Raw genomic sequence first — 230,686 nt, forward strand, 5'->3', positions numbered from 1 at the left:
AAAGCAGGTAGAACAAGATGGTTAGGAAGAAGACCAAGAACAAGACCTGTTGCAATGAACCCTGTCGATCACCCAATGGGTGGTGGTGAAGGACGTTCTTCTGGAGGTCACCCACGTTCTAGAAAAGGACTACCAGCTAAAGGTTACAGAACTCGTTCTAAAGTTAACCCTAGTAATAAGTATATTGTAGAACGTAGAAAGAAATAATAAGATATGGCACGTTCATTAAAAAAAGGACCTTTTGTTCATTACAAATTAGATAAAAAAGTTCAGGAAAACATCGCAGGTGGAAACAAAGGAGTAGTAAAGACTTGGTCTAGAGCTTCTATGATTACTCCGGATTTTGTTGGACAAACAATCGCAGTACACAATGGTCGTCAGTTTGTACCAGTTTACGTAACAGAAAACATGGTAGGTCACAAATTAGGAGAGTTTTCACCAACTAGATCTTTTAGAGGTCACGCTGGAGCAAAAAATAAAGGTAAAAAATAAGAAGCAATGGGAGTTCGTAAAAGAGAAACAGCAGATGCGAGAAAAGAGGCTAATAAGTCTATAGCTTTCGCGAAATTGAATAACTGCCCTACTTCACCTAGAAAAATGCGCTTAGTTGCGGACTTGGTAAGAGGTCAGAAAGTGGAAAGAGCTTTAAATATTTTAAGATTTAGCTCAAAAGAAGCTTCAAGAAAATTAGAGAAATTAGTATTATCTGCCATCAACAATTGGGAGCAGAAAAATGCTGAAGGAAACGTTTCAGAAGCAGGCTTATTTATAAAAACTATCACTGTAGATGGTGGAATGATGTTGAAAAGACTTCGTCCAGCTCCACAGGGAAGAGCACACAGAATTAGAAAACGTTCTAATCACGTTACAATCGTATTAGGACAATTAGATAACACACAAGCAAATTAAGTAAGATGGGACAAAAGACAAATCCAATAGGAAACAGACTTGGGATCATCAGAGGATGGGATTCAAACTGGTATGGTGGAAATGATTACGGTGATAAAATCGCTGAAGATTATAAAATCAGAAAGTATATCCACGCTCGTTTATCAAAAGCTAGTGTATCAAAAGTAATCATCGAGAGAACTTTGAAACTTGTAACCGTTACTATCACAACTGCAAGACCTGGTATCATTATCGGGAAAGGTGGTCAAGAGGTAGACAAGTTGAAAGAAGAACTTAAGAAAGTTACTGACAAAGAGGTTCAAATCAACATCTTTGAAATTAAAAGACCTGAGTTAGATGCATATTTAGTTGGAACTAGTATTGCACGTCAAATTGAAAGCCGTATTTCATACAGAAGAGCTATTAAAATGGCTATCGCAGCAGCAATGCGTATGAATGCAGAAGGTATTAAAGTTTTGATTTCTGGTCGTTTGAACGGAGCTGAAATGGCACGTTCTGAACAATTCAAAGAAGGTAGAATTCCTCTATCAACTTTCAGAGCCGATATTGATTATGCTTTGGCTGAAGCACATACTACTTATGGTAGAATGGGTATCAAAGTATGGATCATGAAAGGTGAGGTTTATGGAAAAAGAGATCTTTCTCCACTTGTAGGCATGGACAAAAAACAAGCTGGTCAAGGTGGTGGTAAAGGTGGCGATTCTCCAAGAGGTGACAGAAAACCTTTTAACAAGGACAGAAAACCTGCGGGAGACCGTAAAAGAAAGTAATTTTTTAAATACAAAGAAAAATGTTACAGCCTAAAAGAACAAAATACCGTAAGGTACAAAAAGGTAAAATGAAAGGAAATGCTCAAAGAGGGCACGAACTTTCTAGTGGGATGTTTGGAATCAAATCTGTACATGAAGATGGTATGTTTTTGACTTCACGTCAAATCGAAGCTGCGCGTATTGCTGCAACTAGATATATGAAAAGAGAAGGTCAATTATGGATTAATATTTTCCCAGACAAACCAATCACCAAAAAACCTCTTGAGGTACGTATGGGTAAAGGTAAAGGTGCGGTCGAATATTGGGCTGCAGTTGTAAAACCGGGAAGAATAATGTTTGAAGTTGGTGGAGTTCCACTTTCTGTTGCAAAAGAGGCTTTACGTCTTGCTGCTCAAAAACTTCCTGTAAAAACTAAGTTTGTCGTTGCTAGAGATTTCGAAGCATAATCTAAAATTAATTATGAAACAATCAGAAATTATAAATCTATCCGCAGCTGAGTTACAAGAAAAACTTAGTCAATTGAAAAAAGCGTATGCTGACCTAAAGAATGCTCACGCTATTTCACCAATTGCCAATCCACTTCAAATTAGAAGTGCTAGAAGAGCGGTTGCCAGAGTGGCAACAGAGCTAACTAAAAGAGAGTTACAATAATTGTATTCTGCAAAATGGAAGATAAAAGAAATTTAAGAAAAGAAAGAATTGGTGTGGTTACATCAAACAAAATGGACAAGTCTATTGTTGTTGCTCAAGTAACTAAAGTAAAACACCCATTATACGGTAAGTTCGTGTTAAAAACTAAAAAGTTTCATGCACACGACGAAACAAATGATTGTAACATTGGTGATACAGTAAAGATCATGGAAACAAGACCTTTATCAAAAACCAAATGTTGGAGATTAGTTGAAATCATTGAAAGAGCTAAATAATTATGGTACAACAAGAATCAAGACTAAAAGTCGCAGATAACACAGGAGCAAAAGAAGTTTTGACTATCCGTGTATTAGGAGGAACGAAACGTCGTTATGCCTCTGTTGGAGATAAAATTGTAGTTTCAATCAAAGATGCAACACCTAACGGTAACGTTAAAAAAGGTGCTGTTTCAACTGCAGTTGTTGTACGTACCAAAAAAGAAGTGAGAAGAGCTGATGGTTCTTATATCCGTTTCGATGACAATGCATGTGTTCTTTTGAATGCTGCAGGAGAAATGAGAGGAACTCGTGTTTTTGGTCCAGTTGCAAGAGAACTTCGTGAAAAACAATTCATGAAAATTGTATCATTAGCGCCTGAGGTGCTTTAATTCACAGTAAGATGATAAAGCTAAAAATAAAATCAGGTGACGTAGTAAAAGTTATCGCCGGAGACCATAAAGGTTCAGAAGGTAAAGTTTTACGCGTTGACCGTGAAAAGAACAAAGCGATTGTTGAAGGTGTAAACATGGTTTCGAAACATACAAAACCAAGTGCAAAAAACCCTCAAGGAGGAATCGTTAAGAAAGAAGCTCCTCTTCACATTTCAAACCTTGCATTAATTGATCCAAAATCAAAAACTGCAACTAAAGTTGGAATCAAAGTAGAAGGAGATAAGAAAGTAAGATTTTCAAAAAAATCTAATCAAGTATTATAGTTATGGCATATACACCTAGACTTAAGCAAGAGTATAAGGACAGAGTAATTGCTGCCCTTAAAGAAGAATTCGGTTATAAAAACGTGATGCAAGTTCCTAAGTTGGAAAAAATCGTTTTAAGCCGTGGCGTTGGAGCAGCAGTATCTGACAAAAAACTTGTTGACTATGCAGTTGATGAGTTGACAAAAGTTACTGGACAAAAAGCAGTATCTACAATCTCTAAAAAAGACGTTGCGTCTTTTAAATTGAGAAAAGGGATGCCAATTGGGGCAAAAGTAACTCTTAGAGGAGAAAGAATGTATGAGTTTTTAGATAGACTTATCACATCATCTTTACCACGTGTTAGAGATTTTAGCGGAATCAAAGCTACTGGTTTTGACGGAAGAGGTAATTACAACCTTGGTGTTACTGAGCAAATCATTTTCCCTGAAATTGATATTGATAAAGTAAACAAAATATCAGGTTTGGATATTACATTCGTAACGTCAGCAAACACAGATAAAGAAGCAAAATCATTATTAGCAGAATTAGGTTTACCTTTTAAAAAGAATTAAGACATGGCTAAAGAATCAATGAAAGCCCGTGAGGTTAAGAGAGAAAAAACGGTAGCAAAGTATGCTGAGAAAAGAAAAGCTTTATTAGAAGCCGGAGATTACGAAGGTTTACAAAAATTACCAAAAAATGCTTCACCAGTTCGTTTACACAATCGTTGTAAATTAACAGGTAGACCAAGAGGTTATATGCGTCAATTTGGTCTTTCACGTGTAACATTCCGTGAAATGGCTAATCAAGGATTAATTCCAGGAGTTAGAAAAGCTAGCTGGTAATTAGTTTATTTCAGTAGATAATTGTACATTTGCCAGCTTTTTGCGGGTAACGTACAATTATCTGTTGTTAAAAAAGAGTTTAATGGCTTCAGGTTCAATAGAATAGTTTTATTGAAAACCGTTGCCGCAATTTAATAAATATGTATACAGATCCTATTGCAGATTATCTTACGAGAGTTAGAAATGCAGTGATGGCAAACCACAAAGTGGTTGAGATTCCAGCATCTAACCTTAAAAAAGAAATCACAAAAATTTTATTCGATCAAGGGTATATTTTAAGTTACAAATTTGATGACAGTTCTGTTCAAGGAACCATCAAAATCGCTCTTAAGTATGATAAAGATACTAAAGACTCTGTAATTAAAGATATCCAAAGAATTAGTAAACCAGGTTTACGTAAGTACGCAGGTGCTTCAAAATTACCTAGAATCCTTAACGGTTTAGGAATTGCTATTGTTTCAACTTCAAAAGGTTTAATGACTGGGAAACAAGCTAAGCAATTAAATGTTGGTGGAGAAGTAATTTGTTACGTATACTAATTAAAAACAGAAAACATGTCAAGAATAGGTAAAAATCCAATTTCGATTCCTGCTGGTGTTACTGTTGAAGTTAGTGAAACAGTAATTACAGTTAAAGGAAAATTAGGTCAACTTACACAGGATTACGCAGACGTAACTGTTAATGTTGAAGAAGGTCAACTAGTAGTAGAGAGACCATCTGATAGTAAAGATCACAGAGCAAAACACGGATTATACAGATCATTAATCAATAATATGGTTATTGGTGTATCTGAAGGGTTTACTAAAGAATTAGAATTGGTTGGAGTTGGTTACAGAGCTTCGAATCAAGGTCAAAAATTAGATTTAGCTTTAGGTTATTCTCACAATATTGTTTTAGAAGTTGCTCCAGAAGTAAAACTAGAAACAATATCTGAGAAAGGTAAAAACCCAATCGTGAAGTTAACATCTTTCGACAAACAATTAGTTGGTCAAGTCGCTGCGAAAATCAGAGGTTTCCGTAAACCAGAGCCTTACAAAGGTAAAGGTGTTAAGTTTGTTGGTGAAGTATTAAGAAGAAAAGCAGGTAAATCAGCTTAAAAATTAGCATTATGTCATTAACAAAATCTGAAAGAAGACAAAGGATACAATACAGAATCAGAAAGATTGTAAGCGGAACTGCTGCAAGACCAAGATTATCTGTATTCAGAAGTAATAAAGAAATCTACACACAACTAATTGATGATGTGAATGGAGTTACTTTATTGGCTGCTTCATCAAAAGATAAAGGAGTAGATACTAAAGGTACTAGCATGGAAGTAGCAACAACAGTTGGAAAACTAGTTGCTGAAAAAGCGTTAAAAGCCGGGATTACAGAAGTAACTTTCGATAGAGGAGGTTATTTATACCACGGTCGTATTAAATCATTAGCAGAAGGCGCAAGAGCGGCTGGGCTTAAATTCTAATATATTATGTCTAAATACAAAAATGTAGAATTAGTAAAACCTAGTGGTCTTGAATTAAAAGATCGTCTGGTAAGTGTAAATCGTGTTACCAAAGTAACAAAAGGAGGAAGAGCGTTTGGTTTTTCTGCGATTGTTGTTGTAGGTGATGAAAATGGAGTTGTTGGTCACGGATTAGGAAAATCTAAAGATGTTTCTGAAGCTATTGCAAAAGCAGTAGAAGATGCAAAGAAAAACTTAGTTAGAATTCCTTTGAGCGGACAATCAGTTCCTCACGAACAAAAAGGAAAATTTGGTGGAGCTGCAGTATTTTTGATGCCAGCATCTCATGGTACCGGAGTAATTGCAGGTGGAGCTGTTCGTTCAGTTCTTGAGTCAGTTGGTATTCATGATGTATTATCAAAATCACAAGGTTCATCAAACCCTCACAACGTGGTAAAAGCAACTTTTGATGCTTTACTACAAATGAGAAGTGCTGTTACTGTTGCAAAACAAAGAGGTATTTCTTTAGAAAAAGTTTTTAAAGGTTAATTCAAGGAAATTATGGCTAAATTAGTAGTAAAACAAGTTAGAAGCAAAATCAATTGTCCGCTTACACAAAAAAGAGGATTAGAGGCTTTGGGTCTTCGTAAAATGGGACAAACTGTGGAGCATGATTCAAATCCTGCAATCCTTGGAATGATAAATAAAGTTAAACACTTAGTTTCCGTAGAGGAAGTTAAATAACAAATACAGTTATGAATTTAAGTAACTTACAACCTGCTGAAGGTTCTACACACAATCAAAATAAAAGATTAGGTAGAGGAGAAGGTTCTGGAAAAGGTGGTACTTCTGCAAGAGGTCACAAAGGAGCTAAGTCTCGTTCTGGTTATTCTAAAAAGATTGGTTTTGAAGGTGGTCAAATGCCACTTCAAAGACGTGTGCCTAAGTTTGGTTTCACAAACATCAATCGTAAAGAATACCAAGGAGTAAATCTTGACAATCTTCAATTATTAGTTGATAACGGAATTGTTACCGATACTGTAGATTTTACAGTATTTGTTGAAAACCGTTTGGCTACTAAAACTGAAATGGTTAAAATTCTTGGTAGAGGAGAATTAAAAGCAAAATTAAAAGTAACCGCACATAAATTTACTGCTACTGCAAAAGCTGCTATCGAAGCTGCTGGTGGAGAAGCTGTAACCTTATAATTATAGAACAATGAAGAAATTTTTTGAATCATTTATAAATGTTTGGAAAATAGAAGAACTAAAAAACAGAATTGTTTTAACTCTTTTGTTGCTTTTAGTTTACAGATTTGGTGCGCATGTTACGCTTCCGGGTATTGATGCTACACAATTGCATAGTTTGGCTGGGCAAACAGATAAAGGTATTGGATCAATACTTGATATGTTTACCGGTGGAGCTTTTTCAAAAGCATCAGTATTTGCGTTAGGTATTATGCCATACATTTCTGCTTCAATTGTTGTTCAGTTAATGGGTATTGCCATTCCATATTTGCAAAAACTGCAAAAAGATGGTGAAAGTGGTAGAAAGAAATTAAATCAAATTACAAGATGGTTAACCATCGCGATTACTCTAGTTCAAGGTCCTGGTTATATCTATAACTTATACAGAACTTTACCTAGTAGCGCATTCCTTTTAGGATTTGATTCGTTCTCTTTCTTATTTTCATCGGTTTTAATTTTAACTACAGGTACTATTTTCGCTATGTGGTTAGGAGAAAAAATTACAGATAAAGGAATTGGAAATGGTATTTCATTATTAATTATGGTAGGTATTCTTGCTAGATTACCACAAGCATTATTTCAAGAATTTACTTCAAAAGTTACCAATAATAATGGTGGACCAATGTTGTTAGTAATTGAAGTTATCGTGTGGCTATTAGTAATTATTGCTTGCGTACTATTAGTTATGGCAGTTAGAAAAATCCCGGTACAATACGCTCGTCGTACAACAACAGGAGATTTCGAACAAGACATGATGGGTGGAAACAGACAATGGATTCCGTTAAAACTGAATTCTGCTGGAGTAATGCCAATAATTTTCGCACAGGCAATTATGTTTATCCCGGCTGCAGTTGCAGGTCTTTCAAAATCGGAGACATCGCAATCAATAGCTGGAACATTCAGTAATATGTTTGGTTTTTGGTATTGTTTAGTATTTGGTTCGTTGATTGTAATTTTTACATTCTTTTATACGGCAATTACTGTCCCAACAAATAAAATGGCTGATGATTTAAAAAGAAGCGGCGGATTTATTCCTGGTGTTAAGCCCGGAATTGAAACAGCAGATTTCTTAGACAGAATCATGTCTCTAATAACATTCCCTGGCTCATTATTTCTTGCTTTGATAGCTGTGTTCCCAGCAATTATAGTAGGTCTTGGTGTGCAACAATCTTGGGCAATGTTCTATGGTGGAACTTCACTTATCATTATGGTTGGAGTTGCAATTGACACTATCCAACAAGTAAATTCTTATTTGTTGAATAAACACTATGACGGATTGATGAAAAGTGGTAAAAATAGAAAAGCAGTAGCTTAATTTTTATGGCAAAACAATCAGCAATAGAACAAGACGGATCAATAATTGAAGCATTGTCAAATGCAATGTTCCGTGTGGAGTTAGAAAACGGACATGTTGTAATTGCTCATATTTCTGGAAAAATGCGTATGCATTACATTAAATTGTTACCTGGTGACAAAGTAAAACTAGAAATGAGTCCTTACGATTTGTCAAAAGCAAGAATTACTTATAGATACTAAAGATATTCAAAATGAAAGTAAGAACATCAGTTAAAAAAAGAAGTGCCGAGTGCAAGATTGTACGAAGAAAAGGCAGATTATACGTAATCAACAAAAAGAATCCTAGATTTAAACAAAGACAAGGATAGTTATGGCAAGAATAGCAGGGGTAGATATACCTAAAAACAAAAGAGGAGTTATCGCTTTAACCTACATCTTCGGAGTTGGTAAAAGTAGAGCAATTGAGATTTTAGAAAAAGCTCAAGTAAGCCAAGATACAAAAGTTCAAGATTGGAATGATGACGAAATCGGAGCAATCCGTGACGCGGTATCATATTACAAAATTGAAGGGGAACTTCGTTCAGAAGTTTCACTACACATCAAACGTCTAATGGATATTGGATGCTACAGAGGAATCCGTCACAGATCTGGTCTTCCATTAAGAGGGCAAAGAACTAAGAACAACTCTAGAACAAGAAAAGGGAAAAGAAAAACTGTTGCGAACAAGAAAAAAGCAACTAAATAATAAATAATATGGCTAAAGCAACAACAAAAAAACGTAAAGTTATCGTTGAATCAACAGGTGAAGCTCATATTAGTGCAACCTTTAACAACATCATCATTTCGTTAACAAACAAAAAAGGTGAAGTTATTTCTTGGTCTTCAGCTGGTAAAATGGGTTTCAGAGGTTCTAAAAAGAATACTCCGTATGCAGCTCAAATGGCAGCAGAAGATTGCGGTAAAGTAGCATTGGAAGCTGGACTTAAAAAAGTAAAAGTATATGTAAAAGGACCAGGTAACGGACGTGAGTCTGCTATCAGATCTATACACAATTCAGGAATTGAAGTAACAGAAATCATTGACGTTACTCCAATGCCACACAACGGATGTCGTCCTCCTAAAAGACGTAGAGTATAATTATAGTATAATCAAGATAGAATAAAGATTATCGGAGGATTCGACCTGAATTCATAATCTCTATCTTAAAACAATTTAAAATGGCAAGATATACTGGTCCAAGTACAAGAATCGCCCGTAAATTCGGAGAAGCGATATTCGGAGAAGACAAAGCCTTCGAAAAAAGAAATTATCCTCCTGGACAACACGGGATGGCTAAAAAAAGAGGAAAAAAATCTGAGTACGCTGTCCAATTGATGGAAAAGCAAAAAGCTAAATATTCTTATGGAATTTTAGAAAAACAGTTCAGAAATTTATTCGAAAAAGCAGCAGCTTCTAAAGGTGTAACTGGTGAAATCCTTTTACAATTATGCGAAGCTAGATTAGATAACGTAGTTTTCAGAATGGGAATTGCTCCATCAAGAAGAGCAGCTCGTCAAATCGTTTCTCACCGTCACATTACTGTGAATGGAGAATTGGTTAACATCCCTTCTTACCACCTAAAAGCAGGTGATAAAGTAGCTGTTCGTGAAAAATCTAAATCTGTTGAAGCAATTGGTGCTTCATTAGCCAATTCATCTCATGTATATGAGTGGATTACATGGAATAATGACACTATGGAAGGAACTTTCGTTTCTGTTCCAGCTAGATTGCAAATTCCAGAAAATATTAAAGAGCAGTTAATCGTCGAATTGTACAACAAATAATAATTGACTTAGTCGAAATTTATGGCAATATTTAATTTTCAGAAGCCCGATAAAGTTATCATGATCGATTCAACCGATTTTGAAGGTAAGTTTGAATTCAGACCTTTAGAACCAGGATACGGATTGACTGTTGGTAATGCACTTAGAAGAGTTTTACTTTCTGCGTTAGAAGGTTATGCAATTACATCTATCAGAATTGATGGTGTTGAGCATGAATTTTCAACTATTTCAGGAGTTGTAGAAGATGTAACTGAAATTATCCTAAATCTAAAACAAGTACGTTTCAAACGTCAGATTGAAGATGTAGATAATGAAACAGTTTCAATTTCTATCTCAGGAAAAGATCAAATTACAGCTGGCGATTTCCAAAAATTCATCTCTGGTTTCCAGGTGTTGAATCCGGAATTGGTTATCTGTAACTTAGATAGCAAAGTAAATCTTAATATGGAATTAACTATCGAGAAAGGTCGTGGTTATGTTCCTGCAGAAGAGAACAAAAAACAAAACGCAGCAATCGGAACAATATTTACTGACTCCATTTTTACTCCGGTAAAAAATGTGAAGTATGCTATTGAAAACTTCCGTGTGGAGCAAAAAACAGATTATGAAAAATTAGTTTTCGAAATCAAAACTGATGGATCAATTAATCCTAAAGATGCCCTAACTGAAGCTGCCAAAGTTTTAATTCACCACTTTATGTTATTCTCTGATGAGAGAATTACGCTTGAAGCTGATGAAATTGCTCAAACTGAGTCTTATGATGAGGAATCATTACACATGAGACAATTGCTTAAAACAAAATTGGTTGATATGGATTTATCCGTAAGAGCATTGAATTGTTTGAAAGCTGCAGAAGTTGATACACTTGGAGATCTTGTATCTTTCAACAAAAATGACCTTATGAAGTTCCGTAACTTCGGTAAAAAATCACTAACGGAGTTAGATGAATTAGTAGCCAACAAGAATTTAACATTCGGAATGGACTTAGGTAAATACAAATTAGATAAAGAATAAATTACTTCATATTTTGCTCTCCAAGGTGGATTGATGCAAGATGAAGGTTAAAAAAACAAGTCATGAGACACGGAAAAAAAGTAAATCACTTAAGCAGACAGACAGGACATAGAAAAGCTATGTTGGCTAATATGGCTTGTTCTCTTATAGAGCACAAACGTATTAACACTACTGTTGCTAAAGCAAAAGCGTTAAAACAATTCGTTGAGCCGCTTATAACAAAATCAAAAGAAGATACTACACACAATCGTCGTATTTGTTTCGCTTACTTACGTAGCAAATATGCAGTAACTGACTTGTTCAGAGATGTAGCTGCTAAAGTTGGTGATCGTCCGGGTGGATACACTCGTATCATCAAAATGGGTAACCGTCTTGGAGATAACGCTGATATGGCCATGATTGAATTAGTTGATTTTAATGAACTATACAACGGTGGTAAAAAAGAAGAGAAAAAAGGTAGAACGCGTCGTCCTAAGAAAACGGCTGCACCAGTTGCAACTCCTGCCGCTCCTGCTCCAGTTGTAGAAGAAGTAGCTCCAATCGTTGAAGAAGCTGCACCAATCGTAGAAGAAGTTGTAGAAACTCCAGCTGCTGAAGTGGAAACTCCAGAAGTAGTTGAAGAAGCTCCTGCAGTAGCAGAAGTGGAAGAGACTCCAGCTGACGAAACTCCAGAAGCACCAGCTGCTGATGAAGAATCAAAAGAAGAAGAGGCATAATGATTGCCAACTCATAAATATAAAAAAGGATAAGCATTTTGTTTATCCTTTTTTTTTTGTTTAAAATTCCCCTCTTGAGGGGTGCCCGAAGGGCGGGGTGGTAATTATGAGCGAATCGCTTGGGTTTTATCAGTAATCCATATTCCTGCTTTCCGTTCTATCTTTTAGACCTGACAGGTTTTTAAAACCTGTCAGGTCTAAAAGGATGCCACTCCAATCAGGGCTAGACAGGAAACTATAGGAATGTTTATAAACTTTAATAAGTCAATTAGAAATTTTAGAACTAAATAAATAAATTTGCCAAACACAACTACACTATGCAACACACTACAAAAACACCCGCAATTTTATTACTAGCCGACGGAACCATCTTTCATGGGAAATCAATCGGAATTTCAGGAAAAACTTTTGGAGAAGTTTGCTTCAACACCGGAATGACCGGTTACCAGGAAATCTTCACCGATCCTTCTTACTTCGGGCAAATCATGGTAGCCACCAATCCACACATCGGAAACTACGGCGTAAATGCCAACGAAGTGGAATCTGATAAAATCATGATCTCAGGTTTGGTTTGTAAAAATTTCAGCTTCAATCATTCGCGCCCCGATTCTGAAAGCAACTTGTATGACTATTTTGAAAAACAAAACCTAATCTGCATTTCTGATGTCGATACAAGAGCTTTGGTAAGTTACATCCGTGACAACGGTGCACAAAACGCCGTAATTTGTACCGATGGAACTTCTGTAACAGAATTGAAGAAATTACTCACCAACGTTCCTGATATGAAAGGTCTTGAACTCGCTTCTAAAGTTTCCACAACAGAACCTTACTTTTTCGGAGATGAAAACGCGACCTATAAAATAGCCGCACTAGATTTAGGTATCAAAACAAACATCTTGAGAAACCTTGCCAAAAGAGATTGCTATATCAAAGTGTTTCCATACAACACCTCTTTCGAGGAATTAAAATCGTTTAATGCTAACGGTTACTTTTTATCAAATGGCCCGGGCGATCCGGAACCTTTAGAACAAGTAATCAAAACAGCTCAAAAAATGATTGCTTCTGACAAACCAGTATTCGGAATTTGTTTAGGACATCAAATCATCGGTTTGGCAAACGGAGTTTCTACCTATAAAATGTTTAACGGTCACAGAGGGATCAATCATCCGGTAATGAATGCACTTACAGGAAAAGGAGAAATCACCTCTCAAAACCACGGATTTGCTGTCAACAGAGAAGAACTAGAGAAACATCCCGACTTAGAAATCACTCATTATCATATCAATGATAGTACAGTAGCCGGAATGCGAATGAAATCAAAAAGCTGTTTCTCGGTGCAATACCATCCCGAAGCAAGTCCGGGACCACACGATTCGGAGTATCTTTTTGATGATTTTATCACAAACATAAAAAAGGCGAATAGTTTACTTGAAGTATAACTTTCCACCTTTTAGTGTTAATGCTATTTACAGGTATTAGTCGTTAAAAGCATATCTTTCATAGATGCTATTAAATTTACCATTGTTTTTCAAGAAAGTACCATTGGTCGTCAACCAGCTGTCATACATTTTGTCTTTAGTAGTTTGAAGATTATTAAAAACAGCGTAAAATAAATTCTTTTTGGTATTGTAGCTTCTAACAGTATTGTTGTATGCAGCAATAGTTTCGCTTGTTTCAGCTTTTGTTGTGTTTTTTAATGCTTGCATTGCATTGAACTTATTCACATAAGCGTTAAATAAATCGCTCAATTTTTCTCTTTGTCCCGCTATATAATTAGCATATTCAATATTGGCATCATTGAGGGAAGTGTCTTTATATTCACTTCTATACACGCTTGTTTTTGCCTTAACTTCCTCATTTAAAAAGGCAATTGTGTTCAAGCAATCCGAAAACCCTTTTTTATCTTTTGCATTTATTACATAAGTAAGTTTTTCATCCATAACATTCATTTTATAAAACAATATGTTTTGATACGCATTGTATTCTAAAATGTTTTTGGCTTTGTTATTTTTGAAATGCATTTTATAGCAGAAAGCAAAATTCTTTTTCTCCTGCTCGTATTTTTTAAGTTCCTGATAATAAGCAATAAGGTTGCTCTCTTTAATATTGAGGTTTTCTCCTATTTCTGGTAATGATAAAGTACTTTGATACGTATAATCATTTAAAATCAGACTACCGTTTTTTAGACAGTCAATTGTTTTTTGATTCAATTTTATAAAACTGTCTCTTAATAAAGTATTGCCTTCAAATCCTTTATTGTTCGTTTTTAGTATACTATTGATATTTTCTAATTTATCGATAATCCGGATAGCCGTAACTTTAGTTCTTGAATACAATTGTGATTCAACTATAGAAACAGAATAATCCATAAGAGATTTTTTAACGAATAGTTCGTTTTTAGCAAAATCATCCATATAAGCATCTATGGTTCTGTAATTTTGAGATTGCAAAAAGGTAGGAAGAAGTGAAACAAAAAGTACCAAAAAAATCATTGACAATTGTTTGTTTGTGGTGCTGTTTTTAGTAGTAGAAGTTTTCATGATGGCAATAGTTTAATTATTGATACAAATCTACAGCAACATCAAGGGGGCATGTTGTCATATATTGTTTTAATCTTACATAATTAAACGGAAGCGCTATTTTTATACTTATACTGTTTACTAAAAGAATTGCGTTTATAAGTTGTCTAAAGTTGCGAATGAAATCAAAAACTGTTTCGTGGCGCAATACCATCCGGAAGCAAGCCCAGGTCTTTATGATTCAGCATATTTAATTGATGACTTTGTTTCAATGATAGAGAAAATGAAAACAAAGCAAATAGTTAAAAAGGTTACTTTTTAAATTAATCTATAGCAGTGTATTGTTCCTGATCATCTTTATATTCGATATTGTTCTTTAGAAATTTGCTGTTAGTTAAATACCAAGAGTCTAGTATTTGTTTTTTGCTTATTTGAATATTGGTCAACATATCAAAAAAGATGTTTTTTAGTTTGTTGTAATTTCTAACTTCAGCATTGTATGTTTCTAATGGAATACTTTTGCTGTCTTTTTCAAATTTAGTTTTCATCAATTGCATAGCTGCTGCTTCTTTTACATAATTAACATACGGAGTATATAGCAACTCTTTTTGTTTTAGCATAAAAGCAATGAAGTCTCTATTGGCAGTATTTAAAGAAGTATCTTTATAATCATCTGCATAGCTATCTAATTTTTTATTACTTTCTTCTCCAATACTTGTCATGTATTTAAAACACTCGCCTACTTTGTCAATGTTTTTATCTTTTAATAATGCCATTAGTTTTTCATCTAAAACATTGATTTTGTAGAATATCAAATTCTGATAGGAATTGTATTCAAAAACATTTTTAGTATTTGAAGTATTTTTGAGATTGACACTATATTTTATAGCAAATTCTTTTTTAATGTTTTTGTAAGTAATTAGACTTTTGTAATATTTAGACAATTCAATTTCTTTTTGAGAAAAATTGTTAAGTATTGTAGGATAATCTAAAGCACTTTGAATGGTGTAATCATTTAAGATTAGGTATTTGTTTTTTAGTAAATTTATAGTTTTGAAGTTAAACAACACAAAATTATCTCTTAGTTTGGTGTCACCCATAATACCAACGTCATTTTTTATCAAAATAGCATTTACATCTTCTAATTTTGAATAAATACGCTCCAAAGTAGCTCCCAGTCGATTATTGGATTGATTATTTATAATTGCTGCTGAATATTCGGCCAAAGCCTCGTTAACAAAATATTCATTTTTACCAAAGTCATTAATATACGCTTTAGCATTCCTGTAATTTTGACTATTCCCATCTGTTACACATAGCAGTAGGCATTGTAACAGTAGAAAAAGAATAGATTTTGAAGTTGCTGTTTTCAAAATAGTAAGTTTAGTAAGTTTATTAATTTGGGATTAACGGTCTAAATTTAATAATTTTATTAATTATACGGTTAACATAAAGTCTATAAAATGCATAAAAAACCGATGAAATGCATAAAAATACTATAATTGTAGTCTTTAAACTACAGTTATGTTTATTTAAAATTCAGTAGTAAATGTTTCATGACTTTAAATAATAAAATGCTGAAAAAATTAAATTCGCATTACAACGTTTGAGTTCATAAGTTTTTATCGATTTGGGTGTTTAATTTTAATGATTCTGTAAATTTGTAATTAGAATTTTAAACCATTAAAAAACCATAAACACTAACTAAATGAGTATTATTATTAAAGTACACGCAAGACAAATTCTTGATTCAAGAGGAAATCCAACAATAGAAGTAGATGTAGTTACTGAAAATGGTGTCTTAGGACGCGCTGCTGTTCCTTCTGGAGCTTCAACCGGAGAACATGAAGCCGTTGAGTTACGCGATGGCGGAAAAGCATACATGGGAAAAGGCGTTTTAAAAGCGGTTTCTAATGTAAATACTATAATTGCTCCCGAATTAATGGGCGTTTCTGTATTTGAACAAAATCATATCGATCAATTAATGATTGAACTGGATGCAACTCCAAATAAATCTAACCTTGGTGCTAATGCTATTTTAGGCGTTTCTCTGGCAGTAGCCAAAGCTGCTGCAAATGAATTAGGGTTGCCTTTATACAGATATGTTGGTGGCGTTTCTGCCAATACATTACCAGTGCCAATGATGAACATCATCAACGGTGGTTCGCACTCTGATGCCCCTATAGCTTTTCAGGAGTTCATGATTATGCCTGTAAAAGCAACATCATTCACCCATGCCATGCAAATGGGAACTGAGATATTCCACAACCTTAAAAAGGTATTACACGATAGAGATCTTTCTACAGCAGTAGGTGATGAAGGTGGATTTGCACCAAACTTAGCGGGCGGAACAGAAGATGCTCTAGATACCATCAAAAAAGCGGTAGAGAATGCAGGGTACAAATTTGGCGATGAAGTTATGATTGCCTTAGATTGTGCTGCTTCAGAATTTTATGTAAACGGAAAATACGACTATACCAAATTTGAAGGTGCCACAGGAAAAATCAGAAGTTCTAAAGAACAAGCGGAATATTTAGCATCGTTAGCGGCTAATTATCCAATTATTTCTATTGAAGATGGTATGTATGAAAACGACTGGGAAGGATGGAAATACTTAACCGAATTAATTGGTGATAAAACACAATTAGTAGGGGATGATTTATTCGTAACCAATGTAGAGCGTTTAGCAACCGGAATTGAAAAAGGAATTGCCAATTCAATCTTGGTAAAAGTTAACCAAATTGGTACTTTAACCGAAACCATTGCAGCAGTAAACATGGCAAAAAATGCCGGATATACTTCAGTAATGTCACACCGTTCAGGAGAAACAGAAGACAATACGATTGCTGACTTAGCCGTAGCCTTAAACTGTGGACAAATCAAAACCGGTTCAGCATCACGTTCTGACCGTATGGCAAAATATAATCAATTATTAAGAATAGAAGAGGAGCTAGGCGATACTGCTTACTTCCCAGGATTAAATGCTTTCAAACAGAAGTAATTCTTTATAAGGATAGGTTTACTACACCTGACAGGTTTTTAAAACCTGTCAGGTGTTTTGTTTTAATTAATACCCGGCCACCTTGTTTATCCTTACGTCACTTCGAGTGATTCCATCACGTTATTTTCAACGAAACGGAATCGTATCGAGAAGCCTAAATCAGCTACCTGCAAGCCTTTAGGTTGGCTGCGATAAACCACTGTTGGCGATAATTGACTAATCCGAACCTAAACAAGTCTCGTAACCACTTATAATATTAATTTTCGCAAAAAAGTGTTTGCCATATACTAGAACTACAGAATTATCTTTGATCCAAATTTTGCGTACTTTTGATTTACCAACTAAAGGTTTTCCGCACATTCTAATAATATTCTTAACCCATAAAATTTTACCTTTTTGTTCCGCAGCAATTGTCTGTTTATCTTTTCCTAAATAGAATTTAATCTCGTGTGCATATTTTAATTTGCGCAATTCCGTCATTTGTTTGATATCGATTCCAAAACGCTCGTTTTTTTCGACAATTTTTTGAGCAAAACCGAATTGCGTAAAAAGTAATTTGAGGACTAAAATTGTAAATAAGTTTTTCATAGTCAATTGTTAATTCAATTACAGCTAACAGCCTACAATTCTTTGTTTATCCGACCGTCACTTCGAGTGATTCCAATGGAATCGGAATCGTATCGAGAAGCCTAAACCACCTACATGCCATCCGGTTGTGCAAAACCGAAGTTAACAGCAAACATTTTTTAATCTGCTATATTTTCATTAATCTTCTCTTGCCCAATTCTAATAAACATCCAAATGGGTAGGACTACCATAGGTAAACTCGGCAATCCTCTTAATAGCCCATCATATTTTAATAAATCTTGAAATACTTGTGGCGAATACTGTTTATTTAAAACCAATTGAATGTCTGGTATAAAGTAATAAGCAGTAATGAAAACAATCCAAACATAAGCAACAGCATAAAGGGTAATAAATGTTAGAGGAATAGCTTTTGGTCGCTTCCAAAACATAGCAATCAATGCAAATAGTGGTAAATAGGCCGGAATTAAAAATGTCACCCAAAATGAAAGAGCGCTGCCTGTATTTCTAAAAGGTAACCAATCAGTTTCTCCAACACTAAACCATAAATTATAATTAACTAACCCTTCAATTGCTCCTGTTCCTGCTGTAAAAAAAGCGAATGAAAATAAAATGATGAAAGTCCATCTCGAAAATAATTTGGTATCCTTTAAATAGTTGTTCAATAACCAAAAAGCGAATACTACTTGTATACATGCGGGTATAATTTGGACATACAGATTTAAGTTCATTAAATTTTGAAAAGCACTTTCATTGTAATTTTTATTTAAATAATCGGTGAAAATTGGACTAACCAAATTTGGGTAAACAAGCACCAAAACAAAATTAATAACAACAGAAAGTAACACAACCCAACGAGGAACTATTTTAGGTCTAAACCACAGCAAAGCAACAGTAGATAAAAGTAAAAGAATAGGAGAATAGGCCTGAAGCGTTCGGGTTAAACCACTATAAATTTGAATATAATTTTGATAATTTTCATGTACTTTTTCAAAGCTTGGATAGATAACCATTCGGGTCATAATAGCAATTCCAAAATAATAAAAAGTAAGCAGTAAATAAAGCTCCGTTACATAAAGAGACTTTTGTTCATAAAGAGCTTGCTTTGTGCTTAATTTCTCCATAATTAATTTTAGTTTGATTATTAAATTTGCCGGTATAGCAGTCTACTTGCTGGTAACTTTCCTCACATTCACTCATTAACAACAACTTACCCCTAATCGTAAAGATATATAATTTTCCTTTTGAGTAATTACTTGCTTAGAAAACAACCCACTATTTCCTTATCCTACTCAAAAATTGTTTTCGTAAATAAAACGGAATGTACAATAGCATCACATGAAATAAAACAATAACTGGAGATAGCCAAGTAAAACTAAGTATAAAAGGGAGGACTAATAAAACGCCCAATAAAATAAATACACCACCTGCATCATCATTCTTTGCCGACAATAAGATTAGATTTTGAACCAAAACTATAACGAAAAACAGCACTACTAAAATAGGGGCTATCGTGCCAATAATCAAACCTGCGTTGGGAACAGTATAATAGGTATAAGCAAACCATAAAACTAGCGCATACAAAACGGTTTGTATACTACTACTTAACAAAGAAAGTGGAATTAAATAGTTGTATTTAATCATGTTGATTTTGGGTAATATCATTGTTGCACAAAGTGTTCTCTTTTAGCACTAAGCTGCGCAAATGTCTCCTGACTTTGCGCTTTGTTATTCATCATAACTCGTTTCGCTCTAGTTGAACTATAGCGCCGATTATACCTTATCAAATTTATAAAAAAAGGTGCGCAAAGTCAGGAGACATTTACGCAGCTTTTCTTAGGAACACTTTGCTGAGCTGGATAAGCAAACCATAAAACTAGCGCATACAAAACGGTTTGTATACTACTACTTAACAAAGAAAGTGGAATTAAATAGTTGTATTTAATCATGTTGATTTTGGGTAATATCATCGTTGCGCAAAGTGTTCTCCTTTAGCACTATGCTGCGCAAATGTCTCCTGACTTTGCGCCTTGTTATTCATCATAACTAATATATTTTGAAATTGAATTAGGGTTCATAACATTGACGACCGGAATTTGAACCATTTCAACTTCAAGAATTCCTTTGCCATCAATATAGTTTGAAGCACTCGAATAAACATAATCTTGTGGCTTTAAAACAATACCTGCACGAACAGGATTAAAATGAATATAATCGATTTTTGACCACATAAATTTTTCAGAATAAATTTCTTCTGCATGATTACCCAATTGCCAAAACTGATAATTTTTATTTCTTGAATGTGTTTCTGTAGCCAATTTGAATCGTTCCAACATCCATTCTCGTCTGCTTTCAGGTTCTGATTGAATTTTATCTAAAATAGTTTTAGAAGTAAATTTTTTAAAATCACGAATTAAATCCGACAGTTTTCCATCATTTGATTGAACTATCATGTGAATATGATTGCTCATTATTACATAACTGTACAAAATCATTCCTTTGTTTTTAATGCAAAAATCAAAGCACTCAATTATAGTATCTCTATAACTTTTTCTTGAAAAAACGTCAACCCAATCGACAATTGTTGCCGTTAAAAAATGTGGCAATGATTGATCTCTTATAACATAGCCTTCTTTCATAAGATTTTACTTTATCAAATATAAAAAAAGTTGCGCAAAGTCATGAGACATTTGCGCAGCTTTTCATAGGAACACTTTGCTGAGCTGGTTTAGTTACCACGCGAAAGGATTCGCGCGGGAGCGGGAAAAAAAAAGAGTTAGTTTTTTTAAACTAACTCTTTACATAAACAAAACTATTACCAATTAATTATTCACACCACAATACTAGAGTTACTTCTATTATTCCATTTTGGTTCAATAACGAATCTGAAAGAACTATTGGACCAATTGAGGTAACTCCACAAAAGTAATCTTGAAAACCACCAAAATTATAGGTGCCTTTTGGTAAATTTAAAAAACAATCTCCTCCGTTTTGATTTCCTTGATCGTTATTAGGATATAAGTATTCACCAGTTAATGTATTTACAGCATAAAATCCGGGTTGATAACTAGTTGTGTTTCCTTGGCTATCAACAACTTTAATGCAAACATTGTAAGTTTTATTTAATACTTGCAATTCTTGTACATTTGTAATTATGTTTCTCGCGAAATTAAATTGTTTAGTAAGAGCCGATCTTAAGGGAGTAACTAAATTTAAAGCCAATGAATTATTACCAGAATTAACAGCAGTTACAATTTGATTAGTTAATAAATAAACAACATCATTTTGTTGTAAAATTTTTGCAGTCAAATCGTTAATTAGTGCGGTAGAAAAAGCAATAGAAGAACTAGATTGAGCTGTAGCAACATAATAATCAACATTGTTAGCATTAGTTTCTTTCTCATCATTACTGTTTGTCATGATAGTAGCAAACAAAACTATATTTGGATTTCGAATAATAGTTAATTGTTTTACCAATTGATTTACTGCTTTTCTAGATACAGTAACTTCTTGTTTAATATTTTCAGCTGATTGAATTGCTGAACTTAAATTTTGCTCTGCTACAGTTTGAGCAAATGCACTTCCGAAAACAAATACGCTTAGTGTTAAAGCATAAAAAATAATTTTTTTCACAATAAAAAAATGTTTAGATTAGTAATGAAACAAAGTTATTTTAAATAGCTTTAATAGATTTATTTTGTTAATTATCAAATCTTTACAAATATGTAATGTTAAAGTAAATTTAGTATAATTATGGTTAGTTACCACGCGAAAGGATTCGCGCGGGAGCGAGCTTTTAGCACTAAGCTGCGCAAATGTCTCCTGACTTTGCGCTTTGTTATTCATCATAACTCGTTTCGCTCTAGTTGAACTATAGCGCCTATTATACCTTATCAAATTTATAAAAAAAGTTGCGCAAAGTCAGGAGACATTTGCGCAGCTTTTCGTAGGAACACTTTGTCGAGCGGGGTCTATTCAAGACTTGTTGTAACCGATTTAGAACAACCACTACCTTTTCTACAAGCATCGCAATACCAATCAATTACATTGCCAGGACCTACTTCATGTCTAGGATTACAACCTCTAGTACATCCACCACTACAGGTACAAGTGCCACTTAATAAAACATTATCTTTAAAAGAGGCTACAAACACATTATCATTCAATGCTAAATCAAAAGCAATTTTGGTGCTCCCCATATTGTCTTGAGCGACCAAAATATAATAGACTCTGGATGGGTCATTCACAAAAGAATCTTTTACTATTTCAAATTCTGTTAAAACGGCATTGTTTTTTATTGCCCTCAGTTTTTCCTCTAAAACTTTTTTCAAAAAAGACTTATCAATTGTTATTTTGTAAATATCTTTTTCTACTACACCAATTTCTTTCTTGGTTATTTGTGCATGGCCGACACAACTTGTTAAAAATAAAGCAAGTAAGCAAACTAATAATTTTTTCATACTTTTATAAATTAAAATTATTTTGCAGTCCTACTTTTGTCTTCTAAAACAATTAATAAGGTAGGGCTGCTTTTTTTGGTTGGTTTGGTCGTAATTTCATTTAATAACAAACCTCTAAAATAAATGAAATTTTAATTTGATGTAATTGTGAGAGGGTAAGTCTCTTAGTTTTCCATTTATAGATTTAAATGTCTTGTAAATCTATATTTTAATTAGGGTAAACAAGTACACTAAAAGTGTACATTTTCATCAAACGTATTATTAATTTTAGAAAGTTCCTCGTTTTGCAAAGTGTTCTCTTTTAGCACTAAACTGCGCAAATGTCTCCTGACTTTGCGCTTTGTTATTCATCATAACTCGTTTCGCTCTAGTTGAACTATAGCGCCGATTATACCTTATCAAATTTATAAAAAAAGTTGCGCAAAGTCAGGAGACATTTGCGCAGCTTTTCGTAGGAACACTTTGCTGAGCTTGTGGTTGAGTTCTTGTCTACACCTGACAGGTTTTTAAAACCTGACAGGTGTTCTTTTTAGTACACCACAGGCTTTAAATTATTACTCCACCGCCTTCACATTATCATCCGGAACACGGTCAATCAAATAATTATAAGGGTCAATACCAGCTTTATAAGGTTCGGTCTTCGTTTTAAACACAAAGGTGTTGTCCTTTTTAGTAATCTTCAAACGTTTATACACCAAAGGCTTCCCTAAAACATCCGCTTTGTCCGATGCGCCAAATACCCCAATGTCAATATAATCGGCAAGAGGAGTAGGGGTTTCTTTCCCCAAAGCATTAGAACGCGACTTCTCAGAAGTAGTATTTATAGTAACTTCATACTCATTCCCAACCTTTTTAGACGTTACTTTCAAAGCCCGGTTAGAAAACAACGTAATGTTCTCAAACAAATCGGGTATCAAATAATTAAGACTATCCGGAGTCACTTTTCGAAACTCATTCACAGCATCAAGTGAAGTAGCATAAGGAGGGTCTTTGTAACCAAATTGGGTAATCAGGTTCTTCATCGCTTTATTCACGTTTTGCTCGCCCACCATTTCTTTGAAGTAATACAGCACCACGCTCGCTTTATTATAATGAATGTACTGCTGGTTCTCAGTTTTCATAATCGGATTCTCTCCCTCAAACTCGGTACTTCTGCCTCGCAGGTATTCATTCATTTCATACTCTAAGAACTTCTTCATCTTGTCCTTGCCATATTCTTTTTCCATCACCATTAAGGAGGAATATTGCGCAAAGCCTTCACTCATCATTTCACTACCTTGCATATTCGCCCCACACAATTGATGCGCCCAATATTGATGTCCCATTTCATGCGCTACCACATAAAATACCATATCAATATCATCTTTAGATACATCCCGCAAATCGGTTATAAAACCAATTCCTTCACTGTAAGGCATCGTCCCCGGAAACGCTTGTGCAAAACTGGCATACCTTGGGAACTCCAATATTCTACACTGCTTGTGATAGTAAGGACCAAAGTTAGTAGTGTAATACTCCAACGCTTTTTGCATGCTCTTCATCATATTAGGTACGTTAGTCGCATGTTGTTTGTCGTAGTATACTTCTAAGTCAATGCCCTTCCATTTTTTTCTTGCCACTTGATAGTTAGCAGAAATAAACGAATAGAAGTTAAGCGACTTTTGGTCTAAATGGTATTTGAAATACTTCTTGCCATTAGCATCCCAACTTTTCAATAAGGAACCCGGAGCCACCGCAATTTGATCTTTAGCCGTACTAATAGTAGTCGTCACTTCCACCCAATCTGAATCACTGCTGATATACGTATTACCACGAGCGACTAAATTGCTTTCATCTAGTTTAGGCATTCTGTCGCGTTTAGGCAATTTGCGTTTGATACGCAGGTTTTTATCCATGATCTCAAAATTCTTATTGTATCCAAAATTCGGCATGATGTCTTCGTTGTTAAAGAAGCTGCCGTTTTGGGTCAATTGCGTAAAGCTGACCTCATTCTCAAACCCTTTGGTAATACTGGCTACATTAATCGTGATTTTAATAGAATCATTCGGTGCCAAAGGCTTGTTTAAAGTATAAATGCTGTAAAACAAATCCTTGTCATTTACTTTCAATTTTGAGTTCGGGATGGTCAGTTTGATACTATCGGATAACAAAGGCAAAGTAAAATGCAATTCGTTAATAGTAGTATTCGTTTTGTTTTTAGCCCAAGCTTCAATAGTAGCAGTCATGTTGCGCTGCTCAGGCTGGATGTCAATAGTATAATCAAACTTATAAAAGCGAGGCTGTGCCAAATGCTCATATTTTTTATACTTAGTCTCATAGCTCACTTGCATGTTTTCTTCCTGTTTAGGCGAATCATAGCGGTTGACAATTTTAGTATTATAAAACACCCAACCACCACAAAGGATAAAAGCCAACAGTGCCACAGCAAGTCCCATCTTACTTTGACGGAATTGTACTCGAGCCTGTTGCCAACGGTGTTTGAAATCGGTTTCTTTGCCACGAACGTAAAACGCAAGAATAGCAAAGCAAAGTACAATACAAAACAAACCCCAATACACGTTAAACCAAAACAAACCAGGCACAAACGGACCAAAACCATTCATATCCGAATAAGTTACATCTGGTTTCGAATTAAAAGCAACCATATTGGTACTAATTTCCAATAATCCCCACACAAAACCGTTGACTACTATAAACATCACAAAAGCAAAGTAAGCCACATAACGATTGTTAATCAAATAATGAAAGAGTAACGAAAGCACCACCAAATAAGTATAACTCAACAGCTTTAAAACCAGCAACGATTTGATATACACATCCAAATCATAACGGGTATACCCATGCAAGGTTTGAGCAATAATCCCAATAAGGATAGTGCCAACTAATACTATAGCAATAGCAAAAACAATCGCTACCACTTTAGACCCAAATAAACTAATAGTTTGAATCGGAGTAGCATCTTGTATTTCATTGATTTTGGCATCGCGTTCTTTCCAAACTAAAACACCCGTATAAAAGGCAATAAATCCCAGTATAAACAACATTAACGAACCATCAATGATGTCTATTATATCATACGTCACAGGATATTGCACCGCACCATAACGCCCCGAAAAACTGGTTAAGTTAGTAATCAATAAAATCATCCCAATAGAAACAATGATAATAAACGTTGGGTTTTTAATAACCGCTTTAATCTCAAATTTAATTAAACTAAAGAACGTCGACCAAGAGAAGACGCCCGCTTTCGTTGGTTGAAATGTGGTATTAGTAATAATAGCCGGTGCAGTGGCTGCAACTACTTTCTCTTTTTTAGCCTTTACATTTTTGGTGTTAAAAGAAAAGCGGTAGTACACCATAACTAGTATAGCAATCATAATCGTCAACCAAACGACACGGTTTATCAATAATTCCCCATGAAGCGAAACGGCGTGATTGTTCTTTTCATCTACCGTTAAATACTTGGTCATGATTTCGAAAGGTTTGGAGCCAAAAGGATCCAGCAAATTAGCCAACCATTCTTTTTGAATATCACTAGTAAAGATGTCCGATACAGCATAAAACACCAATATCAGCATAGAACCGATAAAGGAAATGATATTACTTCTGAAGATAATAGCCAACGAAAACAACATCACTCCCGAGATAATCACATTCGGAATCCCAAAGTTTAAAATCCCAAAGAAATGTCCGCTTAATTCCGTTGGACCAAATCGTTCCGCCGGACACATATCAAGCGGCGGAGCTAATAAAGTACCTAAAAGCGCACCAATAGAAATCCCCAACAAAGGAATAACCGATACTATCGCAGCACCTATAAATTTCCCAAAGAAATAATCTCTTTTCTTGATAGGAGACGTAAAGATAAATTGGTACATGCCATATTGAAAGTCCCTATTAGCCGTTGCATTCATAAAAGCAGTAGTCATCAACAGACAAATAGTCGAGAAGATGCCATAATATTGTTCGATAATAAAAGGGGCATTTTTATGCGTATTGCCGACACCGCCTCCAATAGTAACATGTTCAGAAGCTACAGCAAAAAAGACCAATAAGGCATTGATGAATAAAAAGATCCACACCATGGGAGTCTTTAACCAATATTTGAGTTCGAATTGTATAAATTTCCACATACGATTTTACGTTTTTATAAGTTATACTAATTCGTTTAATTTGGCAAAGAACACATCTTCCAGGTTTTCTTCCGCTTTGGTAAATCCGTCCAAACGCTCTTCCGAAAACACGTGAATTAAAGGTTGTCCACCAACCAATTTATTAGAGATTACTTTAAATTCGTCTTGGTATTTGGCTAGTTCTTGTTTAGTTACTTTCTTCTCCCACACTTTGCCTTTTACTTGCAGCAGAGCATCATCAGTATTTCCGGAAAAAAGTACACTTCCTTTATCAACAACCGCCATTTGAGTACACAATTCGCGAACGTCTTGCACAATATGAGTAGAAAGAATCACAATAGTATTCTCTCCAATCTCACTCAATATATTATAAAACCTGTTTCGTTCTCCCGGGTCTAATCCTGCAGTTGGTTCATCCACAATTACCAGTTGAGGTGTACCAATAAGACATTGCGCAATCCCAAATCGCTGACGCATTCCACCACTATAACTGCTTACTGCTTTGTTGCGTTGTTCCCATAAGTTTACTTTAACCAAAAGTTGTTCAATCATTTGCTTTCTTTCCGATTTGTTTTCAAAACCTTTCAGTAAAGCCAGGTTGTCTAACAAATCCACCGCAGAAGTTCTGGGATATACGCCAAATTCCTGAGGCAAATACCCCAATACTTTTCGAACCGCTTCTTTATCCTTTAGTACATCAATATCGCCAAGCGTAACCGAACCACTATCCGCATCTTGAAGCGTAGCCAAAGTTCGCATTAAAGAAGATTTACCGGCACCGTTAGGCCCTAATAAACCAAACATTCCGGTGGGAATGGTTAAAGAAACATTGTTTAAGGCATGAACGCCATTGCTGTATCGTTTGTCTAAATTTTTAATTTGTAATTCCATAATGATGGTTGGTTAGGAGTTAATGTAAAGTCGGTTTGACGTTCAATGGTTTTGTTTTGTTACAGTTACCTTTTAACAATACTACAAAAAAACTTTTTAACTAAATTATTTAGCGTATCGACAGCAAGCTTTTATTTTGTTTGGAATAGGGTAATGGTATAATCCAATAATTTTTGGTTGCCATAGGCTCCATGTCCCGGAACAACAAGGGCCACATCAGCATATTCCTTTTTGACTTTTGCCACCGTGTTAGACCATTCGTCAAGATTAGCATCCCCCAGATACCCTTTATTTGCGTTTACTTCTTTGACTAAACAACCGCCAAACAATATCTTTTCGCTCGGAAAATAACCCACCACATTATCTTTAGTATGTCCTTCTCCAAAAAATTTCACCATAACTTTTTCATGGCCCACTTTCAAAGTAAGCGAATCCTTAAAGCTGTTTTTAGGAAATGCAAAATGGTTTTCTTTGGCCAAGAGAATGGTTTTGTAATAGCCATAAGAAGGAATAGCATTATCATCAAAGGCTTTTAGTCCACCCAAACAATCGTCATGAAAATGAGTGGGGATAATAGCGTTTATTTTGCAATGCAGTGTTTCTTTTATCCAATGGATTAATTCATAGGAAGGTTTGTCGGTGGTAGGGGTATCAAAAATAATAGCTTCATTACTATTGCTTACTATAAGTCCGTTACAAGTGACATTCCCAAAATCATGAGTTTGTTTATAAGAAGTGTGTACAAATGAATTTTCGGCAATTTGGGTGATGATTAAATCTTTAGTTTGGTAGACTTTTTTTGCTTTAAAGGCGTCATGTTTTTTAGAATTACAATGCACCAATAGGAGAGCTGTTGAAATGATTATTACTATTTTTATACTGACTTTCATTCCGTTTATTTTTTGTTACAATTACCTTTTAACAATACTACGAAAAAACTTTTTAACTTGATTATTTAATCGGGTAGGCGTACTTCTATTATTTAAAAACTACTTAAATAACTTCTGATGCTTTTTGTTTGATTTTATTCCAAATTTGAGTTTTTATTTTCAATCCAGAATGCTACTTTTGCACATGCAACACAACGTACTAATTTTAGATTTCGGTTCGCAATACACACAACTTATTGCGAGAAGGGCCCGCGAATTAAATATATTCTGCGAAATCTTCCCTTACAACCATTTTCCAACTGATTTATCTCCTTACAAAGCAGTCATCCTTGGCGGAAGCCCTTATTCCGATGGCGCGGATTTATAATCCGTGCCCATAAGTAACACTTATTCAAATCTACTAAAAAAAGGAATATCGTTTAAATGTGATTTATGGTTTAGCCACTATGTATGCACTGATTATAAATCCGCGCCATCGGGATACATTTCTAGGCTTTATTTCTTATCCTTTTCTATATCGGTTCGATACTGGTTCGATAAAGGGTCCATTTTGCCAAAGCGCTACCGAACGAATATCGAACATGTATAGAACAAACTACGAATAATTATCGAACAAAGGGACAGTAAAGGACAAAACCGGACATTATCGGACATGCCAATGTTACAAAGAGGAACTTGTATTTCCTTTACAAGCATGTTGAAATTAAAATAGCATATAATATAGAACATAGAACTGACAACCGATAACAGACAACTTTTTTCGTTAGCAATTCAATTTTCTTGTTTTTTACTTAATGGCAAGTAGAAATAAAATACATTTCTACAATTTGTAATTTCAATTTTTATTTTCAATCCAGAATGCTACTTTTGCACATGCAACACAACGTACTAATTTTAGATTTCGGTTCGCAATACACACAACTTATTGCGAGAAGGGTCCGCGAATTAAATATATTCTGCGAAATCTTTCCTTACAACCATTTTCCAACTGATTTATCTCCTTACAAAGCAGTCATCCTTGGCGGAAGCCCTTATTCTGTTCGCTCAGATGATGCTTTGCAAATCGATTTATCCAATATTCGAGGCAAACTGCCAATACTGGCCGTATGTTATGGTGCTCAGTATTTAGCGCACTTTTCAGGCGGAGAAGTAGCAGCTTCTAATATCAGAGAATACGGAAGAGCCAATTTGTCCTATATCAATGAGGGCGAGCCTTTTTTCGATAATGTAAATGTCAATTCACAAGTTTGGATGAGCCACAGCGATACCATCAAACATTTACCAACCAATGGTGTCAAACTAGCCAGTACCAAAGATGTAGAAAACGCTGCTTACAAAATAGAAGGCGAACAAACGTATGCCATTCAGTTTCATCCTGAGGTTTATCATTCAACAGACGGAAAACAAATCCTTGAGAACTTTTTGGTAAAGATTGCGCATGTTCCCCAAAACTTTACACCCAACGCTTTCGTAGAAGACTGCATCAAGGAATTGCAGGAAAAAGTAAAAGACGATAAAGTCGTTCTCGGACTATCAGGTGGAGTAGATTCAACGGTAGCTGCGGTTTTATTGCACAAAGCTATCGGCAAAAACCTCTATTGTATTTTCGTAAATAATGGTTTGCTTCGAAAAAATGAATTTGAAAATGTGCTGCACCAATACAAAGACATGGGTCTAAACGTAAAAGGTGTGGACGCTACAGCAAGATTCATGAATGCATTAGAAGGTGTCGAAGATCCTGAAACCAAGCGAAAAGCTATTGGTAATGCTTTTATCGAAGTCTTTGATGAAGAAGCACACCGCATAGAAGATGTAAAATGGTTGGCTCAAGGAACGATTTATCCGGATGTTATCGAATCAGTCTCTGTTAAAGGTCCATCAGCAACCATAAAATCACATCACAATGTGGGCGGTTTACCCGATTATATGAAGCTACAAATAGTGGAGCCTTTACGAATGTTATTCAAAGACGAAGTACGTAGAGTAGGCAGAACATTGGGCATCGACCCGGAGCTTTTAGGCAGACATCCATTCCCGGGACCAGGATTATCCATCCGAATTTTGGGAGCTATCACCCCCGAAAAAGTTAGAATCCTGCAAGATGTTGATGCCGTTTTCATAAACGGATTAAAAGAACACGGATTGTATGATAAAGTGTGGCAAGCCGGAGCCATCTTACTGCCTGTAAATAGTGTTGGTGTCATGGGTGACGAACGTACCTATGAAAAGGTAGTAGCTCTCCGTGCCGTAGAATCAACCGACGGAATGACAGCAGATTGGGTACATTTACCCTATGATTTTTTGATGAAAATTTCTAACGAAATTATCAATAAAGTTAAGGGTGTCAATAGAGTGGTATATGATATTAGCTCCAAACCACCAGCAACAATCGAATGGGAATAGTTTTTGTTAACACAAAAAAGTTAATGAAAAAAATAACAATTTATATTGAATTTAAAAAGTTTTGTTAACTTTAGACGTTAAATAAACAGTAAGTAAATGAAAAACCGTATTCTTTTTTCAATAGTTCTAACCGTATTTTCTTTTGTATTTACAGTTGCTGCAAAGCAAGAAAAATATACAAAACACACTGTTAGTAAAGGGGAAACTATCAATATAATAGCTCAAAAATATAAGGTTACTCCTTATGATATTTATAGTTTAAATCCGGATTCTCAAAACGGAATTCAATTGAATAGTGTCTTATTAATTCCGGCTACAAATTCGGTAGTGGTGTTGAATTCTTCTCAAAATGATTCACAAAGCAAAAATCCGAACACACATTTGGTACAGCCAAAAGAAACATTATACAGCATTTCAAAACAATATGGAGTTACTATTGATGCTATAAAAGCAGCCAATGGAGATTTACTTAATAACGGTTTGAAGATAGGGCAGAACATTAAAATCCCTTCTGGTAACGGACAAGCTGTTGCTGCTCCTAAACCGGCAGAACCTGCAAAAGTAGCTGCTCCTGTAGTTACAAAACCAGTTGTTAAACCAACTGCAAAGATTGAAACGCCAAAGGTTGAAACGCCTAAAGGGGAAACTACCTATCATATTATCGAACCAAAAGAAACGAAATACGGGATTTCTAAAAAATACGGAATGACCATTCCCGAATTAGAACGCTTAAATCCTCAAATTGTTTCTGAATTTCCAATTGGTTTTAAATTAGTTGTTTCCGGAAATGCGGTTAATCAAACGGCTGTTGAAACAACAAAGCCAGCAGCAGACGTTGTAAAACCTACTGTTGAAACAGCAGCACCAACAGCATCAAGTACCAAAAAATATTTAGAAGAATATGTGGTTAAACCAAAAGAAACCATCGCAAGCATTGCCAATGATTATGGAATGTCTGAACAAGAATTGATTTCTCTTAACCCTGAATTGAAAAGAGGAATTAAATTAGGAATGATACTCCGGGTGCCCAAAGGACAGCGCAAAGAACCCGTCAAAAAGGAACAGGGAAATTTACTTAAAACAATAAACACTAATGCGAGGAAACAACTCGCATTACTTTTGCCGTTTAATATCTCAAAAATAGAAAGTGATACGGTAAATTCTACGCAAGCCAGATTGAAAAAAGATAAATTTTTGAATCTGACTTTAGATTTTTATTCAGGTGCTTTAATGGCGATTGACTCGGCCAAAGTTTTAGGGATGAATGTCGATATTAAAATATTAGATTCTCAGGAAACTAAAAATTCTTCTAATGTAGCGGCTTTGGTACAACAAAATAACCTTCAGACTATGGATGCTATCGTTGGTCCATTTTACCAATCGAATGTCGAAAAATTGGCAGAACTGATTGAACCTACAAAGACTCCGGTTATTTCACCATTGTCGAAAGAAGTTGGGAAAAAATATGCTAATTTATACCAATCTATGCCTTCAGCAGAGTTTTTACGCAGCGCTATTTTTGATTTTATAAAAGCTAAAAACGGCAATATTATAGCTGTAGTTGATACTAAAAAAGGAAGTGTAAAGCAATACATTCAGGAAATGCAACCCAATGTTAGAATAGCCGGTTTGAGTGAAAAAGGAGCCTTCGTTGCCGATAGTTTAAAAGTCTTATTTCAAAAAGACAAACTCAATTATGTGGTTTTAGCTTCTGAAAGTACCGGAATGATTTTGGCCACTACGAATGCTATGTTAGCGGCACAAAAGGAGTATCAGGTGCAATTGGTTATATTAGAACAAAACGACACTTTTGATTTTGAGGAAATATCATTGACCAGATTAACCAAATTGAAGCTTTTATATCCATCGCTTTCAAGACCAAACGAAACCAATGAAGCGAACCAATTTGATGCTAAATACAAGAAACTAAATAAGATTTTACCCAATCAATATGCCATTCGTGGCTTTGATGTAACGTTTGATACTTTACTTCGCTTATCGCAGGACAAAACTTTTGAAGAAACAGTTCAATCATCGCCATCAGAACAAATTGAAAACAAATTTGATTATGCTCAAAATACAACTTATGGGTATTCCAATAATGGAATTTACATATTGTATTACGACACCGATTTAACCATAAAAGAAGCATTATAATGGCCACATCAATCATTAGATATTTAGGGGAATTAAGAACATCATGCATGCACATGCAATCCGGTACAGAAATTCTAACCGATGCACCAACAGATAATCACGGAAAAGGAGAAGCTTTTTCTCCAACAGATTTAGTGGCAACATCATTAGGAAGTTGCATGATATCAATCATGGCCATAAAATCAAAAGATTTGGACATAGAATTAAAAGGTTCTACAGCAGAAGTTATCAAAATTATGCAAGCCGAACCTCGTAAAATAGCCCGAATAGAAGTGATATTAAATATGGCAGTAGCCACTTCTGATAAAAACAAAATAATACTTGAAAGAAGCGCCATGACATGCCCTGTTTTTTTAAGTTTGCACCCGGATATCGAAAAGGTCATTACTTTTAATTGGAAGTAAACCTTAGCGTTCTTTGCGTTTAAATATAAATGAATCCACAACAGCAACTTCTCATCAAACTGGCTCATACCAAAATGCCTTTCGGTAAATATGAAGGGTATTATCTAATCGATTTGCCTGAGTATTATGTGGTTTGGTATAGTAATAAAGGTTTCCCAAAAGGACAACTCGGCGAGCAACTGCAACTCGTTTACGAACTTAAATTAAACGGTTTGGAAGAATTGGTTCGGAATATAAAAAAACAATATCCAAAAGGAGATTATTAGGTTGTTAGACTTTTAGATTGTTAGATTTAGATAAATTTTTTTCTAACAATCCAACAATCTAATCATCCAATAATCCATTTTAAATTATTACTTTTGCCACGTTTTTTTACAACAACTACAACACAACAACTACAAAAAAAAATGAATCAGACAAAATACATTTTTGTTACCGGTGGTGTGACTTCTTCTTTAGGAAAAGGCATTATAGCAGCTTCTCTGGCCAAGTTACTACAGGCAAGAGGTTATCGAACGACCATTCAAAAATTTGACCCTTACATCAATGTTGACCCCGGAACTTTAAATCCCTATGAACATGGTGAATGTTTTGTAACTGATGATGGAGCAGAAACCGATTTGGATTTAGGACATTACGAACGATTTTTAAATGTTCCTACTTCTCAGGCAAATAATGTTACCACCGGAAGAGTTTATTTATCTGTAATTGAAAAGGAACGAAGAGGCGAATTCTTAGGCAAAACGGTACAAGTAGTGCCTCATATTACAAACGAAATTAAAGAACGAATGCAATTGCTTGGGAAGTCAGGCGATTTTGATATTGTAATTACCGAAATTGGAGGAACTGTCGGAGATATAGAATCATTGCCTTATATCGAATCTGTACGTCAATTGGTTTGGGAATTAGGTGAGAGTAACGGAATTGTAATTCATCTAACATTAGTTCCCTATTTGGCTGCAGCCGGAGAATTAAAAACTAAACCAACACAACACTCTGTAAAAACTTTGATGGAAAGCGGAATCAAAGCAGACATTTTAGTTTGTAGAACCGAGCACGAAATATCGGATGAACTGCGTCAAAAATTAGCTTTGTTTTGCAATGTAAAAAGAGAAGCGGTTATTCAGTCTATTGATGCTTCAACTATTTATGAAGTGCCAAACTTGATGCTTGAAGAAGGTTTGGATATTGTTGCCTTAAAGAAATTAAACCTACCTAAAAAAGCAGCTCCGGATTTAAGAAACTGGAATACTTTTCTACACCGATTAAAACATCCGAAGCAAACGGTGAATGTTGGTTTGGTTGGAAAATATGTAGAATTACAAGACTCCTATAAATCAATTTTAGAGTCATTTATTCATGCTGGTGCAGCAAATCAAACCAAAGTGAATGTGATTTCTATTCATTCGGAATACTTAGACTCCAAAACAGCAGATGAACAATTAAAAGATTTGGACGGTATACTAGTGGCGCCGGGATTCGGTGGCCGTGGCATTGAAGGAAAAATTGACACCGTTCGTTATGCACGTGAAAATAATATTCCGTTTTTCGGAATTTGTCTCGGAATGCAAATGGCGGTTATCGAATATTCGAGAAACATTTTGGGTTTAAAGGATGCCAACTCAACCGAAATGAATGAGAAAACCAAAAATCCGGTAATTTCTTTAATGGAAGAACAAAAAACCATTACAGACAAAGGCGGAACAATGCGTTTAGGTGCCTGGAAATGTAATATTACAGAAGGAACTTTGGCATACAAAATATATGGAACAACTCAAATTATGGAGCGTCATCGCCACCGTTATGAGTTTAATAATGAATATAGAAAACAATTAGAAAAAGCAGGATTAATTTGTTCTGGTATAAATCCGGAAACTGGATTGGTTGAGATTATCGAATTAGATAACCACCCGTTTTTTATAGGCGTACAATACCATCCTGAATATAAAAGCACTGTTGCAAATCCACACCCAATTTTTGTTAGCTTTGTGGCCGCAATGGTAAAACATAAAAATAAATAAAGGAACTGAAAGAGGTTCATCAGTACTATGGAAGAAAAGAAATTTGATTTTAATACAATTATTGGTTTTGGATTGATATTCGTCATCATTATATGGATGATGTATAACGGACAAGATACGGCTAAAAAGGAACAACTTGAAAAGGCAAAAGCCACAAAAGACAGCATTCAAAAAGCAAAACAAGTAGCGCCAATTAAAGTGGCGCAAGCTGTTGCATTAGATTCAACGGTTACGGATTCAGCCAAAATTAAACAACTGCAAGGAACATTAGGAAGCTTTGCTTATTCTTCAACGTTGCCTTCTGCTAAAGAAAATTTCACTACTCTTGAAAATGAATTTGTAAGCCTAAAAATCGCTAACAAAGGGGGATATGTAGTAGAAGCTATTTTGAAAAAGTTTGAAAAATTCAAAAAGAATTCAGGACAACTTGTAGCGTTGATAAAAGAGAATAATGCGAGTTTCAATCTTCAACTGCAGACTAAAGACAACCGGGTTTTAAATACAAAAGAGTTGTTTTTTGAACCAACTCTAACGAAAGTAGGAGACAGCCAAATCCTTTCGATGAAGTTAAAAGCAGGAGCAAATGAGTATTTGGAATACAAATATGTTTTGGCTTCAAATAAGTATTTAGTTGATTTTGATATTCGTTCACAAGGATTAAGCACTGTGTTAAATACATCAAAACCAATTGATTTAGAATGGGATTTAAAAACTTTCCGCAACGAGAAAAGCATTGTCTATGAAAATCGTTTTGCCGATATTCGATATGAATATGAAGACGGAAAAAACAATAATGTTGGTCTGGGAAAAGATGCTGAAGAAACACCGGAAAAGGTTTCTTATATTGCTTATAAACAACACTTTTTCTCAACTATTCTTTTAACTAAAACACCATTTGCAACTTCTAAATTGCATTCGAATAATTTAGTTAAAGACGAAAAAGTCGATACCATTTTTACGAAACAATTCAAAACTAATGTTCCGTTAGCCTTCAATAATAATGAGCTTGATTATAAAATGAATTGGTATTTTGGACCAACAGATTATAATACATTAAAAAGTTACGACAAAAATCTTGAGAAAATTGTTCCATTAGGGTGGGGGATTTTTGGATGGATAAACAAATTTATTTTCATCCCATTATTTGGATTTTTAAGTTCATTTATGGGGTTAGGAATTGCGATTATTATCTTTACTGTTTTGATTAAAATTGCCATGTCGCCTATCACTTTTAAATCATTCTTATCTCAAGCCAAGATGAAAGTATTGCGCCCTGAGATTATGGAAATTGGAGAAAAATTTAAAAAGGATCCAATGAAAAAGCAACAGGAAACTATGAAACTTTACAACAAGGCTGGAGTAAATCCAATGGCGGGTTGTATTCCGGCGTTGATACAAATTCCGTTTATGTATGCCTCGTTTCAGTTTTTCCCATCAGCATTCGAATTGAGACAAAAAGGATTCCTGTGGGCGGACGATTTATCATCATTTGACCAAATATTTAAATTGCCATTTAATATTCCGTTGTACGGAGATCACGTGAGTTTGTTCCCGATTTTGGCTGCAATTGCGATTTTCTTTTACATGAAAATGACTTCAGGCGATCAGGCAATGGCACAACCACAACAAGATGGAATGCCCGATATGGCTAAAATTATGAAAATCATGATTTATGTATCTCCGGTAATGATGTTGATTTTCTTCAATAGTTATGGTTCCGGATTGAGTTTGTATAACTTTATTTCCAATTTAATTACTATCGGAATTATGTTGGTTATCAAAAGATACTTTATCAATAGCGAGAAGATTCACGCTCAAATTCAGGAGAATAAAACTAAGCCAAAAACGGAAAGTAAGTTCCAAAAGAAAATGAGAGAAATGATGGAACAAGCTGAAGCCCAAAAGCAATTGCAAAACAAAAAGAAATAATATTTCAGTAATACATTTTCAAAACTCTGTTTAAAAACATATCTTTAAACAGAGTTTTTAATTTTATACAACTATGAAAGTACTTATCATTGGTCACGGAAATATGGGTAAAACCTATGCCAATAGTTTTATCAGTTCCCGATTTATAAAACCGGAAGATATTTTTGTTTTGGTCAGAAATGCTGATTTTTCCAACATTGAAAGTGCCATTCCGAAAACTAATTTTTCAACAGTTGTTTCCGATAAAATTGGCGATTTTGACATTGTTATTTTAGCAGTAAAACCCCAAGATTTTGGAATTTTGGCACAATCCATAAAGCCTTATTTAAAAGATAGTCAGATTATATTTTCTGTTATGGCAGGAATAACTTTAGCCAAACTTTCTTCACAACTTTCATGCTCAAAAATTGTTCGATCAATGCCAAACATTCCAACACAAATCGGAATGGGAATGACGGTTTTTACTGCATCAGCAAGTGTTGATAGAAAAGAGCTGTTTATTATTCAAAACTTAATCAACACTACAGGGAAATCAGTTTATGTTGAAAATGAAAAACTGATTGATGCTGCAACTGCAATTTCAGGAAGCGGTCCTGCTTACGTTTTTTATTTTATGCAATCGATGATAAAAGCAGCAGTCGATTTAGGGTTTAATGAATCAGAAGCTGAGTTGTTAGTCAACCAAACCTTTATGGGTTCAGTTGCTATTCAAAACAGTTATTCGTTATCTAATGAAGAATGGATTGCCAAAGTTGCCTCCAAAGGAGGAACAACAGAAAGTGCCTTGAAAGTTTTTGAAAAGGGGAATTTAGAGCAAACTATTGTTGATGCAGTAAAAGCAGCCAATGATAGAGCTTTAGAATTAGGGTCATAAAAAAAGTGCAACTATTTCTAGTTGCACTTTCTCTTCTTCATAGCATTTTCGAATTAGTTTAGATTTGGCAATAAAACTTTATCAATTGCGTGTACAATTCCGTTAGAACATTGTACATCAGTAAGGATTATATTTTTATTCACAGTAGAGCCTGCATCATCAATGGAAGTACCAGTTATACTAAATGTTTGTCCTTGTAAAGTTGTTATATTTCCAGCAGGAATAGCATTGGAACGAACATTCACACCACCAACTACATGATACAATAAAACAGCGGTTTTGTTAGTAGAATCTAAACTACCATATAGAGCTAAAGTAGCAGTATCGAAAGCAGTATTAATAGGAGCAAATACCGTAAATGGCGAACCTTCTGTGCCATCAAGAGTTGGAACTAAACCTTGAGCAACTAATAAACTTGTTAATGTGCTAAAATTAGGATTCGCAATTGCGTGGTTTTTAATAGTTGGAATAGCTATAACATTACCTACAACATGAATTACACCATTACTAGCATCTAGATCTGCGGTTGTTACTGTTGTCCCGCCATTTGATGAACCTCCATTTATTGTAACTGTATTTCCAGATTTTTGTACAAACATACTTATTGTTGGGGCATTCGTAGCAGTACTAAAAGGAGATAAAGTTGAAACATAAGTTGATTCAGGTATAGCACTACTTTTAATTTCAGAGCCAATAACATGATTCAATAAAACTTTCTTCAGTACATCAACATCTACATTCTCAACTGTAACTGAAGGACCAAGAGTTGCGAAAAAATTTTGAAAAGCAGTATTGGTTGGTGCAAATACTGTAAATTGACCACTGCCGTCTAATGTAGCCGTTAGACCTGTTCTGTTTAAGGCAGTTACCAAAGTTGAAAAGTCTGAGTTTCCTGATGCAATGTCAACAATGGTTGGCTGACTGTCGCTATCGCTACTGCACGAGAATATTGTTAGCGATAAAAAAGCAATTCCGATAATTTTTGTTAATTTTTTCATAGTGTTTTTGTTTAATGTTTAATACAAAGCTATATTATAATTGTTTAACAAAAAACATTATTTATTAAACAAAATAAGATTTATGAAAAATTTAACGCTATTGTTTAAGTTATAAATCAGCTAATTATAATAAATTCATTGATTTATCTGTAGTTTTTTGTTTGGTAATATTTCGATGAGTTAAACAAAATATCTTAAACAAAATAAGAATAATGTAGGTGAAGATGAAGAGATATAGAGTTAGTTTACAGGAAATAATATCTAAGTATAATATTTAGCAAAGAGTATGTTTTTGAAATCAAGAAAAAAGTAGTGAAGATGTTAAAGCAACCAACGATAGAGCTTTAGAATTAGGGTCATAAAAAAAGCTTCTCAAATGAGAAGCCTTTTTTATATAAAAAATGTTTGACGATTAACCAGCAATTGCTGGAAGTAATACAGCATCAATTACATGAATAATACCATTTGAGCATTTCGCATCTCTAGCAAAAACTCTTGAACCATTAATAAAAATACTTTTTTCTTCATAAGTACCTAAATCAGGATCTAATTCAGGATAATAAATATTTGGAACAAGACTAATTGTAATATTCTGACCTTGTAATGTAGCCGCTTCTTGACCATTTGTTAAATCTGTAGATAATACTCTAGCACCTAAAACATGATATTTTAAAACAGCTTCTAAAACTCCGGGATTAGCAGTGTCGAATTCTTCTACTGTTAAACCTCCAAGTACTGCATCAAAAGCATCATTTGTTGGAACAAAAACAGTGTAATCACCAGCTTCTTCAAATGTAGAAGTCAATCCAGTTATATCTAATGCTTCTTTCAATGAGCTAAATTCAGGAGTTACTGCAATAATTTTTGCAATTGACGTAGATGGTAAATTTTTATTTTCCTCATCAGCACATGAAAACGCTAGAAAAGAGATTGCTACTAAAGTAAAATTTCTCAATAAATTCTTCATTTTAATTTTTTTAAAGTTTATCCAAAAATATAAAATTTATTTATTATTGCTAATAAAATCTTAAAATTTATTTTTCAAGAACTAATAATATATCATTTATACTAAAGATTAGATTTTTTCGTTTACTATATAAATTTAACTTTGTAATTAAGTTTTCATATTTTCACAAATAATTAAACATTCACATGAAACATATATTGATAATTTTGTTAATTTCATTTTCGGCTTTTGCCCAAGACATCAATAAATTTGATCAAAACGGCAAAAAAAATGGAGTTTGGAAAGGCATATATGAAGAGTCAAAACGGCCTCGTTATGAAGGTGTTTTTGAACATGGGATTGAAGTAGGAATGTTCAAATTTTTTGATGATACCAAAGCAGGAACAATAATCGCTACAAGAGAATTTGATCCTAAAGACAATTCGTGCTACACTATTTTTTATAATCAAAATAAGAATAAAGTAAGTGAAGGTAAAGTGGTCAACAAACAGTTTGAAGGTGACTGGAAATATTACCATGAAGATTTGCCAACTGTTATGACAAATGAGCATTATTTAAATGGTAAGCTTGAAGGAATTAGAAAAGTTTACTACAAAAGCTCTGAAATAGCTGAAGAAACTACTTATAAGGCCGGAATTAAAAACGGGACTTATAAAAGTTATGCCGAAAATGGAACAGTGCTCGAAGAATCAATTTATAAAAATGGAGAATACGATGGATTGGCTGTTTTTAGAAATGTTGATAATCAAATTTGTGCACAAGGACTTTTTAAAAATGGAAAGAAAGTTGGCATGTGGAAAATGCTTGTAAAAGGGAAATTAAAGGATGTTAATATGAATTTCCAAAACAAAAATTTTAAAAAACCAAAAATGCCAAATCAATCTGACGTTAAAATTGAGGTTAAGCCAGAAGATAAACCCGGAGATAAGTCAGATGATGATTTTAAAAATAAGCTTGGGAGGTAAATAAGTTTTGTTTAGGTTGGGATTGTTATAACTGATATAATACTATTTAATTTTACAGAATTTGCGGTAACTTTACCGCAAATTTTTTGTTATAATGAAACGAGTTGTTGTTGGACTTTCCGGTGGTGTTGATTCGAGTGTTGCTGCTTATCTTTTAAAAGAGCAAGGCTATGAAGTTATAGGTCTTTTTATGAAAAACTGGCATGATGACTCGGTTACTATTTCCAATGAATGTCCATGGCTAGAAGACAGCAACGACGCACTTTTGGTAGCTGAAAAATTAGGAATCCCTTTCCAAACCGTTGATTTGAGTGAACAATACAAAGAAAAAATCGTCGACTATATGTTCAACGAATATAAATTAGGACGCACTCCAAATCCAGATGTATTGTGCAATCGCGAAATTAAGTTTGATGTTTTTATGAAAATTGCCTTAAGTCTGGGTGCTGATTATGTTGCCACAGGACATTATTGCAGAAAAGGTGAAATTGAAGTAAATGGTAAACCAACATATCAATTACTCGCCGGAAATGACGGTAACAAAGATCAATCTTATTTCTTATGTCAATTATCGCAAGAACAGTTGGCTAAATCGTTGTTTCCAATTGGAGAATTGACCAAACCTGAAGTTCGTGAAATAGCTGCAAAATTACATTTGGTCACAGCCGAAAAGAAAGACTCACAAGGTTTGTGCTTTATTGGAAAAGTTCGTTTGCCTGAGTTTTTGCAACAACAATTGCAACCCAAAGAAGGATTGATTTACGAAATTGATGCTGATAATTCTATCTATAATCAAGAGCAACCAATTTTCAATTCGTTAGAAGAACAGTTGGCTTTTGAGTCAAAAGGAATTTCATATTCGCCAGAAAACGGAAAAGTAGTTGGTAAACATCAAGGCGCACACTATTTTACTATTGGGCAACGAAAAGGATTAAATGTAGGCGGAACAAAAGAAGCACTTTTTATAATTGCTACCGATGTTAAATCAAATGCAATTTATACGGGTCAGGGCCAAAATCATCCTGGCTTATTTAAAAAAACATTGAGAGTACAGCCTTCAGAAATTCATTGGATTCGAGAAGATTTAGCTTTAAAAGATGGAGATTCTTTAATGGTAATGGCACGTATTCGTTACCGTCAAGCATTACAAAAAGCTACTTTATATCAATTTGAAAGCGGTTTATATGTGTCTTTTGACGAACCACAATCGGCAATTACTGAAGGACAATTTGTAGCTTGGAATATTGATGATGAATTAGTTGGTTCAGGAGTAATTTCATAAATTAGCATTCTCAATGAGCAAATGCTATGAATAAACTTTTCTTTATTGCCTTTTTTCTTTTAAGTTTCTGTGGTTATTCTCAAGAAGATGCCTGGGTTTATTTTAAAGATAAACCAAATGCACAATTTTATTTTGATAATCCTTTACAAATGCTTTCTCAGCGTTCTTTAGACAGAAGAACCAATCAAAATATTGCACTTGATAGTAAGGATGTTCCAATTCATCAACCCTATGTTGACCAAATTATTGCAGCCTCTGGAATTGAAGTGAAAGCCAAATCGAAATGGTTTAATGCGGTTCATGTTCGAGGTGCTATTAATGATATTCAAAACTTAGCATCACTATCTTTTGTAGACCATATTTATTTTGCTGATAGAAGTTTAAATACTTCTGGTAAAATGAAAAAGAGCTCAAAAATAAGTGGTATAAATGCAGTGAATAAGGTTTTAGAAACCACTACCATCTTTGATTATGGGAATTCAACTAATCAAATACAGATGTTGAATGCCAACTTGTTGCATCAACAAAATTTTACTGGTTCCGGAAAAATAATAGCGGTTATGGATGCAGGTTTTCCAAGTGTTGATGTTGCACCACCATTTCAAAGATTAAGAGATAACAATCAAATTCTTGGAGGTTATAATTTTGTTGATAGAAATTCTGATTTTTACACACGAAACTCGCACGGAACTCTAGTTTTATCAACGATGGGCGGATTTCAAGCAAGTCAATTAGTAGGAACAGCTCCCGATGCAAACTATTATTTATTTATCACTGAAGATGCCGATACAGAAAATCCAATTGAAGAAAGTAATTGGGTAGAAGCAGCTGAAATGGCGGATAGTTTAGGAGTTGACATTATTACCACTTCTTTAGGTTATTTTGACTATGACAATCCTAATTATAGTTATACCTATAGCGACATGAATGGAACAACATCTTTTATTTCTAAAGGGGCAGATATTGCTTTCAGTCGTGGAATGATTTGTGTCGCAAGTGCTGGAAATTCAGGTAGTAGTCCGTTAAACCCACATATAGCAGTTCCTGCCGATGCTATTAATGTATTGGCAATTGGTGCTGTAAAGTCTGATGAAGTTTATGCTTCTTTTAGTTCTATAGGGCCGTCATTTGACGGAAGAATTAAACCTGATGTTATGGCTCAAGGCCAAAGTGCGGTCGTTGCTACGGTGGCTGGAACTGTTGGAACCGCAAGTGGCACATCATTTTCCGGACCAATAATGGCAGGTGCAATTGCTAGTTTTTGGCAAGCGGTTCCAAATTTAACCAACCAGCAAGTTGTAGATTTTGTAAAACAATCTGCGGATAGATATGCTAATCCAACAAATCAATACGGTTACGGGATTCCTGATTTTCAATCGGCTTTAAATTCGGTACAACTTTCAATCAATGATTCAACTAAAGGAAGGTTTTTAGTATATCCCAATCCAGTTTCTGATAAACTTTTTATTTCATTCCCAACCGCTTTTATTGAAGCAAACATTAGTTTTTACAATGTTATGGGTCAAATAGTCTTTCAAAAAACGATTCAAAATACTGATACAACACTTTCAATGACAAATTTGAATTCTGGGATTTACTTTTATAAAATTTATAGTAATTCATTTGTGCAAACGGGAAAAATTATTAGAAATTAAATTTGAAACATTCAGTTTAAATGAATAAAATCACAAAACTTTTCAATATTAAATACCCAATTATCCAAGGAGGAATGATTTGGAATAGCGGATACAAATTAGCGAGTGCCGTTAGTAATGCTGGTGGTTTAGGGTTGATAGGTGCCGGTTCTATGTATCCTGATGTTTTGCGTGAGCATATTCAAAAATGCAAAAAAGCTACCGATAAACCTTTTGGGGTTAATGTGCCAATGTTATATCCCAATATTGAAGAAATCATCCAAATTATTATTGAAGAAAAGGTGAAAATAGTTTTTACTTCAGCAGGAAATCCAAAAACTTGGACAAGTTATTTAAAAGAAAATGAAATAACCGTTGTTCATGTTGTGAGCAGTTCCAAATTTGCTTTAAAAGCCCAAGAAGCTGGAGTTAATGCAATTGTTGCTGAAGGATTTGAAGCTGGTGGACACAATGGGAGAGAAGAAACAACCACGTTAACTTTAATTCCGATGGTAAAAGAACAAATAAATATACCGCTAATTGCAGCAGGAGGAATTGCCACGGGAAGAGGAATGTTGGCGGCAATGGTATTGGGTGCAGATGGTGTTCAAATGGGTTCAAGATTTGCGGCATCTTACGAAAGTTCTTCTCATGAAAATTATAAGAAAACAATTCTTAATGTAAAAGAAGGAGACACCCAATTAACTTTGAAAGAATTAGCTCCGGTACGATTGATAAAAAATAAATTTTACAATGATATCCAAGAGTTATATGCCAAATGCCCAACGCCCGAAGAATTAAAAGCATTATTAGGAAGAGCAAGAGCAAAAAAAGGAATGTTCGAAGGAGATTTAGTTGAAGGGGAATTAGAAATAGGTCAGGTTGCTGGATTAATTCATGAAATTAAATCGGTAGATTCCATAATTAATGAGGTAATTCAAGAATTTGAAATGGTTTCAAAAGATATGCAGCTTAGACCATTTTAAATATATTTTAATTTTACAAATTGTTGTTAGTGGGTCTGCAATCATATGTAAACTTATTAACAATTTTTTATTTTAGAAATAGAAAATAATTTATTAATAACTTTAAAGTTGAGATTTAGTTATGTTTAATGTTATATATTTCAAAGAGTTAATCATATTTTAATATAATAAGTTATGAATGTTAATGTTGATTAATTTGTTTATAACATTTTAATAAGTCAATTATCGATACTGTTATTATGAGTAATATAGTGGAAGCATTTTTTGCTTTGGTGTATACTGTTAAAATCAATTTAAATCATTTTATTTTTAGTGAAATGTAGGTTTAATAATAAGTATACTTTCAATTAGTGAAGAATTGTTTAAAATTGAATTGCTTATGAGAATTACTACTCTTGTTAAAAATTATTTTGCTTACATTGTTTTATTAGTATCTCTTTTTGGGTATAATAATTCTTTATATTCTCAATGTCCCACTGTTACAAATGCAAACCAGTCATTTTGCGATAGTCAATCACCTACAATAGCTAGTCTTGTTGCTACTGATAATGGTGGTGGAATAAAATGGTATGCTACAGCAACTTCAACAACTGCTTTGACAAATGCAACAAGTTTAATAAGTGGTGAAGATTATTTTGCTGATGATAATACAGGAACTTGTGGAACGAGGCAAAGCGTTATAGTTACAGTTTATTCTGCGCCAACTGGAGCTAACTTTCAAGGAGTTTGTGTAACTAGTTTAAGTCAAGCAACTCCAACTAATCCTCAATTTGCAATTGTTGGAAATAACTTAAAATGGTATACTACCCCGTCTGGAGGAACAGCGCTTTCTAATACGGCTCAATTAACAGATAATACGATTTATTACATCAGTCAAACTAATCCTAATACGGGTTGTGAAACATCAAGGTTGCAATTGTTTGTAAATGTTGGATTAGTTCCGGTGCCAACTGGAAACTCAACACAAGAATTTTGTAATAATAGTCCACATACAGTTGCTGATTTAGTTGCATCAGGTAATAATAATTGGTATTTAACATCAGCATTTGGAATTCCATTAGATTTAACTACGCCATTAGTAAATGGACAACATTATTATGCTACTACAATTGATCCTCCATGTGAGAGCAGTACTAGGTTTGATGTTTTAGTAAATATTTATGAACCTAATGATGCGGGTAGTGATGGGAATAGAGGCATATGTATAGATCAAGTCTCATCAACAGCTCCTTTCGATTTGTTTAATCTGTTAGGCGGAACTCCAGATAATACTGGTGTTTGGACAGGGCCAATTACTACTACCAATGGTTCTCAAGGAACTGTTGATGTGTCTACTATGACTTTAATAGGAAGTCCTTATGTTTTTACTTATACAGTTTCTTCTGCTTTATGTGCAACAGATATTTCTACCGTTACTATTTCTATTAATCCAAAGCCAACGGTAACAGTAACAAGTCCACCAGTTTGTTCTGGCACACCAGCTACAGTAACGGCTACACCATCACCAGCAGGAACCTATAGTTATGTTTGGACTGTTCCATCAGGCGCAACCAATCCTGGTAATGTAGCTACGTTTACTACAAGTACAGCAGGCGTTTATAGTGTTATTATCACCAATACCACTACGACATGCCCAAGTTTACCAGCACAGACAACAGTAGTTATCAATCCAACGCCAACGGTAACAGTAACAAGTCCACCAGTTTGTTCTGGCACACCAGCTACAGTAACGGCTGCACCATCACCAGCAGGAACCTATAGTTATGTTTGGACTGTTCCATCTGGAGCAACCAATCCTGGTAATGTGGCTACGTTTACTACAAGTACAGCAGGCGTTTATAGTGTTATTATCACCAATACCACCACGACATGCCCAAGTTTACCAGCACAGACAACAGTAGTTATCAATCCAACGCCAACGGTAACAGTAACAAGTCCACCAGTTTGTGCGGGCACACCAGCTACAGTAACGGCTACACCATCACCAGCAGGAACCTATAGTTATGTTTGGACTGTTCCATCAGGCGCAACCAATCCTGGCAATGTGGCTACGTTTACTACAAGTACAGCAGGCGTTTATAGTGTTATTATCACCAATACCACCACGACCTGCCCAAGTTTACCAGCACAGACAACAGTAGTTATCAATCCAACGCCAACGGTAACAGTAACAAGTCCACCAGTTTGTTCTGGCACACCAGCTACAGTAACGGCTACACCATCACCAGCAGGAACGTATACTTATGTTTGGACTGTTCCATCAGGCGCAACGAATCCTGGTAATGTGGCTACGTTTACTACAAGTACAGCAGGCGTTTATAGTGTTGTTATCACCAATACCACCACGACATGCCCAAGTTTACCAGCACAGACAACAGTAGTTATCAATCCAACGCCAACGGTAACAGTAACAAGTCCACCAGTTTGTTCTGGCACACCAGCTACAGTAATCGCGACACCATCACCAGCAGGAACCTATAGTTATGTTTGGACTGTTCCATCTGGCGCAACCAATCCGGGTAATGTGGCTACGTTTACTACAAGTACAGCAGGCGTTTATAGTGTTGTTATCACCAATACCACCACGACATGCCCAAGTTTACCAGCACAGACAATAGTAGTTATCAATCCAAGGCCAACGGTAACAGTAACAAGTCCACCAGTTTGTTCTGGCACACCAGCTACAGTAACGGCTACACCATCACCAGCAGGAACGTATGCTTATGTTTGGACTGTTCCATCAGGCGCAACCAATCCTGGCAATGTGGCTACGTTTACTACAAGTACAGCAGGCGTTTATAGTGTTATTATCACCAATACCACCACGACATGCCCAAGTTTACCAGCACAGACAACAGTAGTTATCAATCCAACGCCAACGGTAACAGTAACAAGTCCACCAGTTTGTTCTGGCACACCAGCTACAGTAACGGCTGCACCATCACCAGCAGGAACGTATACTTATGTTTGGACTGTTCCATCTGGAGCAACCAATCCTGGTAATGTGGCTACGTTTACTACAAGTACAGCAGGCGTTTATAGTGTTATTATCACCAATACCACCACGACATGCCCAAGTTTACCAGCACAGACAACAGTAGTTATCAATCCAACGCCAACGGTAACAGTAACAAGTCCACCAGTTTGTGCGGGCACACCAGCTACAGTAACGGCTACACCAACACCAGCAGGAACCTATAGTTATGTTTGGACTGTTCCATCAGGCGCAACCAATCCTGGCAATGTGGCTACGTTTACTACAAGTACAGCAGGCGTTTATAGTGTTATTATCACCAATACCACCACGACCTGCCCAAGTTTACCAGCACAGACAACAGTAGTTATCAATCCAACGCCAGCGGTAACAGTAACAAGTCCACCAGTTTGTGTGGGCATACCAGCTACAGTAACGGCTACACCATCACCAGCAGGAACCTATAGTTATGTTTGGACTGTTCCATCAGGCGCAACCAATCCTGGCAATGTGGCTACGTTTACTACAAGTACAGCAGGCGTTTATAGTGTTATTATCACCAATACCACCACGACCTGCCCAAGTTTACCAGCACAGACAACAGTAGTTATCAATCCAACGCCAACGGTAACAGTAACAAGTCCACCAGTTTGTTCTGGCACACCAGCTACAGTAACGGCTACACCATCACCAGCAGGAACGTATACTTATGTTTGGACTGTTCCATCAGGCGCAACGAATCCTGGTAATGTGGCTACGTTTACTACAAGTACAGCAGGCGTTTATAGTGTTGTTATCACCAATACCACCACGACATGCCCAAGTTTACCAGCACAGACAACAGTAGTTATCAATCCAACGCCAACGGTAACAGTAACAAGTCCACCAGTTTGTTCTGGCACACCAGCTACAGTAATCGCGACACCATCACCAGCAGGAACCTATAGTTATGTTTGGACTGTTCCATCTGGCGCAACCAATCCGGGTAATGTGGCTACGTTTACTACAAGTACAGCAGGCGTTTATAGTGTTGTTATCACCAATACCACCACGACATGCCCAAGTTTACCAGCACAGACAATAGTAGTTATCAATCCAAGGCCAACGGTAACAGTAACAAGTCCACCAGTTTGTTCTGGCACACCAGCTACAGTAACGGCTACACCATCACCAGCAGGAACGTATGCTTATGTTTGGACTGTTCCATCAGGCGCAACCAATCCTGGCAATGTGGCTACGTTTACTACAAGTACAGCAGGCGTTTATAGTGTTATTATCACCAATACCACCACGACATGCCCAAGTTTACCAGCACAGACAACAGTAGTTATCAATCCAACGCCAACGGTAACAGTAACAAGTCCACCAGTTTGTTCTGGCACACCAGCTACAGTAATCGCGACACCATCACCAGCAGGAACCTATAGTTATGTTTGGACTGTTCCATCTGGCGCAACCAATCCGGGTAATGTGGCTACGTTTACTACAAGTACAGCAGGCGTTTATAGTGTTGTTATCACCAATACCACCACGACATGCCCAAGTTTACCAGCACAGACAATAGTAGTTATCAATCCAAGGCCAACGGTAACAGTAACAAGTCCACCAGTTTGTTCTGGCACACCAGCTACAGTAACGGCTACACCATCACCAGCAGGAACGTATGCTTATGTTTGGACTGTTCCATCAGGCGCAACCAATCCTGGCAATGTGGCTACGTTTACTACAAGTACAGCAGGCGTTTATAGTGTTATTATCACCAATACCACCACGACATGCCCAAGTTTACCAGCACAGACAACAGTAGTTATCAATCCAACGCCAACGGTAACAGTAACAAGTCCACCAGTTTGTTCTGGCACACCAGCTACAGTAACGGCTGCACCATCACCAGCAGGAACGTATACTTATGTTTGGACTGTTCCATCTGGAGCAACCAATCCTGGTAATGTGGCTACGTTTACTACAAGTACAGCAGGCGTTTATAGTGTTATTATCACCAATACCACCACGACATGCCCAAGTTTACCAGCACAGACAACAGTAGTTATCAATCCAACGCCAACGGTAACAGTAACAAGTCCACCAGTTTGTGCGGGCACACCAGCTACAGTAACGGCTACACCAACACCAGCAGGAACCTATAGTTATGTTTGGACTGTTCCATCAGGCGCAACCAATCCTGGCAATGTGGCTACGTTTACTACAAGTACAGCAGGCGTTTATAGTGTTATTATCACCAATACCACCACGACCTGCCCAAGTTTACCAGCACAGACAACAGTAGTTATCAATCCAACGCCAGCGGTAACAGTAACAAGTCCACCAGTTTGTGTGGGCATACCAGCTACAGTAACGGCTACACCATCACCAGCAGGAACGTATACTTATGTTTGGACTGTTCCATCAGGCGCAACGAATCCTGGTAATGTAGCTACGTTTACTACAAGTACAGCAGGCGTTTATAGTGTTATTATCACCAATACCACCACGACATGCCCAAGTTTACCTGGTCAAACTACAGTAGTTATCAATCCAACGCCAACGGTAACAGTAACAAGTCCACCAGTTTGTGCGGGCACACCAGCTACAGTAACGGCTACACCATCACCAGCAGGAACGTATACTTATGTTTGGACTGTTCCATCAGGCGCAACGAATCCTGGTAATGTGGCTACGTTTACCACAAGTACAGCAGGTGTTTATAGTGTAATCATTACTGATGCAACCTCAATTTGTCCAAGTTTACCAACACAGACAACAGTTGTTATTAATCCAGTTCCAGATGCTGGAAATGACGGAACATTGAATATTTGTTCTAATCAAAATCCAGTTGATTTATTTAATTCATTATTAGGGACACCACAAGTTGGAGGAACATGGTCACCAGCATTAAATAGCTTAACAGGAATATTTAATCCAGCAGTTGATGTTTCTGGAACTTATACTTATACGATTACAGGAATTTCACCTTGTATTGATGATACTGCGACTGTTACAGTTGTTGTTACAAATGGACCAGAAGCCGGGACTGATAATTCTCTTGTAGTTTGTGTTAATAATCCTTCTCAAGATTTATTTTTATTATTAGGACCAAATGCTCAGCCAGGAGGAACTTGGTCACCAGCAATGCAAAGCGGAACAGGAATTTTTAATCCGGCTATCGATCCTCAGGGAAATTATGTCTATACGCTATCGGGAACAGCACCTTGTTCTAATGATTTTGCCACAATTTCTGTTACGGTAAATCCAATTCCAGATGCTGGAACAAACGGAACTAAAACTTTTTGTTCAAACGGTTCTTCGGAAGATTTGTTTCTTTCTCTAGGAGGAACACCACAAGCAGGAGGAACATGGTCGCCAACTTTAACTAGCTTAACGGGTGTTTTTGACCCAGCTGTTGATATTGCAGGAACTTATACTTATACTGTTGGAAGTACTTGCATTACACCTTCAACTTCAACGGTAACTGTTTCTATAATTCAAGCACCAAATAGTGGTGGTATTGGGCAGACATTAAATTCATGCGCCGATATAACTTCTCTTGATTTATCTACAGGTTTAGATGGAACTCAAGATACTGGAACTTGGAATGATGATGATTCTACTGGGGCATTGTTGAATAATATTTTCAATCCATCTGCAGTCGGAGTTGGAAACTATCATTTTACTTATTCAGTATTAGGTAATTCTCCTTGTGCGAATGCTACTTCAACTGTAACTGTTATTGTAAATCCTATACCAAATGCAGGAACAGCAATTAGCATACCTCCTGTATGTACTTCTGTTGGAAGCATAGATTTAAATACCTTACTAACAGGTCAAGATGCTGGTGGTACATGGTCGGTTACTACACCTGTCGATATTAGCACCTTTTCAGAAGGAACATATACTTATACTTTTTCGGTAACAAATTCTTGTGGGACAGCTACTCAAGATGTACAATTTACAGTTTTACAAAATCCAATAGTAGCCTCTTCAAATATTGCCATTGATACATTCTGTGTGGGTTTAGATGTTGTTGTCAATTTATCTGGAATGGTAGATGGAGCATATATTTTGAACTATGATTTAAGCGGAAGTAATACACTCACAAATCAGAATGTGACAGTTTTAATTTCGGGCGGAAATGGAAGTTTCACTATTCCAACAGCAAATGTTCCGAATACTGGCACAACTACTATTACGTTCAACACTATCCAAAATTCAACAACAACTTGTCAAGTAGATTTAACAAATACTAATGGAACTATTATTATCAATCCATTAGTACAGGTTGATAACACTAATATTGCTGTTTCCAGTATTTGTATTGGAAGTGTTGCTACAGTTGATATTTCAAATGCAACTAATCTACCTGATGGAGTTTATCAATTTGATTATAGTATACCAACTGGAATACCATCAACTGGAAATTCTGGAGATGTTACAATAACAGGAGGCATTGGTCAGTTCACAATTCCAGCTTCAGTTTTTGCAACAACTGGTAATTATACTATTACAATTAGCAGTATTAGCACCACATCAGGTTGTTCAAATACTAGTCAAGATGCAAATATTACCTTTGCAGTTGTTTCCCCACTAACAGCAGGAACATTTTCAGGGATAACTTCTGTTTGCCCATCAGTAGGAATAATAGATTTAACGACACTTCTAACAGGTGAAGATGCTGGTGGAGTTTGGACAGATAGTACTTCACAAGTTGTAACATCTCCAATAAATATTATTAGCTTCACTGCAGGAACTTATAGTTATACTTATACGGTAACAAACACTTGTGGTTCTGATACAGAAGTGGTGCAGTTTACGGTTTTAGCTAATCCACAATTAACGACTTTAAATGTTGCTACATCTCCTTTATGTATTGGAACTAATGCTATTGTGAATCTGAATGGAATGGTTGATGGAACGTACACTATAAATTATGATTTAAACGGAAGTAATGTTTCAGCTAATCAATCAGTTATTGTTACTATTTCTGGTACAATAGGAAGTTTTACTATACCAACAGTATTAATACCAAACGTTGGAACGACAGTAATTACATTTACAAATATTGTTAATAATGCAACTACTTGTGCTAATACAATTGTAAATGTTGCAGCACAAATTGTAATCAGACCTTTAGCAGATATTGATAATTCAAATCTAAGTATTGCTAATGTTTGTTTTGGAAGCAATGTAGTAGTAAATATTGCAAGTGCCATAAATCTACCAGACGGAGTATATCAATTTAATTATTCTATTCCCGGAGCTACTCCAGTCACTGGAAATTCAGGAAATCTAACTATAACTTCTGGAGTTGGACAATTTACAATTCCGTCAACAGCGTTCACAACTGCTGGGAATTATACTTTAACAGTTATTGGAATAATAGCACCAACTGGATGTACTAATGCTAGTGAAAATGCGGCAGCTAACTTTACAATTAATCCAATTCCAAATGTTACTGGAGCTACAGTTTCTGCACAAGCTACGTGTACTAATTTTGGTAGTGTAGTTACAATTTCCGGAGCCAATAGTTTAGCCGATGGAACGTATTCAATAACGTATCAATTATCAGGAGCGAATAGTGGAACAGCTACAATATCGGTAACATTTAATGCTGGTGTGGCGACATTTTCAATTCCTTCTACTTATTTAAGCAACGCTGGAGATACTACAATTACAATAAATCAATTCATTTCAGCAACTACAACTTGTGGAATTTCAGGAACACTTTTTACTCCGGTTACGTTTACTGTAACAACTTTAGGAACACCAGTATTAATTACCGATGGAAATGTTTTCTGTGGAATTGCGATTCCAACGATAGCGGATTTATCTGCCAACATAGTCGGTACACCAACAGTAATTTGGTATAATGCTCCAACAGGAGGAACTCCTTATACAAGTACAGATGAATTAGTAGACGGTACAACTTATTATGCCACTTTAGTTGCCGAAAGTGGTTGCGAAAGTGCAGTCAGATTAGAAGTTACAATTACCATTTGTACTGATATTATAATTCCAGATGGATTCTCACCAAACAATGATGGAATCAACGATACATTTGAAATTCCGAACCTAGCTATTTTATTTCCGAATTTCAAATTAGAAATATACAATCGCTATGGAAGTTTGATATACACTGGAAATAGAAACAAATCAAATTGGGATGGAACTACAACAGAAAGTGGTTTGAACTTAGGTGATAAATTACTTCCAACAGGTGTTTATTTCTATATTCTTGATTTCAAAGACGGAATAAAAAAAGCTATTCAAGGTAGAGTATATCTAAACAGATAAAGGACAAATGAGTGCAAATATGAAACATAAAATTATTAAATACCTTCTTGTACTACTTGTTGTTTTTTTAACTTCAAAATTACGAGCACAACAAGATCCACAGTTTACTCACTATATGTATAATATGAGTGTCATGAATCCTGCCTATGCCACAGATAATGCCGATGTAATAAACTTAGGTGGATTGTATCGTACGCAATGGGTTGGAATAAAAGGTGCTCCAACAACTCAAACCTTTTTTGCTCACAAGCCACTTTCCAAAAGAGTAGAAATAGGCATTTCTGTCGTTCATGATGAAATAGGAGATGTGGTTAAAGAGAACAATATTTTTGCTGACTTTGCGTATGTTTTACCGTTAAACGAAAATACGAAACTATCATTTGGATTAAAAGCAGGAGTGACGTTATTTGATACTAATTTCAACGGATTTGTTTATACCGATCCATTGCCAGATCCTGCATTTCAAAATAACATAAGTCGAACGTTTCCTAATATTGGTGCCGGGACTTATTTGTTTGGTTCTAATTATTATGTTGGTTTTTCAACACCAAATTTAATGACTTCAAGACATATTGAAACCATAAACGGACATGCCGGAAGTGGTGTTGAATCAGTTCATTTTTTCTTGACTGGAGGCTATGTATTTACATTTAATGGTAATGACAATTTTAAACTGAAACCTGCTTTTATGGCAAAAGGAGTTGAAGGTGCACCAGTTTCATTAGATTTAACAACTAATGTATTAATTAACAATAAATTTGAAGCTGGAATTGGATACAGAATGGGTGATTCCGTTAGTGGATTGGCTAGTTTTTATGTAACACCTTCACTCAGAATAGGATATTCTTACGATTATACACTTTCCAATTTGGGTGCTTTTAATTCAGGTTCTCACGAAGTCTTTTTACTATTTGATATAGATTTAAATAAACTTTCTTCGGGTAAAGGATATGATAAATCACCACGATTCTTTTAAAATGAAAATGATGAAAAAATTCTACTACATACTTTTTGTTTTTTGCAGCATCACCACTCTTTTTGCCCAGAAAAAAGTTAGTGTTAAACAAGCTAATTCTTTGTTTGCAAGTAAGTCTTATGTCAAAGCGGCTGAAGCTTATGAGCAAATAATTCAAACAAAGCAAGCAAAACAAGTGTTGCAAAATTTGGGTGATTGTTATTATTACAATTTCCAAATGACAAATGCAGTTCGAGCCTACGGACAACTATTTTTTACCTTCAAAGACAGTGTAAAAAAAGAGGTGTTTTTTAGATATGCTAATGCTTTGAAAGGAACAAAAGACTTTGACAAAGGCGATGCTTTAATGTCGGAATATTTAGGTTTTGAACAAAACACACCAAAATTCATGAAGAACGTAACCCGAAACACACCAAATAGTTTCAAGTTGCAAATTATGACAAAAAACAAAACCAATGGTGATTTTGGAATTTCGTTTTATGGCGATAAAGTAGTGTTTGCTTCTGTTAGAAATGCAGCAGAAAAAGCATATGGCTGGAATGACAGACCTTATCTTGATTTGTTTTCGGCATCGGTTGATGATAAAGGTCAATTGGTTAAAGTGGAGCCTTTTTCAAATGTTATTAATACTAAAAAACACGAAAGTAACGCCACATTTAGTGCCGATGGGAAAACCATGTATTTCAATAGAAGTGGTGAAAAACAGGTAAAAGTTGGTGATGAAAAAGTGGCAATGATTAAAATCTATAAAGCCGAATTTGTTGATGGTAAATGGTCTAACGTTACCATGTTGCCTTTTTCAAGCGATACCTATTCAGTAGAACATCCTTTCTTAACAAAAGACGGAAAGAAACTTTACTTTGCTAGCGATATGCCAGGAACATTAGGTTCAATGGATATTTTTGTTGTTGATGTAAATGAAGACGGGGCCTACAGCCAACCAAGAAATTTAGGGGAAACTATTAATACAAATCAAAGAGAGCAGTTTCCTTTTCTAACAGAAGACGGAACACTTTATTTTGCTTCTGACGGACACCAAGGCAATGGAAATCTTGATGTTTTCATGAGTTTAAAACTTAGCGATTCAGAATTTGATAAACCTCTTAATTTGGGTTCGACTATCAATAGCGAAATGGATGATTTTAATTTCATTTTAGATGAAAAAAATGATAAAGGTTATTTTGCATCCAATAGAACAGGGGATGATAATTTGTACACCTTCATTCGTGAAGATAACAAACAGCAGTATCTTGTAGAGGGCGAAGTTCGAGACATGAAATCAGCCGAACTTTTGCCAGGTGCAACCGTAAAATTATATGATGAAAATGGTAATCTTCTGGAAGAAGTTTTGGTCGGAAAAGACGGTTCTTTCACTTTCAATACTGAACCTAACAAGAAATACAAAATCATGGCTTTTAAAGATTTTTATATTCCGGCCGAAGCTACATTTGATACAAGTCAAAAAGGAAAAGTCTACATCGATTTACAGATGAAAGTGGAGTCGTATTATGATGCCGAAGATATAATCAACAAAAAAGAAGACGGAACGGTGCTCATTGAATTAGAAAATATTTATTTCGATTTGGATAAATGGAATATCAAACCACAAGCAGCTCAAGTACTTGATGTCTTGGTTGGCTTATTGAAAAAATATCCATACATGGAAATTCAAGTTGGCTCACATACAGATTCACGTGCTTCGGCTGTTTATAACTTGAGGTTGTCAAACAAACGTGCCGCTTCTGCTTTAGAATATCTTGTGCAAAATGGAATCGATAGAAAAAGATTGCGTTCTATAGGTTATGGCGAAACAAAACCATTGATTATTTGCCCGAAAAACGATTGTACCGAAGCTGAGCATGCCACAAATCGTAGATGTACGTTTATGATTTTGAAATAGGAGTTAGTTGTTGTTATTAAATATTTGGAATTTTAGTAAAATGCACACTTTGTTCGGTGTGCTTTTTTTTTGTAACTATTCATTCTGAATCTGTATTTTTGTATCTCACATCAGCACTTATGAAAAAATATTTTCCTTTCGTATTCTTATTTGTTATTTCAAATCTATTAGCACAACAAAGACCAAAACTAGTAGTTGGTATTGTGGTCGACCAAATGAAAATGGAATATCTCTATCGTTTTCAAAGTGATTTTTCCGAAAATGGTTTTAAACGATTGATGAATGATGGTTATACATTTTACAACATGCATTATAATTACATGCCAACATATACTGCACCAGGTCACGCCTCAATTTATACAGGAACAACTCCAGCTATTCATGGAATAGTAAGTAATGAATGGTTCAGCAGAAGCGCAGGAAAGGAAGTGTATTGTACGGATGATGCTTCGGTAAAAACGCTTGGCGATGGCAGTAAAGAAGAAGGTGAAATGTCACCAAAAAATTTGCAAACAACTACTATAACAGACGAACTTCGCTTATCAACCAACTTTAAAGGAAAAGTAATTGGCATTAGTATGAAAGACAGAGGTGCCATTCTACCTGCAGGACATTTTGCCAATTGGGCTTTTTGGTATAGCAAAACTGGAAGCTTTATATCGAGTTCGTTTTATGGTTCAATATTGCCGGATTGGGTAACCGATTTCAATACGCAAAAGGGTTATATGAAATATATCAATCAAGGTTGGGATTTGTTAAAACCTGTCGCAACTTATGATGAAAGTTTGCCAGATGATAATCCATATGAAGGCAAATTATACAAAGTAGACAAGCCGGTTTTTCCATACGATTTAAAATCAATGCTCGAAAAAAATAACCCAAGTATTCTAAGAGCCACACCATTTGGAAATGATTATGTGGCTGATTTTGCCAAAGTAGCTATAGAAAAAGAAGCTTTAGGAAAAGACAATATTACCGATTTTTTAGCTGTGAGTTTTTCTTCTACTGATTATGTTGGGCACATTCTTGGACCACGTTCAATAGAATTACAAGACACGTATTTGCGTTTGGATTTGACCATTGCAGACTTTTTGAGTTATTTAGATAAAACAGTCGGAAAAGGAAATTACCTAGTTTTCCTGACTGCAGATCATGCCGGAGCAGAAAATGCCCGTTACTTAAATGATAATAAATACGATGTAACCAATATTGATAGTAAGGAAGCAACCAAAAATCTAAAGAAATTTTCGACCGATACTTTTGGAGAAGATTTAGTCTTGAAATATGATAGTTTCAATTTGTTTTTTGATAAAGAAAAAATAAAAACCAAAGGCTTGGATTTAATAAAGGTAAAACAAGCTTTTAAAGACTTTTTAATGACGCAAAACTACGTAAAGCGAGTTTATACCGAAGAAGAGATTTTAGCCAATTCAGGAGCTGATTATCATTTGGATTGTATTGCCAAAGGCTATGACATCACGCAAAACGGAGATATGATTGTTTTGGATAAACCAGGTTATATAGAATATGGACCAACCGGAACTTCGCACGGAACTACTTACAGCTATGATACTAATGTGCCACTATTGTTTTATGGCTGGAATATCAAAAAAGGAGAATGTCACGAGAAAAAAGTGATTACTCAAATTGCACCAACTTTGTCTCAAAAACTAAAAATTACTTTACCAAATGGCACAGAATCACAAGTCTTGACTGAAATTTTAGATAAATAAAGACTACAGCACTAGTGGTCTAAAATTTTAAAATTAACTATGGGTACATTTGTAATTAGTAAAAGATATAACGGTGATTATAAGTTTGTTTTTACCTCTAGAAAGGGAAAAATAATTTTTACCAGTATTGCTTGTAAGCATAAATCAGATTGTGAAAGTATGATTTCGGCAATTAAAAAAAATATGACTTTCTTTGCTTTTACCAAAGTCAGAAAGGCATCTAATAAACATTTTTTTAGGTTATCTAAAGACGGTTTGGTCTTGGCTAATAGCCGAAAGTATTCAACAGAACTTATGTTGCAAAAAGGAATTGATGAAATTATTAATTATGCACATAAGGCGGAAATTCTGGATTTTTCAGAAAATGATTTTGCGTTTACTGAAGATAGTGCCTTTTTTGAAGAAGGAATACAATAGAATATCTTTCATCATTACACTTGATAGTGCGGATTTATATCAGTGCTTACTACAAATCTTACTAATTGCACGTAATGAAATTCCGGACTATCGGATTATATACTTTCCCCAAACGTCAATAAATTATGGTCCGGGTCAAGTAAAGAGAATTCCTTTTGTCCCCATGGTTTTATTTCTAAATAACCGTTGGAATGAATCCTCACTTTTTTGTCTAGCAAGTTTTGATAAAAGCTATCAATACCATCAACCCGAATATAAACCTGCCCGTAATTTTCGTTTGGGTCAAGTGCTGCGAATTCAAAAAAGTGAATTTGAATGTTGTCTTTTTGTACCATTAGATAACCATCATAATCAGCGCTTCCAAAGATCTCGAAGCCTAATGTGTCTACATAATAATTCCGAGTAATAGCTTTATTACGCATTGGTAATTTTGGATTGATGTGTGTTAGCATGATTAATAAATTAAAAGTTTTTATTTTGGTTTATTATTCGGTTTCTTACTTTCATAAATGGTTTTTCTATCGACAAGTGTAACAAGTAGGCAAAACCTACGCACGTTACCATACATATAAAAAGCATCAAATTGGAATCAAGTTTAAAGTCATTTAATAGTTCATGTGTCATATGAATTACGCCTTTATGAGTCAAATAAATAGCATAGGAAAGTGTTGCAACAAATGTTGTTACTCTTGAATTCCATTTGAATAAAAAACTTGAAGGACATACCGCGCCAATAACCAGCAATCCATAACCAACAGCTATTAACGGGAATCCAAAAACAGAGGCGTTAAAAGTCATTTGGTCATAGCAAAGAAAATATGCACCAGTCAAAACTACCAAACTCAAAATAATAAATACATTTCCATAAATAGCTATTTTGTTCCAAAAGGTTGGAAAAAAAGTATAAACTCCCGCTATAGAAACGCCAACTAAAAGCCCATCCAAACGATTATAAGTGGGATAGTAAATGTATTGGTACCAATACAGCCAAGCATTCTCATCTGCAGCTTTTGGAAGATATAATTGGTTAAAACTGTAAATTCTAATGGCAAAACCAAATGCAAATAGGACGATTAGTATCCAATACGCTCTTTTGGTACGCTTTGTAAATTGTAATAAAAGTAAAATTAATGGAAGAAATAAATAAAAATGTTCTTCTACACAAAGTGACCAGGCATGAGAAAATGTTCCAAAATCTTTTATATTCAGTCCAAAATTTTGTGTGAAAGTCAAGAATTTCCAAAGTGGTGGCAAGCTTTCCTTTTCACGAAAGAATGGGAAATAAAAATAAAGACTAAGGGTTACCAAAAAAGCCGGAATAATTCTGAAAAATCGTTTCAAAAAAAATGGTTTAAGAGCAATAGTTTCTCCTTGCTTTAGTTGCTCAAAAAGTTGTGACGAAATTAAAAACCCACTCAACACAAAGAATAAATCTACTCCTGTCCAACCAAATTTCGCAACATCTGGTAACCATTCAGGTTGGCCACCAGTTAAGATGAAATAATGAAAAAGGAAAACAAGTACAATGGCTAATGCACGTAAATGGTCAAGACCGTATAGTTTTTGGGATATGTTTTTGTCCAATTTTACTAAAATATGTTGTTATTTATCTGCCAATAACTAATTGTACCGCATAAAGCACTCTAACAATTTGTTTGTTCTGTTTTCCAGGATTCCATTTGGGTAGACTTTTTAAAATTTGAATCAATACATTGGCTTTGGCGGTATCAACTCCACGTAGAATTTTAACATCACTAAGCGAACCATCTTTTTCTATGACAAACATAGCATATACTTTTCCTTTTCTTTCCGATGCAAATTCACTTTTTAGGTAGCTTTCATTTATAAGAGATTTTAATTTGTCTAATCCTCCCGGAAATTCAGGCTTTACATCAAGTCCGGCTGTGTTGTATATTGTATTATCCTCTTGCTTTTCTGCTATTTGTGAAAAGCTGTTAATGGAATAGAATAGAAGTAGTAAGGTAATTATTTTTTTCATGCTTTTATTCGTAATTATAGTAGTTTAAAATCTTACACTGCATATTTACACGCAAGTCAATTTTTTTCAAAATCTAATTTACTAAAAAAGCACCTTACATACAATGCTCAAAACAAAACTTACAAACAATAAAAAATCCCACCGAAGCGGGATACCATTTTATAAATCAATCATGATCTGATTCTGCAGTAAATCTTCAAAAGATTCTCTTTCTCTAATTAAATGCCCTTTGCCATTTTTCCATAATACTTCCGCGGGTTTAAATCGTGAGTTATAGTTGGATGCCATCGAGAAACAATAAGCACCAGCATTTCTAAAACACAATGTGTCGCCTTCATGAATTTCGGCAATCCTGCGGTTGTTGGCAAACGTATCCGTTTCGCAGATGTAACCTACAACAGTATAAAAACGTTCTTTCCCTTTTGGGTTAGATATGTTTTCAATGCTGTGTTGTGAACCATAAAACATCGGACGAATCAAATGATTAAAACCACTGTCAATTCCTGCAAAAACGGTCGATGTAGTTTGTTTTACCACATTCACTTTCGCCAAGAAATAACCCGCTTCACTTACTAAAAATTTACCTGGTTCAAAAGCCAAAGTTAATTCGCGACCATATTCTTTTTCAAAAGCTAAAAAACGTTTGGTTAGTTTTTTACCTAATTCTTCAATATTAGTTTCGATATCCCCTTTTTTATAAGGCACTTTAAATCCGGAGCCAAAGTCTAAAAATTCTAAGTCTAAAAATTGTTTTGCAACATCAAATAAAATTTCAGAAGCATACAAGAATACTTCAATATCTAAAATGTCAGAACCTGTGTGCATGTGAATACCGTTGATGTTCATCTTAGTGTTCTCAACAATTCTTAAAACATGCGGAATCTGATAAATAGAAATTCCAAATTTACTATCAATATGACCCACTGAAATATTCTCGTTTCCACCAGCCATTACGTGTGGATTGATACGAATGCAAACCGGAACTTTAGGATATTTGGTACCAAAATGCTCCAAAATAGAAAGGTTGTCAATATTAATTTGCACACCCATTTTGGCTACTTCTTCAATCTCTTCAAAGGAAACGCCGTTGGGTGTAAAAATGATTTTGTTCGGAGTAAAACCGGCATGCAAACCCAATTGCACTTCCTGAATAGAAACAGTATCTAGTCCGGAACCTAAATTCTTCAATAGCTTAAGTATTGAAATATTAGACAACGCTTTCATCGCATAATTAATGCGGAGTTTTTCAACCTTGGCGAAAGCATTAGTCAAACGATTGTATTGCAATTCAATTTTATCGGCATCATAAACATATAACGGATTTCCGAAAGTGGCTGCTAAGTCTAGTAATTCTTTGGGTTGCATGTTTTTTTGGCAAATATAGTTTAAGAGGTCATTTATGACAATATTTTTGTGATTTTATCTGGTTTTTACAAGATTACAAACCTGGTAAATCACCATTTCCTTTAGTTGGTAAATTGGTGTAACTCATCAAATAATTATCAACAACCCTAGCAGCTTCTCTTCCTTCAGATATGGCCCAAACAATTAAAGATTGTCCGCGACGCATATCACCAGCAGTAAAAATATTCGGAATATTGGTTTGATAGTTTTTGCTTTTGTAATTGTTTCTCACATCAATTTCAATTCCCAATTGATCGCTCAACGTTTTTTCCGGTCCAGTAAAACCAAGTGCTAGCAAGGCTAATTCGCAAGGCCATATTTTTTCGGAACCTTCTTTTTCAATTAATTCCGGACGTTGTCCTGGTGTCATTTTCCAGGCAACTTCAACTGTTTTTAAGCCGGTTAATTCACCCCTTTCGTTGGAAATAAATTCTTTAGTATTGATGAGCCAGTTTCTATTGCATCCTTCTTCGTGTGATGAAGATGTTTTTAATTGCAAAGGCCAAAACGGCCATGGTGTACTATCGCTTCTGGTTGCTGGTGGCTTTGGTAAGATTTCAAAATTGGTTACCGATTTTGCGCCTTGTCTGTTAGAAGTTCCAACGCAATCAGAACCGGTGTCGCCACCACCAATTACAATTACATTTTTGCCTTTGGCAGATATTTGATTTGGAATAGTTTCGCCATACAATACTTTAGTTTGTTGTGTCAAAAAAGTCATGGCTTGCACAACACCTTTGCTTTCAATACCTTTTGTGGGAATGCTTCTTCGTTCGGTTGCACCACCACATAAAACAACAGCATCAAAAGAATTGAGTTGTTTTATGCTATAGTTTACACCGACATTTACATTCGTTTTAAAAACAATTCCTTCCGCTTCTAGTATAGCAATGCGTCTGTCGATAATGGCTTTTTCTAATTTGAAATTAGGAATTCCATAACGAAGCAATCCACCAATGGCATTGTCTCTTTCAAATACGGTTACTGAGTGACCAGCGCGGTTTAATTGTTGCGCAGCTGCTAATCCGGCCGGACCGGAACCAATAACGGCAACGGTTTTTCCGGTTTTGATTTTTGGTGGTTGCGGTTTAATCCAACCTTCGGCAAAACCTCTTTCAACTATATTTTTTTCAATATTTTCGATAGCTACCGGTTCACTGATAATACCTAAGACACATGATTTCTCACAAGGCGCCGGACATAATCTACCGGTAAATTCAGGAAAATTATTTGTTGATTGTAAAATTTCCAGTGCACTTTGCCATTCTTCCTGGTGCACCATATCATTAAAATCCGGAATTAAATTCCCCAATGGACACGAGCTATGACAAAACGGAATCCCGCAATCCATGCATCTCGAACCTTGCTCTTTGATTTTTTCTTTCCCTAACGGAATTGTAAATTCATTATAATTTGTAACACGCTCTTGAACAGCTATATTGCTTTCGTCGGTTCTGTCGTATTCTTTAAATCCACCAATCTTTCCCATAATCACTTAAGCTATTAATGCTGCTATTTGTTTTTCTTCTGATAATCGTTGTAGTGCTTTTTTATAATCGGTTGGCATCACTTTTATGAAATGTTTCTTTTGATTTTCCCAATCATTTAACATCTGTATCGCCAATGGGCTATTGGTAAAAAGAGAATGTCTTTTTATCAATCGGCGAAGTTTAGTGAAATCTTCTTCCTCTAATTTTTCTAAGCCAACCATTTCCATATTGCACAATCCTTTTTCAAATTGTTTTTTGTCATCAAAAACATAGGCAACACCACCGCTCATTCCGGCAGCGAAATTCCTTCCTGTTTTTCCCAAAACTACTACAGTTCCACCAGTCATATATTCACAACCGTGATCTCCAACTCCTTCTACTACGGCTGTAGCTCCTGAATTTCGGACACAAAAACGTTCACCAGCCATTCCGTTAATATAAGCTTCACCAGTAATGGCTCCGTATAACGCAACGTTACCAATAATAATGTTTTCTTCAGGCTTGAAAGTTGCTGTTGGAGGAACTTTAATGATTAGTTTTCCGCCTGAAAGTCCTTTTCCTAAATAATCATTGCAGTTTCCGTGAATTTTAAATGACAATCCATTGGTTGCAAATGCACCAAAACTTTGACCAGCCGAACCTTCAAAATCTATTAGAATGGTATCTTCAGGTAAACCTTGTGCGCCATATATTTTTGAAATTTCATTGCTTAAAATAGCGCCAACAGAACGGTCCGTATTTTTAATTTGGAAATTAATTCTAGTTTTTTCTTTACGATATATCGAAGGAATGGCCGCTTTTATAATTTCAAAATCAAGTACATGTTCTAAATGATGGTCTTGTTTTGTAGTATTGTAATTCGGAACTTCTTTAGCTTTTTCTGGTTTGTAAAGTATAGTCGATAAATCTAATCCATTGGCTTTATAATGTTTGATGGCTTTATTTACATTCAATTTTTGAGATTGCCCTACCATTTCTTTTAATGTTCTAAAGCCAAGTTGCGCCATGATTTCGCGTAATTCTTCCGCAATGAAATACATAAAATTAATAATGTGTTCTGGTGTTCCTTTGAAGTTTTTTCGCAATTCAGGATCTTGTGTGGCGATACCAACGGGACAAGTATTTAAGTGACAAGCCCGCATCATAATACAGCCAGAAGCTACTAGTGGTGCTGTAGCAAAACCAAATTCTTCGGCACCAAGTAAAGCCGCAACGGCAACATCTCGTCCTGTTTTTAATTGTCCGTCACATTCAAGAACCACGCGACTTCTTAAATTATTTAGAATTAAAGTTTGTTGCGCTTCCGCTAATCCAAGTTCCCAAGGGATTCCTGTGTGTTGTAAAGATGTCAATGGTGCAGCTCCAGTTCCGCCATCATAACCTGAAATCAAAATTACATCGGCTTTGGCTTTAGCAACTCCGGCAGCAATGGTTCCAACCCCAACTTCCGAAACTAATTTTACATTTATTCGTGCTTCTCGATTGGCATTTTTTAAATCAAAAATCAATTGTGATAAATCTTCAATCGAATAAATATCATGATGTGGTGGCGGAGAAATTAGTCCAACATAAGGCGTTGAATTACGAGTTTCGGCAATCCAAGGCACTACTTTTTCGCCTGGTAATTGTCCACCTTCTCCGGGTTTAGCACCTTGTGCCATTTTGATTTGAATTTCTTTAGCGTTGGTCAAGTAATTAATAGATACACCAAATCTGCCTGATGCTACTTGTTTAATAGCACTATTTCGAGAATCACCGTTAAGGTCTTTTTGAAAACGTCTTGAATCTTCACCGCCTTCACCCGAATTGCTTTTTCCACCAATTCTATTCATCGCAATAGCTAAATTCTCATGGGCTTCCTGACTAATTGAACCATAAGACATGGCGCCGGTTTTGAATTTTTTTACAATTTCTGTCCAAGGTTCTACTTCATCAATTGGAATAGGATCGTAATTGTTGAACTCAAATAAACCTCTAATTGTCATTAGGTTTTCACTCTGTTCATTGACCATATTTGAATATTCCTTATAACTTGCAGGACTGTTTAGTCTCACAGCTTGTTGCAGTTTTGCGATTGTTGTTGGATTGAACATGTGCTTTTCACCTGTTCTTCTCCATCGGTAAATACCACCAATTTCTAGTGGTAATAAATTGGAAATCTCTGAATTTGGAAATGCTTTTTGGTATCTTTCTTTGACTTCTTTTTCCACTTCCATCAAACCTATTCCTTCAATTCTGGATGGTGTGAATGGGAAATATTTTGAAGTAAATTTTTTGTTTAAACCTAGTATTTCAAATATTTGAGCTGCTCTATAAGAATGCAGTGTAGAAATCCCAATTTTATTCATGATTTTAAGAATTCCTTTCGCGATGGCTTTGTTGTAATTTTTGATAGCATAATCTGCTTTTACATTGGTAATAAATCCTTGTTTTACTTGATCAAAAATTATTTCATTAACCATGTAAGGATTAATTGCACTAGCACCATAACCAAATAAAAGGGCAAAATGATGTGGCTCTCTTGGTTCAGCGGATTCAATTAAAATTCCAAATTTTGAGCGTACTTTCAAAATATTTAACGAATGATGAATATAGGAACACGCTAAAAGCATTGGTATCGGCGCCATTTTTTCGCTCACATTTCTATCGGAAAGAATGACAATATTGCAACCTTCTGAAACGGCTTTGAAAGTTGCTTGAACACATTTTTCTAAAGCACGTTCTAAACCATTAACTCCTTTTTCAATTTCGTACAAAGTGGAAATGGTTACGGATTTAAAATCTTTGTGATTGATGTTTCTGATTTTATCTAAATCTTCATTTGATATAACCGGATTTTGAATTTTTAACTTTTTGCAATGTTTAGGTTCAATATCAAAAATGTTGAAATCGCCTCCAATAGCTAAACTAATATCGGTTATAATTTCTTCCCGTATTCCGTCTAATGGTGGATTTGTAACTTGAGCAAAAAGTTGCTTAAAGTAGTTGTATAATAATTGCGGTTGGTCAGACAAAACGGCTAGTGGCGTATCATTTCCCATTGAACTGATAGCTTCTGCACCTTTTTCTCCCATTGGGTTTATGATTGTTTTTAAATCTTCGATGGTGTAGCCGAATAATCGCAGCCGTGTGTCAAAAGCAACCGTTTCAACCGGAATAGGATTATTGGTGTAAGGTATTTTTGCTAGTTGTAATAAATTATCATTTAACCATTTTTTATATGGACGTTTGGTCACTATGACTTTTTTTACTTCTTCATCTTCAATAATTCGTCCTTTATTCATGTCGACAAGGAACATTTTTCCAGGTTCTAATCTTCCATGTTGTACTACATCTTCGGGTTTAATATCGAGTACACCTATTTCTGATGACATGATGACAAAGCCACTTTTTGTTACTGTATATCGTGATGGGCGCAAACCGTTTCTGTCTAATAATGCACCAATAACATTTCCGTCTGTGAATGGAATTGAAGCTGGACCATCCCAAGGTTCCATGATACAGGAATTATATTCATAGAATGCTTTTTTGTCTTCGGACATGGTTTGGTGTTTCTCCCAAGCTTCAGGAACAACCATCATCATGGCTTCGGGTAAAGATCGACCGGTCATCAGCAATAATTCGATAACCATATCCATCGAAGCAGAATCTGATTTTCCTTCTAAAATAATTGGAAATAATTTCTTGATGTCTTCACCAAAAACATCGCTTTTCATTAATTCTTCGCGAGCACGCATTCGGCTAATGTTCCCACGAAGCGTATTGATTTCTCCGTTGTGACACATATAACGGAAAGGTTGCGCCAATTCCCATGAAGGGAACGTATTGGTTGAAAAGCGTTGATGTACCAATGCTAATCGTGTTACTAAATCATCATCAGTCAAATCAATATAATATCGACTAATATCTTCGGGCATTAAAAGCCCTTTGTATATTATGGTTGTAGTAGAGAAACTCGAAAAATAAAAACGATGGCTTTCTGAAATTTTGGAATTTATTACAGCATGTTCGGCAATTTTTCGGGCAGCAAATAGTTTGGCATTGAATTGCTGTTCGGTTAGTTCTAAACCATTTTTGCTTACAAATACTTGCATGATAGTTGGCTCTTTTTCGGCAGCAATTTGACCTAGATTGGAAACGTCGACAGGTACATCTCTCCAGCCAATAATTTTCAGGTTTTGTTCGTTAATAGCCGTTTCAAAAGTAGTCTTGCAGAATATAACTTGGTTAATACTTTTTGGCAAAAAAACCATTCCTACTGCATATTCTTTTGGCTCTGGAATTTCAAATTCGCAAACTTTTTTAAAGAAATCATGCGGAATATCAAACAAAATTCCTGCTCCATCACCCGTTCTTCCATCGGAACTTACAGCGCCACGATGTTCTAATTTTATTAAAATATCGAGTGCTTTGTGAATTATATCATTGGTTTTTATTCCGTTTAAATTGCAAATAAATCCGGCACCACAATTATCATGTTCAAACTCCGGTAAATAAAGTCCTTGTTCTTCAACTTTCATCATTCATAAATTTTTACTAATTTATTAAAATGATTAAGAATTAAATAGTAAAAATCAGTAAAGCGCTAATTTTTGTAGATATAATAATTAAATAGTTGTTAAATTATTAATTATCTAATTTTCGAATGCTTTTTTACCATTCACTCAAAAGAGTGTAAAAGAAATTACTTAATAAACTAAAGAAGTGTTGTTGGGTTTTTATCCCTGAAAGGTTTTAGAAATCTGTCAGGAATACTATTGCAAGTTCTAATACAAACTAGGGAATTTATCCGGTTTGGCCTCATGCATAATAGCGTATACTTTTTCGAATACATCTTCTGCTGACGGCTTCGAGAAATAATCACCATCTGTTCCGTAGGCTGGTCGATGTGCTTTTGAAGTTAAAGTTTGGGGTTGACTATCCAAGTATTGATAGCCGTTGTGTTCATCAATAATTTGTTGCAAAAGATAAGCAGAAGCCCCACCTGGAACGTCTTCATCAATTACTAATAAACGATTAGTTTTGATGATACTTTTTACGCAGTCGTGGTTAATATCGAAAGGCAATAAAGATTGTGCGTCAATAATTTCGACATCGATTCCAGCTTCAAGTAATTCTTTTGCCGCTTGTTCAATAATTCTGATAGTTGAACCATAGGAAACAATTGTGAGATCAGTTCCGATTTTGATAGTTTCAACAACACCAATTGGTGTTTTAAATTCGCCCAAGTTGGTTGGCATTTTTTCTTTTAAACGATATCCGTTAAGGCATTCAATTACCAAAGCTGGTTCGTCAGTTTCTAACAATGTGTTATAAAAACCTGCTGCTTTGGTCATATTTCTTGGAACCAAAACGTGAATACCACGGATTGCATTGATGATCATTCCCATAGGTGAACCCGAATGCCAAATTCCTTCCAAACGGTGACCTCGAGTTCTTATTATTAGAGGAGCTTTTTGAGTTCCGCGTGTTCTATATTGTAATGTAGCCAAATCATCGCTCATGATTTGAATGGCATATAAAAGATAATCCAGGTATTGAATTTCTGCAATTGGGCGCAAACCCCGCATTGCCATTCCTATGCCTTGTCCAAGAATTGTTGCTTCACGAATGCCTACATCGGACACACGAAGTTCTCCATATTTTTCTTGCATACCTTCAAGTCCTTGGTTGACATCTCCAATTGCACCTGCATCTTCACCAAAAATTAATACTTCAGGATATTTTGAAAATAATGCATCAAAGTTATCTCTGAGTAACATTCGGGCATCAACAACTTCATCATTGTCGGCATAAATTGGTGCTATTTCAGTAGTATGAATAACACTTTTTTCTGATTGTGAAAATAAGTGAGAACTAAATCTTGGTTGCGTTTTATTGGAATAATTAGTAATCCAAGTTGCTAATTGATGCTTGCCATTTTCATTTGATAACAATCGTAGTGCTTTGCGTGCCGTTATCATGATTTCTTTCCGTAGCGGTTCTTTTAAAGAAATTAAATCATTCGCTTGTTTTTCTAAAAACACTTTGTTAGCACTTGAAACAGCAATTACGTTTAGTAATGATGCCAATTCTTTTTGCTCTTCTTTCATGGGTAAAACAAATGCAGTCCAAGCTGCTTTTTTTCCTTCCATTACTTCTTTTTTAGAGCTGTTTTCTAGTGCTTCTAATTCTTCGGTCGTAGCCAAATCATTTTCAAGTAACCAAATTCGCATTTGTGCTATGCAATCAATTTTTGTTTCCCATGCTAAACGATCGCTATTTTTATAGCGTTCATGTGAACCCGAAGTAGAATGTCCCTGTGGTTGTGTTAATTCGGTTACGTGGATTAAGACGGGTACGTGTTCTTCCCGAGCAATTTCAGCAGCCTTTTCATAAGTAGCAACTAATGATGTGTAATCCCAACCCTTTACAGTTAGTATTTCGTAGCCTTTATTATCTTCATCACGTTGAAAACCTTTTAAGATTTCAGAGATATTTTCTTTAGTAGTTTGATATTTAGCATGTACAGAAATTCCATACGCGTCATCCCAAACACTTATTATCATAGGCACTTGTAAAACTCCAGCTGCATTTATGGTTTCGAAGAACAATCCTTCAGATGTAGAGGCATTTCCAATTGTTCCCCAAGCTACTTCGTTTCCTTGATTTGAAAAATTTGAAAAATCTTCCAAGCCACGTACATTTCTATAAATTTTTGATGCTAGTGCTAATCCCAATAATCTTGGCATTTGTCCTGCTGTTGGAGAAATATCGGCACTTGAATTTTTTTGTTGTGTTAAGTTTTTCCAGTTACCATTTTCATCAATAGAATGAGTAGTAAAATGTCCGCCCATTTGTCTTCCTGCGCTCATCGGGTCATGAGCTAAATCAGCGTGACCATACAAACCCGCAAAAAACTGTTGAATTGATAATTCGCCAATCGCCATCATAAACGTTTGATCACGATAATATCCAGAACGGAAATCACCATTTTGAAATGCTTTAGCCATAGCTAATTGTGGCACTTCTTTTCCGTCTCCAAAAATTCCGAATTTTGCTTTTCCTGTTAATACTTCCTTTCGCCCTAAAAGACTACATTCTCTACTTATTAATGCAATTTTATAATCATTTAAAACTTCTTGTTTGAAGTCTTCAAATGTAATTTCAGTTTTGGATGTAGTTTCAGACATAGAAGGAAATTATTTCTTGAAGTAACAAATTTAAATAAAAAGTAGTAACAAATTATATTCTGCACCGAAAAATATAATTTAATTATCTGTAATTTATTTGTTATAAAACGAAGTGGTGCTGAAAAATATTCAATGAAAATTAGAGTATTCAGGAAAATGTTTAAAAAAAAATGATTTTAACCTCGACTTAAAACCATTTTCTGGTAAAAAGATTGATTAAAGTTTCTGGTCGGAACGTGATAATAAATCGAATTTTTTCGCCATAATTTTTATCTCCAATTTCCCAGCCATTATTAGAATATACAGGAAAGAATAACTCGAAATAATCAGTAACCATATTCAATCGAATGCCGCTATCATAAACAAACTTTGGTGTAACATTTTTGTTTTTTATAAAGCCAATATCGCCATAACCTTCAATCCAACTCCATATTGTGTAATTGGCATTGACAGTTGTCATCCAACGATTAGCTGTTCGAGTTTCGAGTTTTGACTTAAAAAAACCATCGGCAATAATAGATTGTTGGCTAAACAAACCTGTAGTTTCGGAACGACCTAAATAGTCGCTTTCAAAAAGATAATCCGATGGTCTGTCAAGCCCAAAATCAAAATAGGTTGAGGTAGTTTTGTTGTGTAAAAAGGTTCCGGCAAACAAACGAAGGTTTAGTGAACGGTTGTTGTCAAAAAGCTTTCTGTATTGTATTTCAGTAGCTAGTTTTCCAAAATTATTTGAATATTGAAAATCGCCTAGAAATGAAAAATGATGAGTTACTTCGGTTTTGGTATCTATGTATTTAGCATTAAAAATCTGGTAGTTTTCACTGTTTTCGCTAACAGTAAATGCTGTTTTTTGTTTGTCAACTATGATTTCTTTTATAACAATTGTTTGTTTTCGATTGTTTCTAAAATCATCGGGTCTGAAAAATAGAAAGACAGTTGGTGCTAATTTGGTATAATAAGCATCTGGCGCATAATGCAAATAATGGCCACTCATCATATACCGAATACTATACAAATTACTATCTCTATTGTATTGGTTTAAATAGACAAATCCTTTTCCTGAAAAATTCTTTGTTTTGGTAGAAATTGTTGGATTTACATCAAAAATGAAAGGCTTGTCTAAAATGGTTTTGTTGTGAAAGCGAAAGCCAGGCAGTAAACCATCGTATAAATTATATTCCAAAGTAGGCACATATAGAATTTGGTTATAATAGGGATCTTCCAAGTCCTTCATAAAATTGAATTTTATCGGACGATTGTTAAGTCGAAAACCACGTAAGGAACGCCAATTATTTCTCAGATTAAATTCCGGAATTTCATTTTTGTAATTGATAACAATTTTGTCGGCATCGTTTCTTGGAATAGTATAAACACTATCAGAAGCAATAGTATCGAACCATTTCTTATAGACAATGTTTTTATCTTTTATACCATAAACCGAGATAGGAACGTTGGTTTCGGTTTTATTTTTTAACGAAAAACTAATGCTGTCTTTGGTTCGGGTAACTTTGTCAAATTTGAAATCGATGATGTCCCTGGATTCAATTAATTTATCAAAAAACCATTCAATTTTTTTAGGTGAATTGGTTATTAAAATGTTTTCAAAATCCTTACGGTCTGTTTGCTGCTTGGTGTTTAAAAAAAGAAACTCTTTGATACTTTTTGGAACAACATCCTTTTCCAGGTAACTGTCTAAATACCTAAAGCTTAGTCCGGCTCTGTATTTTGAGGCAATTTTTTCGTTGAATTTTATTAGTGTATTTTTTGGATTTCCCAAAGGTTGGTCTAAGTTTTTACGTGCCATCAGCATATACAAATAGCTGTATTGACCATTAAAATCTAATGAAACTAAGTTGTAGCCTTTTAGCAGTTTTAATTTAGCAACACTTCCCATCATCTTGCTGTCGGGATGATATTCGTCAATATATTTCATCATGACATAGACCTGAATTCCGTCATAAATCCAGTTGTCTTTTCTCGGATCTAATTGTAAAGTGTTGTGCAGGTAATTATTCAGATAGGTTTTTAAAAATTTAATTTCATATAAAAATTCATCCGGAAACGGACTTATAAAAAGGGGTAATTGGTTTAAACCATAAAATGGATTTTTGTCATAATCAGCCTGAGAAACAGTTATTTTTGACTGTGGATATTTGCCCAGATTTTCAGATACATAATTCACAATTCTGTCAATAACTATAGCTCTTTGAATATCATTTAACCGATTGTCTTTTAAATTAGAAACTACTTCGATATCACTGTTTTTATAAATTTCAAAATCCTTTTTTCCATCGACAAACAAATTGAAATCAAGACGATTTACACCTGTCAAATGGTAGTTATTTAAACCATTTGCAGTTTCCTTTTGTACTTCATTCAAATCAGAAAGTAATTCTAAATTTTGAGCAATTTTGATTTCAATATCATAGTCAGAAAGCGCGTTGGCACAATCGTCTAAATTTAAATTATCGTATTTAACAAAGGTTTTATTTTCGTAACGTGCAGGAATGAGAAAGCAGTTTTTGAGGTACATTTTTCCGTTTGGACCATAACCGTATTTTGTGAAGACATCACTCGGAATTTTCACAGTATAATTAAGTGTAAAAGAAGCTTTTTGATTGGGCAAGAGCCTTTCCTTGAGCCTTATTTGAATAACGTCTGGATAGTTTTTATCTCTTTCCCATGTTAGCAGTGTTTTAGTTTCATCAGTAACGTTGATATCACTTGTTCTGCCTCTTTCTTTTTCTTTTGCCAAATGAAAACCTCTTTCAAATTCATCGGAAAACCTTGCTGCCATTGGTGTATACTTTGAAGTGTATCCATTCATCCAATCGTTCAGAACGATATTGGTCAAAGTATCATTCGTTTGGTTAAAAAATGTCAATTCCTGAGTAACGGTCAATTCTTTTTTTTCATTGTCGACGCTCACAATCATTTTGGAATGATGCTGTGCCATTAATTTTATCGGATAGGATAAAAGTATAAAGAGAGAAAATATTTTAAAAATTGATTTCAAAAAAAAACGAATTACAAGACTTAAGAAAAAAATGTTAGAAGTTTGGACTCAGATTGTATTTTTTGTAGAAATTATCCAAGGCTTCAACCACTTCATCTTCAGTATCTACAATTTTAATCAAGCTCATGTCGTCAGGATTAGCATTGTTTTCTTTTTCAATCATCACCGTTTTTATCCACTCAAATAATCCTGCCCAATATTCTGATCCAACCAATATGATTGGGAATTTTCCAATTTTTTTAGTCTGAATAAGCGTTACGGCTTCAAACAATTCGTCCAAAGTTCCGAAACCGCCAGGCATAACAACAAAACCTTGCGAATATTTTACAAACATCACTTTACGAACAAAGAAATAGTCAAAATTTAGATTTTTATCTTTATCAATATACGGATTGTAATGTTGCTCAAAAGGCAGTTCAATATTAAGCCCAACTGATGTTCCTTCGCCATTATGAGCACCTTTATTTCCGGCTTCCATTATTCCGGGACCGCCACCAGTGATAACACCATAACCGGCTTTACTTATTTTATAAGCAATTTTTTCGGCTAACAAATAGTATTTGGTATCGGGTTTTGTTCGTGCTGAACCAAAAATAGAGACACAAGGTCCAATTCGCGCCATGCTTTCATAACCATTTACAAACTCGGACATGATTTTAAAAATCGCCCAGGAATCGTTGGTTCTTATTTCGTTCCAGGTTTTTTGTTTTAATTTTTCCTGAATTTTATCATCTTCATTTAGAAAATCTTGTTTCTTCATTTTATACTAATTTTTTATTAGGAGCTATTTCCGGCTTTCCATTACAATCTTTTTAAAATTGCAAGGGTCTAATCCTTGCAATTTAAAAAAGGATTTTCATTACAATCCGGGCTAAAAACAGCCTGCTAAAGTAATTCTTTTTTCAAAAACTCTGCAGTGAAGCTTTTCTTATTCTTTATAATTTCTTCTGGTGTTCCTTTGGCAACAATTTCGCCGCCGGCTTTTCCGCCTTCCGGACCAATATCAATAATATAATCTGCTAATTTAATTACATCCATATTGTGTTCGATAATCAAAACAGAATTGCCTTTCTCTACTAGTTTGTTAATCACATCCATCAGTACCCGAATGTCTTCAAAATGCAAACCAGTCGTAGGTTCATCCATAATGTAAAAGGTGTTTCCGGTATCTTTTTTAGATAATTCTGTTGCCAATTTGATACGTTGCGCTTCACCGCCCGAAAGTGTTGTGCTTTGTTGTCCCAAAGTTATATAACCCAAACCAACATCCTGAATCGTTTTTACTTTTCGATATATTTTCGGTATGTTTTCAAAAAATGGTACCGCTTCATCCACAGTCATATTCAACACATCCGAAATGGATTTTCCTTTGTATCGAATTTCCAAAGTTTCTCTGTTGAAACGCTTTCCCTGACAGGTTTCACATTCAACATAAACATCTGGCAAGAAACTCATTTCAATTGTTCGAACGCCCGAACCTTCGCAGGTTTCACATCTTCCGCCGGAAACGTTGAAACTAAATCTTCCGGCTTTATAACCACGAATCATGGCTTCAGGTGTCATCGTGTACAAACTTCTGATTTCCGAAAAAACATCGGTATATGTCGCCGGATTGGAACGTGGAGTTCTGCCAATCGGACTTTGGTCGATGTCAATTACTTTATCAATATGTTCTAAACCTTCAATTTTTTTATACGGTTGTGGTTTTTTGACGCCATTAAAATAATAAGCATTCAGAATAGGATATAGCGTTTCATTAATCAAAGTTGATTTTCCGCTTCCCGAAACTCCGGTCACGCAAATCAGTTTTCCCAAAGGCAATTCGATGGAAACATTTTTTAGATTATTTCCTGTTGCTCCGGTTAATTTTAGAAACTTTCCGTTTCCCTCACGACGCTTTTTCGGAACCTCAATTTTCATTTCACCGTTCAGATACATGGCCGTCATCGTGTGTTCTTTCAGCAATTCTTTTGGAGTTCCTTTGCTGATGATTTCGCCACCAAATTTTCCGGCTTTTGGTCCGATGTCAATCACATAATCAGCGCGTTCTATCATGTCTTTGTCGTGCTCAACAACCAGAACTGAATTGCCAATATCGCGTAATTGTTCTAACGAATGAATTAGTTTTTCATTGTCTCTTTGATGTAAACCAATACTTGGTTCGTCCAAAATATAAAGTACACCAACCAACTGTGAACCAATTTGTGTTGCCAAACGAATACGCTGTGCTTCACCGCCGGAAAGCGATTTTGAACTCCGATTTATCGATAAATAATTCAGACCAACATTCACTAAAAAGCGTAAACGATCTTTAATTTCTTTGACGATTTCGGTTGCGATGATTTTTTGCTTATCATTCAAATGATTGTCTAAATCCTCAAACCAAGCCGATAATTCTGAGATATCCATAGTCGATAAATCGAAAATGTTTTTCTTGTAAATTCGGAAATACATGGCTTCTTTTTTCAAACGCGAACCATGACATTCTGGACAACTTACTTCGTCCATGAATTCTTTTGCCCAACGTTTTATAGATGTTGACGGACTTTCGTCGTATTGATTTTTGATGAAATGCGAAATTCCTTCAAATTCAATTTTATATTCTTTAGTAATGCCTAATGTTTTCGATTCGACTGAGAATTTTTCCTTTCCACCGTGCAAAATAACTTCCATAGCTTCTTCCGAAATTTTCTCTATGGCGTCAGTTAAAGTGAATTCGAATTTTTCGCCAATGATTTCCATTTGCTTGAACATCCATGAGCTTTTATATTCGCCAAGCGGAGCAAAGCCGCCATTTTTGATAGACAATTTTGGATTTGGAATAATCTTTTTCAGATTGATTTCGTGCACAGTTCCTAATCCTTTACAGACTTCGCAGGCACCTTTCGGTGAATTGAAGGAAAACAAATTCGGTTCCGGATTTTGGTATGAAATTCCAGACGTCGGACACATTAAATTCCGACTGAAATAACGAACTTCATTCGTGTCCTGATCCAAAATCATCAATACATTTTCGCCATGGTACATCGCGGTTTTGATGCTTTCAGTTAAGCGCTTTTCATTATCTTCAGTATTCTCAATTACCATTCTGTCGATGACAATTTCGATATCATGTGTTTTGTAACGATCGAGTTTCATGCCAGGAAGCAAATCCTGAACTTCACCATTGACGCGAACTTTTACAAAACCTTGTTTGGTAATCTGCTGGAACAATTCGGCGTAATGACCTTTTCGGGCACGGATAATTGGAGCTAAAATGTTGATACGTTTCCCAGTGAAATTTTTGATTATCAATTCTTTGATTTGTTCATCCGAATAGGAAACCATTTTCTCGCCAGTTACATAACTGAAAGCTTCTCCAGCACGTGCATATAACAGTCGCAGGAAATCATAAATTTCAGTAATAGTTCCAACAGTAGAACGCGGACTTTTACTCGTAGTTTTTTGTTCGATGGCAATTACAGGAGAAAGTCCATCTATTTTATCAACATCAGGACGTTCTAATCCACCAAGAAATTGACGTGCATAAGCCGAAAACGTTTCGATGTAACGACGTTGCCCTTCGGCGTAAATGGTGTCAAATGCTAAAGACGATTTTCCCGAACCCGAAAGTCCGGTTATAACGACCAATTTTTCTCTGGGAATCGAGATGTCTATATTCTTCAGATTGTGCACTCGGGCACCAAGAACTTCAATCGTATTTTCAGTATCTAGCATAGCATTTTTTGCAAAGCGCAAAGATACTATTTTGGCTTGGAATTTATAGTAATGAGTTAAGAAGTTATTTTTAAAAAAGGTTAATCTATTATCATCTCTTTTAAACGCTGGCGGTAGTTTTCGAGTAGGTCAATTTTAGAAAGGAAACCAAAGTATTTTCCTTTTTGAATTACAGGTAAAATAATAGCATTAGATGCTTCAAATTGCCTCATCACTTTTTCAGGTTTGTCTTCCAGTAGAATAATAGTTTCCGGCTGACTTATAACTTCATTAATAGACATAAATTTCACAGTGTATGGATTGAAAATAACTGCTTTTACAGCTTCAAAATCTATTATACCAATCAGGTTTTTATCTTCATCAACTATGGGAATTATTTTTTGTTCGGTGGTGGAGAAAATCTTTATGGCACTTTCTACTGTGTTATCAAGCGTTAATGTTTTGTATTTTTTTTGAACAAGCTTATAAATATCAATACTTTGCAAAATGTTTTTGTCTTTATCACTTGTGAAAACATCGCCTTTATCGGCCAATGCTTTTACATCCATCGAATGTTTTTCGAATTGTTTGGAAACCGCATAACTCACAGAAGAAACTATCATCAGCGGCACCATCAAATCATAACCACCGGTAATTTCACCGATAAGGAAAATAGCAGTTAAAGGCGCATGAAACAAGCCACTCAGGATTCCGGCCATACCAACGATAGTAAAATTCGCAATTGGTAAATGATGTGTGAAGTTTAGAAGATTAACCGTTTTGGCAACAAAAAAACCAAGGTAGGAACCTACAAAAAGCGAAGGCGCAAAGTTTCCACCATTTCCACCGCTTCCCAATGTTAGTCCAGTAGCAAACGCTTTTAGCAACATCGTAACGCCAACAAACGCCAGTAAAACCCACTCGCTGCTTTTGAATGGTTCGAGCATCGTATTATCCAATAAAATGTTTGGGTTTTTGGACGCCAATGTTTTGATGCTTTCGTAACCTTCCCCAAACAAGGTTGGAAAAAAGAAAATTAAAATTGCCAAGATAGAAGCACCAAACAAGGCTCTTCTATAGCCTTTGTTTCTAAAGGTACCGAAGAATTTTTCAATACGTTGAAAGTTTCGGGCGTGATAAATAGAAGCAAATCCAGCTAAAACTCCGAGTAAAATATAAAAAGGTGTGTTGTGATAATCAAATTTCAAGCTTTGTTCAAAATTTAGTATTGTGTCTGAGCTCAAGGCTACTTTAGAAATCAGGGCACCTGTAGCCGCTGAAATAATAATTGGAATAAAAGCTGAAATCGAAACATCGGTCAAAACAACTTCAATAGCGAATAAAACACCAGCAATGGGCGCATTAAAAGCAGCTCCAATTCCGGCTGCGACACCACAAGCTAATAGTAAAATTCTATCTTTTTGCGATAAATGATATTTCTGTGCGAAGTTGGAACCAAAAGCGGCACCTGTAATTACAATTGGGCTTTCCAATCCGGCAGAACCACCGAGACCAACAGTTAGAGAGCTAGTTACGATTTGAGCGTACATTTGTTTTTTGGGAACGATACCTCCTTTTCGGGCGACAGCGTAAAGTATTTTGGAACTTCCTTTTTCTATGTGATTGTTTAAAAAATTCCGAACAACAAAAACGGTTAATAAAATACCGGCAATCGGCAGTAAACTGTTTATATACGGAAGTTTTAAATAACCATTTATGTCATTAGCCCAAAGGAAAATATTATGGGCAAAACTTTTTAGAATAATTACGGCAAAAGAACATGTGATTGCTACAAGAACACTTGCAAAGTAAATAAAATTACGTTCGCTTAGTTTATCTTTCAAAAGGAAAATTAGATTTTCTGCTCTTCTGAAAATACTTCTGAAAACAATCTTAAAATTGGAAGCTTTAGTCTTCGACATTTGTTCAAATCTTTGAATCTGCTAAAATACTATTTTAAATTATCAATTCTAAAATCAAAATTCAGCAATCTAAAATCCCGCCGCTTTATCATCGCCACGAAAATCAGCTCCGCCTTCAAGTTTTCCGTCAGGTTGTACTAAGATGGCATCTACTTTTCCTAAAACAGGAGCAAATTTTTCATTGATATTATATCCTTTGGATATCAAGTGTTGTAAAGTAGTTTTATCAAATTTATTGGGTTCTACCATGATATCATCCGGCAGCCATTGGTTGTGAAATCTGGGAGAGGCAACAGCTTCTTGCATGGTCATTTTAAATTCATATACATTCAAAATCGTTTGCAATACCGAAGTTATAATTGTGGAACCACCGGGCGAACCTAACAGCATTAATAGTTTTCCGTTTTTCTCAACAATGGTTGGTGTCATCGAACTCAGCATTCTCTTTCTTGGTGCTATGCTATTGGCTTCAGCTCCAACTAAACCGTAAAGATTTGGAACGCCTGGTTTTGCTGAAAAATCATCCATCTGGTCGTTTAAAAAGAAACCTAATTCGTCGCAATACAATTTGGAACCATAAGCATCGTTTAGAGTAGTTGTAACAGCAACGGCATTGCCTTCGGTATCAACAATAGAATAATGTGTGGTTTCCATACTTTCATAAACGGAAACATCTCCGTGGCTTACATCAGCAGAAGTAGTAGCTTTGTCAAAAGAAAAATTTTGCATTCGGTCTTTCAGATAGGTTTCATTCAGTAATTGTTTTTGCGGAATTTTCACGAAATCGGGATCACCGAGAAAATAGTTTCTGTCGGCATAAGCTCTTCGTTCAGCTTCTGCTAAAAGCTGGATGTATTGTGTTGAATTGTGTTTGAAGGTAGAAACATCATAAGGTTCAATCATCTTCATGATTTGCGCCAAAGTAATTCCACCACTTGATGGTGGCGCCATCGAAATAATATTCAATTGTTTGTATCTAAAAGTTATCGGTTTGCGCCAAACGACTTTGTAATCGGCTAAATCTTTCATGGAAATGATGCCTCCTTTTTGTTTCAAAAAAGCGACTAATTTTTTGGCTGTTTTTCCTTTGTAGAACTCGTCTTTTCCGTTTTTCAGAATTTGTTTCAGCGTATTGGCTAAAGCTTGATATTTGATAGTATCACCAACTTTAAATGTTTTATTGTATAAGGTTTTGTTGCCGCTGATTTTAACTATAATGTCACGATATTGATCTAGTTTGACTTTTTCTTTTTCGGTAACAATTATTCCTTTTAAGGCTAAATCAATTGCTGGTTGAAACAAAGTTGCTAAAGGAAGTTTACCAAATTTTTTATGCACTTCAAAAATAGCGGCAACACTTCCTGGAATTCCTACAGATAAAGCGCCATCGGTACTCAACTTTGGAATCAAATTTCCAGATTTATCGAGATACATATTTTCGGAAGCTTTCTGTGGAGCTTTTTCGCGAAAATCTAATGAACCAACATCGCCATTTGCTTTTCGATATACCATAAAACCGCCACCGGAAATGTTTCCGGCATAAGGATAAGCTACGGCTAAAGCCAATTGAGAAGCAATCATAGCATCGAATGCATTACCACCTTTTTTTATAATAGCAACGCCAATTTTGGAAGCTTCTTCTCGTGCCGAAACGACCATCGCTTTATCGGCAATCAATCCATTTTGTTGGGAGAAAATAGAGGAAGGAATAAATAGAAATAATAGGAAAATCTTTTTCATAAATTAACCATTCAATTCTTTTAATTTATCAGCACAATGCTGACGTAATTCTTCAAAAAACAAAGTAAACTCTTGTTCAAATTCGGAGTAAAATTGCTGAAGTTCCACCATGGATTCGTGCATGTCGACACGGTTTTTAGTGCGATGATCCATATGAAACATTATCATTTGCAGACCATCAATTGTGGCATAACTTACCAACCAATTTCTGGCAAACATATAAGGAATCATACTTTTGACTTTGTCTGTCAGGATTTCGTAATGTTCTTTGAGAAGATGGTAAAAGGTGTCTGCATAGACTTCCAGTTTTACATCGGAATAAGTGCTCCAGTTTTTAGCTAGAAAATGGTCATAAAAAATATCCATAATCACACCTGAATAATGGCCGTATTTTTTGTGTAAACGGTGTTTGCTTTGCCTATAAATGGGATGCATATCGGTAAAACTATCTATAGAACGGTGCAGTAGAATTCCTTTTTGAATTTCCATTGGATAAATATCATAGCTATGCCCACGAATGCTGTCCGCCATAAAGTTCCCGATTTTCACCAAATCGTTGTCACCAGAAAGATAAATGTGTGCTAGGAAGTTCATGTGCCTAATTTAGGAATTTTAAATTAGAAATTTTGAATTTTAAATTAGAATTGAAAATTACCATTCTTTATATTTGTAAATATTTAAAATTTCTAATTCAAAATTCATAATAATAAAAAATGACTTTAATAAAATCTATATCAGGAATTCGTGGAACTATTGGCGGAAAAGTTGGAGATAATTTAACGCCTGTTGATGCAGTGAAATTCGCTTCGGCCTATGGGACTTTTTTGAAAAATGGAAGTGGAAAGTTGGAAGATGGAAAAAAATTAAAAGTGGTTATTGGACGTGACGCCAGAATTTCTGGACCAATGATTCACAATTTGGTGATGAATACCTTACTTGGATTAGGCATTGATGTTATCGATTTGGGATTGTCAACAACACCAACCGTTGAAATTGCTGTGCCAATGGAAGCAGCTGATGGTGGAATTATTCTAACGGCATCACACAATCCAAAACAATGGAACGCTTTAAAATTGTTGAATGCCAAAGGTGAATTTTTAAGCGGAAAAGAAGGCGAATTGATATTAGAAATTGCCGAATCCGAAGCTTTTGATTTTTCGGATGTGGATTCTTTGGGAGAAATTACAGTGAATGACGCTTATATGGATATTCATATTGATGAGGTTTTAGATTTGCCTTTAGTGGATGCGGAAGCGGTTGCCAAAAGAAAATTCAAGGTGGTTGTTGATGGCGTAAATTCTTCGGGAGGTATTATTATCCCGAAATTATTGGAGCAAATGGGAGTAAAGTGCGTGAAATTATATTGTGAACCCAACGGACATTTTCCGCATAATCCGGAACCTTTGAAAGAGCATTTAGGCGATATCTGTAAATTGGTTATAGAAGAAAAAGCCGATTTTGGAATTGTAGTTGATCCGGATGTTGACCGTCTGGCTTTCATTTCTAACGATGGTGAAATGTTTGGTGAAGAATATACTTTGGTGACTTGTGCCGATTATGTATTGAGTAAAACTCCAGGAAATACGGTTTCTAACATGTCATCTTCTCGTGCTTTACGCGATATCACAGACAAACATAATGGAAGCTATCAGGCGAGTGCCGTTGGAGAAGTAAATGTTGTTGAGTTGATGAAGAAAACCAATGCAATTATTGGTGGCGAAGGCAACGGTGGAATCATTTATCCGGAATCACATTATGGAAGAGATAGTTTGGTTGGAGTAGCTTTGTTCTTAACGCATTTGGCAAATCTTGATATGACGGTTGCTGAATTGAGAGCATCGTACCCGCAATATTATATGAGCAAAAACAAAATTGAACTGACTCCACAAATTGATGTAGATGCCATTTTGGTTGCCATGACTGAGAAATACAAAAACGAAGACATCACTACTATTGATGGTGTGAAAATCGACTTTGCTGAAAACTGGGTTCATTTAAGAAAATCGAATACAGAGCCAATTATCAGGATTTATACTGAAGCGCAAACGCAACAATTAGCAGACGATTTGGCTATTAGGATTATTGACGAAATAAAAGCTGTCGCTGGATTATAAAAAGAAACCCTTTCTAATCGGAAAGGGTTTTTTATTTAAAGACTTTAAATTTGAGTAAAAATTTCTTTTTCTGAATTAACGTACGCCAATCAATAAATATAAGCGCAAATAGAAGCAATAAAGAAGCAAGAAACCCACTAATAGATTGCCATGAAATAATATGATTCTCTATGGTTTCGATATTTTCTGAGGCAAATTTCCCAAATGAAAGCGCTATTGTATCACTGATAAATTTACCCACAAAGAAAGCCGGAATAATATACAATGGACTAATTTTCGACATTCCGCCTGCCACAAAAAGAGGCGTTGTTGGAAGCGGTAAGAGTGAATAAGCAATAATTACTAACTGGCTTTTCCATCCTTTTTCTTTTAATTTTTTACCAAGGAACATAATATCCTCATTTTTTGCCGGTTTAAAATATTTGTCTGAAATGAATGGTATATATAAGGTGAGAATATAGCGCCCCAATATAGAACCAGCCACTCCAATACAAATAGATGCCCATAGATTTAAATGGAAAAAAATTTGCAAAAAAAGCATAATAGTAAATGCCGGAAGAAATGGGAACGGAACAATGTCAAACAACAAAGCACCCAAGAAAACTAAACAATATTGCCACCACATTATCTTTATGATTTGATATGGCTAATTTACGATATATAATTATGAGATTTGTTATAGCAATACTATTTCCGGTCGAAAAGATTTATTTATTTCTTATTCATTTCCATATAATCCAACACCAAATTGGATAATGCTTTTAGTCCGGTTTTGAATGCACTATCATCGATTATAAATGTTGGAGTGTGATGTGGTCCTGAGGTTTTAGCATCGGCGCCTTTTGGTAAACCACCAATAAAAAAGTAGATACCTGGCACTTTTTGTTGGAAGAAAGAGAAATCTTCAGCACCAGTAATTGCAGGTACTAATCGGACATTTTCTATACCAGCTGATTTTTGTAGTGTAGGCAACATTGCTGCTGTTAGTTTTTCGTTATTGAAAGTAACTGGATAATAGTGTTCATAAGGCAATATTACATCTGCAGTTGCTCCGGCAGCTTCAGCCGTTTTTTCGGCAATTTGTCTTATTCGACTGTAGATGAATTTTTCATCATCATCTGTAAACGTTCTTACCGTTCCTAGCATTTCTACATTTTCTGAAATAATATTGTCACGGTTGCCCCCATGAATAGAGGCGATTGTGACCACCGCAGGATTTTGTGTTATGTTAACATTACGGCTAACAATAGTTTGTAAGTTATTAATTATTTGAGCAGCGACTACAATAGGGTCAACCGCCAGCCAAGGTTGTGCCCCATGAGATGGTTTTCCGTTTACTGTTATTTTTACAGTTCCAACGGCTGCCATGAAACCACCAGGACGATAATTAATTTTACCTACTTCAGTCTGGGCGGCCATGTGCAGCCCAAAGATCACATCTACTTTTGGGTTTTCCATTACTCCTTCTTTTATCATTAATGCTGCTCCACCTTCTTCTCCGGCAGGAACACCTTCTTCGGCTGGCTGAAAGATAAATTTCACACTTCCTTTTAATTCTTTTTTCATACCGGAAAGTATTTCTGCAACTCCCATTAAAATAGCTACATGCGCGTCGTGACCGCAAGCGTGCATCACCGAAGTTTCTTTTCCGTTGTACATGGTTTTTACTTTGGAACAATAAGGCAAATTGTTTTTTTCTTCTACTGGTAATGCATCCATATCGGCGCGAAGTGCTACTACCGGTCCGGGTTTGTCTCCTTTTAAAATACCGACTACGCCTGTGATTCCGACTCCGGTTTTTACTTCAATACCTAACGATTGCAATTGTTTCGCAATTATAGCTCCAGTTCTGACTTCATGATTTCCAAGTTCCGGATGTTCGTGAAAATCGTGTCGCCAGGCGATTACTTTGGATTCTATTTTGTCGGCAGCAGCACTTACAGCGGTTTCGTGATTCGTTTTTTGAGCATTTCCATTAGAAACACACAAAAGGGTAATAATAAAAAACTGGATTGAAAATAGTTTGTTGGTTTTCATAATGTAATGTTTTGTAGGCTAATATAATAAAAAAAAAGCACTCCATTAGGAATGCCTTTAGTGTGATTTGCTAAAAATTAGTCTAACATTCGCTCTCGAATATATTTCACAGGCGAACTACCAAAGCTTAAGAATTTCTCGTGGAAATCTTTCAAACTATACTTGTTACCCATTTTCTTTTTATAGTCATCTCTCAATTGTTGGATGGCTGTTGAACCGCTGAAATAGGAACAAAGCTGTACTTGCGAAACAGTAGCTCTGTGGTATTTCTCTTCAACTTGTTGATCGGTTTGAAAACATTCTTTCGATAATAATTTTACAATGTCTTCTTTAGGTTTGTTTAAGCATTGAATATCGTAATCAATAATCACATTGGCTAACTCACGAAGTTTCCAAACGCCCAATGCCAACTCGATTTCAGGCTCGTGATTTCCCCAACCATTTTCTACCATCATACCTTCAGTATATACAGCCCAGCCTTCGATCATAGCGCCATTTTGGAATACAGAACGCAATACATCTGGTGATTTTTTGTTGTTGTAAATTCCTTGTAAGCAATGCCCGGGAACGGCTTCGTGGATGGATAATATCTGAGAAGAATAAGTATTGGTTTCGCGCAAAGCACTTTCCGCTTTAGCTGGCGAATATTGGGTTACGTCATCAATATTGTAATAGGTTGTTCCCTTTTTTTGATAGGGTGGAATAAATTCAGCGCTTGCCAATGCAAAACCTCGGGCGTATTCCGGCATGTAGCGAACTACAATTGGAGTAGAGGCAGTATCAAAATCGAATAGGTTTTTCTCGATAATGAATTTTTTCAAATCAGTTACTTGTTTTTTTAGCGTTGGATAAAAATTAGCCGGTGTAGCGTGATTGTCCTGCATTTTGCTTAATACCATTCGGATTACGTCTAAACTGTCTTTTGGTTTAACTTGTGTTGGATAGTATTTTGTCCACACTTTATCGGCTGTAACATACATTTTATTGTGCCACATTTTCTTATCGGCTACAGCCTTGTCATAAATCTGTTCCGGGGTAAAATCGGTGGCTAAGTCGTATTTGAATTTTTCGGCAAACAGTTTTTTACCAATTCTGTAATCTTTGAATTTGAAGTTTTTGTCTTCATCGATTTTTTGCAAACCTTTTACATAATCAACCATTGCAGTCAATGCTTTTGTGATATTTTTTTCCAGCACATCTTTTTCGGCCGAATTCAAATGAGAAGCCGCAATCGAATCGAAAAGTGATTTGCCAAACAACTGCATTCCACCTCTGTTTTGATTGATAGCCATTTCCAAATGCTCTTTGGTTGGTTGTTTCAAATTCTCCAGAGCCGCTTTGTAATACGCATCCGAATTCTCCAGATATTTAGTTAGGATTTTCAAGCGTTCATCCAAAGGCGCATACGGCTGATTGATTATATAATCGCAAGAACTGCTGATATTGTATACAGAAGCATCCCATTCTTGTTGTTTAAAAACGGTTATGTACCAAATATCGCTTTCCAACTGGTTTTTGATAATGTTACTACTGATTTTGTTGTTGTCGCTTAGTTTGTCATATTCCAAAGCGTCTAAATCGGCTAACCATTTTTTAGAAAAGGCAACATTGTTTTCAAAAGTAGCTGCGTTTGGCACAACTAATTTGTCATAATATTTGCCATAACCCTGAGCTATAGAACCCGAAGGATATTGTTTCCAATACGCATCTAGAAATTTGGTTTCAAATGACGCGAAGTCTGCATCTGTATTGCTGTTGTTTTCTTTTTTATCAGATTTACAACTAACGAGTGTAATGGTAAGAAAAACAAGAAGTCCTACAAGTGTTTTTTTCATGAGTTTGGTTGAATTAATTAATTTTGGATTACGAATTTACAAAAAAATCCGAAGTAATTATGTCAAAAAATTAAAACAACTTCACTTTTTCTATAACATTTTCAATGACATTATTTACCTCTTCGGAGATTTTCAGTTTGTAGTTCAGATATACGTATAAAGCTCCAACTAAAACCGATTTTAAACCGATATTAATGATAGCATGAAAAGAGAAATCCCAGAAGTAAAACAACAAGAAACAAACTGCTAAAATCCCAAGCGATTCGAGTGTTTTATTGCTAAACGGATATAAATCCATTTTCTTAACCACAAACAAAAGTTTGATTGTATTGTAAATCATCACCGTAATTAAAGTTGCAAAAGCGGAACCTTCAATGCCATAAAGTGGAATAAAAATCATGTTCAAAACAATCATCAATACGACGGTAAAAACTCCGAATAACAAAACCGTTCGATAGTGTTTCGTATTGACAATTATCGAATTGTTATTGCCTAATAAAACATCATAGAATTTAGATAATCCAATTAGGAAAACTACTAAAATCTCACCGCTGTAATCTTTTGGAATAAGATGATACATTTCTTTTATGTTTACAAAAATCAGTATCATAATAAACCCACCAATAACCTGCAGATTGATGGCACTTTTTTTATACAAATCGTTAAGCTCGTCGTGTTTGTTTTCGGTCATCAATTTAGCTGTTATTGGCGCAATTATTTGTGTCATGGCCCGACTTGGAACTGCAATAACGGTTGAGATAAAAATCGCTACAGCATATAAGGCATTTTGCCCAATGTCTTTGTATTGTGGAATCATCACTTTGTCGAAATCGACTAGCATCACAGCAACGCCACCGGAAACAATAATGAAAGAAGAATACTGAACGATTTCTTTAATGTTTTTTGGAATGACCAATCTGAATATCGGCATTTTTACCGAAATCGCATAAAGTTTCATACCAATTAATTGTGCAAAATAGGCGAGTGCGAGACAATAAACGAAAGTGTCTTTGTCCAACCAATTAAAATGCACACCAATGAGTAAAATCATCACGATTAAACGGACCAAGACTTCGCTGATGAAATTTCCAATTACGGATTGCATATGGACTTTTGCCCAAGCATAAAACACTTCGAAATACGCCATCAACAAACCTATAACCGGAATCAACCAAAAGAAAGGTTTTAGTGTTGGGTTTTCCTCAATCCAACTGTGTGAAATACCATCGTAAAAAAAACCAAACCCTAATCCGAGTGGAATAATTAAAGCCAATGGAAGAAACAACATGAAGGTTAAAAACTCATCTCGCTCTTTCTGATTTTTATACGAAGAAAAGAATCGGATTAACGTATTCTGTGCTCCAAAAGCCATCAAAGGCATCATGATATTAGCACCAGAAAGCACAGTGGCTACAATTCCGTAATGGAGTTTACCGAGAAAGTTAGTGTATAAAAACAACGCATTAACAGCACCAATTCCGAAGCCAAGGAACGTGATAATGGTGTTTTTAATAGATTGACTTTGAACGATTCCCATGTTGGAATTACGAATTAGAAATTACGAAGTTAGGAGTTTTGCAAGTTGTTCAGTTAATTTTTTTCTGGAATATTGCTGCAAACCAACAGTATTAACTTTCAGGTTTTGGTTTTGATATTCCAGATAGTATTTCAAAAGTAGTGCTTTTAACTTCTCTTTTTCGTCATAGGTAAAGAAAACCCCGGTATTGGTTGTGATGATGATTTCGGCAAAATCAGATCCTTCAGGACCAATGGCAATAATAGGTCTTTCAGAAACCATATATTCAAAAAGTTTTCCGGGAATGATGCTTTTGGTAGCTTTGGAATTGATTTCGATTAACAATAAAACTTGCGATTTACGTTGGTGTTCAACCGCTTCCTGATGTGAAACATAACCGAGATTCTGCACATAATCATTCAATTGAAATGAAGCAATCGTATCCAAAACTTCCTGACTTGTGGCTCCAATTAATTTCAAACGGAAATCATTTTTGAAGTCGGCACTTTCAGAAACTAATTCCTGTAATGCTTGCCAAAGGATTTTTGGATTTCTTTCCGATAGAAACGAACCAATATGTGCTAAAGTGAATTTTTCATCTAAAGTTTGTTTCTCGATTTTTTCTATATCATAACCGTTTGTAATCACTTCAATTGGTTTTGAAGTTATTGCTTCAAATTCGGTTTTGGTGGTTTTGCTCGTTACTATAATTGTATCGGCTGAGGTTAGTACTTCTTTCTCGAGAGCTTTATGTTTCTTTTCGGCATATGAAGATAATTTCAAAGCTTTATGATAACCAATTGTTGTCCATGGATCACGGAAATCAGCGAACCATTTTACGTTTAAATCTTTTTTTAATTGTAAACCGATTAAATGTAAACTATGCGGCGGACCAGAAGTTACTATCGTGTCAATATGATTTTCTTCGATATATTTTTTCAAATACTTTACGGAAGGTTTTACCCAAAGAAAACGCGCATCGGGAATAAAAAGATTACCACGAACCCAAAGCAGAGTTTTCTCTAAAAAAGATTGTTTCTTTTTATTTGGAATAATTCCGGAACTGATTTTCTTGGTTTTGTTTTTTCCAAAAAAGGAAGCTAGTCCATAAGGTTCAAAGATTTTGTTTTTTAAGATAATAGCCTTTTCCGAAACTTCACTTTCCAAACCTTTATCTATAATTGGATAGGTAGGATTTTCGGGAATGTAAACAATCGGCTGAATGTTGAAATCGGATAAATATTTGACAAATTTTAACCAACGTTGCACTCCGGGACCACCAGCTGGCGGCCAATAATAGGTGATGATTAAAAGTTTTTTAGGTGCTGACATTACGTCTTTTTTCTGTTGTCAAAATAGACTCCTGTAATAATAACCAATACCATCACAATGAAGCTAATCAACGCAATTGTACTTCCTGTTTTTACAACCTGAGGTTCAAACTTGAATTCGATAGTGTGTTTGCCTTTTGGAATTTCCATTCCACGTAAAGTGTAATCAACTTTATCAATTGTGCTTCCTTTTCCATCAATAGTCGCTTTCCATCCATCTTTATAATAAATTTCAGAAAAAACGGCATATCCATTACTTGAACTATTAGAAGTATAGATTAAATGATTTGGTTTGTATAAATCTAGCTTAATAGTTGACAAACTATCTTTAATATAAGGTAATGGGATATCAAGAAATTTTTGCGAAACATCTTTACGTCTTACTGCAACATCTTTGGTTTCGATTTTGCCTAAAGCGTTAATTTCGTCATTAGCCGTGTTAACAGATATTATTTTTGAAATAAACCAGGCATTACCATTATGAAACGGATTTACAATTGGAATATCGCCTTTTTCTGTACCAACGATTAAATATTTAATGTTAAACGCATTGAGAACCGGAAGGTTTTTGGTGATAGAAAGTGTTTTTGGATCGATGATGCTTCCCAAATCCCCAATGCTTGGTTCAATTAGGTATTCATAAACTTCTTTGAAACGTCTTGGCATAACCGCGCTATAACCACCAATAGATTTATGGAAATAAGAAGAACGTGGACTATAAATTCCACCGGCAACTTCATACACTCTAAAGTTGGTTGTGTCCTGAAGAATCAAAGAATCGGCTTGTGTTGGTTGGTATGGAATGTCAACTTCTTGAGCACTTCTGAATTGTTGTCCATCATTGCTCAAATAATTTTTATCTACAAAGAACAAATCGCCAACCATAAATACACCAACCAAAATCACAGCAGTGTTTGCTGCCAATTTGTTTTTGATATAGAGATAAAGTACACCAAATGAAATGGCAATCAAAAATCCCGAACGCAACAAATCGGCAGCATACAAATCTTTTCGGTCTTCTTTGAGTGCATCTATAAATTGTGGTCCGAATGTCTTATCTGGATGTTGCTTTAAAGCTTCAATTAACTGACTGTCAATTTCGCCTACAAAGTGGAACATGCTTTTACATATAAAAAGCAAGACAATAATTCCTAAAGTTGTTGCTCCAGTTTTCCATAAGCTTTTCCAGCGATTTTCTTCATCGGTAAAGAAAGACTGTAAGCCCATAATAGCTAAAACAGGAATACATAATTCCAATAAAACCTGAATAGAAGAAACCGCCCTAAATTTATCATACATCGGAACATAATCAATAAAGAAGTCTGTCAAGAATGATAAATTTTTTCCCCACGAAAGCAATAAGGAGAAAATCGCTCCGGCAACGAAAGCATATTTTATTTTGCGTTTGTCGTGGTATAATGCCAATACAAAAAGGAAGAATACCACAGCGCCAATATAGGCTGGTGCCGCTACTTGTGGTTGGTCACCCCAATAAGTTACGGCATAATTATCAGTAAGTTCTTTTGCTTCTTCCGGTGATGCTCCATAGTTGAGGATGAAATTATAAACATGTGAATCTTCGGTAAGTTTTTCATTGTTTCCACCACCAAATAATCTTGGAGAAAATAAGTTTAGACTTTCTATAATACCATAGCTGTATTCGGTTATATAGCTTCTATCCATGGATATGTTAGCTTCTTTTTTAGTACCATCGGTGTTGAATGTCAGTTCGCTTTTTCCGCGTGTACTAAAGTCGGTGTATTCTTTGGTTGCCATCAAACTTGTGGCATTTACACCAACGGCTAAAATGATAGCCAAGGCAAATGTTCCTATAATTTTTGGTAAAGATTTCAAATCTTTTTCCTGATATAATTGATACACAAAGAAGAATCCCATCACTATCAAAAGCAGTAGCAGGTAATAAGTCATCTGAAAGTGATTAGCAGTAATTTCTAAAGCAACAGCCAGCATCGTTAAAATTCCACCATGCAAATATCTCTTTCTGAAAACCAAAATAAAACCAGCAACTACAAATGGCATATAACCAATAGCATGAGCTTTGGCGTTATGTCCAACACCAAGAATGACAATCAGATAGGTGGATAATCCAAAAGCGAGTGCGCCAAAAAAGGCCTTTAACGGATCAACTTTAAAGACTAACATCAAAGCATAAAATCCTAAAAAGTAAAGGAATAAATAATCCGCCGGACGTGGAAGAAACCGAATAGCATTATCCAGCATTCCAATATAATCATTCGGATAGTTTGCTCCCGATTGATAGGTTGGCATCCCACCAAACGATGAATTTGTCCAATACGGTTCGGTATGATTTTCGGCTCTGAAATCAATTTGTTCTTTGGCCATTCCGGTATATTTTGCAATATCAGATTGGTAGATTTTTTTGCCTTGAATAATAGGATAGAAGTAAACTAATGAGATAACAATAAAACCAATGATGGCTAATAGATGCGGATATAACTTTTGAAGTTGCTTCATTTAAATTGGTTGATGGTTTATAGTTTATTGTTCATCGTTCAAATACTGAACACTAAAAATTAGTCTATTTCTTCAAAATCAACGTAGTCGCCAACGATTTTTTTCTCCTTTGGTTTTTCTGTGGTTTGATTTTGAGTGGTATTTTGGTTTTGATAATTTTGTTGCTGTTGTTGAAATTGTTGGGATGCTTTTTCAACTACTTTTTTAGCTAAAACAGGTAAAAACAAGCGTGCTAAAAACTTCACTACATAATAAAAAATGATAATGAATAAAATAGTGTCGATGAGTCCCTGAAAAGATGCGGTTTCCATTGAATAAATAATTTTGGTCAAAAATACTAAATTCCACAATTTAAAATTCGCTTTGACTTCTTAAATAAATAATAAATTATACTACTTTTGAAAGTCTAAGTTGTAATGCTTAAATTTCTTGATGTATGATGAATTTAAAAAGATTTCTTTCTGTTGTTTTTTTGTTGATTTCAGCTACTCAGTATGCTCAATATACCGACATTATTAATTCCAATCGACCAGGGAAATCGATGTCTGCATTTTCAGTAGGAAAAACAGTAATTCAAGCGGAAGTCGGATTGTATGGTATTAGAGAAAAACACGATTTATTGCGTTATGAAGCTAATGGTTTCGGAACAGAGTTAGATGTTCGATATGGTGCTTTTTTTGACCAATTTGAGTTTGATTTAAATACACAATATCAATATGATTGGTATCAGGCGCCATTAGTTAATGATACACGCGGTGGATTTAAGCAGATTACAATCGGTGCTAAATATTTAGTTTACGATCCTTTCATAAAACAGGACAAACCTAATGTTTATAGTTGGAAAGCCAATCATAGATTCAGTTGGAAACAATTTATTCCTGCTGTTGCAGTTTATGCCGGGGTTAATTTTAATATGGGAAATAACCCATATACGTTTTCAACTGATAGAACCGTGAGTCCTAAATTAATGGTCATAACCCAGCATCATTTTGGAAGTAAATGGGTTTGGGTTAACAATATTATAGCTGATAAGTATATGACTGATTATCCATCTTTGGGGATTATATCAACAATGACAAGAGGATTTAATATGCGTTGGTCAGGATTTTTGGAATTTCAAGGATATAAAAGTGATTTTTATGCCGATACTGTTTTTCGTCTTGGCGCTGCTTATTTAGTTCGAGAAAACATTCAATTGGATGCTTCTTTTAGTAAAAATGTGAAAGAGACACCATCATTACTTATAGCAAATGTTGGTATGGCATGGCGTTTTGATAGTAATTATGAAACCAATTACAAAAGAGTAAAAGGGGAAAAGAAATCGAAAAAAGATAAAAAATCGAAAGCTGAAAAAGGCAAAAAACGAAAAGATGAAGTAGAATTAGAAAAGACTAAATAATGATTACTATAGTTGAAGCTAATTCGGAAAAGCTACTCAAGGAGTTTGTAAATTTTCCATTTACCTTATATAAAAACCATCCTTATTGGGTTCCACCGTTAATTAATGACGAGTTGGAAACCTTTGATAAATCTAAAAACCCTGCATTTACTTCTGCGGAAGCGAATTTCTATTTGGCCTACCAAGACAATAAAGTCGTTGGTAGAATTGCAGCGATTATAAATTGGGATGAAGTTAACAATCAACAAAAAAAGAAAGTGCGTTTTGGTTGGTGGGATGTTATCGATGATGTTGAGGTTACCAAAGCTTTACTGGAAAAAGTCTATGAATTAGGAAAAAAAAACAATTTAGAATATGTTGAAGGGCCAATGGGTTTTTCCAATTTGGATAAAGTTGGAGTGCTTACAGAAGGTTTTGATGAAATTGGTTCTATGATTACTTGGTATAACTTTCCTTATTATTCGACACATTTAGAGCAATTGGGTTATGTGAAAGAGAAAGAATATCTTGAAAATAAATTTCCTTTTTCAAATGTTAAAACGGAGCTTTTTTTAAAGGCAAACGAATTAGTTAAAAAGCGTTACGAATTAAAACCATTGAATTTTACGAAAACTAAAGACATCATGCCTTATGTTGACCAGATGTTTGATTTGTTCAATGCTTCTTATGCGAGTTTGTCTTCTTTTGTAGCAATTACCGATGTTCAAAAAGAATACTTCAAGAAAAAATACATCAGTTTTATCAATCCGGAATATATTAAGTTCGTGATGGACAAGGATGATAATATGGTAGCCTTTAGTATTGTGATGCCAAGTTTTTCAGAGGCATTGCAAAAAGCAAAAGGGAAGTTGTTTCCGTTTGGATTTTATCATTTGCTTAAAGCCAAAAAAGAGAGCAAAGAGGTGCTTTTCTATTTAATAGGTATTGACCCGGAATACCAAAGCAAAGGAGTTACTGCTATTATCTTTAATGAATATTACACTACTTTTTCGGAGAAAGGAATTCAAAATTGTATTAGAACACCAGAGTTAGAAGATAATCATGCGATACATAATATGTGGAAACATTTTGATCCTGTTACATTTAGGAGAAGGAGAACTTACAAGCTATATTTATGATTATTTTTTGACTTAGTTTTCAAATTTTAAAACCTCTTTATTTGTGAAGAGGTTTTTTTATACCTAAAAGTCAAATATTGTGATTGTTAAAATAAAATATAAGAATATTTCTCTAAATATAAGTTAAATTATGTAATTCGTCGACTATATTTGTATTTTAATCGATTAAATGTATAATATTGTTTTCTACAAGCCGATAAAATTTGGTTTTGAAGTTTATCTTCAAAATATATACTAATAAATAAATATGCTGTGAATTTTTAAAACATAATATGTCGATATTTATATTTAACGATAAAATACTTACTAATTTTAAAAACATGTATTTCAACGGATATTTTTACACTTTGTAGATAAATAGCCTATTTAGACGAATTTTCTTTAGTATTATTATTTAAAATATTTATTAAAATTATAATATATATTAAACAATATTGTTAATTTATAATGTTAAATATTAATTAAATTGTTAAAATATACAGAATGTCATAAAAATATTAATTTGTTAATAACTATTGATAAGTAATTTTTAATAAAAAACTTACATTTTTTAAAATGTTAAAGTTTGTCAATCTTTTGATTTAAAAGGATTTAAAAGTATTAAAAAGTTAAAAATTATTATCATTGCAAATCCAAATGAGAATGAAAAAGAGTAATCAAACATATTTGTATTTAGTTGAAATGATTAATGTAACTACCAAAAATTACATTTTTTTAGAGGCAAACCCAATCAAAGAAGAAAAAATAAATTTAAAGAGATACTTATGTTTTCTTTTTGTATTATTGTCAAGTTCTTTTCTATTTGCCCAAACGCCAATTATATCTTACACAGGAGTTCAAAGCAGTTATAACATCAATAATGTAATAACTCCATTAACACCTAATAATACTGGTGGATTGCCGACAGTTAGAACCAATGTTTCATCGATTGCCGGTAATGGAGTTTCTGGCTATATGGACGGAACTACAGCTTCTCCAAAATATTATAGTCCTACTGGAGTAGCTATTGCGGTATCCGGTAACATTTATGTGGCTGATAGTCAAAATCATTGCATACGTAAAATAACGTCAACGGGATTAGTATCAACTTATGCAGGAACTGGTGTAGCTGGATTTGCTAATGGAGCTGCTAACGTTGCCCAATTTAATGTTCCGTATGGAATAGCAGTTGATATTTCTGAAAATGTTTATGTGACTGAGGCAAATTCGTATGCTGTTCGCAAAATTTCATCAACGGGAATAGTTTCAACACTTGCCGGAACTATTTCAACCTCAGGTTTTTTAGACGGACTTAATACAGTTGCTTTATTTTCAAGTCCTAAAAGTTTAGCAGTTGATACTTCTGGAAACGTATATGTGGCAGATGCAACTAATAATCGTATCAGAAAAATAACTAGCTCTGGAACAGTAATTACAATAGCAGGAGACGGAACTCCTGGTTATCTTGATGCTCAAGGGACTGCTGCAAAATTTAATAATCCGACAGGTCTAGTAGTTACTGCCTCTGGAATTATATATGTTGGTGATACTTCTAATAACCGCATCAGAGCTATATCAAACACTGGTTTAGTAACAACATTTGCTGGTAGTGGCAGTCCAGGGATAGTTAGTGGACAAGGAACAAATGCCCAATTTAATGCTCCTCGAGGATTAGCCACTGATACAACTGGGAATTTATATGTGATTGATTACAACAATAATTGCATTCGAAAAATAAGTAATTCTGGTTTAGTTTCTACTTTATCTGGTACTGGTACTTTTGGTTTTATAAATGGTATAGGAACTAGTGCATCATTTAAATATCCTGAAGGGATTGCAACAGATTCTTCAGGTAATATTTTAGTTGCGGATGTTGCTAATAATTGTATACGGAAATTAACAGCTACTGGAGACACTTCTACATTTTCTGGATCTGCTGTTCGTGGTCTTGAAAATGGTCAAGGCGGAACAATGGCAATGTTTAATAGTCCAGTTGCAGTAGCAGTTACGGCATCAGGTATAACTTATGTTATTGATGATTTTAATTCTTGTATACGAAAAGTTACTTCTGCAGGTATAGTTTCTACTTTTGCCGGTAATGCTGTTTTACCAGGATTTTTAGATGGACAAGGTACATCTGCTCAATTTAATAATCCAAAAGGAATAGCAGTTGATGCATCAGATAATATTTATATAGCTGATACTTATAATAATCGCATTCGTAAAATCACTAGTTCAGGTGTGGTAACAACAATTGCTGGAGATGGAACTGCAGGTTATCTTGATGGCCAAGGAACTGCTGCTAAATTTAATAACCCATACAGTTTAACCATTGATAATTTCGGAAATATTTATGTAGCCGATACTAAGAATAGTCGTATTCGTAAAATAAGTAGTACAGGTTTAGTAACTACAGTAGCTGGATATATTCTTTCGGGTTATGCTGACGGAGCATCAACAGTTGCTAGATTTAAAAATCCACAAGGAATTGCAATTGATAACACAACAGGAACTTTATATGTAGCGGATACTGGAAACCATAAAATAAGAAAAATAGCTACAGACGGAACAGTAAGTACATTTGCAGGTAGTTATGCCGGTTATACTGATGATCAGGGAACGTTAGCCAATTTTAATACTCCTATAGGAATTACTGTTGATGCATCGAGTAACATTTATATAGGAGACTATTATAACTCAGTTATTAGAAAAATTGACAGCACGGGTTTAGTTAGCACTTATGCTGGAAATGGATCAAGTCAATTTGTAGATGGGATAGGCAATGTTGCATCATTTTATTTTCCTGTTGGTGTAACTACAGATGCTTATGGTAATGTTTTTGTTGCAGATTCCTATACTCAGCGTATTCGTAAAATAATATCATTAGTGCCATACACAATTACACCAGCTTTGCCAATAGGTATTAATTTTAATGCAAATACCGGGGTTTTGTCAGGTACTCCAACTGAAATAAAAGCTACTACAACTTACACCATTGGTGCTTCAAATTACAGTGGAACTGCTACAACAACTATCAGTTTTGCTACAGGAAATTCGATAGCGCCAACAGCACCGACTGCATCATCTCAAACATTTTGTACCTCGGCTACAGTTGCTAATTTAGTAGCTACAGGAACATCATTACAATGGTATTCAGTAGCAACAGGAGGAACAGTTTTAGCATCTACTACGGCATTAGTTAGCGGAAACTATTATGTATCACAAACCGTTAATTTAATAGAAAGTCCTAGAACAGCAGTTGCAGTAACGATAAACACAACGGCAGCACCAACCGCATCATCTCAGGCATTTTGTACTTCAGCTACAGTTGCTAATTTAATAGCTACAGGAACATCATTACAATGGTATTCAGCAGCAACAGGCGGAACAGCATTAGCATCAACTACGGCATTAGTTACCGGAAACTATTATGTATCACAAACGGTAAATTCATGTCAGAGTTTACGAACTGCAGTTACAGTAACGATAAACACAACGGCAGCACCAACAGCATCGGCTCAGGCATTTTGTACTTCAGCTACAGTTGCTAATTTAATAGCTGCAGGAACATCATTACAATGGTATTCAGCAGCAACAGGCGGAACAGCATTAGCATCAACTACGGCATTAGTTACCGGAAACTATTATGTATCACAAACGGTAAATTCATGTCAGAGTATACGAACAGCAGTTGCAGTAACGATAAACACAACGGCATCACCAACCGCATCATCTCAGGCATTTTGTACTTCAGCTACAGTTGCTAATTTAATAGCTACAGGAACATCATTACAATGGTATTCAGCAGCAACAGGCGGAACAGCTTTAGCATCAACTACGGCATTAGTTACCGGAAACTATTATGTATCACAAACAGTAAATTCATGTCAGAGTTTACGAACAGCAGTTGCAGTAACGATAAACACAACGGCAGCACCAACAGCATCGGCTCAGGCATTTTGTACTTCAGCTACAGTTGCTAATTTAATAGCTGCAGGAACATCATTACAATGGTATTCAGCAGCAACAGGCGGAACAGCATTAGCATCAACTACGGCATTAGTTACCGGAAACTATTATGTATCACAAACGGTAAATTCATGTCAGAGTTTACGAACTGCAGTTGCAGTAACGATAAACACAACAGCTTCACCAACAGCATTGGCTCAAACTTTCAACAATTCAGCTACAGTTGCTAATTTAGTAGCTTCAGGAACATTATTACAATGGTATTCAGTAGCAACAGGCGGAACAGCATTATCATCAACTACAGCATTAGTTACCGGAAACTATTATGTATCACAGACAGTAAATTCATGTGAGAGTGGACGCACATCAGTTGCAGTTACTATAAATTTAGCGCCAACAGCACCGACTGCATCATCTCAAACATTTTGTACCTCGGCTACAGTTGCTAATTTAGTAGCTACAGGAACATCATTGCAGTGGTATTCAGTAGCAACAGGCGGAACAGCATTATCATCAACTACAGCATTAGTTAGCGGAAACTATTATGTATCACAAACCGTTAATTTAATAGAAAGTCCTAGAACAGCAGTTGCAGTAACGATAAACACAACGGCATCACCAACCGCATCATCTCAGGCATTTTGTACTTCAGCTACAGTTGCTAATTTAGTAGCTACAGGAACATCATTACAATGGTATTCAGCAGCAACAGGCGGAACAGCATTAGCGTCAACTACGGCATTAGTTACCGGAAACTATTATGTATCACAAACGGTAAATTCATGTCAGAGTTTACGAACAGTAGTTACAGTAACGATAAACACAACGGCAGCACCAATCGCATTATCTCAGGCATTTTGTACTTCAGCTACAGTTGCTAATTTAGTAGCTACAGGAACATCATTACAATGGTATTCAGCAGCAACAGGCGGAACAGCATTAGCATCAACTACGGCATTAGTTACAGGAAACTATTATGTATCACAAACAGTAAATTCATGTCAGAGTTTACGAACAGCAGTTGCAGTAACGATAAACACAACAGAAGCACCAACCGCATCATCTCAGGCATTTTGTACTTCAGCTACAGTTGCTAATTTAATAGCTGCAGGAACATCATTACAATGGTATTCAGCAGCAACAGGCGGAACAGCATTAGCATCAACTACGGCATTAGTTACCGGAAACTATTATGTATCACAAACGGTAAATTCATGTCAGAGTATACGAACTGCAGTTACAGTAACGATAAACACAACGGCAGCACCAACAGCATCGGCTCAAACTTTCAACAATTCAGCTACAGTTGCTAATTTAGTAGCTACAGGAACATTATTACAATGGTATTCAGTAGCAACAGGCGGAACAGCATTATCATCAACTACAGCATTAGTTACCGGAAACTATTATGTATCACAAACAGTAAATTCATGTGAGAGTGGACGCACATCAGTTGCAGTTACTATAAATTTAGCGCCAACAGCACCAACAGCATCCTCTCAAACCTTTTGTGCTTTAGCTACAGTTGCTAATTTAGTAGCTACAGGAACATCATTGCAGTGGTATTCAGTAGCAACAGGCGGAACAGTTTTAGCATCTAGTACGGCATTAGTTACTGGAAACTATTATGTATCACAAACCGTTAATTTAATAGAAAGTCCTAGAACAGCAGTTGCAGTATCGATAAACACAACGGCAGCACCAACCGCATCATCTCAGGCATTTTGTACTTCGGCTACAGTTGCTAATTTAGTAGCTGCAGGAACGTCATTACAATGGTATTTAGTAGCAACAGGCGGAACAGTTTTAGCATCTACTACGGCATTAGTTACCGGAAACTATTATGTATCACAAACAGTAAATTCATGTCAGAGTTTACGAACAGCAGTTGCAGTAACGATAAACACAACAACTTCACCAACAGCATCGGCTCAAACTTTCAACAATTCAGCTACAGTTGCTAATTTAGTAGCTACAGGAACATTATTACAATGGTATTCAGTAGCAACAGGCGGAACAGCATTATCATCAACTACGGCATTAGTTACCGGAAACTATTATGTATCACAAACAGTAAATTCATGTGAGAGTGGACGCACATCAGTTGCAGTTACTATAAATTTAGCGCCAACAGCACCGACTGCATCCTCTCAAACCTTTTGTGCTTTAGCTACAGTTGCTAATTTAGTAGCTACAGGAACATCATTGCAGTGGTATTCAGTAGCAACAGGAGGAACAGTTTTAGCATCAACTACGACATTAGTTAGCGGAAACTATTATGTATCACAAACCGTTAATTTAATAGAAAGTCCTAGAACAGCAGTTGCAGTAACGGTAAACACAACGGCAGCACCAACCGCATCATCTCAGGCATTTTGTACTTCAGCTACAGTTGCTAATTTAGTAGCTTCAGGAACATCATTACAATGGTATTCAGCAGGAACAGGCGGAACAGCATTATCATCAACTACGGCATTAGTTACAGGAAACTATTATGTATCACAAACGGTAAATTCATGTCAGAGTTTACGAACTGCAGTTACAGTAACGATAAACACAACGGCAGCACCAATCGCATCATCTCAGGCATTTTGTACTTCAGCTACAGTTGCTAATTTAGTAGCTACAGGAACATCATTACAATGGTATTCAGCAGCAACAGGCGGAACAGCATTAGCATCAACTACGGCATTAGTTACCGGAAACTATTATGTATCACAAACGGTAAATTCATGTCAGAGTTTACGAACAGTAGTTACAGTAACGATAAACACAACGGCAGCACCAATCGCATTATCTCAGGCATTTTGTACTTCAGCTACAGTTGCTAATTTAGTAGCTACAGGAACATCATTACAATGGTATTCAGCAGCAACAGGCGGAACAGCATTAGCATCAACTACGGCATTAGTTACCGGAAACTATTATGTATCACAAACAGTAAATTCATGTCAGAGTTTACGAACAGCAGTTGCAGTAACGATAAACACAACAGCTTCACCAACAGCATCGGCTCAAACTTTCAACAATTCAGCTACAGTTGCTAATTTAGTAGCTATAGGAACATCATTGCAGTGGTATTCAGCAGCAACAAGCGGAACAGCATTAGCATCAACTACGGCATTAGTTACCGGAAACTATTATGTATCACAGACAGTAAATTCATGTGAGAGTAGACGAATAGCAGTTGCGGTTACTATAAACCTTGCGCCAACAGCATCATCTCAAACCTTTTGTACTTCGGCTACAGTTGCTAATTTAGTAGCTACAGGAGCGTCATTACAATGGTATTCAGTAGCAACAGGAGGAGCCTCATTAGCATCTACTACAGCATTAGTTACCGGAAACTATTATGTATCACAAACCGTTAATTTAATAGAAAGTCCTAGAACAGCAGTTGTAGTAAAGGTGTTTGGAGCACCAATTGCTAAAGCAATTAGTTCAACTACTTCTTCAGGATCAGCAAGATCTCCAATTTGTATTCAAGATATTAAAGTCTTAAATGTTAAATCTGGTTATTCGGCCACTACTATTCAATGGGAAAGTGCTGTGGTAAATCTTACGTCAAATACTGCTCCAGCATCTTCAGCTTATACTACAATAGTTGGCGCAACTGGTCCAAGTTATACAGTTACAAATGCTGTTGCTGGGAAAAATTATTTTAGAGCAAAATTTATTAACGGTGATTGTGCTGATACCGCATTATATAGTACAGCTGTAGTATATTATAAAGACTGCGCAGTTGCAAAACTTTCTGTAAAAGGTTATCCAAATCCTTTCAATGAAAATTTCAATATAAGTTTAAGTACACCAAATGAAGAAAAAATAGGCTTATCAGTCTATGATATGACTGGAAAATTAATAGAGCAACAAGAAGTGAGTGTAAGTGATTTTTCTGAAATGAAATTTGGAGACCGTTACCCTTCTGGAATATACAACGTTGTTGTAAGTCAAGGAGATGAAATTAAAACCACACGAGTAATAAAAAAGTAGTAATTGCTTAAAAGCCTTTAAATAGTGAAGCCCTTCAATTTGTTTTGAAGGGCTTTACTATTTATAAAATTAAAAAATTTAATATTTATAAACTCAAATTAGGAACTATTTTAGTTTTAGGGATACTTATATTATATTTTTAGTAGTTTTTTTTTCTTTAAATTATATTTTAAACAAAATTGTGCACTTTATCGATTAAATAAACTCATTCGTAGAAAAGTTTGGTTTTTTTTAACATTCATTATTTTTTCTATATACTTTTATCATCCCAAGTAAAATCTATCATTTATTATTCTAGATAAAAATAAAAATAAATCTTGAATTCTAACTTAAATGCTTGCCCCAAAAATACGCAAACAGACCTATTCGTGAAGTGGTATTAATTTAATACCTATTCATTATGAAAAACAGTACTTTATTGAATTTTATTGAATGTGTTAACATTCAAGGTTACAAGTTACTCGCAGAAGAGAGTAGCTTTAGAAAGGATTTTACCCAAGTGGATTATTCACAAAATGTTAAAAATCCTATCGAAAGAATTTCAGAAAAGAAAAGTAGTATTCCAAGTTATCTTTTACTTGTTTTACTTTTTCTATTTACAAACTTTTTATTTGCTCAACAGCCAGCATGTAATTTAAATGGTGTTTTAGAAGCCAAAAGACTTAGAGACGGAGGTCAAAATTTCGTCATTAATTCGGAGGTTTATAAAGCCCTTCCCGGTACTGTTTACAGATGGGAATTTAAATCAAACAATTCAGCGGCGAGTTTTGTTACTCAAAATGGATTACCAACAATGACCATAAATCCAGGTAACAAAAACGGCGAATTCAACATCAAGTTAACTGTCATTAACCCACCTGAATCAAGAACTTCTTCCAGTAAGACATGTTCTTGTACAAAATCAGTTTCCATAGGTAAAATTTTATAAAAACAACACATGAAAAATTCAACTTTATCCAGTTTACAAACTAGACAGAACAATATTTTTTATTGTTGTTGCGAAAGTTTAAAAGGAAATACTAAATTATTTTTAGTATTCTTACTATTTATGGCATCCTTTTTACAAGGAGTTTCAGCACAAGGTACTTTAGTTCCTTCTTGTAATCTTATTGGGCCACTTGAAGGTTGTGCTGTCGCAAATCCTTTAGATACTTCAGGTGATATCATTATCAATATAGAAGTAGCAAGAAGTGGAGCGCCAAATCTTTCTGCACCAAACAATAACTTAAACTTTGTTTATTCATTTCCAACCAATACTTCAGGAGCTTCAATTAGATCTAAAGGAAATGTAATTTACAATCCAACAACAAATAGAACAACTCAAACTTTAGTAGTTTTTCCTGGTTCAGGAACTCCTGAGTTTAATTTACAATTGATTGTAACTAACAGTTCAAGTTCTCCAAACACATTTTGTGAGTGTAGTAAATCAGTATCTATTTCTAAAGTAGCTGCTACATCATCATACTCTCCTATTTTATGTTATGGTCAATTATCAACTCTTACTGCAGTAGGTTCATTTTCTGACATTGGGTTCTACACTTACACTCTTTTGCCTAATGCAGCTTTTCCAAGTGGTGTGTCAACAGGTTTAATTAATACACCAGCAACATTTCCAAATCTTCCAGGAAGCGAAGTTGGAATTACTTACATAGTTAATGTAGAATCTGCTGAAGGGTGTATTACAACAACCCAACAAACAATTACTCAACCAGCATTTAATCCAGTTGTATTAAGCTGTCCTATAGAAACGACAACAACAGCATGTTTAACACAGGATGCTGTTAATTCGGCCTTTAATGCATGGTTATTGACCTTTAGTGCTTCTGGAGGAACTAATAGAGTTGTAACTAGATCACCATTAAATCCAACAGCACCTTCTGCGTGCGGTGGATCTACTACTGTTACATGGACTGGCACAGAAAATTGTACACAAGAACCAGTAATTTGTTCAAGTACATTTACGGTTCCACCTTCACCAACAGTTGTGTTAACATGCCCAACAAATAAAAGAACTGAAGCATGTTTAACACAAGCAGCAATTAATAGTGATTTCGCTAGTTGGTTAGCAACAGCAACAGCAACAGGCGGATGTAATGGAGTTTTAAGAAATAACAATACAGGTGCTCCATCAGCTTGTGGTGGTTCAACAACTGTAACATTTACTTATACTAGTTCATGCGCTCCATTGACAACAACTTGTCAAGCTACATATACAGTTCCAGCTTCACCAACAGTTGTGTTAACATGTCCAACAAATAAAAGAACTGAAGCATGTTTAACCCAAGCAGCGATTAATAGTGATTACGCTAATTGGTTAGCAACAGCAACAGCAGTAGGCGGATGTAATGGTAATTTAACAAATAACAGTCAAGGCGCTCCATCTAATTGTGGAGGATCAAGTACAGTTACCTTTACTTATACAAGTACATGTGCTCCATTGACAACAACATGTCAGGCAACATATACAGTTCCAGCTTCACCAACAGTTGTGTTAACATGTCCAACAAATAAAAGAACTGAAGCATGTTTAACCCAAGCAGCGATTAATAGTGATTACGCTAATTGGTTAGCAACAGCAACAGCAGTAGGCGGATGTAATGGTAATTTAACAAATAACAGTCAAGGCGCTCCATCTAATTGTGGAGGATCAAGTACAGTTACCTTTACTTATACAAGTACATGTGCTCCATTGACAACAACATGTCAGGCAACATATACAGTTCCAGCTTCACCAACAGTTGTGTTAACATGTCCAACAAATAAAAGAACTGAAGCATGTTTAACCCAAGCAGCGATTAATAGTGATTACGCTAATTGGTTAGCAACAGCAACAGCAGTAGGCGGATGTAATGGTAATTTAACAAATAACAGTCAAGGCGCTCCATCTAATTGTGGAGGGTCAAGTACAGTTACCTTTACTTATACAAGTACATGTGCTCCATTGACAACAACATGTCAGGCAACATATACAGTTCCAGCTTCACCAGAAGTTGTGTTAACATGTCCAACAAATAAAAGAACTGAAGCATGTTTAACCCAAGCAGCGATTAATAGTGATTACGCTAATTGGTTAGCAACAGCAACAGCAGTAGGCGGATGTAATGGTAATTTAACAAATAACAGTCAAGGCGCTCCATCTAATTGTGGAGGGTCAAGTACAGTTACCTTTACTTATACAAGTACATGTGCTCCATTGACAACAACATGTCAGGCAACATATACAGTTCCAGCTTCACCAGAAGTTGTGTTAACATGTCCAACAAATAAAAGAACTGAAGCATGTTTAACACAAGCAGCAATTAATAGTGATTTCGCTAGTTGGTTAGCAACAGCAACAGCAACAGGCGGATGTAATGGAGTTTTAAGAAATAACAATACAGGTGCTCCATCAGCTTGTGGTGGTTCAACAACTGTAACATTTACTTATACTAGTTCATGCGCTCCATTGACAACAACTTGTCAAGCTACATATACAGTTCCAGCTTCACCAACAGTTGTGTTAACATGTCCAACAAATAAAAGAACTGAAGCATGTTTAACCCAAGCAGCGATTAATAGTGATTACGCTAATTGGTTAGCAACAGCAACAGCAGTAGGCGGATGTAATGGTAATTTAACAAATAACAGTCAAGGCGCTCCATCTAATTGTGGAGGATCAAGTACAGTTACCTTTACTTATACAAGTACATGTGCTCCATTGACAACAACATGTCAGGCAACATATACAGTTCCAGCTTCACCAACAGTTGTGTTAACATGTCCAACAAATAAAAGAACTGAAGCATGTTTAACCCAAGCAGCGATTAATAGTGATTTCGCTAGTTGGTTAGAAACAGCAACAGCAACAGGTGGATGTAATGGAGTTTTAACAAATAACAATACAGGTGCTCCATCAGCTTGTGGTGGCTCAACAACTGTAACATTTACTTATACTAGTTTATGCGCTCCATTGACAACAACATGTCAGGTTACATATACAGTTCCAGCGCCTGCAACATTAGTTGTAAACGCTCCTGTATATAGTTCTAATTCATATACAAATCAAGCTGATGCTGATGCAGCATTCTTGGCTTGGTTAGCAGGATTTAATTTCAATGGTGGATGTAATCCATCTGGAAGCTATGGAGAACCAACAGCACCGCCATATTGTGGAGGAACAAGAACAGTTACTTATACGGTAAATGATTATTGCCACGATGGACCAGTTATTGTATCTGCAACATTTGTTATAACAGGACCTCCTACTGTAGTTGTAGCAACACCAAATCCAATTAATAGTTCTACTAGTTCTTGTGCTTATCCAACGCAAGCTGAAGCTGATGCATCATTTACTGCATGGTTAAATCAGTTTGGTGTTAGCGGAGGACTTAATCCTAACGGAAGTTTTATTGGAACACCAGCAGCACCTTCTTATTGTGGTGGTACAACAACAGTTACTTACATAGTAACTGATAGATGTTACGAAACAACAACACACATAGGAACGTTCACAATTGTGCCTGGAGCACCAGTACATGTAACAGGACCAGCTATCAGCTCAACTAGTTCATGTGCTTATGCAAACCAAGATGCTGTAGATGCAGCTTTTGCAGCATGGTTAGCTCAATTTGCAGTGACTAATGTAGGTTGTAATTCTCCTACTGATAATCAAGGAAGTTTCAGTCTAACTGAATTTCAAGCACCAAGATTGTGCATAGGTGGAAGCATTGCTTTGACATATTCTTACTCTGATCATTGTACGCAAGATAGTGTAAGATCAACCTTTACAATTACACCATCAACACCAGTTGATGTAACAGGACCAACGACTAGTTCAACTAGTTCATGTGCTTATGCAGACCAAGCAGCTGTTGATACAGCGTTTGCAGAATGGTTGGCACAGTTCCAAACAGTTAATGCAGGATGTGATGCAACAGCACACTTCAATTTAACTGAATTCCAAGCACCAAGATTGTGTGTTGGAGGAAGTGTTTCATTAATCTATAGTATTTCAGATAATTGTAGTCAAGATAGCGCAAGTGCTACCTTTACAATTACACCATCAACACCAGTTGATGTAACAGGACCAACAACTAGTTCAACTAGTTCATGTGCTTATGCAGACCAAGCAGCTGTTGATACAGCGTTTGCAGAATGGTTGGCACAGTTCCAAACAGTTAATGCAGGATGTGATGCAACAGCACACTTCAATTTAACTGAATTCCAAGCACCAAGATTGTGTGTTGGAGGAAGTGTTTCATTAATCTATAGTATATCAGACAACTGTAGTCAAGATAGCGCAAGTGCTACCTTTACAATTACACCATCAACACCAGTTGATGTAACAGGACCAACGACTAGTTCAACTAGTTCATGTGCTTATGCAGACCAAGCAACTGTTGATACAGCGTTTGCAGAATGGTTGGCACAGTTCCAAACAGTTAATGCAGGATGTGATGCAACAGCACACTTCAATTTAACTGAATTCCAAGCACCAAGATTGTGTGTTGGAGGAAGTGTTTCATTAATCTATAGTATTTCAGATAATTGTAGTCAAGATAGCGCAAGTGCTACCTTTACAATTACACCATCAACACCAGTTGATGTAACAGGACCAACAACTAGTTCAACTAGTTCATGTGCTTATGCAGACCAAGCAGCTGTTGATACAGCGTTTGCAGAATGGTTGGCACAGTTCCAAACAGTTAATGCAGGATGTGATGCAACAGCACACTTCAATTTAACTGAATTCCAAGCACCAAGATTGTGTGTTGGAGGAAGCGTAGCATTAACATATAGTATTTCAGACAACTGTAGTCAAGATAGTGTAAGTTCAACCTTTACAATTACACCATCAACACCAGTTAAAGTAACAGGGCCAGCTATTAGTTCAACTAGTTCATGTTATTATGAAAACCAAGCAGCTGTAGATGCAGCGTTTGATGCATGGGTTGCTCAATTCGTAACTGTAAATGCAGGATGTGATGCAACAGCACACTTCAATTTAACTGAATTCCAAGCACCAAGATTGTGTGTTGGAGGAAGTGTAGCATTAACATATAGTATTTCAGACAACTGTAGTCAAGATAGTGTAAGTTCAACCTTTACAATTACACCATCAACACCAGTTAAAGTAACAGGGCCAGCTATTAGTTCAACTAGTTCATGTTCTTATGAAAACCAAGCAGCTGTAGATGCAGCGTTTGATGCATGGGTTGCTCAATTCGTAACTGTAAATGCAGGATGTGATGCAACAGCACACTTCAATTTAACTGAATTCCAAGCACCAAGATTGTGTGTTGGAGGAAGTGTTTCATTAATCTATAGTATTTCAGATAATTGTAGTCAAGATAGCGCAAGTGCTACCTTTACAATTACACCATCAACACCAGTTAAAGTAACAGGACCAACAACTAGTTCAACTAGTTCATGTGCTTATGCAGACCAAGCAGCTGTTGATACAGCGTTTGCAGAATGGTTGGCACAGTTCCAAACAGTTAATGCAGGATGTGATGCAACAGCACACTTCAACTTAACTGAATTCCAAGCACCAAGATTGTGTGTTGGAGGAAGTGTTTCATTAATCTATAGTATATCAGACAACTGTAGTCAAGATAGCGCAAGTGCTACCTTTACAATTACACCATCAACACCAGTTAAAGTAACAGGACCAACAACTAGTTCAACTAGTTCATGTGCTTATGCAGACCAAGCAGCTGTTGATACAGCGTTTGCAGAATGGTTGGCACAGTTCCAAACAGTTAATGCAGGATGTGATGCAACAGCACACTTCAACTTAACTGAATTCCAAGCACCAAGATTGTGTGTTGGAGGAAGTGTTTCATTAATCTATAGTATTTCAGATAATTGTAGTCAAGATAGTGTAAATTCAACTTTTACAATTACACCTACGCCAACAGTAACTTTTACTTGTGGATCTGATAAAACAGTACCAGCATGTAGTACACAAGCTCAAGTAAATGCAGCATGGACTTCATTCTTGAATTCAACTACAGCAAGTGGTGGATGCGGTAACGGAACATTGACAAACAATGCACCAGCTAATGCACCATCAGCTTGTGGAGGATATGTAGATGTTACTTGGACATACAATGTAACTGGTTGTGGACAATCACAAGCATGTACTAAACGATTTACAGTAACGGCTACACCTCAAGTTGTATTCGAATGTGGATCTGACAAAACAGTACCAGCATGTAGTACACAAGCTCAAGTAAATGCAGCATGGACTTCATTCTTGGCTTCAACTACAGCAAGTGGAGGATGTGGTATTGGAACATTAACAAACAATGCACCAGCTAATGCACCATCAGCATGTGGAGGATATGTAGATGTTACTTGGATATATAACGCAAGTAATCCATGTGGACAAACTGAAGGTTGTCAAGGACAATTTAAAACTTTCACTATTGGAGGTTGGGGAACAAGTTGTAATGGAGGTAATCCAGGATGTTATAGAGATAGTAATTTTACTGCAGCTTTTCCAAACGGCTTAGCTATCGGATGTGGAAACAATAAACTTAGTTTTACATCATCATCAGCAATTCAAAATTATTTACCTGCAGGTGGACCAGCAGCAGTTCTTACGACAGGGGCTGTGAATCCAACTACTTCTAAAGGTGTGTTATCATCTCAATTGATTGCACTTACATTATCTCTTGGTTTTGATGCTTATGATTCTAACTTCTCAACTAGTAGTTCAAGTTTAGGTTCATTAACTATCAAGTCTGGTACTTTTGCAGGTATGACAGTATCTAGCTTTTTACAATTAGCAAATAATATTATTGGAGGTTGTTCTTCACAATATTCAGTGTCAGATATTAATGCAGTTGCTACAGCTATCAATGAAAATTTTGATAATGGAAATACTGATTTACAATTTTTAAACTGTAGTGGTGGACAAACTCCACAAGGAAGTACTTATAGTTGTACTAAGCGATTTACAGTTACAGCACCTGCACCAGTAGTGATAACTTGTGGTCCTGATGTAATATTACCTGCATGTAGCACACAAGCTCAATTAACTGCAGCATGGAATTCTTTCTTATCTTCTACAACTGCTTCAGGTGGATGTAATGGTGTGTTAACAAGAACTTCTTGTACTGCACCATCATTGTGTGGAGGATATGTAGATGTTACATGGACTTATACAGTAAGTGGTTGTGGTCAACAATCAGGATGTGGAAGTACTAATTCAGTACATTGTACAAAACGATTTACAGTTGCGGCACCTGCGCCAGTAACTTTAACTTGTGGTTCTAATTTTGTATTGCCAGCATGTAGCACACAAGCTCAATTAACAGCAGCATGGAATTCATTCTTATCTTCAACAACTGCAACAGGTGGTTGTGGAGGTGTATTAACAAGAACTCAATGCAGCCCACCATCATTGTGTGGAGGTTATGTTGATGTAACTTGGACATACACTGTAGGTTCATGTGGTCAGCAATCAGGTTGTGGAAGTACAAATTCACAATCATGTACAAGACGATTCACAGTAGCAGCACCATCACCAGTTTCATTCAGATGTGGAACTGATATAACAGTGCCAGCTTGTAGTACACAAGCCCAAATAACTACAGCATGGAATTCATTCTTAGCATCAACTACTGCAAGTGGTGGATGTGGAGGTGTATTAACAAGAACTTCAGCTACTGTTCCACCATCATGTGGAGGATATGTAGATGTTACTTGGACTTATACAGTAGCTTCATGTGGACAACAATCAGGTTGTGGAACAGGTAATTCATTAACATGTACTAAGCGATTTACTGTAGCTGCAACAGCACCAGTTGTATTCAACTGTGGTACAGATAAGATTGTACCAGCATGTAGCACACAAGCTCAAGTAACTGCAGCATGGAATTCATTCTTAACATCAACTACAGCAAGTGGTGGATGTAATGGAGTATTGACAAGAAGTACTTGTACTGCACCATCAGCATGTGGAGGATATGTAGACGTTACTTGGACTTATACAACAACTGCATGTGGTGGACAAGCTTCAACACAATCATGTACCAAGCGATTTACAGTTGCTGCGCCATCTCAAGTGGCATTTAACTGCGGAACAGATATAAGAGTTCCGGCTTGTAGCACACAAGCGCAAGTAACAACAGCATGGAATTCATTCTTATCTTCAACAACTGCCTCAGGTGGATGTAATGGAGTATTAACTAGAACTTCAGCTACTGCTCCTTCAACATGTGGAGGATATGTAGATGTTACTTGGACTTATACGGTTAGTGTATGCGGACAACAATCAGGTTGTGGAAGCGGAGCTACTAACTCAGTGTCATGTACTAAACGATTTACAGTTGAGGCTGCACCAGCTGCAACACTTAATTGTGGAAATAATATGATAGTAGCATCTTGTAGTACTCAAGCGCAAGTAAATGCAGCATGGGCTTCATTCTTAGCTTCAACTACAGTAAGTGGAGGATGTAGTTCTGGAACATTGACAAATAATGCGCCAACTGCACCACCAGCAACATGTGGAGGATATGTAGATGTGACATGGACATATAGAACAAATAGTACTTGTGGTCAACCAGTAACTTGTGGAGGTCAAACTTCAACTACTGGAACACAAACTTGTACTAAACGTTTCACAGTAGAAGCTGCAACACCTGCAACATTAAGCTGTGCAACCGATGTTAGAGTACCATCTTGTAGTTCACAAACACAAATAAATGCGACATGGGCTTCATTCCTAGCTTCAACTACAGTAAGTGGAGGATGTAGTACTGGAACATTGACAAATAATGCACCAGCAAATCCACCAACAGCATGTGGAGGATATGTAGATGTAACATGGACATACAGAACCAACAGTACTTGTGGTCAACCAGTAACTTGTGGAGGTCAAACTTCAACTACTGGAACACAAACTTGTACTAAACGTTTCACAGTAGAAGCTCCAACACCTGCAACCTTAAATTGTGCAACCGATGTTAGAGTTCCATCTTGTAGTTCACAAGCACAAATAAATGCGACTTGGGCTTCATTCTTAGCTTCAACTACAGTAAGTGGCGGATGTACTACTGGAACATTGACAAACAATGCACCAGCTAATCCACCAGCAGCATGTGGAGGATATGTAGATGTGACATGGACATATAGAACAAATAGTACTTGTGGTCAACCAGTAACTTGTGGAGGTCAAACTTCAACTACTGGAACACAAACTTGTACTAAACGTTTCACAGTAGAAGCTGCACCAGCAGTAACATTTAGCTGTGGAACCGATAAAACAGTAGCTTCATGTAGTACTCAAGCTCAAGTTAATTGTGCATGGACAGCATTCTTAGCATCAACTACAGTAAGTGGTGGATGTAGCACAGGGACATTGACAAACAATGCACCATCAACTCCACCATCAACATGTGGTGGATATGTAGATGTAACATGGACATACAGAACAAACAGTACTTGTGGTCAACCAGTGACTTGTGGAGGTCAAACTTCAACTACTGGAACACAAACTTGTACTAAACGTTTCACAGTAGAAGCTGCACCAGCAGTAACGTTTAATTGTGGAAATAATGTATGTTTACCAGCATGTAGCTCTCAAGCTCAAGTTAATTGTGCATGGAATTCATTCTTAGCTTCAACAACTGTAAGCGGTGGATGTAGTTCAGGAACATTGACCAACAATGCGCCATCAGCTGCACCATCAGCATGTGGAGGATATGTAGATGTTACTTGGACATACAGATCAAACAATACTTGTGGTCAAACCATTACATGTGGTGGAACAACATCTCAAGCTAGTGTTTATACTTGTACTAAACGATTTACAGTAACCGCAGGTGGTGGTGTAGACGTTTCAGGACCAGGAAGTGTAAGTTATCCTGCTACTAACTACTGTAGTCAATATGCAGTTAATTGTGCATTTGCTAATTGGTTAGCACAATTCACAACAGTGAGTTCAGGATGTGGAGCAACTGCAGTATTTAGTGGGGATTGTAGAGTAGCACCAAGTTGGGCTAATGGAGGAACTGTAAGAGTAACTTATAGTATCACAGGAAACTGTAATTCTGATAGCGTTTGTGCATCATTCACAATAACTAGAAGCTCATCTTGTAGTAAAATAGCTGAAGGTGGAGTTAAAACAGCAATGTCTGTAAAAGCTTATCCAAATCCATTTAGTGAAAACTTCAACTTAGATTTAGTAACTTCTACTGAAGATAAAGTAGGTGTAGCTATTTATGATATGACTGGAAAATTAATCGAACAACGTGAGGTTAATGCAGAGGAAGTATCAGGATTACAAGTTGGGGATCGCTTTGCTTCTGGAGTTTACAATGTAATTGTTACTCAAGGAACTGAAGTGAAAACATTACGAGTAATTAAAAGATAATCTTTTAAAATAGTTTTATAATAAAAGCCCTTTCAGCAATGAAAGGGCTTTTGTGTTTTAAATAATTAGTGGTAAAAATAATTGTTTATTAAAAGCTAATAGTTAATAAATTTATATTGCTTAGTAAAATACAAAAGTCAGATTTTATTAATCGATTTGAAATAAAGTATATATGCCTTAATGAAATTTTAACCGAAATCAAGATTTATTTTATCAAATAATCACTCAATATATTTACTGATAAATAGATTAATCTGTAAATAGAAGAAATAATATCATTCGGTCTTATCTAATTTTAAAGAAACTATTATTCCAATTAAAAGCGACATAGCAATAAAACTCAACGAAATCCATTCTGGAAATTTATAAAAATGAACCACTAACATTTTAATACCAACAAAAGATAAAATGGCAATCAAGCTATATTCAAGATAACTAAATTTTTCGATCATATTAGCCAAAAAGAAATACATAGATCGCAATCCGAGAATAGCAAAAATATTCGAACTAAAAACCAAAAACGGATCAGAAGTTATAGCCAAAATAGCAGGTACACTATCTAAAGCAAAAAGCATGTCCATAACTTCAATTACCAACAATGCAACAAAAAGAGGTGTAGCATAATTGATGTTGTCGATTTTTGTAAAAAAATGTTCTTTATCAGTATGACTCGTGATAGGGATAACTTTACCTATTATTCTATAAACCAAAGATTTTTTAGGGTCAAATTCTTCTTCCTCTTTTTTGAATAACATCTTAAAAGCGGTAAAAAGTAAAAAGCCTCCAAACAAATAAGTCATCCAACTGAATTTGTTTATCAATATAACACCAAAGAAAATCATCAATCCTCTGAAAATGACAGCGCCTAATATTCCCCAAAATAAAACCCGATGCTGATACTTTTGAGGGATTTTAAATGAAGCAAAAATCACAGCTATGATAAAGATATTATCAATGCTTAATGATAGTTCTATAAGATAACCAGTTATGTACTTTATGGTTGCAACAGCAGGTTTAATGCCTGTTGGATTAGCAATATAGTTTGTGCTGTACAACCAGTTTACAACTCCTGAAAAAGCAAAAGAAAGTGTAACCCAAACACCTGTCCAGATTCCAGCTTCTCTTGAACTAATAATATGTGGAGTTTTATTAAAAACACCTAAATCTAATGCAAGAAATAATATAATAAGAGCTACAAAAGAAATCCAAACAATCATAGAACAAAAAATTTACAGATTACCAAAGATACTTTTTGATTTTTATAATTTGACTGAAATTTAAATAAAGATATTCTTTAGGTTTTAAGCAAAAAAAAAGTGCCATCATTTAAGACAACACTTTTTACTAAACAAACAAAAATTTTATAATGCAGATTTTACCGTTTTAATAATTCTTGAAGCAATTTTGTACGGATCTCCGTTAGACGCAGGTCTTCTGTCTTCAAGATAGCCTTTCCATCCTCTTTGTACTGTTGCTATAGGAATTCTGATTGAAGCTCCTCTGTCTGAAACACCATAAGAGAAATCATGAATTGAAGCTGTTTCGTGTTTACCTGTTAATCGTTGGTCATTATACGCTCCATAAACCGCAATATGCTCTTCAACTACTGGTCGGAAAGCTTCACATATTTTATCGTAAACAGCTTTATCACCACATGTTCTTAATACTTCATTTGAAAAATTAGCATGCATTCCTGATCCATTCCAATCGGTGTCTCCAAGAGGTTTTGGATGGTATTCAATATAATAACCATATTTTTCTGTTAAACGATCTAACATATATCGGGCAACCCAAATTTCATCTCCAGCTTTTTTAGCTCCTTTGGCAAATAATTGGAATTCCCATTGTCCACAAGCAACTTCCTGATTAATACCTTCAAAGTTTAGCCCAGCTGCAATACATAAATCAGCATGCTCTTCAACTAATTTTCTTCCGTGTGTATTTTTACCTCCTACTGAACAATAATACATTCCTTGTGGCGCAGGGTAACCGCCTATTGGGAATCCTAAAGGCAATAAAGTTTTGGTATCCATAATAAAATATTCTTGTTCAAATCCGAACCAGAAATCACCATCATCATCAATAGTAGCTCTTCCGTTTGATGGATGTGGAGTTCCGTCTGGACTCATTACTTCTGTCATAACCAACCATCCATTTAGTCGAGTTGGATCTGGATAAATAGCAACTGGTACTAAAACACAATCAGATGAACCTCCATCAGCTTGTTTGGTAGATGAGCCATCAAAAGACCAATTTCCAATTTCCGCTAAAGTTCCTTTGAAATTTTCATGTTCTTCAACTTTAGTTTTGCTTCTTAAATTTTGTGTTGGTTCGTAACCATCTAACCAAAGGTATTCTAATTTTATCTTAGCCATAATAATATAAATTAATTTGTAATTGTAACTTAAAGCAAAAATAGAATAATTTTTTATTCACCAAATATACTAGGGTATTTATTATCAAAATAGAAAATATTTTTGTCATAAGAGTATTTTTTATAGGGGTGAAATGCTAAAAATGCATTTATTTTTCAAAAAATATATAATTTAATAAAATCAAAGATTTAATTTCAACTGTAGTTTTACTACTTTTGTGTTTTAATTTTAAAATTATATTGAAACTATTTAAAATTTAAATTTATGGCAACATTACGTTTTCAAGCATTAAAAGAGTCATCAGGTAGAAAGCCTGTGAAATTTGAAGAAGCTGACAAAAAATCAGTGCTTTTTGGATCAAATGTGTTTAATGATAAAGCAATGAAACAGTTCTTAACTGCAGATGCTTATAAAGGGGTAAAGGATGCAGTTCAGTATGGAACTAAAATAGATAGAAAACTCGCTGATTACATTGCAATGGGAATGAAAGAATGGGCCGTTGCCAAAGGTGTGACTCATTACACTCATTGGTTTCAACCATTAACCGGAGCAACTGCAGAAAAGCATGATGCCTTTTTTGAAACTTCTTATGATGGTTCTGATCCAGTTGAAAAATTTGGTGGCGGACAATTAGTACAACAAGAACCAGATGCTTCTTCTTTCCCAAATGGCGGAATTAGAAATACTTTCGAAGCTCGTGGTTATACTGCTTGGGATCCAACTTCTCCTGCTTTTATTTTTGGAACAACTTTGTGTATTCCAACAGTTTTTATTTCTTATACAGGTGAAGCTTTAGATTATAAAACACCTCTTTTACGTGCACTAAATGCTGTCGATGAAGCAGCTACTGATGTTTGTAAATATTTCGATAAAAACGTTAAAAAAGTAACAGCCACTTTAGGTTGGGAACAGGAATATTTCTTAGTTGATGCTGCTTTGGCCAATTCTCGTCCAGATATTGTAATGACGGGTAGAACTTTACTAGGACATACTTCAGCAAAAGGGCAACAATTAGACGATCATTATTTTGGTTCAATTCCGTCACGTGCTTTGAATTATATGAGAGAGTTGGAAGAAGAATGTATGTTACTTGGAATTCCGGTGAAAACGCGTCATAATGAAGTAGCGCCAAACCAATTTGAGTTGGCGCCAATTTTTGAAGAAACCAATTTAGCCGTTGACCATAATTCATTGTTGATGGATGTAATGTCGAAAGTAGGCGAGCGTCACGATTTTAAAGTGCTTTTCCACGAAAAACCTTTTCAAGGCGTAAACGGTTCAGGAAAACACAACAACTGGTCAATGGCAACTGACACAGGTGTAAATCTATTGTCTCCGGGAAAAACGCCAATGAGTAATTTACAATTCTTATCATTTTTTATCAATACCATAAAAGCGGTTCAAGAATATGAAGAATTGCTTCGCGCAGCCATTGCAACAGCAAGTAATGATCATAGGTTAGGAGCAAATGAAGCACCACCAGCTATTATTTCAGTTTTCATCGGACAACAATTAACTAAAGTTTTAGCTGAATTAGAAGGCGTAACTAAAGGGAAATTATCTCCAGAAGAAAAAACAGATTTGAAACTAAATGTGGTTGGTAAAATTCCAGAAGTAATTTTAGATAATACCGATAGAAACAGAACTTCACCATTTGCTTTCACCGGAAATAAATTTGAATTCCGTGCTGTTGGTTCATCTGCTAACTGTGCTAATGCGATGACAACTTTGAATTCTATTGTAGCCAAACAATTAAAAGATTTCAAAAAAGCAGTGGATGCTTTAATTGATGGAAAAGGATTGAAGAAGGATGAAGCAATTTTTAATGTATTAAGAGAATATATTAAAGAAACAAAAAATATCCTTTTTGAAGGTGATGGCTATAGTGAAGCATGGGAAAAAGAAGCAAAAAAACGTGGATTGAGCAATCATAAAACAACTCCAACGGCTTTGAAAGCTAAAGTTTCTAAAAAAGCACTAGACTTATTCAAAGATTTGAATGTGATGAATCACGTTGAAGTTGAAGCGCGTTACGAAATCGAATTAGAGGAATACACAAAGAAAATCCAAATTGAAGGAAGAGTTCTTGGAGATATTGCTCGCAATCACGTAATTCCAACAGCAATACGTTACCAAAATACGTTGATTGAAAACGTTCGTGGATTGAAAGATATCTTCGGGGCATCTTTTGAAAAAATAGCTAAAGAACAAATTTCAATTATCAAAGAAATCTCAGCTCACATCGAAGGAATTAATTCTAATGTCGAAGCAATGACCGAAGCGCGCAAAAAAGCAAACGCTTTAACCGATGCTCAAAAAATGGCAGAATCCTATTGTGATAAAGTAAAACCATACTTTGATGTAATCAGAGCGCACTGCGACAAACTCGAACTTTTGGTTGATGACGAAGTTTGGACATTAACAAAATACAGAGAGTTACTGTTTACAAGATAACTTTAATATTTTGCCTCAAATATAAAATCTCGTCTAGTTCAAAAACAAGACGGGATTTTTTTATGACTGTGAAAAATGAGAAAAGCTATATTAGTATAAAATGTATTTTTTTTCTATATATTATTGGCTTTATATTTGATTACTCCAAACAATTTTGCGTAACTTTCGATTGTTTTTTTAACCTATGAAAACATATTTCAGTTTCTTTTTCTTTTTAGTTTCAATGCTCACTTGCCTGGCGCAAGAACAACTTACAGTCTATTTTGACAGTAATAAGTTTGTATTAGATACCAAAGAAAACACAAAACTAAACACTTGGATTTCAGAAAATAAAAGCAATAAAATTGTAGCCATTCATGGCTTTACTGATGAAGATGGAACCAATGGCTTCAACGATACTTTAGCTCAAAAACGAGTAAATTGTATTTTTAATGCTGTCAAAAATCAAATCAAAATCAGAGAAGATTTTAAGACTAGAAGCTTTGGGGAAAGCTTTAATCAATCCAAAAATAAGGCAGAAAATCGTCGGGTTATCATTTATTATATCTTAGAAAAAGACTTGCCGCGCGAAGATGAAATCCTTGGAATTAAAAAAGAAATCGTAAAAGAAGAACCCAAACCGGAAATAGTTTATCCCGAAAAATTAGTCTTCGAAAATCCAAACGGAACCAAATCGGAATTCAAACTCGACCGAACTTTTATGAAGAAAGTAGGTGATTCTAAAGCCGGAGAAAAACTCAAAATTGAAAACCTAAATTTTGTAATCAACACGTTTGCCGTTGTTAATGAATCTCGTGGAAAGTTATATGAGTTACTTTTAGTTTTGCAAAAAAAGCCAAGCCTAAAAATTGAAATTCAAGGCCATTTATGTTGTATGCCTATTGATAGAACCGATTTGTCAACACAACGCGCCAAAGCTATTTATAATTTTTTAGTGAATCATGATATTCAAAAAGATAGATTGTCTTATAAAGGTTTTGGAAGTTCAATGCCTATTTATGCGTTGCCCGAAAAAGACGAACAAGAACGTGCAGCTAATCGCAGAGTCGAAATTTTAATTGTAGAGAATTAGTATGCAAAAGATACATATACTTTGTGTTTTGCTGATCTCGTTACTAGGTTTTAGCCAAAATAAGCTTGATGTTTTTTTTGACTTCAATAAAGATATTCCAAATGAAGCATCACAAATTAAAATAGATAAATGGATTTCAGAAAATAAAACAGCCGAAATTAGTAAGGTTCTTGGATATTGTGATAGTGTAGATGACAGTAAATACAATAAAGATTTAGCTATGCGAAGAGTTAATTCTATGGTTGCAATTTTTACTAATAACAATATAAAAATTGTAGACAAAGTCGAGTTGAAATCATTTGGTAAAGACTTTAAATCTTCCAAAAATCAAAGCGAGAATAGGAAAGTAGAAGTTTTCTATAATCTGATTGCAGTTAAAAATGAGGATATAAGAAATGTTCAAACAATACCTAATGGTCCTTTCGGGAAAAGGCAAGTTAAAGAAGCAATAGCAGAAGATAAAGTAGAAAATGACCTGTTTGAGGTTGCCGATATGGACGCAATTGTAGAAGAAGAAAGGGGAACTTTAGAATCTAAATTTTATAAAGCAAAAAAAGGTGATTTAATCAGAATAAATAATATCAATTTTTATTTTAATTCAGAAAGGGTAATGGATCAATCGATGCCACTTTTAGATGAATTGCTTGATATTATGATGAATAATCCAAAACTTGTAATTGAAATACACGGACATATTTGCTGCAATCCGAATCCGAACGACACTAAATTATCCTATAGAAGAGCCTTGGTCATTCTTAAATATTTGACTAAAAACGGAGTTGACTTATATAGATTGGCTTTCAAAGGATACGGAAGTAATGATCCAATTTATAAAGTGCCTGAAAGAAATGAAAAGGAAAGAGCTGCCAATCGTAGAGTAGAAATCTTAATTGTAGATAAATAATGAAATTAAAAATTATCATATTGTTTTTTTTGGTTTGCTTTAAATCCTTAGGACAAAAACAAGTGGAAGTCTTTTTCGATTTCAATAAAGATTTTCCGAATCCAACTTCAATTTTAGAAATAAACGAATGGATTGCCAACAATAAAAATGTTGAAATCACTAAGTTATTAGGCTATTGCGATAGTATTGATACCAAAGATTACAATAAAAAACTTGCGATAAGACGTATTGATAATGTTCAGATTTTGTTAGATAAAAGTGGATTAAAGTTCGATAAAAATTTAGAAAAAACAGCATTTGGGAAGGATTTCAAACAATCAAAAGTTCAAGCAGAGAATAGAAAAGTAACGATTTTTTATAACGAACCTATAAGTTTACCCGTTGAAAGTGAACTGACAAAAAAAATAAAAAGCTCTAAAATAGGTGAACTCATCACATTGCCCAATATTTATTTCTTTAATAATTCGGCACGTATAGTCCCTAAATCCAATCCTACACTTATCGATCTGCGTTGTGCTATGGAAGAAAATCTAAAATTGAAAATTGAAATACAAGGGCATATTTGTTGTCAAACCATCGGTGACCTTGCCGATGTTTCGACATCGCGAGCACGGGCTATCTATAGTTATCTGTTGCGAAACAAAATAGATAGAAAGCGTATGACTTTCAAAGGATTCGGCAACACTAAACCTATTCATCCAATCCCAGAAAAAAATGCGCAGGAAGAAGACGAAAATCGCCGTGTAGAAATTCTGATTGTTGAGAAATAATTTCCCGAAATACGTAATTCGTAATTCCAAATTCATAATTCAAATTACTATCTTTGCGGCACACAACTAACTACAACACATGAGTTCCGATAACAGTCAACGTTATAATCTTCGTGGAGTTTCGGCTTCCAAGGAAGATGTTCACAACGCTATTAAAAACATCGACAAAGGATTATTTCCAAAAGCTTTCTGTAAAATTGTTCCCGATTATTTGACTAATGATGATAATTATTGTCTGATTATGCATGCTGATGGCGCCGGAACAAAATCGTCTTTAGCCTATTTATATTGGAAAGAAACTGGCGATATTTCTGTTTGGAAAGGCATTGCGCAAGACGCATTGATTATGAATATTGACGATTTACTTTGCGTTGGCGCGACAGATAATATAATGCTTTCATCAACTATCGGAAGAAACAAAAATCTAATTCCTGGTGAAGTTATTTCTGCCATTATCAACGGAACCGAAGAATTGATTGCCGAGCTAAAAACTTTTGGCGTAACGATTTATTCTACTGGTGGCGAAACTGCCGATGTTGGCGATTTAGTGCGAACAATAATCGTAGATTCAACCGTAACAGCCCGAATGAAACGCAGCGATGTTGTCGATAATGCCAATATCAAAGCTGGAGATGTGATTGTTGGTTTGGCTTCTTTCGGTCAGACCAAATATGAAAAAAGTTATAATGGTGGAATGGGAAGCAACGGATTGACATCAGCACGTCATGATGTTTTTGCCAAATATCTAGCAGATAAATATCCGGAAAGTTTTGACAGTTCAGTACCAACTGATTTGGTTTATTCAGGAAATACAAAACTGACAGACAAAGTAGAAAATTCTCCAATAGATGCCGGAAAGTTAGTGTTATCTCCAACAAGAACTTATGCACCAATCATCAAAACTATTTTAAATAAATACACTCCAAAAGACATTCACGGAATGGTACATTGTTCGGGTGGAGCACAAACTAAAGTTTTACACTTCGTAGATAATGTTCATGTAATAAAGGATAATCTATTTTCGGTTCCACCATTATTTAAATTGATCCAAGAACAATCTAAAACCGATTGGAAGGAAATGTATCAAGTATTCAATTGTGGTCACAGAATGGAATTATATGTTCCAAATGAAATTGCTCAAGACATCATCGAAATCTCAAAATCATTCGGTGTTGAGGCTCAAATTGTGGGTAGAGTAGAAGCTGCTGAAACTAAAAAACTTACAATTGAAAGTGAGTTTGGTAAGTTTGAGTATTAGTCATACTAACTTTTCGATTTTAAAGTATAGATTCCGCCCGCAAAAAGCAGAATCGCAGCACCAATATACATATAACCTTGTTGTTTACCGGATTCATTCGAGGCATCTATTTTCAGTCCAAGGAAATTAATCTGTTTAGTGTTGTCAGCAATTTTATTAAGCCCAATATAACCAATAGATATACTGACTATAATCAATAATGCTCCGATAAGTTTTGATGTGTTCATAATGTAGTTGTTTAGTTTCTCTAAATTTAAGGGATTAAATTTGTTTAAACGTTACAGAGTTTTGTTCAAACGTTATAGAATTTTGTTTACTCCTAATTTAGTTTTGCTTACTATTTATTTAGTTTAGAGAACTCTTAATTTAGTTTTGTTTACTACTTATTTAGTTTAGAGTTCTCCTCATTTAGTTTAGAGTACTATTTCTTAACCAATCTTTACTGAAGTCATACTCAAACTACCAGCCAATAGCTTATCATTAAACAATGATAGTTCTTCATTTTTTTGTTTTAAGCCCAAAGTATAAATTAGGGGCAAATAATGATCAGGAGTAGGAATGGCTAACTGTATTGCTTTAGATTGTTTTTCATAGTCAATCAACGATTGAAAATCACCATCCAAAAGGTGATGGTTGAATTTACTTCGGGCTTCAATTGCCCAATCAAAACCGTAATCGTCTTTGTGGAAATTATGAAAATCAACAAGGCCTAAATTGTGAACAATGTTTCCACTTCCAATAATCAAAATGCCTTTGTCACGTAACTTACTTAGTTTTTGTGCTAGTTCAAAATGATATTGTGCTGGTTTGGTATAGTCAATGCTCAACTGAATTACAGGAATGTCAGCTTTAGGATATAAATGCTTCAACACCGACCAAGCTCCATGATCTAAACCCCATTTTTCATCGAGTGCTACTAAAGTTGGTTCTAATAATAATTTGGTTGCTTCAGCCAATTCAGGATTTCCTTTTGCAGGATATTGAACTTCATAAAGTGCTTTTGGAAATCCACCAAAGTCGTGAATCGTTTGTGGCATTTCCATAGCCGTAACTTTGGTTCCATTAGTAAACCAATGCGCCGAAATACAGATAATAGCTGTTGGCTTTGGTAGTGTTTTGGCAACGTTTCTAAAACCAATTACAAATTCATTTTCTTCAATAGCGTTCATCGGACTTCCATGCCCAAGAAATAATATGGGCATGCGCTCCGTATTTGATAAACTTTCTGAAAACTGACTTAAAGTATTGAGGTTTTGCATAATGTAAAAATAAGGAATCTATATCCAACTTTGATTAAAACTTTGCGACCTTTGCGTCTAAATAAATGACTATGATTATCAATTTAAAAAATGGTGTTGACAAATTGCTTTTTGGTATGAAACAAAAAGATGTAGAATCATTCTATGGCAAAGCAGACAAACAATTTAATGACGAAGACGGAAATATTATTTGTCTTTATAACACTCAGAAATGTAGTTTAACTTTTTATGAGGATGAAGATTTTCGTTTGGGTTATATCATTTGTTCCCATCCCGAGGCAACGATTTTGGATAAAAAAGTTATTGGTAAAAATGTTGAAAATATTAAATCAGAGTTACCTTTTAAATCATGGACAAAAGAAGATTTTGACACCACCGAAAATCACTTCAACGAAAGCAATTGGCTAATTCTGCAATCAGAATACAACGATATTATCCGGGTTGAAATTGGCGCTATTATAAATGACAAAGATGAATTTGATTGGAAGTTTTAATATCACTTCAACAAACTATAAAATAACAACTATTAAATAATTTCCGCGCTTAAGCCAGCTTCTAAAAGTTGTGTACATTGTGGTTTCAATTCATCAAACGAGCCTGTTTTTACAGTGCATTTTCCTTTATAGTGTACTAAAATAGCACATTGTTCCGCTTGTTCAGAAGTGTGATTACAAACACGGATTAGTGTTTCAATGACATGGTCAAAAGTATTGACATCGTCATTATACAATACGATTTCATTATTGATTCCAACTTGTTCTTCAACTAAAACGTCTCCCTGAACTTTTTCAATAGTACTCATTTTCATTTGGTTTTACGAGGTGTAAAATTTCCAGCTGCTAATTTACATATTTAAGAGAAGTCCAATTATTTCTTTCGAATTTTTTAACATAAGTCAATCCTTTTTCAGTGCATGAAGCATCAATAAATGGAATGTCTTCTGTATAAAAACCGCTTAGTAATAGGATTCCGTTTTTGTTTAAGCAATCAACATATCGCTGCATATCGTTCAACAAAATGTTACGGTTAATATTAGCGATAATTAAGTCGTATTTTTTATCTTTTAGTAAAGAAGCATCGCCTTCAAAAACAGTAATTTCATGACAATTATTACGTTCTGCATTTTCAATTGAATTAAGATAACACCAATTGTCTATATCAATAGCGTCAATAGGTTTTGCGCCTTTCATTTCGGCAAGTATAGCCAAAATAGCTGTTCCGCATCCCATATCAAGTGTTTTCAAATTGGTAACATCCGTTTCTAAAAGATGTTGAATCATCATATGTGTAGTTTCATGATGACCAGTGCCAAAGCTCATTTTTGGCTCGATAATTATATCAAATTCAGCGTTGGTTTTTGGATGAAAAGGAGCACGGACGTGACATTTTCCGTCTACATCTATTGGCTCAAAGTTTTTCTCCCATTCCTCGTTCCAATTGACTTGCTCAATTTCTTCGATTGTGTGGGAAATAGTAAATTCAGGAGAATGTAACAAATAAATATCATCTAATACGTTTTTAGTCCAAAGGTCTTTTTGAATATAGGCACTAAATCCAGTTTCTGTTTCAATGAAACTTTCAAAGGGTTTTTCACCAAGTTCGGCTATTAAAATTTCGGAACCAAGTTCTTTAGGCTCGACCGAGAAATGGTATGCTAAATAGATATTTGACATTCTTTTTTTTGCAAAGATAACAATCGATATCCTTACTATGAAGCCATTTCAGCAAAAAATTAATCATCTGTTTTGGCAACAGTTTTTAAACTAGCACTTGGAATTTCATCAGGAGTAACACTGAAAACCATCAATTTACTGTAACGTTTTCCTTCAACGTCATATAGATAGGTTATAGTGTTTTCTTTTGGATTGTATGTTAATTTCGCTCTCATAAATTTGGAACGCAATAGCCATGTTCCTTCTGTTTCGCTGGTTTGTGTAAACTCAACAATAGAGCCATGATGCATTCGCACCTGACCATTATCAATCATACTGATTACTATATAACCATTGGTTTTTGAACCGATTTCACGAATGTCAATAACAGTGTTCTCATATTCTGTTTCTTTCAATTCGTATTTTTCAAACTCATTATTCCAAACATAATATTTCCTTGAATCGGATTGGAATCGTTTTTGACTATCAATTTGCGAGTAGCTGTGCAATGAAAATAGCATCACAAGAAGTAAGGTAAGTTTTGTTTTCATTTTATTTTTGACATTAATTATGGAGTAAACCTAAAATTATATTCGATTAAAATCAAAAATAATCGATGAAATACACTTTTTTATTTAAAATATAAAAAAAACCTTTCAATTTAATGAAAGGTTTATCATATAGATTAAGTGTTTTTATTATAGCGAACTTACAATTGCTGCAAAGTCGGATGCTTTTAGTGCAGCACCACCAATTAGTCCGCCATCAACATCGGGTTTAGTGAAAATTTCTTTAGCGTTTTCAGGTTTTACACTACCGCCATAAAGTATGGAAACGTCTTCAGCAATATTGCTCCCAAAACGTTGTCTAACAGTTTCTCTAATGAACTTATGCATTTCTTGAGCTTGTTCTGGCGAAGCTGTTTCTCCAGTTCCAATTGCCCAAACAGGTTCATAAGCTAAAACAATTTGTTCCCAATCTTTATCTTTAATATGAAACAAACCGTCACGGAGTTGGTTTTCGACTACATTAAAATGTTGGTTATTTTGTCTGTCTTTTAGTTCTTCTCCAAAGCAGAAAATGACCGTCATATTATGTGATAAAGCCGTAGTTACTTTGTCGGCCAGAATAAAATCGGTTTCATGAAAATAAGCACGGCGTTCAGAATGACCAAGGATAACAATATTTACCCCAACACTTTTAAGCATATCTGCCGAAATTTCTCCGGTATAAGCGCCACTTTCAAACTGACTCATATTTTGTGCGGCTACAGCAATATTGGTAAATTCTAAATGATCTACAGCTGAAGCAAGATTAATGAATGTTGGTGCAACAATAACTTGTGCTTCTACATCATTAGGTAATTTAGCTATTAATTCATTTAATAAATCTTCTGTTTCTTCAGCATTTTTGTGCATTTTCCAATTGCCTGCAACAATTTTTTGTCTCATTATTCTAGTTTTTTTAATTGCTCGTTAATTTTATCAAAATCGGTTTCAATAGCGCGATAAATTATAATTTTACCTTTTTTATCAATAACTATATATCTCGGAATCCAATCTAAATCTATTGATTTTCCATATTCACCTTTCATGCCATCAGTTACCCAATAGTGATCTCCTTTTAATTCGTGTTTTTCAATTCCAGCTTGCCATTTGTCAAATGCCTTGTCCATTGAAATAAATACATAATCAACATTTGGATTTTTTGATTGCATTTCTTTTACTTTTGGCATTGCTTTGACACAATCACCACACCAAGATGCCCAAACTTCAATCACAGTAACTTTACCCAAATGCTTTTTTAAAACATCACTAAAAGCAATTTCTTTATTTTCGGGTGATATTAATTTTTTTGATAAACTCTCTTTGGAAAACTCCTTGTTTTGAGCTTTGCTACAAGATAAAGCAGATATTGTTACCATTAGACATAGCACTATTTTTTTCATATTTTTTTGAATTTGGGACTTAAATGATTAATCAAGTTTTTTTTCTTTATCGATATCTTTTAAATAAAATATTTTATGTTTCTTTCTTCTACGTTCGCGTCTTTCTTTTTTCTTCTTGTAATCATAGAGATATTTTAAAATTAAAACAACTCCTAATCCAGAAGAAAAGACCAAAGCACTACCAATAAGAATATAAACAGTGTTTCCCAATGGTGGATCTTCCATTGTAGAGATATGATTTAAAACGAAATAGCCTAAAATAAATATTAAAAAACAAAAACCAATGCCTATTAATACACGAGTATATAATTTTTGGGACATTATATATTTAATCATAATCTAAAGTTTAATATCTAAATGTAGTGAAAAAGATAAATAAAATTAATTATTTTTCTAGTTCTGTGAATGGTTTATTAATCAATTTTCGATAATCTTCGGGGTCAAATTTATTATCAGTTATCCCCCAATAATATTTATATTCGTTTCCATTCCACAAATATTTCACGCCTGGTGTATCTTTTCCAGAACCTAAAACTTTCCAAAAAGGTATAACTTCAATAATCTTATATGGATATTCTGCTCCGGCTTCTTTAAAAAAATCTGGAATCAAATCGGCTTCTTCATTCATAAAGATAATCGAAATTTCCGGAAAATTTTTATCTTTTTGCTTCAACGCTGTCAATTCTTTTGCAGCTACACGACAATGATCACATCCAGGAACAAAGAAACAAAGTGTTTTTCTTCCTATATCAATTTTAGAAAAATAGGATGCATAGCCCGATTTGTGTTTTTCAGGTTCATTGATTTCTTTTTTTACATCCGTTTTTATGGTTTCAACTTTCTTTATAGTATCTTTTGAAAATATAGCTGCTATTGTATCAACAGATTTTTCTTGTAAAGAATCATTAGTTGTTTCTTGGGGCGTTGAAATCTGAAAATTACTTGCTGGTGGCTGTATAGGAGCTAGCATATATATAGCCAAAATAGTGGCAAAAAGGACTGTGGTCAAAATCCAAAAGTTTCCATCTTTAGCTTCTTTTGGTAACAAAACAAATAGATAAGCCAAGAGCCCAACAGCTACTATATTTTTGATGATAGCTTCAATTGGAGTCATAGGTAAAAGTTCTCCAAAACAGCCGCAGTTTCCAGTATTTCCACCACTTAAAAAAGTCACATAACTCAAATGTCCGATGAAAACTAGTAATAAAAGTGTAGTCACTGGCACGATAAATTTACGCAACCAATTGTTTTGTAAAAGCAATAATCCCAATGCCAACTCAATTCCGATAAGTGTTCTCGAAAAATAGGGAGCAAATCCTTCTGAAAATCCTAATGTATACAATTGCTTCACTTCAAAAGTTGAAATCGCAAAATAGGGTGAATCTAACAGATTCCCTTTAGATAGTTTTGCTAAAGCAGAAAGTATAAAAAGAACCGCTACAATAATTCTAAGTGTCCAAGCGATATATGATTTTTGAGTTTCTTTTGTCATATTGGGATCGGTTTGTTTATTGTCCAAATTTCATTAAAATCAAAGCAAAAACAGCGTAATTTATCATGTCCTGATAATTGGCATCGATACCTTCAGAAACCAAAGTTTTACCTTTATTGTCTTCGATTTGTTTTACGCGAAGTAATTTTTGCAGAATCAAATCCGTTAAGGAACTAACCCTCATTTCGCGCCATGCTTCACCATAATCGTGATTTTTGTCTTCCATTAGCGATTTTGTAGCTGCGATTTTTTCATCATAAAGTTGAATTGCTTTTGCTGCATCTAAATCGGGTTGTTCAACAACGCCCAAATCCAATTGGATTAATGCCATGATAGAATAATTGATAATGCCAATGAATTCACCAGTTTCATCTTCGTCAACTTTACGAATTTCATTTTGTTGCAAACTTCTTATACGTTGGGCTTTGATAAATATTTGGTCTGTTAATGATGGTAATCTCAAGATTCTCCAGGCACTTCCATAATCGGTCATTTTGTTAACGTAAAGTTGTCGGCAAATTGCGATAACCTTATCATATTCTTGAGAAGTTTTACTCATTTCAATGTATCTTTGTGTCAAATTTCACCAAAAGTAAAGAATAAAGATTGAAGTACAAAGTACTAAATCTTATAACTATCTTAAAAAGCCAATGACTATTAATTGCTTCGGAAAACTAATCGATTTAACAACTCCCAAAGTGATGGGAATATTGAATGTTACTCCAAATTCGTTTTACGATGGAGGGAAATATTCGGATGAAAAAAGTGTGCTTTCTCAAGTTGAAAAAATGCTTATAGAAGGTGCGACTTTTATCGATATTGGAGCCTATTCAAGCAAACCAAATGCAGCATTTGTCTCGGAAATAGAAGAAATAGAACGATTAAATCCAATTATACACTTAGTTTTAAATCACTTTCCGGAAACCCTAATTTCTGTTGATACTTTTCGATCCAAAGTAGCTAAAGTCGGAATTGAAAATGGCGCTTGTATCATTAATGATATATCGGCAGGAAGTCTGGATGCTGCAATGATGGAAACCATTGCCAAACTGCAAGTTCCTTATATAATGATGCACATGAAAGGTAATCCGCAAACAATGCAAAGTTTAGCAAATTATGAAAACATTACCAAAGAAATGCTTTTTTACTTTTCAGAAAAAGTTGCGTTGGCAAGAAGATTTGGAATCAGCGATTTGCTCATCGATCCAGGTTTTGGATTTGCGAAAACAAAAGAACAAAATTTTGAAGTTATGAATAATTTAGAGTTGTTTCAAATGCTCGAATTACCCATTTTAGTTGGTGTTTCACGAAAATCAATGATATACAAAACCATAGGAACTTCCGCCGAAGATGCGCTAAACGGAACAACGGTTATGAATACAATAGCGTTGCAAAAAGGAGCAAAAATACTCAGAGTGCATGATGTGAAAGAAGCTATGGAAACTATAAAATTAGTTAGTCAATTATGAAAAGAATAGTTATTGTAGGTTTTTTATTTTTATTGTCTTCGTGCCAAAACAAAGAAGTCGTTTTACCACAAGCGAATGAAACGGTTGTTGCTGATGTGAAAGATCATTCTCCGATTTATTTCTTTTTCAAAGCGGAAGAGAAAGACACTTTAATTGATGTAAATAGAAACAATTCAATTAGTTCAACCAATTGGCTTTTTAATATTGACAAGCGTTTGCCGTTGCGAAAGGTGATTTTAGAAATTAAAAAACTTCAAGCAAAAAAAGAGGGAAGTATGCATAAAAGTGAAACATCCGAGAATTATTTTACTTATACAGATACGGTAAAAAAAACGATGGCTTTTTTGCCTTTTACTAAAGTCAAATACAAGTTAGAAAAACCCGATTTTAATGTTGTTTTTTTCTATTTAGACCGAAATGATTTGGTTCATTTTAGGGATGAAGTTTTTTCAAAAAATGAGTTGCAGCCTTTTTTAGATAAACAATTAATTTCGGCTTCAAGCATTGTCTTTGCATATGATAAAGGAATGTCGTTTGGAAAGTATATTCAATATCAATTTTTTGTAAAGCATTTGATTGCTCCAAAAGGAATGGCTATCAATAGTAAAAAAGAATACATTTACTAAAGTTCGTAAATAGTAATCTACAAATCGTACTTTTTACTGATGGTGATAAGGTTCATTTCTAAGAATTGTAAATCCACGATATAGCTGTTCAATAAAGAATAAGCGCACCATTTGATGTGAAAATGTCATTAGCGAAAGTGAAATTTTGCCTTGAGCTTTTTGGTAGACTTCTTCGCTAAAACCATAAGGTCCGCCAATAACAAATACTAAAGTTTTTACACCAGAATTCATTTTCTTCTGCAAAAAATCTGAAAAATCAATACTGGAAAAAGCTGTTCCGTTTTCGTCTAATAGTATCAGTTGGTCAGTTGATGTAAGTTTGGACAAAATCAATTCACCTTCTTTTTCTTTTTGCTGATTTTCCGAAAGGTTTTTGACGTTTTTAATATCCTGAATAACTTCCAAATCAAACTTGATGTAAAAGGATAAGCGTTTTGTGTAATCATCAATTAATGATTGCAATGCTTTGTTATCGGTTTTGCCTATGGCTAAAAGTTTGATGTTCATAAAGTGTTATTGCGGCTTATTGCGAATTCTTTCAATAATTTCTTTAACCAACAATCCGAATAAAATTCCCATTGCAAAAATTGCTAAAAACTGTATAGTTCTAATATTTTCATTTCCCTGAATTCTGCTAAAATTTCCAACTGAAAGTATAAATAATACTGCTAAAATAATTCTTCTTCTGTTTTGTTTCATGGTTTTATAGTTTTGATTATTTATTCCAAATCTTCCAAGCTTTTTCTGCTTGAAGGACTAACATTTCATGACCATTTTTGGTAATTGCGCCTTTTTTTTTAGCTTTTTTCAGAAACTGTGTTTCTTCTGGATTGTATATCAAATCGAAAGCAATATGCTTTTCAGTAAAGAAATTATATGGAATTGGAGGGAATCCTTTGGTGTTTGGAGCAGTGCCAACAGGCGTGCAATTAATTACAATTTGATAATTATCAAAAGTCGTCGCATTGATTCGGTTATAATCAATCATGCCTTCTTTTTCTTCACGAGTAACAAAAGTGTAAAGAATTCCGAGTTTGTCCAGCGCAAAAGAAATTGCTTTCGCTGCGCCTCCTGTACCGAGAATTAATGCTTTTTTATGATGTGGTTTTAGTAATGGTTTTAGTGATTTCATAAAACCATAATAATCGGAATTGTACCCTTTTAAATTTCCTTTTTTGGTTACCCGAATAACATTTACAGCTCCAATTTGAGCTGCGTTTTTAGAAAGTTTATGTAGATATGGGATTACACTTTCTTTATATGGAATGGTAACATTTAATCCTTTTAAATCTGGATTATTGGCTATAATATCTGGGAATTCTTCAATGGTTTGAATATCGAAATTCTCATAAGAGCAATCTACTAAGTTTCCTAAAGCGAATTTATCGGTAAAGTATTTCTTTGAAAAAGAATAGCTTATGTTTTTGCCGAGTAAACCAAATTGTCTTCTCGACATTATTCTGGTTTTATATGTTTTGCAATATATTGTTGAACAGATTCTCTATCCCAAACTGTTGGAAACATTTCTTTCAAAATAGTTTGGTGTTTCGAATTGATTCGTAAACCGTTGCTCAAATGATAGTTTCCTTTTTCTTCTTCATTTAAAAGCATATGAAAACCTGCCATGCGATATTCTATCTCGTAATCATCCGGGAAGTATTCAGCCGCTTGAATTAAAGTTAAAATAGCATTATTGTATTCGCCCATTATTAACATGATGTCAACCCAAAATAACCAAGTATCTAACTGATAATCCCCAAATTCAATGGATTTTCGATAACCAAATTCAGCTTCTTCAAATTGATCCATTGCTTTGTTAATCGTAGCAAAACGTTTCCAGTATAAACGATTTTGGTCATCAATAGCCAATGCTTTATTGACAAAATACAATGCTTTTTGATAATTTTTTTGACGAACATAAAAATCAGTAATCGCAATCCAGCCTTTATCTAATAATGGATCTTCGTGTACAGTTTTGTTGAAATATTTTAATGCTTGTACTTTATTACCCAGTTTTTCATAGCATTTACCTATGCGTAGCAAAGCATAAGATGTTGGATCATCTAATTCAATAGTTTTGTTATAACTTTCGATAGCATCTTCATAGCGTTTCAATCGCTCTAAAGCTTTACCTTTTTCCATATAGGCGCCAACAAATTCTTCGTCTACATAAGTAGCAAATTCAAAAGAACGCACTGCATTTTCATAATCTTTTACTCCATAATATAATCGCCCTGATTGATGCCAGGCAATTTCGCTGTATGGATTTCTATCAATATACGTTTTAAGATATTCAATTGCTTCCAAGTTCTGATCTAAAAACTCGAAGCAATAAACTACGTTATAAAGAGCCGATTGATCTTCTAAATCTTCTTCTAAACATTTGATGAAATTTTCTTTTGCCAATTCAAGATTATCCATAAAAAGATATTCCATACCAATTAAGTTATAAACATCAGCAAAATCTTCGGTATATTTCAATGCAGTTTTTAGGAATTCAACTGCTTTTTCATGGTCATCTCGTTTGGAATAAATATTGGCTTTTTGGATAAAAATTTCTTCGTTAGTTGGTTCAATGGCGTACAGTTCGTTTAGTAACTTTTCTGCTTGATCAAGTTTATCGTCATACACCAGCATTTCTACTTGAACGAGCTTTAAACCTGTAGATTTTGGGTGTTGTTCCAGTCCTAATTTTAATGCTTTCTTCGCTAAAGTGGCTTTTCCCATATCGAGGTAATGTAGAATGATTTCCTCGAATTCCTCTGAGTCGAAAAATAGAACTTTGTTGGTTTTCAACATCGATTCAAATTTCGATAAGGATAAGTTGTAATCTTCTTCGTCGTGATCTAGGTGCATAACAGTAGGTGTTAAAATTATCCTTAATAAAATTAGGGAAACAGCTTGCTTTTTTGGTGAGTTGCGATTATTGTTGTAAACAATTTAATTAACAATTTGATAATGACAATATCAATTTCAAAATTCAATATCAATTTTCATTTTGAATCTCATTCATAGCTTCAATAATGATGGCGCAACCTTCTCTAATTTCATCTTCAGATATTGTTAATGGAGGCGTAATTCTGATGGCGCAACCTTCGAAAAGCAACCAAAATAATATTAATCCTTTTTCTTGACATTTGAAAATTATCTGGTTTGTTATCTCAGCCTCTTTTGTCATTGCTGCAAGCATCAATCCTTTTCCGCGTACCTCTTCTATCAAAGGATGTACCAAAAGTTCCCGAAACAACTTTTCTTTAGTTATTGATTGACTTGTGTAGTCTTTTTCGAGTATTTCTTCCAATGTTGCCAAACACGCTGCCGCTATGACAGGATGACCGCCAAATGTTGTAATGTGTCCTAACTTAGGATCATGACTTAATAGATCCATGTATTTTGAGTTAGCAACAAAACCACCAACAGGCATACCGCCAGCCATTCCTTTTCCTATTATAATTACGTCAGGAACTACATTGTAGTTTTCAAAACCGAACAATTTTCCGGTGCGACCAAATCCAGGTTGGATTTCGTCGAGAATTAATAAAGCACCGACTTCATCACAACGCTTTTTGATTTTGGCAAGAAAATCATTTTGTGGTTCAATAAAACCAGCACCGCCCTGAATGCTTTCGAGAATGATTCCGGCAGTTTTAGTTGTTATTTTTTGAATGTCATCTTCGTTATTGAAAGTGATGAAATCAACATCTGGAATTAATGGTCGAAAGATTTGTTTGCGTTCTTCAAAACCCATCACACTCATAGAACCCATTGTGTTACCATGATAGGCATTGTGGCAAGATATCAATTGGCTTCTTCCGGTAACTCTGCGAACTAATTTTAATGCGCCTTCACAAGCTTCAGTTCCAGAATTTACTAAATAGACTTTGTTTAAACTCGGAGGTAAATTTTTCACCAATAATTTGCAATAGGCAACCGCAGGATGTTGTGCATATTCTCCATAAACCATTACGTGTGAATATTTATCCAATTGGTCTTTGATGGCCTGATTAACTCTTGGATGCTGATGCCCCAAACTTGCAGCGGAAACTCCGGCCACAAAATCTAAATATTTTTTGTTATTTGTGTCGTAAATATAAGAGCCTATAGCATGTGAAACTTCCATGCCCAAAGCATAAGGTGAAGTTTGCGCCTGGTATTTAAGGAAATCCTCTTTCATGTCATTGCGAACTTGTAAAGCAATCTATTTGTTTTTTAATCTGAAAATTGCGACTGAATACTACTTTACCATTGGTTTATCAACACTCTGTGCAGCCTTAGGCTTTGGGTTGGGGTTATTTTTGTCGTAGTCTAATGTTTCTTTGCTTGGTTCTATTGGCACATTTTCTTTTGCCATTTCAACCTTTTTATCTGCTTGGATTTTGGCATCGAGTTCGTTTTCTTCGGGTGGAAAAATATCGTCTTTCGATTTTATTCGTTCATCGGCACGCCAAATGAAACCCCTTAATTTCCTCGCGTTTTCGGGCAAATCCTTTTCTGGATAAATATCACCATCCGGATTTTTATATACAGTTATAGTCTCAATAGTGTTTTTGTCTAAAATCAAATTGATTTTGCTTCCCAAACTTTTGTTGATGCCAATGAGTTCATGCTGGTCATTTCGAAGGTAATAAATGATTTCGGTATTTTTGATAATATCGACTTCGTTTAATTTATTGTCTTTGAATTTACCGTAAAGGTTTTGGCCTTTCACTTGATTATAACCAATCCCAAGTGAATCTTTAGAAATAATAAAAGCATTATTCAGTACTTTAAGCGAATCAAGTTTTTCAGTATTATTATTCCCAATTAGATGCATGATGTCACCAGTCATTTGGTTTTCGTAATTCCAAAGTATCGGTCTGCCAATGAGTTTTGTTAAAGCTTTTTTCTGATCAGAATGTATCGAATCACATTTACCGCTCATATCGGTTTTATAAAAACGAACATTATTGAAAGCACGAATGATGCGTTCACCCGTTTTTCCTGTAATCAACATTTTTTTGCCGTGGATGTACATCGAATCTTTTTCTACTAAAGATATGGCAACAGCTCTTTTGGTAATCATCATCGAATCTTTTTCTGTTTTAAGATTGCGATAAATTTCTGCATAATGCCCTTTTATAATTCCTTTGTTAATTGAATCGGTAATTTTAACATTATTAGTTGCCGAAGCATATTCTCGGTTTCGGTCATAATACAAACTGTCACCTTCAATTCTGCGGTCTTTGTATTTGATGTAGGATTTTCGAAGAAAATAGGCAAAGTTTTTTTTGGTATCGTAAAAACCTTTTTCAGTATAAATAAAATTCTCTTTACTTGTTATAGTTGACGGTCCAAATAAATAGGAGTGCCCCGAGTTGGTATAATAATCTAAATGATCAGACTTGATAACATACTTAGGATTGGTAATAGTTACCGTAGTCAAAAATCGAAATTTCTTTTCGTTAGCAAAATACCTTCCTGATTTACTTTTTAGAGTGTTTTCTTTGTTCTTAATTATGCCGTAAGAGTTGTAAAAAGCCTCCTGTGTGTTTCGATCAAAGTTGATAGTATCAGTTACCAAAGTCGATTCTGGTGAACGCATTATTACGCTTCCTGTGGCAAATGCTTTTTTAACTTCTCCGTTGTATTCGGCGTATTTACTGTTTAGAAAAAGCGTGTCACCTTGCACCATTTGGACTTCGCCAAACGCTTTGATATAATTTTCTTTTTGGAAAAAATAGGCTTTGTTGCAAGTGAAAATTACACCTTCGTGATTTACCCTAACATTTCCTGTAAGCAAAGCTGCATCTGGAAACAGCGCTTCATCTACATCAAAATGATCAGCATGTTCAACGACTATTTTGGATGATTTTTGCGCATTTATATTGGTCAATGTAAAAAGCAATAATCCAATGTAAAAAAGGAACTTTTTCAAGAGTTTGAATTTTTGCCAAATTTATGAAATTAGAAACAATGAAAACGGTTATTAAGAATTATTTATGTTACATATATTTCTATATTTGTAGCTATGACTTATTGAACCTATTTTAAGTCTGAAGTAAGTATGAAAACAAGTTTAACATTTGCCTTAATCCTTAGTTGTGTTATTGCTAATACAACTGTTGCCCAAAAGAAAAACACTATGAGTGCCAAACCCAAAGTAATAAATACGCCAAAGAAAGATGTAGTCTATCAAGTTTTTACCCGTTTGTTCGGAAATAAAAATACTACCAATAAGCCATGGGGAACCATTGAAGAAAACGGAGTAGGTAAGTTTAATGATTTTACAGATAAAGCACTACAGGAAATAAAAAAACTTGGTGTGACTTATATTTGGTATACCGGAGTTCCGCATCATGATGTGATTCGAGATTATACCAAATACGGAATTTCCAACGATGATCCCGATGTGGTGAAAGGTAGAGCAGGTTCACCTTATGCTGTCAAAGATTATTATAATGTCAATCCTGATTTAGCAGTTAATCCAGCCAAGAGATTAGAAGAATTTGAAGCCTTAATTGCCCGAACGCATAAGAATGGTTTGAAAGTGATTATTGATATAGTACCAAATCACATTGCCAGAAATTATCATAGTTTGAGTAATCCGAAAGGCGTTACCGATTTTGGTGCCGAAGACAATACTTCGGTTGAATATGACCGAAATAATAACTTCTATTACATACCAGGAAAAGCTTTTGAAGTGCCAACTTCCGATACATACAAACCTTTAAACGGAGAAAGCAATCCGCAGATTGATGGCAAGTTTACTGAATTCCCGGCAAAATGGACAGGCAACGGTTCTCGTCAGGCAAAACCAGATATCAATGATTGGTATGAAACCGTAAAAGTAAATTATGGTATCAAACCTGATGGTTCAAAAGATTTTCCAGAATTACCTGAAGGTTTTGATAAAAAAGACTGCAAAGCACATTATGTCTTTTGGAAAGATAAAGATGTACCAAGTTCCTGGAAAAAGTTCCGCGATATTGCATTGTACTGGACAGCAAAAGGTGTGGATGGTTTCCGTTATGATATGGCCGAAATGGTACCTTATGAGTTTTGGAGCTACATGAATTCTGCCATCAAGATGAAGAATCCAAAAGCATTTTTATTGGCCGAAGTATATAATCCGAAAGAATACAGAAACTATATTAATCTCGGAAAAATGGATTATCTGTATGACAAAGTAGAAACCTATGACCATTTAAAAGCTGTAATACAAGGCAAAACGATGCCTGATGGATTGTCAGATATTCAAAAAAATATGACGGACATAGAACATCATATGTTACACTTTTTAGATAACCACGACGAACAGCGTTTGGCAAGTCCAGAATTTGCTGGAACTCCCGAAAAAGGAAAACCAATGATGGTCGTATCAGCAACGATAAGTTCTTCGCCAACGATGATTTATTTCGGACAAGAAGTAGGCGAGGACGGAAAAGAAAACGGAGGTTTTGGAACCCATTCACGTACTTCCATTTTTGATTATGTTGGAGTACCACATCACCAGCGATGGATGAATGAAGGTAAGTTTGACGGCGGACAATTATCAAAAAGTGAAGCCGATTTACGCGATTTCTACAAACGCTTACTAAACTTCACTTTAAAAAGTGATGCTTTGATGGGGAAATTCAAAGAAATCCAAACTATTAATCGAAACGAAACCAAAATATATGGTCCAGGAATCTATTCCTATGTTCGTTGGACAGCCAAAGAAAAACTGATTGTAGTAGCAAATTTTTCGTGGGTAACTACCAGCGATTTTGAATTAAAAGTACCCGAAGATGTTATAAAAACTTGGGATCTTATTGACGGATTGTATACTGTCAAAGACCAACTTTACGGCAGTACCGCACAGTTAAAAGTAACCAATGGTAAAGGAACCATACAGTTGAGTGTAAAACCAAGTGAGAGTTTTATTTTTAGCTTGTAGCATCTGGCACCTGTCAGGTGTCGAAAAAAACCTTTTTCGCGAATTTTCGTAAGAAAGGTTTTTTTGTTTGAAAATATACCAAAGAAAATTTTGAAAAGCACAGATTAGAAATTTCACTATAGACAGTTATCAATAGTATTTTTTGCTCTTAATTTTTTCAACTTTATTCTTTTTGATTAAAATAAGCAACACCCATCCAGATTAAGCCCAGACCAATTCCTAAAGTAGCTGCAAGCTGAAGAGTGTCAAATATAAATCCTAAAACCAACGAGATAATTACACAGCAAAAAAATACACTAAGTGCCTTTAAAAAACCACTTTTCTTAATTTCCTTTAAAAACTTACTTTTTAATGTTTCCATATTTTCTATGATTATATATTTAAATTAGCCTTTAACTAGTCAATAAACATAACTTAAGTCATTCTTATTCAGACTTATTTCTGTAGCTAATATAGGAAAAAAACATTCTCAAAATAAAAAACCCTAACATTAACTGAAAGGGTTTTTTATTTGTGAACTCACAATTTAGTTTTGCTTACTAGTTTCTTTGTTTTGCTTGAACCCAATTAAGTTTGGTTTAAGTGTTATTTAGTTTTGCTTGAACCTAATTAAGTTTGGTTTAAACTGAATTTAGTTTAGTTCGAACCCAATAAAGTTTTGTTTGAACCCAATTAAGTTTGGTTTAAACTGAATTTAGTTTTGCTTAAGCCTAATTAAGTTTGGTTTAAACGTTTATGATTTATTAGTCTAGGGAAGTGATTATCTCGTTATTGTCTGCTTTCTATCCGGTCCAACAGAAACAATCTTAATCGGAACTTCAACTTCTTTTTCGATGAACTCGATATAGTCTTTTAGCTCCTTAGGCAAACTTTCAAAAGTGGTTAAACCGGTCAAATCCTGTTTCCAGCCTTTGAATTCGGTGTAAATAGGAGTAACGTTTTCTTCTTCTATATTATAAGGCAAATGCTGAATTACTGCACCTTTGTAGTTGTATGCTGTAGCTACTTTTAGCGTATCAAATCCAGAAAGTACGTCGCCTTTCATCATCATTAGTTGGGTCACGCCATTAATTTGGATAGCATATTTCAAAGCCACTAAATCAAGCCAGCCACAACGTCTTTTTCTTCCGGTAACCGAACCAAATTCGTTACCTACTCTTGCCATTACATCGCCAGCATCGCCAAAATCCTCAGTTGGAAATGGTCCGGAACCTACACGTGTAGTATACGCTTTGAAAATTCCATAAACTTCTTTGATTTTATTTGGAGCGATCCCTAAACCAGTGCAAGCGCCAGCAGCTGTGGTGTTTGATGAGGTTACAAACGGATAAGTTCCAAAGTCAACATCCAATAACGAACCTTGTGCGCCTTCACAAAGAATAGATTTTCCAGCTTTTTGAGCTTGTGTTAAATATTCTTCGCTGTCAATAAAATCTAATTTTTTTAAGTCTTCAATGGCATCAAAGAATTCTTTTTCCAATTCGGGTAAGTTGTATTGAATATCGACATTATAAAATGCAATCATTGCTTCATGCTTGTCTGCCAAAGCGCGATATCTTTCTTTGAAATCTTCTAATTCAATATCGCCTACGCGGATTCCGTTTCTTCCGGTCTTGTCCATATAAGTTGGTCCAATACCTTTTAGGGTTGAACCAATTTTAGCCTTGCCTTTGGCTGCTTCAGAAGCTGCATCTAATAATCTATGCGTTGGTAGAATCAAATGCGCTTTTCTTGAAATAAACAATTTCGATTTTAAATCGAGATTGAATTTTGCCAAACCATCAATTTCACTTTTGAAAACGACTGGGTCAATCACCACACCATTTCCAATGAGGTTGATATTGTTCCCATGAAAAATCCCCGAAGGAATGGTTCTTAAAACGTGTTTGATGCCATCAAATTCTAAAGTATGTCCGGCATTTGGTCCGCCTTGAAAGCGAGCGATGATGTCGTAATTTGATGTAAGAACGTCAACAATTTTTCCTTTGCCTTCGTCGCCCCATTGTAATCCGAGTAGTAAATCTACGGTCATTGTTTTGTGTTATGTAGTTAGTTGTCTTTTGGTTTTTGTTCACCTTTTTTTGTGAAAAAATCCACTTTTGCAAAATAATTAATTATGCCAAGAATTAATGCAGTTACCAATGCGGCTAATACTGTTTTTAAAACATACACTAAGTTAAATTCCTCAAACTTGTTCATTACAAGTCCGACAGCTTTAAAAACAATGTAAAAAGCAAAAACAAAAACAAAGGTTTTTTTAAAAAAGTCAATAGGCTCCATGTATTATTCTTTTTTATTGGCGTAAAAGTAAAGCGAATGGTTGTGTATTTCAATACCAAATATTTCTTCAATGGTTTGTTTTATGGTTTGAATTCGTGGGTCGCAAAACTCGATAACTTCTCCTGTATCTGTCATGATGATATGGTCGTGTTGTTTATCGAAATAAGACTTTTCATAATGTGCCTGATTTTGTCCAAACTGGTGTTTTCGAACCAAACCACAATCTAATAAAAGTTCGATAGTATTGTATAAGGTAGCACGTGATACTCGATAGTTTTTGTTTTTCATTTTGATATACAAATTCTCGATGTCAAAATGCTCTTCGCTTTCATAAATCTCCTGAAGGATAGCATAGCGTTCAGGTGTTTTTCGGTGTCCTTTGTTTTCAAGATAAAGCGTAAAAACATTTTTTACGGTCTCTTGATTTTTAGTATTATCGGATGCAATTAGTGTCATGGGTCAAAGATAGTTTTTAGTTTAAAAGTTTAAAAGTTTATGGGTTTAAAGTTTTAAACGAATTGTTGATAAGCACAAATTTTAATTAGTATAAACTCTCGTGACCTTATCTATTCCGTCAATTTTTTTAATGTTATCGATGAGTTTTTTCAAAATAGCATTATTCTGAACAATTACGGCCACTTGACCATAGAAAATTCCGGCTTCACCACTGAGGGAAATACTTTGAATATTTACATGCATATTATTGGATATTACTTTGGTCAATTCATTGGTCAATCCTAAACTATCCATACCCGTAATTTTAAGTATAGCTTTGAACTCTTGTTGTGAAGAGTCAATCCATTTGGCTTGCATAATTCGATAGGCATAATTGGACTGAAGCGCAATAGCATTTGGGCAATCTTTTTTGTGCACTTTTATTCCTTCGTTGATGGTTATAAAACCAAAAACATCATCGCCTGGAATTGGGTTGCAACAAGACGATAATTTATAATCTAGTTTGTCACTTTCTGCACCAAAAACAAGCATATCATAATTGTTACTCAATACAGGCTTATTAATTTCTTCCTGATTTGTACTGGGAGAACGCTTAATCTTGTTCTTGAAGAAATTCATCAACGTATTGCTTTTTTGAGCAGCAAAATCTTTTAGCTGTTGGTTTTCTATAGAGCCAATTCCGGCCCGATAAAATAAATCCAAACTTGTTTTTAACTTAAAGAAATTGACCAATTCATTGACCACATTCTCGTTGATAGTGATTTTTAAATGTTTTAATTTTCGGGTCAATAATTCTTTTCCGTCTTCAGCAATTTTCTTGGTGTTCTCGTTAAGTACGTTTCTGATTTTATTTTTGGCTCTCGAAGTTGTTACATAATCAAGCCAGTTTACAGTAGGTTTTTGATGAACAGAAGTGATGATTTCAATTTGATCACCGCTTTTTAATTCATGATTGAGCGGAACTAATTTTCCGTTAACACGAGTTCCACGGGTTTTGATTCCAATTTCAGAGTGAATACTAAAAGCAAAGTCGAGAGATGTTGCTCCTTTAGGCAAAGATTTTATTTCTCCCTTTGGAGTAAAAACAAAGATTTCTTTAGCATACAAATTCATTTTGAAATCTTCAACGAAATCAACTGCATTGGTTTCAGAACTTTCTAAGGCTTCTTTCAAAAGATTAAGCCAAGTGTCTAAACCACTTTCTTCGGTGGCGCCATTTTTATATTTGTAATGTGCAGCATATCCTTTTTCAGCAATTTCATCCATGCGTTCACTTCGCACCTGAATTTCTACCCAACGCCCTTTTGGTCCCATAACGGTAATATGCAAGGCTTCGTAGCCAGTTGATTTTGGCGAAGAAATCCAATCACGCAAACGACTCGGACTTGGACGATAATGGTCAGTAACAATCGAATATATTTTCCAAGCCAGGAATTTTTCATCGTGAAGATTTGATTTGTAGATAATTCGTAGCGCAAATTTGTCATAAACTTCATCAAAAGTTACGTTTTGCGCCGCCATTTTTCTTCGGATAGAATAAATAGATTTTGGCCTACCTTTTATGGTATATTCAACACCTTCACTGTCTAATGATTTTTTTAAAACTTCAGAAATGGTTTTGATATACTCGTCTTGCTCTTCTTTGGTTTCTTTTATTTTGCTGACAATATCCTTGAAAATTTCGGGCTCGGTATATTTTAATCCTAAATCTTCCAGTTTGGTTTTGATGTTGTAAAGTCCCAATCGATGGGCGAGTGGTGCATAAATATATAAAGTTTCGGAGGCAATCTTTATTTGTTTATCATTAGCCATAGAATCCATGGTTTGCATATTGTGCAACCGGTCGGCTATTTTGATTAAAATCACACGAACATCATCATTCAAAGTCAAGAGCATCTTACGAAAGTTCTCCGCTTGCATTGAAATATTCATATCTTTTTTGACCTGAGAAATTTTGGTCAAACCCTCAACTAATTGTGCAATTTTTGGATTGAATTTCTTTTCGATATCTTCAATGGTGACATCAGTATCTTCTACTACATCGTGCATTAAGGCGGCAGCAATACTTGTGGCGCCAAGTCCAATTTCGGATGCTACAATTTTGGCAACACCAATGGGATGAAAAATATAGGCTTCCCCTGATTTTCGACGCTGATTTTTATGTGCTTCAACAGCAACATCAAAGGCTTTTCGAATGAGTTTTTTATCAGAATCGGTAAGTGTTTGATAACTTATGCGAAGTAATTCTTTGTATTCTCGGGCAATGGCTTTTTTTTCTTCTTCTAAATCTATTTCAATCATAGCATGTTTCAATCAATTCCTAAAATTAGATATAACTAATTTAATAACCAAATCAAAATCCCCAAATTGTAGAACCATTGTGAACTTCGTGTTTAAGAATCAAAATCCACGTTGTCTTTTAGCCTCAAAAATTAATATCGCAGCTGCAACAGAAACGTTCATGCTGTCAATTTCGCCTTGCATCGGAATGATGATGTTATGCGTTGCTTTTTCACGCCAAAGTTCCGATAATCCAGTCGCTTCAGTACCAACAACTAAAGCGGTTGGAGTTTTGTAATCTTGAGTATAGTATGAAGTAGAATTTTGCAATGTAGCACTATAGAAATTGATATTGTTTTGGATTAAAAAATCAATCACTTCTTCTGTTGTACCTGTTGCGATTTGATTGGTAAACAAACAGCCTACACTGGAACGAACAATATTCGGATTGTATAAATCGGTTTTTGGATTAGCAATAATAACAGCGTCTACTTTTGCGGCATCACAAGTGCGAAGAACCGCTCCAATATTACCAGGTTTTTCAATGGCTTCCATTATTAAGAGTAATGGATTTTTAGGAAGTTTTAAATCAGACAATTGGAGTGATTTTGTTTTGGCTACAGCCAGAATTCCTTCGGTTGTGTCGCGATAAGCTAGCTTTTGGTAGATTTCTTTTGAGATTTCAATTATTTGACTATTAGATTTTTGGATTTTTGGATTATTAGAAAAATCGTTTACTTCGTTACAAATTAGGAAGGACTCAATTTCGTAATTTCCTTTTAATGCTAATTCTATTTCGCGCATGCCTTCAATCAAAAATGTACCAGACTGTTTTCGAGCTTTTGCTTTTTCCTGAAGTTGAAGCAATGACTTTATATACGGATTTTGAGCGGAGGTAATTTGTTTCATAGTGTTAATTGACAAGTCAAATATACAGCGTTTTTTTAATGATTTTAATACATTATTATCTAATAAAATTAATGCTATTTGAGTTTTTTTGCCACAGATTTTCACAGATTAAACGGATTTTATTCATTACTCCAAACAAAATCTGTGTAAATCCATCGCAATCTGTTTTATCCGTGTGCCATTTATAAACTTGGTGTTGAATGTTATTTTTCTACGAACATCAATAAAAATAACTGCTTAGAACTTCTGTCATAATTGTTTTATTGGACATCAATGATTTAAATATAAAAAACCTTGCAAAGGTTCAGGATAATCAATATCGTTTAAAAACAACAAATAAAAATAGGTACCATCGGGTGCGTTTTTACTGCCAACACCTTCTTTAACATTACCATCCCAATCTTCGGTGTTTTGATTTCCGGTCCAAAGTAATCTTCCCCAACGGCTGTAGATTTCAAGTTTAAAATTCAGAAAGATATCACGCAAACCACCAATAAAAAAAGTGTCATTATAGCTATCATTATTAGCCGAAACATAATTATATACTGTTGGAGGACAATTTCGTGTAGTCAGTAAAAACGAAGTAATGCTAAAACAATGTTGATTGGAAACACGAACAAAAATTTCTTTCGGAGTAGCTGTTGTAATATAACTTGATGTATTCAAAATTGTATTTACATCAGCGTCAGCATTGTCAAGTGTTTCATAAAAATGCACAGTGTCTTCTGGATTTGTTTTTACCAAATCTTTATAAGCAGAAAAATCAAAAGTCCCACGCGTAAAACCTTCATTGCAAACTAATAAATTTTCTAAAGAATTAAAAGTTGGAGTAAACCATAACGAATCATTTATAATAGAAGTATTGTTGTTTTCATTTAATTCGGCCACGATTCCTGTTCCGTTTCCGGTATCATCAACAACAAATTTTAGTTCGAAATTAGAGACAACATTGTCGGGCAAAACAATCGTAATTTGGCTTACAATTGAGCCACCAATTGGAATATCAGCTGGTGTTGTTATGGTCTGAAATAGTTGTCCATCGATGTAAATCGAAACTGAAGTTCCAGCTGGCAAAGGATTAGTGCAATTTAAATTGGAAACAGTATAATTTACCACGATAGTTTTCGAATCACATTGTTTTTCAACCGAATCTATCGAAATAGTTGCGTCGGGTAATTGACTGTTTAATTTGGTCACAACCGTATTTATCATCACAAAATCCTGGAAAGAAGTTAGTGAAATCTCTGCACTCGTATCGCCAATAGCTATATTGTTTTGAATATCATAAATATCCAAATCCATGTTGTACAAAGTTGAACTACCGGTTACCGAATTTGTACCATTGAAAACATTATTTGGAGGATTTAAAGTATTGCTTAACAAGGTTCCGTTCATTCTGAATTGTTCTGTTGCCAAGCCAGAATCGCCTTCCCAAGCAACAAAGCCTACTTTAGAATTATTGTCATCAATGACATTTAAACTATTTAAAGTAATCGATAATTCATCGGGAACACCTTGCAAACCATCATAAACGTTCACTTGATTTAATGGAAGCATGTCATTTTTATAAATAATTACAATGGCCCATCCGGCAAAATTGGTTCTTCGTTGAAAATGCAACTCTTCAAATGCCGAAATATCTAAATTGGAGAGTGTGTAATCGCCATTTCCGGCAGCTTGAATAAGAGAAGTAATATCTTTAAAAGCACTGAAATAGGTAAATGGAATATCATTAAATACTCTAACAAATGAAAAGGTTCTATCAGGAGTTATAGTATCTGAATTCAAATTTACTTCAAAATCACCATCGCCACTTCCGGCCCAATACAGATAGGCTTTTTCGATTACATCTGTTGAATTTAAAGAAAGTGTTGCTGTAGATGAAGTGGTTGTAACCAATTCAAAAGTCGTGTTGTTTTCTGCAGTATTCATGGTGTTGCCTATGAATGTAAAATCATAACGGCCATTGAATTGGTTGTACAACGATACATTTTGTCCATTAGTTTTAAAAATGAAACAAACAAGTACAATAAAAAAGAAAAAATGTCGTTTTAATTTCAAAGTAAAAACGTTAAGAAGATAAAATTAAACAATATTTTTGAAAATTGAATTTTTAATAGGAACGACTTTTTTAAAATAAATGTTTAATTTTCCGACGTTTAAAAGCTACTTGTGAAAAACTATTCTGTTCGACGATATACTTTAGATGATTATGCTATTTGGAACGACTTTGTGAGTAGTGCCAAAAATGCTACATTTCTTTTTCATCGCGATTTTATGGAATACCATTCCGATAGGTTTCAGGATTTTTCTTTGTTGGTTTTTGAAGGTGAAGAATTGGTTTCAGTTCTTCCAGCTAATAGAGTAGGAGATACTGTTTTTTCTCATCAAGGACTGACTTATGGTGGCGTTGTTTTACAGCCAAAATCTAAATTATACGATACTATTTTTGTGTTTAGAGCCATTTTAAAATTTCTATGCGACACTAAAATTTCTAAACTCTTTTTAAAACAAATTCCAACTATATATTGTGATTATTCTTCTGATGAAATCAACTATTTAGCACACATTTGTAAAGGGAATGTAGTAATGAAGCATAATGTCTCCGTTATAACTCTTAATCAAAAGAGGTTGATTTCAAAATCAAGAAGAGAATGTGTAAATAGAGGGAGAAAACTGGAATTAGATATAAGAGAAGATAATAAAATTGAGTTGTTCTGGAACGATTTATTAATTCCGAATTTAAGAGATAAATACCATTCAAAACCAGTTCATTCTGCAGAAGAAATTATAGCATTAAAAAATAAATTTCCAGATAACATAAGACATTTTAATGTTTATAAAGATGATAAATTAGTATGTGGCACTACGCTTTTCATCACAAAAAAAGTAGTTAAACCACAATACATTGCAGGAAGTGAAAGCAATAATGAATTAGGAAGTATTGATTTTTTGTATGATTTCTTAATCAATGAAATTGCAAATGGAAAAGATTATTTTGATTTTGGTCCATCTCATGAAAATAACGGCTTGCAGATAGTAAAGAGTATAAATTTTTGGAAGGAAAGTTTTGGGGCAAATTCATTAATTCAGGATTTTTACGAAATCGAAACTTCTAATTTTGGACTATTAGATACTATATTAATTTAAAAATCATATTGTGAATATTACTTACAGAATAAAATTTTTCCTCTTTGTTACGTTGCGAATTTGGAAATATAAATTCCTCTCTGATTGCAAACGCGTATCGGGAAAACCTAACTTATACTTGCCACTTTTATTAAATGGAAGAGGTAAAATTCAGTTTGGTAAAAATTTTCAAAACGGAGTTAGTGCTGCTCATTTTACTTATTCGACTTATAATTATATTCTCTCTCTAGAAGAAGATAGCGAAGTAGTTATTGGTGATAATGTAGTGATGGCAAATGGTGCATCCATTCAAGCGGTTTCTAAAATCATTTTAGAAGACAACGTTATGATTGGTATAAATTGTTTCCTGGTTGATACAGACGGACATGATTTAGATCCAGAAAAACGAATGACCGGAATTGCAAAATCTGCTCCGATTACCATTAAAAAAAATGTTGTTGTTTATTATAATTCCGTTGTTTTTAAAGGCGTAACCATTGGTGAAAATTCAGTAATTGGGGCTTGTTCTGTAGTTACTAAAGATATACCGCCTAATGTTTTTGCAGCAGGAAATCCGGCACGCGTAATCAGAAATCTTTAATTTGAAATTCCTTAAACAAAATACACTTTTAAAAGTTTTGTCGCTGAATTCTATTTCAGTAGCGGTGAGTTTTGTTTTGGGCATTTTTTCTTCTAAAATTATTTCCGTTTTTCTAGGAACATCTGGTATGGCTTTGATGGGAAGCTTTAGAAATTTTGCATTGATGATAAAATCGGTTGCAACGCTTGGCATCAGCAATTCTATTGTAAAATTGTTTGTAGAAAACAAAGAAGACAAACGCGAGCTTTCGGTTATTTATTCCACCTTTTTTTGGATATTTTTATTCATTTCTACCACATTAGCATTGCTTATTTTGATATTTGCTTCGCCAATTTCTAGCTTTTTATTTTACACAACTAATTATGCCATTTCAATTCGCTTTTTTGGATTATTGTTACCATTTATGGTTATCAATACGTTTTGGCTGGCCATTTATAATGGTTTAGAAAGGTATAAAAGCATTGTCATCATTCAAATAATCTCTAATGTTTTAGTTTTTGGATTAACTGCTCTTTTGATATGGAAGCACAATATTTCAGGCGGACTTTTTTCTATTGCCATTGGTGAGTTTTTAATGATTGTCGTTACCTTTTTCTTTGTTAGAAATGACAGCGATTATTTCAAATTTGATTTGCATAAAATCATGAGTAAAAAGTACATCAATGTCATCAAGAAATTTTCTGTTATGGCATTATTGAGCGCTGTAATTGTGCCTTTGACGTTGTTGTTTATCCGAAATCAAATCGTTCAAAATTATTCTATTCACGATGCCGGAATTTGGGATGCAGTCAATAGATTGTCTAGCTTTTACATGATGTTTTTCAGTTCAGGATTATCATTGTATTATATGCCAAAGCTGGCGTCAATTCATACGGAAAGTGAGTTCAAAACAGAATTGAAATCTTATTTTAAAATCTTTGTCCCTTTATTTTTATTGATGCTAATCGTAATTTATTTTGCAAAAAGTATAATCCTAAAAGTTGCTTTTACACAAGAATTTTCAAGTATAAATGAATTGTTGATTTGGCAATTGGCAGGCGATTTTATCAAGATAATTACGTTGGCTTTTGGTTTCCAAATTGTGGTAAAAACAATGATGAAGCGTTATTTTATTGGCGAAATAGCTTTTAATTTATCGTATTTTTTACTCTCTGTTTATTTGATGAAAAAGTTTTCGGTTGAAGGCGTTTTACAAGCTTATTTTTATGCCAATCTAGTTTGTTTGGTGTTGGTTTTATTCATGTTCAGAAAGCTTTTTTTTAAGCGTTAGTTTTCTGCCAAATAGCAACAAATTTTTCTGCAATTTTGATGTAATCGTGTTCTTTTTCTATGAAAGCTCGGGCACGTTTTCCAATCGCTATTATTTCAGCTGGATTATCAATTAAAAGAGATAATTCGTTTACCAGATAATCCACATCGGGCAATCCATTTATAGCTACTTTTTCAGACAGATTATAATGTTTTTCAAAAAGTTTGCTGGCATTGGTAAAAACTACTTTCCCTTTAGCCATACCTTCTAATCCATTGCTTCCTTGGTCATGACCATACAATTGATCGAGTAAAATATGCGCTCTGTCGTATAGATTTATGAATTTGTCATAAGGCAAATTTTCAGAAGTTAAAATCTCAACTTTTGCACCATACTTTTGTTTGATAATTTCTAATGCTTTTTTAAAATAGTCATTCCCTTTTTTGAAATAACTTTCCCGATTAATGCCGTGGAAAATCACAATTTTATCTATTATTTCTAATTCGCTTTTAGGAAATTTATCAAGGTTCATTGGACTTGGGATTAAACCCAAATACTTCAAATGATTTTGCATTGTTATGTGATAATCCAAATCGGTTGCAATCACGCCTTGGATATTTTCATAAATATAGTGATGCAGTTTTTCAAAAGGTTTGGTTCTGAATTTTAAAACATTGGAAAAGTCTTTATCAGCTATTTTTCCAGCTAAATAAGGTTGTATAATAGATGGGTTTTCCGGATGCTCAAAGTTGTATTTTACATAGGGATAATCATCGCCAGCCGATAGCAAAAACACTTTTTTGTTGTGTTTGAAAAGGAAATCCAAAATCTTTTTCTCATGGGTGTAATCACAAAAAAAGCTATTCTCATTGATCAATTGAACGATATCAAAATGGTTGAAATGGTTTTTGTTTTTCCAGAATTGACGGTACGTTAAATTGGAAGTAATATCGAAGCCAGTAAAGACTAGAAGTGCCAGTTTAATTTTTTTTAGAAAGCCAGAATCCCATTTTTTCTCCAAAGGAAAATCTACCGGATAATTTTTGAAACCATCTTTAAATCCCAAAATGGTAACATCATGTCCGAGCTTTTGCAAACCTTCTTTTAAGGAATTATGCAATCTGCTGTATTCTCCAATGAGTAAAATCTTCATTATCTTGTTATCTTTGGCAAATAGAACTGCAATATAAGTAAGAAATGAAAAACAACAACAAAATTGCTATAGTTTCCGCTTCACTTGGTGTTGGCGGTGCTGAGCGTTTTGCTGGATTGCTGAGTTTTATGTTGGACGACTTGGGTTACGAGGTGCATCATATCATTATTTTAGATCATGTTGCTTATGATTTCAAAGGAAAGTTGGTCAACTTAGGTAAATTATTTCCTGACGAGAAAGGTATTTTTAGAGCTGTAAAAAAAGGAAAATACATTGCCAAATATCTTGCTGAAAATGATATTCAATTGATCGTCGACAATCGTTCCAGACCAACAATCGCAAGAGAATTATTCACAAAATGGATTTATGGAAATCGAAAAATATATTATTTCTTTCACAGTTCTAATCTGGAAATGTATTTGACGAGTTCTGTTTTTTGGGCAAAATATATTTTTGGAAAAGCGACTAAATTAGTTTGTGTGTCTAATGAAATTGAAGAAAAACTTAAAAGTAAATATCAGTTCACCAATACAAAAACCATATACAATCCAATTGTTTTACCGGAAAAAATTGCAGAAAAACCGGCAGCCATTCCAGAAAAATATATCTTATTCTTTGGCAGATTGGAAGAAAAAATTAAAAATTTCAGTTTGCTTTTAAATGCATTTTCCAAATCAAAGGTTTATGAAAATGGAACTAAATTGCTCATTATAGGAGACGGTTCAAGTAAGAATTCAATTTTAGCTAAAATCGCAACATTGCAATTGGAAAATCAGGTTCAGATTTTAGCTTTTCAAAAAAATATTACGCCTTATATTCAGCATGCAAAATGTACCATTTTAACCAGTTATTTTGAAGGATTTCCGATGTCGATAATCGAATCATTAGCAGCCGGAACTCCAGTTATTTCTGTTGATTGTGAAACCGGTCCAAAAGAAATCATTCAAAATAATTTTAATGGATTATTAGTTGAAAATCATAACGATAATGCTTTGGCGCAAGCGATAAAAAGCATGATTGATGATGATAAATTATACCAAACTTGTAAAAATAATGCGCAAAAAAGCGTAGAACATTTGTCTTTGACAACCATTACACATCAGTGGAAACAATTATTAGATTTATAAAATCGTATTTCAAATTATCTAAAAACAGAATTTCCTATAAGCCGTTGCAAACTGATTAGCGGTTTTAACATAATCGATGGCAATTGAAGTAATAGTCTCTTTTTCCATCTTAAGTTTTTCAAATCTATTTCTGCATAAATTTCTTGTGAAGTTTTCCAATCGCCATTTAGATTGCATTTGATTACTGCCGAAAACCGATTTAAATCCATGTATTTTTTTAGTTTTAGATTCTGCTTTTCTTCCAAAGCATATTTTTCAAAAGTATACGATTCAAAAAAATAATTTGAATTTCGAGAAACACTTTTTTCATCATAAACATAGCAAGCCAATATTTTACGTATAAATACTATTGGGAATTGCAACCCGATTCTAATCCACAACTCAGTGTCTTCACCATGCTTTATTTTGGTGTCAAAGGCGCCAATATTTTCAAATACATTTCGGTGAATACAAGCACTAGATGTCCACAGTACACATTCTTTTTGGCTGGCATCAAAGAAATTCACAATTTCAAATTTAGATTTTGAAGAAATAGAATAAAGTGCCGGAATGCATTTGTTTTTGGTTTCAATTTCTATTGCAGCAGCAAAGACTTTTTGCTCCGGAAGCTCTGACGTAAAGCGATGCATCGTTTCTAAAAAATTAGGATGCCAAAAATCATCAGCATCAAGAAAGCAAATATAATCGGCAGTTGCTTTTTCAATTCCGAAGTTTCTGGTAATGGCAACACCTTCATTTTTTTTGGAATAATATTGAATTCGGTTGTCTTTAAATGTTGAAATTTTGGCTTCGCTTTGGTCAGTTGAGCCATCATTGACAATTATTATTTCATAGTCAGTAAATGTCTGGCTCAAAGCACTTTCTATTGTTTTGGCAACAAACTTTTCTTTGTTATAAACAGGTATGACTATGGAAAAATAGGGCATCAGCGTGAATTTATTTGACAAAAATAACCCAATCGATACACATCAAATATAAAAAGCGACGGATTTTTTGAGAGTAAATTTTTGGTATAACTATTTCTAAAAATTCTGAAGCCAAAAGCAGCAATTTTAACCAAATGCAGTTGTTTTAATTTGATGAATATTTTGGTCAAAGCAGTATCATTCGGATCAATAATTTTTCTATTAATGACCGTTTTTAAATTCTGCAACGAGCTGTGGAATTTCTCCAGGAAAATTGCTGATTTCTCCAAATTCAAATGATAAGCCGGATTGTCAATATGACCAATGGAAATTTGTTCTCTTTTTAAACCCAATATAAAAACAATGTCTTCATAGCCATAGTTAAAAATTTCGCTGTCAAAAGGATGTGAAAGCAAGACCTCTTTTTGAAGCAAAATATTTGAAATTAAAGCATAATGATAAGGATTGGAAAGTCTTTTAGTTAAAGGAATCTCTTCTCTGCTTTTGCCAAAAACCCATCGGAGCATTTCATCATCTTTTGGTCTTTCGTTATAATAAATAATGCCACCAAAAACGGCTTTTTCTTTTCCCTTTTTTAAGCTATCAATATAAGTTTTGATAAAGTTTTTTTCTTTTGGAAAAGTATCACAATCCATTAATAAAATCCAATCATATTTAGCTTTTTGAACTAAAGAATTTCTGTTTTGGCCACGACCGAGATTAACGGTATTACGCTCAAATAGGCAATTGGAAAGCTGATTTATTTTGGAATTGATTTCAGTAATTTCGTTAATGGGCGAAGCGTCATCTGCCACAATAATTTCAAATTCAATATTTTCCGAAACTGCCTGACGATGCAATTCTTCAACCAAAGGCAAAGTGTTGTAATTGTAGGTCGGAATTAGAATTGAAATCATTTAGAAAAACAGAATTAAATAATATATTTACAAAGAAAATGTTTTTTTCACAATTCTGACCTTATGAACCGAATAGAATTAGCAACGCTGATTTTTAACCGACTTGTTTCCGAAAAGGAAAAGCTAAAGAATGAATTCCAAAATTCAGATTCGAATATTGGTCATTTCTTTCTGGATGACTTGCTCCCAAATGATATTGCGTTACAAATACGGGCTGTTTTTCCAAAAGCCGAACAAATGGTTTTGAAAAAAAGTCTGCGGGAAGACAAGTATGTTGCAGCTCAAATGAATCTCTATCCTACCTTGTTAGAGGAAATTATTTATGCTTTTCAGGACGAAAGAGTAGTAAAGGTTATCAGTGAAATATGTGGTGTTAAAAATCCAATTCCGGATGAAAACCTTTATGCAGGCGGAATTTCAATGATGGGAAAAAATCAGTTTCTAAATCCGCATTTAGACAATTCGCATGACAAAGACCGCAACTTATGGCGTGTATTGAATTTGTTGTATTATGTCACTCCAGATTGGAAAGAAGAAAATGGCGGAAATCTAGAACTTTGGCCAGATGGTTTGAAGAATAAGCAAATTACCATTCATAGTAAATTTAACAGATTGGCTGTAATGGAAACACATAATGACTCCTTGCATTCAGTTTCACCCATTGTTTTTGATGGTTATCGTCGTTGTGTTTCAAATTATTATTTTGCCGATTCGCCTTTGAAGGAATCAGATAAATTTCACGTCACTTCTTTTCGTGGTCGGCCGGAAAATAAATTCGCAGATATGGTTTTGCAATTAGACACTTTTCTGCGGATGAGCTTGCAAAAAATCTTCAAAAAAGGCATCAAAGAAAATCCACATGTTTATAAAAAAGACAGCAAGTAATGAAATCTTTTTTTGGCAAATATAAATACCATATTCTTATATTAGTAATCGGAATAATTTGGATTTCAGTATTTGATTTCCTAACACAAATGAGTAGTCAAGGCGTCATGCATTCGGATTCTTATAACTACCAAGAATCGGCTAAAAATTTGTATGTTTTCTTTACAGGTCATATTTACCGACCCATTTTAATGGCAGCTATTACTGGAATTCCTTATCTTTTTGGAGGTTCTGATGAGAGTATTTTTGCGTTTAGTTTTTATGTTAATCTGAGCTGTTGGTTTGCTTCATTTTTACTTTTATTTGAAATTTTAAAAGAATTTAGTAAACCAAAAACAGCTTTTGTTTTCACTCTTTTTGCCATTTTTATTGTTGGAAATACGGTTCATGTTTTTCATTTGCTAACAGAGACTATATTTCAATTCTTTATCATATTAGCTTTTTATTTAATGCTGAAATACTATAAAACCAAAGAGTTTTGGTATTTGTCTTTATCGTTGTCTTTGCTTTTGTCAAGTATGTTGATAAAGCCTGGTTCAAAGTTTTTAGCGATTGTCGTAACACTTTATTTTATCAAAGAAATTTTAAGAAATTACAAATCAAAAAGTATTATCTTTTTGTACGGAAGTCTTTTGATGATTGGAATCCAGTGCGTGGGAATGAAATACCAGTTTGGAAATTTCACTATAACTTACATCGATTCGGTTACGTATTATGCCTATGTTGGAAGCAAAGCAATGTGTATAAAATACGGAAAAGAATACAGTCAAAAAGATAATCCACGAGCAGATTATTTATTCAGTTACGATGCCATTAATCAGAAAAAAATTGCCGGTGAAGATTTTAAAAATCAACTGCAGTTTAACACTTTAAATTTGACAAAAGCCTACTTTTTAGATATAATTGAAAATACAAAAAGCGGCAATAGTTGTATTGAAGAATGCAAAAACTGGAAGAAAAGAAGCCATTTTGAATTTTGGAGAAAGTTGCTTTTTGATGTCAGCAAATGGCAGAATCGTATTTTTACATTGCTAGCTTTTATTTTGGCTTTGTATTATTTTCTCAAAACATACAAGAAGCCAAGTGCATTAATATTTGCTAGTTTTTTTATCTTATATATTATTATTTTATCCGGAATTTCCTGTGGTCAAGGCGATAGATTTCACCTAGTGACTTTCTCTTTTATGTTAGTTCTTTTGGCAAAATACTTATCAGATACAAAATATTTTAAACCGTTTTTTGAACTACCTCAAAGATAGTGTTGTCTTCGCATTTCAACGTTTTGGATGGGAATTTCATCAGCAAAGCATAATCGTGTGTTGCCATAATAACGGTTTTCCCATTATCATTGATTTTTTTCAAAACACTCAATACTTCCACACTAGTTTGTGGGTCAAGATTTCCTGTTGGTTCGTCCGCTAAGATTAATTCGGGATCGTTTAATAAAGCTCTGGCAATAGCCACTCTTTGTTGTTCTCCTCCAGAAAGTTGATGCGGCATTTTGTTAGTCAAACCTTTCATGCCAACACTACTCAAAACGTCATCAATCTTAACTTGCATTTCTGTTTTATCTGTCCAGCCGGTAGCTTTTAAAACAAACAGCATGTTCTCATTAACGCTTCGGTCTGGTAATAGTTGAAAATCTTGAAAAACAATACCTAATTTTCTTCTCAAAAACGGAATATCATCTTCTTTTAAATTGACTAAATCATAGCCTACAATACTTCCGGTGCCAGTTGTTAACTGCAAATCGCCATAAAGTGTTTTCATAAAACTACTTTTTCCGGTTCCGGTTTTACCAATGATGTATAGGAATTCACCTTTTTTAACGTCAAGATTTATTTGTGATAAAATCACTTTATTTTCTTGATAAATAGTAACATTTTTTAAAGATAAAACAGTTTCTGACATGGGTAATTTGTTTATTGGGTAAATGTAATAAGATAAGGTTTGTATTCAAAATATATTTTTAAAATAACTTTTTGTCACCCTGAGCGCAGTCGAAGGGCCAAATCCTAAATCCTAAATCAAATTGTTTAAAAGAATGTTTATAATAAAAGGCATAGTTTCTACGTTATAGGATATAGGATACTATTTTTGGATAAATTAAAATAAAAACTATGCGCAAGATTTTAATGTTATTTTCTCTGTTTTTTCTAGTCGGAATTCCAATGATTTCGGCGCAACAATCAGCTATTTATACCAATAATTTATCGGAATTTGATAATGCGATTTTGTTGTTTAAAGACAAACAATACCAATCGGCTCAAATCTTATTCGAAAAAGTAAAACAAGATAACACAGCTCAAGATGTTCAGGCTGAATGTGCTTATTATATTGGTATTTGTGCAATTCATCTTAACCAAAATAATGCAGATGAATTGATGGAAAAATTTGTTGCCGATTACCCAACGAGTTCCAAACAAAACCAAGCCTATATTGAAGTAGCGCAATATTATTTTGAACAAGGAAAGTTTCCACAGGCATTGCAATATTTTGACAAAGTCGATGAAAATGCATTGACTTACGAACAAACAGAAAAATTTACTTTTCAAAAAGGCTATGCCTATTTCACTGCAGGCGATAAAAAAGCGGCAGCTGATTATTTTAATAAAGTTGTTAATTCTAAAGAATATGGTACACAAGCCAATTATTATTTAGGGTTCATGCAATATGAAGGGAACAATTATCAAGAAGCAAATAAGTATTTCCAAAAAGTAGAAGGCGAAGAAAAATATTCTGATAAATTGTCTTACTTCAAAGCGGATATGAATTTCAAATCGGGTGATTTTCAAAAAGCAATTGATGCCGGAATTGCTGCAATGCCCAAATCGAATGCTTCAGAAAAATCAGAATTGAATAAAATCATTGGTGAAAGCTACTTCAATCTACAACAATATGACAAAGCGTTGCCTTATCTAAAGGAATACAAAGGCAAAAAAGGCAAATGGAGTAACACCGATTTTTACCAGTTGGGTTATACGTATTACATGCAAAAAGATTATGAAAATGCGATTTCGCAATTCAATAAAATCATTGACGGAAATGATTCGGTAGCGCAAAATGCCTATTATCATTTAGGTGAATGCTATTTCAAAACCGATAAAAAGCAACAAGCTTTAAATGCTTTCAAGAGTGCATCGGAAATGGATTTTGATAAAAAAATTCAAGAAGATGCCAATTTGAATTATGCCAAATTAAGCTACGAAATTGGAAATTCCTATCAATCTGTGCCTGATGTTTTGTCTTCATTTTTGACTAAATATCCAAATTCGACAAGCAAAACAGAAATCGAAACCTTATTGATTAACTCTTATATTACGTCTAAGAATTACAAAGATGCCTTGACATTATTGGAAAAAAACAATTCTCAGGCAAATAAAGAGGCTTACCAAAAAGTATTGTTTTACAGAGGAATTGAATTATATACCGACGGAAGTTACCAAGAGGCTTTTAGTATGTTTAAAAAATCAATCGCCAATCAGAAAAATGAAAAAATAACCGCTCGTGCTACTTTTTGGAAAGGTGAAACAGAATATGTTTTGGATAATTTCAGCGATGCTTTGCAGAGTTTTAAACAGTTTGAAGGTTCTACCGAAGCCAAAGCAACACCGGAAAACAAGAACATTAATTATAACATTGCTTATGCCAATTTCAAACTAAAAGATTACGATCAAGCAGGGAATTATTTCCAAAAATTTGTTGATGGAAGCAAAGAGGACAAAGTGCGTTTGAATGATGCTTATTTAAGATTGGGCGATTCAAGATTCGTAACTTCTAAATATTGGCCAGCGATGGATGCCTATAACAAAGCCATCGATATGAAAGGTATTGATGCTGATTATGCGGCTTTCCAAAAAGCATTAAGCTACGGATTTGTGGGTAAAAACGATAAGAAAATAGAAGATTTCAATTCATTTCTGGCAAAATTCAAAACTTCACAATATCGCGATGACGCTTTGTTCGAATTAGGAAATACTTACGTTACAGAAAATAAAACTGATTTGGCAATTAAAACTTACGACCAATTGTTGAGTGAATTTAAAAATGGTTCGTTTGCTTCGAAAGCGATTTTGCGTCAGGGATTAATTTATTATAATGCTCAAAAAGACGATCAGGCAATAGCAAAATTCAAAGAAGTTGCGGCTAAATATCCAAGAACTCCGGAAGCTTTAGAAGCAGTTTCGACAGCGAGATTGGTTTATATGGATAACGGAAAAGTAAATGAATACGCGGCTTGGGTAAAAACACTAGACTTTGTTGAAGTTTCTGATGCCGATTTGGATAACGACACTTATGAATCAGCTGAAAAACAATTTTTACAAAACAATACGAAGCAGGCTATCACGAGTTTAAGTGGCTATGTTTCTCAATTTCCAAACGGAATTCACGCTTTGAAAGCCAATTTCTATTTAGCACAAGCACTTTACACCGACGGAAAAGAAGCCAATGCTGTCCCGAATTATGAGTTTGTAATCAGCAAACCTAGAAACGAATTTACCGAGCAATCGTTAGCACGTTTGGCTGAAATTCATTTGAAAAAAGACGATTATACTAAAGCGGTTCCAGTGTTGCAACGATTAGAAACTGAAGCTGATTTTCCGCAAAACGTAACTTTCGCACAAGCTAATTTGATGCGTGCGTATTACGACCAAAAAGATTATGCCAATGCAGTTGTTTATGCTGATAAAGTATTAGCAAACCCAAAAACAGACAATAAGATAAAAAGTGATGCGCAGATTATTGTTGCGCGTGCTGCGATAAAAGTAAATGATGAGCAAAAAGCGAGAGTGGCTTACGCGAAATTGCTAACCATCGCCAAAGGAGAATTAGCTGCCGAAGCCTTGTATTATGATGCGTATTTCAAAAATAAAGATGGCAAGTATGAAGATTCCAATAAAACCGTTCAAAAATTAGCCAGAGATTATTCGGGTTATAAATATTTTGGTGCCAAAGGGTTGATTGTTATGGCAAGAAACTATTACCAATTGAAAGATAATTTTAGCGCAACTTCTATTTTAGACAGCGTTATCAAAAATTTCAAAGAATTCGATGACGTTGTTGCCGAAGCACAAACCGAATTGAATATGATTAAAGGCGAAATTTCTAAAACGAATTCTTCTATCCAAAATTAAATCAAATGAAAAAGACATTTCAATATACTATAGCAGCCGTTTTATTTTTGGGAAGTTTCCAAAAGACAACCGCACAAAAGAAAGACGACAACATTGGAACCGAAGTAGTAAACGTGGTCAAACCATATACACCAACAATTTCCGATGCATTCAAAGTAAAAGAAACCCCAACTTTGGAAGACGATGATACTTCGAAAAAAGAGAACATTCAATACAATATTTTCTCGTTTCCGGTAGCCTCAACTTTTGCTCCAGCCAAAGGAAAAGCAGCTAATGTGGATAAAAGTCCGGATGAAAAAATATTCAGCAACTATATGACGCTCGCTGCAGGAAATTATGGTGCCATCAACGCCGAACTTTTTGTTACCGAAAACATCAGCAACACCGATTATTTTGGTGGAATGTTACGTCATAGTTCGTCTCAAGGCGGAATAAAAGATGTGGTTTTGGATGACAAATTCTTTAATACCGCTTTGGATTTAACCTATGGAAGTAGAACAAAAGCAATGTCATGGAATGCGGATTTGGGCTATAAAAATCAAGTGTATAATTGGTACGGAATTTATCCAGGATTTTTACCAGATGCAACGATTGCAACCATTGATGAACAGCAAACGTATCAAACTTTATATGTTGGCGGAAGATTAGGTTTGGACAATATTTTAAAAGAAAGCACATTAAAATTCAGTCGATTTTGGGATGCTTTTGGTTCGGCCGAAAATCGTTTTGTAGCCAAACCATCTTTGGAATTTGATATTGTTGAGCAAAAAATAAAAGCCGATTTTGTGGTAGATTATATCAGTGGTTCGTTTGATCAGAATTTTGATAAAACAGCATCGATAAAATATGGTTTTACTAATGTTGGATTCCAGCCAAGCATCAAAATTCATAAAGACGATTTGACCGTGAATGTTGGAGTTGGTTTCTTCTACAGTGCGGCTCAGGAAGCTGGCGAAAGTAAATTCTTTATTTATCCGCAAGTAACAGGTTCGTACAAAGTGGTTGGCGATCTGATGATTTTCTACGCTGGTTTGGAAGGAACCTTACAGCAGAATTCCTATCATGATTTTGTACAGGAAAATTTCTTTGTTTCGCCAACGCTTCTTGGGGTTGCACCAACTGACCAAAAGTTTGATATTTATGCTGGATTAAAAGGAAAATTGGCAAGTAGTGTTAGCTACAACATACGTGGTTCATATAAAAATGAAGAAGGCAAAGCATTATTTAAAAGCAATATCTATAACAACTTTAATGCTAATACTGATGGTTATACTTACGCCAATTCCTTTGACGTAGTTTATGATAAAGTAAAAACGCTTAGTTTCTTTGGTGAATTAAAAGCTGATTTTTCTAAAAACGTATCTTTTGGTATCAACGGAACATTTAGTAGTTATTCTGCCGATGCTGAAAAAGAAGCATGGAATTTACCGGCTATAAAACTGGCAACAACACTTGAGGTAAACATTACACCAAAATGGTATGCCGGAACAAGTTTGTTCTTTGTAGGGGAAAGAAAAGATGTTTTCAGACAGTCTACGGTAACGCTTCCTTTTCCAGAGGATCAAAACATTACGCTAAAAAGCTATTTTGATTTGAATGCGCATGTTGGATATAAATTTAGCGAGCGTATGACTTTCTTCTTAAAAGGAAATAATTTGGCTAATCAGAACTACGAAAGATGGTTTAATTATCCTGTTCAGGGTTTGCAGGTTTTGGGCGGCGCGAGTTATAAATTTGATTTCTAGTTCAGATTGTTAGAGCATTGGATTTTTAGATCGTTAGAAAAGGCCAATCTAAAAATCCAATAATCTAAAAATCCAACAATCCATTATGAAACAACAAATACTCCAACGCTACAAAGAAATGCTCCAAGACCGAATCGATGTTTTCCAAGACATGATTTCGGGTTTGACTGTTGATGCACAAAACGATGCGAAAGGCTCAGCAGGAGATAAACATGAAACGGCACTTTCGATGATGCATTTAGAGCAGGAAAAACTCAATCAAAAACTCAAAGAAATCCTCGAACAAAAAGCGATTCTCGACAAAATTGATGCTTCTCAAACACACATAAAAGTAGCTTTAGGAAGTTTGGTTATGGCAAACGGAATGCAACTTTTTATAAGCACGGCTTTACCGAAATTAATTCTTGAAGACAAAAGCATTTTTGCGCTATCTCCACAATCGCCTTTAGGAAGCAAATTGATGGGGAATGAAGTAGGTTTTGAATTTGATATGAATGGTAAGCCTTTTATCATTCAAAACGTTTCATAACACTTTCTAACTAAAAACTACCTTTTTTGATTTTTTAACTTTCATAAGTTAATAGTATTGTATTTTTTAGTTATAATTTATAATTAAATAGTTAATTATGTTTTTCATTTATAACTATTATTCCATCTTTGCCCCACAAAATTAAAATAAAAGAATATGTGTGGAATTGTATGTGCTTTTGATTTAAAACAAAAAGCAGAAGTCTTAAGACCAAAAGTGTTGGAAATGTCGAAAATAATTCGTCACCGTGGTCCGGATTGGAGTGGAATATACAGTGATGATAAAGCAATATTAGCTCACGAACGTTTGGCAATTGTTGATCCGGCTTCGGGGAAACAGCCTTTATTTAGCCAGGATAAAAAATTGGTTTTAGCAGCCAATGGCGAAATATACAACCATAGAGAATTACGCAAACAATTTGAAGGAAAATATACTTTTCAAACCGAAAGTGATTGTGAAGTTATCTTAGCCTTATACCAGGAAAAAGGGGTTCATTTTATTGATGAGATGAATGGTATTTTCGGATTTGCAATCTATGATGTTGAGAAAGACGAATATTTTATTGCCCGTGATCATATGGGAATCATTCCGTTGTATATTGGTTGGGACGAAAATGGAACCTTCTACGTAGCTTCAGAATTAAAAGCTTTAGAAGGCTATTGTACCAAAATTCAATTGTTTCCTCCAGGTCATTACATGTCAAGTAAAGACGGCGAATTTGTACAATGGTACAAAAGAGAATGGACAGAATTTGATGCTGTAAAAGATAATGCAACTAGTATAGAAGAAATAAAAACAGCGCTAGAAGCAGCCGTTCACCGTCAATTGATGAGCGATGTGCCTTATGGAGTATTACTTTCGGGTGGATTAGATTCTTCTATCACTTCGGCTGTAGCCAAAAAATACGCGCAGAAACGCATTGAATCCGGAGATACTGTAGATGCCTGGTATCCACAATTGCACTCGTTTGCTGTTGGTTTAGAAGGTTCTCCCGATTTGGCGGCAGCCCAAAAAGTAGCCGATCATTTGGGAACTATTCACCATGAAATAAAATTCACCATTCAAGAAGGATTAGATGCTGTTCGCGATGTAATCTATAACATAGAAACTTACGATGTTACAACAATTAGAGCATCGACTCCAATGTATTTGATGGCAAGAGTTATCAAATCAATGGGAATCAAAATGGTCTTGTCAGGTGAAGGTTCAGACGAATTGTTTGGGGGCTATTTATACTTTCATAAAGCTCCAAATGCTAGAGAGTTTCATGAAGAAACGGTTCGTAAATTAAGCAAATTACACATGTACGATTGTTTACGAGCGAACAAAAGTTTAGCTGCATGGGGAATAGAAGGTCGTGTGCCATTTTTAGATAAAGAATTTATGGATGTTGCGATGCGAATCAACCCGCAAGACAAAATGATTAATGGCGAACGAATGGAAAAATGGGTGCTTAGAAAAGCTTTTGAAGACATGTTGCCTGCAAGTGTAGCATGGAGACAAAAAGAACAATTTAGTGATGGCGTTGGGTATAGTTGGATTGACACTTTGAAAGAAGTGGTGGCAGAGGCAGTTTCTGACGAACAGTTAGCCAATGCTAAATTTAAGTTCCCAATACAAACGCCAACATCAAAAGAAGAATATTATTATCGTTCTATTTTTACCGAGCATTTTCCAAGCGATGCAGCCGCTTTAAGCGTTCCTCAGGAAGCAAGTGTTGCTTGTAGTACCAAAATTGCTTTAGAGTGGGATGAAGCGTTTAAAAACATGAATGATCCATCGGGAAGAGCGGTTGCCAGTGTTCATGATGACGCCTATGTGAAATCATAAAAAGTAAAAAATTTTTGCTTAAAAATTAAGCTCATGCTAAAGCCATGAGTTAAGATTGAAGTTTAGTTGTTTGTAAAAAACGCTCGTCATTTTTGATGAGCGTTTTTTTGTTGAAATCATGCCAAAAATGTTAATAACTTAAAGGTTTTAAACCCAATTTTCAATAGGAAATCCTATACGTTTTTATATATTTGCTCGTTAGACAAAAATAGAATTTTTACGATAAAATAATATGAGCGACGAGATTAAAAAGAACAGTTATTCGGCCGATAGTATTCAGGCATTAGAAGGAATGGAGCATGTAAGAATGCGTCCTTCCATGTACATTGGAGATACTGGAGTTAGAGGATTGCATCACTTGGTTTATGAAGTAGTGGATAACTCTATAGATGAGGCATTAGCTGGACATTGTGACACTATTGGTGTTATCATAAATGAAGATAATTCGGTTACCGTTGAAGATAACGGACGTGGTATTCCGGTTGACATGCACAAAAAAGAAGGCGTTTCTGCGCTTGAGGTTGTAATGACCAAAATTGGTGCGGGAGGAAAATTTGATAAAGATTCATATAAAGTATCTGGTGGACTTCACGGTGTTGGAGTTTCTTGTGTAAATGCCTTGTCAGATAATTTAAGAGCTACAGTTTACAGAGACGGGAAAGTTTACGAACAAGAATACGAAAGAGGAAAAGCAATGTATCCTGTGAAGCAGATTGGTGAAACTACCAAACGTGGAACTATGGTTACTTTTCATCCTGACAGAACCATATTTACTCAAACTATCGAGTATTCATATGATACTATTGCAGGTCGTATGCGTGAATTGTCTTTTTTGAATAAAGGAATTACCATTACACTTACCGATAGAAGAGATGTAGATGATAAAGGTGAATTTGCTTCAGAAGTTTTCCATTCAAAAGAAGGATTAAAAGAATTCGTTCGCTTTTTAGATAAAGGCCGTGAATCTATTATTTCGCATGTGATTAGCATGGAGCATGAAAAAGGAGAAGTTCCTGTTGAAGTGGCTTTGGTATATAATACCAGCTACTCTGAAAATATCTTTTCCTATGTAAACAATATCAACACGCACGAAGGTGGAACGCATTTGCAAGGTTTCCGTATGGGATTAACGCGTACACTGAAAAAATATGCTGACTCTTCGGGTTTATTGGATAAATTGAAATTCGAAATTACAGGTGATGATTTCCGTGAAGGATTGACCGCTATTATTTCAGTAAAAGTGCAGGAGCCACAGTTCGAAGGACAAACCAAAACCAAATTAGGAAACAGAGAAGTTGTTTCTCCGGTTTCTCAAGCGGTTGCCGAAATGTTAGAGAACTATTTGGAGGAAAACCCAAATGACGCCCGAATCATTGTACAAAAGGTAATTCTTGCTGCACAAGCTCGTCATGCTGCTAAAAAAGCACGTGAAATGGTACAACGTAAAACCGTTCTTGGCGGTGGTGGTTTACCTGGAAAACTGTCTGACTGTTCAGAACAAGATCCTGCAAAATGTGAAGTTTATCTTGTCGAGGGAGATTCGGCTGGTGGAACAGCAAAACAAGGTCGTGATAGAAACTTTCAAGCAATTTTGCCTCTAAGAGGTAAGATTTTGAACGTAGAAAAAGCGATGCATCACAAAGTTTTTGAAAATGAAGAGATTCGAAATATTTTTACTGCCTTAGGAATAACTATCGGAACTGAAGATGATAGCAAAGCATTAAACTTAGAAAAACTGCGTTACCACAAAGTAATTATTATGTGTGATGCCGATGTTGATGGTAGTCATATTTCTACCTTAATATTAACATTCTTCTTCCGTTTTATGAGAGAACTGATTGAAGGCGGACACGTTTATATTGCGGCTCCACCTTTGTATTTGGTGAAAAAAGGAAACAAAAAAGAATACGCATGGAATGATGACCAACGCGATTTGGCCAATGAAAAGATGGGTGGAAGTGCAGCAATTCAACGTTATAAAGGTCTTGGAGAGATGAATGCGGAACAATTATGGGAAACTACGATGGATCCAACGTATAGAACTTTACGTAGAGTTACGATTGATAGTTTGGCTGAAGCCGACAGAGTATTCTCAATGTTGATGGGTGATGAGGTTCCGCCAAGAAGAGAGTTTATAGAGAAAAATGCGGTGTATGCTAAAATAGATGCTTAACTAGCCCCGATTGCAACGGTATCCTTTTACACCTGACAGGTTTTTGAAACCTGTCAGGTGTAAAAAATAAAGTGAAAAGCGGGAAACAGCTTCAAAAAAATAAAACAAACAACAAAATAATAAAAGAATGAAAGTTACAATCGTAGGAGCAGGTAATGTTGGCGCAACATGCGCAGACGCTATTGCTTACAGAAGAATTGCCAGCGAAATTGTGTTGGTAGATATTAGAGAAGGATTTGCTGAAGGAAAAGCGTTAGACATTATGCAAACGCAAACTACTTTAGGTTTTAATACCAAAATGGTTGGAAGCACCAATGATTATGCTAAAACAGCCAATAGTGATGTAGTAGTTATTACGTCTGGAATTCCAAGAAAACCGGGAATGACACGTGAAGAATTGATTGGGATTAATGCCGGAATTGTAAAATCGGTTGCAGAAAGTTTATTGCAACATTCTCCTGAAGCGATTTTTGTAATTGTTTCAAATCCAATGGATACGATGACTTATTTAACTTTCAAGTCGTTAGGTTTGCCAAAAAACAGAATCATCGGAATGGGCGGAACGCTTGATAGTTCCCGTTTCAAAACCTATTTGTCATTGGCTTTAGATAAACCGGCAAATGATATTCAGGGTATGGTAATTGGTGGTCACGGAGATACAACTATGATTCCGTTGACAAGATTGGCTTCTTATAATGGTGTTCCGGTTTCTGAATTTTTATCGGCAGCTGAATTAGAAAAAGTTTCAGCCGATACTATGGTTGGTGGAGCTACTTTGACCGGATTATTAGGAACATCTGCTTGGTATGCGCCAGGTGCATCGGTTTCTTTTTTGGTAGATAGCATTTTGAATGATCAAAAGAAAATGATTCCATGTTCTGTTTACCTTGAAGGTGAATATGGACAAAGCGATATTTGTATCGGAGTGCCTTGTATCATTGGTAAAAACGGAGTAGAAAAAATAGTTGATATCACTTTAAATGCTGATGAAAAAGCAAAATTTGCTAAGAGTGCGGATGCCGTTAGAGCTATGAATGGTGACTTGAAATCGATATTAGGATAATAATTATATAGTTATTCATAAAAGACTGCTTATATGCAGTCTTTTTTTTGATATTAATCAGTAAAATATTGGTTAATCTTATCTATAATTATATATTTGCACGTTTCAAAAAAAATGAAAGTATTGTAAATTCGAACCTTTAGCTTCTAATGTTTTGAATTTCAGTATATTTTTATAAAAATAACAACAAAAAAATTAATTAATTTTAGTAATAATGCAGAATAAAGGACTAGTTAAATTTTTCGCAATACTATTTGCATTGGTAAGTATCTATTCGCTTTCGTTCACTTTTGTGGCCAATAAAGTAAAAGAGGATGCCAAAAACTTCGCAGGAGGAAATCCGGCAAAAGAAATTAAATATCTTGACTCTATTGGAAAAGAAAAAGTCTTCCTTGATTTTTTTACTTACAATGAAGTAAAGGACAAACAAATCAATAAAGGTCTTGACCTTGAAGGAGGAATTAACGTAATTCTTCAAATATCTGTAAAAGATGTTTTGAAACAATTATCTAATAATTCTAAAAACCCTGTTTTCAACAAAGCATTAGAAGATGCAAAATTGAATCAAAAAGGAAATCAGTCTTATCTTGATGCGTTTTTCGAAGCATTTGATGCGAATAAAGGAACTACAAAATTAGCTTCACCTGATATTTTTGCCAACAGAAATCTTCAAGGACAAATCGATTTTAATATGACGGATGACCAAGTGAAAAAAGTCTTGGTTAAAAAAATTGACGAATCAGTTGAATCGGCTTTTGGTGTATTAAGAAGTCGTATTGATAAATTTGGGGTAACCCAACCAAACATCGTTAAACTTGGACAAACAGGAAGAATCCTTATCGAATTACCAGGTGCAAAAGATGTTGACCGTATTAAGAAATTAGTTTCAAGCAAAGCTGAATTAGAGTTTTGGGAAACCTACAAAGCAGAAGAAATGATGGGCTTTTTGCAACAAGCAAACGAAGCTTTGAAAGCAACTGTTAAAAGTGATGAGAAAGTTGCCGCTGCTAAACCAACAGATACGTTGACTAAATTATTAACGGATAAGAAAACAGATTCGGCTTCGACTAAAAAAGGAAACAATCCATTATTTGATAAATTCATTTCTCAAGGTGGTGGACCGGTTTTAGTAATTGCTTCACCAAAAGATACAGCAACAATCAACTCGTACTTGAAAAGACCTGAAATTCTTAATTTATTACCGGCAGACAAACGTTATGCAAAATTTGCTTGGGGTAAACCAGATGTAAAAGTTGATGAGAAAACTAAAAAAGAAACTGAAACAGTTGAATTATATGCTTTAAAAGGTAACAGAGACAATACTGCTCCAATGAGTGGTGGTGTTATTGTTGACGCTAGAGATACGTTTGACCAAATGGGCAAACCAGCGGTTTCTATGAAAATGAATGGTGCCGGAGCAAAAATTTGGGAAGAATTAACAGGAAGAGCTTTTACTCAAAAAGGGTATATAGCCATTGCTTTAGATAACGTCGTTTATTCTGCACCTGGAGTTACTTCTGGACCTATTTCAGGAGGAAGCTCAGAAATAACAGGTAGCTTTGAAGTTGCTGAAACTAAAGATTTAGCCAACGTTTTAAGAGCTGGTAAATTGCCTGCTGCTGCCGAAATTATACAATCAGAAGTAGTTGGACCTTCTTTGGGAGACATCGCAATTCATGCGGGTTTAATTTCTTCTATCGTTGGATTCCTTATCGTATGTTTCTGGATGGTTTTCTATTACGGAAGAGCTGGTTGGTATGCTAATGCTGCTTTGATATTGAACTTACTTTTCTTGTTTGGTGTAATGGCAAGCTTTGGTTTTGTATTAACATTACCCGGAATTGCAGGTATCGTTCTTACATTAGGAACTGCAGTTGATGCAAACATCATTATATATGAAAGGGCAAAAGAAGAACTCCGTGACGGAAAAACATTAGGCGATGCTGTAGTTACTTCTTATGGTTGGAAAGGTGCTATGCGTTCCATCATTGACGCGAACGTAACACACGTTTTGACCGGAACAATCTTATATGTTTTCGGAACAGGATTAGTTCAAGGATTTGCTTTAACGCTTTTAATTGGTATCGTTACTTCATTGTTTACATCAATTTTTATTGCTAGAATATTTATTGATAGAGATATTGCTCACAACAGAAAATTAACATTCTCAACTAATATCACTAAAAATTGGTTTACAGGTTTCCACTTTGATTTCGTTGGAATTAAAAAATGGACTTACTTGTTCTCCTCTGCAGTAGTAGTTGCTAGTTTAATTTCTATTTTCTTTGTTAACGGATTGGATCAAGGTGTTGATTTTGTTGGTGGAAGAACTTTTCAAGTGAAATTCGAAAAACCAGTTGAACCAACTCAAGTTTCAGAAGAATTATCAAAAGCTTTTGGTACTACTGTTGAAGCCAAAGTATTTGGAACAGATGACCAATTGAAAATTACAACCAAATACAAAATCAAAGAAGAAGGTGTTGAGGTTGATAAAGAAGTAAATGAGAAATTATTCGCCAGTTTGAAAAAGTATTTTAATGCTAATCAGACGTATGAAAAATTCATCAACTCTTATGATGGAAAAACATTTGGAGTATTGCAATCTTCTAAAGTAGGAGCAGCGATTTCTGCGGATATTAAAACAAACTCATTCTGGGCCGTTATTGGTGCCATGTTAGTGGTTGGTTTATACCTTGTGATTTCATTCCGTAAATGGCAATATTCCCTTGGAGCATTAGCCGCTGTTTTCCATGACGTGATTTTTGTATTGGGTATTTACTCTTTATTATATAAATATATGCCTTTCCACATGGAAATGGATCAGCACTTTATTGCAGCTATTCTAACCGTTATTGGATACTCAATGAATGATACCGTAATTGTATTTGACAGAATTAGAGAGTTCTTAGCTGGTAACAGAAAAGGACACTTTAAAGATGTAGTAAACGCTTCTATTAATACTACACTTTCAAGAACATTAAATACCTCTTTAACGATGATCATGGTATTGTTAATCATGTTCATCTTTGGTGGCGATTCTATCCGAGGATTTATCTTCGCGATGTTAGTAGGTATTGTCGTTGGAACGTATTCTTCCTTATTTATTGCAACACCAGTATTGGTTGATACAATGAGTAAAGAAGCCATTGAAGATATTGAAAAAAGACACGGTAACTAAGTTACTTCGTCTATAAAATAAAAGGGTTGTCAGTTTGACAGCCCTTTTTTTGTTAGATTTGTTTTTGGATGATGCCGATATTGAGAACTAGACAACCACACATTAACAGATTAATAAAATCAAAATATGAATTTTAAAGCCATTAAAATATTAACGATCATTTTAAGTTTATTAATATTTTTTATCTCGTTGAATAAAAACGCTGTTACAATAGATTATCAAGGAATAAAAACAGTTCCATCGTTAGATTACTTTTTTATGGGAAGTATTGCCTTCTTGGGAGGTGGACTTTTAGAAGAAATTATATGGTTGGCAAATCCGTTATCTTTAATTTCAATATTTCTATTATTAATGAATAAAAGAAGTTCATATAAATTGAGTTTATCAGCTTTAATATTAGCTGTTTCATTTTCATCTTGGAATGAATTACTTGGCGCAGAAAGTGGTGCGTCGGCTAAAATAATATCTTTAGAGTTAGGTTATTATCTTTGGGTGTTGAGTATATTAATATTGACAATTGGAACTTATATATATTTTAAATTACAAAAAGACGAATAAACAAAAAAGCCAAACTTACTAGTTTGGCTTATCATTTTTAATAATATTTCTCAACACCGCTTTATCAGGATAATTAAGTACTTCTAAAGTGATAGCTGCATTCTTGCTGGTTTTTCCATAAATGATATATAGTTTTCCACCTTCTTCCTTGATATTGCTTTTGTCAAAATCAACATCGCCATGGGTTAAAACGCTTTTGATATCGGTTGTATCAACCCAATCTTCTGAAAGTCTTCGCGAAGCTTCGGTATCATAGATAAAAGGTTTGTTTCTAAGGTCATTTAAAACTCTGGCATTGGGGAAATAATTGCAACGCGTATCTTTTCCGCTAAGTACCATAGCTACAAAAAAACAGCCCATAACCAAACCCACTAAATAGTAGGCAAAACGTTGGTAAAACTTCATATTGATTAATTTTTGGGCAAAAGTAATCAATGTTAGTTTGTCAATAAATTTTAATGAAGATTTATTTTAGAAAACAATCAAATTAATATCATTATCCGGAAGATTAAACCAATCGCCAATGGCTTTGTTGGTCAAAATGCCATGGTATAAATAAACACCATTTTTCAAACCTTTGCTACACCGAATGGCGCTTTCTAAACCACCATCTTCTGCAATTTGCAATAAGTAAGGCGTAATTATATTACTAATAGAAAGTGAAGCCGTTTTAGAATAACGTGAAGGAATATTAGGCACGCAATAGTGAATGACATTGTTCTTAATAAATGTAGGGTTTTCATGTGTAGTTACTTCCGAAGTTTCAAAGCAACCGCCAGTATCAATACTAACATCAACTATCACTGCACCTTTTTTCATGTGTTCAACCATAGTTTCAGTAACCACAACCGGGCAACGTTCTTTACCACGTAAGGCTCCAATGGCAACATCACATCGGCGCAACGCTTTTAATAAGGATTTGGGTTGTATGGTTGATGTAAATATTCTTTGATTTAAATTATTTTGCAATCGGCGTAATTTTGTAATTGAATTATCAAAAACCTTCACATTGGCACCTAAACCTAACGCTGTTTTGGCTGCAAATTCTCCGGCTGTTCCCGCACCAAGAATCACAACATCGGTAGGAGGAACACCCGTAATGTTTCCGAATAATAACCCTTTACCAAATTCGTTGTTAATCATTAGTTCGGCCGCAATCAAAACGGATGCTATTCCCGCAATTTCACTTAAAGACTTTACTGCCGGATAAGAACCGTCTTCGTCTTTAATATATTCAAAAGCTAATGCTGTAATTTTTTTCTTTGATAGTGCTTCGAAGTATTCTTTTTTTCTGGTTTTTAATTGAATGGCTGAGATAACAATCGCGTTCATGTTTACTACCTCAATTTCAGCCATGGTTAAAGGTTCAACCTTCAAAATCATGGGACAACTCAATACTTTCTTAGTGTCATTTGTAATCGTTGCTCCGGCATCGCTAAATTCTTTATCGGTATAGCTTGAACTCAATCCGGCTCCCGACTCAATCATTACTTTGTGGCCATGTGAAGTAAGAGAATTGACAGCATCAGGCGTTAAACAAATACGTCTTTCCTGATATGAAGTTTCTTTTGGAATTCCGATAAAGAGTTCGCTTTTATGACGATATACTTCTAATTTTTCCTCTTGAGGTAAAAGTTGCTGCTTTGTGAAAGGTGTAATAGCCATAATGGACAATTAATTTTGCTCCAAATTACAAAAAAATATTCAATTATGTCAATCTGAGATTTCTTTTGCCATCAACAGATTGAGACAAAATAATGGTAGAGAAATCATCGGGAAGTAAATTTGGAATCTTTTCAGCCCATTCAATAAAGCACCAATTTCCGGAATATAAATAGTCTTCGATTCCGATATCCAAAGCTTCGATTTCTGATTTTAATCGGTACATATCAAAGTGATAAACCTTCACATTATCCTCGGCTTGATATTCATTTACTAAAGAAAATGTTGGGCTACTGGTCGCATCAGTCACACCCAATTCTTTTGCTAAAGCTTTAATCAAAGTTGTTTTTCCAACGCCCATATTGCCATGAAAAAGGATTACTTTATGCGGTTTTTCAAGTATGATTTTTTTGGCTACTTGTTTTAGTTCGTCAAGTGAAAAAATGATTTCCATAAATGAGTTATGAGTTATGAGTTATGAGTTATGAATTATAAGTTGGACTCATAACTTATAATTCATAACTAAAATTACTATTTTGGATTAAAAACTAAAAATGGCACTATCATTTCTTCTAACGAAATTCCACCGTGCTGATAGGTGTTTCTGTAATAACTCACATAATGATTGTAATTATTGACATACGCCAAGAAATAATCATTCTTTGCAAAAATATAGGAACTGCTCATATTAATTGTTGGCAAACCAATTTTCTTAGGATCTTTAACGGCATAAACTTCTTTGTCTTCATAAGTCAGACTTCTTCCGGTTTTATAACGCAAATTCAAACTGGTGTTTTTATCGCCAATTACTTTGGAAGGATTTTTTACGTTAATCGTTCCGTGATCAGTTGTGATTATCAATTTAAAACCTAACTTTTGTGCTTGTTGGATGATTTCCAGCAACGGTGAGTTTTTAAACCAGCTTAAGGTTAAAGAGCGATAGGCTTTATCGTCTGAAGCTAATTCTTTTACTACATCCATTTCGGTTTTGGCGTGAGATAGCATATCCACAAAGTTGTAAACTACTGTAACCAAATCATTATCTTTTAATCCTTTGAAGTTTTCTGCTAACTTTTTACCGCTTGTCAAATTGGTTATCTTGAAATAATCCTGTTTGATATTTAGTCCTAATCTTTTTAAATGTGCCTTTAAAAATTCGGCTTCATAGAGATTTTTTCCGCCATCTTCCACATCATTTTTCCAATATTGCGGAAACTGTTTTTCCATTTCTAAAGGTGTTAAACCCGAAAAAATGGAGTTTCTTGCATATTGTGTGGCTGTTGGTAAACTTGCAAAATAGGGAACTTCTTTTTCTAGTTTATAATGATTTGCAACAACGCTTTCCATTACTTTCCATTGATCATAGCGAAGGTTATCAATTACGACAAAAAGTACGGGTTTAGCTTTACTCAGTTCGGATCCGCCTCGGGTATCTTTTTTTACCAGTTCGGGAACAACTAATTCTCTGAATAGTGTATGCGATTGAATTGGCCTATCGGCTTTTGGTTCGAACCAGTCTTCATAATTACGCTCAATAAATTTACTGAACTGTGCATTGGCTTCCACTTTTTGGCTTTCGAGAATTTCGAACATACTTTGGTCGTTGATGTTTTCTAGTTCCAATTCCCAAAAAATAAGTTTTTTATAAAGTTCAACCCAATCTTCATAACTGTTTACCATTGCCATTTCCATTGCAATTTTTCTAAACTCTTTTTGGTAATCAAGTGTAGTTTTTTCAGAAATCAATCTGGAATGGTCTAAGTTTTTCTTCAAACTCAACAATATCTGATTTGGATTTACAGGTTTTATCAAATAGTCGGCAATCTTGGAACCAATAGCTTCCTCCATGATATATTCTTCCTCACTTTTGGTAATCATAATCATAGGTGTAGACGATTTTTTTTCTTTCATTTCCGAAAGCGTTTCCAAACCACTCATACCAGGCATATTTTCATCTAGAAATACAATGTCGAAGTTGCCATCTTCAAAAGCATCAACAGCATCCCGTCCATTGTTGAAAGTAGTTACTTTATAGTTTTTCTTTTCCAGAAATAGAATGTGTGGCTTTAATAAATCAATTTCATCGTCAACCCAAAGTATTTTGATAGGATCCATAGTTGTGTATTGTTTAATGCAAATTACTACAATTATAAAACGTAGTAATATTAAAATTATTATAAAAAAATAAAGTTTTTTAGATGTTATGGCTTCAAATGATAATTATCATTTTTATAAGACTTAGTGTTTAATAGCTTTGAGGTAATAGTAAATATGAAAATTGAACAAATTTACACAGGATGTCTGGCTCACGCTGCCTATTATTTAGAAAGTAATGGAGTAGCTGCTATTTTTGATCCATTGCGTGAAGTGCAGCCTTATATTGACAGAGCAAGAAGGGATAATGCTAAAATAAAGTATGTTTTTGAAACTCATTTTCATGCCGATTTTGTGTCGGGGCATTTAGATTTAGCCGCAAAAGAAAAGGCAACAATTGTATATGGTCCGACTGCAAAGCCTAATTTTGAAGCTCTGATAGCTTATGACAATCAAGTTTTTGAAATAGGGAAGTGCAAGGTTAAAGTAATTCATACTCCGGGGCATACTATGGAAAGTACCTGTTATTTGCTTATTGATGAAAATGGGAAAGAGCATGGAATCATTACGGGTGACACGCTTTTTATTGGTGATGTTGGAAGACCTGATTTAGCTCAACATGTTATAGCCGATTTAACTCAGGACAGATTAGCCCGTTTGCTTTTTCATTCTTTAAGAGAAAAAATCATGCCTTTGTCAGATGATCTAATAGTGTATCCAAATCACGGTGCCGGAAGTGCTTGCGGCAAAATGATGAGCAAAGAAACCACAGATACTTTGGGTAATCAAAAGAAAACGAATTACGCTTTGAATCCAAAATTTACGGAGGATGAGTTTGTTGTTGCCATTTTAACCGGATTGACAGCACCACCTGCTTATTTTCCTAAAAATGTGCTACTGAATATTCAGGGATATGAAAGTCTAGATACTGTCATTCATCGCGGTCAGAATCCGTTTGATGTTAAAACCTTTGAAATTGTTGCTAATGAAACAAAAGCATTGGTTTTGGATACCCGTAAAGCATCAGAATTTGCCAAAGGATTTATTCCGAATAGCATTAACATTGGTTTGGATAGTAATTTTGCTATGTGGGTAGGCGAATTGATACCCGATTTGAAACAACCAATACTACTTGTGGCTGAAGACTCCGAGAAAGTTCAGGAAGCTATTATCAGACTGTCAAGAGTAGGTTATGATTACTGCATAGGTTATTTGAAAGGTGGATTTGAGGCATGGAAAAATGCTAATAATGAAATCAATACGGTTGAAAGAGTTACGGCTGAGGATTTGGTTATTTTAGAAGAGATTCACGAAACACCCATTTTTGATGTCAGAAAGCAAAGTGAATTTCAATCGGAACATATTAAAGGAGCCAAAAATATTCCGTTAAATGAAATTAATAACTATTTAGATGTTTTTCCAAAAGACAAGTTTTTTGTCATTCATTGTTTAGGTGGTTACAGAAGCATGATAGCAGCTTCTATTTTAAAACAAAGAGGTTTTGAAAATTTTGCAGATGTTACCGGTGGATTTAACGAAATTAAAATGACAAACATTCCAATAACTGACTATGTATGTCCGACAACATTGTTATAAAAAAATCAAAGTATTGTTAAAGTATATTTGAACTCTAATTTATTATTTACATTTATACCGTTATTTATTAAACTATTAATTAAAAATTATACAAATGAAAAAAGTAATTTTATCAATGGCAGTAGTAGCGTTTTTGTTTTCAGCAAATGTAAATGCTCAAGAAAAGAAAGATCCTAAAGCTAAAACAGAAAAAGCATGCACAGCTTCTGAAAAAAAATCTTGTAATAAAGATAAAAAAGCATGTTGTGCTGCAAAAAAAGTTGAGGAGAAAAAATAATTTCCTCTAAATAATTAAAAAGGTGTCCTGATTTTTGGGACACTTTTTTTGTTTTATCACTTTTCAATTAGTCATAAAATTATATATTTGGTAACTTTTACATCTTTATAGTACCAATGATTATCAAAACAATAAATTTATGCAATTAAAAAACAAAATCACTATCAGTTTACTATCAGTTTTATTCGCAATAAGCTGCAGCAAAAAAGAAGTTCATTACGAAGATCCATTAGTTACCAATCGCGATACTACTGTAAATCCGGGGGATGATTTTTTTCATTATGCTAATGGCGTTTGGTTTAAAAAGAATCCTATTCCAAGTACAGAAAGTAGTAACGGTATTTTTAGAACGATAGCAGATACTATTAACGCACAAGTCAAAAATATTTGTGAAAAATCAGCCAAAAACAAAGACGCTGCAAAAGGAAGTAACGAGCAAAAAATAGGTGATTTTTATGCCTCAGGTATGGATACTTTGGCTATTGAAAAAGCGGGGTTGAAACCTTTGTCAGCAGCAATGTCAAAAATTGAAGCGATTACTGACGTACCAACTTTGATGAATACTATGGGTTATCTTCATACTATAGGTGCTGGCCCAGCCTTCTCTTTTTATGTTTCGCAAGATGATAAAATAAGTTCCAAAAATGCTTTATTTTTTGGTCAAGGTGGCTTGGGTTTAGGTCAAAGAGATTATTATTTTAACACTGACCCCGAAACTGTAAAAATTAGAACGGAATATGTTAAGCATTTGGAAGCAATGTTTAAATTAATCGGTAACGATGACACTTCAGCAAAAAAGGCTGCAACTACAATTATGAAATTGGAAACCGATTTGGCTAAAAACAGCCGGAAACTGGAAGCACTTCGTGATCCAATTAAAAATTATAACAAGATGACTTTGGCACAGTTCAAATCGTCAACGCCTTCAATTGCTTGGGAAAATGTTTTACCACAATTGGGAATTACTAAAGCGGATACAGTTATTGTTGGGCAACCAGAATTTTACAAAGGATTGGATAAAATTGTTGCAACCTATACTATTGCAGATTGGAAAACCTATTTGAAATGGAATGTTGTAAACTCTTATGCTTCCTATTTGAATAGTGCTATTGAAAATCAAAATTTTTATTTTTATTCAACGGTATTGAATGGTGTAAAAGAGCAAAAGCCAAGATGGAAAAGAATAGTAGAACAAACTGATGGCTCATTAGGTGAATTGATAGGACAAGTATATATTACTGATTATTTGCCAAAAGGTTCTAAAGAAAAATTGTTAGAAATAGGCAATAATATTCGGGATGTGTATGCAGATCACATCAAGAAATTGGATTGGATGAGTGAGGAAACCAAGAAAAAGGCACTCTTTAAATTGAGTAAAATAGTAATGAAAGTTGGTTATCCTGATAAATGGAAAGACATGAGCAGTGTTACTATCAACAGAAACACCTATTGTGCCAATGTGATGGCTGTTAACCAATGGTCATACAATTATATGATTAAAAAGTATGGCAATCCGGTTGACAGAACCGAATGGGGAATGTTCCCACAAACGTATAACGCGTATTACAATCCAAGTAATAATGAAATATGTGTTCCAGCCTGTAATATTTTAGTTCCTGGATTTGAAGGAAGAATGCCCGATGATGCTATTTTATATGGTATCATCGGTGGCTCTACCTTTGGTCATGAAATTACACATGGTTTTGATGATCAGGGAAGTCAGTACGATGATAAAGGAAACCTAAAAGACTGGTGGACAGCCGAAGACAAAGCGAAATTTACTCAAAAAACAAAAGCTATCGTTGCTCAGTTTAATAAATTTGAACCGCTGAAAGGTAAATTTGTAAATGGTGATGCAACACAAGGAGAAAACATAGCCGATTTAGGTGGAGTTGTAATGGGTTATGAGGCTTTCAAAAAAACGAATCAATTCAAGAGTAAAGAAAAAATAAGCAATTTTACACCAGACCAAAGATACTTTTTAGCCTATGGCTATGCTTGGATGGTGAATGCAAAAGACGAAGCATTAGCAAGACAAATTATGTCTGATGTACATTCTCCGGCACAATTCAGAATAAATGGGCCATTGATGAATATACCAGAATTTTATAAAGCATTTAATGTCAAACCGGGAAACAAAATGTATGTACCTGAAAAAGACAGAGTAGTCATTTGGTAATAACTGCCTAATCCAATAAAATCCCTATCAATTCGATAGGGATTTTTTTTTTGAATTTACTTTTTTATATCACACAAGAGTAGCCTAAGACATATCTTACGCTACAATAATATTATGTAAGATTAATTAATTATTAATTATAAAAAAGATGTATTTCATCGAATATATATGCTTTTAATAGATTTATTTAAATTAAACTAAATACTTTTGAATTATAAGATTTGCGATATATAATGCTAATTTACAGCTATAAAGTATCTAAAATTTTAACCCCTCCCTAAAAGATTAAAAATTGGTTTCGGCCGAAAAAATAGTAAAACATTAAAAATTAAAATCTGATTTTAATTCAATTATTAACGCATAACATCTTTTAGCTATGAAAATTAAAATTACTCTCCTTTTAACAGTTTTATTCTCCGTTGGAGCTGTTATTAATGTTAACGGACAAACAGGCAATACATTTACAGGTGAAAATTCAGGTGTCAATAATACAGGTAATTACAACACCGGTTATGGCGTAAACACACTGATGAACAATACCAGCCAAAGTAATAATGCTTTTGGAGTTGGTACATTAACTAATTCATCCGGAGGTTTTAACTGCGCCTTTGGTAATGAAGCATTGTCTTTGAATGGAATTGGAAGATTAAATTGTTCATTAGGAACCAGAACTTTATATTATAACGATTCGGGTTCTGCGAATATTGCAATTGGTCATAGAACGTTAGAATCTAATGTTGATGGGAATAACAATACTGCCGTCGGTTATGCATCATTATTAACCAATAAGGGTAGTTCTAACACGGTCATAGGAAGTTACAGCCCAAGGAGTTTACTGACGGGTGATTTTAATATCTTTGTTGGTGCCGAGACTGCTATCAATTTGTTAAATGGAAGTTATAATGTCTTTTTAGGGAATAGAATAACTTTTCCGAGATTTCCATCTACACCAATTTTAGCAGGAAACGACACTAGTAGATCAATAATTATTGCAGATGGTATAGGAAATCAAAGAATTTTTATCAATCGAAATGGAAATATGGGAATTGGTCTTGGCAACAATGTAATTCCAGTTAACAAACTAGATATAAAAGGTGGCGTTGCAATTGGTAGAAATTTCACTCCGAATGGAGTAACTCCCGGAATTGTAGCACCTGCCAATGGTTTGTTAGTCGAGGGTAATGTTGGAATAGGAACGGATTCACCAGGAAATAAAGTTGAAATAACTCATGGAGCAACAGGTAATTCAGGACTTCGTTTTACAAATTTAACCAGCAGTTTTAATCCAGCAGCCAATCAGACAGCTAATAAGTTTTTAAGTGTCGATCAAGAAGGAGATGTTGTTTTAAAAAATGTAGCCAATGCTGTTGAAACCAATGTACTTCAATCAAATGCAAATTTGATGACCAGTAATGTGAATAATATTACTGATTCAGCGACAATTATCAATTCAATTTCTAATGCTGTTAATAACAGTAATCAATTAATAACTACAGTAAACGGAGTTGCCAGTGTACCGGTAAATTTACCAACATTTACAGATACTGATGCACAATCTTTGTCATTATCGGGCAATACATTATCTATTTCAAACGGGAATAGCGTGACGCTACCAACTTATGTTGATGTTCCACAAACCATTTCTCAATCTGAAAATACCATCACACTTTCCAATGGCGGTGGTTCTTTTAATCTGCCAATATTTATAGATATGCCACAAACACTTTCACAATCCGGAAATACAGTAACACTTTCAAACGGTGGCGGTACATTTACCTTGCCAACATTCACTGATACAGATACAGACGCACAAGCATTATCATTAACAGGTAACACTTTGTCAATATCAAATGGAAATAGTGTGACACTTCCAACTTATGTAGATACGCCACAAACAATTTCACAATCTGGGAATACAGTGACACTATCTAACGGTGGAGGAACATTTACCTTACCAACATTCACGGATACAGATACAGACGCACAAGCATTATCATTAACAGGTAACACTTTGTCAATATCAAATGGAAATAGTGTGACACTTCCAACTTATGTAGATACGCCACAAACAATTTCACAATCTGGGAATACAGTGACACTATCTAACGGTGGAGGAACATTTACCATACCAACGTTTACAGATACAGATGCACAAGCACTATCATTAACAGGTAACACTTTATCAATATCAAATGGAAATAGTGTGACGCTTCCAACCTATGTAGATACACCACAAACGATTTCTCAATCAGGAAATACAGTTACACTTTCTAATGGCGGTGGTTCATTTTCATTGCCAACTACAACGGTTACAGCCGGAACTAATGTTACAGTAACAGGAACAGGTTCGGTTGCGACACCTTATGTTGTTTCCGCTGCAGACACTAGTCTTTATGCCAATAACGGAACTATAAATTCAGCTACAACAACCAGTGGGAACAGAATTGTTAGCATGAATGATAATAATATTTGGTTCAAATCGGAACCAACTGATACCAATGGCAAAATCTACATAGGGACAAATGCTGTGTATCCTACAACAACTGGGAAATATAAACTGTTCGTGGAAGGCGGAATTCTAACCGAAAAAGTAAAAGTAGCTTTAAGAAGCACCGCTAATTGGGCAGATTATGTTTTTGAAAAGAACTACAAATTAATGCCTTTGAAAAATGTGGAAGAATTTATTGCTACAAATAAACACTTGCCTGGAATTGATTCTGCAGCTGAATTATCAAAAAACGGACTTGACTTAGCCGAAATGCAAGCCAAACACATGGCCAAAATTGAGGAAATGATGCTTTATATCATTGAGCAAAATAAAACCATTGAAAAGAATATAAAAGACATAGAGGAATTAAAAAAGCAAGTAAAAGTACTAACAGCTAACGAAGATTGATATGTATAAGATACTAAAAACACTAATAGTTTGTGCTATTTGTTTTAATTCTTATGACATTTCAGCACAGCTCAATGAGTATTTGAATTCTGAAAACAATAGAATTTCAAGTGCTAAACAAATCGAAGTAGAGATTAAGAAATTTATCAATGATAATTTTGATAATTATATATTATCTCAAGAAATTAATGATGATATAATTGCACATCTCAGAGCAGAAGAGCAAGATGAGTTTACTCAGGAAGAATTAGATAAAGCAATAGTAAACACTAAAATTTATGAATTAAGAAAGTTGTTTTTTGTTCAAAATCCGGATAGAAAAGATAGCTATTTCGCTAAAGGGATTCCGATTTCAGTGCAGCAACAATGTGTGAATGGTGATTTTGAAAATGATACAGCAGGTTATTCTTTTTGGTCTGATGCACATCCACAACCAGCTACAGGAACAGCTTTTTTTCTTTCCTGCGCTACACCATCAGTAGCAACAGCGCTAAATGTTGTAACACCGGTAACCAACGATTTTAATGCAGCGGCAACATTAATTGATAATACTAGCCCTGGTTACCAGCAGTTTGATCCAACATTAGCGGGTTTAGGGGTAAACATTCCAACTTTGTATACAGCCGGTGGAAACAAATGTATCAAACTAAATAATGAACAAGGTTTTGGTTCTTCTGATATTACCACCGTTTCACGTTATTTTCCGAATATAAATCAAGCAACAATTGATTTTAATTTTTCGTTGATAATGGACAATAAACCGTCTCATGGTCAACCAATTCAACCCTTTTTTAGAGTTAGAGCTTTAGATCAATTTGGTAATGTTGTTGATGAAATTTGCATAGTTGCCAATCCCGATAACTGCTTGTTTAATGTAATTTATGTAAACAGTAAAAGAAGAGTGCTTTATACCGATTGGATTTGTGCCCGATTGAATGTTGGTGAAATTCTAAACCAACCGGGAACAATCGAATTTACTATAAGCGATTGCCAGCCATCGGCGCATTTTGGAACAGTTTATATTGATAATATCTGTGGTTCTGTATGTGCTTTCCCGCAGTTGGGAGCGCTAAATACAAACCCAACCAATATTAATTGTCCAGATACCATTGGTAATACACCTATTCAGGTTTGTGGAACTTATTCGCCACCTTACAATGCTACATTAAGTTCAATGATATTAAATATTACCCAAAACGGTACGGTCATCGGAACGATAAATGCTCCAACTCAACTTACAGCAAATACCTTTTGTTTTAACGTTTTACCGAGTATTTTTGGCGCAAATCCAACTGGTGATTTCGAATTCCAGATTGATGCCAACTTTACTATCAATTGTCCCGCGGGAACATTTTTATACACGATATCGGATAACTCAGCCAATATTGGTCCGGATGTCACTTTTATAGATTGTTGTCTGCCCACATTGACCTTAGCATCTCCGGCAGATGATGTCAATAATTTGGCTACGCTACCATTAAAAAACAAGGAAAGATCAAATTGGATTAAAGCGACAAATATTGTATCCGTTGGCGACAATGTTTTATCTAATGGAGTAGTATATCATGCAGCGAATTACGTCGAACTAAACCCAGGTTTTGAAGCCGTTTTAGGTGCGCAATTCTCGGCTTATCCCGAAGGCTGTACGGCAAACTATATTTATAAAACACAACTGCCAAATGCAAGTCCAAGAAACACCGAAGTAGCAACTGTAGAAGAAACAATCCACTTAATAAAAGTCTCCAGAGATTTTGCTATAGTGCCAAATCCGTCAAGCAGCACTATCGAAATTATAATGAAAGATGCCCAGTTCGATAAGATTAGCATCACAACCATAGATGGTAAAGTGGTTAATGAAAGAAATCTCGAAAAAACAGATAAAACCATGGTAGATGTTAGTCGCTATGCTAATGGAATTTATATAATTAACGTTACATCTGATGACGGAAAAGTATACACTAAAAAATTAATTAAAAATTAGAAAGTTAGGATTATTGTTTTAGTTTAGGAAAGCTTCTCATTTTTGAGGAGCTTTTTTTATGAAATCAGTAAAGTAAGAACTTAAAATTAAGAATAATTTATATTTCGAATTGCTTTCTTTATATTTGCTCAAACAAGCGTAAGCAGACTTACGATGTAATGCCAAAAGCAAATCTATGTTACAATTAAATGTAAATAACGAAACTTCACGACTACGAGCAGTTGTGTTAGGTTCAGCACTAAATAATGGTCCGACACCTACTGCTGAAGAAGCCTATGACCCAAAATCATTAGAACATATTTTAGCAGGAACCTATCCAGTAGAAGCCGATATGGTTAAAGAAATGGAAGCTTTCAATCAGGTTTTTAAAAAATATGATGTACAAGTTTTTCGACCTCAAATGATTGAAGGTTGTAATCAGATTTTTACTCGTGATATCGGTTTTGTTATTGGAGATGTGTTTATAAAAGCTAATATTCTGCCCAATAGAGAAGAAGAATATGATGCTATTCAATATGTTATTGATCAAATAAATCCCGCGAAAGTAATTACGTTGCCCGAAGAAGTGCATATTGAAGGTGGTGATGTCATGCTTTGGAACGATTATATTTTCATCGGAACCTATAAAGGCTCTGATTATAAAGATTACATTACGGCAAGAACCAATATTGAGGGAGTGAATTATATCAAAAACTTATTCCCCAACAAGAAAGTCAAAGAATTTGATTTAGTAAAATCAAAATTGGAAGCTCGTGACAATGCATTACATTTGGATTGTTGCTTTCAACCGGTCGGAAAAAATAAAGGTATCATTTATAAAAGTGGTTTCCGTGAAGAAGCAGATTATGTTTTTTTGCTTAACCTCTTTGGTAAAGAAAACCTATTCCACATAACCCGTGATGAAATGTACGACATGAATTCCAATGTGTTTTCTATTGCTGAAAATGTAGTGGTTTCTGAACAAAAATTTACCCGATTAAACAATTGGCTTCGGGCAAATGACTTTATTGTCGAAGAAATTCCATACGCAGAAATAGCCAAGCAGGAAGGACTTTTACGATGCTCAACTTTACCTTTAATAAGAGATTAGTTTTAAAGGTTTTCGGTTATTCGTTATCTTTTTCCTGATAAGTTAAAAATACAGAGTCGAGAACAGAAAACCAATAACAGAAAACCAATAACAGAAAACCAATAACCAATAACCGACAACTGATAACAGAAACAATGAAACAAACCACAAACTCCATATTAATGATTCGTCCGGTAGCTTTTCGTATGAATGAGCAAACTGCAATTAACAATTATTACCAAAAAGTACTTGACGGACTTTCACCTGAAACAGTAAACTCAAAAGCGCAAAAAGAGTTTGATACTTTTGTTACCAAATTGAGAAAAGTAGGCGTAAATGTCATCGTTGTAGAAGATACGATAGAGCCTAATACACCAGACAGTATTTTCCCAAACAACTGGATTTCCTTTCACGAAAGTGGCGATGTGGCATTATATCCTATGTTTGCCGAAAACCGCCGTGCCGAAAGAAGAGAAGACATACTCGATACTCTTGAAGACGAAGGTTTTAAAATTAACCAAATTGTAGATTACACTTCAGCAGAAGAAGATGGTGTTTTCCTGGAAGGAACCGGAAGTTTACTACTTGACAGAGAAAACGGAAAAGCCTATTGCGCACTTTCACCAAGAGCCGACGAAGAAGTAATGATTGAATTTTGTGAGGATTTCGAATTGACTCCGGTTATTTTTGAAGCCTTTCAAACCGTTAATGGGGAACGAAAATTGATTTATCACACCAACGTTATGATGTGTCTTGGAGATACGTTTGCCGTACTTTGTGCCGATTGTATCGATGATAAAAAAGAACGCAAAATGGTTCTTGACAGTCTTCGTGGCGACGATAAAGAAATTATTCTCATTACAGAAGAGCAAGTCAATAACTTTGCTGGAAATATGCTTGAAGTAAAAGGGAAAAACGACGAGAGATATTTAGTCATGAGTGAATCAGCCTATAAGAGTTTGACCAAAAAACAAATAGCCCAACTCGAAGCACACGTCGAAATTATCCATTCCAGTTTAGACACTATCGAAGCTTGCGGCGGCGGAAGTGCCAGATGTATGATGGCAGAAATATTTTTACCAAAAGAATAATTGGTATTGACAACACAAAAGAAAAAACCCAAATTCTGTCTTGAATTTGGGTTTTTTTAGTACTATCTCCTTGGGGTTTTGTTCGGGTTTTGTTCGGTATTGTACTACCCTAAACGCCTTTTTTGCGAACAAATACCGAACAAAGGTCGAATGAAGTAGGAAGAAGACCATTCCGTTACAAAAAAATCCCCATTCGTAATTTGTAATTTTCAATTCGTACTTAATTAAATTCCTCTGACAATACTCAAAACGGAACTGATAATGTATTGAATTCCAATAGCGATAGTCAGAAAACCTATGATTCTCGAAATAGCTACAATTCCGGATTGCCCTAGTATTTTTGCCAAATAATCAGCACTGCGTAAAATCAAAAAAATAACAATAGATACAACAAAAATAGCAGCCGAAGATATAATAATATCAGAGGTAGAGTTGTGTTCCTGGTAAAAAGCGATTAATAAGGATATAGAACCGGGTCCGGCAAGCATGGGCATTGCCAATGGTGTTAATGCGATTTCATTTCTGTTTTCAATATCCTGCTGTACTTTTTTATCAATACCGCGGTTCTTACTGAATTTACCGTTCAACAAAGAAAAACCCGAACTGGCAATGATGATGCCACCAGCAATTCGAAGTGCTGTAATTGTGATACCAAAAAAGGTTAAAACATATTGTCCGACAAAGAACGAAATGATTAGAATAATAAAGACGTTAATAGCGGTCCAAAGCGAAACACGAGAGCGCTCTTTTTTGGTATAATCATGCGTTAAACTAACAAATATGGGTACGGTTCCGATGGGATTCAGAACCGAAAAAAGGGCTGCTAATAGAAAAATAAATAGCTCCATTGTTTTTTTGGCAAAGGTAATTCGGGAGTCCTGCTTTAATTATTAAATAGAAGTTAAATAAATTCCCCTAAATATAAAGTTACCATTATCTTTGACACCAAGAAATTAAATCATGAAAAATAAAAAAACGGTAGTGCTTGGTGCTACAACAAAACCGGACAGGTATGCTTTCAAAGCGATTACAATGCTAGTCGAAAAAGGACATACTGTATTGGCAATTGGTCAAAATCAGGGCGAAGTGGCCGGAGTTAAAATTTATACCAAACAAATTCCGCTTACCAAAATTGACTCGGTGACGTTATATCTAAATCCGTTGCGTCAAAGAGACTATTATAACTACATTATAGAAACCAAACCAAAACGGGTTATCTTCAATCCGGGAACAGAGAATCCTGAATTTTATCAGTTGTTACAAAGCAACGGAATTAAAGTCGAAGTAGCGTGTACGTTGGTTTTATTGGCGACGAATCAGTATTAATAACGTGTATTTTCCGTTGCCGGTTTACTAATTAAAAGTAATCCAATAAATGTAATCAAACCATTGACAATAATCAGTTCGTTATCGATTACATAATTGCCAAAAAGCGTTGCTGAATTTTTACTAATTATAAAGCAAATTGCAGGAGAAAGCAAGCAAATAATAGGCACTAACTTATCGTGCACCGTTTTTGATTTCATAAACAACCCAAAAGCATACAATCCCAAAAGTGGTCCATAAGTATAACTTGCCACTTTAAAAATCATCGTGACAACCGACTTGTCATTCAGCGAATTGAAAATAATTATCACCAAAAACATCAGCATTGAAAAGCCAACATGCACTAAATGACGTGTTCTGATAATATTGGGTTTGTTTTGATTCTCAGTTTTATCCATACCCAAAAAATCGACGCAAAACGAAGTTGTCAAAGCCGTCAAAGCCGAATCGGTTGTGGCAAAAGTAGCAGCTGTTAGTCCCAATAAAAAGATGATAGCCGGCACAATACTCAAATGTTTAAAAGCAATTTCGGGGAACAAATAATCAGTTCTTGCCACGCCATCAACCATTGGAATTGCGATACCATTTTTGTCGGCATATAAATATAACAAAGCACCAACACTCAAAAAGAAAATATTGATAATCACAAAAACGGTAGTAAACGTAAACATGTTTTTTTGCGCTTCACCAATGTTCTTGCAGCTTAAATTCTTTTGCATCAAATCCTGGTCAAGTCCAACCATGGCAATGGTTACAAACATGCCGCCCAGAATTTGTTTGAGTACAAAGTTGCCTTTTAAATAATCTTCATAAAAAAAGACTTTAGAGTAATTGCTGTTTTTTACCGCTTCAAAGGCTTCTATAGCACTAAAATTCAGGCTGTGGCAAACAAAAATTATGGTTAAAAACACAGATGAAACCAGGAAGAATGTTTGTAAGGTGTCGGTAATAATTATGGTCTTTAATCCACCGCGATACGTGTAAGCAAAGATTAATCCGAGTGATATTAAAACTGTTACAGCAAACGGAACCTGAAAAGCATCAAACACATACCGTTGTAGAACAATCACAACTAAATACAATCGGAAAGAAGAACCAATTGTTCTGCTAATTAGGAAAATAGTAGCGGCAGTTTTATAACTTATACTGCCCAAACGCTGTTCAATATAACCATAAATCGACGTCAGATTCATGCGGTAATAAAGTGGAAGCAGGACTTTGGCAATGATTATAAAACCAAGCGCATTTCCCAAAACAAACTGAAAATATTTGAACTGTAAATCAGGATTTCCAACCTCGCCGGGAACCGAAATAAAAGTCACACCAGACAAGGCTGTTCCTATCATTCCAAAAGCAACCAAATACCATTTTGAGTTTTTATTAGCCTTGAAAAAAGTATCATTGTCGGAGCTTTTTTTGCTGACCAAATTGGAAATCAATATCAATAAGCCAAAATAAATAATGATGATGATCAGAATGGTTGTTGGTGACATAGGTTTGGTTTTTACTGTTGCCAAAATACAAAAATTAATGTCTCGATTTGAAGATTTGAAAATTTGAAAATGATAAGCGTTAATTTTCAAATTTTCAAATTGATTAATTTTCAAATTAGTTACTTTTGCCAAATGGAATTTTCTTCAAAATTGCTTGAAAAAGCGGTAAACGAAATGGCACAATTACCCGGAATTGGAAAGCGAACGGCTTTGCGATTGGTTTTGCATTTACTAAAACAGCCTACGGAGCAAACCCAATTTTTATCACATGCGTTAACAACTATGCGTGAAGAAATTAAGTTTTGCGCCAGTTGTCATAATATTTCTGATGTTGAAATCTGCGAAATCTGCAATAATCTAAACAGAAATCACAAAATTATTTGTGTAGTAGAAGATGTTCGCGATGTTATGGCTATTGAAAATACGAACCAATTTAAGGGAATTTATCATGTTTTAGGTGGTAAAATATCTCCAATAGATGGTGTTGGTCCTAGTCAATTAAATATTGATTCTTTGGTTGAAAAAGTAAAATCTGGAGAAATTGAAGAATTAATTTTTGCGCTAAGCTCAACCATGGAAGGTGATACAACGAATTTTTATATCTTCAAAAGAATCAAAGAGTATTCGATAAAAACATCCACAATTGCCAGAGGAATTGCCGTTGGTGATGAATTAGAATATGCTGATGAGGTTACTTTAGGAAGGAGTATTTTGAATCGGGTACCCTTTGAAAATACCCTAAAAAATATATAACAAAATAATAGCAAACTACATTTTTGTAATTAGAATTGAAAAACTATCTTTGTTTGCTAATTTTTTAATTAAAATAATGAATAAAACCAAAATATATTTACTACTACTGTTAAGCGTTATAGTTACTTCGTGCATACCCAAAAAAGATTTGATTTATTTACAAGATAAAAAAAGTGCTGTCAATGAAGTGGTAACTCCTTTAAATCAAAATCCATATCGACTTCAAACGAATGATATTTTAAATATCACTATCAAAGCTATTGATTCAAAATTAGTTTCAATATTTAATGGTTCTCAAGGAGCGGGTGTTGGATCATCTTCAGAACAAGGCAGTTATTTCAGCGGTTATTATGTTGATGATCATGGCAATATTAGATTGCCAATACTAGGTGAAATGAATGTTTTGGGTTTTACAACAGAAGAGGTCCGAGTTAAAATTGAAAAGATGCTTTTGGATAAATATTTTAAAGAGGAAGCTGGTATCTATGTTGTTGTCAAGTTATCTGGTTTTAAATATACCATAAATGGTGAAGTAGGTAACACAGGTACAAAAACACTGTATCAGGAAAAAGTAAACATAATGGAAGCCATTGCCAATTCTGGTGACATTAATATTACGGGTGATAGAAAAGATGTAAAAGTAATACGAAGATTTCCAAATGGGAATGAAACTTTTAGTATTGATTTAACAGACGCTAATGCAGTTAAATCGCCTGCTTTTAATCTCCAGCCCAATGATTATATATTAGTAAATCCTTTGAAACAAAAAACATGGGGTACAGGGAAAACGGGCATAGAGTCACTAACTACCATTATTACTTTATTATCATTAGCAACAACAACTTTTCTGTTACTTAGAAATTAATACTATTTTTCATGTTAGACGTTAAAGATTTTACTTTTTTTGATAATCAAAGCAGTTTCGATTTTAAAGGTTTTTTAATTAAAACTTTAAGTTATTGGAAGTGGTTTGTAGTGGGTTTAATTATAGCTTTTTCAATTGCCCATCAAGTTAACGTCAGAAAACAAAAGATATACGGAATTGAAACTACCATAGCGGTTCAGGAAGCAAACAATCCTCTTTTTACTTCAACTACAAGTTTGGTTTTTAATTGGGGCGGAACATCAGATAAAGTTCAGATGATTTCAACATCATTAAAATCAAGATCTCATAATGAATTAGTGGTTGACAAACTGCAATTTTATATTGACTATTTTAAACAAACAAAATATTTTTTGCAAGATGTTTATGGTCAGGTTCCCTTTAAAGTTATATTAGATAAAAACCAAAACCAATTATTTGGACAGTTTGTAAAGGTAAAAATGGTTTCGTCTAATTCGTATCAAATAACCATACCCTTTCAATCAAATAGCGCACCAGTTATAAGATATATTGATAATAAAGAAGATATAATTCCTATTGATAATAAAGAATTCAAAGCAATCTATAAATTTGGTGAAGATGTTAATCTGCCTTTTCTTCATTGGAAACTAGTGGCATCAAACTTTGATAATAATAATTTTAATGAAGAGATATTAGTTAGGTTTAACTCGTTTGATAACACAGTTTCAAGTTGCATGGGATTGACGGTTCTTTTTGATGACAAAGCCGGTTCAATTCTAAAAATTGGTTTTCAAGGCACTAATAAAGACAGAATGGTCGATTTTCTTAATACTACAGTTGAAGTATTAATTAAAAGACAATTAGATAATAAAAACAAATTTGCCGAAAACACTATTAATTTCATTGATGAAACTTTAGGTTCAATGGAAGAACAATTAAAAAATTCGGGTGATGAATTAAAGAATTTCGGTAAAAATAATAGTATAATTGACATTGAAGAAGGAGGTAAAAATTTTAATGGTCAATTAATACAATTTGATGCTCAAAAAGCAAGTGTAGATAGAAAAATAGCCTACCTGAATTCATTAAAAAGTTATTTAAAAGGAAGTGTTGATTTTTCAAAATTACCGGCCCCAACTGTTGCAGGAATTGATGAACCAAACATAAACACAAATGTTTCTAAATTAATAGCACTGTCTATTGAACGTTCAGAATTGGCTTATTCTGTAAAAGGCGCCTTTTCATACGAGAGAATAGACAATGAAATACAATCAGTTAAAAAAGTGCTGCTTGAAAACGAGTCTACTTATAGAAATACATTGTTGTATGACTTAAATGTGGCCAATCAAAAAATAGCTGAAATAGAAAGCGAAATAAGCAAACTTCCTGAAAACAAACAAGAATGGTTAAAGTTATCCAGAAAATACAATTTGAGTGATAACATTTACAACACATTTCTACAAAAAAGAAGCGAAGCCTCTATTGTAAAAGCCGCTAACCTATCAGACATTCAATTTATTGACCCTGCCAAAGATGTTGGTGGCGGATTACTAGGTCCGAAAACGGGTGTGAACTACGTACTGGCATTTTTTATGGGATTATTAATTCCGTTAATATTAGTATTCTTCATCTTCTTTATTAGTAATTCTATTCAGAATATCGATGATATTTCTACACAGACGCAATTGCCTTTAATAGGTATCGTTGGCGTAAAACACTCAGAAAGTAATCTGTCGGTTCTGGAAAGACCAAAATCAGCACTTTCTGAATCATTCAGGGCTATTCGCTCCTCATTACAATTTTTATACAAAAAACAAAATATTGATGGTTCGAAAACATTGATGTTAACTTCTTCTGTCAGTGGTGAAGGAAAAACATTTTGTTCTTTAAACATAGCAACAGTATTTGCATTGAGTGAAAAGAAAACCATAATACTAGGATTGGATTTAAGAAAACCTAAAATATTTGATGATTTTAATATAAAAAATGATTTAGGAGCCGTTAATTTTTTAATTGGACAAAAAACACTTGATGAAGTCATCCAAAAAACACATATTCCATTTCTTGATGTTATAACATCTGGTCCAATTCCACCTAATCCTTCTGAATTATTTCTGGGAGAGGCGATGAAAGACCTGATGGAACAATTAAAGAAAAAGTATGATTATATAATTCTTGATACACCACCGGTTGGATTAGTATCTGATGCTTTAGAATTATCTCAATTTTGCGATGTAACCTTATATGTTGTTCGACAAAATTTCACTAAAAAAGAAATGCTGACACTACTAAATAACAGAACCAAACGAGGTGAACTTGTTAATGTAAGTATCATTTTTAATGGCTATGAAAATAAAGCTAAATACGGTGTTGGTTATGGTTACGGTTATGGTTACGGTTACGGATACGGTTACGGCTACGGCAGCGGTTACCATGAAGAAGAAGAACCAAAAGAATTTTTTGCAAAATGGAAGTATCGAATAGTAAAAAAATTCAGTAAAGGTGGAAAATAAAACTATAATATTGATTACAGGCGGTGCTGGATTTATCGGTACTAATTTGTGCGAGTATTTTTTATCAAAAGAATATTTTGTAGTTTGTTTTGATAATTTTTCGACAGGTCATAAACATAATATTGAACCTTTTTTAAAGTACGAAAATTTCAAATTAATAGAAGGAGATATTAGAGATTTGGAACAATGTAGAAAAGCGGTGGCAGGTGTTGATTATGTTTTGCATCAGGCGGCTTTAGGTTCTGTTCCTCGTTCCATAAATGACCCAATCACAACAAATGATGTAAATGTTTCCGGCTTTTTAAATATGCTTGTGGCTTCCAGAGACGCAGGTGTTAAAAGATTTATTTATGCTGCAAGTTCCTCCACTTACGGAGATTCAGAGAGTTTGCCAAAAGTGGAAGACAAAATTGGGAAACCACTTTCCCCTTATGCGATTACCAAATATGTAAATGAGTTATACGCAGCAATTTTCGGCAGTACCTATGGATTTGAAACTATTGGGTTACGCTATTTCAATGTGTTTGGAAGAAGACAAGATCCACAAGGAGCTTATGCTGCTGTTATTCCAAAATTTGTAATGCAACTTATAAAGCATGAGAGTCCGGTTATTAATGGTGACGGGAATTTTTCAAGAGATTTTACCTATATTGACAATGTTATTCAAATGAATGAATTGGCCATGTTAACTAAAAATCCGGAAGCGATTAATACCGTTTACAATACCGCTTTTGGAGACAGAACGACTTTAAATGATATGGTTTCTTATTTAAAAGAATACTTGTCTGAATTTGATTCAGCAATTTCAAATGTAAAAGTAATACACGGGCCAAATAGAGTAGGCGACATACCTCATTCTTTGGCAAGCGTTGATAAGGCTAAAAAATTATTAAATTATAGTCCGAAATATTCTTTTCAGGATGGGTTAAAAGAAGCTGTGAAATGGTATTGGAGTAATTTAAAATAGACTTTATCAGTTATCGGTTGTTAGTTATCAATTATAGATTTGTTTAAATAGAGTTCCAGAATATAGAGAATAGAATATAGACCCGAGGCGTAGCCGACACAAAGCTTTAGCGAATTGGCGAAGCAATTGTATGGAGCGCAGCGGAATAAAAATAGAAAGAAATGAAAATTAAAAATATTTGTTGTATTGGTGCAGGCTATGTTGGTGGACCTACTATGGCAGTTATAGCACAAAAATGTCCAGATATTAAAGTTACTGTAGTCGATTTAAACGAAGCCAGAATAGCAGCATGGAATGATAAAGATGTTAGCAATATTCCAATATACGAACCAGGATTGAATGAAATGGTTGGCAATGTTCGTGGTAAGAATTTGTTTTTTTCTACCGAAGTCGACAAAGCCATTGAAGAAGCTGATTTAATTTTTATATCGGTTAATACACCAACCAAAACCTATGGAACAGGAAAAGGTATGGCTGCCGATTTAAAACATATCGAACTTTGTGCCCGTCAAATTGCCAAAGTAGCCAAAAACAATAAAATAATAGTTGAAAAATCAACATTACCCGTTAGAACAGCCGAAGCATTAAAGAGCATTTTAGATAATACTGGGAATGGTGTACAATTCCAAATTCTTTCTAATCCCGAATTTCTTGCAGAAGGAACAGCGGTTCAGGATTTATTAAATCCGGATAGAGTTTTAATAGGTGGAGAATCTTCGCCTGAAGGTCAAAAAGCTATCGATTCTCTGGTTGGAGTTTATGCGAATTGGGTTCCAAAGGATAGAATTTTAACAACTAATGTTTGGTCTTCTGAATTGTCAAAATTAGTAGCTAATGCCTTCTTGGCACAACGTGTTTCTTCTATCAATGCTATTTCTGAATTGTGTGAAAAAACAGAAGCCAACGTAAATGAAGTAGCAAAAGCTATTGGAATGGATAGCCGAATTGGATCAAAATTCCTGAAAGCTTCCGTTGGTTTTGGAGGTTCTTGTTTTCAAAAAGACATTTTAAATTTAGTTTATATTTCAAAAGCATTCGGATTGAATGAAGTGGCCGATTATTGGGAACAAGTAATCATCATGAATGATCATCAAAAAAGACGTTTCTCCAAAAATATAGTGCAAACACTTTACAACACCGTTTCGGGTAAAAAGATAACCTTTTTAGGCTGGGCTTTCAAAAAAGACACCAATGATACCAGAGAATCTGCGGCTATTTATGTTGCCGACGATTTAATAAATGAACAAGCTAATATTGCCTTGTATGATCCTAAAGTTGCGCTAAAACAAGTGCTCTCCGATTTGGATTATCTAGACACCAGAAAGCCATCAGAAAACGAAAAACATATCACTTCTTATAACAACGCATACGACGCTTGTAAAAATTCTCACGCTATTGCAGTCTTAACAGAATGGGACGAGTTTAATGACTATGACTGGCAAAAAATTTATGACAGTATGTTAAAACCTGCTTTTGTTTTTGATGGAAGAAATCTTTTAGATGGTGATAAATTGAAAGCTATTGGTTTCGTATACCAATCGATTGGGTGTTAGTTTTCAGTTATCTGTTTTCAGTTATTGGTTATCGGTTATTAGTTTAAGAGTAGAAAAATATGAAAAGTTACAAAGATTTAGCTATTTATACTTTAAGTTTAAATTTGTTTTACAAAACACATCAAATTTCTTTGAAACTTCCAAAACACGAATTATATGAATTGGGTAGTCAAATTAGAAGGTCATCAGATTCTGTTTCAACCAATATTGTTGAAGGTTATGGTCGCAAAAGATATAAAGCTGATTTTATTAAATTTTTGACCTATTCGTATGCTAGTAATTTGGAAACACTCTGTCATTTTGAAAAGATACAAGTTCTTTACCCCAATTTTGAGAATGAAATTAAACTCCTTCAAAGTGATTACGATATTCTTGGAGCTAAAATTTTTAACTTCATAAAGTATGTTGAAAATAATTGGAATAAATTTGAGTAAACAGTTATCGGTTTAAAACGGATAACAGAAAACGGATAACAGATAACAGAAAACAGACCACAGACAACAAATAAATATATGAATATTAAAATAGCAGTTATTGGATTAGGTTACGTCGGATTACCATTAGCACGTTTGTTTGCAACAAAATATCCTGTTGTTGGTTTCGATATCAATCAAAATAGAATTAACGAATTGAATCAAGGTGTTGATTCTACTTTAGAAATTGATTCGGTTACATTGAAAAATGTACTTGTCAATTCGCTATCCGATGCAAATGGCTTGTTATGTAGTAGTACTTTAGAAGATATAGCTTCTTGCAATTATTATATTGTAACGGTTCCAACTCCGGTTGATAAAAATAACCGCCCAGACTTAACGCCATTGTATAAATCGAGTGAAACAGTTGGAAAGGTTTTGAAAAAAGGCGATATCGTTATTTATGAATCTACTGTTTATCCGGGTGTGACTGAGGAAGAATGTATTCCCGTTTTAGAAAGAGTGAGTGGCTTACAATTCAATGTTGATTTCTTTGCGGGCTATTCTCCCGAGAGAATTAATCCGGGCGATAAAGAGCATACCGTAGAAAAAATACTAAAAGTAACTTCAGGTTCTACGCCTGAGATTGGTCAAAAAGTAAACAACTTATACAAATCGGTTATTACAGCCGGAACGCATTTGGCACCTTCTATAAAAGTGGCTGAAGCAGCTAAAGTAATTGAGAATTCGCAACGCGATATCAATATTGCCTTTGTAAATGAATTGGCTAAGATTTTTAATTTATTAGAAATTGATACACATGCCGTCTTGGAAGCTGCCGGAACCAAATGGAATTTCCTGCCTTTCAAACCAGGATTAGTTGGCGGACATTGCATTGGCGTTGATCCTTATTACTTAGCTCAAAAAGCACAAGAGAAAGGATACCATCCCGAAATCATATTAGCAGGAAGACGATTGAATGACAGTATGGGCGAATACGTTGCCTCACAAGTAGTGAAGCTAATGATTAAAAAAGGCGTAGCTATCAATGGTGCCAAATTACTAATGTTGGGGATCACGTTTAAAGAAAATTGTCCGGATGTTAGAAATACAAAAATCGTAGATGTCGTTCATGCTTTAGCCGATTATGGCATTGAAGTTACTATTTTTGATCCATGGGCAAGACCTTCAGAGGTGCAGCATGAGTACAAATTAGCCACTACAAATGAACTGCCAACGACTACTTTTGATGCTATCGTTCTTGGTGTAGCGCATAAGGAATTTACAACTATCGATTTATCTAAATTAAAAAAACCGAATGGGGTTTTATTTGATGTAAAAGGGGTGTTGAATGAAAAGGCGGATGGGAGGTTGTAAAACAGGTTCACTTGAAGAGCACTGAAAGTTTCTCGCAAAGAGCGGAGAGAGTTTCACGCAAAGTACGCTAAGATTTTCGCAAAGAGCGCAGAGTTTTTTCGCAAAGAGCGCAGAGATTTTTTTAAAGTTTTTGGCAATTAGGGCTTAAGTTTTATGAACCACTTGATATAAATAATTTTTACCTTTGTGGCCTTTGCGTGAAATCCTCTGCGCACTTTGCGTGAAATAATATTTTAAAACGATGACTGAAAATGAACTATCCTATAAAATAATCGGAGTTGTAATTGAACTTCATAAGCAAATAGGACCTGGTTTATTAGAATCTGCTTATGAGAATGCACTGGCTTATGAATTACGTTCTTTGGGATTAGAAGTGTCACAACAAGTAGCAATGCCATTTGTTTATAAAGAGGTTCATTTAGATGTTGGGTACAGGATAGATATTTTGGTAGAGAATAAAATTATTCTTGAAATTAAATCAGTAGAGAGTTTGGCACCGGTTCATTATTCACAACTTTTGACTTATTTGAAATTATCTGATAAACGTTTGGGTTTGTTGGTAAATTTTAATTCGAAATTGGTTAAAGATTCTATACATAGGATAGTTAATAATTTGTAAAGGTTTCACGCAAAGCGCGGAGAGAGTTTCACGCAAAGCGCGCAAAGATTTTCGCAAAGCTCGCAGAGAGTTTTTTGAAGTTTCACGCAAAGAGCGCAAAGTTTTTTCGCAAAGAGCGCAGAGATTTTTTTAAAGTTTTTGGCAATTAGGCCTTAAGTTTTATGAACCATTTGATTTAAATAATTTTTACCTTTGTGGCCCCTGCCTGCCGGCAGGCAGGTTTGCGAAAAAACTTAGCGCACTTTGCGTGAAAAAAAAATAACTATGAAAAAGATTTTAATTACCGGCGGAGCAGGATTTATAGGTTCACATGTCGTAAGACGGTTTGTAACTCAATATCCTAATTATCAGATTTTCAATTTGGATGCCTTGACTTATGCAGGGAATCTTGAGAACATTGCCGATGTTGACAAATCACCCAATTATACGTTTATAAAAGGCGATATTGTCGATGCCGATTTCATTACCGATTTATTTCAGCAACATCAATTTGATGGTGTGTTGCACTTGGCTGCCGAGTCGCATGTTGACCGTTCTATTACGGATCCATTAGCGTTTGTAAAAACCAATGTTATTGGCACAATGAACTTATTGAATGCGGCTAAAACAATTTGGAAGGACAACTTTGAAGGCAAACGTTTCTATCATATTTCTACCGATGAGGTGTACGGAAGTTTAGGTGCAGAAGGCTTGTTTACCGAAACTACAGCTTACGATCCAAACTCTCCTTATTCGGCTTCTAAAGCTAGTTCTGATCATTTTGTCAGAGCTTATGGCGAAACCTATGGATTGCCTTATGTGATTACGAATTGCTCTAACAATTACGGACCCAATCACTTCCCTGAAAAGCTGGTTCCTTTGTTTATTCATAATATTATCAATAACAAACCGCTGCCAGTTTATGGCGACGGAAAATACACCCGTGACTGGTTGTATGTTATTGACCATGCTATCGCTATTGATTTGGTTTTCCATGAAGGGAAGAATCATGAGACTTATAATATTGGGGGCTTTAACGAATGGCAAAATATTGATTTGGTGAAATTACTTTGCCGTCAAATGGATACCAAATTGGGTAGGGCAGCAGGCGAGTCTGAAAAGTTGATTACCTACGTAAAAGACAGACCAGGACACGATTTGCGGTATGCCATTGATGCCTCAAAAATCAACAAAGAACTCGGTTGGAAACCATCGGTTACTTTTGAGCAGGGTTTGGAAAAAACAATTGAGTGGTATTTAGCCAACGAGGAATGGCTTCGCAATGTAACCTCGGGCGATTATCAAACATATTATCAAAAGCAATACCTTTAATACCTACCGCGAATACATAAGGAATACAGGCGCTTTTTACTTGCTGCTTCTATTGCAAAATACTGTCGCTATAAGTCTTCTATACTTTTCCGAGGCTTTGGGAGACAACTTTTCGTGTTGTTGTAAAGATATTTAAATTTCTAGTTGAGTAATTTCCGGCTTATAAAAATAAAATCAGCCATTGCGAGAAACCGCTGTTAGCGAAGGTTTTTTACTTATCTCGCAACGTATCTATTACTTCATAGTAACCAATTTCCAAGTCCGATTGGAATGGATTTTCCATGTGATAGACAATACTTGTATAAAAAGTTGTTGTTTTATCTTCACTTTCAATCTGCTCGTTAATCTTGATGACATTATCTTTAAAAGGACTATTGGCGAACCAACCATTGAACTTTCTGTATCGTGCTATTTCGCGACTATCTGAATTATCACACATGTATATTAATGAGTTTTCTTTATCCTCAAAAAAATGTGTTACAATACAATCCACGGTTGCCTGAACATCTGTATCATGTTTTTCTTTTATGTCAGTTACTTTTTCTACAGTTAAACTGTAAACTTTTGAAATTTTTCCATGTGAAGAAGTTCCTTCATAAAAGGAAGTAGAGTCTGAGAAGATAATTTTGTATTCTACTTGATTTTTTGTTATGAAAGAATAAATAAAAGTATCTTTGTCAAGAAATACGTTATACGGGCATATTAAGTTTAATTCCTCTTTCATTCAAGGCTTGTAAAGTTATTTCACCTTTGATGTATGCGCGTATAGCTTTCTTATCTTCCAAAAACTTTTTGGCAGAAGAAACTATTTTAGCTGTATTACTTTGTGATTTGTTCATAACGATGCAAAAGTATGGTAGTTTATAGAACAAAACAACAGTTTAAAGCTATTGTAAAATACTAATTGTATAATTTTAATCTATGGTTATTGAAAATCTCCGCTAACGTCTCGCGGCTTCATGAAGTGGCGATGAACCAAGACCAAGCCTTTACAAATATAAATAAAACTTTTAATTATAAACCTTTTCCATTTATGATAAATCCCGCGCCTCAACATTTCTTGAAACGGCTGTTAGCGGCTGGCTTATTTTCCACGTTCCATTTTTATTGGATTTTGTCGAGTATCAAACACATCAAAAACTTCGATGCTGTTTTTATCCAAATCAGTCCAATAAATTTCTAACGCCACTTTTCTATTTCGGAAATTAATTTACCGTTTTCAGTCAATCTTCCATTTTTAGAATCTTCGGTAGATTGATCAATTCTTTTCTGAAACTCTTTTAGTGTTATTGGTTTCAATTCAGCATTATTTTGGATTTCTTTCTGTAACAGTTTTTCTAAATGAGAAATTGCTTTCTCACTTTCTATCTTAAGAAAATCTTGAATGAAGTTTAATTTTCGAGTTTGCAAATCCATTTTTTCTTTCTTTTTTTCAAAATTACAGATTTACTTTAAACGAATTTTTTTTTGTATATTATTTGAGCTTGCCGCCAACACCATACAAAAAAACCTTAGTATGCTTGTTTTACCTTTTTAATACCAAGCAAACCCTACTTCAGCAACCCTTTTTTTGCATTATAATAGCTATACTGCTGATTTTCATAACTATTTATTAACATATTTTGCAGTATAGTAACATTTTATTATTTTAGCCAGTAAAATTGCGGCACAAAAAGTAAATTTGGTAACAATTTAATAAGATTATAGTTTAATTGGCTAATTACCTACAGACAATAGAAGTAAAGTAATGCCCTAATATACTGGGTTCCCTAGTTTTTGTCGGTGTTTTTTACAGTTTGTCGAAAAGTATTGCATTTTAACTAGTTAACCCGTATTAATTTGGTTTTATGACGTATTTTTAGCGTCTTAACCTAAAGACAGTATTTATTTAAAGTATTCTCTTATAATGCTATTATAAAAAAAGTGTATGAAAAAAAAGCTACTTAGTTTCCCAAACAGTTTATACAAATCACAAAAACCACTATGGTTTTTTTATGCTTTAGTGCTTGTTATGGTTTTTGGAATTACTACCCAAACCCAAGCACAGTGTACCGGACCTTATGCTCGTTTTGAAAGTTTTATATCTGCAACAACTAATCCTGCTGTGGCTACAGCTTCACCTAGTTTTACAACCTCTTCAGCTGCTACAGTTAATTTTGGTACTGGAATAACAACCGCTCGATCAGGGAATATATTTTGCAATATTAATACTAGTGCAGGATGGTTGAAAACACCTACCATTGCATATCCCCGTACTGTTTCTTTTTATATGAAGGCTACTGCTAATACAAGTTCGTATTTAGTCGAATACTCTACCGATAACTTTGCGACAGCGCCTTCTAATGTATTTAATGTTAGTACATTGAGTGCAGTGACATTACCAGCAACGATTACAGGTGGTGTAACTACTGCAGTATATAAACTTGTCACTTTCACTTTTCCAACTGCCTTACCTAGTGTTAATGTTAGAATTACCCGAACCGGTACTGCTGGATTATTTATAGATGATTTTGCATGGGATACCTATGATAATTCTGGGACTGCTACATTAGGTGATTATTCATATAATGGAACTGTAGCGCCGGTTCAAGTTGGTGATGCGGGAGCGATTGCCAATTGTTCGCCAGTAGCAACACCAAGTACTGTATTATTAAGTTCTGGTGCTTCTTATGATTATTATGATAATGGTGGTTCTTCGGATAATTATAGTAACAGTCAAATCAACCAGGTTACTTTCAAGCCAGACCCCACTGCTTTTGCTGCAGGTTACAGGATAAGGATTAAAATTAACTCCTTAGTGGTCTCTGCGACAGCTGGTGATTTTTTGGAGGTCTTTGATGATGCCACGGGTACAGCCGGAAATATCATAGGTGCAGCTCTTACAGCTACGCCAACAAACCAATATTATATGGCAGAAACTTCTCCAACCGGAGCGATTACCATTAAGTTTACTTCTAATGGTTCTCTAACTGCCTCAGGATTTAATATAAAGGTTGATTGCATTAAATGTGCTAAACCTGCTAATTTAGGAGCAAGCCCGGTAGGAGCTACCACAGCAACTTTAAACTGGGATACAACAGGTGCCTCACTTTATGAAATTTATTATGTTGAATCAGCTACTCTACCCACACCGCCCACTTCAATTACTACTCCTACAATAGCTTATAATAATGCCAGTCCGGTTACAACAAATACCTATGGTCTTACAGGTTTAAATCAAGCAAAAACTTATTATGTTTGGGTTCGTTCTTATTGTGGTGCTAATAATTTTAGTCCGTGGTCTGCGGTAACCAGTTTTACAACTACGGATTGTACGGCTTATGCTTTAGGGACTTCGCCTAATAGTAGTAACCAAAGCGTTTGTCAGGGATCGAGTATTTCTTTAACAGCATCAGCTACTGGAGGAACGGTTGCTACTTATCAATGGTATAGTAACACCAGTGCGAGTACTGTTAGTGCCACAGCTGTTGGTACCAATAGTGGTACCTATGCACCCGATACTGCTACCTTAGGAACCACCTTATATTACTATTGCGTAATCACCAGCACTATTGGCTGTTCGGTTACTAGTGGTTTTTCGGGGGCTATAAATGTTAGTGCTGCGCCTATTGTTATCACAACACCTCCTTCATCAGCTACACAATCGGTCTGTGTGGGAACTGCAGCGACTGCTTTGAGCGTTGTTGCTTCCGGTACAAGTCCAACGTATCAATGGTATTCTAATGCTAGTAATTCCAATTCAGGAGGTACTTTACTTTCAGGAGCTACTTCATCTTCTTATATTCCACTGAGTACTGTTGCAGAGGTTGGGACTACTTATTATTATTGTGTTGTATCTAGTGTAGCTCCATGTAATAGTGCTGTTTCTAGTGCTGTTTCAGGAGGCGTTACCGTTACCGATTATCCTGCCGTTACTACGGTTAGTCCTAGTACTGGGGTATTTTGTGGTTCAACGACTTTAACAGCATCTAATGGTTCGATTGGTACTATGTATTTTCAAGGAACTACTTCTGGAGGTACTAGTACAGCTACCCCAGCCAATACTCAATTGGTGTCTGCTAATGGCACTTATTACTTTAGAGCTTTATCTGCTTCTTGTTGGGGAGCTGAAGGTTCAGCAACGGTATCTTTTACTACCCCTATAACGATTACCACACCGCCATCAAGTACGCCACAGTCGGCATGTGTTGGAGGGGCTACAACTACTTTGAGTGTTGTTGCCAGTGGTACCAGTCCAACGTATCAATGGTATTCTAATACTAGCAATTCTAATACTGGCGGGACTTTACTTGCAGGCGCTACATCGGCTTCTTACGCTCCTTTGAGTACGATTGCACAACTTGGCACTACTTATTATTATTGTATAGTATCTAGCGGTGCACCATGTAATAGTGCTGTAACAACTGCTGTTTCCGGAGGTGTTACTATAAACGCTATTCCTACCGCTGTTACAGTAACTACAGCAGGTACTTTTTGTACTTCTACTACCTTAACTGCTGCTAATGGCGGAAGTGGGACGATGTATTTTCAAGGAACTACTACTAGCGGAACCAGTACAGCAACACCATCAGGCAGTCAATTGATTTCTACTGTTGGAACCAATACTTATTATTTCAGAGCACAATCGGCAGCCGGTTGTTGGAGTACGGAAGGTGCTGCAATAGTTACTATAGTTTCCGGTGTGCCAACTGCTCCAGTTGCCGCAGCAGGTTCTGGTGCTACAGGTGGTTCGATTACGGCCAATTGGGCAGCATCAGTTGGAGCAACAGGGTATTTTCTTGATGTTGCTACCGATAGTGGTTTTAGCTCCATGGTTGTAAACAATTCATCTGTTGGGAATGTAACTACTTATGCTGTAACAGGTTTAAGTGGAGGAACAACGTATTATTATAGAGTTCGTGCTATCAATGTTTGTGGTACTAGTGCTAACTCAGCAACGATTACTTATGCGACGCTAGCTATTGCTTATTGTGATCCTAGTTATGCTGGCGCTATTGGAACGGGTTATTACATCAGTAATTTCAAAACTACCGGAGGTCTTACCAATATAGATAATACCAGTGTGCGAAGTACTAACGCTTATGGAAATTATGCTGCTACTTTGTCCTGCTCTCAATATGCAGGTTATCCTATAGATTTCAGAATAACCAACAGCATTACCGGTTTTGCTACCTATTATTATTATGCTTGGGTAGATTGGAATTCAGATGGGGATTTTAATGATGCTAATGAAACCATTGTTGCCACAACCAATTATGCGACAGGTCCTTATAATGGTATTATCAATGTGCCTGTTGGTCAGGCATCGGGATCCTATAGAATGCGGGTTGCTGATAGTTATATTCCTGTTTACACCTCTTGTGTTAATGGTGGGGGATCTGGGGAATATGAAGATTATACCCTTAGTGTTGTTCCATCACCGCCTTGCGTTCTGGGCACACCTACAACCTTAGCCTCTTCAGATGTTACAGCAACTACTGCGCTTGTATCCTGGTCCGATGTTGCTTTAGTGCCTAACAGTACTTATGATTATTTTGTTAGTAATTCTCCAACCACTCCTTTAGCAGGAGCTACGCCTACTGGAAATGTAGTTGGTACGACTTCCGTAACTTTAACAGGTTTAACATTAGGATTTACCTATTATGTTTGGGTGCGTGCCCATTGTGGTGCCAGCTATAATGCATGGGTTGGTTCTACTAGTTTCCTAACAGTTAATTTAGCTACAGTAACTATGACTAATGGGTCTCTTACTACCTGTGGGTCTCTTTTTTATGATAGTGGAGGTCCGGGATCAGGAGGAACAACAAGATATCTAAATAATGAAAATTATACCTATACCTTTAATCCGGGTACTGCAGGCAATAAAATAAAAGCTACGTTTAGTTATTTTAATACCGAATCTGGTTATGATTTTCTGTATGTCTATAATGGACCAACTACGGCCTCTACTTTAATTGGTGTTTACAGCGGTACTCAGATTACAGCTGGTCAGACTTTTTATTCTACTGACAGCTCCGGTTCCTTAACTTTTAAATTTGTATCGGATGGTTCAACCAGAAGAAATGGTTGGAATGCAGTAATATCGTGTGCTGTTGTGCCTGTACTAACAAGCAGTAGTATAAGTAGTGCTTGTATTGGAACAACTCCTTTGGTTACGCTTACCGGTACGGATCTTTCGGGAGTTACTTCGGTGAAATTTAATGGGGTAACGGCTGCTTTTAGCGTGGTAAACAATACTACAATTACGGCTACAGTTCCGGTTGGCGCAACTACCGGTTCAATAAGTGTTGCTACACCATTGGCCATTAGCTATAGTAGCTTTAGTTTTGTGATAAAACCATTGCCGCCGACACCAAATGCCGGAACTGATGTTACTATCTGTCAAGGAAGCAGTACTACTTTAAATGCTACCAGTACGGTAACTATTAGCCCAACGGGTATTGGAGGTACAACCTATTCAGATGCCACTTTGCCTTTTAATACCTACTGGCATGATGCAAAATCCCAGTTTTTGATTTATGCATCAGACTTGACTTCAGCGGGTTATACTGCAGGTAATTTAACCTCTTTGGCCTTTAATGTTTCTACTGTTTATTCCAATCAGGTTATGAATGGTTTTAAGATTGCTATGAAACCAACAAACATAACTAGTTTTGGATCTGCTTATGAAACAGGATTGACAGATTATTACACAGGTAGCCCGTCAATAAATGCTACAGGTTGGAATACTTTTACTTTCGGAACTCCTTTTGTGTGGGACGGAACTTCAAATGTGGTTATTCAAGTATGTTTTGATAATTCAAGTTATACCGATTACAATTTAATTTATTATAACAGAGACCCAAGCGGTGCCAACAGAATGTTATATGAATACGATGATTATGCTACAGGATGTAATTTCACAACCAATTATGCAACCAATGTTATCCCTAATATAAAGTTTGGATTTACCGCTCCGACGGTTACTTATAGCTGGACGCCCAATACTACCGCTTTGAGCAATGCCGCTATTTATAATCCGGTTGCTAATCCGACAACAACACAAACGTATTCAGTAGTAAGTATCTACAATGGCTGTAACTCACTCAGTGATGATGTAGTTGTTACGGTTACGCCTATCGTAGCTGGTACGGCTTCGTCTGACCAAACGCTTTGTGGCGGTGCCCCGTCTAATTTAACTTTGACAGGGTCTTCTGGGACTATTCAATGGCAGTATGCTGATGATTTTGGCTTTACCGTAAATGTTACTCCTATAGCCGGGGCTACTTCGGCTACGCTTACTTCAGCGCAAATGGGAATTTTGACGGCCAATCGCTATTATAGAGCGGTACTTACTAACGGTAGTTGTACTCTTTATTCTAATGTAATAACAATAATCACTAGTAACAGTACGACAGTTTGGAATGGATCGGCATGGTCCAATGGAAATCCTACTGCAACTAAAGCGGTTATTTTTGATGGTCCGTATACTTCGGACCCACTACTTAATTTAGTCTCCCCAGGTGATATCTCAGCTTGTAGTGTTAGCGTAACTTCATCGGGTTCTGTTACTATTATAACAGGTCATACCATGACGGTTGAAAAAATTGTAACGGTAGCTACAGGAGGGTCGCTTACTTTCCAAGATGGTTCCAGTTTGTACCAACCTAATGTGGTAACCAATGCTGCTGGAGTTTATAATGGAGGCAATGTTGGAAATATTACCTATATGAGAACGGCTAGTCCGATGTATAAATTTGATTATACTTATTGGTCTTCTCCGGTATATCCTCAAAATTTATTGGCCGTATCTTCGGCATCGCCACTTTTTTACCAGTATGATGGTATTACAGCCAATCAGTGGCAATATGTAAGTCCGGGAACTGCCACTATGGCTGTAGCCAAAGGATACTTAATAAGAGCTCCTACTACTTTCCCTGTCTATGTAACGCCATTCCCACCATTGCCGGCTAATTTTACCGCTAGTTTTGCAGGAGTTCCAAATAATGGATCGCAGGCTATACAGATAGGAGTAGCGCAAGGGGTGAATCAATTTAATTTATTGGGTAATCCTTATCCAAGTGCTTTATTTGCAGATAATTTTATAACTGCGAATGCTAATATTGGTGCTCTTTATTTCTGGACTCACAATACCAATATTAACTCTGTTTCCCTACAGTATACCAATGATGATTATGCTGTATATACTTTAGCAGGCGGAGTAGGAACCAGACCATCAGGAGTTGATGGAGCCGGTTTAAATGTTGCGCCTAATGGTTATATCGGTGCAGGTCAGGGATTCTTTACTAAAGGAGTAGCTACCATCACAGGAGCCGGGCCTCTTTACTATGCAACATTTACCAACGCCATGCGTAGAGCCGGAAATAACGGTCAATTCTTTAAAACAGGAGCTACCCATGTTGCACAAAATGACACTAGCTTCGAAAAACATCGGTATTGGCTGGATATTGCTAATGCACAAGGTGCTTTTAGAGAGGTATTGATTTGTTATATTGAAACCGCTACGCTTGGTATTGACCGTTTGTTTGATGGCGAGACGTCTGTATCTAACAATGTGATTTCGTTTTACACTCCTGTTGAAGATAAAAAAATGGCTATACAGGGTCGTCCTCTTCCTTTTGATGTTACCGATACGGTGCCTTTGATGTATAAAACTACTATTGCCAGTACTTATACTATATCGATGCCAAAATATGATGGTTTGTTCACTACGCAAACGGTTTATTTAGAGGATACTTTATTGCATGTTATTCATGACTTACGTAATAGTCCTTATACGTTTGCAACGGAAATAGGTACTTTTGAAAACCGTTTTATATTGCGATACAATACAGAATCTTTAGGTGTTCCGGTATTTAATGAGAATAGTGTAGTTGTTTATAAAAACGAACAAGGATTGTTTATTAATTCGGGTGCCGAAAATATGAAATCGGTTACCATTTATGATATTAGAGGTAGAATAATAGCGACTAAAAATCACGTTAGTGCTACCGCTACTTCCTTTACAGACTTACCGGATACTCAAGAAGTTTTATTAGTTAAAATAGAAGGAGAGAATGGAGTAGTAGTGACTAAAAAAGTAGTTTATTAGCTTTTTTTCTTTTAGTTAAAAAGAGACCCAAAAGTAGTTGGGTCTTTTTTTTTGACTATTTTTTGTGATTCCTATTTAGTTTTCACTATAGGGTAACTATTGAATTGAAATGCAAATCAAATTGTTATTTGTTTTCATGCAAACCTGCCTGCCGGTAGGCAGGGGGCGCAAAGGTTCACGCTTTCTTTGTAATGGCAAGATTATTCGTTTTCAGTTGTCTGTTTTCTGTTATTTGTAATCCGTTATTTGTTTTCATGCAAACCTGCCTGCCGGCAGGCAGGGAGCGCAAAGGTTTTTATGCAAAAAAAACGCAAAGTTTCACGAGATTTGGGGAATGACAGGGTTGTTTGTTTCCCGCCTCCGCGGGAATGACAAGTTATCCGTTGCCTATCATCTATTTTGTTTTAATACCAGACGAAAAGGATTGGGTTTGGTCGAATCTTTGATTTCGGTAGTGTTGGGAATTTTTTATAAAAATAGTTTCACTTTAGAGCAACTTTTATATATTTGCGTAATGGATAATGAACAAAAGATACGTACTGTTATTTTTTACAAAGATTACTTTGATGAATTTTTTATAAAGCAACGTGATAAAGTTAAAAACAAAATTATCTGGACATTTGAATTAATTCAAGAATTAGAAAGAGTTCCAGAAACGTATCTTAAACATATTGAAAATACTGAAGGATTATATGAAATTAGGGTTCAACAAGGAAGCGATATTTTTAGAATCTTTTGTTTTTTTGATCAAGGTCAATTAATAATCTTAGCAAACGGATTTCAAAAGAAAACACAAAAGACACCGAAAAAAGAAATTGAAAAAGCAATTAAAATAAAACAGGAATATGAAAGCGAAAAGTAATATTACTAAAACACTCGACCAATTTAAAGATAAACATTATGGAAAAGTTGGCACTGCAAAACGGGATGAACTTGATGCGGGTTATGAAAATTTTAAAATTGGAGCAATGATTCATGATGCGCGAATTGAAAAAGGATTGACACAGGAACAACTTGCAGAAAAAACGGGAACAACAAAATCGTATATCTCCAAAATAGAAAACAATGTAAAAGAAGCAAGATTTTCAACCTTACAAAAAATAGTTGAACTTGGTTTGGGTGGGCATTTAGAATTGTCAATTAAATTGTAAATAGTTTTCTGTTTTCTGTTATTTGTAATCTGTTATTTGTTTTCACGCAAACCTGCCTGCCGGTAGGTAGGGAGCGCAAAGGTTCACGCTTTCTTTGTAATGGCAAGATTATTCGTTTTCAGTTTTTCTGTTTTCTGTTATTTGTAATCCGTTATCAGTTTTCACGCAAACCTGCCTGCCGGTAGGCAGGGGGCGCAAAGGTTCATGCTTTCTTTGTAATGACAAGATTATTCGTTTTCAGTTTTCAGTTATCAGTTATCAGATGTCTATGATCTATTATCCTATTATAGATTTTCTGTTATCGCGGTAATGACAAGTTTTTAGTTTTTTTTCACGCAAAGTTAACTTGATTTTGGTAATAAAAAGCTTGTCTGTTCTCCGTTTTCAGTTATCTGATGTCTATTATCCATTATCCATTATCCATTATCCATTATCAATTATCCATTATCAATTATTCGTTTTGTTTAACGCTTTTTTTTTGTGTTTACAATTTCTTCTTTCTTCTTTTTTCTTTCTTCTTTACTGCTATTTTGTCTGTAAGGTTACTTTTGGCGTGTAAGAAATTGTTAATTTTTGTTGCCTTTCATCGAAAAAAGGTGTTTTTTGTCGAATATTAATAAAATGTTAAGAAAATGCATCTTTAAGATAGTAATTGTTTAAAATATAATTTCTATTTTGCTCAGCTATTGTAATTAAAACTAATTTTATGAATCAGAATTACTCCACCTCAGACTTGAACAAAAATGCTTCAACAAGAAACAATTCTTCGATTGCTTCAATAAGCCATTTTAAAACTATGAAAACCTCTTGGTTAGTCATGTTTTTAATGCTTTTGAGTTTGGCCATTGGTCAAAAATCTTGGGGGCAGATTACTACTTATTCACAAAATTGGTCTGCCACAGGATTAAATAGTTGGACTACTTCTGGTGCTGGTGTAGCTGCTGCCAGGATTACTACAGCCGCTCAAATTTGTGCTACTACAGGCACAATTAGAATGGAACAATATTATGGAAGTTCGGGACAATTTATTTCACCTTTATTGGGTACTTCAAATGGTGGTCTTGTTACGATGAACTACCTTTACAAAGTAACTAAATTTGGTGCTGCTACTACTGCTGAAGCATCTGCTAACATAGGTGTTATAACGGTTGAGTATGCTTCATCTACTTCGGGGCCATGGACGGTAGCTCAAACAATCAATTCGGCAAATCACGTTTCGGCAAATACATGTGCTTCAAAAACGGTTACGTTTACACCACTTCCAGGAAATTTATATGTGAGATTTAATGTTGTTTCAAACATAAATTATGATGATTATTATTATTTTGATGATTTGACTATTTCGCAAGGTAGTGTAACCACGCCTACTATTACTCTTGCCACCAATAATATTGCCGCAAGTAATAAAACGCAGGGTACCACCAACAATCCTATTTATAGTTTTGCTATTTCACCAACTGTTGCCGATGCAACACTTACGGGATTAACAGTTACGACTGCGGGTACTTATGTTGCAGCCGATCTTACCAATTTAAAAGCATGGTATCAAACGTCCGCTCAGGGATCCACTTTTACAGGTACAGGAACGTTATTGTCAACTAAAACCTTAACCCTTGGAGCGGGTTCGCAAGTATTCCCAACTTTTGCAAGTCAAACGATAACAAATGGTGCCACCGGTTATATTTTCATCACAGCCGATGTGCCTTGTACGGCTATCGCTACTAATACGATTGCTGTAAGTGCAGTGACAGGTTCTAACACTACTTTTGCATTAGGAACGGCAACAGGAACGCCAGCTGCGGGAAATACACAAACTATTTCGGCAGCAACACTTAGTAATGTTACATCAGTATCTGCAGCTTCTACAAGTAATGTCTCCGCTACGATTGCCTGGACTGCTCCATCATGTTATGACCAAGTTTTGATTGTTGGACGTGCTGGTTCTGCCAATGATGGCACGCCTACAGGTGATGGTTCTGCCTATACGGGTAGTTTAGTATTTGGATCAGGAACGCCATTAAGCAGTGGTTTTGTAGTGTATAAAGGGACGACTTCCCCACAAACTATAACAGGACTTATTTTCGGAACAACCTATTATTTCAAGATATTTACACGATTGGGCACAACATGGAGTGCTGGTGTTGAAGTAAGTGTAATACCTACTTATTGTACACCTAGTGGTACTATTGCTAGTACTTATATCAGTAACTATACTATTTCAGGAGCTACTACAAATATTAATAATACCAGTACTTATTCGGCTGGAGGATATGGTAATTATTCCTCGACTATCGCTGCTTCTCAGGTTGCAGGAAGTACAGTAAATTATTCCATAACATTTGTTACCGGAACAGTTGGACTAGGCATATGGGTAGACTGGAATCAAAACGGTTCGTTTACTGATTCAGGGGAAAATGTATATAACTCAACGGGATATACATCATCAGGAGTATTAACTTATTCAGGTAGTTTTACAGTGCCATTAGGAGCTACAGTGGGGACAACTAGAATGCGTGTAATTGCTGATTATAATGGTTCAACACCAGCATCATGTGTAGCTGCGACTTCTGGGCAAGGAGAAGCTGAAGATTATGGTTTTACAGTTTTGGCTCTAACTCCTGCCGTTACTTTGGCAGATAATGGTACACAAGTAAGTGCTGCCAGTATATCACAAGGTGCTACCAATCTTGTTTTGCATAAATCAAAATTGACCGTTGCTACAGCGGCAACCTCTTTAACCGGGATGACCTGTACTACTGCAGGAAGTTATGTTTCAGGCGATATTACTAATCTTAAAGTTTGGTATTCAACTGCTAGTACTTTTGCTGTGGGGACTTCTACTTTGTTAAGTACGTTTACTACGCCAGGAACTGCAGGAGCTAAAACATTCCCATCCTTTACAACACAAGCTTTGCCTATTGGAGTCTATTATATTTACATCACTGCAGATGTTTCGGTTAGTGCAGTAAATGCCAATACGATTAATGTAAATGCTTTGGCTACTACTGATTTCACTTTTGCCTCGGGAACAAAATCAGGCAGCACTACAGCGGGAGGTGTTCAAACCTTTTCAGCATCTTCTATTGCTTTAAGTGATAATGGTACTCAAGTACTTGCCTCTAATGTTACTCCAGGAACAAATAATGTAGTTTTGCATAAATCGGCGCTCACTGTTACTAATGCTTCGGCTTCTTTAACAGGGTTGACTAGTACTACTGTTGGATCGTATGTATCAGCAGATCTAACTAACCTTAAAGTGTATTATTCAACTAGTTCAACTTTTGCTGTAGGAACCTCAACCTTATTAAGTACTTTGGTGACTCCAGGTGCAGCAGGAGGTAAAACATTTACTTCTTTTGTCTCTCAAAACCTACCCGTTGGAACAGGTTATATTTATATTACTGCCGATGTTTCGGGATCAGCAGTAGTTGGAAATACCCTAAACGTTTCTGCTTTAGCGCCTTCTGATTTCACCTTTGCATCGGGTACGGTAACAGGAAGTACCGCAGATGGTGGGGTACAAACCATCACCTCACCAGTAATTGTATTGGCCGATAATGGAACTCAGGTTGCAGCGGCTAATGTTTTTGCAGGAACAACGAATTTAGTTTTACATAAATCACAACTTACTGTTGCTGCCATTAATGCTTCGCTTACTGGTATGACCTGTACAACAGCAGGGACTTATGCTTCTGCGGATCTTACTAATCTTAAAGTGTATTACTCTACTAACAGCACCTTTGCTGTTGGAACTTCTACCTTATTAAGTACTTTCACTACTCCGGGAATCGCAGGTGCTAAAACATTTCCTTCGTTTACCAGTCAAAATTTACCGATTGGTACAGGGTATATTTATATTACTGCCGATGTGGCAGCAGCAGCAACGAATACTAAAACCATTAATGTTGCGGCCATTACTACTTCCAATTTTACTTTTGCAATAGGAACAAAATCAGGAAGTACCACTGTAGGAGGTGTACAAACCTTTTTAGCTTATTGTGCTTCAACAGGTGATGCAGATACGGATGGTATTACAGGTGTTTCATTCAGTAATATGACCAACACTACTTCTAATGCGGCAACTAGTGCCTATACAAATTATACTTCATTAGTAGCAACAGTTACACAAGGATTTACGTACTCAGGATCTACAGGGTTAAATGTTTATATTAATACAGGAGGTGCTTATACAAATTATCAAACAGTCTATATAGATTGGAATCAAAATGGAGTATTTACCGATTCTGGAGAGACTTATGCTTTAGGTACTGTCAACACTGTTACAAATGGAGTAAGTAGTTTATGTCCTTTAAGTATTACAGTCCCAATAGGAGCTATTATTGGAAATACGCGGATGAGAGTTCAAACAAAATATAGTTCGGCTACTACTGATTCTTGTTTAACAGGGATGGACGGTGAAGTTGAAGATTATACCATTAATGTTCTTGTGGCACCTGCTTGTGTTACTCCAACTGATAATACAACAGCCATTACGTTTGGTACAACAACTGCGACAACTATTGCCGGTTCCTTTACAGCTGCATCAACTGCGCCAAGTGGGTATTTGGTTGTAAGAAGTACAAGTGCTACCTTGTCTGCAAATCCTATTGACGGAACTAGCTATGTTTCCGGAAATACTATTGGTGGCGGAACTGTGGTTCAGGCACCAGGTGCAAGTTTGACTTTTTCTGAGACAGGATTAACGTCTAATACACAATATTACTATTTTGTCTTTGCCTACAACAATACGGCTTGTACAGGAATAAAATATACGGCTTCATTTAGCAACAGTAAGATTACCTGCCCTGCGGCACCTACTGTGCCTACTACTTCAGCTATTACAACAACAACAGCTACTGTTTCGTGGACTGCATCTGTAGTGGGAGGTTCCGCTACAGCACAAAGTGCGTTAACATACACTTTAGAAGTGTATACTGATTCAGGGCGCACGACACTTTTTGCTGCTGCTTATACTCCTGGCGCAGGCATTACAACTTATGACCTGACAGGCTTAACACCAGGCTATACATATTATTATCAAATTAAAGCCAATAACGGTGCTTGTGATTCAACTTATCTTCAAGATACTTTTACAACAACCGCAGCTTTACCTACCATAACTAATTTCACTCCTACAAACTTATGTGTTGCAGGAGGACAAACGGTAACTATTACAGGAACAAATTTATCTAGTATTTCTGCTGTATCTTTTGGAGGAACAGCAGCAGCTTCATTCACTACGGGTACAGGTACCTCTTTAACAGCGGTAGTTCCTGCCAACGTTGTGAATGGAATTATTACTATTACTAACCCTGCGGGTCAGGCTTCTACTGCCGCTTATGAGGTTAGAACTACACCAACTACACCAACTACTGCTGGTGCTGGTGCTGCTTGTTCAACGGCTACAATAACTGCCAGTAATGCCGGAGATATTTCAGATGGAAATAACGACACAGCGGCTCTTATATATTATCAGGGTACTTCGTCGACAAGTACTACAACGACTACGCAATCAGCATCTCAATCAGTAAGTGCCTCCGGGACTTATTATTTCAGAGCGATTTCATCTTATGGATGTACAAGTGCTGCAGCTTCGGCTGTAGTTACAATCAGTACGCCTTTAACATTGTCATCACAAGCAACAGCCACACAATCAAAATGTGTTGGTGGAACAGCATTTGCTGCCCTTACCGTGACCGTAGCAGGTACAGGTACCCCTTCTTACCAATGGTATAGCAATGATACAAATTTGAATACAGGAGGAACTACTGTTACAACCGGAACAGGTGGGACAACTGCTTCATATACTCCAGCGGCACCAATAGCCGGTAACGTAGGAACTAAATATTACTACTGTGTTATTACTGGAGTGGTTCCTTGTAGTACTAGTTTAACTAGTGCAGTATCAGGGGCTATTACTGTAAATGCATTGCCAACGATAACGCAAACAGCGCCAACTACCTGTACAGGAAAAACAGTTACTTTAACTGGTTCAGGTATTGCTGCTGTTACAACACCATGGGTTTCCTCTAACACTGCAGTTGCTACGATTACTCCTGGAGGTATTGCTTCTGGTGTTTCAAGTGGAACAGCTGGTATTACTTATACTGATTCAAATGGCTGTTCGTCAGCAGCAACAACGCTGACTGTTAATGTTACCCCAACTGCCCCAACGGCAAGTGCTTCGGCTACACCTTGTTTGGGAGGTACTATTAATTTGTCATCTACAACAAGTTCTGCAGCAGTCTATACAACAGAAAGTTTTGAAACATGGCCTCCAGCAGGATGGACATTTATCAATGCGGGCAACGGAAACTCTTGGGCAACCTATACTACAGCTGCTGGTGTTCGTACCGGTTTAGCTTCAATGTATTATAATTATAATATCTCTAATGCTGCAAATGCATGGGCTATTTCTCCGGCTAAATATCTGATTGCAGGTGTTACCTATAATGTATCTGCCTGGTATAAAACGGAATCCTATAATGAAAAATTCCAAATTACAGTCGGTAATGCAGCTACTGTTTTAGCACAAACTACACAATTGGCGAATTTCCCTGCGGGTCAACAAACGACTTATACCCAAATAACAGGAACGTATACGCCAACAACAAGTGGAACCTATTATTTTGGTATTAATTGTACTTCAGCATCTAACAAATTCAATTTATATATTGACGATGTAGTGCTTCCAAATGAATCCACTATCAATTATTCCTGGACTAGTAATCCATCAACTACTATTGCTGCGGTACAAAATCCAACAGGAATTACACCTGCGGCAGGACTAAATACTTATACCGTTACTGCTAATACTGCTTCTTGTGCATCAACTGCTTCAAATACTGTTTCGGTGACGCCAAATGCCTTACCAACGGCTGGAATTACTGGAGTTAGTTCATTCTGTCCAGGTGGAAATACACTTCTTACTTCGAATGGTGTAGCAGGCAGTGGATCGATTTCTTCCTACCAATGGAAATATTCGGCTGACGGAATTGCTTATGCTAATGTTGCAAGTGGTGGTACAAGTGATACTTATACTGCTACTGCTGCAGGGTTTTATACCGTTACTGTAACCAACACTAATACCTGTTCCGTTACTTCAATTCCATTCCAAGTAACGCAAAATACACCAGCAACGATAACTGTTTCCGGTACGGCAACTATATGTAATGGGCAACCTACTAGTTTATTAGCTAGTGGTGCTGTTTCTTATTCTTGGAGTTCTAGTTCTATTGCACCTGCACCTAGCGGAAATAACCCATCCGTTTCTCCATCAGTTACTACAACGTATACTGTTACTGGTACTGATTCTAATGGATGTACTACTAATTCGCCAACAGTTACTGTAACGGTGCTGTCTCCACTTGCTGCTATTACAGCATCTGCTCCTGATTATTGTATTGGAAGCAGTATTAATTTAAGTACTACATCCGCTTTTGTTGATGCTCCGGTTACTTATTCCTGGACTTCTAATCCATCAGGATTTACTTCTACTGTTCAAAACCCAACAGGTGTTTCTCCTAGTGGTACTGTTACGTACACAGTAACTGCAACTAATGGCTACTGTTCAACAAATTCAAGTGTAACGGTACATCAAAATCCATTACCAACTATTGCAGTATCTGATGAAACTATCTGTAATGGTAGTTCAGTATTCTTGTCGGCTACAGGTGCTACTAATTATACATGGGCACCTGCTACAGGTTTATCAGCAACTACCGGAACATCAGTAACGGCTAATCCAACAGCTACACAAGGGTATACGATTACAGGTACTGATGATAATGGTTGTGTTAATACTACAACAGCAACGGTTACTGTAACGCAGCCAGGTAGTATAACTTCTGCTACACCACTTCAGGTGGTTATTCCAGGGCAACAAGCTACATTCCATGTTACTACAGCTGCTGGACCAGTTGCTTATAGTTACCAATGGCAGGTTTCGACTGATAGTGGAACTTCTTGGACTAATTTAAGCAATGATTATATTGCCAGCCCAGTTTCCGGAAATTATTCTGGGGTAAATACCAATACATTAAACATTGATAATATCTTAGCGGATCCTTCTTTTGATGGGTATCTTTACCATTGTTTGGTTACTGGTGATGCACCTTGTACCGCCTTAACTTCAACTCCTGGTACTTTAACTATGAGTAATGTTGGATATCTTAACCAACCCGTTTCAGCAACAAAATGTTCCTCAGATACTACTGTTACTTATACTGCTGTAACTACTGGTGATGATCCCTATGCTGTAAGTGAAGAGGGTGTTGAACCTATTGTTTATGCTACAGGATGGCAAATATTTACAGGTGTAATTGATGCAGGTAATGAAGTATATGATTCTATAGTTGATGGTTATGATACTAATACGGGTCTTACCTATGCAACTAGCGATGTTAGAACAATTCTTCAAGCAGATCCTTTAATTGTATCTCATACTTTAACATTAACAGTTACCGGATTTACACCAGCCAATAGTGGTTATAAATTTAAATCCTTAGTAAACTTCTACTTATCTAGTAGTTCAGCTAGTTTAACAGTTAACCCTGCTGTTGGTATTACTACTCCTCCTGCAGATAAAACTATTTGCTCAGGAACTACTACTAGTTTAAGTGTGGTTGCTACTAATGCAACTGCTTACCAATGGCAAGTTGATACGGGTTCTGGATTTACGGCTATTAGTAACGCTAATGCTGCAACATTGAGTTTAACTAGTGTTCCTTATGCCTCAAATGGTAATGTTTATAATTGTATTGTAACAGGTTTAAATGGCTGTAGTTCTGTGACTACTGCTTCTGCTACTTTAACAGTTAACGATGCTGTAGCCGTGCAAACTGCTCCAGTAACTGCAGTATCTTTATGTAGTGGCGAATCGACAGTACTTTCAGTAGCGGCTACTGCTACAGATATAGCCTATCAATGGCAATTAAGTACCAATGGAGGAAGTACTTATACTGATATTGTTTCAGCTACTTCAGCTTCATATACTATTACTACTGCTACGCCATCAATGAATGGGTATAAATATCAAGTAGTTATTTCTGGTGCGGCACCCTGTAGCGCTGTGACTCCTACTGCAACAACTTTAACAGTAAATACTCCAGTGGTTGTAGGAACTCCTCCAGCTTCAGCTACAGTTTGTTCCGGAACTACCGCAACTTTCACTGTAGGTGCTACAGGTACTGGATTAAATTATCAATGGCAGGTTAGTACGAACGGTGGTTCATCATGGTCTACTGTGGGAACTAATGCTGCTACTTTAAGTTTAGCAGCTGTTACTGTCGGAATGAATAGCAATCAATATCAGGTAATTGTATCGGGTGCTTCGCCTTGTACTAGTTTTACTCCAAGTCCGGTAACTTTAACAGTTAATCCGGCTATTACTACTACCAACCCAACTAATCAAACGGTTTGTATTGGAGGTACCGCTACTTATAGTGTTACAGCAAGTAATGTAGTTTCTTATCAATGGGAAGTAAGTACTGATACGGGTTCTAATTGGTTACCTATAGGTACAGATTCAGCTAGTTTATCCGTTACGGGTGCTACGGCAGGAATGAGCGGTAACCAATACCGAGTTACAATGACAGGTATTGCTCCTTGTAGTTCAATTACAACTACTGTGGCTACTTTAACGGTAAAATCGCCAGTTGCCATCACGCTTCAACCAGCCAGTCAATCGACTTGTTCTGTTGGAACTGTTGCAAACACAGCTATATTCAGTGTAACAGCTACAGGTGATAATCTAACGTATCAATGGGAGGTTTCTACCAATAGTGGTGGGTCGTGGAGTCCTTATGCAGGGGTAGATGCTACTTCAGCGTCTATTACTATAACGAATCCTGCAGTTGGACTTAATAACAATCAGTACCATGTTATTGTTACAGGTTCAGCTACTTGTAGCAGTAATAGCCAGACCTCAGACTCGGCTACCTTAACGGTTAAAAATCCAACTTTATTAACTCAGCCGGCCAGTAAGACTATTGGAGTTCCAGGAACTGCAAACTTTACTGTTACAACTGGAGAAAGTTCACCTTCCTACCAATGGCAATATGCAACTTCATTGGGAGGGACTTACAATAATGTTGCTGCTTTACCAACTGGTTTCGCTTACACAGGTGCTACGACTAGTAGTTTAAATGCATCAGCTACAGCAACCAGTGTTGCCGGAGTCAATAATTGGTACCGAGTACTTATGACCGCTCAGGGTTGTGCAGTGCCATCAACTCCTGCACAATTGACGGTTGTTGATTACTGTGCTAATACAACGACTACAACAACTACTTATATTAATACTTTCACTACTACAGGTGGTATAACTAATATTAGTAATGCTACAAATGCTATTTCTGCAAATGGTTATGGTAATTTTATAACCCAATCTGTAAGTCAATATGCTAATAGTCCTATTAATTATACATTAACTATTACTGCTCCTAGTACTGGAAGTGCTGCTATCTGGGTTGACTGGAATGCAGATGGTGATTTTGTTGATGCAGGAGAAAATACGGTTGCAGCTACTACAAGTTTAACCGGTAGTTTCACAGTTCCTTCAACTGCTGCTGTTGGAAGTTATAGAATGAGAGTAGTATTCAACAGAACTACTGCTCCTGCTGCTTGTAGTGTTTCAACCAATAGAACTGAAGCCGAAGATTATACTGTTACTGTTGTAGCTATTCCGCCTTGCTCCGGAGCGCCAACTCCTGGTACAACTACTGTTAGTGCTAGTTCTTTGTGTGGTACTTCGAGTACGGTTACACTTACGAATACAGGATCATCAACCAATTTAACCGGTCTCACAAAACAATGGTATAGTTCTACGGATAACGTTACTTTTACTCCTATATCCGGAGCTACTGCTACCCCTTACACAACCGCTGCAGTGACAGTTACTACTTATTACAAATATGTAGTTACCTGTACCAACGGTCCTGCTTCTGCTGATTCAAATACGGTTACTGTAACCGTAAATAATCCAACGGTATCTGGACTTCAAGATGTTTCTCGTTGTGGACCTGGTACTGTTTCACTGACTGGAACGCCTTCTAGTGGGGCACAATTAGATTGGTATGCTGCTTCTACAGGTGGTACCTCATTATTTACAGGGAACACTTATCAGCCAAATGTTACAGGTACTACTACATACTATGTTGAGGCGTCAACAGCCGCAGCTGCAACACCTGCAATGACCTATTGTTCTTCAACTACAACTGGTACGACTTACTACATAAGCAGTTTCTCTACCACAGGTGGTTCAACAAATATTACAAATGCTTCAGGAAATTTATCAGCATCAGGATATGGTGATTTTACTAGTCAAAAGGTTGCCCAAGCTGCTGGTAGTTCTGTCAATTTTAGTGTAAGTCTATATGATGGATTTTATTCTTATGGTGTTGGAATTTGGGTAGATTGGAATAACGATGGCGACTTTTTAGATGTCAATGAACGTCCGTACAATAGTGCAGCCTATGTATATAGTGCTTCAGGAAGTATAACTGTACCTTCTGGTACTCCTAAAGGTACTTATAGAATGAGAGTTAGGGCTGACTATAATGCTACTTCTCCTTCAGAATGTGGAAGTATTGCAGGTGGTGAAACAGAAGATTATATTTTCGAAGTTACGGCTTGTAAAGCTGCTTCTAGAGTACCTGTGGTCGTTACAGTAACAACTCCACCCGCCATAGCTTTGTCATCCTCATCAGCAACGATATGTTCAGGAGATACAACTGCAGTTGTTACTATCACTCCTGAAACTATTGGTAATTTTACTAATTATAGTTGGTCGCCTACAGGAGTTTCAGGTACCTCTGGTGCAGGATATACATTCAATCCTACTGTAACAACTGCTTATACTTTAACGGCTACAAATGCTAGTTGTTCTAATACTGCTGCATTTGCTGTAACTGTTAATGCACTTCCTACCGGTGTTACAGCAACAAGCAGCTCAACTGTTATTTGTTCAGGACAAACCATTAATTTGACGGGAGCAGGAGTAAGTGCACCAGTTGTCAACTTAATTAACCCTACCACTGATGGTGGATTCGAATTGGGAACTACTTTCACTGCTAATGGATGGACAGGTATAACTGGTGCCAATGGCGCTTGGTACTCTAATACCTCGGCAATAACCAGTGGTACTTCTACCTTTACGCCAACAGGAAACCGTTCGATTTATTTTTCTAATACTTCAGGAGTTTCGTGGAAATATGGAGCGGCTGATGGAAGCGATATTTCTGGAGCCTCTCATTTCTATAGAAATGTTACTTTCCCTGCAGGTGCTACCAACATGAATCTGTCTTTCCGTTGGAATGCCTATGGTAATGATACTACTTATGATGTGTTGTATGTATATCTATGCCCTAACACGCTTACACCAGTGGCAAATTCACCGTCTTCAAATTCGAACGCCGTAACTTGGTCAGGTACTGGTTCTGCTACGCTACTTGGAACTTATAGTGCTTTATCTTCAGGAGGTGGTCAAACTAGTTCTATTACGATAACACCTGCTCAGGCAGCTAATGCTGCAGCAAATTCAAATATGCGTCTGGTATTTACCTGGAAAAATGATGGTACTGGTGGTTCTGAACCTCCAGTTGCGATTGATGATATAGCATTAAATGTTACTACTCCGGAAACCCTTACCTACGCTTGGACATCGACACCATCTGGTTATTCATCTGCTGTTGTAAGTCCAACAAACGTAGTGCCAACACAAACGGCTACTTATAAATTGAGAGTTAGCCGACCAAATGGTTGTTTTGCAGAGGCAACTACGGCACTTGTAACGGTTAATCCTACTCCAGCAGTACCAACAGTAGCTACAACAGCACCAACATGTTCTGCTGATGGATTTACAACCATCACCAATTATAGTGCTGCTAATACTTATACCTTCTTACCTTCAGGACCAACAGTTGGTTCGGGAGGAAGTATAACAGGAGCAACTCTTGGAACACCGTATACGATAACAGCTACTCTTGGTAGTTGTACTTCTGGTTCATCGGCTTCCTTTACCAATTTGGTTATGTTACCGACACCGGCAGTACCAACAGTATCCACTGTAGCACCAACGTGTTCTGCAAATGGATCTACAACAATCACCAATTATAGTGCTAGTAATACGTATACATTCTCACCTTCAGGACCAACAGCTGGTTCGGGAGGAAGTATAAGCAATGCCACTCTTGGACAAGCGTATACTATAACTGCTACTAATGGTAGTGGTTGTACTTCTGGTTCATCGTCATTTACCAATTTGGTTATCTTACCGACACCAGCAGTACCAACTATTTCAGCTGGTGGTCCAACCACTTTCTGTTCAGGCGGAAGCGTTGTATTAACTTCAAGTGCAGGAACGAGTTATCTTTGGTCACCAGGAGGAGCTACTACAGCAAGTATTACTGTAAGTACTGCAGGAAATTATACAGTACAGGTTACTAATGCTGTCGGATGTCAAAGTTTAGCTTCAGCTGCAACAACAGTTGCCGTAACGGCGCAACCAGAATGGTTTGCAGATGTTGATAATGATGGTTATTCAAGCAGTTCAGCGGCATCGATTTTCTCTTGTACACGCCCTGTTGGTTATAAACTAGCCAGTGAATTAGTAAATGGTGGAGTAGGAAGTACAGCAACAGATTGTGTTGATGTTCCAGCGGATTTATCGGTTAATCCATTAAATGTTTTACCAGTGAATATTAACCCAGCACGTTCAGAGGTTTGCTACAACAATGTTGATGACAACTGTAGCGGTGTTAAATCAGAAGGTTGTGCTGCCGTTCCGGTAACGGTTGTAAACGGAAGCCCTGCTAGTTTTTCTTCGTTTTCTTGTTCATTCTATACTTATCCGGGAGCTACGACTATTGGCTATCAAATAGAGATTGAGCGATTTGCAAATGGGGTAAGTGCAGGACCTGCTGTAACCCTTCCTATACAAACTTCTCGTTTCTTCTCTATTCCAACGAATATGAGAGTGTATACTACTGATAATACTCTTACTACATATAAAATACGTGCTTCTGCCGTAATTAACGGAGAAGTAGTAGGCTATTATTATGCTCCTGTTACTTTTGGCAGTTATACAATACCAACAGTGCAGTTGTCTGCATGTCCAACGACACTTACAGGTGTATCAGGAAGTCTTTCGGCTAATTTAGGGTTTAATGCCACAGATTATTCGTTCCGTATCCGCCTGACAAGTGATAATGGTACTAATCCGACGTATTATTATATTAATAATTCGGCCTCTAGATTTGTTAACAGCAATTCTTTTGAAGGATTCCAATTGCAGTATGGAGCGAGCTACCAGGTATCCGTAAATTATCGTTTATTGAATAATGGAGTTCAGGAATCATCAGGTTGGGGATCAGATTGTACGGTAACTACACCTTCTATTCCGGTTATTGGATTGAGTGGACCACTTTGTGGTTCAGAAGTTGCGTCTCTTGGTGCGAGTATTTCAGCTTATACAGCAACGTATGCAGACAGATATCAGTTCCGTATTCGTTTATCTAGTGATAATGGACCAACACCTACTTATTATACTACTGCTGAATTGCTAACCCGTTTTTCACAATTGAATGCTTTCCAGGGAATCATTTTTCAGTACAATACTTCTTATTCTGTTTCGGTTAGATACCGTCTTAGCGGAAGTTTAGTGTGGTCTGATTATGGAGCTGAATGTATTTTATTTACACCAAATTATCCTACTGTTCAGATAGTTTGTAATTCCGGAATTACTGGTTTGACACAATCTATTACTTATAATACATTTGGTTCGGCTACCGGCTATAAAATTAAATTAGAAGAGATTGACAGTAATAATGATGTTATTCCAGGTACTGTTCAATACGCATATCGTCCATCTAACATCTTTAACTTTACGTTGAGTTTGTTTACGACATATCCACCAACGGTAGGTAAAAGATATAATGCAAGCGTATTGGTATTGCTCAATGGTATTCCGGAAGTAGACGCTTACGGGCGTATTTGTACTATTGAAACAGTAGCACAAGGTTTACGTCCTACAGCAGCGATAAAACAATCGTTTAAAGCCACGGCTTATCCGAATCCGTTTGCTAATAACTTTATGTTAGATGTTAAAACGTCTAGTCAATCGGCAGTGAACTTGAAAGTTTACGATATGGTTGGTCGTTTGATAGAACAACGTGAAGTTAGAGTATCTGATTTAGAAACAGCAACACTTGGAGACAGATATCCTAGTGGTGTTTACAATGTAGTTGTTTCGCAAGAAGATGATGTACAAACAGTACGCGTTGTGAAACGTTAACGGTTTTCTGTTTACGGTTTATAAAAAAGACCTTCGAGTGATCGAGGGTCTTTTTTTTGTGGGTTAAGGTTGCTAAACCTGACAGGTTTGAATCAATACCCTTGCAAAGAAGTGATAACGCACAAACAACTTAATAGTCCGCTCCGGTACGTTGCAAGACATGCTTGATATGCAGTAGATTCTCTTTAAAAGAGTGTCTTTTTAGTGAAATGTCCGAACCAAAACTTTTGGGCTTTTTTATACCCTTACGGTGGAGAAGTTGTCGAAGCCACGTCGAGAAGTTGTCGAAGCCTTGTCGAGAAGTTGTTGAAGCCACGTCGAGAAAATGTTGAAGCCACGTCGAGAAAATGTTCAAGCCCCCATTTTAAAGTTGTCAACTGCATTTTCAAAAGTTGTCAGTTATCTGTTAAGTGTTTTTTAAAAAAATCGAGTAATTGAGGGTATTTTTTTGTTATTGGTTATCAGTTTTTGGTTTTTTTTGCACGCAAAGGGTTATGGTTTCACGCAAAGGGCGCTAAGGTTTTCGCAAAGGACGCTAAGGGTTTTGCAAAGTATGGTTAGGTTAATTTTTGGGTGTGTGTTTTTATTGTTTTTATTTTATAAATTAAATTGCGGCTTAAATTTTCATTTTTATGCAATTATTTAAAATTGTCAACTCTATAATTTTTGTTAGTTATTATTTTAGATTACTTACTTTATTAGCTTAAAATCAACAATTTATTAACACGCAAACGTTTTCGCTTGTGTAGTAAAAATTCCTTTTGTAAATTAGCTAAGATAATTTTATATTTTTATCATCCCAAATTCTACAAGTACTGCCCTGCTATGTAATTGATTTTTATCAGTTAGATATAATGTTATAGTCAATTTAACATCAAATTAATTTAAAAATTAGATTATGAAAAGAATTTTACTAACAACCATTTTTTTACTAACTTTTGCTGTAGGGTTTTCACAACAAAATGTTTTTAATAGAGACAATTCCAATACGGGTGATTTTGGAAGCGGCAATTTACCTTGGTATTATGAAACGTCGAATAACAATCAAGGCGATCCCGATAATGGTGCCAGTACGAGAAACAATGTTAAAATTGGACACAACAATTTTGTAATAATGTCAACTAATGGTCGTTTTTACATTGTTCGAACATTAGAATTTCAAACTGCTGCAACTACTAATCGTACTATTAATAATAGTAGTGGTGGTTTATCCGCATCATTTGGTATTTATAATAATTCAACCGGTTCACATACATTCAACACACCAATAGGTATTGATGGTTCCCCAGTTCAGATACAAGCCAATAATGGTCCTTTTACCTTTACAACCAATATCTTTATGAATGCTAACAATGTGGAATTTGGAGGTTCAAATACTACAACCGTTTCAGGAGTTCTTCAGGGATCTGGAAAACTAGTTAAAAATGGAACTGGAATTTTGAGGTTAAGCAATACTAATACTTACACTGGAAACACTGAACTTGATAACGGAGAACTGTGGATAGAAACTACAGGAAATGCTATTGCAAATAACAATATCTTTTTAGGTAATGGTGGCCTATTGGGTAACACAACCAAAATATTCCTTTCAAAGTCTGATGGAGGCACTACTTTTTCCAGAAATATAACTATTAATGCTGGTAATGCCGGAACCAGAGTAATAGGAAGTTTAAACACTACAAATACAAACACCTTTTCTGGGAACATTGTGAGAAGCTCAAACCAACCATTAACTATTGAGGTAGTTAATACCGGAGGAACAGTTGCTATTACTGGGGATATAAATGGTTCTGGAACTGTTACAAAAACAGGTCTTGGTACAGCGACTTTTTCTGGCACTAATAAAACCTATAGCGGAGCTACAACTGTAAGTGCTGGGACATTAAGAGTAGTAAGAGATGGCCATACTGCTGATATATCTTCAACTGCAATTGCCTTTACTTTTGCCTCTACTACTCAAGCTGCAGGAACTTATAATTTCTTAGCAGGGCAACTTATTGGAACAGGAAGAACATTGTCAAGCAACTTAGTTTCTACCAAATCAGTGTCTTTTGATTATAGTACAAGTACTGTTACTATCTGTGATAATGTGGGCACACCGAGTACACCAACACCATCGGCAAGTACTATTTGTCAGGCTAGTTCGCCTACAGCTTACACAACATTAGCCACCAATGCTACTAGTTATACCTGGAGTGTAACAGGAGCAGGAAATTCTATATCAGGTACCGGAACTACAGGAACTGTAACTTGGGCCGCAGGCTTTACAGGATCAGCTACAGTAAGTGTAGTTGCTAACGGTTGTAATGGCTCATCGCCTTCTGTAGATACAACAGTAACGGTAACGCCAACAGTGGGTACACCAAGTACGCCATCACCATCAGCGACTACTATTTGTCAGGCTAGTTCGCCTACAGCTTACACAACATTAGCCACCAATGCTACTAGTTATACCTGGAGTGTAACAGGAGCAGGAAATTCTATATCAGGTACTGGTACTACAGGAACTGTAACTTGGGCAGCAGGCTTTACAGGTTCGGCTACAGTAAGTGTAATTGCTAACGGTTGTAATGGCTCATCGGCTTCTGTAGATACAACGGTAACGGTAACGCCAACCGTGGGTACACCAAGTACGCCATCACCATCAGCGACTACTATTTGTCAGGCTAGTTCGCCTACAGCTTATACAACATCAGCCACTAATGCTACTAGTTATACCTGGAGTGTAACAGGAGCAGGAAATTCTATATCAGGTACCGGAACTACAGGAACCGTAACTTGGGCAGCAGGCTTTACAGGACCGGCTACAGTAAGTGTAGTTGCTAATGGTTGTAATGGACCATCGGCTTCTGCAGCTACAACGGTAACGGTTAATCCTAATGTGACTTATTATCAAGATTTAGACGGAGATGGTTTTGGAAATCCTAGTGTTTCTCAAGTAACTTGTACAGGTGCTCCTTTAGGATATGTTGCCAATAATTTAGATTGTTATCCAACACAATTAACCTATCAAGATATAGACGGTGATGGCTATGGAAATCCAGCCGTTTTAGTTGCTTGTGGTACTTTTAATAATACGGATTGTAATGACAATCAATTGCAATATACCGATGCTGATGGCGACGGATTTGGTTCAGGTGTGTTAACCGATTGTGGTGTTGGCAATAATTTGGATTGTTATCCGACACAATTAACCTATCAGGATTCAGACGGTGATGGCTATGGAAATCCAGCAGTTTTAGTTGCCTGTGGAACATTTAATAATACGGATTGTAATGACAATCAATTGCAATATACTGATGCTGATGGCGACGGATTTGGTTCAGGTGTGTTAACCGATTGTGGTGTTGGCAATAATTTGGATTGTTATCCGACACAATTAACCTATCAGGATTCAGACGGTGATGGCTATGGAAATCCAGCAGTTTTAGTTGCCTGTGGAACATTTAATAATACGGATTGTAATGACAATCAATTGCAATATACTGATGCTGATGGCGACGGATTTGGTTCAAGTGTGTTAACCGATTGTGGTGTTGGCAATAATTTGGATTGTTATCCGACACAGTTAACCTATCAAGATTCAGACGGTGATGGCTATGGAAATTCAGCAGTTTTAGTTGCTTGTGGTACTTTTAATAATACCGATTGTAATGATGGTGACATTTTAACTTGGCAAAATGGAGTATTCTATGTTGATGCTGATGGCGATAATTATTCACCAACACCAACAACAACCCAAACATTATGTTATGGTGCTACTGAACCAGTCGGATTTAGTTTTGTGATTCACTCTCAAGTTGATTGTAATGATACCGTTGCTGGAATTAATCCGGTAGCAACAGAAATATGCTACAACAATGTTGATGACAACTGTAACGGTACTAAATCAGAAGGTTGTGCGGCAGTTCCTGTAACGGTTGTAAACGGAAGCCCTGCTAGTTTTTCTTCGTTTTCTTGTTCATTCTATACTTATCCGGGAGCTACGACTGTTGGCTATCAAATAGAGATTGAGCGATTTGCAAATGGGGTAAGCGCAGGACCTGCTGTAACCCTTCCTATACAAACTTCCCGTTTCTTTTCTATTCCAGTCAATATGAGAGTGTATACTACTGATACTACTCTTACTACATATAAAATACGCGCTTCTGCCGTTATTAACGGAGAAGTGGTAGGCTATAGTTATGCTCCTGTTACTTTTGGCAGTTATGCAATACCAAAATCTCAGTTGTCTACGTGTCCAACGACACTTACAGGTGTATCAGGAAGTCTTTCGGCTAATGTAGGCTTTAATGCCACAGATTATTCGTTCCGTATCCGCTTGACAAGTGATAATGGTCCTAGTCCGACGTATTATTATATTAATAATTCGGCCTCTAGATTTGTTAACAGCAATTCTTTTGAAGGATTCCAATTGCAGTATGGAGCGAGCTACCAGGTATCCGTAAATTATCGTTTATTGAATAATGGAGTTCAGGAATCATCAGGTTGGGGATCAGATTGTACGGTAACTACACCTTCTATTCCGGTTATTGGATTGAGTGGCCCACTTTGTGGTTCAGAAGTTGCGTCTCTTGGTGCGAGTATTTCAGCTTATACAGCAACGTATGCAGACAGATATCAGTTCCGTATTCGTTTATCTAGTGATAATGGACCAACACCTACTTATTATACTACAACTGAATTACCAACCCGTTTTTCACAATTGAATGCTTTCCAGGGAATCATTTTTCAGTACAATACTTCTTATTCTGTTTCGGTTAGATACCGTCTTAGCGGAAGTTTAGTGTGGTCTGAATATGGAGCAGAATGTGAATTATTTACGCCAAATTACCCTACTGTTCAGATAGTTTGTAATTCCGGAATTACCAGTTTGACACAATCTATTACTTATAATACATTTGGTTCGGCTACCGGCTATAAAATTAAGTTAGAGGAGATTGACAGTAATAATGATATTATTCCGGGCACTGTTCAATACGCATATCGTCCATCTAACATCTTTAACTTTACGTTGAGTTTGTTTACGACGTATCCACCAACAGTAGGTAAAAGGTATAATGCAAGCGTATTGGTATTGCTCAATGGTATTCCGGAAGTAGATGCTTACGGACGTATTTGTACTATTGAAACAGTAGCACAAGGCTCACGTCCTACAGCAGCGATAAAACAATCGTTTAAAGCCACAGCGTATCCGAATC

The 230,686-nt window shown here is 35.4% G+C and carries 163 protein-coding genes and 2 pseudogenes (2 of these 165 only partly in view); 95 read left to right on the forward strand and 70 right to left on the reverse strand.

Annotated elements, in window-relative coordinates:
* From rplB to carA, 26 genes and pseudogenes are all read left to right on the forward strand, one after another.
* Positions 1-207, forward strand: partial view of a 50S ribosomal protein L2 gene (gene rplB / locus QWY90_RS04115; protein WP_290284595.1) — the final stretch only. 618 nt of this gene lie to the left of the window's left edge; 207 of the gene's 825 nt are visible here — the last part of the coding sequence; its start codon lies off the left edge, out of view; its stop codon occupies positions 205-207.
* Between the two features lie 6 nt (positions 208-213).
* The gene (gene rpsS / locus QWY90_RS04120; protein ID WP_007136562.1) at positions 214-492 is read left to right on the forward strand and encodes a 30S ribosomal protein S19; all 279 of its coding nucleotides are present in this window, start codon (positions 214-216) and stop codon (positions 490-492) included.
* A 6-nt stretch (positions 493-498) separates the two neighbouring features.
* Entirely contained in the window at positions 499-909 is a 411-nt protein-coding gene (gene rplV, locus QWY90_RS04125; RefSeq protein WP_290284598.1) for a 50S ribosomal protein L22, read from the forward strand.
* A gap of 5 nt (positions 910-914) precedes the next feature.
* Positions 915-1,679: a 30S ribosomal protein S3 gene (rpsC, locus tag QWY90_RS04130; RefSeq protein ID WP_236465036.1), complete on the forward strand. Its 765-nt coding sequence runs from the start codon at positions 915-917 to the stop codon at positions 1,677-1,679.
* 20 nt (positions 1,680-1,699) lie between these two features.
* On the forward strand, positions 1,700-2,125 hold the full coding sequence (gene rplP / locus QWY90_RS04135; RefSeq protein ID WP_290284599.1) for a 50S ribosomal protein L16: 426 nt from the start codon (positions 1,700-1,702) through the stop codon (positions 2,123-2,125).
* Positions 2,126-2,138: 13 nt separating this feature from the next.
* Entirely contained in the window at positions 2,139-2,330 is a 192-nt protein-coding gene (rpmC, locus tag QWY90_RS04140) for a 50S ribosomal protein L29 (RefSeq protein WP_290284600.1), read from the forward strand.
* 14 nt (positions 2,331-2,344) lie between these two features.
* The gene (rpsQ, locus tag QWY90_RS04145; RefSeq protein WP_264520627.1) at positions 2,345-2,605 is read left to right on the forward strand and encodes a 30S ribosomal protein S17; all 261 of its coding nucleotides are present in this window, start codon (positions 2,345-2,347) and stop codon (positions 2,603-2,605) included.
* 2 nt (positions 2,606-2,607) lie between these two features.
* Complete coding sequence (gene rplN, locus QWY90_RS04150) at positions 2,608-2,976, forward strand: 50S ribosomal protein L14 (RefSeq protein ID WP_007803649.1); 369 nt, start codon at positions 2,608-2,610, stop codon at positions 2,974-2,976.
* 11 nt (positions 2,977-2,987) lie between these two features.
* Positions 2,988-3,302: a 50S ribosomal protein L24 gene (gene rplX / locus QWY90_RS04155; RefSeq protein ID WP_290284601.1), complete on the forward strand. Its 315-nt coding sequence runs from the start codon at positions 2,988-2,990 to the stop codon at positions 3,300-3,302.
* Positions 3,303-3,304: 2 nt separating this feature from the next.
* A complete protein-coding gene (rplE, locus tag QWY90_RS04160) occupies positions 3,305-3,856 on the forward strand; it encodes a 50S ribosomal protein L5 (protein WP_121312859.1) in 552 nt (183 codons plus the stop codon).
* 3 nt (positions 3,857-3,859) lie between these two features.
* On the forward strand, positions 3,860-4,129 hold the full coding sequence (gene rpsN, locus QWY90_RS04165; RefSeq protein WP_290284602.1) for a 30S ribosomal protein S14: 270 nt from the start codon (positions 3,860-3,862) through the stop codon (positions 4,127-4,129).
* Between the two features lie 140 nt (positions 4,130-4,269).
* Entirely contained in the window at positions 4,270-4,668 is a 399-nt protein-coding gene (rpsH, locus tag QWY90_RS04170; RefSeq protein ID WP_290284603.1) for a 30S ribosomal protein S8, read from the forward strand.
* A 15-nt stretch (positions 4,669-4,683) separates the two neighbouring features.
* Positions 4,684-5,226: a 50S ribosomal protein L6 gene (gene rplF, locus QWY90_RS04175; protein ID WP_290284604.1), complete on the forward strand. Its 543-nt coding sequence runs from the start codon at positions 4,684-4,686 to the stop codon at positions 5,224-5,226.
* 11 nt (positions 5,227-5,237) lie between these two features.
* Positions 5,238-5,591: a 50S ribosomal protein L18 gene (gene rplR / locus QWY90_RS04180; RefSeq protein WP_290284605.1), complete on the forward strand. Its 354-nt coding sequence runs from the start codon at positions 5,238-5,240 to the stop codon at positions 5,589-5,591.
* 3 nt (positions 5,592-5,594) lie between these two features.
* Complete coding sequence (gene rpsE, locus QWY90_RS04185) at positions 5,595-6,119, forward strand: 30S ribosomal protein S5 (protein ID WP_121312864.1); 525 nt, start codon at positions 5,595-5,597, stop codon at positions 6,117-6,119.
* A gap of 12 nt (positions 6,120-6,131) precedes the next feature.
* The gene (rpmD, locus tag QWY90_RS04190; RefSeq protein ID WP_290284607.1) at positions 6,132-6,314 is read left to right on the forward strand and encodes a 50S ribosomal protein L30; all 183 of its coding nucleotides are present in this window, start codon (positions 6,132-6,134) and stop codon (positions 6,312-6,314) included.
* 11 nt (positions 6,315-6,325) lie between these two features.
* Positions 6,326-6,778, forward strand: coding sequence for a 50S ribosomal protein L15 (rplO, locus tag QWY90_RS04195; protein WP_290284608.1), 453 nt, complete (start codon positions 6,326-6,328; stop codon positions 6,776-6,778).
* Between the two features lie 10 nt (positions 6,779-6,788).
* Positions 6,789-8,132: a preprotein translocase subunit SecY gene (gene secY / locus QWY90_RS04200; protein ID WP_290284609.1), complete on the forward strand. Its 1,344-nt coding sequence runs from the start codon at positions 6,789-6,791 to the stop codon at positions 8,130-8,132.
* Positions 8,133-8,137: 5 nt separating this feature from the next.
* Positions 8,138-8,353 carry a translation initiation factor IF-1 gene (infA, locus tag QWY90_RS04205; RefSeq protein ID WP_026714631.1) on the forward strand — a complete coding sequence of 72 codons (216 nt, stop codon included), beginning with the start codon at positions 8,138-8,140 and terminating at the stop codon, positions 8,351-8,353.
* Between the two features lie 11 nt (positions 8,354-8,364).
* Positions 8,365-8,481, forward strand: a complete 117-nt coding sequence (gene ykgO / locus QWY90_RS04210; RefSeq protein WP_081932050.1) for a type B 50S ribosomal protein L36 — start codon at positions 8,365-8,367, stop codon at positions 8,479-8,481.
* Positions 8,482-8,483: 2 nt separating this feature from the next.
* Positions 8,484-8,858 (forward strand): 30S ribosomal protein S13, encoded by a 375-nt coding sequence (gene rpsM / locus QWY90_RS04215; protein WP_264520636.1) that lies wholly within the window; start codon positions 8,484-8,486, stop codon positions 8,856-8,858.
* An 8-nt stretch (positions 8,859-8,866) separates the two neighbouring features.
* Positions 8,867-9,250, forward strand: coding sequence for a 30S ribosomal protein S11 (gene rpsK, locus QWY90_RS04220; protein ID WP_290284611.1), 384 nt, complete (start codon positions 8,867-8,869; stop codon positions 9,248-9,250).
* Between the two features lie 80 nt (positions 9,251-9,330).
* Positions 9,331-9,936, forward strand: a complete 606-nt coding sequence (gene rpsD / locus QWY90_RS04225) for a 30S ribosomal protein S4 (protein WP_290284612.1) — start codon at positions 9,331-9,333, stop codon at positions 9,934-9,936.
* 21 nt (positions 9,937-9,957) lie between these two features.
* On the forward strand, positions 9,958-10,950 hold the full coding sequence (locus QWY90_RS04230; protein ID WP_136151653.1) for a DNA-directed RNA polymerase subunit alpha: 993 nt from the start codon (positions 9,958-9,960) through the stop codon (positions 10,948-10,950).
* A gap of 62 nt (positions 10,951-11,012) precedes the next feature.
* Positions 11,013-11,465 (forward strand): annotated as a pseudogene (gene rplQ, locus QWY90_RS04235) (50S ribosomal protein L17); the annotation flags it as partial.
* A gap of 518 nt (positions 11,466-11,983) precedes the next feature.
* On the forward strand, positions 11,984-13,105 hold the full coding sequence (carA, locus tag QWY90_RS04240) for a glutamine-hydrolyzing carbamoyl-phosphate synthase small subunit (protein ID WP_290284613.1): 1,122 nt from the start codon (positions 11,984-11,986) through the stop codon (positions 13,103-13,105).
* A gap of 36 nt (positions 13,106-13,141) precedes the next feature.
* On the opposite strand, the gene QWY90_RS04245 is transcribed toward carA, so the two are convergent.
* Together QWY90_RS04245 and QWY90_RS04250 are read right to left on the reverse strand one after the other, a co-directional pair.
* Positions 13,142-14,206: a hypothetical protein gene (locus QWY90_RS04245; RefSeq protein WP_290284615.1), complete on the reverse strand. Its 1,065-nt coding sequence runs from the start codon at positions 14,204-14,206 to the stop codon at positions 13,142-13,144.
* Positions 14,207-14,508: 302 nt separating this feature from the next.
* Positions 14,509-15,558, reverse strand: coding sequence for a hypothetical protein (locus tag QWY90_RS04250; protein WP_290284616.1), 1,050 nt, complete (start codon positions 15,556-15,558; stop codon positions 14,509-14,511).
* Positions 15,559-15,893: 335 nt separating this feature from the next.
* On the opposite strand from QWY90_RS04250, the gene eno reads away from it, so the two are divergent.
* Positions 15,894-17,186 (forward strand): phosphopyruvate hydratase, encoded by a 1,293-nt coding sequence (gene eno, locus QWY90_RS04255; protein WP_290284617.1) that lies wholly within the window; start codon positions 15,894-15,896, stop codon positions 17,184-17,186.
* A 216-nt stretch (positions 17,187-17,402) separates the two neighbouring features.
* Here the strand turns inward: eno and QWY90_RS04260 are convergent, their stop codons facing one another.
* The 9 genes from QWY90_RS04260 to bla form a co-directional block, all read right to left on the reverse strand.
* The gene (locus tag QWY90_RS04260; protein ID WP_290284618.1) at positions 17,403-17,774 is read right to left on the reverse strand and encodes a hypothetical protein; all 372 of its coding nucleotides are present in this window, start codon (positions 17,772-17,774) and stop codon (positions 17,403-17,405) included.
* A gap of 158 nt (positions 17,775-17,932) precedes the next feature.
* A complete protein-coding gene (locus QWY90_RS04265; RefSeq protein ID WP_290284619.1) occupies positions 17,933-18,895 on the reverse strand; it encodes a hypothetical protein in 963 nt (320 codons plus the stop codon).
* A 151-nt stretch (positions 18,896-19,046) separates the two neighbouring features.
* A complete protein-coding gene (locus QWY90_RS04270; protein ID WP_290284620.1) occupies positions 19,047-19,415 on the reverse strand; it encodes a hypothetical protein in 369 nt (122 codons plus the stop codon).
* Positions 19,416-19,804: 389 nt separating this feature from the next.
* Positions 19,805-20,410 (reverse strand): REP-associated tyrosine transposase, encoded by a 606-nt coding sequence (locus QWY90_RS04275; protein ID WP_290284621.1) that lies wholly within the window; start codon positions 20,408-20,410, stop codon positions 19,805-19,807.
* 187 nt (positions 20,411-20,597) lie between these two features.
* Entirely contained in the window at positions 20,598-21,404 is an 807-nt protein-coding gene (locus QWY90_RS04280) for a hypothetical protein (RefSeq protein WP_290284622.1), read from the reverse strand.
* A 338-nt stretch (positions 21,405-21,742) separates the two neighbouring features.
* The gene (locus tag QWY90_RS04285) at positions 21,743-22,231 is read right to left on the reverse strand and encodes a hypothetical protein (RefSeq protein WP_290284623.1); all 489 of its coding nucleotides are present in this window, start codon (positions 22,229-22,231) and stop codon (positions 21,743-21,745) included.
* Between the two features lie 554 nt (positions 22,232-22,785).
* Entirely contained in the window at positions 22,786-26,316 is a 3,531-nt protein-coding gene (locus QWY90_RS04290) for an ABC transporter permease/M1 family aminopeptidase (RefSeq protein WP_290284624.1), read from the reverse strand.
* Between the two features lie 69 nt (positions 26,317-26,385).
* Complete coding sequence (locus tag QWY90_RS04295; RefSeq protein WP_290284625.1) at positions 26,386-27,255, reverse strand: ABC transporter ATP-binding protein; 870 nt, start codon at positions 27,253-27,255, stop codon at positions 26,386-26,388.
* 131 nt (positions 27,256-27,386) lie between these two features.
* Positions 27,387-28,145, reverse strand: a complete 759-nt coding sequence (gene bla / locus QWY90_RS04300; protein ID WP_290284626.1) for a subclass B1 metallo-beta-lactamase — start codon at positions 28,143-28,145, stop codon at positions 27,387-27,389.
* Positions 28,146-28,329: 184 nt separating this feature from the next.
* On the opposite strand from bla, the pseudogene QWY90_RS04305 reads away from it, so the two are divergent.
* The 8 genes and pseudogenes from QWY90_RS04305 to proC all read left to right on the forward strand — a co-directional run.
* Positions 28,330-28,494 (forward strand): annotated as a pseudogene (locus tag QWY90_RS04305) (glutamine amidotransferase-related protein); the annotation flags it as partial.
* Between the two features lie 524 nt (positions 28,495-29,018).
* Positions 29,019-30,548 carry a glutamine-hydrolyzing GMP synthase gene (gene guaA, locus QWY90_RS04310; protein WP_290284627.1) on the forward strand — a complete coding sequence of 510 codons (1,530 nt, stop codon included), beginning with the start codon at positions 29,019-29,021 and terminating at the stop codon, positions 30,546-30,548.
* Positions 30,549-30,644: 96 nt separating this feature from the next.
* Positions 30,645-32,705 carry a LysM peptidoglycan-binding domain-containing protein gene (locus QWY90_RS04315; protein WP_290284628.1) on the forward strand — a complete coding sequence of 687 codons (2,061 nt, stop codon included), beginning with the start codon at positions 30,645-30,647 and terminating at the stop codon, positions 32,703-32,705.
* Positions 32,705-33,109 carry an OsmC family protein gene (locus QWY90_RS04320; protein WP_290284629.1) on the forward strand — a complete coding sequence of 135 codons (405 nt, stop codon included), beginning with the start codon at positions 32,705-32,707 and terminating at the stop codon, positions 33,107-33,109. Before QWY90_RS04315 ends, QWY90_RS04320 begins: the two co-directional genes overlap by 1 nt.
* Before the next feature lie 29 nt (positions 33,110-33,138).
* Entirely contained in the window at positions 33,139-33,375 is a 237-nt protein-coding gene (locus tag QWY90_RS04325; protein ID WP_290284630.1) for a DUF3820 family protein, read from the forward strand.
* Between the two features lie 141 nt (positions 33,376-33,516).
* Complete coding sequence (gene pyrG, locus QWY90_RS04330; RefSeq protein WP_290284631.1) at positions 33,517-35,130, forward strand: CTP synthase; 1,614 nt, start codon at positions 33,517-33,519, stop codon at positions 35,128-35,130.
* Between the two features lie 27 nt (positions 35,131-35,157).
* Positions 35,158-37,059 (forward strand): membrane protein insertase YidC, encoded by a 1,902-nt coding sequence (yidC, locus tag QWY90_RS04335; protein ID WP_290284632.1) that lies wholly within the window; start codon positions 35,158-35,160, stop codon positions 37,057-37,059.
* Between the two features lie 73 nt (positions 37,060-37,132).
* The gene (gene proC, locus QWY90_RS04340) at positions 37,133-37,933 is read left to right on the forward strand and encodes a pyrroline-5-carboxylate reductase (RefSeq protein ID WP_290284633.1); all 801 of its coding nucleotides are present in this window, start codon (positions 37,133-37,135) and stop codon (positions 37,931-37,933) included.
* Positions 37,934-37,986: 53 nt separating this feature from the next.
* Here proC and QWY90_RS04345 read toward each other — a convergent pair whose 3' ends face one another.
* Complete coding sequence (locus tag QWY90_RS04345; protein WP_290284634.1) at positions 37,987-38,931, reverse strand: fasciclin domain-containing protein; 945 nt, start codon at positions 38,929-38,931, stop codon at positions 37,987-37,989.
* A 412-nt stretch (positions 38,932-39,343) separates the two neighbouring features.
* A complete protein-coding gene (locus QWY90_RS04350; protein WP_290284635.1) occupies positions 39,344-39,898 on the reverse strand; it encodes a fasciclin domain-containing protein in 555 nt (184 codons plus the stop codon).
* A gap of 185 nt (positions 39,899-40,083) precedes the next feature.
* Between QWY90_RS04350 and QWY90_RS04355 the strand changes: the two genes are divergently transcribed.
* From QWY90_RS04355 to QWY90_RS04395, 9 genes are all read left to right on the forward strand, one after another.
* Entirely contained in the window at positions 40,084-40,863 is a 780-nt protein-coding gene (locus QWY90_RS04355; protein ID WP_290284636.1) for a toxin-antitoxin system YwqK family antitoxin, read from the forward strand.
* Between the two features lie 94 nt (positions 40,864-40,957).
* On the forward strand, positions 40,958-42,145 hold the full coding sequence (gene mnmA / locus QWY90_RS04360) for a tRNA 2-thiouridine(34) synthase MnmA (protein WP_290284637.1): 1,188 nt from the start codon (positions 40,958-40,960) through the stop codon (positions 42,143-42,145).
* Between the two features lie 26 nt (positions 42,146-42,171).
* Complete coding sequence (locus tag QWY90_RS04365) at positions 42,172-43,800, forward strand: S8 family serine peptidase (RefSeq protein WP_290284638.1); 1,629 nt, start codon at positions 42,172-42,174, stop codon at positions 43,798-43,800.
* 20 nt (positions 43,801-43,820) lie between these two features.
* On the forward strand, positions 43,821-44,765 hold the full coding sequence (locus QWY90_RS04370; RefSeq protein ID WP_290284639.1) for an NAD(P)H-dependent flavin oxidoreductase: 945 nt from the start codon (positions 43,821-43,823) through the stop codon (positions 44,763-44,765).
* 379 nt (positions 44,766-45,144) lie between these two features.
* Entirely contained in the window at positions 45,145-54,027 is an 8,883-nt protein-coding gene (locus QWY90_RS04375) for a T9SS type B sorting domain-containing protein (protein WP_290284640.1), read from the forward strand.
* Positions 54,028-54,046: 19 nt separating this feature from the next.
* Positions 54,047-55,003: a PorP/SprF family type IX secretion system membrane protein gene (locus QWY90_RS04380; protein WP_290284641.1), complete on the forward strand. Its 957-nt coding sequence runs from the start codon at positions 54,047-54,049 to the stop codon at positions 55,001-55,003.
* A gap of 10 nt (positions 55,004-55,013) precedes the next feature.
* Positions 55,014-56,903 carry an OmpA family protein gene (locus QWY90_RS04385; protein ID WP_290284642.1) on the forward strand — a complete coding sequence of 630 codons (1,890 nt, stop codon included), beginning with the start codon at positions 55,014-55,016 and terminating at the stop codon, positions 56,901-56,903.
* Between the two features lie 119 nt (positions 56,904-57,022).
* Complete coding sequence (pafA, locus tag QWY90_RS04390; protein ID WP_290284643.1) at positions 57,023-58,636, forward strand: alkaline phosphatase PafA; 1,614 nt, start codon at positions 57,023-57,025, stop codon at positions 58,634-58,636.
* Between the two features lie 39 nt (positions 58,637-58,675).
* Positions 58,676-59,053, forward strand: coding sequence for a YegP family protein (locus tag QWY90_RS04395; protein ID WP_290284644.1), 378 nt, complete (start codon positions 58,676-58,678; stop codon positions 59,051-59,053).
* Between the two features lie 95 nt (positions 59,054-59,148).
* On the opposite strand, the gene QWY90_RS04400 is transcribed toward QWY90_RS04395, so the two are convergent.
* The 13 genes from QWY90_RS04400 to QWY90_RS04460 all read right to left on the reverse strand — a co-directional run bounded on the left by QWY90_RS04400 (position 59,149) and on the right by QWY90_RS04460 (position 82,086).
* Positions 59,149-59,505 carry a bleomycin resistance protein gene (locus QWY90_RS04400; RefSeq protein ID WP_290284645.1) on the reverse strand — a complete coding sequence of 119 codons (357 nt, stop codon included), beginning with the start codon at positions 59,503-59,505 and terminating at the stop codon, positions 59,149-59,151.
* 10 nt (positions 59,506-59,515) lie between these two features.
* Positions 59,516-60,637, reverse strand: coding sequence for an acyltransferase family protein (locus tag QWY90_RS04405; protein ID WP_290284646.1), 1,122 nt, complete (start codon positions 60,635-60,637; stop codon positions 59,516-59,518).
* Positions 60,638-60,659: 22 nt separating this feature from the next.
* Positions 60,660-61,052 carry an energy transducer TonB gene (locus tag QWY90_RS04410; RefSeq protein WP_290284647.1) on the reverse strand — a complete coding sequence of 131 codons (393 nt, stop codon included), beginning with the start codon at positions 61,050-61,052 and terminating at the stop codon, positions 60,660-60,662.
* Between the two features lie 159 nt (positions 61,053-61,211).
* On the reverse strand, positions 61,212-62,417 hold the full coding sequence (lysA, locus tag QWY90_RS04415) for a diaminopimelate decarboxylase (RefSeq protein ID WP_290284648.1): 1,206 nt from the start codon (positions 62,415-62,417) through the stop codon (positions 61,212-61,214).
* Between the two features lie 73 nt (positions 62,418-62,490).
* On the reverse strand, positions 62,491-63,945 hold the full coding sequence (locus QWY90_RS04420; RefSeq protein WP_290284649.1) for a glutamate synthase subunit beta: 1,455 nt from the start codon (positions 63,943-63,945) through the stop codon (positions 62,491-62,493).
* Positions 63,946-63,951: 6 nt separating this feature from the next.
* Positions 63,952-68,466, reverse strand: coding sequence for a glutamate synthase large subunit (gene gltB, locus QWY90_RS04425; protein WP_290286927.1), 4,515 nt, complete (start codon positions 68,464-68,466; stop codon positions 63,952-63,954).
* Between the two features lie 246 nt (positions 68,467-68,712).
* Entirely contained in the window at positions 68,713-71,118 is a 2,406-nt protein-coding gene (locus QWY90_RS04430; RefSeq protein WP_290284650.1) for an alpha-ketoacid dehydrogenase subunit alpha/beta, read from the reverse strand.
* Between the two features lie 187 nt (positions 71,119-71,305).
* Positions 71,306-74,074 carry an aminopeptidase gene (locus QWY90_RS04435; RefSeq protein WP_290284652.1) on the reverse strand — a complete coding sequence of 923 codons (2,769 nt, stop codon included), beginning with the start codon at positions 74,072-74,074 and terminating at the stop codon, positions 71,306-71,308.
* A gap of 94 nt (positions 74,075-74,168) precedes the next feature.
* Positions 74,169-74,894 (reverse strand): LOG family protein, encoded by a 726-nt coding sequence (locus QWY90_RS04440; protein ID WP_290284653.1) that lies wholly within the window; start codon positions 74,892-74,894, stop codon positions 74,169-74,171.
* Positions 74,895-75,019: 125 nt separating this feature from the next.
* On the reverse strand, positions 75,020-77,851 hold the full coding sequence (gene uvrA / locus QWY90_RS04445; RefSeq protein WP_290284654.1) for an excinuclease ABC subunit UvrA: 2,832 nt from the start codon (positions 77,849-77,851) through the stop codon (positions 75,020-75,022).
* 80 nt (positions 77,852-77,931) lie between these two features.
* Positions 77,932-79,752: a chloride channel protein gene (locus tag QWY90_RS04450; RefSeq protein ID WP_290284655.1), complete on the reverse strand. Its 1,821-nt coding sequence runs from the start codon at positions 79,750-79,752 to the stop codon at positions 77,932-77,934.
* A gap of 69 nt (positions 79,753-79,821) precedes the next feature.
* Complete coding sequence (gene ggt, locus QWY90_RS04455) at positions 79,822-81,492, reverse strand: gamma-glutamyltransferase (RefSeq protein WP_290284656.1); 1,671 nt, start codon at positions 81,490-81,492, stop codon at positions 79,822-79,824.
* A gap of 3 nt (positions 81,493-81,495) precedes the next feature.
* Positions 81,496-82,086 (reverse strand): acyl carrier protein phosphodiesterase, encoded by a 591-nt coding sequence (locus QWY90_RS04460; protein ID WP_290284657.1) that lies wholly within the window; start codon positions 82,084-82,086, stop codon positions 81,496-81,498.
* A gap of 119 nt (positions 82,087-82,205) precedes the next feature.
* On the opposite strand from QWY90_RS04460, the gene glmM reads away from it, so the two are divergent.
* Positions 82,206-83,606 (forward strand): phosphoglucosamine mutase, encoded by a 1,401-nt coding sequence (gene glmM, locus QWY90_RS04465; protein WP_290284658.1) that lies wholly within the window; start codon positions 82,206-82,208, stop codon positions 83,604-83,606.
* 31 nt (positions 83,607-83,637) lie between these two features.
* Here glmM and QWY90_RS04470 read toward each other — a convergent pair whose 3' ends face one another.
* From QWY90_RS04470 to QWY90_RS04500, 7 genes are all read right to left on the reverse strand, one after another.
* A complete protein-coding gene (locus tag QWY90_RS04470; protein ID WP_290284660.1) occupies positions 83,638-84,231 on the reverse strand; it encodes an SNARE-associated domain-containing protein in 594 nt (197 codons plus the stop codon).
* A gap of 86 nt (positions 84,232-84,317) precedes the next feature.
* Entirely contained in the window at positions 84,318-85,643 is a 1,326-nt protein-coding gene (locus tag QWY90_RS04475) for an amidohydrolase (protein ID WP_290284661.1), read from the reverse strand.
* Between the two features lie 77 nt (positions 85,644-85,720).
* A complete protein-coding gene (locus QWY90_RS04480) occupies positions 85,721-87,478 on the reverse strand; it encodes a DUF885 domain-containing protein (RefSeq protein WP_290284662.1) in 1,758 nt (585 codons plus the stop codon).
* Positions 87,479-87,548: 70 nt separating this feature from the next.
* Positions 87,549-89,015, reverse strand: a complete 1,467-nt coding sequence (locus QWY90_RS04485) for an oligosaccharide flippase family protein (protein WP_290284663.1) — start codon at positions 89,013-89,015, stop codon at positions 87,549-87,551.
* A gap of 21 nt (positions 89,016-89,036) precedes the next feature.
* Positions 89,037-90,326, reverse strand: coding sequence for a glycosyltransferase family 4 protein (locus QWY90_RS04490; RefSeq protein WP_290284664.1), 1,290 nt, complete (start codon positions 90,324-90,326; stop codon positions 89,037-89,039).
* A complete protein-coding gene (locus QWY90_RS04495; protein ID WP_290284665.1) occupies positions 90,326-92,821 on the reverse strand; it encodes a YfhO family protein in 2,496 nt (831 codons plus the stop codon). Before QWY90_RS04495 ends, QWY90_RS04490 begins: the two co-directional genes overlap by 1 nt.
* Before the next feature lie 59 nt (positions 92,822-92,880).
* Positions 92,881-93,132, reverse strand: a complete 252-nt coding sequence (locus tag QWY90_RS04500; protein ID WP_290284666.1) for a DUF4834 domain-containing protein — start codon at positions 93,130-93,132, stop codon at positions 92,881-92,883.
* Between the two features lie 125 nt (positions 93,133-93,257).
* Between QWY90_RS04500 and QWY90_RS04505 the strand changes: the two genes are divergently transcribed.
* The 5 genes from QWY90_RS04505 (at position 93,258) to QWY90_RS04525 (ending at position 114,641) form a co-directional block, all read left to right on the forward strand.
* Positions 93,258-94,220 carry a transporter gene (locus tag QWY90_RS04505; RefSeq protein WP_290284667.1) on the forward strand — a complete coding sequence of 321 codons (963 nt, stop codon included), beginning with the start codon at positions 93,258-93,260 and terminating at the stop codon, positions 94,218-94,220.
* Entirely contained in the window at positions 94,220-95,338 is a 1,119-nt protein-coding gene (locus QWY90_RS04510; protein WP_290284668.1) for a GTP cyclohydrolase, read from the forward strand. The genes QWY90_RS04505 and QWY90_RS04510 overlap by 1 nt, the downstream gene beginning before the upstream one ends.
* A 642-nt stretch (positions 95,339-95,980) precedes the next feature.
* Positions 95,981-103,279 carry an Ig-like domain-containing protein gene (locus QWY90_RS04515; RefSeq protein ID WP_290284669.1) on the forward strand — a complete coding sequence of 2,433 codons (7,299 nt, stop codon included), beginning with the start codon at positions 95,981-95,983 and terminating at the stop codon, positions 103,277-103,279.
* A gap of 400 nt (positions 103,280-103,679) precedes the next feature.
* Entirely contained in the window at positions 103,680-104,207 is a 528-nt protein-coding gene (locus QWY90_RS04520; protein WP_290284670.1) for a hypothetical protein, read from the forward strand.
* Positions 104,208-104,327: 120 nt separating this feature from the next.
* A complete protein-coding gene (locus tag QWY90_RS04525; protein WP_290284671.1) occupies positions 104,328-114,641 on the forward strand; it encodes a T9SS type A sorting domain-containing protein in 10,314 nt (3,437 codons plus the stop codon).
* 275 nt (positions 114,642-114,916) lie between these two features.
* Here QWY90_RS04525 and QWY90_RS04530 read toward each other — a convergent pair whose 3' ends face one another.
* Entirely contained in the window at positions 114,917-115,858 is a 942-nt protein-coding gene (locus QWY90_RS04530) for a TerC family protein (protein ID WP_290284672.1), read from the reverse strand.
* 144 nt (positions 115,859-116,002) lie between these two features.
* Positions 116,003-117,016 carry a glutamine synthetase beta-grasp domain-containing protein gene (locus QWY90_RS04535; protein ID WP_290284673.1) on the reverse strand — a complete coding sequence of 338 codons (1,014 nt, stop codon included), beginning with the start codon at positions 117,014-117,016 and terminating at the stop codon, positions 116,003-116,005.
* Positions 117,017-117,280: 264 nt separating this feature from the next.
* On the opposite strand from QWY90_RS04535, the gene QWY90_RS04540 reads away from it, so the two are divergent.
* From QWY90_RS04540 to QWY90_RS04560, 5 genes are all read left to right on the forward strand, one after another.
* Positions 117,281-119,470 carry a glutamine synthetase III family protein gene (locus QWY90_RS04540; RefSeq protein WP_290284674.1) on the forward strand — a complete coding sequence of 730 codons (2,190 nt, stop codon included), beginning with the start codon at positions 117,281-117,283 and terminating at the stop codon, positions 119,468-119,470.
* Between the two features lie 184 nt (positions 119,471-119,654).
* Positions 119,655-120,542, forward strand: a complete 888-nt coding sequence (locus tag QWY90_RS04545; RefSeq protein ID WP_290284675.1) for an OmpA family protein — start codon at positions 119,655-119,657, stop codon at positions 120,540-120,542.
* Positions 120,543-120,570: 28 nt separating this feature from the next.
* Positions 120,571-121,446 (forward strand): OmpA family protein, encoded by an 876-nt coding sequence (locus tag QWY90_RS04550; protein WP_290284676.1) that lies wholly within the window; start codon positions 120,571-120,573, stop codon positions 121,444-121,446.
* The gene (locus QWY90_RS04555) at positions 121,446-122,216 is read left to right on the forward strand and encodes an OmpA family protein (protein WP_290284677.1); all 771 of its coding nucleotides are present in this window, start codon (positions 121,446-121,448) and stop codon (positions 122,214-122,216) included. Before QWY90_RS04550 ends, QWY90_RS04555 begins: the two co-directional genes overlap by 1 nt.
* 79 nt (positions 122,217-122,295) lie before the next feature.
* Positions 122,296-123,474 carry an AIR synthase related protein gene (locus QWY90_RS04560; protein WP_290284678.1) on the forward strand — a complete coding sequence of 393 codons (1,179 nt, stop codon included), beginning with the start codon at positions 122,296-122,298 and terminating at the stop codon, positions 123,472-123,474.
* Positions 123,475-123,479: 5 nt separating this feature from the next.
* Here the strand turns inward: QWY90_RS04560 and QWY90_RS04565 are convergent, their stop codons facing one another.
* Together QWY90_RS04565 and ygiD are read right to left on the reverse strand one after the other, a co-directional pair.
* On the reverse strand, positions 123,480-123,701 hold the full coding sequence (locus QWY90_RS04565; RefSeq protein ID WP_290284679.1) for a hypothetical protein: 222 nt from the start codon (positions 123,699-123,701) through the stop codon (positions 123,480-123,482).
* A gap of 201 nt (positions 123,702-123,902) precedes the next feature.
* Complete coding sequence (gene ygiD / locus QWY90_RS04570; RefSeq protein WP_290284680.1) at positions 123,903-124,733, reverse strand: 4,5-DOPA-extradiol-dioxygenase; 831 nt, start codon at positions 124,731-124,733, stop codon at positions 123,903-123,905.
* A 71-nt stretch (positions 124,734-124,804) separates the two neighbouring features.
* On the opposite strand from ygiD, the gene QWY90_RS04575 reads away from it, so the two are divergent.
* Positions 124,805-125,227: a hypothetical protein gene (locus QWY90_RS04575; protein ID WP_290284681.1), complete on the forward strand. Its 423-nt coding sequence runs from the start codon at positions 124,805-124,807 to the stop codon at positions 125,225-125,227.
* Positions 125,228-125,259: 32 nt separating this feature from the next.
* Here the strand turns inward: QWY90_RS04575 and QWY90_RS04580 are convergent, their stop codons facing one another.
* The 8 genes from QWY90_RS04580 to QWY90_RS04615 form a co-directional block, all read right to left on the reverse strand.
* Positions 125,260-125,535, reverse strand: a complete 276-nt coding sequence (locus QWY90_RS04580) for an ATP-dependent Clp protease adaptor ClpS (RefSeq protein WP_290284682.1) — start codon at positions 125,533-125,535, stop codon at positions 125,260-125,262.
* 37 nt (positions 125,536-125,572) lie between these two features.
* Positions 125,573-126,406 (reverse strand): 50S ribosomal protein L11 methyltransferase, encoded by an 834-nt coding sequence (gene prmA / locus QWY90_RS04585; RefSeq protein ID WP_290284683.1) that lies wholly within the window; start codon positions 126,404-126,406, stop codon positions 125,573-125,575.
* A gap of 59 nt (positions 126,407-126,465) precedes the next feature.
* On the reverse strand, positions 126,466-126,936 hold the full coding sequence (locus QWY90_RS04590) for a hypothetical protein (protein WP_290284684.1): 471 nt from the start codon (positions 126,934-126,936) through the stop codon (positions 126,466-126,468).
* A gap of 147 nt (positions 126,937-127,083) precedes the next feature.
* Positions 127,084-127,836, reverse strand: a complete 753-nt coding sequence (tpiA, locus tag QWY90_RS04595) for a triose-phosphate isomerase (protein ID WP_290284685.1) — start codon at positions 127,834-127,836, stop codon at positions 127,084-127,086.
* The gene (locus QWY90_RS04600; RefSeq protein WP_290284686.1) at positions 127,836-128,333 is read right to left on the reverse strand and encodes a TlpA family protein disulfide reductase; all 498 of its coding nucleotides are present in this window, start codon (positions 128,331-128,333) and stop codon (positions 127,836-127,838) included. Before QWY90_RS04600 ends, tpiA begins: the two co-directional genes overlap by 1 nt.
* A 27-nt stretch (positions 128,334-128,360) precedes the next feature.
* On the reverse strand, positions 128,361-128,669 hold the full coding sequence (locus tag QWY90_RS04605) for a hypothetical protein (RefSeq protein ID WP_290284687.1): 309 nt from the start codon (positions 128,667-128,669) through the stop codon (positions 128,361-128,363).
* Positions 128,670-128,718: 49 nt separating this feature from the next.
* Positions 128,719-129,825, reverse strand: a complete 1,107-nt coding sequence (locus tag QWY90_RS04610; protein WP_290284688.1) for a MauE/DoxX family redox-associated membrane protein — start codon at positions 129,823-129,825, stop codon at positions 128,719-128,721.
* A 16-nt stretch (positions 129,826-129,841) separates the two neighbouring features.
* Entirely contained in the window at positions 129,842-130,384 is a 543-nt protein-coding gene (locus tag QWY90_RS04615; protein WP_290284689.1) for a DUF1599 domain-containing protein, read from the reverse strand.
* A gap of 91 nt (positions 130,385-130,475) precedes the next feature.
* Here QWY90_RS04615 and folP point away from each other — a divergent pair, with 91 nt between their 5' ends.
* Together folP and QWY90_RS04625 are read left to right on the forward strand one after the other, a co-directional pair.
* Positions 130,476-131,294: a dihydropteroate synthase gene (folP, locus tag QWY90_RS04620; protein ID WP_290284690.1), complete on the forward strand. Its 819-nt coding sequence runs from the start codon at positions 130,476-130,478 to the stop codon at positions 131,292-131,294.
* Complete coding sequence (locus tag QWY90_RS04625; RefSeq protein ID WP_290284691.1) at positions 131,291-131,920, forward strand: hypothetical protein; 630 nt, start codon at positions 131,291-131,293, stop codon at positions 131,918-131,920. The genes folP and QWY90_RS04625 overlap by 4 nt, the downstream gene beginning before the upstream one ends.
* Before the next feature lie 33 nt (positions 131,921-131,953).
* On the opposite strand, the gene rlmH is transcribed toward QWY90_RS04625, so the two are convergent.
* From rlmH to QWY90_RS04655, 6 genes are all read right to left on the reverse strand, one after another.
* The gene (gene rlmH, locus QWY90_RS04630) at positions 131,954-132,427 is read right to left on the reverse strand and encodes a 23S rRNA (pseudouridine(1915)-N(3))-methyltransferase RlmH (RefSeq protein ID WP_290284692.1); all 474 of its coding nucleotides are present in this window, start codon (positions 132,425-132,427) and stop codon (positions 131,954-131,956) included.
* 6 nt (positions 132,428-132,433) lie between these two features.
* Positions 132,434-132,619, reverse strand: coding sequence for a hypothetical protein (locus tag QWY90_RS04635; protein ID WP_290284693.1), 186 nt, complete (start codon positions 132,617-132,619; stop codon positions 132,434-132,436).
* Positions 132,620-132,635: 16 nt separating this feature from the next.
* Complete coding sequence (locus tag QWY90_RS04640) at positions 132,636-133,376, reverse strand: shikimate dehydrogenase family protein (protein WP_290284694.1); 741 nt, start codon at positions 133,374-133,376, stop codon at positions 132,636-132,638.
* Positions 133,376-134,776, reverse strand: a complete 1,401-nt coding sequence (locus QWY90_RS04645; protein WP_290284695.1) for a tetratricopeptide repeat protein — start codon at positions 134,774-134,776, stop codon at positions 133,376-133,378. The genes QWY90_RS04640 and QWY90_RS04645 overlap by 1 nt, the downstream gene beginning before the upstream one ends.
* Positions 134,777-134,906: 130 nt before the next feature.
* On the reverse strand, positions 134,907-136,094 hold the full coding sequence (locus QWY90_RS04650; protein WP_290284696.1) for an aspartate aminotransferase family protein: 1,188 nt from the start codon (positions 136,092-136,094) through the stop codon (positions 134,907-134,909).
* A gap of 60 nt (positions 136,095-136,154) precedes the next feature.
* Positions 136,155-137,834 (reverse strand): OstA-like protein, encoded by a 1,680-nt coding sequence (locus tag QWY90_RS04655; protein ID WP_290284697.1) that lies wholly within the window; start codon positions 137,832-137,834, stop codon positions 136,155-136,157.
* A 129-nt stretch (positions 137,835-137,963) separates the two neighbouring features.
* On the opposite strand from QWY90_RS04655, the gene QWY90_RS04660 reads away from it, so the two are divergent.
* Positions 137,964-139,835 (forward strand): alpha-amylase family glycosyl hydrolase, encoded by a 1,872-nt coding sequence (locus QWY90_RS04660; RefSeq protein WP_379691792.1) that lies wholly within the window; start codon positions 137,964-137,966, stop codon positions 139,833-139,835.
* 163 nt (positions 139,836-139,998) lie between these two features.
* On the opposite strand, the gene QWY90_RS04665 is transcribed toward QWY90_RS04660, so the two are convergent.
* The 6 genes from QWY90_RS04665 to QWY90_RS04690 all read right to left on the reverse strand — a co-directional run bounded on the left by QWY90_RS04665 (position 139,999) and on the right by QWY90_RS04690 (position 147,743).
* The gene (locus QWY90_RS04665) at positions 139,999-140,196 is read right to left on the reverse strand and encodes a hypothetical protein (RefSeq protein WP_290284698.1); all 198 of its coding nucleotides are present in this window, start codon (positions 140,194-140,196) and stop codon (positions 139,999-140,001) included.
* Positions 140,197-140,595: 399 nt separating this feature from the next.
* Positions 140,596-141,867, reverse strand: coding sequence for an adenylosuccinate synthase (locus QWY90_RS04670; protein ID WP_290284700.1), 1,272 nt, complete (start codon positions 141,865-141,867; stop codon positions 140,596-140,598).
* Positions 141,868-142,118: 251 nt separating this feature from the next.
* The gene (locus tag QWY90_RS04675; RefSeq protein WP_290284701.1) at positions 142,119-142,571 is read right to left on the reverse strand and encodes a Fur family transcriptional regulator; all 453 of its coding nucleotides are present in this window, start codon (positions 142,569-142,571) and stop codon (positions 142,119-142,121) included.
* An 81-nt stretch (positions 142,572-142,652) separates the two neighbouring features.
* The gene (locus QWY90_RS04680) at positions 142,653-144,872 is read right to left on the reverse strand and encodes a RelA/SpoT family protein (RefSeq protein WP_290284702.1); all 2,220 of its coding nucleotides are present in this window, start codon (positions 144,870-144,872) and stop codon (positions 142,653-142,655) included.
* A 99-nt stretch (positions 144,873-144,971) separates the two neighbouring features.
* Positions 144,972-145,760, reverse strand: a complete 789-nt coding sequence (locus tag QWY90_RS04685) for a TrmH family RNA methyltransferase (RefSeq protein ID WP_290284703.1) — start codon at positions 145,758-145,760, stop codon at positions 144,972-144,974.
* 270 nt (positions 145,761-146,030) lie between these two features.
* On the reverse strand, positions 146,031-147,743 hold the full coding sequence (locus QWY90_RS04690; protein ID WP_290284704.1) for a T9SS type B sorting domain-containing protein: 1,713 nt from the start codon (positions 147,741-147,743) through the stop codon (positions 146,031-146,033).
* Between the two features lie 189 nt (positions 147,744-147,932).
* On the opposite strand from QWY90_RS04690, the gene QWY90_RS04695 reads away from it, so the two are divergent.
* From QWY90_RS04695 to QWY90_RS04705, 3 genes are all read left to right on the forward strand, one after another.
* Positions 147,933-148,910, forward strand: a complete 978-nt coding sequence (locus QWY90_RS04695) for a GNAT family N-acetyltransferase (protein WP_290284705.1) — start codon at positions 147,933-147,935, stop codon at positions 148,908-148,910.
* A gap of 118 nt (positions 148,911-149,028) precedes the next feature.
* Complete coding sequence (locus QWY90_RS04700; protein ID WP_290284706.1) at positions 149,029-149,490, forward strand: acyltransferase; 462 nt, start codon at positions 149,029-149,031, stop codon at positions 149,488-149,490.
* A 1-nt stretch (position 149,491) separates the two neighbouring features.
* A complete protein-coding gene (locus QWY90_RS04705; RefSeq protein ID WP_290284707.1) occupies positions 149,492-150,760 on the forward strand; it encodes an O-antigen translocase in 1,269 nt (422 codons plus the stop codon).
* Here the strand turns inward: QWY90_RS04705 and QWY90_RS04710 are convergent.
* Positions 150,750-151,892: a glycosyltransferase gene (locus QWY90_RS04710; protein ID WP_290284708.1), complete on the reverse strand. Its 1,143-nt coding sequence runs from the start codon at positions 151,890-151,892 to the stop codon at positions 150,750-150,752. The genes QWY90_RS04705 and QWY90_RS04710 overlap by 11 nt on opposite strands.
* A 44-nt stretch (positions 151,893-151,936) precedes the next feature.
* Here QWY90_RS04710 and QWY90_RS04715 point away from each other — a divergent pair, with 44 nt between their 5' ends.
* Positions 151,937-153,019 (forward strand): glycosyltransferase, encoded by a 1,083-nt coding sequence (locus QWY90_RS04715; RefSeq protein WP_290284709.1) that lies wholly within the window; start codon positions 151,937-151,939, stop codon positions 153,017-153,019.
* Positions 153,020-153,033: 14 nt separating this feature from the next.
* On the opposite strand, the gene QWY90_RS04720 is transcribed toward QWY90_RS04715, so the two are convergent.
* Complete coding sequence (locus QWY90_RS04720; protein ID WP_290284711.1) at positions 153,034-153,945, reverse strand: glycosyltransferase family 2 protein; 912 nt, start codon at positions 153,943-153,945, stop codon at positions 153,034-153,036.
* The gene (locus QWY90_RS04725; protein WP_290284712.1) at positions 153,945-154,841 is read right to left on the reverse strand and encodes a glycosyltransferase family 2 protein; all 897 of its coding nucleotides are present in this window, start codon (positions 154,839-154,841) and stop codon (positions 153,945-153,947) included. Before QWY90_RS04725 ends, QWY90_RS04720 begins: the two co-directional genes overlap by 1 nt.
* A gap of 63 nt (positions 154,842-154,904) precedes the next feature.
* On the opposite strand from QWY90_RS04725, the gene QWY90_RS04730 reads away from it, so the two are divergent.
* Positions 154,905-155,726 (forward strand): 2OG-Fe(II) oxygenase, encoded by an 822-nt coding sequence (locus tag QWY90_RS04730; protein WP_290284713.1) that lies wholly within the window; start codon positions 154,905-154,907, stop codon positions 155,724-155,726.
* Positions 155,726-156,985 (forward strand): glycosyltransferase family protein, encoded by a 1,260-nt coding sequence (locus QWY90_RS04735; protein ID WP_290284714.1) that lies wholly within the window; start codon positions 155,726-155,728, stop codon positions 156,983-156,985. Before QWY90_RS04730 ends, QWY90_RS04735 begins: the two co-directional genes overlap by 1 nt.
* On the opposite strand, the gene QWY90_RS04740 is transcribed toward QWY90_RS04735, so the two are convergent.
* A complete protein-coding gene (locus tag QWY90_RS04740; RefSeq protein WP_290284715.1) occupies positions 156,954-157,637 on the reverse strand; it encodes a cell division ATP-binding protein FtsE in 684 nt (227 codons plus the stop codon). The two genes, QWY90_RS04735 and QWY90_RS04740, sit on opposite strands and share 32 nt — an antisense overlap.
* A gap of 209 nt (positions 157,638-157,846) precedes the next feature.
* Here QWY90_RS04740 and QWY90_RS04745 point away from each other — a divergent pair, with 209 nt between their 5' ends.
* From QWY90_RS04745 to QWY90_RS04780, 8 genes are all read left to right on the forward strand, one after another.
* Positions 157,847-160,861, forward strand: a complete 3,015-nt coding sequence (locus QWY90_RS04745) for a tetratricopeptide repeat protein (protein ID WP_290284716.1) — start codon at positions 157,847-157,849, stop codon at positions 160,859-160,861.
* A gap of 5 nt (positions 160,862-160,866) precedes the next feature.
* Positions 160,867-162,606 (forward strand): TonB-dependent receptor, encoded by a 1,740-nt coding sequence (locus QWY90_RS04750; RefSeq protein WP_290284717.1) that lies wholly within the window; start codon positions 160,867-160,869, stop codon positions 162,604-162,606.
* Between the two features lie 85 nt (positions 162,607-162,691).
* A complete protein-coding gene (locus QWY90_RS04755; RefSeq protein WP_290284718.1) occupies positions 162,692-163,135 on the forward strand; it encodes a hypothetical protein in 444 nt (147 codons plus the stop codon).
* A 156-nt stretch (positions 163,136-163,291) separates the two neighbouring features.
* A complete protein-coding gene (asnB, locus tag QWY90_RS04760; protein ID WP_290284719.1) occupies positions 163,292-164,965 on the forward strand; it encodes an asparagine synthase B in 1,674 nt (557 codons plus the stop codon).
* A gap of 232 nt (positions 164,966-165,197) precedes the next feature.
* Positions 165,198-167,138 (forward strand): DNA topoisomerase (ATP-hydrolyzing) subunit B, encoded by a 1,941-nt coding sequence (gene gyrB, locus QWY90_RS04765; protein ID WP_290284720.1) that lies wholly within the window; start codon positions 165,198-165,200, stop codon positions 167,136-167,138.
* A 127-nt stretch (positions 167,139-167,265) separates the two neighbouring features.
* The gene (locus QWY90_RS04770) at positions 167,266-168,201 is read left to right on the forward strand and encodes a malate dehydrogenase (RefSeq protein WP_290284721.1); all 936 of its coding nucleotides are present in this window, start codon (positions 167,266-167,268) and stop codon (positions 168,199-168,201) included.
* A 214-nt stretch (positions 168,202-168,415) separates the two neighbouring features.
* Entirely contained in the window at positions 168,416-171,379 is a 2,964-nt protein-coding gene (secDF, locus tag QWY90_RS04775; RefSeq protein WP_290284722.1) for a protein translocase subunit SecDF, read from the forward strand.
* A gap of 126 nt (positions 171,380-171,505) precedes the next feature.
* Positions 171,506-171,937: a hypothetical protein gene (locus tag QWY90_RS04780; RefSeq protein WP_290284723.1), complete on the forward strand. Its 432-nt coding sequence runs from the start codon at positions 171,506-171,508 to the stop codon at positions 171,935-171,937.
* 18 nt (positions 171,938-171,955) lie between these two features.
* On the opposite strand, the gene QWY90_RS04785 is transcribed toward QWY90_RS04780, so the two are convergent.
* The 4 genes from QWY90_RS04785 to porX all read right to left on the reverse strand — a co-directional run bounded on the left by QWY90_RS04785 (position 171,956) and on the right by porX (position 175,714).
* The gene (locus tag QWY90_RS04785; protein ID WP_290284724.1) at positions 171,956-172,342 is read right to left on the reverse strand and encodes a DUF4258 domain-containing protein; all 387 of its coding nucleotides are present in this window, start codon (positions 172,340-172,342) and stop codon (positions 171,956-171,958) included.
* 66 nt (positions 172,343-172,408) lie between these two features.
* Complete coding sequence (locus tag QWY90_RS04790; RefSeq protein WP_290284725.1) at positions 172,409-173,602, reverse strand: alanine dehydrogenase; 1,194 nt, start codon at positions 173,600-173,602, stop codon at positions 172,409-172,411.
* 43 nt (positions 173,603-173,645) lie between these two features.
* Positions 173,646-174,053: a tRNA (adenosine(37)-N6)-threonylcarbamoyltransferase complex ATPase subunit type 1 TsaE gene (tsaE, locus tag QWY90_RS04795; RefSeq protein WP_290284726.1), complete on the reverse strand. Its 408-nt coding sequence runs from the start codon at positions 174,051-174,053 to the stop codon at positions 173,646-173,648.
* A gap of 77 nt (positions 174,054-174,130) precedes the next feature.
* On the reverse strand, positions 174,131-175,714 hold the full coding sequence (gene porX, locus QWY90_RS04800) for a T9SS response regulator signal transducer PorX (protein ID WP_290284727.1): 1,584 nt from the start codon (positions 175,712-175,714) through the stop codon (positions 174,131-174,133).
* 156 nt (positions 175,715-175,870) lie between these two features.
* Between porX and QWY90_RS04805 the strand changes: the two genes are divergently transcribed.
* From QWY90_RS04805 to ctlX, 7 genes are all read left to right on the forward strand, one after another.
* Positions 175,871-177,289, forward strand: a complete 1,419-nt coding sequence (locus QWY90_RS04805) for an MBL fold metallo-hydrolase (protein ID WP_290284728.1) — start codon at positions 175,871-175,873, stop codon at positions 177,287-177,289.
* Between the two features lie 94 nt (positions 177,290-177,383).
* Positions 177,384-177,566 (forward strand): hypothetical protein, encoded by a 183-nt coding sequence (locus QWY90_RS04810; RefSeq protein ID WP_290284729.1) that lies wholly within the window; start codon positions 177,384-177,386, stop codon positions 177,564-177,566.
* Positions 177,567-177,705: 139 nt separating this feature from the next.
* A complete protein-coding gene (locus QWY90_RS04815; protein ID WP_290284730.1) occupies positions 177,706-179,745 on the forward strand; it encodes a M13 family metallopeptidase in 2,040 nt (679 codons plus the stop codon).
* 376 nt (positions 179,746-180,121) lie between these two features.
* Complete coding sequence (locus QWY90_RS04820; protein WP_290284731.1) at positions 180,122-182,641, forward strand: beta strand repeat-containing protein; 2,520 nt, start codon at positions 180,122-180,124, stop codon at positions 182,639-182,641.
* Position 182,642: 1 nt separating this feature from the next.
* Entirely contained in the window at positions 182,643-184,622 is a 1,980-nt protein-coding gene (locus tag QWY90_RS04825; protein WP_290284733.1) for a T9SS type A sorting domain-containing protein, read from the forward strand.
* A 175-nt stretch (positions 184,623-184,797) separates the two neighbouring features.
* Positions 184,798-185,712, forward strand: coding sequence for a dimethylarginine dimethylaminohydrolase family protein (locus tag QWY90_RS04830; protein ID WP_290284734.1), 915 nt, complete (start codon positions 184,798-184,800; stop codon positions 185,710-185,712).
* Between the two features lie 134 nt (positions 185,713-185,846).
* Positions 185,847-186,782: a citrulline utilization hydrolase CtlX gene (ctlX, locus tag QWY90_RS04835; protein WP_290284735.1), complete on the forward strand. Its 936-nt coding sequence runs from the start codon at positions 185,847-185,849 to the stop codon at positions 186,780-186,782.
* 224 nt (positions 186,783-187,006) lie between these two features.
* On the opposite strand, the gene QWY90_RS04840 is transcribed toward ctlX, so the two are convergent.
* Positions 187,007-187,630, reverse strand: a complete 624-nt coding sequence (locus QWY90_RS04840) for a MarC family NAAT transporter (RefSeq protein WP_290284736.1) — start codon at positions 187,628-187,630, stop codon at positions 187,007-187,009.
* A gap of 112 nt (positions 187,631-187,742) precedes the next feature.
* On the opposite strand from QWY90_RS04840, the gene QWY90_RS04845 reads away from it, so the two are divergent.
* Positions 187,743-188,108, forward strand: coding sequence for a CoA-binding protein (locus QWY90_RS04845; RefSeq protein ID WP_290284737.1), 366 nt, complete (start codon positions 187,743-187,745; stop codon positions 188,106-188,108).
* On the opposite strand, the gene QWY90_RS04850 is transcribed toward QWY90_RS04845, so the two are convergent.
* A complete protein-coding gene (locus QWY90_RS04850; RefSeq protein ID WP_290286930.1) occupies positions 188,105-189,601 on the reverse strand; it encodes a sodium:solute symporter in 1,497 nt (498 codons plus the stop codon). The genes QWY90_RS04845 and QWY90_RS04850 overlap by 4 nt on opposite strands.
* 132 nt (positions 189,602-189,733) lie before the next feature.
* On the opposite strand from QWY90_RS04850, the gene recR reads away from it, so the two are divergent.
* The 9 genes from recR (at position 189,734) to rfbB (ending at position 199,951) form a co-directional block, all read left to right on the forward strand.
* Complete coding sequence (recR, locus tag QWY90_RS04855; protein ID WP_290284738.1) at positions 189,734-190,354, forward strand: recombination mediator RecR; 621 nt, start codon at positions 189,734-189,736, stop codon at positions 190,352-190,354.
* 76 nt (positions 190,355-190,430) lie between these two features.
* The gene (locus tag QWY90_RS04860) at positions 190,431-191,219 is read left to right on the forward strand and encodes a polysaccharide biosynthesis/export family protein (protein WP_290284739.1); all 789 of its coding nucleotides are present in this window, start codon (positions 190,431-190,433) and stop codon (positions 191,217-191,219) included.
* An 11-nt stretch (positions 191,220-191,230) separates the two neighbouring features.
* Positions 191,231-193,711, forward strand: coding sequence for a polysaccharide biosynthesis tyrosine autokinase (locus QWY90_RS04865; protein WP_290284740.1), 2,481 nt, complete (start codon positions 191,231-191,233; stop codon positions 193,709-193,711).
* Positions 193,701-194,678 (forward strand): SDR family oxidoreductase, encoded by a 978-nt coding sequence (locus QWY90_RS04870; protein ID WP_290284741.1) that lies wholly within the window; start codon positions 193,701-193,703, stop codon positions 194,676-194,678. Before QWY90_RS04865 ends, QWY90_RS04870 begins: the two co-directional genes overlap by 11 nt.
* Positions 194,679-194,839: 161 nt before the next feature.
* A complete protein-coding gene (locus QWY90_RS04875) occupies positions 194,840-196,231 on the forward strand; it encodes a UDP-glucose 6-dehydrogenase (protein ID WP_290284742.1) in 1,392 nt (463 codons plus the stop codon).
* A gap of 59 nt (positions 196,232-196,290) precedes the next feature.
* Positions 196,291-196,665: a four helix bundle protein gene (locus tag QWY90_RS04880; protein ID WP_290284743.1), complete on the forward strand. Its 375-nt coding sequence runs from the start codon at positions 196,291-196,293 to the stop codon at positions 196,663-196,665.
* 78 nt (positions 196,666-196,743) lie between these two features.
* On the forward strand, positions 196,744-198,021 hold the full coding sequence (locus QWY90_RS04885; RefSeq protein WP_290284744.1) for a nucleotide sugar dehydrogenase: 1,278 nt from the start codon (positions 196,744-196,746) through the stop codon (positions 198,019-198,021).
* 241 nt (positions 198,022-198,262) lie between these two features.
* Entirely contained in the window at positions 198,263-198,640 is a 378-nt protein-coding gene (locus QWY90_RS04890) for a GxxExxY protein (protein ID WP_290284745.1), read from the forward strand.
* Positions 198,641-198,904: 264 nt separating this feature from the next.
* Positions 198,905-199,951, forward strand: coding sequence for a dTDP-glucose 4,6-dehydratase (rfbB, locus tag QWY90_RS04895; protein ID WP_290284746.1), 1,047 nt, complete (start codon positions 198,905-198,907; stop codon positions 199,949-199,951).
* Between the two features lie 211 nt (positions 199,952-200,162).
* On the opposite strand, the gene QWY90_RS04900 is transcribed toward rfbB, so the two are convergent.
* The 3 genes from QWY90_RS04900 to QWY90_RS04910 all read right to left on the reverse strand — a co-directional run bounded on the left by QWY90_RS04900 (position 200,163) and on the right by QWY90_RS04910 (position 201,367).
* Positions 200,163-200,675, reverse strand: a complete 513-nt coding sequence (locus QWY90_RS04900; RefSeq protein WP_290284747.1) for a DUF6169 family protein — start codon at positions 200,673-200,675, stop codon at positions 200,163-200,165.
* Positions 200,641-200,790: a hypothetical protein gene (locus tag QWY90_RS04905; RefSeq protein ID WP_290284749.1), complete on the reverse strand. Its 150-nt coding sequence runs from the start codon at positions 200,788-200,790 to the stop codon at positions 200,641-200,643. Before QWY90_RS04905 ends, QWY90_RS04900 begins: the two co-directional genes overlap by 35 nt.
* A 340-nt stretch (positions 200,791-201,130) precedes the next feature.
* A complete protein-coding gene (locus QWY90_RS04910) occupies positions 201,131-201,367 on the reverse strand; it encodes a hypothetical protein (RefSeq protein ID WP_290284750.1) in 237 nt (78 codons plus the stop codon).
* A gap of 511 nt (positions 201,368-201,878) precedes the next feature.
* Between QWY90_RS04910 and QWY90_RS04915 the strand changes: the two genes are divergently transcribed.
* The 5 genes from QWY90_RS04915 to QWY90_RS04935 all read left to right on the forward strand — a co-directional run.
* On the forward strand, positions 201,879-209,042 hold the full coding sequence (locus QWY90_RS04915; RefSeq protein WP_290284751.1) for a RemA C-terminal-like gliding motility protein: 7,164 nt from the start codon (positions 201,879-201,881) through the stop codon (positions 209,040-209,042).
* Positions 209,043-209,556: 514 nt separating this feature from the next.
* The gene (locus QWY90_RS04920; protein WP_290284752.1) at positions 209,557-209,904 is read left to right on the forward strand and encodes a type II toxin-antitoxin system RelE/ParE family toxin; all 348 of its coding nucleotides are present in this window, start codon (positions 209,557-209,559) and stop codon (positions 209,902-209,904) included.
* Positions 209,888-210,193, forward strand: coding sequence for a helix-turn-helix domain-containing protein (locus QWY90_RS04925; protein ID WP_290284753.1), 306 nt, complete (start codon positions 209,888-209,890; stop codon positions 210,191-210,193). The genes QWY90_RS04920 and QWY90_RS04925 overlap by 17 nt, the downstream gene beginning before the upstream one ends.
* A gap of 706 nt (positions 210,194-210,899) precedes the next feature.
* A complete protein-coding gene (locus QWY90_RS04930) occupies positions 210,900-225,485 on the forward strand; it encodes a GEVED domain-containing protein (RefSeq protein ID WP_290284754.1) in 14,586 nt (4,861 codons plus the stop codon).
* A gap of 898 nt (positions 225,486-226,383) precedes the next feature.
* On the forward strand, positions 226,384-230,686 hold the 5' portion of the coding sequence (locus QWY90_RS04935) for a PKD-like domain-containing protein (RefSeq protein WP_290284755.1). The gene runs 218 nt beyond the window's last position; 4,303 of the gene's 4,521 nt are visible here — the first part of the coding sequence; its start codon is at positions 226,384-226,386; its stop codon lies beyond the right edge, outside the window.

The organism is Flavobacterium paronense, from assembly GCF_030409795.1.
In the GTDB taxonomy this organism is placed as follows: domain Bacteria; phylum Bacteroidota; class Bacteroidia; order Flavobacteriales; family Flavobacteriaceae; genus Flavobacterium; species Flavobacterium paronense.

Coding starts and splice junctions, on each gene's coding strand:
- rpsS (WP_007136562.1), top strand. CDS start 214: ATGGCACGTTCATTAAAAAAAGGACCTTTTGTTCATTACAAATTAGAT.
- rplV (WP_290284598.1), top strand. CDS start 499: ATGGGAGTTCGTAAAAGAGAAACAGCAGATGCGAGAAAAGAGGCTAAT.
- rpsC (WP_236465036.1), top strand. CDS start 915: ATGGGACAAAAGACAAATCCAATAGGAAACAGACTTGGGATCATCAGA.
- rplP (WP_290284599.1), top strand. CDS start 1,700: ATGTTACAGCCTAAAAGAACAAAATACCGTAAGGTACAAAAAGGTAAA.
- rpmC (WP_290284600.1), top strand. CDS start 2,139: ATGAAACAATCAGAAATTATAAATCTATCCGCAGCTGAGTTACAAGAA.
- rpsQ (WP_264520627.1), top strand. CDS start 2,345: ATGGAAGATAAAAGAAATTTAAGAAAAGAAAGAATTGGTGTGGTTACA.
- rplN (WP_007803649.1), top strand. CDS start 2,608: ATGGTACAACAAGAATCAAGACTAAAAGTCGCAGATAACACAGGAGCA.
- rplX (WP_290284601.1), top strand. CDS start 2,988: ATGATAAAGCTAAAAATAAAATCAGGTGACGTAGTAAAAGTTATCGCC.
- rplE (WP_121312859.1), top strand. CDS start 3,305: ATGGCATATACACCTAGACTTAAGCAAGAGTATAAGGACAGAGTAATT.
- rpsN (WP_290284602.1), top strand. CDS start 3,860: ATGGCTAAAGAATCAATGAAAGCCCGTGAGGTTAAGAGAGAAAAAACG.
- rpsH (WP_290284603.1), top strand. CDS start 4,270: ATGTATACAGATCCTATTGCAGATTATCTTACGAGAGTTAGAAATGCA.
- rplF (WP_290284604.1), top strand. CDS start 4,684: ATGTCAAGAATAGGTAAAAATCCAATTTCGATTCCTGCTGGTGTTACT.
- rplR (WP_290284605.1), top strand. CDS start 5,238: ATGTCATTAACAAAATCTGAAAGAAGACAAAGGATACAATACAGAATC.
- rpmD (WP_290284607.1), top strand. CDS start 6,132: ATGGCTAAATTAGTAGTAAAACAAGTTAGAAGCAAAATCAATTGTCCG.
- rplO (WP_290284608.1), top strand. CDS start 6,326: ATGAATTTAAGTAACTTACAACCTGCTGAAGGTTCTACACACAATCAA.
- secY (WP_290284609.1), top strand. CDS start 6,789: ATGAAGAAATTTTTTGAATCATTTATAAATGTTTGGAAAATAGAAGAA.
- infA (WP_026714631.1), top strand. CDS start 8,138: ATGGCAAAACAATCAGCAATAGAACAAGACGGATCAATAATTGAAGCA.
- ykgO (WP_081932050.1), top strand. CDS start 8,365: ATGAAAGTAAGAACATCAGTTAAAAAAAGAAGTGCCGAGTGCAAGATT.
- rpsM (WP_264520636.1), top strand. CDS start 8,484: ATGGCAAGAATAGCAGGGGTAGATATACCTAAAAACAAAAGAGGAGTT.
- rpsK (WP_290284611.1), top strand. CDS start 8,867: ATGGCTAAAGCAACAACAAAAAAACGTAAAGTTATCGTTGAATCAACA.
- rpsD (WP_290284612.1), top strand. CDS start 9,331: ATGGCAAGATATACTGGTCCAAGTACAAGAATCGCCCGTAAATTCGGA.
- QWY90_RS04230 (WP_136151653.1), top strand. CDS start 9,958: ATGGCAATATTTAATTTTCAGAAGCCCGATAAAGTTATCATGATCGAT.
- carA (WP_290284613.1), top strand. CDS start 11,984: ATGCAACACACTACAAAAACACCCGCAATTTTATTACTAGCCGACGGA.
- QWY90_RS04245 (WP_290284615.1), bottom strand. CDS start 14,206: ATGAAAACTTCTACTACTAAAAACAGCACCACAAACAAACAATTGTCA.
- eno (WP_290284617.1), top strand. CDS start 15,894: ATGAGTATTATTATTAAAGTACACGCAAGACAAATTCTTGATTCAAGA.
- QWY90_RS04260 (WP_290284618.1), bottom strand. CDS start 17,774: ATGAAAAACTTATTTACAATTTTAGTCCTCAAATTACTTTTTACGCAA.
- QWY90_RS04265 (WP_290284619.1), bottom strand. CDS start 18,895: ATGGAGAAATTAAGCACAAAGCAAGCTCTTTATGAACAAAAGTCTCTT.
- QWY90_RS04270 (WP_290284620.1), bottom strand. CDS start 19,415: ATGATTAAATACAACTATTTAATTCCACTTTCTTTGTTAAGTAGTAGT.
- QWY90_RS04275 (WP_290284621.1), bottom strand. CDS start 20,410: ATGAAAGAAGGCTATGTTATAAGAGATCAATCATTGCCACATTTTTTA.
- QWY90_RS04285 (WP_290284623.1), bottom strand. CDS start 22,231: ATGAAAAAATTATTAGTTTGCTTACTTGCTTTATTTTTAACAAGTTGT.
- QWY90_RS04290 (WP_290284624.1), bottom strand. CDS start 26,316: ATGGTGTGGATCTTTTTATTCATCAATGCCTTATTGGTCTTTTTTGCT.
- QWY90_RS04295 (WP_290284625.1), bottom strand. CDS start 27,255: ATGGAATTACAAATTAAAAATTTAGACAAACGATACAGCAATGGCGTT.
- bla (WP_290284626.1), bottom strand. CDS start 28,145: ATGAAAGTCAGTATAAAAATAGTAATAATCATTTCAACAGCTCTCCTA.
- guaA (WP_290284627.1), top strand. CDS start 29,019: ATGCAACACAACGTACTAATTTTAGATTTCGGTTCGCAATACACACAA.
- QWY90_RS04315 (WP_290284628.1), top strand. CDS start 30,645: ATGAAAAACCGTATTCTTTTTTCAATAGTTCTAACCGTATTTTCTTTT.
- QWY90_RS04320 (WP_290284629.1), top strand. CDS start 32,705: ATGGCCACATCAATCATTAGATATTTAGGGGAATTAAGAACATCATGC.
- QWY90_RS04325 (WP_290284630.1), top strand. CDS start 33,139: ATGAATCCACAACAGCAACTTCTCATCAAACTGGCTCATACCAAAATG.
- pyrG (WP_290284631.1), top strand. CDS start 33,517: ATGAATCAGACAAAATACATTTTTGTTACCGGTGGTGTGACTTCTTCT.
- yidC (WP_290284632.1), top strand. CDS start 35,158: ATGGAAGAAAAGAAATTTGATTTTAATACAATTATTGGTTTTGGATTG.
- proC (WP_290284633.1), top strand. CDS start 37,133: ATGAAAGTACTTATCATTGGTCACGGAAATATGGGTAAAACCTATGCC.
- QWY90_RS04345 (WP_290284634.1), bottom strand. CDS start 38,931: ATGAAAAAATTAACAAAAATTATCGGAATTGCTTTTTTATCGCTAACA.
- QWY90_RS04350 (WP_290284635.1), bottom strand. CDS start 39,898: ATGAAGAATTTATTGAGAAATTTTACTTTAGTAGCAATCTCTTTTCTA.
- QWY90_RS04355 (WP_290284636.1), top strand. CDS start 40,084: ATGAAACATATATTGATAATTTTGTTAATTTCATTTTCGGCTTTTGCC.
- mnmA (WP_290284637.1), top strand. CDS start 40,958: ATGAAACGAGTTGTTGTTGGACTTTCCGGTGGTGTTGATTCGAGTGTT.
- QWY90_RS04365 (WP_290284638.1), top strand. CDS start 42,172: ATGAATAAACTTTTCTTTATTGCCTTTTTTCTTTTAAGTTTCTGTGGT.
- QWY90_RS04370 (WP_290284639.1), top strand. CDS start 43,821: ATGAATAAAATCACAAAACTTTTCAATATTAAATACCCAATTATCCAA.
- QWY90_RS04375 (WP_290284640.1), top strand. CDS start 45,145: ATGAGAATTACTACTCTTGTTAAAAATTATTTTGCTTACATTGTTTTA.
- QWY90_RS04380 (WP_290284641.1), top strand. CDS start 54,047: ATGAAACATAAAATTATTAAATACCTTCTTGTACTACTTGTTGTTTTT.
- QWY90_RS04385 (WP_290284642.1), top strand. CDS start 55,014: ATGAAAAAATTCTACTACATACTTTTTGTTTTTTGCAGCATCACCACT.
- pafA (WP_290284643.1), top strand. CDS start 57,023: ATGAAAAAATATTTTCCTTTCGTATTCTTATTTGTTATTTCAAATCTA.
- QWY90_RS04395 (WP_290284644.1), top strand. CDS start 58,676: ATGGGTACATTTGTAATTAGTAAAAGATATAACGGTGATTATAAGTTT.
- QWY90_RS04400 (WP_290284645.1), bottom strand. CDS start 59,505: ATGCTAACACACATCAATCCAAAATTACCAATGCGTAATAAAGCTATT.
- QWY90_RS04410 (WP_290284647.1), bottom strand. CDS start 61,052: ATGAAAAAAATAATTACCTTACTACTTCTATTCTATTCCATTAACAGC.
- lysA (WP_290284648.1), bottom strand. CDS start 62,417: ATGCAACCCAAAGAATTACTAGACTTAGCAGCCACTTTCGGAAATCCG.
- QWY90_RS04420 (WP_290284649.1), bottom strand. CDS start 63,945: ATGGGAAAGATTGGTGGATTTAAAGAATACGACAGAACCGACGAAAGC.
- gltB (WP_290286927.1), bottom strand. CDS start 68,466: ATGAAAGTTGAAGAACAAGGACTTTATTTACCGGAGTTTGAACATGAT.
- QWY90_RS04430 (WP_290284650.1), bottom strand. CDS start 71,118: ATGTCTGAAACTACATCCAAAACTGAAATTACATTTGAAGACTTCAAA.
- QWY90_RS04435 (WP_290284652.1), bottom strand. CDS start 74,074: ATGGCACAGCATCATTCCAAAATGATTGTGAGCGTCGACAATGAAAAA.
- QWY90_RS04440 (WP_290284653.1), bottom strand. CDS start 74,894: ATGAAGAAACAAGATTTTCTAAATGAAGATGATAAAATTCAGGAAAAA.
- uvrA (WP_290284654.1), bottom strand. CDS start 77,851: ATGCTAGATACTGAAAATACGATTGAAGTTCTTGGTGCCCGAGTGCAC.
- QWY90_RS04450 (WP_290284655.1), bottom strand. CDS start 79,752: ATGTCGAAGACTAAAGCTTCCAATTTTAAGATTGTTTTCAGAAGTATT.
- ggt (WP_290284656.1), bottom strand. CDS start 81,492: ATGAAAAAGATTTTCCTATTATTTCTATTTATTCCTTCCTCTATTTTC.
- QWY90_RS04460 (WP_290284657.1), bottom strand. CDS start 82,086: ATGAACTTCCTAGCACACATTTATCTTTCTGGTGACAACGATTTGGTG.
- glmM (WP_290284658.1), top strand. CDS start 82,206: ATGACTTTAATAAAATCTATATCAGGAATTCGTGGAACTATTGGCGGA.
- QWY90_RS04470 (WP_290284660.1), bottom strand. CDS start 84,231: ATGTGGTGGCAATATTGTTTAGTTTTCTTGGGTGCTTTGTTGTTTGAC.
- QWY90_RS04475 (WP_290284661.1), bottom strand. CDS start 85,643: ATGAAAACCAACAAACTATTTTCAATCCAGTTTTTTATTATTACCCTT.
- QWY90_RS04480 (WP_290284662.1), bottom strand. CDS start 87,478: ATGAAAAAAACACTTGTAGGACTTCTTGTTTTTCTTACCATTACACTC.
- QWY90_RS04485 (WP_290284663.1), bottom strand. CDS start 89,015: ATGGGAATCGTTCAAAGTCAATCTATTAAAAACACCATTATCACGTTC.
- QWY90_RS04490 (WP_290284664.1), bottom strand. CDS start 90,326: ATGTCAGCACCTAAAAAACTTTTAATCATCACCTATTATTGGCCGCCA.
- QWY90_RS04495 (WP_290284665.1), bottom strand. CDS start 92,821: ATGAAGCAACTTCAAAAGTTATATCCGCATCTATTAGCCATCATTGGT.
- QWY90_RS04500 (WP_290284666.1), bottom strand. CDS start 93,132: ATGGAAACCGCATCTTTTCAGGGACTCATCGACACTATTTTATTCATT.
- QWY90_RS04505 (WP_290284667.1), top strand. CDS start 93,258: ATGATGAATTTAAAAAGATTTCTTTCTGTTGTTTTTTTGTTGATTTCA.
- QWY90_RS04510 (WP_290284668.1), top strand. CDS start 94,220: ATGATTACTATAGTTGAAGCTAATTCGGAAAAGCTACTCAAGGAGTTT.
- QWY90_RS04515 (WP_290284669.1), top strand. CDS start 95,981: ATGAAAAAGAGTAATCAAACATATTTGTATTTAGTTGAAATGATTAAT.
- QWY90_RS04520 (WP_290284670.1), top strand. CDS start 103,680: ATGAAAAACAGTACTTTATTGAATTTTATTGAATGTGTTAACATTCAA.
- QWY90_RS04525 (WP_290284671.1), top strand. CDS start 104,328: ATGGCATCCTTTTTACAAGGAGTTTCAGCACAAGGTACTTTAGTTCCT.
- QWY90_RS04530 (WP_290284672.1), bottom strand. CDS start 115,858: ATGATTGTTTGGATTTCTTTTGTAGCTCTTATTATATTATTTCTTGCA.
- QWY90_RS04535 (WP_290284673.1), bottom strand. CDS start 117,016: ATGGCTAAGATAAAATTAGAATACCTTTGGTTAGATGGTTACGAACCA.
- QWY90_RS04540 (WP_290284674.1), top strand. CDS start 117,281: ATGGCAACATTACGTTTTCAAGCATTAAAAGAGTCATCAGGTAGAAAG.
- QWY90_RS04545 (WP_290284675.1), top strand. CDS start 119,655: ATGAAAACATATTTCAGTTTCTTTTTCTTTTTAGTTTCAATGCTCACT.
- QWY90_RS04555 (WP_290284677.1), top strand. CDS start 121,446: ATGAAATTAAAAATTATCATATTGTTTTTTTTGGTTTGCTTTAAATCC.
- QWY90_RS04560 (WP_290284678.1), top strand. CDS start 122,296: ATGAGTTCCGATAACAGTCAACGTTATAATCTTCGTGGAGTTTCGGCT.
- QWY90_RS04565 (WP_290284679.1), bottom strand. CDS start 123,701: ATGAACACATCAAAACTTATCGGAGCATTATTGATTATAGTCAGTATA.
- ygiD (WP_290284680.1), bottom strand. CDS start 124,733: ATGCAAAACCTCAATACTTTAAGTCAGTTTTCAGAAAGTTTATCAAAT.
- QWY90_RS04575 (WP_290284681.1), top strand. CDS start 124,805: ATGATTATCAATTTAAAAAATGGTGTTGACAAATTGCTTTTTGGTATG.
- QWY90_RS04580 (WP_290284682.1), bottom strand. CDS start 125,535: ATGAGTACTATTGAAAAAGTTCAGGGAGACGTTTTAGTTGAAGAACAA.
- prmA (WP_290284683.1), bottom strand. CDS start 126,406: ATGTCAAATATCTATTTAGCATACCATTTCTCGGTCGAGCCTAAAGAA.
- QWY90_RS04590 (WP_290284684.1), bottom strand. CDS start 126,936: ATGAAAACAAAACTTACCTTACTTCTTGTGATGCTATTTTCATTGCAC.
- tpiA (WP_290284685.1), bottom strand. CDS start 127,836: ATGAGACAAAAAATTGTTGCAGGCAATTGGAAAATGCACAAAAATGCT.
- QWY90_RS04600 (WP_290284686.1), bottom strand. CDS start 128,333: ATGAAAAAAATAGTGCTATGTCTAATGGTAACAATATCTGCTTTATCT.
- QWY90_RS04605 (WP_290284687.1), bottom strand. CDS start 128,669: ATGATTAAATATATAATGTCCCAAAAATTATATACTCGTGTATTAATA.
- QWY90_RS04610 (WP_290284688.1), bottom strand. CDS start 129,825: ATGACAAAAGAAACTCAAAAATCATATATCGCTTGGACACTTAGAATT.
- QWY90_RS04615 (WP_290284689.1), bottom strand. CDS start 130,384: ATGAGTAAAACTTCTCAAGAATATGATAAGGTTATCGCAATTTGCCGA.
- folP (WP_290284690.1), top strand. CDS start 130,476: ATGACTATTAATTGCTTCGGAAAACTAATCGATTTAACAACTCCCAAA.
- QWY90_RS04625 (WP_290284691.1), top strand. CDS start 131,291: ATGAAAAGAATAGTTATTGTAGGTTTTTTATTTTTATTGTCTTCGTGC.
- rlmH (WP_290284692.1), bottom strand. CDS start 132,427: ATGAACATCAAACTTTTAGCCATAGGCAAAACCGATAACAAAGCATTG.
- QWY90_RS04635 (WP_290284693.1), bottom strand. CDS start 132,619: ATGAAACAAAACAGAAGAAGAATTATTTTAGCAGTATTATTTATACTT.
- QWY90_RS04640 (WP_290284694.1), bottom strand. CDS start 133,376: ATGTCGAGAAGACAATTTGGTTTACTCGGCAAAAACATAAGCTATTCT.
- QWY90_RS04645 (WP_290284695.1), bottom strand. CDS start 134,776: ATGCACCTAGATCACGACGAAGAAGATTACAACTTATCCTTATCGAAA.
- QWY90_RS04650 (WP_290284696.1), bottom strand. CDS start 136,094: ATGAAAGAGGATTTCCTTAAATACCAGGCGCAAACTTCACCTTATGCT.
- QWY90_RS04660 (WP_379691792.1), top strand. CDS start 137,964: ATGAAAACAAGTTTAACATTTGCCTTAATCCTTAGTTGTGTTATTGCT.
- QWY90_RS04665 (WP_290284698.1), bottom strand. CDS start 140,196: ATGGAAACATTAAAAAGTAAGTTTTTAAAGGAAATTAAGAAAAGTGGT.
- QWY90_RS04670 (WP_290284700.1), bottom strand. CDS start 141,867: ATGACCGTAGATTTACTACTCGGATTACAATGGGGCGACGAAGGCAAA.
- QWY90_RS04675 (WP_290284701.1), bottom strand. CDS start 142,571: ATGACACTAATTGCATCCGATAATACTAAAAATCAAGAGACCGTAAAA.
- QWY90_RS04680 (WP_290284702.1), bottom strand. CDS start 144,872: ATGATTGAAATAGATTTAGAAGAAGAAAAAAAAGCCATTGCCCGAGAA.
- QWY90_RS04685 (WP_290284703.1), bottom strand. CDS start 145,760: ATGAAACAAATTACCTCCGCTCAAAATCCGTATATAAAGTCATTGCTT.
- QWY90_RS04710 (WP_290284708.1), bottom strand. CDS start 151,892: ATGAAGATTTTACTCATTGGAGAATACAGCAGATTGCATAATTCCTTA.
- QWY90_RS04715 (WP_290284709.1), top strand. CDS start 151,937: ATGAAAAACAACAACAAAATTGCTATAGTTTCCGCTTCACTTGGTGTT.
- QWY90_RS04720 (WP_290284711.1), bottom strand. CDS start 153,945: ATGCCCTATTTTTCCATAGTCATACCTGTTTATAACAAAGAAAAGTTT.
- QWY90_RS04725 (WP_290284712.1), bottom strand. CDS start 154,841: ATGATTTCAATTCTAATTCCGACCTACAATTACAACACTTTGCCTTTG.
- QWY90_RS04730 (WP_290284713.1), top strand. CDS start 154,905: ATGAACCGAATAGAATTAGCAACGCTGATTTTTAACCGACTTGTTTCC.
- QWY90_RS04735 (WP_290284714.1), top strand. CDS start 155,726: ATGAAATCTTTTTTTGGCAAATATAAATACCATATTCTTATATTAGTA.
- QWY90_RS04740 (WP_290284715.1), bottom strand. CDS start 157,637: ATGTCAGAAACTGTTTTATCTTTAAAAAATGTTACTATTTATCAAGAA.
- QWY90_RS04745 (WP_290284716.1), top strand. CDS start 157,847: ATGCGCAAGATTTTAATGTTATTTTCTCTGTTTTTTCTAGTCGGAATT.
- QWY90_RS04750 (WP_290284717.1), top strand. CDS start 160,867: ATGAAAAAGACATTTCAATATACTATAGCAGCCGTTTTATTTTTGGGA.
- QWY90_RS04755 (WP_290284718.1), top strand. CDS start 162,692: ATGAAACAACAAATACTCCAACGCTACAAAGAAATGCTCCAAGACCGA.
- asnB (WP_290284719.1), top strand. CDS start 163,292: ATGTGTGGAATTGTATGTGCTTTTGATTTAAAACAAAAAGCAGAAGTC.
- gyrB (WP_290284720.1), top strand. CDS start 165,198: ATGAGCGACGAGATTAAAAAGAACAGTTATTCGGCCGATAGTATTCAG.
- QWY90_RS04770 (WP_290284721.1), top strand. CDS start 167,266: ATGAAAGTTACAATCGTAGGAGCAGGTAATGTTGGCGCAACATGCGCA.
- secDF (WP_290284722.1), top strand. CDS start 168,416: ATGCAGAATAAAGGACTAGTTAAATTTTTCGCAATACTATTTGCATTG.
- QWY90_RS04780 (WP_290284723.1), top strand. CDS start 171,506: ATGAATTTTAAAGCCATTAAAATATTAACGATCATTTTAAGTTTATTA.
- QWY90_RS04785 (WP_290284724.1), bottom strand. CDS start 172,342: ATGAAGTTTTACCAACGTTTTGCCTACTATTTAGTGGGTTTGGTTATG.
- QWY90_RS04790 (WP_290284725.1), bottom strand. CDS start 173,602: ATGGCTATTACACCTTTCACAAAGCAGCAACTTTTACCTCAAGAGGAA.
- tsaE (WP_290284726.1), bottom strand. CDS start 174,053: ATGGAAATCATTTTTTCACTTGACGAACTAAAACAAGTAGCCAAAAAA.
- porX (WP_290284727.1), bottom strand. CDS start 175,714: ATGGATCCTATCAAAATACTTTGGGTTGACGATGAAATTGATTTATTA.
- QWY90_RS04805 (WP_290284728.1), top strand. CDS start 175,871: ATGAAAATTGAACAAATTTACACAGGATGTCTGGCTCACGCTGCCTAT.
- QWY90_RS04810 (WP_290284729.1), top strand. CDS start 177,384: ATGAAAAAAGTAATTTTATCAATGGCAGTAGTAGCGTTTTTGTTTTCA.
- QWY90_RS04815 (WP_290284730.1), top strand. CDS start 177,706: ATGCAATTAAAAAACAAAATCACTATCAGTTTACTATCAGTTTTATTC.
- QWY90_RS04820 (WP_290284731.1), top strand. CDS start 180,122: ATGAAAATTAAAATTACTCTCCTTTTAACAGTTTTATTCTCCGTTGGA.
- QWY90_RS04825 (WP_290284733.1), top strand. CDS start 182,643: ATGTATAAGATACTAAAAACACTAATAGTTTGTGCTATTTGTTTTAAT.
- QWY90_RS04830 (WP_290284734.1), top strand. CDS start 184,798: ATGTTACAATTAAATGTAAATAACGAAACTTCACGACTACGAGCAGTT.
- ctlX (WP_290284735.1), top strand. CDS start 185,847: ATGAAACAAACCACAAACTCCATATTAATGATTCGTCCGGTAGCTTTT.
- QWY90_RS04840 (WP_290284736.1), bottom strand. CDS start 187,630: ATGGAGCTATTTATTTTTCTATTAGCAGCCCTTTTTTCGGTTCTGAAT.
- QWY90_RS04845 (WP_290284737.1), top strand. CDS start 187,743: ATGAAAAATAAAAAAACGGTAGTGCTTGGTGCTACAACAAAACCGGAC.
- QWY90_RS04850 (WP_290286930.1), bottom strand. CDS start 189,601: ATGTCACCAACAACCATTCTGATCATCATCATTATTTATTTTGGCTTA.
- recR (WP_290284738.1), top strand. CDS start 189,734: ATGGAATTTTCTTCAAAATTGCTTGAAAAAGCGGTAAACGAAATGGCA.
- QWY90_RS04860 (WP_290284739.1), top strand. CDS start 190,431: ATGAATAAAACCAAAATATATTTACTACTACTGTTAAGCGTTATAGTT.
- QWY90_RS04865 (WP_290284740.1), top strand. CDS start 191,231: ATGTTAGACGTTAAAGATTTTACTTTTTTTGATAATCAAAGCAGTTTC.
- QWY90_RS04875 (WP_290284742.1), top strand. CDS start 194,840: ATGAAAATTAAAAATATTTGTTGTATTGGTGCAGGCTATGTTGGTGGA.
- QWY90_RS04880 (WP_290284743.1), top strand. CDS start 196,291: ATGAAAAGTTACAAAGATTTAGCTATTTATACTTTAAGTTTAAATTTG.
- QWY90_RS04885 (WP_290284744.1), top strand. CDS start 196,744: ATGAATATTAAAATAGCAGTTATTGGATTAGGTTACGTCGGATTACCA.
- QWY90_RS04890 (WP_290284745.1), top strand. CDS start 198,263: ATGACTGAAAATGAACTATCCTATAAAATAATCGGAGTTGTAATTGAA.
- rfbB (WP_290284746.1), top strand. CDS start 198,905: ATGAAAAAGATTTTAATTACCGGCGGAGCAGGATTTATAGGTTCACAT.
- QWY90_RS04900 (WP_290284747.1), bottom strand. CDS start 200,675: ATGAAAGAGGAATTAAACTTAATATGCCCGTATAACGTATTTCTTGAC.
- QWY90_RS04905 (WP_290284749.1), bottom strand. CDS start 200,790: ATGAACAAATCACAAAGTAATACAGCTAAAATAGTTTCTTCTGCCAAA.
- QWY90_RS04910 (WP_290284750.1), bottom strand. CDS start 201,367: ATGGATTTGCAAACTCGAAAATTAAACTTCATTCAAGATTTTCTTAAG.
- QWY90_RS04915 (WP_290284751.1), top strand. CDS start 201,879: ATGAAAAAAAAGCTACTTAGTTTCCCAAACAGTTTATACAAATCACAA.
- QWY90_RS04920 (WP_290284752.1), top strand. CDS start 209,557: ATGGATAATGAACAAAAGATACGTACTGTTATTTTTTACAAAGATTAC.
- QWY90_RS04925 (WP_290284753.1), top strand. CDS start 209,888: ATGAAAGCGAAAAGTAATATTACTAAAACACTCGACCAATTTAAAGAT.
- QWY90_RS04930 (WP_290284754.1), top strand. CDS start 210,900: ATGAATCAGAATTACTCCACCTCAGACTTGAACAAAAATGCTTCAACA.